This is a genomic window from Rhizobium sp. BT03, assembly GCF_030053155.1.
GTDB lineage: Bacteria > Pseudomonadota > Alphaproteobacteria > Rhizobiales > Rhizobiaceae > Rhizobium.
On record NZ_CP125641.1, the window covers coordinates 170,945 to 401,630 of the forward strand.

Annotated in this window: 203 protein-coding genes (2 of these 203 cut by a window edge); 124 read left to right on the plus strand and 79 right to left on the minus strand. The window is 61.9% G+C overall.

All coding sequences use genetic code 11. The annotated features are described in order from the left end of the window. The 3 genes in view from QMO80_RS22670 to QMO80_RS22680 are tightly spaced (at most 5 nt apart) and all read right to left on the minus strand, a layout consistent with a single transcriptional unit that may run on beyond the window. On the minus strand, nucleotides 1-215 hold the start of the coding sequence (locus tag QMO80_RS22670; protein ID WP_283200663.1) for an SDR family oxidoreductase. 574 nt of this gene lie to the left of the window's left edge; only the first 215 of its 789 coding nucleotides appear in the window; it begins with the start codon at nucleotides 213-215; the stop codon falls past the left edge of the window. Beyond that, entirely contained in the window at nucleotides 212-1,216 is a 1,005-nt protein-coding gene (locus QMO80_RS22675) for a D-2-hydroxyacid dehydrogenase family protein (protein WP_283200664.1), read from the minus strand. The genes QMO80_RS22670 and QMO80_RS22675 overlap by 4 nt, the downstream gene beginning before the upstream one ends. Before the next feature lie 5 nt (nucleotides 1,217-1,221). Beyond that, a complete protein-coding gene (locus QMO80_RS22680; RefSeq protein ID WP_283200665.1) occupies nucleotides 1,222-1,968 on the minus strand; it encodes an RraA family protein in 747 nt (248 codons plus the stop codon). Between the two features lie 140 nt (nucleotides 1,969-2,108). On the opposite strand from QMO80_RS22680, the gene QMO80_RS22685 reads away from it, so the two are divergent. After that, complete coding sequence (locus QMO80_RS22685; RefSeq protein WP_283200666.1) at nucleotides 2,109-3,035, plus strand: LysR family transcriptional regulator; 927 nt, start codon at nucleotides 2,109-2,111, stop codon at nucleotides 3,033-3,035. Between the two features lie 59 nt (nucleotides 3,036-3,094). On the opposite strand, the gene QMO80_RS22690 is transcribed toward QMO80_RS22685, so the two are convergent. Beyond that, complete coding sequence (locus QMO80_RS22690; protein ID WP_283200667.1) at nucleotides 3,095-4,357, minus strand: DUF3422 domain-containing protein; 1,263 nt, start codon at nucleotides 4,355-4,357, stop codon at nucleotides 3,095-3,097. A 248-nt stretch (nucleotides 4,358-4,605) separates the two neighbouring features. Continuing rightward, nucleotides 4,606-5,892 carry an ABC transporter substrate-binding protein gene (locus QMO80_RS22695; RefSeq protein WP_283200668.1) on the minus strand — a complete coding sequence of 429 codons (1,287 nt, stop codon included), beginning with the start codon at nucleotides 5,890-5,892 and terminating at the stop codon, nucleotides 4,606-4,608. Nucleotides 5,893-6,083: 191 nt separating this feature from the next. On the opposite strand from QMO80_RS22695, the gene QMO80_RS22700 reads away from it, so the two are divergent. The 7 genes from QMO80_RS22700 (at nucleotide 6,084) to QMO80_RS22730 (ending at nucleotide 16,706) form a co-directional block, all read left to right on the plus strand. Beyond that, the gene (locus tag QMO80_RS22700) at nucleotides 6,084-8,606 is read left to right on the plus strand and encodes a hypothetical protein (protein WP_283200669.1); all 2,523 of its coding nucleotides are present in this window, start codon (nucleotides 6,084-6,086) and stop codon (nucleotides 8,604-8,606) included. A gap of 17 nt (nucleotides 8,607-8,623) precedes the next feature. After that, the gene (locus QMO80_RS22705; RefSeq protein ID WP_283200670.1) at nucleotides 8,624-9,718 is read left to right on the plus strand and encodes a glycoside hydrolase family 105 protein; all 1,095 of its coding nucleotides are present in this window, start codon (nucleotides 8,624-8,626) and stop codon (nucleotides 9,716-9,718) included. After that, entirely contained in the window at nucleotides 9,715-11,079 is a 1,365-nt protein-coding gene (locus tag QMO80_RS22710) for a glycoside hydrolase family 28 protein (protein ID WP_283200671.1), read from the plus strand. The genes QMO80_RS22705 and QMO80_RS22710 overlap by 4 nt, the downstream gene beginning before the upstream one ends. Next, nucleotides 11,067-12,173, plus strand: coding sequence for an ABC transporter ATP-binding protein (locus QMO80_RS22715; protein WP_283200672.1), 1,107 nt, complete (start codon nucleotides 11,067-11,069; stop codon nucleotides 12,171-12,173). The genes QMO80_RS22710 and QMO80_RS22715 overlap by 13 nt, the downstream gene beginning before the upstream one ends. Before the next feature lie 2 nt (nucleotides 12,174-12,175). Beyond that, on the plus strand, nucleotides 12,176-13,171 hold the full coding sequence (locus QMO80_RS22720; RefSeq protein ID WP_071087203.1) for a carbohydrate ABC transporter permease: 996 nt from the start codon (nucleotides 12,176-12,178) through the stop codon (nucleotides 13,169-13,171). A 13-nt stretch (nucleotides 13,172-13,184) separates the two neighbouring features. Then, nucleotides 13,185-14,231, plus strand: a complete 1,047-nt coding sequence (locus QMO80_RS22725; RefSeq protein WP_283200779.1) for a carbohydrate ABC transporter permease — start codon at nucleotides 13,185-13,187, stop codon at nucleotides 14,229-14,231. Nucleotides 14,232-14,801: 570 nt separating this feature from the next. After that, nucleotides 14,802-16,706 (plus strand): methyl-accepting chemotaxis protein, encoded by a 1,905-nt coding sequence (locus tag QMO80_RS22730; protein ID WP_283200673.1) that lies wholly within the window; start codon nucleotides 14,802-14,804, stop codon nucleotides 16,704-16,706. Nucleotides 16,707-16,874: 168 nt separating this feature from the next. Here QMO80_RS22730 and QMO80_RS22735 read toward each other — a convergent pair whose 3' ends face one another. Next, nucleotides 16,875-18,026: an ROK family transcriptional regulator gene (locus tag QMO80_RS22735; RefSeq protein WP_283200674.1), complete on the minus strand. Its 1,152-nt coding sequence runs from the start codon at nucleotides 18,024-18,026 to the stop codon at nucleotides 16,875-16,877. Nucleotides 18,027-18,198: 172 nt separating this feature from the next. Here QMO80_RS22735 and QMO80_RS22740 point away from each other — a divergent pair, with 172 nt between their 5' ends. Then, entirely contained in the window at nucleotides 18,199-19,227 is a 1,029-nt protein-coding gene (locus tag QMO80_RS22740; RefSeq protein WP_283200675.1) for a helix-turn-helix domain-containing protein, read from the plus strand. 47 nt (nucleotides 19,228-19,274) lie between these two features. Here the strand turns inward: QMO80_RS22740 and QMO80_RS22745 are convergent, their stop codons facing one another. Beyond that, the gene (locus QMO80_RS22745; protein ID WP_116275980.1) at nucleotides 19,275-20,312 is read right to left on the minus strand and encodes a LacI family DNA-binding transcriptional regulator; all 1,038 of its coding nucleotides are present in this window, start codon (nucleotides 20,310-20,312) and stop codon (nucleotides 19,275-19,277) included. 178 nt (nucleotides 20,313-20,490) lie between these two features. Next, nucleotides 20,491-21,123: a TetR/AcrR family transcriptional regulator gene (locus QMO80_RS22750; protein ID WP_283200676.1), complete on the minus strand. Its 633-nt coding sequence runs from the start codon at nucleotides 21,121-21,123 to the stop codon at nucleotides 20,491-20,493. A gap of 110 nt (nucleotides 21,124-21,233) precedes the next feature. Here QMO80_RS22750 and QMO80_RS22755 point away from each other — a divergent pair, with 110 nt between their 5' ends. From QMO80_RS22755 to QMO80_RS22775, 5 genes are all read left to right on the plus strand, one after another. Continuing rightward, nucleotides 21,234-22,307, plus strand: coding sequence for an efflux RND transporter periplasmic adaptor subunit (locus tag QMO80_RS22755; RefSeq protein ID WP_283200677.1), 1,074 nt, complete (start codon nucleotides 21,234-21,236; stop codon nucleotides 22,305-22,307). Then, entirely contained in the window at nucleotides 22,304-23,392 is a 1,089-nt protein-coding gene (locus QMO80_RS22760; RefSeq protein WP_283200678.1) for an efflux RND transporter periplasmic adaptor subunit, read from the plus strand. The genes QMO80_RS22755 and QMO80_RS22760 overlap by 4 nt, the downstream gene beginning before the upstream one ends. Beyond that, the gene (locus QMO80_RS22765; RefSeq protein ID WP_283200679.1) at nucleotides 23,389-26,460 is read left to right on the plus strand and encodes an efflux RND transporter permease subunit; all 3,072 of its coding nucleotides are present in this window, start codon (nucleotides 23,389-23,391) and stop codon (nucleotides 26,458-26,460) included. Before QMO80_RS22760 ends, QMO80_RS22765 begins: the two co-directional genes overlap by 4 nt. A 72-nt stretch (nucleotides 26,461-26,532) precedes the next feature. Further along, nucleotides 26,533-27,684, plus strand: a complete 1,152-nt coding sequence (locus QMO80_RS22770; protein WP_283200680.1) for an alpha/beta hydrolase — start codon at nucleotides 26,533-26,535, stop codon at nucleotides 27,682-27,684. A 144-nt stretch (nucleotides 27,685-27,828) separates the two neighbouring features. Further along, the gene (locus QMO80_RS22775) at nucleotides 27,829-29,283 is read left to right on the plus strand and encodes an NCS1 family nucleobase:cation symporter-1 (protein WP_283200681.1); all 1,455 of its coding nucleotides are present in this window, start codon (nucleotides 27,829-27,831) and stop codon (nucleotides 29,281-29,283) included. Between the two features lie 88 nt (nucleotides 29,284-29,371). On the opposite strand, the gene QMO80_RS22780 is transcribed toward QMO80_RS22775, so the two are convergent. Then, nucleotides 29,372-31,255 (minus strand): methyl-accepting chemotaxis protein, encoded by a 1,884-nt coding sequence (locus QMO80_RS22780; protein WP_283200682.1) that lies wholly within the window; start codon nucleotides 31,253-31,255, stop codon nucleotides 29,372-29,374. 199 nt (nucleotides 31,256-31,454) lie between these two features. Here QMO80_RS22780 and QMO80_RS22785 point away from each other — a divergent pair, with 199 nt between their 5' ends. Continuing rightward, nucleotides 31,455-32,165, plus strand: coding sequence for a DUF4272 domain-containing protein (locus QMO80_RS22785; RefSeq protein WP_283200683.1), 711 nt, complete (start codon nucleotides 31,455-31,457; stop codon nucleotides 32,163-32,165). Nucleotides 32,166-32,321: 156 nt separating this feature from the next. Beyond that, nucleotides 32,322-33,365 (plus strand): magnesium and cobalt transport protein CorA, encoded by a 1,044-nt coding sequence (locus QMO80_RS22790; protein ID WP_283200684.1) that lies wholly within the window; start codon nucleotides 32,322-32,324, stop codon nucleotides 33,363-33,365. On the opposite strand, the gene QMO80_RS22795 is transcribed toward QMO80_RS22790, so the two are convergent. The 5 genes from QMO80_RS22795 to QMO80_RS22815 all read right to left on the minus strand — a co-directional run bounded on the left by QMO80_RS22795 (nucleotide 33,362) and on the right by QMO80_RS22815 (nucleotide 36,254). Beyond that, nucleotides 33,362-34,135 (minus strand): phosphotransferase enzyme family protein, encoded by a 774-nt coding sequence (locus QMO80_RS22795; RefSeq protein ID WP_283200685.1) that lies wholly within the window; start codon nucleotides 34,133-34,135, stop codon nucleotides 33,362-33,364. The genes QMO80_RS22790 and QMO80_RS22795 overlap by 4 nt on opposite strands. Nucleotides 34,136-34,161: 26 nt before the next feature. Beyond that, nucleotides 34,162-35,043, minus strand: coding sequence for an MBL fold metallo-hydrolase (locus tag QMO80_RS22800; protein WP_283200686.1), 882 nt, complete (start codon nucleotides 35,041-35,043; stop codon nucleotides 34,162-34,164). Between the two features lie 81 nt (nucleotides 35,044-35,124). Continuing rightward, nucleotides 35,125-35,565, minus strand: a complete 441-nt coding sequence (locus QMO80_RS22805; protein ID WP_283200687.1) for a hypothetical protein — start codon at nucleotides 35,563-35,565, stop codon at nucleotides 35,125-35,127. Further along, nucleotides 35,562-35,816, minus strand: coding sequence for a hypothetical protein (locus QMO80_RS22810; protein ID WP_283200688.1), 255 nt, complete (start codon nucleotides 35,814-35,816; stop codon nucleotides 35,562-35,564). Before QMO80_RS22810 ends, QMO80_RS22805 begins: the two co-directional genes overlap by 4 nt. Nucleotides 35,817-35,891: 75 nt before the next feature. Next, nucleotides 35,892-36,254, minus strand: coding sequence for a hypothetical protein (locus tag QMO80_RS22815; RefSeq protein ID WP_283200780.1), 363 nt, complete (start codon nucleotides 36,252-36,254; stop codon nucleotides 35,892-35,894). Between the two features lie 241 nt (nucleotides 36,255-36,495). Here QMO80_RS22815 and QMO80_RS22820 point away from each other — a divergent pair, with 241 nt between their 5' ends. Genes QMO80_RS22820 through glgB form a run of 3 tightly spaced genes read left to right on the plus strand, consistent with a single transcriptional unit; the run spans nucleotide 36,496 to nucleotide 45,212 of the window. Then, nucleotides 36,496-39,720 carry an alpha-1,4-glucan--maltose-1-phosphate maltosyltransferase gene (locus QMO80_RS22820; RefSeq protein ID WP_283200689.1) on the plus strand — a complete coding sequence of 1,075 codons (3,225 nt, stop codon included), beginning with the start codon at nucleotides 36,496-36,498 and terminating at the stop codon, nucleotides 39,718-39,720. Then, nucleotides 39,721-43,005 (plus strand): maltose alpha-D-glucosyltransferase, encoded by a 3,285-nt coding sequence (treS, locus tag QMO80_RS22825; RefSeq protein WP_283200690.1) that lies wholly within the window; start codon nucleotides 39,721-39,723, stop codon nucleotides 43,003-43,005. Then, the gene (gene glgB / locus QMO80_RS22830; protein WP_283200691.1) at nucleotides 43,002-45,212 is read left to right on the plus strand and encodes a 1,4-alpha-glucan branching protein GlgB; all 2,211 of its coding nucleotides are present in this window, start codon (nucleotides 43,002-43,004) and stop codon (nucleotides 45,210-45,212) included. The genes treS and glgB overlap by 4 nt, the downstream gene beginning before the upstream one ends. A gap of 6 nt (nucleotides 45,213-45,218) precedes the next feature. Here glgB and QMO80_RS22835 read toward each other — a convergent pair whose 3' ends face one another. Continuing rightward, nucleotides 45,219-46,847 (minus strand): thiamine pyrophosphate-dependent enzyme, encoded by a 1,629-nt coding sequence (locus QMO80_RS22835; RefSeq protein WP_283200692.1) that lies wholly within the window; start codon nucleotides 46,845-46,847, stop codon nucleotides 45,219-45,221. Further along, nucleotides 46,844-48,019, minus strand: coding sequence for an amino acid aminotransferase (locus QMO80_RS22840; protein WP_283200693.1), 1,176 nt, complete (start codon nucleotides 48,017-48,019; stop codon nucleotides 46,844-46,846). Before QMO80_RS22840 ends, QMO80_RS22835 begins: the two co-directional genes overlap by 4 nt. 148 nt (nucleotides 48,020-48,167) lie before the next feature. On the opposite strand from QMO80_RS22840, the gene QMO80_RS22845 reads away from it, so the two are divergent. Both QMO80_RS22845 and QMO80_RS22850 read left to right on the plus strand, forming a co-directional pair. Then, nucleotides 48,168-48,635, plus strand: a complete 468-nt coding sequence (locus QMO80_RS22845) for an Lrp/AsnC family transcriptional regulator (RefSeq protein ID WP_283200694.1) — start codon at nucleotides 48,168-48,170, stop codon at nucleotides 48,633-48,635. A 127-nt stretch (nucleotides 48,636-48,762) separates the two neighbouring features. Beyond that, on the plus strand, nucleotides 48,763-49,554 hold the full coding sequence (locus tag QMO80_RS22850; protein ID WP_283200695.1) for a hypothetical protein: 792 nt from the start codon (nucleotides 48,763-48,765) through the stop codon (nucleotides 49,552-49,554). A 119-nt stretch (nucleotides 49,555-49,673) separates the two neighbouring features. Here QMO80_RS22850 and QMO80_RS22855 read toward each other — a convergent pair whose 3' ends face one another. The 9 genes from QMO80_RS22855 to QMO80_RS22895 form a co-directional block, all read right to left on the minus strand. Then, nucleotides 49,674-50,435: an ABC transporter ATP-binding protein gene (locus QMO80_RS22855; protein ID WP_283200696.1), complete on the minus strand. Its 762-nt coding sequence runs from the start codon at nucleotides 50,433-50,435 to the stop codon at nucleotides 49,674-49,676. Beyond that, the gene (locus QMO80_RS22860; RefSeq protein ID WP_283200697.1) at nucleotides 50,432-51,472 is read right to left on the minus strand and encodes an iron ABC transporter permease; all 1,041 of its coding nucleotides are present in this window, start codon (nucleotides 51,470-51,472) and stop codon (nucleotides 50,432-50,434) included. The genes QMO80_RS22855 and QMO80_RS22860 overlap by 4 nt, the downstream gene beginning before the upstream one ends. Continuing rightward, on the minus strand, nucleotides 51,469-52,494 hold the full coding sequence (locus QMO80_RS22865) for an ABC transporter substrate-binding protein (RefSeq protein WP_283200698.1): 1,026 nt from the start codon (nucleotides 52,492-52,494) through the stop codon (nucleotides 51,469-51,471). The genes QMO80_RS22860 and QMO80_RS22865 overlap by 4 nt, the downstream gene beginning before the upstream one ends. Before the next feature lie 124 nt (nucleotides 52,495-52,618). Next, on the minus strand, nucleotides 52,619-53,464 hold the full coding sequence (locus tag QMO80_RS22870; protein WP_283200699.1) for a metal ABC transporter permease: 846 nt from the start codon (nucleotides 53,462-53,464) through the stop codon (nucleotides 52,619-52,621). After that, nucleotides 53,461-54,321 (minus strand): metal ABC transporter permease, encoded by an 861-nt coding sequence (locus tag QMO80_RS22875; protein WP_283200781.1) that lies wholly within the window; start codon nucleotides 54,319-54,321, stop codon nucleotides 53,461-53,463. The genes QMO80_RS22870 and QMO80_RS22875 overlap by 4 nt, the downstream gene beginning before the upstream one ends. Continuing rightward, a complete protein-coding gene (locus QMO80_RS22880) occupies nucleotides 54,318-55,217 on the minus strand; it encodes a manganese/iron ABC transporter ATP-binding protein (protein ID WP_283200700.1) in 900 nt (299 codons plus the stop codon). The genes QMO80_RS22875 and QMO80_RS22880 overlap by 4 nt, the downstream gene beginning before the upstream one ends. Beyond that, nucleotides 55,214-56,131 carry a metal ABC transporter substrate-binding protein gene (locus QMO80_RS22885; RefSeq protein ID WP_283200701.1) on the minus strand — a complete coding sequence of 306 codons (918 nt, stop codon included), beginning with the start codon at nucleotides 56,129-56,131 and terminating at the stop codon, nucleotides 55,214-55,216. Before QMO80_RS22885 ends, QMO80_RS22880 begins: the two co-directional genes overlap by 4 nt. A gap of 334 nt (nucleotides 56,132-56,465) precedes the next feature. Then, nucleotides 56,466-56,747, minus strand: a complete 282-nt coding sequence (locus QMO80_RS22890; RefSeq protein ID WP_283200702.1) for a hypothetical protein — start codon at nucleotides 56,745-56,747, stop codon at nucleotides 56,466-56,468. Between the two features lie 26 nt (nucleotides 56,748-56,773). Then, nucleotides 56,774-57,226: a hypothetical protein gene (locus QMO80_RS22895; RefSeq protein WP_283200703.1), complete on the minus strand. Its 453-nt coding sequence runs from the start codon at nucleotides 57,224-57,226 to the stop codon at nucleotides 56,774-56,776. 224 nt (nucleotides 57,227-57,450) lie between these two features. Here QMO80_RS22895 and QMO80_RS22900 point away from each other — a divergent pair, with 224 nt between their 5' ends. After that, nucleotides 57,451-63,750: a HAMP domain-containing protein gene (locus QMO80_RS22900; RefSeq protein ID WP_283200704.1), complete on the plus strand. Its 6,300-nt coding sequence runs from the start codon at nucleotides 57,451-57,453 to the stop codon at nucleotides 63,748-63,750. 10 nt (nucleotides 63,751-63,760) lie between these two features. Continuing rightward, nucleotides 63,761-65,437 carry a response regulator gene (locus QMO80_RS22905; protein ID WP_283200705.1) on the plus strand — a complete coding sequence of 559 codons (1,677 nt, stop codon included), beginning with the start codon at nucleotides 63,761-63,763 and terminating at the stop codon, nucleotides 65,435-65,437. 83 nt (nucleotides 65,438-65,520) lie between these two features. On the opposite strand, the gene QMO80_RS22910 is transcribed toward QMO80_RS22905, so the two are convergent. Together QMO80_RS22910 and QMO80_RS22915 are read right to left on the minus strand one after the other, a co-directional pair. Then, the gene (locus QMO80_RS22910; RefSeq protein ID WP_143541930.1) at nucleotides 65,521-66,003 is read right to left on the minus strand and encodes a hypothetical protein; all 483 of its coding nucleotides are present in this window, start codon (nucleotides 66,001-66,003) and stop codon (nucleotides 65,521-65,523) included. 107 nt (nucleotides 66,004-66,110) lie between these two features. Next, nucleotides 66,111-66,392, minus strand: a complete 282-nt coding sequence (locus tag QMO80_RS22915; RefSeq protein WP_097628058.1) for a type II toxin-antitoxin system ParD family antitoxin — start codon at nucleotides 66,390-66,392, stop codon at nucleotides 66,111-66,113. 201 nt (nucleotides 66,393-66,593) lie between these two features. On the opposite strand from QMO80_RS22915, the gene treZ reads away from it, so the two are divergent. The 3 genes from treZ to QMO80_RS22930 all read left to right on the plus strand — a co-directional run bounded on the left by treZ (nucleotide 66,594) and on the right by QMO80_RS22930 (nucleotide 70,560). Continuing rightward, on the plus strand, nucleotides 66,594-68,354 hold the full coding sequence (gene treZ / locus QMO80_RS22920) for a malto-oligosyltrehalose trehalohydrolase (RefSeq protein WP_283200782.1): 1,761 nt from the start codon (nucleotides 66,594-66,596) through the stop codon (nucleotides 68,352-68,354). A 24-nt stretch (nucleotides 68,355-68,378) separates the two neighbouring features. Next, nucleotides 68,379-70,226 (plus strand): 4-alpha-glucanotransferase, encoded by a 1,848-nt coding sequence (gene malQ, locus QMO80_RS22925; RefSeq protein WP_283200706.1) that lies wholly within the window; start codon nucleotides 68,379-68,381, stop codon nucleotides 70,224-70,226. A 172-nt stretch (nucleotides 70,227-70,398) separates the two neighbouring features. Beyond that, nucleotides 70,399-70,560, plus strand: a complete 162-nt coding sequence (locus QMO80_RS22930; protein ID WP_167347725.1) for a hypothetical protein — start codon at nucleotides 70,399-70,401, stop codon at nucleotides 70,558-70,560. Between the two features lie 89 nt (nucleotides 70,561-70,649). On the opposite strand, the gene QMO80_RS22935 is transcribed toward QMO80_RS22930, so the two are convergent. Then, nucleotides 70,650-71,837: a hypothetical protein gene (locus QMO80_RS22935; RefSeq protein ID WP_283200707.1), complete on the minus strand. Its 1,188-nt coding sequence runs from the start codon at nucleotides 71,835-71,837 to the stop codon at nucleotides 70,650-70,652. Between the two features lie 499 nt (nucleotides 71,838-72,336). Between QMO80_RS22935 and QMO80_RS22940 the strand changes: the two genes are divergently transcribed. From QMO80_RS22940 to QMO80_RS22960, 5 genes are all read left to right on the plus strand, one after another. After that, nucleotides 72,337-73,212: a DMT family transporter gene (locus tag QMO80_RS22940; protein ID WP_283200708.1), complete on the plus strand. Its 876-nt coding sequence runs from the start codon at nucleotides 72,337-72,339 to the stop codon at nucleotides 73,210-73,212. Between the two features lie 143 nt (nucleotides 73,213-73,355). Next, complete coding sequence (locus QMO80_RS22945; RefSeq protein WP_183854041.1) at nucleotides 73,356-74,270, plus strand: ABC transporter permease; 915 nt, start codon at nucleotides 73,356-73,358, stop codon at nucleotides 74,268-74,270. Nucleotides 74,271-74,273: 3 nt separating this feature from the next. Continuing rightward, nucleotides 74,274-75,215 (plus strand): ABC transporter permease, encoded by a 942-nt coding sequence (locus QMO80_RS22950; RefSeq protein ID WP_283200709.1) that lies wholly within the window; start codon nucleotides 74,274-74,276, stop codon nucleotides 75,213-75,215. Further along, entirely contained in the window at nucleotides 75,208-76,842 is a 1,635-nt protein-coding gene (locus tag QMO80_RS22955) for an ABC transporter ATP-binding protein (RefSeq protein ID WP_283200710.1), read from the plus strand. The genes QMO80_RS22950 and QMO80_RS22955 overlap by 8 nt, the downstream gene beginning before the upstream one ends. Beyond that, entirely contained in the window at nucleotides 76,839-77,786 is a 948-nt protein-coding gene (locus QMO80_RS22960; protein WP_283200711.1) for a 2-hydroxyacid dehydrogenase, read from the plus strand. Before QMO80_RS22955 ends, QMO80_RS22960 begins: the two co-directional genes overlap by 4 nt. Before the next feature lie 29 nt (nucleotides 77,787-77,815). Here the strand turns inward: QMO80_RS22960 and QMO80_RS22965 are convergent, their stop codons facing one another. After that, complete coding sequence (locus tag QMO80_RS22965) at nucleotides 77,816-78,535, minus strand: GntR family transcriptional regulator (RefSeq protein ID WP_283200712.1); 720 nt, start codon at nucleotides 78,533-78,535, stop codon at nucleotides 77,816-77,818. Nucleotides 78,536-78,679: 144 nt separating this feature from the next. Here QMO80_RS22965 and araD point away from each other — a divergent pair, with 144 nt between their 5' ends. From araD to QMO80_RS23020, 11 genes are all read left to right on the plus strand, one after another. Continuing rightward, a complete protein-coding gene (gene araD / locus QMO80_RS22970; RefSeq protein ID WP_283200713.1) occupies nucleotides 78,680-80,416 on the plus strand; it encodes an L-arabinonate dehydratase in 1,737 nt (578 codons plus the stop codon). Nucleotides 80,417-80,425: 9 nt separating this feature from the next. Then, on the plus strand, nucleotides 80,426-81,616 hold the full coding sequence (locus QMO80_RS22975) for a mandelate racemase/muconate lactonizing enzyme family protein (protein ID WP_283200714.1): 1,191 nt from the start codon (nucleotides 80,426-80,428) through the stop codon (nucleotides 81,614-81,616). Nucleotides 81,617-81,637: 21 nt separating this feature from the next. Next, on the plus strand, nucleotides 81,638-82,348 hold the full coding sequence (locus tag QMO80_RS22980; protein WP_283200715.1) for a ribonuclease activity regulator RraA: 711 nt from the start codon (nucleotides 81,638-81,640) through the stop codon (nucleotides 82,346-82,348). A 68-nt stretch (nucleotides 82,349-82,416) separates the two neighbouring features. After that, complete coding sequence (locus QMO80_RS22985; RefSeq protein WP_283200716.1) at nucleotides 82,417-83,934, plus strand: aldehyde dehydrogenase (NADP(+)); 1,518 nt, start codon at nucleotides 82,417-82,419, stop codon at nucleotides 83,932-83,934. A 334-nt stretch (nucleotides 83,935-84,268) separates the two neighbouring features. Then, complete coding sequence (locus QMO80_RS22990) at nucleotides 84,269-85,789, plus strand: ABC transporter substrate-binding protein (RefSeq protein WP_283200717.1); 1,521 nt, start codon at nucleotides 84,269-84,271, stop codon at nucleotides 85,787-85,789. Between the two features lie 69 nt (nucleotides 85,790-85,858). Continuing rightward, a complete protein-coding gene (locus tag QMO80_RS22995; protein WP_283200718.1) occupies nucleotides 85,859-86,920 on the plus strand; it encodes an Ldh family oxidoreductase in 1,062 nt (353 codons plus the stop codon). A gap of 168 nt (nucleotides 86,921-87,088) precedes the next feature. Continuing rightward, complete coding sequence (locus QMO80_RS23000; RefSeq protein ID WP_283200719.1) at nucleotides 87,089-87,379, plus strand: hypothetical protein; 291 nt, start codon at nucleotides 87,089-87,091, stop codon at nucleotides 87,377-87,379. A gap of 30 nt (nucleotides 87,380-87,409) precedes the next feature. Next, on the plus strand, nucleotides 87,410-87,817 hold the full coding sequence (locus QMO80_RS23005; RefSeq protein WP_283200720.1) for a hypothetical protein: 408 nt from the start codon (nucleotides 87,410-87,412) through the stop codon (nucleotides 87,815-87,817). A 67-nt stretch (nucleotides 87,818-87,884) separates the two neighbouring features. Next, nucleotides 87,885-88,133, plus strand: a complete 249-nt coding sequence (locus QMO80_RS23010) for a hypothetical protein (RefSeq protein WP_283200721.1) — start codon at nucleotides 87,885-87,887, stop codon at nucleotides 88,131-88,133. Between the two features lie 316 nt (nucleotides 88,134-88,449). Next, nucleotides 88,450-88,680: a hypothetical protein gene (locus QMO80_RS23015; protein ID WP_283200722.1), complete on the plus strand. Its 231-nt coding sequence runs from the start codon at nucleotides 88,450-88,452 to the stop codon at nucleotides 88,678-88,680. Between the two features lie 95 nt (nucleotides 88,681-88,775). Next, nucleotides 88,776-89,036 carry a hypothetical protein gene (locus QMO80_RS23020; protein WP_283200783.1) on the plus strand — a complete coding sequence of 87 codons (261 nt, stop codon included), beginning with the start codon at nucleotides 88,776-88,778 and terminating at the stop codon, nucleotides 89,034-89,036. A 24-nt stretch (nucleotides 89,037-89,060) separates the two neighbouring features. Here the strand turns inward: QMO80_RS23020 and QMO80_RS23025 are convergent, their stop codons facing one another. Beyond that, entirely contained in the window at nucleotides 89,061-90,131 is a 1,071-nt protein-coding gene (locus QMO80_RS23025) for a LacI family DNA-binding transcriptional regulator (protein WP_283200723.1), read from the minus strand. Between the two features lie 178 nt (nucleotides 90,132-90,309). Here QMO80_RS23025 and QMO80_RS23030 point away from each other — a divergent pair, with 178 nt between their 5' ends. The 5 genes from QMO80_RS23030 to QMO80_RS23050 all read left to right on the plus strand — a co-directional run bounded on the left by QMO80_RS23030 (nucleotide 90,310) and on the right by QMO80_RS23050 (nucleotide 94,924). After that, nucleotides 90,310-91,137: an ABC transporter substrate-binding protein gene (locus QMO80_RS23030; protein WP_283200724.1), complete on the plus strand. Its 828-nt coding sequence runs from the start codon at nucleotides 90,310-90,312 to the stop codon at nucleotides 91,135-91,137. Nucleotides 91,138-91,201: 64 nt separating this feature from the next. Beyond that, entirely contained in the window at nucleotides 91,202-92,740 is a 1,539-nt protein-coding gene (locus QMO80_RS23035; RefSeq protein WP_283200725.1) for an amino acid ABC transporter permease/ATP-binding protein, read from the plus strand. Nucleotides 92,741-92,821: 81 nt separating this feature from the next. After that, nucleotides 92,822-93,958, plus strand: coding sequence for an FAD-binding oxidoreductase (locus QMO80_RS23040; RefSeq protein ID WP_283200726.1), 1,137 nt, complete (start codon nucleotides 92,822-92,824; stop codon nucleotides 93,956-93,958). A gap of 54 nt (nucleotides 93,959-94,012) precedes the next feature. After that, nucleotides 94,013-94,525, plus strand: a complete 513-nt coding sequence (locus QMO80_RS23045) for a hypothetical protein (RefSeq protein WP_283200727.1) — start codon at nucleotides 94,013-94,015, stop codon at nucleotides 94,523-94,525. Nucleotides 94,526-94,672: 147 nt separating this feature from the next. Continuing rightward, a complete protein-coding gene (locus QMO80_RS23050) occupies nucleotides 94,673-94,924 on the plus strand; it encodes a hypothetical protein (RefSeq protein ID WP_049731050.1) in 252 nt (83 codons plus the stop codon). Between the two features lie 50 nt (nucleotides 94,925-94,974). Here QMO80_RS23050 and QMO80_RS23055 read toward each other — a convergent pair whose 3' ends face one another. Together QMO80_RS23055 and QMO80_RS23060 are read right to left on the minus strand one after the other, a co-directional pair. Next, complete coding sequence (locus tag QMO80_RS23055) at nucleotides 94,975-97,479, minus strand: methyl-accepting chemotaxis protein (RefSeq protein ID WP_283200728.1); 2,505 nt, start codon at nucleotides 97,477-97,479, stop codon at nucleotides 94,975-94,977. A gap of 214 nt (nucleotides 97,480-97,693) precedes the next feature. Further along, on the minus strand, nucleotides 97,694-98,422 hold the full coding sequence (locus tag QMO80_RS23060) for an endonuclease/exonuclease/phosphatase family protein (RefSeq protein WP_283200729.1): 729 nt from the start codon (nucleotides 98,420-98,422) through the stop codon (nucleotides 97,694-97,696). Between the two features lie 116 nt (nucleotides 98,423-98,538). Here QMO80_RS23060 and QMO80_RS23065 point away from each other — a divergent pair, with 116 nt between their 5' ends. Beyond that, nucleotides 98,539-99,498, plus strand: coding sequence for a lysylphosphatidylglycerol synthase domain-containing protein (locus QMO80_RS23065; RefSeq protein WP_283200730.1), 960 nt, complete (start codon nucleotides 98,539-98,541; stop codon nucleotides 99,496-99,498). Here QMO80_RS23065 and QMO80_RS23070 read toward each other — a convergent pair. After that, entirely contained in the window at nucleotides 99,445-100,974 is a 1,530-nt protein-coding gene (locus tag QMO80_RS23070; protein WP_283200731.1) for a phospholipase D-like domain-containing protein, read from the minus strand. The two genes, QMO80_RS23065 and QMO80_RS23070, sit on opposite strands and share 54 nt — an antisense overlap. Nucleotides 100,975-101,092: 118 nt before the next feature. On the opposite strand from QMO80_RS23070, the gene QMO80_RS23075 reads away from it, so the two are divergent. Next, the gene (locus QMO80_RS23075; protein ID WP_283200732.1) at nucleotides 101,093-102,334 is read left to right on the plus strand and encodes a DUF763 domain-containing protein; all 1,242 of its coding nucleotides are present in this window, start codon (nucleotides 101,093-101,095) and stop codon (nucleotides 102,332-102,334) included. Nucleotides 102,335-102,356: 22 nt separating this feature from the next. On the opposite strand, the gene QMO80_RS23080 is transcribed toward QMO80_RS23075, so the two are convergent. Then, entirely contained in the window at nucleotides 102,357-102,806 is a 450-nt protein-coding gene (locus QMO80_RS23080; RefSeq protein ID WP_283200733.1) for a pyridoxamine 5'-phosphate oxidase family protein, read from the minus strand. A 131-nt stretch (nucleotides 102,807-102,937) separates the two neighbouring features. Continuing rightward, nucleotides 102,938-103,855, minus strand: coding sequence for a DMT family transporter (locus QMO80_RS23085; protein ID WP_283200734.1), 918 nt, complete (start codon nucleotides 103,853-103,855; stop codon nucleotides 102,938-102,940). A gap of 327 nt (nucleotides 103,856-104,182) precedes the next feature. On the opposite strand from QMO80_RS23085, the gene QMO80_RS23090 reads away from it, so the two are divergent. After that, the gene (locus tag QMO80_RS23090) at nucleotides 104,183-104,437 is read left to right on the plus strand and encodes a type II toxin-antitoxin system Phd/YefM family antitoxin (RefSeq protein ID WP_283200735.1); all 255 of its coding nucleotides are present in this window, start codon (nucleotides 104,183-104,185) and stop codon (nucleotides 104,435-104,437) included. Next, a complete protein-coding gene (locus QMO80_RS23095; protein WP_283200736.1) occupies nucleotides 104,437-104,862 on the plus strand; it encodes a type II toxin-antitoxin system VapC family toxin in 426 nt (141 codons plus the stop codon). Before QMO80_RS23090 ends, QMO80_RS23095 begins: the two co-directional genes overlap by 1 nt. A gap of 106 nt (nucleotides 104,863-104,968) precedes the next feature. Here the strand turns inward: QMO80_RS23095 and QMO80_RS23100 are convergent, their stop codons facing one another. Further along, nucleotides 104,969-105,619, minus strand: coding sequence for a GntR family transcriptional regulator (locus tag QMO80_RS23100; RefSeq protein ID WP_283200784.1), 651 nt, complete (start codon nucleotides 105,617-105,619; stop codon nucleotides 104,969-104,971). Between the two features lie 165 nt (nucleotides 105,620-105,784). Here QMO80_RS23100 and QMO80_RS23105 point away from each other — a divergent pair, with 165 nt between their 5' ends. The 3 genes from QMO80_RS23105 (at nucleotide 105,785) to QMO80_RS23115 (ending at nucleotide 110,162) form a co-directional block, all read left to right on the plus strand. Continuing rightward, nucleotides 105,785-107,209: a malonyl-CoA decarboxylase gene (locus QMO80_RS23105; protein WP_283200737.1), complete on the plus strand. Its 1,425-nt coding sequence runs from the start codon at nucleotides 105,785-105,787 to the stop codon at nucleotides 107,207-107,209. Next, complete coding sequence (locus tag QMO80_RS23110) at nucleotides 107,206-108,720, plus strand: malonyl-CoA synthase (protein ID WP_283200738.1); 1,515 nt, start codon at nucleotides 107,206-107,208, stop codon at nucleotides 108,718-108,720. Before QMO80_RS23105 ends, QMO80_RS23110 begins: the two co-directional genes overlap by 4 nt. Before the next feature lie 95 nt (nucleotides 108,721-108,815). Continuing rightward, on the plus strand, nucleotides 108,816-110,162 hold the full coding sequence (locus QMO80_RS23115) for an SLC13 family permease (protein ID WP_283200739.1): 1,347 nt from the start codon (nucleotides 108,816-108,818) through the stop codon (nucleotides 110,160-110,162). Between the two features lie 70 nt (nucleotides 110,163-110,232). Here QMO80_RS23115 and QMO80_RS23120 read toward each other — a convergent pair whose 3' ends face one another. Continuing rightward, the gene (locus QMO80_RS23120; protein WP_283200785.1) at nucleotides 110,233-110,802 is read right to left on the minus strand and encodes a nucleoside 2-deoxyribosyltransferase; all 570 of its coding nucleotides are present in this window, start codon (nucleotides 110,800-110,802) and stop codon (nucleotides 110,233-110,235) included. Nucleotides 110,803-111,006: 204 nt separating this feature from the next. Here QMO80_RS23120 and QMO80_RS23125 point away from each other — a divergent pair, with 204 nt between their 5' ends. From QMO80_RS23125 to QMO80_RS23170, 10 genes are all read left to right on the plus strand, one after another. Further along, the gene (locus tag QMO80_RS23125; protein WP_283200740.1) at nucleotides 111,007-111,246 is read left to right on the plus strand and encodes a DUF982 domain-containing protein; all 240 of its coding nucleotides are present in this window, start codon (nucleotides 111,007-111,009) and stop codon (nucleotides 111,244-111,246) included. Nucleotides 111,247-111,446: 200 nt separating this feature from the next. Continuing rightward, entirely contained in the window at nucleotides 111,447-112,475 is a 1,029-nt protein-coding gene (locus QMO80_RS23130) for a substrate-binding domain-containing protein (protein ID WP_283200741.1), read from the plus strand. A 66-nt stretch (nucleotides 112,476-112,541) separates the two neighbouring features. Continuing rightward, entirely contained in the window at nucleotides 112,542-114,074 is a 1,533-nt protein-coding gene (locus QMO80_RS23135; protein WP_283200786.1) for a sugar ABC transporter ATP-binding protein, read from the plus strand. A 28-nt stretch (nucleotides 114,075-114,102) separates the two neighbouring features. After that, the gene (locus QMO80_RS23140; protein WP_283200742.1) at nucleotides 114,103-115,095 is read left to right on the plus strand and encodes an ABC transporter permease; all 993 of its coding nucleotides are present in this window, start codon (nucleotides 114,103-114,105) and stop codon (nucleotides 115,093-115,095) included. A gap of 1 nt (nucleotide 115,096) precedes the next feature. After that, the gene (locus tag QMO80_RS23145; RefSeq protein WP_049731067.1) at nucleotides 115,097-116,101 is read left to right on the plus strand and encodes a sugar-binding transcriptional regulator; all 1,005 of its coding nucleotides are present in this window, start codon (nucleotides 115,097-115,099) and stop codon (nucleotides 116,099-116,101) included. Beyond that, nucleotides 116,098-117,090 carry an aldo/keto reductase gene (locus QMO80_RS23150; RefSeq protein ID WP_283200743.1) on the plus strand — a complete coding sequence of 331 codons (993 nt, stop codon included), beginning with the start codon at nucleotides 116,098-116,100 and terminating at the stop codon, nucleotides 117,088-117,090. Before QMO80_RS23145 ends, QMO80_RS23150 begins: the two co-directional genes overlap by 4 nt. A gap of 12 nt (nucleotides 117,091-117,102) precedes the next feature. Further along, the gene (locus QMO80_RS23155) at nucleotides 117,103-118,851 is read left to right on the plus strand and encodes a glycerol-3-phosphate dehydrogenase/oxidase (RefSeq protein ID WP_283200744.1); all 1,749 of its coding nucleotides are present in this window, start codon (nucleotides 117,103-117,105) and stop codon (nucleotides 118,849-118,851) included. Continuing rightward, on the plus strand, nucleotides 118,824-119,666 hold the full coding sequence (locus tag QMO80_RS23160) for a class I fructose-bisphosphate aldolase (protein WP_283200745.1): 843 nt from the start codon (nucleotides 118,824-118,826) through the stop codon (nucleotides 119,664-119,666). Before QMO80_RS23155 ends, QMO80_RS23160 begins: the two co-directional genes overlap by 28 nt. 32 nt (nucleotides 119,667-119,698) lie before the next feature. Beyond that, nucleotides 119,699-121,225 carry an FGGY-family carbohydrate kinase gene (locus QMO80_RS23165; protein WP_283200746.1) on the plus strand — a complete coding sequence of 509 codons (1,527 nt, stop codon included), beginning with the start codon at nucleotides 119,699-119,701 and terminating at the stop codon, nucleotides 121,223-121,225. Further along, entirely contained in the window at nucleotides 121,222-122,847 is a 1,626-nt protein-coding gene (locus QMO80_RS23170; protein ID WP_283200747.1) for a GMC family oxidoreductase, read from the plus strand. Before QMO80_RS23165 ends, QMO80_RS23170 begins: the two co-directional genes overlap by 4 nt. Before the next feature lie 122 nt (nucleotides 122,848-122,969). Here QMO80_RS23170 and QMO80_RS23175 read toward each other — a convergent pair whose 3' ends face one another. Continuing rightward, complete coding sequence (locus QMO80_RS23175) at nucleotides 122,970-123,173, minus strand: cold-shock protein (RefSeq protein ID WP_003572688.1); 204 nt, start codon at nucleotides 123,171-123,173, stop codon at nucleotides 122,970-122,972. Nucleotides 123,174-123,598: 425 nt separating this feature from the next. Between QMO80_RS23175 and QMO80_RS23180 the strand changes: the two genes are divergently transcribed. Then, entirely contained in the window at nucleotides 123,599-124,693 is a 1,095-nt protein-coding gene (locus tag QMO80_RS23180) for a hypothetical protein (RefSeq protein WP_283200787.1), read from the plus strand. A gap of 40 nt (nucleotides 124,694-124,733) precedes the next feature. On the opposite strand, the gene QMO80_RS23185 is transcribed toward QMO80_RS23180, so the two are convergent. Together QMO80_RS23185 and QMO80_RS23190 are read right to left on the minus strand one after the other, a co-directional pair. Beyond that, complete coding sequence (locus QMO80_RS23185; RefSeq protein WP_283200748.1) at nucleotides 124,734-125,342, minus strand: class I SAM-dependent methyltransferase; 609 nt, start codon at nucleotides 125,340-125,342, stop codon at nucleotides 124,734-124,736. 166 nt (nucleotides 125,343-125,508) lie between these two features. Continuing rightward, entirely contained in the window at nucleotides 125,509-128,388 is a 2,880-nt protein-coding gene (locus tag QMO80_RS23190; RefSeq protein WP_283200749.1) for an AAA family ATPase, read from the minus strand. A 173-nt stretch (nucleotides 128,389-128,561) separates the two neighbouring features. Between QMO80_RS23190 and QMO80_RS23195 the strand changes: the two genes are divergently transcribed. After that, entirely contained in the window at nucleotides 128,562-129,404 is an 843-nt protein-coding gene (locus tag QMO80_RS23195) for an alpha/beta fold hydrolase (RefSeq protein ID WP_283200750.1), read from the plus strand. A 32-nt stretch (nucleotides 129,405-129,436) separates the two neighbouring features. Here the strand turns inward: QMO80_RS23195 and QMO80_RS23200 are convergent, their stop codons facing one another. The 9 genes from QMO80_RS23200 to QMO80_RS23240 are packed head-to-tail and all read right to left on the minus strand — an operon-like array spanning nucleotide 129,437 to nucleotide 138,126. Further along, nucleotides 129,437-130,180 (minus strand): ABC transporter ATP-binding protein, encoded by a 744-nt coding sequence (locus QMO80_RS23200; protein ID WP_088935991.1) that lies wholly within the window; start codon nucleotides 130,178-130,180, stop codon nucleotides 129,437-129,439. Further along, nucleotides 130,177-131,034, minus strand: a complete 858-nt coding sequence (locus QMO80_RS23205) for an ABC transporter ATP-binding protein (RefSeq protein ID WP_283200751.1) — start codon at nucleotides 131,032-131,034, stop codon at nucleotides 130,177-130,179. The genes QMO80_RS23200 and QMO80_RS23205 overlap by 4 nt, the downstream gene beginning before the upstream one ends. Beyond that, nucleotides 131,031-131,963 (minus strand): ABC transporter permease, encoded by a 933-nt coding sequence (locus QMO80_RS23210; protein ID WP_283200752.1) that lies wholly within the window; start codon nucleotides 131,961-131,963, stop codon nucleotides 131,031-131,033. Before QMO80_RS23210 ends, QMO80_RS23205 begins: the two co-directional genes overlap by 4 nt. A 4-nt stretch (nucleotides 131,964-131,967) precedes the next feature. Continuing rightward, the gene (locus QMO80_RS23215) at nucleotides 131,968-133,062 is read right to left on the minus strand and encodes an ABC transporter permease (RefSeq protein ID WP_283200753.1); all 1,095 of its coding nucleotides are present in this window, start codon (nucleotides 133,060-133,062) and stop codon (nucleotides 131,968-131,970) included. A 5-nt stretch (nucleotides 133,063-133,067) separates the two neighbouring features. Next, complete coding sequence (locus QMO80_RS23220) at nucleotides 133,068-134,654, minus strand: ABC transporter substrate-binding protein (protein WP_283200754.1); 1,587 nt, start codon at nucleotides 134,652-134,654, stop codon at nucleotides 133,068-133,070. Nucleotides 134,655-134,698: 44 nt separating this feature from the next. Continuing rightward, nucleotides 134,699-135,652 (minus strand): dihydrodipicolinate synthase family protein, encoded by a 954-nt coding sequence (locus QMO80_RS23225; RefSeq protein ID WP_283200755.1) that lies wholly within the window; start codon nucleotides 135,650-135,652, stop codon nucleotides 134,699-134,701. A 36-nt stretch (nucleotides 135,653-135,688) separates the two neighbouring features. Beyond that, entirely contained in the window at nucleotides 135,689-136,564 is an 876-nt protein-coding gene (locus tag QMO80_RS23230) for an SMP-30/gluconolactonase/LRE family protein (protein ID WP_283200756.1), read from the minus strand. Then, entirely contained in the window at nucleotides 136,561-137,391 is an 831-nt protein-coding gene (locus QMO80_RS23235; protein WP_283200757.1) for an NAD(P)-dependent oxidoreductase, read from the minus strand. The genes QMO80_RS23230 and QMO80_RS23235 overlap by 4 nt, the downstream gene beginning before the upstream one ends. Nucleotides 137,392-137,412: 21 nt before the next feature. Then, nucleotides 137,413-138,126 carry a FadR/GntR family transcriptional regulator gene (locus tag QMO80_RS23240; RefSeq protein WP_283200758.1) on the minus strand — a complete coding sequence of 238 codons (714 nt, stop codon included), beginning with the start codon at nucleotides 138,124-138,126 and terminating at the stop codon, nucleotides 137,413-137,415. A 297-nt stretch (nucleotides 138,127-138,423) separates the two neighbouring features. Between QMO80_RS23240 and QMO80_RS23245 the strand changes: the two genes are divergently transcribed. The 6 genes from QMO80_RS23245 to QMO80_RS23270 all read left to right on the plus strand — a co-directional run bounded on the left by QMO80_RS23245 (nucleotide 138,424) and on the right by QMO80_RS23270 (nucleotide 146,762). Continuing rightward, nucleotides 138,424-140,361 (plus strand): ABC transporter substrate-binding protein, encoded by a 1,938-nt coding sequence (locus QMO80_RS23245; protein ID WP_283200759.1) that lies wholly within the window; start codon nucleotides 138,424-138,426, stop codon nucleotides 140,359-140,361. A gap of 116 nt (nucleotides 140,362-140,477) precedes the next feature. Then, the gene (locus tag QMO80_RS23250) at nucleotides 140,478-141,464 is read left to right on the plus strand and encodes an ABC transporter permease (RefSeq protein ID WP_283200760.1); all 987 of its coding nucleotides are present in this window, start codon (nucleotides 140,478-140,480) and stop codon (nucleotides 141,462-141,464) included. A gap of 9 nt (nucleotides 141,465-141,473) precedes the next feature. Next, nucleotides 141,474-142,595, plus strand: coding sequence for an ABC transporter permease (locus QMO80_RS23255; protein ID WP_097628010.1), 1,122 nt, complete (start codon nucleotides 141,474-141,476; stop codon nucleotides 142,593-142,595). A 7-nt stretch (nucleotides 142,596-142,602) separates the two neighbouring features. Beyond that, nucleotides 142,603-144,354, plus strand: a complete 1,752-nt coding sequence (locus QMO80_RS23260; protein ID WP_283200761.1) for an ABC transporter ATP-binding protein — start codon at nucleotides 142,603-142,605, stop codon at nucleotides 144,352-144,354. Further along, nucleotides 144,351-145,562, plus strand: coding sequence for a mandelate racemase/muconate lactonizing enzyme family protein (locus QMO80_RS23265; RefSeq protein ID WP_283200762.1), 1,212 nt, complete (start codon nucleotides 144,351-144,353; stop codon nucleotides 145,560-145,562). Before QMO80_RS23260 ends, QMO80_RS23265 begins: the two co-directional genes overlap by 4 nt. A gap of 12 nt (nucleotides 145,563-145,574) precedes the next feature. Continuing rightward, a complete protein-coding gene (locus QMO80_RS23270) occupies nucleotides 145,575-146,762 on the plus strand; it encodes a galactarate dehydratase (protein WP_283200788.1) in 1,188 nt (395 codons plus the stop codon). A gap of 92 nt (nucleotides 146,763-146,854) precedes the next feature. On the opposite strand, the gene QMO80_RS23275 is transcribed toward QMO80_RS23270, so the two are convergent. The 7 genes from QMO80_RS23275 to QMO80_RS23305 all read right to left on the minus strand — a co-directional run bounded on the left by QMO80_RS23275 (nucleotide 146,855) and on the right by QMO80_RS23305 (nucleotide 154,222). Further along, nucleotides 146,855-147,427, minus strand: coding sequence for an NADPH-dependent FMN reductase (locus QMO80_RS23275; protein ID WP_283200763.1), 573 nt, complete (start codon nucleotides 147,425-147,427; stop codon nucleotides 146,855-146,857). 80 nt (nucleotides 147,428-147,507) lie between these two features. Then, the gene (locus QMO80_RS23280) at nucleotides 147,508-148,173 is read right to left on the minus strand and encodes a nitroreductase (protein ID WP_283200764.1); all 666 of its coding nucleotides are present in this window, start codon (nucleotides 148,171-148,173) and stop codon (nucleotides 147,508-147,510) included. 189 nt (nucleotides 148,174-148,362) lie between these two features. Next, complete coding sequence (locus QMO80_RS23285) at nucleotides 148,363-148,716, minus strand: helix-turn-helix transcriptional regulator (RefSeq protein ID WP_283200789.1); 354 nt, start codon at nucleotides 148,714-148,716, stop codon at nucleotides 148,363-148,365. A gap of 167 nt (nucleotides 148,717-148,883) precedes the next feature. Beyond that, complete coding sequence (locus tag QMO80_RS23290) at nucleotides 148,884-149,576, minus strand: response regulator transcription factor (protein ID WP_283200765.1); 693 nt, start codon at nucleotides 149,574-149,576, stop codon at nucleotides 148,884-148,886. Nucleotide 149,577: 1 nt separating this feature from the next. Beyond that, on the minus strand, nucleotides 149,578-149,955 hold the full coding sequence (locus QMO80_RS23295) for a response regulator (protein WP_283200766.1): 378 nt from the start codon (nucleotides 149,953-149,955) through the stop codon (nucleotides 149,578-149,580). Between the two features lie 2 nt (nucleotides 149,956-149,957). Then, nucleotides 149,958-150,599: a response regulator transcription factor gene (locus QMO80_RS23300; protein WP_283200767.1), complete on the minus strand. Its 642-nt coding sequence runs from the start codon at nucleotides 150,597-150,599 to the stop codon at nucleotides 149,958-149,960. After that, complete coding sequence (locus tag QMO80_RS23305; protein ID WP_283200768.1) at nucleotides 150,596-154,222, minus strand: PAS domain-containing protein; 3,627 nt, start codon at nucleotides 154,220-154,222, stop codon at nucleotides 150,596-150,598. Before QMO80_RS23305 ends, QMO80_RS23300 begins: the two co-directional genes overlap by 4 nt. Before the next feature lie 340 nt (nucleotides 154,223-154,562). Here QMO80_RS23305 and QMO80_RS23310 point away from each other — a divergent pair, with 340 nt between their 5' ends. The 12 genes from QMO80_RS23310 to QMO80_RS23365 all read left to right on the plus strand — a co-directional run bounded on the left by QMO80_RS23310 (nucleotide 154,563) and on the right by QMO80_RS23365 (nucleotide 165,955). Further along, nucleotides 154,563-155,315: an SDR family oxidoreductase gene (locus QMO80_RS23310; protein WP_283200769.1), complete on the plus strand. Its 753-nt coding sequence runs from the start codon at nucleotides 154,563-154,565 to the stop codon at nucleotides 155,313-155,315. Between the two features lie 68 nt (nucleotides 155,316-155,383). Then, nucleotides 155,384-155,617: an AbrB/MazE/SpoVT family DNA-binding domain-containing protein gene (locus QMO80_RS23315; RefSeq protein WP_283200770.1), complete on the plus strand. Its 234-nt coding sequence runs from the start codon at nucleotides 155,384-155,386 to the stop codon at nucleotides 155,615-155,617. Continuing rightward, nucleotides 155,614-156,018 (plus strand): type II toxin-antitoxin system VapC family toxin, encoded by a 405-nt coding sequence (locus tag QMO80_RS23320; protein WP_283200771.1) that lies wholly within the window; start codon nucleotides 155,614-155,616, stop codon nucleotides 156,016-156,018. Before QMO80_RS23315 ends, QMO80_RS23320 begins: the two co-directional genes overlap by 4 nt. 475 nt (nucleotides 156,019-156,493) lie before the next feature. Continuing rightward, complete coding sequence (repA, locus tag QMO80_RS23325; RefSeq protein WP_283200263.1) at nucleotides 156,494-157,687, plus strand: plasmid partitioning protein RepA; 1,194 nt, start codon at nucleotides 156,494-156,496, stop codon at nucleotides 157,685-157,687. A gap of 4 nt (nucleotides 157,688-157,691) precedes the next feature. Next, nucleotides 157,692-158,693, plus strand: coding sequence for a plasmid partitioning protein RepB (repB, locus tag QMO80_RS23330; protein WP_283200264.1), 1,002 nt, complete (start codon nucleotides 157,692-157,694; stop codon nucleotides 158,691-158,693). Between the two features lie 153 nt (nucleotides 158,694-158,846). Next, complete coding sequence (repC, locus tag QMO80_RS23335; protein ID WP_283200265.1) at nucleotides 158,847-160,139, plus strand: plasmid replication protein RepC; 1,293 nt, start codon at nucleotides 158,847-158,849, stop codon at nucleotides 160,137-160,139. A 105-nt stretch (nucleotides 160,140-160,244) separates the two neighbouring features. Continuing rightward, the gene (locus tag QMO80_RS23340; protein WP_283200266.1) at nucleotides 160,245-161,129 is read left to right on the plus strand and encodes a dihydrodipicolinate synthase family protein; all 885 of its coding nucleotides are present in this window, start codon (nucleotides 160,245-160,247) and stop codon (nucleotides 161,127-161,129) included. Nucleotides 161,130-161,153: 24 nt separating this feature from the next. Beyond that, nucleotides 161,154-161,813, plus strand: a complete 660-nt coding sequence (locus tag QMO80_RS23345) for a GntR family transcriptional regulator (RefSeq protein ID WP_049731099.1) — start codon at nucleotides 161,154-161,156, stop codon at nucleotides 161,811-161,813. A 55-nt stretch (nucleotides 161,814-161,868) separates the two neighbouring features. Further along, nucleotides 161,869-163,197, plus strand: a complete 1,329-nt coding sequence (locus QMO80_RS23350; RefSeq protein WP_283200267.1) for an ABC transporter substrate-binding protein — start codon at nucleotides 161,869-161,871, stop codon at nucleotides 163,195-163,197. Continuing rightward, complete coding sequence (locus QMO80_RS23355) at nucleotides 163,197-164,138, plus strand: carbohydrate ABC transporter permease (RefSeq protein WP_283200268.1); 942 nt, start codon at nucleotides 163,197-163,199, stop codon at nucleotides 164,136-164,138. Before QMO80_RS23350 ends, QMO80_RS23355 begins: the two co-directional genes overlap by 1 nt. Further along, on the plus strand, nucleotides 164,138-164,953 hold the full coding sequence (locus QMO80_RS23360) for a carbohydrate ABC transporter permease (protein ID WP_003591396.1): 816 nt from the start codon (nucleotides 164,138-164,140) through the stop codon (nucleotides 164,951-164,953). The genes QMO80_RS23355 and QMO80_RS23360 overlap by 1 nt, the downstream gene beginning before the upstream one ends. A gap of 24 nt (nucleotides 164,954-164,977) precedes the next feature. After that, nucleotides 164,978-165,955 carry a sugar kinase gene (locus tag QMO80_RS23365; RefSeq protein ID WP_283200269.1) on the plus strand — a complete coding sequence of 326 codons (978 nt, stop codon included), beginning with the start codon at nucleotides 164,978-164,980 and terminating at the stop codon, nucleotides 165,953-165,955. Nucleotides 165,956-166,002: 47 nt separating this feature from the next. Here the strand turns inward: QMO80_RS23365 and QMO80_RS23370 are convergent, their stop codons facing one another. Together QMO80_RS23370 and QMO80_RS23375 are read right to left on the minus strand one after the other, a co-directional pair. Then, complete coding sequence (locus tag QMO80_RS23370; protein ID WP_283200270.1) at nucleotides 166,003-167,004, minus strand: inorganic phosphate transporter; 1,002 nt, start codon at nucleotides 167,002-167,004, stop codon at nucleotides 166,003-166,005. Further along, complete coding sequence (locus QMO80_RS23375; protein ID WP_064844982.1) at nucleotides 167,004-167,645, minus strand: DUF47 family protein; 642 nt, start codon at nucleotides 167,643-167,645, stop codon at nucleotides 167,004-167,006. The genes QMO80_RS23370 and QMO80_RS23375 overlap by 1 nt, the downstream gene beginning before the upstream one ends. A 234-nt stretch (nucleotides 167,646-167,879) precedes the next feature. On the opposite strand from QMO80_RS23375, the gene ugpB reads away from it, so the two are divergent. The 7 genes from ugpB to QMO80_RS23410 all read left to right on the plus strand — a co-directional run bounded on the left by ugpB (nucleotide 167,880) and on the right by QMO80_RS23410 (nucleotide 174,452). Then, nucleotides 167,880-169,202 carry a sn-glycerol-3-phosphate ABC transporter substrate-binding protein UgpB gene (gene ugpB / locus QMO80_RS23380; RefSeq protein WP_283200271.1) on the plus strand — a complete coding sequence of 441 codons (1,323 nt, stop codon included), beginning with the start codon at nucleotides 167,880-167,882 and terminating at the stop codon, nucleotides 169,200-169,202. 65 nt (nucleotides 169,203-169,267) lie between these two features. Continuing rightward, nucleotides 169,268-170,152, plus strand: coding sequence for a sn-glycerol-3-phosphate ABC transporter permease UgpA (ugpA, locus tag QMO80_RS23385; protein WP_283200272.1), 885 nt, complete (start codon nucleotides 169,268-169,270; stop codon nucleotides 170,150-170,152). 12 nt (nucleotides 170,153-170,164) lie between these two features. Then, a complete protein-coding gene (ugpE, locus tag QMO80_RS23390; RefSeq protein WP_064844154.1) occupies nucleotides 170,165-171,013 on the plus strand; it encodes a sn-glycerol-3-phosphate ABC transporter permease UgpE in 849 nt (282 codons plus the stop codon). A gap of 1 nt (nucleotide 171,014) precedes the next feature. Then, nucleotides 171,015-172,061, plus strand: coding sequence for a sn-glycerol-3-phosphate import ATP-binding protein UgpC (locus QMO80_RS23395; RefSeq protein ID WP_283200273.1), 1,047 nt, complete (start codon nucleotides 171,015-171,017; stop codon nucleotides 172,059-172,061). Nucleotides 172,062-172,113: 52 nt separating this feature from the next. Next, the gene (locus QMO80_RS23400) at nucleotides 172,114-172,863 is read left to right on the plus strand and encodes a glycerophosphoryl diester phosphodiesterase (RefSeq protein ID WP_283200274.1); all 750 of its coding nucleotides are present in this window, start codon (nucleotides 172,114-172,116) and stop codon (nucleotides 172,861-172,863) included. 9 nt (nucleotides 172,864-172,872) lie between these two features. Next, a complete protein-coding gene (locus QMO80_RS23405) occupies nucleotides 172,873-173,658 on the plus strand; it encodes a DeoR/GlpR family DNA-binding transcription regulator (RefSeq protein ID WP_088935962.1) in 786 nt (261 codons plus the stop codon). Then, nucleotides 173,655-174,452: an HAD-IIB family hydrolase gene (locus tag QMO80_RS23410; RefSeq protein ID WP_283200275.1), complete on the plus strand. Its 798-nt coding sequence runs from the start codon at nucleotides 173,655-173,657 to the stop codon at nucleotides 174,450-174,452. The genes QMO80_RS23405 and QMO80_RS23410 overlap by 4 nt, the downstream gene beginning before the upstream one ends. A gap of 41 nt (nucleotides 174,453-174,493) precedes the next feature. Here QMO80_RS23410 and QMO80_RS23415 read toward each other — a convergent pair whose 3' ends face one another. The 3 genes from QMO80_RS23415 to QMO80_RS23425 all read right to left on the minus strand — a co-directional run bounded on the left by QMO80_RS23415 (nucleotide 174,494) and on the right by QMO80_RS23425 (nucleotide 177,683). Then, the gene (locus QMO80_RS23415) at nucleotides 174,494-175,336 is read right to left on the minus strand and encodes a carbohydrate ABC transporter permease (protein WP_049731109.1); all 843 of its coding nucleotides are present in this window, start codon (nucleotides 175,334-175,336) and stop codon (nucleotides 174,494-174,496) included. A gap of 5 nt (nucleotides 175,337-175,341) precedes the next feature. Then, entirely contained in the window at nucleotides 175,342-176,283 is a 942-nt protein-coding gene (locus QMO80_RS23420; protein ID WP_283200276.1) for a carbohydrate ABC transporter permease, read from the minus strand. A 152-nt stretch (nucleotides 176,284-176,435) separates the two neighbouring features. Then, complete coding sequence (locus QMO80_RS23425; RefSeq protein WP_283200277.1) at nucleotides 176,436-177,683, minus strand: sugar ABC transporter substrate-binding protein; 1,248 nt, start codon at nucleotides 177,681-177,683, stop codon at nucleotides 176,436-176,438. A gap of 373 nt (nucleotides 177,684-178,056) precedes the next feature. Between QMO80_RS23425 and QMO80_RS23430 the strand changes: the two genes are divergently transcribed. After that, on the plus strand, nucleotides 178,057-179,091 hold the full coding sequence (locus tag QMO80_RS23430) for a LacI family DNA-binding transcriptional regulator (RefSeq protein ID WP_283200278.1): 1,035 nt from the start codon (nucleotides 178,057-178,059) through the stop codon (nucleotides 179,089-179,091). Between the two features lie 19 nt (nucleotides 179,092-179,110). Here QMO80_RS23430 and QMO80_RS23435 read toward each other — a convergent pair whose 3' ends face one another. Both QMO80_RS23435 and QMO80_RS23440 read right to left on the minus strand, forming a co-directional pair. Beyond that, complete coding sequence (locus tag QMO80_RS23435; RefSeq protein ID WP_283200279.1) at nucleotides 179,111-180,046, minus strand: alpha/beta hydrolase; 936 nt, start codon at nucleotides 180,044-180,046, stop codon at nucleotides 179,111-179,113. Next, nucleotides 180,043-181,179, minus strand: coding sequence for a Gfo/Idh/MocA family protein (locus QMO80_RS23440; protein WP_283200280.1), 1,137 nt, complete (start codon nucleotides 181,177-181,179; stop codon nucleotides 180,043-180,045). The genes QMO80_RS23435 and QMO80_RS23440 overlap by 4 nt, the downstream gene beginning before the upstream one ends. 282 nt (nucleotides 181,180-181,461) lie before the next feature. On the opposite strand from QMO80_RS23440, the gene QMO80_RS23445 reads away from it, so the two are divergent. After that, entirely contained in the window at nucleotides 181,462-182,280 is an 819-nt protein-coding gene (locus QMO80_RS23445; RefSeq protein WP_283200281.1) for a sugar phosphate isomerase/epimerase, read from the plus strand. 77 nt (nucleotides 182,281-182,357) lie between these two features. On the opposite strand, the gene QMO80_RS23450 is transcribed toward QMO80_RS23445, so the two are convergent. Further along, nucleotides 182,358-183,119 carry a DeoR/GlpR family DNA-binding transcription regulator gene (locus QMO80_RS23450; RefSeq protein ID WP_018245741.1) on the minus strand — a complete coding sequence of 254 codons (762 nt, stop codon included), beginning with the start codon at nucleotides 183,117-183,119 and terminating at the stop codon, nucleotides 182,358-182,360. A gap of 248 nt (nucleotides 183,120-183,367) precedes the next feature. Here QMO80_RS23450 and QMO80_RS23455 point away from each other — a divergent pair, with 248 nt between their 5' ends. The 8 genes from QMO80_RS23455 (at nucleotide 183,368) to QMO80_RS23490 (ending at nucleotide 191,043) form a co-directional block, all read left to right on the plus strand. Then, complete coding sequence (locus tag QMO80_RS23455; protein ID WP_283200282.1) at nucleotides 183,368-184,168, plus strand: class I fructose-bisphosphate aldolase; 801 nt, start codon at nucleotides 183,368-183,370, stop codon at nucleotides 184,166-184,168. Nucleotides 184,169-184,171: 3 nt separating this feature from the next. Next, nucleotides 184,172-185,113: a PfkB family carbohydrate kinase gene (locus QMO80_RS23460; RefSeq protein WP_283200283.1), complete on the plus strand. Its 942-nt coding sequence runs from the start codon at nucleotides 184,172-184,174 to the stop codon at nucleotides 185,111-185,113. Between the two features lie 317 nt (nucleotides 185,114-185,430). Beyond that, entirely contained in the window at nucleotides 185,431-186,576 is a 1,146-nt protein-coding gene (locus tag QMO80_RS23465) for an ABC transporter ATP-binding protein (RefSeq protein WP_283200284.1), read from the plus strand. Between the two features lie 53 nt (nucleotides 186,577-186,629). Next, nucleotides 186,630-187,706, plus strand: a complete 1,077-nt coding sequence (locus QMO80_RS23470; RefSeq protein WP_283200285.1) for a Gfo/Idh/MocA family protein — start codon at nucleotides 186,630-186,632, stop codon at nucleotides 187,704-187,706. Continuing rightward, nucleotides 187,706-188,551, plus strand: a complete 846-nt coding sequence (locus QMO80_RS23475) for a sugar phosphate isomerase/epimerase (protein ID WP_283200286.1) — start codon at nucleotides 187,706-187,708, stop codon at nucleotides 188,549-188,551. Before QMO80_RS23470 ends, QMO80_RS23475 begins: the two co-directional genes overlap by 1 nt. Beyond that, nucleotides 188,548-189,357 (plus strand): alpha/beta fold hydrolase, encoded by an 810-nt coding sequence (locus tag QMO80_RS23480; protein WP_283200287.1) that lies wholly within the window; start codon nucleotides 188,548-188,550, stop codon nucleotides 189,355-189,357. Before QMO80_RS23475 ends, QMO80_RS23480 begins: the two co-directional genes overlap by 4 nt. A 4-nt stretch (nucleotides 189,358-189,361) precedes the next feature. Next, nucleotides 189,362-190,063: a ribulose-phosphate 3-epimerase gene (locus QMO80_RS23485; RefSeq protein ID WP_283200288.1), complete on the plus strand. Its 702-nt coding sequence runs from the start codon at nucleotides 189,362-189,364 to the stop codon at nucleotides 190,061-190,063. A gap of 14 nt (nucleotides 190,064-190,077) precedes the next feature. Next, nucleotides 190,078-191,043 carry an ROK family protein gene (locus tag QMO80_RS23490; RefSeq protein ID WP_283200790.1) on the plus strand — a complete coding sequence of 322 codons (966 nt, stop codon included), beginning with the start codon at nucleotides 190,078-190,080 and terminating at the stop codon, nucleotides 191,041-191,043. Between the two features lie 39 nt (nucleotides 191,044-191,082). On the opposite strand, the gene QMO80_RS23495 is transcribed toward QMO80_RS23490, so the two are convergent. Further along, nucleotides 191,083-192,096 (minus strand): LacI family DNA-binding transcriptional regulator, encoded by a 1,014-nt coding sequence (locus QMO80_RS23495; protein ID WP_283200289.1) that lies wholly within the window; start codon nucleotides 192,094-192,096, stop codon nucleotides 191,083-191,085. 269 nt (nucleotides 192,097-192,365) lie between these two features. Here QMO80_RS23495 and QMO80_RS23500 point away from each other — a divergent pair, with 269 nt between their 5' ends. From QMO80_RS23500 to QMO80_RS23525, 6 genes are all read left to right on the plus strand, one after another. Beyond that, a complete protein-coding gene (locus QMO80_RS23500) occupies nucleotides 192,366-193,631 on the plus strand; it encodes an ABC transporter substrate-binding protein (RefSeq protein ID WP_283200290.1) in 1,266 nt (421 codons plus the stop codon). 66 nt (nucleotides 193,632-193,697) lie between these two features. After that, on the plus strand, nucleotides 193,698-194,684 hold the full coding sequence (locus QMO80_RS23505) for a carbohydrate ABC transporter permease (RefSeq protein WP_283200291.1): 987 nt from the start codon (nucleotides 193,698-193,700) through the stop codon (nucleotides 194,682-194,684). Continuing rightward, the gene (locus tag QMO80_RS23510; RefSeq protein WP_283200292.1) at nucleotides 194,684-195,514 is read left to right on the plus strand and encodes a carbohydrate ABC transporter permease; all 831 of its coding nucleotides are present in this window, start codon (nucleotides 194,684-194,686) and stop codon (nucleotides 195,512-195,514) included. The genes QMO80_RS23505 and QMO80_RS23510 overlap by 1 nt, the downstream gene beginning before the upstream one ends. A gap of 11 nt (nucleotides 195,515-195,525) precedes the next feature. Next, complete coding sequence (locus tag QMO80_RS23515; protein ID WP_283200293.1) at nucleotides 195,526-196,551, plus strand: ABC transporter ATP-binding protein; 1,026 nt, start codon at nucleotides 195,526-195,528, stop codon at nucleotides 196,549-196,551. Between the two features lie 60 nt (nucleotides 196,552-196,611). Then, nucleotides 196,612-197,397, plus strand: a complete 786-nt coding sequence (locus QMO80_RS23520; RefSeq protein ID WP_283200791.1) for a ThuA domain-containing protein — start codon at nucleotides 196,612-196,614, stop codon at nucleotides 197,395-197,397. Between the two features lie 104 nt (nucleotides 197,398-197,501). Then, complete coding sequence (locus QMO80_RS23525) at nucleotides 197,502-198,539, plus strand: Gfo/Idh/MocA family protein (RefSeq protein ID WP_283200294.1); 1,038 nt, start codon at nucleotides 197,502-197,504, stop codon at nucleotides 198,537-198,539. Between the two features lie 29 nt (nucleotides 198,540-198,568). Here QMO80_RS23525 and QMO80_RS23530 read toward each other — a convergent pair whose 3' ends face one another. The 5 genes from QMO80_RS23530 to QMO80_RS23550 all read right to left on the minus strand — a co-directional run bounded on the left by QMO80_RS23530 (nucleotide 198,569) and on the right by QMO80_RS23550 (nucleotide 203,691). Then, nucleotides 198,569-198,961 carry a DUF4112 domain-containing protein gene (locus QMO80_RS23530; RefSeq protein ID WP_283200295.1) on the minus strand — a complete coding sequence of 131 codons (393 nt, stop codon included), beginning with the start codon at nucleotides 198,959-198,961 and terminating at the stop codon, nucleotides 198,569-198,571. 58 nt (nucleotides 198,962-199,019) lie between these two features. Next, nucleotides 199,020-200,093 (minus strand): alcohol dehydrogenase family protein, encoded by a 1,074-nt coding sequence (locus QMO80_RS23535; protein ID WP_283200296.1) that lies wholly within the window; start codon nucleotides 200,091-200,093, stop codon nucleotides 199,020-199,022. Between the two features lie 11 nt (nucleotides 200,094-200,104). Continuing rightward, nucleotides 200,105-201,484 (minus strand): aspartate aminotransferase family protein, encoded by a 1,380-nt coding sequence (locus QMO80_RS23540; RefSeq protein ID WP_283200297.1) that lies wholly within the window; start codon nucleotides 201,482-201,484, stop codon nucleotides 200,105-200,107. 94 nt (nucleotides 201,485-201,578) lie between these two features. Continuing rightward, on the minus strand, nucleotides 201,579-203,075 hold the full coding sequence (locus QMO80_RS23545) for an NAD-dependent succinate-semialdehyde dehydrogenase (protein ID WP_283200298.1): 1,497 nt from the start codon (nucleotides 203,073-203,075) through the stop codon (nucleotides 201,579-201,581). 133 nt (nucleotides 203,076-203,208) lie between these two features. Further along, nucleotides 203,209-203,691, minus strand: coding sequence for an Lrp/AsnC family transcriptional regulator (locus QMO80_RS23550; RefSeq protein WP_283200299.1), 483 nt, complete (start codon nucleotides 203,689-203,691; stop codon nucleotides 203,209-203,211). A 101-nt stretch (nucleotides 203,692-203,792) separates the two neighbouring features. Between QMO80_RS23550 and QMO80_RS23555 the strand changes: the two genes are divergently transcribed. The 10 genes from QMO80_RS23555 to doeB all read left to right on the plus strand — a co-directional run bounded on the left by QMO80_RS23555 (nucleotide 203,793) and on the right by doeB (nucleotide 213,390). After that, entirely contained in the window at nucleotides 203,793-205,178 is a 1,386-nt protein-coding gene (locus QMO80_RS23555; RefSeq protein WP_283200300.1) for a PLP-dependent aminotransferase family protein, read from the plus strand. A gap of 122 nt (nucleotides 205,179-205,300) precedes the next feature. Continuing rightward, the gene (ehuA, locus tag QMO80_RS23560; protein ID WP_283200301.1) at nucleotides 205,301-206,086 is read left to right on the plus strand and encodes an ectoine/hydroxyectoine ABC transporter ATP-binding protein EhuA; all 786 of its coding nucleotides are present in this window, start codon (nucleotides 205,301-205,303) and stop codon (nucleotides 206,084-206,086) included. A gap of 57 nt (nucleotides 206,087-206,143) precedes the next feature. After that, nucleotides 206,144-206,992: an ectoine/hydroxyectoine ABC transporter substrate-binding protein EhuB gene (gene ehuB / locus QMO80_RS23565; RefSeq protein WP_283200302.1), complete on the plus strand. Its 849-nt coding sequence runs from the start codon at nucleotides 206,144-206,146 to the stop codon at nucleotides 206,990-206,992. Between the two features lie 76 nt (nucleotides 206,993-207,068). Next, nucleotides 207,069-207,728, plus strand: a complete 660-nt coding sequence (gene ehuC / locus QMO80_RS23570) for an ectoine/hydroxyectoine ABC transporter permease subunit EhuC (RefSeq protein ID WP_283200303.1) — start codon at nucleotides 207,069-207,071, stop codon at nucleotides 207,726-207,728. A gap of 4 nt (nucleotides 207,729-207,732) precedes the next feature. Continuing rightward, on the plus strand, nucleotides 207,733-208,392 hold the full coding sequence (gene ehuD / locus QMO80_RS23575) for an ectoine/hydroxyectoine ABC transporter permease subunit EhuD (RefSeq protein ID WP_283200304.1): 660 nt from the start codon (nucleotides 207,733-207,735) through the stop codon (nucleotides 208,390-208,392). 2 nt (nucleotides 208,393-208,394) lie between these two features. Continuing rightward, nucleotides 208,395-209,174: an ectoine utilization protein EutA gene (gene eutA / locus QMO80_RS23580; protein WP_283200305.1), complete on the plus strand. Its 780-nt coding sequence runs from the start codon at nucleotides 208,395-208,397 to the stop codon at nucleotides 209,172-209,174. A gap of 4 nt (nucleotides 209,175-209,178) precedes the next feature. Beyond that, a complete protein-coding gene (gene eutB, locus QMO80_RS23585; RefSeq protein WP_283200306.1) occupies nucleotides 209,179-210,180 on the plus strand; it encodes a hydroxyectoine utilization dehydratase EutB in 1,002 nt (333 codons plus the stop codon). Beyond that, the gene (eutC, locus tag QMO80_RS23590; RefSeq protein WP_283200307.1) at nucleotides 210,177-211,169 is read left to right on the plus strand and encodes an ectoine utilization protein EutC; all 993 of its coding nucleotides are present in this window, start codon (nucleotides 210,177-210,179) and stop codon (nucleotides 211,167-211,169) included. The genes eutB and eutC overlap by 4 nt, the downstream gene beginning before the upstream one ends. 24 nt (nucleotides 211,170-211,193) lie before the next feature. After that, entirely contained in the window at nucleotides 211,194-212,375 is a 1,182-nt protein-coding gene (gene doeA / locus QMO80_RS23595; protein ID WP_283200308.1) for an ectoine hydrolase DoeA, read from the plus strand. A gap of 7 nt (nucleotides 212,376-212,382) precedes the next feature. Then, nucleotides 212,383-213,390 (plus strand): N(2)-acetyl-L-2,4-diaminobutanoate deacetylase DoeB, encoded by a 1,008-nt coding sequence (gene doeB, locus QMO80_RS23600; protein WP_283200309.1) that lies wholly within the window; start codon nucleotides 212,383-212,385, stop codon nucleotides 213,388-213,390. Nucleotides 213,391-213,409: 19 nt separating this feature from the next. Here doeB and QMO80_RS23605 read toward each other — a convergent pair whose 3' ends face one another. Then, nucleotides 213,410-215,227 (minus strand): methyl-accepting chemotaxis protein, encoded by a 1,818-nt coding sequence (locus QMO80_RS23605; protein ID WP_283200310.1) that lies wholly within the window; start codon nucleotides 215,225-215,227, stop codon nucleotides 213,410-213,412. A 243-nt stretch (nucleotides 215,228-215,470) separates the two neighbouring features. Between QMO80_RS23605 and QMO80_RS23610 the strand changes: the two genes are divergently transcribed. Next, nucleotides 215,471-215,719 (plus strand): plasmid stabilization protein, encoded by a 249-nt coding sequence (locus tag QMO80_RS23610; protein WP_283200311.1) that lies wholly within the window; start codon nucleotides 215,471-215,473, stop codon nucleotides 215,717-215,719. 144 nt (nucleotides 215,720-215,863) lie between these two features. Here QMO80_RS23610 and QMO80_RS23615 read toward each other — a convergent pair whose 3' ends face one another. The 7 genes from QMO80_RS23615 to QMO80_RS23645 form a co-directional block, all read right to left on the minus strand. Beyond that, a complete protein-coding gene (locus QMO80_RS23615) occupies nucleotides 215,864-216,112 on the minus strand; it encodes a hypothetical protein (RefSeq protein ID WP_283200792.1) in 249 nt (82 codons plus the stop codon). A gap of 234 nt (nucleotides 216,113-216,346) precedes the next feature. Continuing rightward, the gene (locus tag QMO80_RS23620; protein WP_283200312.1) at nucleotides 216,347-217,420 is read right to left on the minus strand and encodes a DUF5666 domain-containing protein; all 1,074 of its coding nucleotides are present in this window, start codon (nucleotides 217,418-217,420) and stop codon (nucleotides 216,347-216,349) included. Further along, on the minus strand, nucleotides 217,417-218,307 hold the full coding sequence (locus tag QMO80_RS23625) for a DUF6502 family protein (RefSeq protein ID WP_283200313.1): 891 nt from the start codon (nucleotides 218,305-218,307) through the stop codon (nucleotides 217,417-217,419). Before QMO80_RS23625 ends, QMO80_RS23620 begins: the two co-directional genes overlap by 4 nt. 154 nt (nucleotides 218,308-218,461) lie before the next feature. Continuing rightward, entirely contained in the window at nucleotides 218,462-218,836 is a 375-nt protein-coding gene (locus QMO80_RS23630) for a hypothetical protein (RefSeq protein WP_283200314.1), read from the minus strand. Nucleotides 218,837-218,845: 9 nt separating this feature from the next. Continuing rightward, nucleotides 218,846-219,892: a flagellar hook-associated family protein gene (locus QMO80_RS23635; protein ID WP_283200315.1), complete on the minus strand. Its 1,047-nt coding sequence runs from the start codon at nucleotides 219,890-219,892 to the stop codon at nucleotides 218,846-218,848. Nucleotides 219,893-219,894: 2 nt separating this feature from the next. Then, nucleotides 219,895-221,355 (minus strand): flagellar hook-associated protein FlgK, encoded by a 1,461-nt coding sequence (flgK, locus tag QMO80_RS23640; RefSeq protein ID WP_283200316.1) that lies wholly within the window; start codon nucleotides 221,353-221,355, stop codon nucleotides 219,895-219,897. A gap of 13 nt (nucleotides 221,356-221,368) precedes the next feature. Beyond that, entirely contained in the window at nucleotides 221,369-222,661 is a 1,293-nt protein-coding gene (locus QMO80_RS23645) for a flagellar hook protein FlgE (protein WP_283200317.1), read from the minus strand. A gap of 34 nt (nucleotides 222,662-222,695) precedes the next feature. Here QMO80_RS23645 and QMO80_RS23650 point away from each other — a divergent pair, with 34 nt between their 5' ends. Then, nucleotides 222,696-222,863: a hypothetical protein gene (locus QMO80_RS23650; RefSeq protein ID WP_283200318.1), complete on the plus strand. Its 168-nt coding sequence runs from the start codon at nucleotides 222,696-222,698 to the stop codon at nucleotides 222,861-222,863. 111 nt (nucleotides 222,864-222,974) lie between these two features. Here QMO80_RS23650 and QMO80_RS23655 read toward each other — a convergent pair whose 3' ends face one another. After that, on the minus strand, nucleotides 222,975-223,856 hold the full coding sequence (locus tag QMO80_RS23655) for an EF-hand domain-containing protein (RefSeq protein ID WP_283200319.1): 882 nt from the start codon (nucleotides 223,854-223,856) through the stop codon (nucleotides 222,975-222,977). A 164-nt stretch (nucleotides 223,857-224,020) separates the two neighbouring features. On the opposite strand from QMO80_RS23655, the gene QMO80_RS23660 reads away from it, so the two are divergent. The 5 genes from QMO80_RS23660 to QMO80_RS23680 all read left to right on the plus strand — a co-directional run. Next, nucleotides 224,021-224,668, plus strand: coding sequence for a TetR/AcrR family transcriptional regulator (locus QMO80_RS23660; protein WP_283200320.1), 648 nt, complete (start codon nucleotides 224,021-224,023; stop codon nucleotides 224,666-224,668). Between the two features lie 209 nt (nucleotides 224,669-224,877). Continuing rightward, entirely contained in the window at nucleotides 224,878-227,061 is a 2,184-nt protein-coding gene (locus QMO80_RS23665; RefSeq protein ID WP_283200321.1) for a DUF1217 domain-containing protein, read from the plus strand. 157 nt (nucleotides 227,062-227,218) lie between these two features. Next, nucleotides 227,219-228,994 (plus strand): PAS domain-containing methyl-accepting chemotaxis protein, encoded by a 1,776-nt coding sequence (locus QMO80_RS23670; protein WP_283200322.1) that lies wholly within the window; start codon nucleotides 227,219-227,221, stop codon nucleotides 228,992-228,994. Between the two features lie 366 nt (nucleotides 228,995-229,360). Further along, the gene (locus tag QMO80_RS23675) at nucleotides 229,361-230,200 is read left to right on the plus strand and encodes a transporter substrate-binding domain-containing protein (RefSeq protein WP_049734897.1); all 840 of its coding nucleotides are present in this window, start codon (nucleotides 229,361-229,363) and stop codon (nucleotides 230,198-230,200) included. A 131-nt stretch (nucleotides 230,201-230,331) separates the two neighbouring features. Continuing rightward, nucleotides 230,332-230,686, plus strand: partial view of an amino acid ABC transporter permease gene (locus tag QMO80_RS23680; protein ID WP_283200323.1) — the 5' portion only. The gene runs 308 nt beyond the window's last position; the window shows 355 of its 663 coding nt (coding positions 1-355); it begins with the start codon at nucleotides 230,332-230,334; its stop codon lies beyond the right edge, outside the window.

Below are 230,686 nucleotides of genomic sequence, written 5' to 3' on the forward strand. Positions count from 1 at the left end.
TCCGCCGCTGCGCCATCGGCAAGATCGGCAGAAAATGGCGTGACGTCGATGCCGTCCGCCGCGAGTTTCGCCTGGGCGGCGGCGAGATTTTCCTGGCTGCGCGATACGATGACCACACGAGCGCCTTCCTTGCCGAAGGCCTGAGCGCAGGCAAGGCCGATGCCTTTGCTGCCGCCCGTAACCAGAACGACTTTCCCATCAAGCTCGAGGTTCATTGCAATGCTCCCTGTTTCAGCACATCCGGGTTGTGGATGTTGATCGGCGTGCCCTGGGCAAAAGCCACGATCTGGTCGAAGGCATTGCCATAGGCAAATTCGTAGTTGTCGCGCTCGACATAGCCGAGATGCGGCGTGCACAAGGCGTTCGGCAGCAACAGCAAAGGGTCGTTCGGGTCGGTCAGCGGCTCGTGCTCGAACACGTCGACCGCCGCTTTGCCGGGCCGGCCGATGCGCAGCGCCTCGACCAGTGCTCCGGGCTTGATCAGCTCCGCCCGGCTGGTATTGACCAGCAGGGCCGTCGGCTTCATGACGGCGAGTTCCTGGGGGCCGATCAGCCCCGTGGTCTCCGCATTCAGGCGCAGGTGCAGGCTGAGGACGTCTGATTGCGCAAAAAGCGCCTGCTTGCTCGAAGCGACCGCGAAACCTTCCGTACGTGCTCGATCCAACGAGCCCTCACGCCCCCAGATCAGCAACTCCATGCCGAAGGCGGCGCCGATCCGCGCCACCATCGAGCCGAGCTTGCCAAAGCCGTAGATCCCGAGTGTCCGGCCGCGCAGCCCCAACCCGACCGTGCTCTGCCACGCCCCCTTGCGAAGTGCCGCGCTTTCGAGCGGAATGTTGCGCATTGCCGCCAAAATCAGCCCCCAGGTGAATTCCACCGTCGGGTGGGATGGGCGTTGCGTCAGGGCCGAGGAGACGAGCACGCCGTAGCGCGTGCATGCGGCGAGATCGATATGCGGCACGTGGCCGTTCTGACTGATCAGCTTGAGGTTCGGCAGCCGGCTGAGCAGCGCTTCATCCACCTTGGTCCGTTCGCGCAGCAGCACCAGCACATCAGCATCGGCAAGCCGCTCCGCCAATATGCCGACATCGGCCACCGCATCGTTCCAGATCCGGATCTCATGGCCCTGCAATTTGCCGAAACAGTCGAGCGTGCGAACGACGTCCTGATAGTCGTCGAGGATTGCAACACGCAGTCTTGGGCTGGGATTGGCCATGATATTCACTCTTTGCTCGGAAGGTCGGCAACCGCTGTGCCGGCGTCGATGGCGCTGCATTTCTCGTGCTCGAAGGCGGCCTTGGTCAGCGCCCGTTCCAGTACCTCGGCCGCGCGGGCGATCGGAATGAAGCAAACGCCGGTTTCATCGGCGACGACGATGTCGCCCGGCGCCACGCGAACGCCGGCAATCTGAATGTCGCCGTTGATCTCCACGGTTTCGATGCGCCACTTCCCGGTGACCGGCGTGATCTCGGTGGCCCAGAGCGGATAGTCCACGCGACGGGAGTGGCCGACGTCGCGGATGCCGCCGGAGACGATCGCCCCGGCTTCACCTTGCCGCTTGCCTGTTTGCGCCGAGATGCCGCCCATGTTGGATACGCCTGCAACACCGTCGATCACGATGACGTCGCCCGGCAGCGCCAGATTGTGCGCCTCGAACTCCGCCATGCGGTTCACCCGGCCACGGGCAGTTTCGTAGACATGCTCGCGCTGCATGATGTTGCGTACGGTCAGTGCCGGTCCGATGATGCTGGCGTTCGGCAAGGTCGGCTTGAGAACCGATGCGCCGACAGCGCCGGTGATGCCCAGTTCATCCATGACATCGGCGATGACGCTGGTGGCATCGGCAAGATGCTTGAACTTCTCGATCAACCCCTGGGGTGGCCGGGGTGCGCGCAGCAACCGAATACGATCCGGGCTGATCTTTCCGGTCAGCTTTAGTCTAAGCTCTCCGGCGGGAGCATCATTCATCAGATAAATCCTCTCGATATCGGCGCAGCCACTGCGTCCGTTGCCACGCTCGTTTCTGGGTATGGGTGGTAGAGTTGCGCAAAAGATCGGAATCGTCCAATTTCGATTTAGGAGTAACGATTATAACCAGAGTGAATAATATGCGGCTGGACCTGAACTTGCTCGTCGTCATCGAAGCCATCATGCTGGAGCGGAACGTCACGCGCGCCGCCGCCAGCCTGTCGATGAGCCAGCCGGCCGTCAGCAACGCCCTTCGGCGGGCTAGGAAACTGACGCGCGACCAGCTTTTCCTGAAAGTCGCGGAGGGCGTTCAACCTACGTCGCGGATGATGGCCATCTGGCCCGAACTTCATCGTTCATTGGCGGTGATCCGAGCGTCGATCGCACCGGAGCAGTTTGATCCCCGCTCGGATCCCACCAGTTTCCGGATTGCCATCACCGACAGCCTTGCTGCGGAAGCGGTCAGCGGCATCACGCTGAAGCTGCGGTCAATGTCGCCATATGCCCGCGTGGCGTTTTCCTTCCACACCAACGCAAACTCTCTTGAAGGAATAGATCGCGGCACGCTGGACTGCGCCGTCGGAATGTTCCCGTCACTTCCGCGAGACATCCATGTTCAGGGGCTTCGGACGGATCATTATATCTGCGTTATGCGCCCCGGACACGCAGTAGCGGACGATATGAATCTCGACCGGTTCGTCGCAGCATCACACGTGCTGGTGACCCCATCCGGGATCGATCTAGGCGTCGTCGACGGTTGGCTCAGCCTGCATGGTCGCACAAGGACGATCGCTGCGGTCGTCAATCACTTTGCAGATGCCCTGAGGATTGTCGCGGGAAGCGACCTGCTGACCTGCGTGCCAAACGGTTTTATGAATGGACCTGGCCGCGCGCTTGCGGCGCAGCACGGACTGATCTGTCGTGAGATACCTTTTGAGACCGAGAAGTTGATCTACAAGCTGATCTGGCATGAGCGGCTCGACACCCACCCGGCCCATCAATGGTTCCGCTCGCTGGTCGCCGATGTATGCGGAGTGTCTTCCGCAGCCATGGAGCAAGACAATTGAACGCAATTCGAAAACAACCGCCGCCTCGAAAGGGCGGCGGTGAACCCGCCTTTGTCGCGTCAGTGGCTTCCGGATGCCGGGCCGTGCGGCACGCCGGCGATGCTCTTGCGCACATGGCGAACCGCGGTCCAGACGGCGAAGAGCACGAGCGGGATGGCGCCGAGAACGGCGAGCTTCGTCACATGCGGATCGACACCCAAGGCGGAGATGCTTTCGAGGCTGATCTTCGCCAAGCCAATAGTATAATAGGTGATGGCGATGACTGAGAAGCCTTCGACCGCCTGCTGGATATGCACCTGGATACGCGCGCGCTCTTCCATCGAGGTCAGCAATGAGGCGTTCTGATCTTCGAGCTGAACCTGCACGGTGGTTCTGAGCAGGTCTCCGGCCAGGCTGACGCGTTCGGCGAGTTCGTCGAGGCGCCGTTCTGCCGCATAGACCGAGCGGACGGCCGGTTGGAAGCGCCGGTCGATGAACGTACCCAGCCTTTGCCTTTGTTCGACCCGCTCTTCCCGAAGCTCCGACAGCCGGCTTGCGACGATCTCGGCATAGGCTTTCGTCGCGCCGAAGCGGTGGCGGGCGAGCGCGGAGAAATTGAGCACGTCGGACGAGAGCCGGGTCACCTCGGACAGCAGCGCCTTGTCGACTTTGACGGCGCTCTGCATATGCGCGATCAGCAGATCGAGGCGCTGGTCGAAGGCGGAAAGCTTGGAGACCGTCTCGCGCGCCATCGGTAACGCCAGCAGCGCCATCATCCGGTAGGTTTCGATCTCCAGGAAACGCCGCACCATGCGGCCGGTGCGGTAGGCGTTGAGATTGCGGTTGAAGAACAGGAATTCGACGAAGCCGCTGTCGGTCAGGCGGAAGTTCGAATGCACTTCCGCATCGCCGCCGCCGACCCGCGAAGCGACATAGTCGAGCTTGGGTTTTTCCAGCGTGCGCCCGTCCTTTTCCTCGCGCACCAGCACGCGCACGGCCGCGATGACCTTTCCGCCAATCTGGCTGCAGCAGGCCCGAAAGGCTTCCGGCGGGTTGCTGCCGGGTTCAGCCGATGCCGGCACGACGAAGGTGAGGGTGAGGAATTCGGTATGGGCTTCCCATTTCAGCCGGCCGTCGCCGACGCGGCCGATGCCGTGGTTGCCCTCGCCGGTCGTGGTCACATCTTCCAATCCCGGCAGGGAACCGGGCAGCGAAGGAGGGCCATTGTCGCCGACGATGGCGACGTGCCAGACATCGGTGTCGCCATCGAAGTAAAGCGACGGCCGGGCATGCAACTCGTTGTGAAGCTCCCTGCGCAGCGGATGCTCGGAACCCATCGGCATGGAGATGCACCTCTAAACGGTAGACAGTCGCTGGGTCGCCGGCGGAACGTCCGGGTGCCGGCGCTTGATAATTTGATATGGCGCCTGGGGCTGGCTCAGGCTGACAACGCCTATAGCCTCTCCGGAGGCTGGTGTCACGACGCCTTCGCATCAGGCACGAGCGTTGGCTAAAAAACGATCAGCCACGGCCCGTTGCGAGACCGTGGCTGATGCAGCGCGCATTCTGCGGAGGGCGCAGGCGCGGCCGGTTACTTGTTGGCGGCGAGCGCCACGTTGACCTTGTCGACATCGGCGGACATCGCCTTGAAGGTGTCTTCGAGGGAAAGCTCGCCGACGATCAGCTGGCTCATGCGCTGGACGATGAGCTGGTAGATGGCGGAGGACCCCTTGAGACGTTCCAGTTCGCGGGCTGCCTTCGGTGCGCTGTTGCGGCTTGCGAGGAAGACGGCCATGGCGTCCTTGGCGTTCTTGCTCTCGAGCTTGTACTGCGGGTCCTTGATGTCGGCGCCGGTCAGGATGACGTAGTTTTCGGCGACTTCACGCTGGACCTTTTCGGAACCGAGGAACTCGATGAAGGAGGCGACAGCCTGCGGGTACTTGGTACGCTTGAAGCCGACGATCGCGGTGCCGCCGGGCATGGCGTAGCAACCGGCATCGCCGCAGGGCGCGCTGATCGCCGTCCAGTCGAAGGCGTCGCCGATCTTCTTCTGGAACGGATTGACCATCCAGTTGCCGGCGATATAGGTCACGACATTGCCGTTGACGAACTCGTCACCCATGTTCTTGTACTGGGTTCCGCCGGCAGCACCCCACATTTCCTTCGGGAAAGAGCCGTCCTTCGTCCAGTTGTAGAGATCGGTGATGTAGCGCTTGGCGGCATCGTCGGGGAAGGAGAACTTGCCGTCCTTGACGTAGTTCGAGCCGTAGGAGAAGGCCGCGCCGGAGAAGCGGTGGCCCGAGCGGTCCATCGTGAAGGGGATCTGGGCGCCGGTCGCCTTGGCGACGCGTGCCGAGGCCTCGACGATGTCCTTCAGTGTGGCGGTCGGCGTCGGAAGCGGTTCTTTCGCCTGCTCGAACAGCGTCTTGTTGACGAAGGGCAGGTTGAAGGTCTGCGACGCGACATAGCCGTTGATCGAGTTCGGATCGTTGACGCCGGGGAAACGAAGCGTGTTCAGGCTGTCGCCGTGCAGCTTGGCGAAACCGTCCGGGTCTTTCATCAGGGGGCGCATGTCGAGATAGTAGGGCGCCAGCTGCCAATCGGTGATCTTGGCGACATCGGGACCTTCGCCGACGGCGAGCTGCACCGGCAGCTGCTTGGCGACGGCATCATAACCCGACGAGACGAAATTCACCTTGATGTCGGGATGCGCGGTCTCGAATTCCTTGCTCAGCGCTTCCATCCGCTCGACATAAGCCTGGTCGTCGTCGGTGAAGAGAAAGGTGATCGTCTGGGTTTCGGCCATGGCCACGCTGGACCATGCGAAAGAAACGGTGACAAGCGCCAGTGCGAAAGCCCCTGAAAGATAGGTTTTCATTTTCATCCTCCCATGAAAACATTTTCATCAATCGCGGCCTCAGCCATCGATATGTAAATTTCATATACTTGACATTCGTCGCGTCAAGCTATTTTCTACGCAAATAGCGATGTTTTTGAGCAATTCTCGAAAATCACGCACCAAAATAGACTTATGAAAATATTTTCATAGGATTGCGGAGGAGGCGATCTGTGAAAACGGAAAGCATCAAGCAGCCGGACAACATGGCGCCAGCCTACAGGGTGGCACAGGGCCAGACGATAACGGCATGGGCCGTTTCCGCCCTCGTCGAGCGCTATTTTCCCGGCGAGCCGGCCCCGGCCGAAGACCGGGTGAACTATCGTTTCATCAACGGTTTCGTCGATGTCGGCGACCTGCCGTGCCGCAAGGCCTTCTGGTCCACCATGGTCGGCCGCGAGCTTGTCCCCGACGCCTCCTGGCCGACCGAAAGCCTTTATCTTCCCGGCTCGAACCGCCGCGTCGAGTTTACCAGCTTCTGGCACGTGCCCACGCATGTCGGGCGATGGCTGAAGGGCACATTCAGGACAGAAGCGCCGCGCACGCTCAATCTTGCGCTCAAGACCTGCGGCGGCGTTCGCATCTGGGTCAATGGCAAGGAAGCGGTGCGCTTCGAGCCCTTCAAGCGCAACGTCGAGAGCGCAACCGAGATAGTGCTGCCGCTTGACGCCGGCGACAATGAGATTCTCGTCCATAGCGAAGATCTCGCCGAGCGCGACACGACCTGGTTCTTCGAGCTCGAAATGCTGGACAAGGAGCCGCTTTCGGTTCTGCTGCCGGTCGCCCTCGACCAGGACGAGGTGCGCGAGCTCGAAGCCCTTTCGCGCGGCGTGCGACCGGCCCGCGACGTCTTCGTCAACCAGCCGCTGGAGATCATCTTCGACACCGGACCCGAGCGCGACCTGCCCGTCGAGCTCAAGGTCGTCGGCCATGGTCACGAGCGGCCGGTTATCGCCCATTCGAAACTGACCCTGCGCGCCCATCAAAGCCGTTTGATCGCCGAGGATGTCTGCGGTATCGCCGACGGTTATCACGGCATCCATATGACGATCGGCTCCGGGTCGGGCTCGGTCACCCGCGTCATCGATGCCGCCTTCATGAGCAGCCTTTCGCCATTGCCTGATGAGACCTCGCTTTCCGCCCGCAAGCGCCAGGCGCTGGAATACAGCGCCCGCTTCGGCGCCAACCGCGCCGGCCGCCTCATCGCCATGATGGAAACCGGCCATCACGATCCGGAGAGCTTCGACCGCATCGTCGATGCGACGCTCGCCTCGATCGATGCGCGGGAGGATTGCTCGGATTTCATCATGGTGCCGCTCCTGTGGCTGCTCGGCGCCTATGGCGAGAAGATGCCCGAGGCGACGGTCGATCGTATCCGCCGTTCCGTTCTTGCCTATCGCTACTGGGTCGACGAGCCGGGCAATGACGCCATGTGGTTCTGGAGCGAGAACCATGTGCTCTGCTTCCATACCAGCCAACTGCTGGCCGGCCTTCTTCTGCCCGACGCGGTGTTTTCGGCCTCCGGGCGGACCGGGCGGCAGCAGGCGGAACTCGCCGCCGAGCGGCTCGGGCGCTGGTTCGACAGCGTCGAGGCGCATGGCCTGGCGGAGTGGAATTCGGCCGCCTATTACCCGATCGATTTCATCGGCCTGCTGGCGCTGGAGCGCTGGGCGGAGAGCGGGATCGCCGATCGCGCCCGCGGCCAGATCGACCTTATCTTCCGCATGATCGCCCTGCACACGCTGGCCGGCGTTCCGGCGGGATCGCAGGGCCGCGCCTACGACAAGGAACTGCGCGCCGGCCCGCTGACCGAGCTTGCGCCCTTTGCCCAGGTCGCCTTCGGCACCGGCTGGCTCAACAACGGCGTGGCGGCGCTGACGATGTTTTGCGCCGGCGGCTATGAGCCGCCTGCCGATCTCGCCGAGCTTGCCGCTCTTCCCAGGGGCAGAAGCGTCGAGGCGCGCTACAGCCAGGGGCTGGAGAGCGGCAAGCTCGTGCTCTACAAGAACGAGGCAGCGCAGCTTTCGACGGTGGTCGATCACAAGACCGGCCGGAAGGGGCACCAGCAGCACGTCCTCGACATCAGGCTGGCCGGCCATCCAATGGCGAGGTTGTGGGTCAACCATCCCGGCGAGGACGATCCCTGGGGCAATCAAAGACCGTCCTATTGGGCCGGCAACGGCATCCTGCCGCGCGTCGCCCAGCATCGCGACGTCGCCCTGCTGATCGAAGACACAGGCGACGCACGGCATGCATGGACGCATGCCTATATCGGTCGCGACGGCCTCGACGATCTGATCGTCGAAGGCAAATGGCTGATCGCCCGATCGGGCAGGGGCTTTTCCGCTCTTTGGGCCTCGAACGGCCTGGAACTGATTACCGATGGGCCGACCGCGGGCCGCGAGGCGCGTTCCTACGGGCCGCTCTGCGGCTGGGCTGCCATTGTCGGATCCGGCAATGGCGATGCCTTCAAGGCCTTCCTCGAACGCCTGTGCCAGACGACGGTTTCCTTCGATCCGGCGCTTCGGCAGCTCGTTCTGACGCCGCCGGGCGGCCCGGCGCTCTCCCTCTCCCATGCCGACGGTCTGTCGATCGCCGGCAAACCCCGGCCGTTCACGCATGATCAGCCGCACCCGATCCTCACCCACGACAGCGCGGCCTCGGCGGCCGCTGCCGACGGGCCGTTTTACTCCTGAGAATATAGGATTTCAGCATGAACACAGCATCTGTCGACAACGCCGCTCTCCTGACGACGATCGATCGCGTGGCGACGGCTTTCAGCCGGCTCAGGGGCATCAAGGAAGGTCTGGTGACCGGAAGCACCGCCTCCGGGATCCAGTTCGACGAATGGGACTGGGAAGTCGGCGTCGGCCTCTACGGGTTTTTGCGACGCGCGATCTCCACCAACGACCAGAAGGCGCTGCAAGAGCTCGTCGCCTGGTATGCCGGCCAGATCGAACGCGGCCTGCCGCCGCGCCAGATCAACAGCACGGCGCCGATGCTGCCGCTGGCAATCCTCGTCCAGCATGTCGACCGCCCCGATTTCCGCGCGCTCGTCGAGGACTGGGCCGAATGGTTGGTCAAGGAATTGCCGAAGACCGAGGAGGGCGGCTTTCAGCACGTCGTCAAGGAGCGCCTGAATGAGGGCGAATTGTGGGACGACACGCTGTTCATGGCCTGCCTGTTCCTCGCCCGGGCCGGCGTGCTCTGCGAGCGCAGCGACTGGATCGACGAGGCCGTCTACCAGTTCGTCATCCATACGCGCTATCTCTCCGATCCGGTCAGCGGCCTCTGGTATCACGGCTGGACCTTCAACGGCCGGCACAATTTCGCCAATGCCTTCTGGGCCCGCGGCAATGCCTGGATCACCGTCGCCATTCCCGAACTCTTCGATCTCGTTCCGACGCTCGGCGAGAAGGACAGGCGCTTCCTGTCCAACGTTCTCGTCAGCCAGGTGCGTTCGCTGAAGGCCTATCAGCGGCCGGACGGGATGTTCACGACGCTTCTCGATGATCCGTCCTCGCCGCTGGAAACTTCGGCCACGGCAGGCATCGCCTATGGCATATTGCGCGCCATCGATGCCGGCATTCTGGACGAGAGCGACAGGGCCTATGCCGAACGCGCGCTCAAGGCCGTGCTGGCGCAGATCGACGAAGAAGGCGTCGTCCACGGCGTCTCGGACGGCACGCCGATGGGGCACGACCTCGATTTCTACCGGCGCATCCCGAATATCCCGACGCCTTACGGCCAGGCGCTGACCATGCTGCTGCTGACGGAAGTCTTTCTCGAAGGCGGCCAGCGCCAATGACTTCAACCTCCCTCGTCGCGATTGAGGCGCTCGACGGCGACAATACCGACCGCCTGCAGGCGGAGATCGACAGCCTTTCGGCTTCCGGCGGCGGACGCCTGGAGCTCCTGGCAGGCATCCACATCTGCCGCGGCCTCCGGCTTCGCTCCGGTGTCGATCTGCATCTGGCCGCCGGTGCGGTCCTGCGTCCCGTTCCCGACTATGCGGCTTACGCGCAGACGCGCGTTTCGGTGATCGCCGAGAAGTCTGACCGCGGCATGATCGTCGCCAAGGGCGCGCGGCGGATCAGCTTGACAGGGGAAGGGCGCATCGATGCCGGTTGCGACAGCTTCATCATCGGCGACGACGAGACGGTCGGAACCTTCATCCCGGCCGAATTCCGCCCCCGCGTCGTCGTCTTCGAGGGCTGCGACGAGGTCGAGATCAGCGCGCTGCATATCAGCCGTTCGCCGATGTGGACGCTGCATTTCGTCGACTGCACCGATGTCAAGGTCCGGAACGTCACGATCGACAACGACCGTCGCCTTCCCAACACGGATGGCATCGTCCTCGATGCCTGCCGCGGCGCCGTCATCGAGGATTGCACGATATCGACGGCCGACGACGGCATCTGCCTGAAGACCAGCATCGGACCCGAAGGCGTCGCCATCGGCCGATGCGAGAACATCCTCGTCCGCCGCTGCTCCGTTCAGAGCCTCAGCTGTGCGCTGAAGATCGGGACGGAAACGCATGGCGACGTCACCAATGTCGTCTTCGAGGATTGCACGGTTTCCGCCTCCAACCGGGCGCTTGGTATCTTCTCCCGCGACGGCGGCCGGATTTCGAACGTCAGGTTTTCGCGGATCCCGGTCGAGTGCCGCGAAACGCCCGATGGCTTCTGGGGTTCCGGCGAGGCGCTGACCGTCAATGTCGTCGACCGTGTCACCGAGCGTCCCGCGGGGGCGATCGAGAACCTCATCGTCGAGGACGTGACCGGGCAGATGGAAGGGGCGATCACAGTCATTGCGGCCGCGCCTGCAGGCATCCGCAACGTTTGGCTGCGGCGCGTCGGCATAGAACAGCGGCCGGGCCTGCTCGGCACCGGACAGACCTATGACCTGCGTCCGACCAATGCCGATCTCGCCCCGAAGGCTGACGGCGGTGGCCGCGCCAATGCCTGGACGCGCGGTTCGGACGGGCGGGTGATCGGTCTTGAGGACTATCCGGGCGGAATGCCGGCCGTCTACGTGGCTGGTGTTACCGGCATATTGATGAACGAGGTGCGGATCACGAGGCCGACACCGCTGCCGCAAGGCTGGAACGAAATAGACGTCGTCTTCGAAACGGCGGCACCCGATGGGAGTGGGGCATGGCAGAACTGAAACTTTCCACCGTCAACAAGTCGTATGGCTCCGTCAAAGTCCTGCACGACGTCGAACTCGATATCAAGGACGGTGAATTCGTCGTCTTCGTCGGTCCGTCGGGATGCGGCAAGTCGACCCTTTTGCGTGTCATCGCCGGCCTCGAAGAGGTCACCACGGGGGCGATCGCGATCGGCGGCCGCGACGTCAGCGCGCTCTCGCCGGCCGAGCGCAAGATCGCCATGGTCTTCCAGTCCTACGCGCTCTACCCGCATATGAGCGTGCGCAAGAACCTCGCTTTCGGCCTTGAAAATCTGAAGTTCAAGCGCGCCGAGATCGAGGCGCGGATTGCCGAGGCGGCCAGGATGCTGGCGATCGAACCCTATCTCGACCGGCGCCCGAAGCAGCTTTCGGGCGGCCAGCGTCAGCGCGTGGCGATCGGCCGGGCGATCGTGCGCGAACCGGATATTTTTCTTTTCGACGAGCCGCTGTCGAATCTCGACGCGGCGCTGCGCGTCCAGACCCGGGCGGAGATCACCAAACTCCATCGCGATATCAAGACGACGATGATCTACGTCACCCATGATCAGGTCGAGGCGATGACCATGGCCGACAAGATCGTCGTGCTGCGCGCCGGGCGGGTGGAGCAGGTCGGCGCGCCGCTCGAACTCTTCGACCACCCGCGCAATCTCTTCGTCGCCGGTTTCCTCGGCTCGCCGCGCATGAACATCATCAAGGGCAAGGTCTCGGCTATCAGTGAAAACGGTGTGGCCATCGATGTCGCCGGCGGCGGCAGGATCGTCAGCGATGTCGATCCTACGGGCATCACGGTCGGGCAGGCCGTGCTTGCCGGCATCAGGCCGGCGCATTTTTCCCGCTCCAGCGAAAAGGGCCTGCCGTTCATCGTCCAGTATCACGAGGGTCTCGGCACCGAGACCTATGTCTACGGCAACCTTGCGGGGCAGGAGGAGCAGATCATCATTCATGAGCCCGGCCATTTCGCGCCTGTTCAGGGCGACCGGATCATGATCGATGCCGTTCCGGAACGGGTCCATCTGTTCGATCCCGAAAGCGGCCTGGCCTTTGCCCGTCGATCAGGACAGGGGAGGGGCTGACCATGGCAGCGCTCAAGGCAGGTGCATTGCTGGCTCAGGCAGGCGACACGGCGATGAGGGTGGTCGAGGCTCCGATGAATGCGGTCGAACGCATTTTCGGCCGCAAGCGCATGCCTTGGCTGTTCCTGGCGCCGAACCTCGTTCTCTTCGCCATCTTCACATTCCTTCCGATCGCGATCGCGGTGGGCTACGCCTTCACCGGCGGCACCAATCTTTTCGTGTCGGAGCGGCCCTATGTCGGCCTGGACAATTTCCGCACGCTGCTTTCCTGCGGCAATTATCTGCAGCCGGGAACCTGCCAGGAATCGCTGTTTTGGACGGCGGTGTGGAACACGCTCTGGTTTGTGGGATTCAATGTCGTCGCGACATTGCTGGTGGCTTTGATCACCGCGCTGATCCTCAATCGGGCGATTTTTGCGCGCGGCTTTTTCAGGGCGATGTTCTTTTACCCCGTCTTGCTGTCGCCTGTCGTCATCGGGTTGATCTGGAAATGGTTCCTCGATCGCAACGGGCTGCTGAACGCCTTCTTTCAGATGATCGGCGTGCCCCCCGAGATCTTCCTGCTGGATGTGGGCTGGTCGCGCTTCTTCGTCGTCGTGGTGTCGGTGTGGTTCCATATGGGCTTCTACACGCTCATCCTGCTCGCCGGTCTCCAGGCGATCCCGAAGGAGCTCTACGAGGCCGCCTCCATCGACGCCGCTTCGCCGCGCCGCACGCTTTTCAGGATCACGCTTCCTCTGCTGGCCCCGAACCTGCTCGTCGTCTTCATCCTTCTGATGATCAAATCCGTGCAGATCTTCGACGAGGCCTGGGTTCTGACCAATGGCGGCGGCCCGGGCACGGCCAACAGCTTCATCGTCCAATATATCTACCAGATGGCGTTCAGCAGCGACCTTCGCCTGTTCGGCCTTGCCTCGGCCGCATCGGTTCTCATGGGGCTGGTGCTTCTGGTTCTCACCCTCATACAGCTGCGCCTCGGCAAGCGAATGGAGTCCTGAGATGAACAGCTCTATGAATCCGATCCGTTTTCTCTCGCGCACGCGCCGGGCCGGACGCATCGACATCACCGATATTCTGTCGTGGGTCTGGCTGATCGGCGGAACGCTCGCGGTGCTCGTGCCTGTCGTCTGGGCGGGTCTCTCCTCACTGAAGCCGGCGGCCGAGATCACCCGCTTTCCGCCGGCGCTGCTTCCGCGCGCCGCCGTCGAGCAGACCGTGCCCGGCTTCGACAAGCCGCTCAGCCTTTGGAACGTAACGGTCGACGGCCAGCAGCGCGAAATGGCCATGGTCCGGCGCATCGGTCTCAAGGCGCAGATGGTCGATCCGGCAAATCCGGGGCCGCCGGTCAGCGTTGACGTCAAGGGGATCACGCCGGTGCAGCATCTGACCGTCGCCACCGAGAATTACACCGATCCGCTGACGCGCTTCAACTTCCTGACTTTCCTGAAGAATTCGGTGTTCGTCACCTTCGTGGCAACGCTTCTGACGCTGATCGTCAACGCCATGGCGGCCTTCGCCCTGTCGAAATATAAATTCAAAGGCGACACGATGGTCTTCGTGATCATCATTTCGACCCTGATGATCCCGCTCGCCGTCGTCATGGTGCCGGCCTATCTCGTCATCGTCGGGGTCGGGCTCGCCGACAATCTCTGGGGCGTCATCCTGCCGACGGTCGCCTCTCCGACGGCTGTCTTTCTGCTGCGGCAATATATGCTGACCATCCCCGATGAGCTGATCGAGGCGGCGCGCGTCGATGCGGCGAGCGAATTCTGCATCTTCTGGCGCATCATCCTGCCGCTGACGGCACCCGCTCTCGCAGTGCTGGCGATCTTCTCCGTGCTCTGGCGCTGGAACGACTTCCTCTGGCCGCTGATCGTCCTCAACAGCCGCGAGAATTTCACGCTGCAGGTCGGTCTCAACGCCTTCCAGGGCGAGTTCTCGGTGCAGTGGCACTATATCCTGGCGATGACGTTCCTCAGCCTGCTGCCCGTCACCGTCGTCTTCCTGTTCCTGCAGAAATACATCACCACCGGCATCGCCGGAACGGGCATGAAGTGAACGGCAAGGCGTGGAGCTGGACCTCCTCGCAACCGTCGAAGAACTAACCGCGCGTTACCTCCCGGCTGAAGCGCGCCGCATGAACTCCATTCATGCGGCGCGTTTTGGCCGTTGTATTTGTGCATGGCTCTCAAGGTCATTGCCCGTTTTTTGGACTATACGAGCCCGGATTGCGGCTTGGAGGATATGCAAAATCCACATGGCTATCCAAAAAGCGCATGATTGTCAGCGCCGCCGACAAGGCGATGGTATCGTTTACGCCATCTTAATTTTCGCATGCAATTTCTGGCCCTTGGCAGGCATAATAATAGATCGGCCTATGAGGGGTCGAAAATAATTCTGTCATTTTCCTGAAGTCAAAAGTATTGATGCCGGTGATTGCTGGGGCAGTGCTTACTTTTCATCATAAAGCATATGAATCTCGTTCGTAATATTTCGCAATTTTCGATTTATTATTTCGATAAGTGAATACTTGCTTCCTGTTGGCTGTTTCGAAACGTCAAAATGCGGAGCGGGTGCGATACGGGATTTCATTCAAATATCCAACGCACATCAAACTGGAATAATATCATGATCTCCCTGAAGTCTCTCAAAATAGGCCCGAAACTGTTGGGATTGACGGCTTTGATCGTCATTATCGGGATCGGCGTCAGCATCTACGTTTCCTCGAAGCTGCGATCGATCGACGATACCTACAACGCGCTCCTCGACGTCGATGCGAGCGGCACGAACAAGCTCGCGGAAATTACCGGCAATTCCGATTCGATCGGGCGCGTCCTCTATCGCCTCATCGCTGAACCGGATCAGGACAGTATCAGAAAATCGGAGAGCGAGCTGGCGCAGGTGTTTGATGAAACCGCCCAGTTTGTTGATAACGCGGCGAGCATCTATCCTGGTGAAAGGACGCGGTTCGATGAACTCAGATCGGATCTGCGCGCCTTGCAGGCGACAACGGTACCCATCGTGAAGGCGTCCGCAGCAGGTGACGATGCCACGGCGCTGCACCTGGCAGCCGACACCTTCAAAACTGCAAGACTGAAGTTCGACGACGACGCAACCGAGCTCTACGACTGGGCGAAGGCCGAGCTGCAGCGGAAAAGTGATGCTGCAAGCGCCATAACCAATCAAACGATCACCACGAGCTACATCGTGCTGGTGATTGGCGCGCTCATCTCGTTTGGCGTCGGCACCGCAATCAGCCTTGGGCAGATCGTCCGGCCGATCCGCAGCCTGACTGAAACGATGGGCGCCATTGCCGGCGGCAACCTTGCCCTGGAGATTCCCGGAGCCGATCGCGGCGACGAAATCGGCGAAATGTCGGCCGCCGTCCAAGTGTTCCGAGCCAACGCGCTTGCCAACAAGCGGCTGGAGGAAGAGGCCGCCGCCAACCGCAACATGACCGAAGCGGAACGCCGCCAGAAGGCGGAGGCCGATAGGCTGCGCGCCGAGCAGATGGCGCAGGCGACCTCCGGTCTTGCCGATGGCTTGAAGCATCTGGCCGGCGGAGACCTCGGCTATCAGTTGAACCAGCCCTTCGCGCCGGATTTCGAAAGCCTGAGAGCCGATTTCAACGCAGCCGTCGCGCAGCTTCAGCAGACGCTGAGAGCGGTCGCTCAATCGACCGGCCAGATCGACAGCGGCACGCGTGAGATCAGCATCAGCGCCCAGGATCTTGCCAAGCGTACCGAACAGCAGGCCGCCTCGCTCGAGGAGACCGCCGCCGCCCTCGACCAGATCACGGCCAATGTTTCGAACTCCTCGAAACGCGCCGACGAAGCCCGCACGGTGGCGGTGCAGGCCAATACCAGCGCCGTTCAGTCAGGCAAGGTCGTTGCCGACGCCGTCCATGCCATGCAGAAGATCGAGCAGTCCTCGAACCAGGTTTCCAACATTATCGGCGTGATCGACGAGATCGCCTTCCAGACCAACCTGCTGGCGTTGAACGCCGGCGTGGAAGCGGCCCGCGCCGGCGATGCCGGCAAGGGTTTTGCGGTCGTCGCCCAGGAAGTGCGCGAGCTTGCCCAGCGATCGGCGCAGGCGGCGAAGGAAATCAAGGACCTGATCCGCAACTCCTCCGTCGAAGTGGAGAGCGGCGTCAGGCTCGTCAGCGAAACCGGCCAGGCGCTGAAAACGATCGAGGACTATATCGTCACGGTCAATCAGCACATGGATGCGATCGCCACATCGGCGAAGGAGCAGTCGCTCGGGCTTTCGGAGGTCAATACCGCCGTCAACCAGATGGATCAGGTGACGCAGCAGAATGCGGCGATGGTCGAGGAAAGCAACGCGGCAAGTGCAACGCTTGCCACCGAGGCCGGCCGCCTTCGCGATCTGATCGGCCGGTTCCAGCTTGGCGGCGACGGTGGTGCCTTCCAGGCTGCCGCGCTCCGCAAGACCGCCGCGGCCATGGCATCGCCGCAGCGCAACGTCAGCGCCGGCCGCCCGGCCGCGCGCGGCAATGCGGCTCTGAAATAGGAAGAATGGGCCGAATTCTGATATCGGCATCGTGATACGGGCAGGGTCGTCTCGACCCTGCCGCTTCAGACGGGAGCGGCTCAAGCTTGATCGCCTGGGCCGCTCTCAATTCCTTTTAGGCAATACCCGGAATTCTGAATGATCGAAGGCGCTGTCGCCGGAACGAAATCACAGAACGGTTTCGAAAAGCGGGATCAGGGCCGCGCCGATTGCGCCGGGGGCATCGATGATCTGTCCCACGGCAAGGCTGGGAACATCGCGCAACGCGCCGTGCCGCGGCAGATTGTTGAACTCGGTCCGTTCGATCAGCATTCTCGCCAGCGAATGCGGAAGTTCGCCGCCAAGCACGATCAATGCCGGGTCGAAAATCGCGCAGATCGCATTGATGGCGCGATTATGGGCCGGCATGACGCGATCGACCCATTCGCGAACGCCTTCCCAATCCACCAGCTTTTCGTTCTTCAGATCCTTGAGAGTCAGGTCCGAGCGCCCCTTGCTGCGAAGATATTCGAGCAATTGGCCGAGTGCGGGGCGATCGTCATAGTCCTGACGCGCAAAGAGAACGGAGAATTCGCCGGCGTTGCCGAAGCTGCCGCGAAACGGCATGCCTCCGGACACAAGGCCGCCGCCGTAGCCATGAAGATGGGCGATATAGGCGAAATCCGCGACATCACGGCCAACGCCGAAAATTGCTTCCGCCAAAGCTGCGGTCCGGGCGACATTGTCTGCCCAGACCGGCAGGCCAAGCAATTTCCCAAGGAGGGGCGCCAGGTCTATCAGCGACCAATGAGCAAGCGGCAGAGGACAGTTGAAGGCCGTCTCCAGCATGCGGTGGCCGGCGACCGCGAGGCCGACGCCGAGCACGTCGCGCCGTGTGGCGCCCCGGCGGGCAAGAATGTCTTCGACCGCCGCTTCAATCCGTTCCAGCTCCGCCGGCAGCGAAGCGCCTGCCTGCGGGATTTCCATATTTTCCAGAGGCTCGCCGAAACCCATGAGGCAAAGGCCGATCGAGCCGACATTCACGGAGATGCCAAGCGTCAGACACCAATCCTTTCGCAGCGTCAGCTCCGGACTGGGTGGGCCCGCCCGCCGGCCTTCCGAATGCGAAAACACGATCATCCCGCGCTCATGAAGCCGGGCGACGATCCTGTGCAGGGATTGCTGGGTGAGATCGAGCGGCTCGGTCAGGTCGGAGCGCTCGATCCCCGGAGACTTCCAGATCAACCGCAAGAGGTCCCGTTCGTTGCGGGAGGCAACCCGCGCCGGTTGTACGTCTCGCAAAAAATGTGCGGCGACATGGTTTAGAGGAACGTACTTCATTTTCGGATCGTTTTGTATTACACTGTAGGTGTGAAGCTAAGGAGGGGACGCTTTATTTCCATCAGTGGCAAGGAAATTCATCCATGGTGTTGGCGGTCCTGCTTACCTCATCGAGATTGGTCAGGCCAGTCGAGATGATGTCTCGTGTGGCTAGAGAAAAGAATCGAGTTGCATGATTTCATTGAGACCCGAGAATACAGCCCGCGTTCTTGAGCCTGAGGGGTATGGGTTTGTGCCGACACATGAAGGCACCAACTTCGAATCGATGGTTCAAGCCTTTTCGACAGGATACGGGGTTTTCGGCGCGCAGCCGCTGAGCAACGACCGGACTTTCGCTTGGGCGGCAGACTTGAGGAGGACCGAGGCATTCACGGTGATTCATTCGGTGTACCAGAGTTCCTGGACACTCCGAACGCTCGACGAAACGCCGCAACATCTTGCGTTTTACCTGCCGCAGACGGGATCCTATCGATTGTCGATCGGAAAAAGGATGGTTGAAAGCGGCGCCGGTCATCTTCTGATGGCCAACAACCATGAGGCCGGCGATCGTTTCATCCAAGGCCCGCATAGGTCGGACGTTCTCTTTCTGGACTGGCAGGTCGTCAGGCGAATGCTCGTTTCGCTGGTGGAAACGCCGCTCTCCGAATCGCTCGACCTCGAGCCCATCCTGGACCTTGCGACACAGTCGGGCCAGCTTATCGGCAACCTGGTGCAGACGATCGTGCAGGGCATGCGCAACGGCGGTCCGCTTCTGTCTTCTCCTCTCGCCATGGCAACCATGAGCGAAACGCTCGCGCATCTTGTCATCCGATTTGGCCACCACCGTCTGTCCGGCCATCTGGAAAAAAAGAAAGTGTCGCTGGTTGCGCCTTGGCATGTCCGGCGTGCCATCGACTATATGCATGCCAATATCGCAGAGCCTCTCACCATGACGATGGTTGCGGACGATGTCGGCGTTTCCCTTCGCGCGCTGCAGACGGGTTTCAAAGCCTTCAGGGGAACCTCGCCGGCTGGTTACCTGCGCACGATCCGGCTGCAAGCGGCCCGTGAGCAACTGCGGGATCCGACCAACCAGCGATCCGTCCGCGAAATCTGCATGATATGGGGGTTCGCCCATGCCGGCAGGTTCTCCATCATCTACCGCAGCACGTTCGGCGAAAGCCCGCGGGATACGCGCCTGCGGGCGGAGCGCTTGCGTTAGTTCAGGCTTGGGATCCTTTCGAAATTCTGTCGTCTTCCGACAGGTTTTCAGCGAGGCGGCGCGATGCTGCCGCGCAGGACGAGGTGGCATCCGAGTTCCAGGCGATGGGCCGGCCGCTGCGGGTCGTTGGCAATCAGCCGCTGTTCGATGAGCGCAAGCGCGGCAGCGCCGAGCTTGTCGGTGGGAACGCTGACCGTTGAAAGCGGCGGGCGGCTGAATTCGCCGGGGACGATATCGTCGAAGCCTAGCACGGAGATCGCTTCAGGCACGCCTATGCCGCGATCGGCCAATGCCTTCAAGCAGCCGAGCGCCAGATTGTCGGCGGCGCAGAAGACGGCGGTGGCGCCTTTCATCGTGGGATCGCGGTCAAGCAGCGCGTTGATGGCGGCCTCGCCGTGACGAGGCTCATATCCTTCGGCCTCCACGATCATGTCTTCGGGCACGGGAAGCTGCGCGGCGAAATAGGCATCGGAAAAGCCGTCATATCTGCGCTGGATCGTCGTGCGGCCCTTCCAGGTCAGGTGCAGGATGCGGCGATGTCCGAGCGCCAGCAGGTGCTCGATGCCCAGTCTGGCGCCGAAGCGGTTTTCCGGTGTCACCGTATCGACCAGCATGGCCGGATCCTCGCCATTGACGATGACGACAGGCATATCGGGGGAGGAGAGGCTGCGGATGAGTTCCGGCTGATCGTCGTTCAGCACCACGATGCCGTCGGCGCGCTCGGAGAGCGCGATCTGCCTGACCTGAGCGCCGTCGATGCGCCGGCCGGTGCTGACGAAAGGCACGATCCGGATGCCGCGGCGCTCGCACTCCTTCCTGAGGCCGTTGAGGATCGTCCAACTCACCAGGTTGAGGTCGCTCTCCGGCGCGGCATCGCCCGGAATGGCAAGAAGCAGGACGCGCAGCGCCGCGATCGTCGCCTTCTTCCTGCGGCGGTCGAGATAGCCTAAGCGTTTGGCCGAATCCAGAACCCTTTCGCGCACTTCGACCGTCAGCGGCGCGGTTCCGTTCAGCGCGTGCGAGGCCGTGCTCAGCGAAACGTCCGCGTCGCGCGCGACATCCTTGAGATTGACTTTGCGTTCCACTTTATTCCGTCGCGAATTGAGGTCGCGCCTTCGAAGGCACAAGCTAACGCGATGTTTTCACATAAAGACTTCAGAAAAGCTACGTGCGCCTTCGCCTATTTTTCGGCTTTCGGCGAAAACCCGGCCGCAGCGCTGCCGCAAACGAAACGACGATCGCAGGACTCGGAGCCATTGACGATCAGTGAGGCTTGGCGAGCAGGCCGTTGAACAGCAGGTCGAAATAGGTCCGCAGGAAGGCCTCCTTGTTGGGAGTGGGCACGCGGCGGTCGTCGAATATCAGCCGCAGAACCGTCGTCGTCAGGATGGGTGCGACCACGATCTCGGAAAATTCCACCGGGATTGGACGAAACTCCCCCGAGGCCACGCCCTCCAGGATGAGAGCGTCGATCTTGGCGATAACAGGCGCAATGAACTGATCATGGTGGCGATCGATCAGGTCGGGGAAACGCTGCCCTTCCGAGATGACCAGCCGCGTCAATTCGCGCGTCGCGCGGTCCTCGGGAATTTGGTCGTAGAAGAGGCCGAGAATGGACGTCAGCCTGTCGGTAGCGCTGCCGCTCAGCCGATCGGCGATCGCGACCAGTTCCTGAAACGGCACCGAGAAATGGTTGATCATGGCTTCGAATAGCTTTTCCTTCGTCTCGAAGTAGACGTAGACCGTTCCCTTGGTGACGCCGACTCTGTCGGCGATGTCTTCGACACGCGTGCCGGCAAAACCGCATTTGACGAACTCCTCGAAGGCGGCATCCAGAATCTGGATGGGCCGCAGCGCTTTCTGTTCCGCGCGTGTGAGCTTCTTCTCAGCTGCCATTTCCTGCCTCCCCGTTGTTGCGCGCATCCTCGTCCCCGCGACGCAAAGTTTCATTGACTAATGCGTCAGTCAATTATATAGCAGCTGCCGTTGAGAGCAAGAGGTCAACTATGAGAACCATTCTGATCGCCACTGCGATCGTATGCGCCATCGGTCTCGGATCATGCAGCGATTCGAGCGGCCCGACAGAGCCGACCCCGCGGCAGGTCGGCGTCGTCGTGGCCAAGTCCGAGCCGCTGGCCCGGGGCGGCGCGCTCACCGGAGAAGTCCGGGCCCGTATCCAGACCGATCTGTCCTTCCGCGTCAGCGGCAAGATCGTCGAGCGGCTGGTGGAGGTCGGGCAGTCCGTGAAGGCGGGACAGGTCCTGGCGCGCATCGATCCGGAAGAGCAGAAAGCCGACCTCGACGTCGCCGCCGCCAATCTTCAGTCCGCGGAGGCGCAGCAAACCCAGGCGCAGCTCGCATTCGACCGCCAGCAGAGCCTGTTTCGAACGCAGGTGACGACGCGGGCCGCGCTCGATCAGGCGCAGGAAGCGCTTTTGACAGCCCAGGCATCGGCGAAGTCGGCGCAGGCGCTGCTGGAAACCGCTCAGGACACCCTCTCCTACACGGAGCTGAAGGCGGACGCCGATGGGGTGATCACCGCCCGTAATGCGGAGGTCGGGCAGGTGGCGCAGGCGGCGCAGGTCGTCTTCACCCTTGCCCATGACGGCGGCCGGGACGCCGTCTTCGAGGTGGTCGAAAGCGCGTTCCTGCGCCCGATCGACGGCGACGGGACCGTCGCCCTCCTGTCGGACCCGACGCAAAAGATCACGGCGAAGGTTCGCGAGATTTCGCCGACGATCGATTCCTCCACCGGCACCGTCAAGGTCAAGGTCGCGATCTCGAGCGACGCTCCGATTCCGCTGGGCGCTCCCGTCGTCGGGCGGTTCACCTACGTCGCGCAGGACGTCATCCAGCTGCCCTGGTCGGCCATGACCTCCAAGGATGGCAAACCAGCCGTCTGGATCGTCGATCCCGCATCGTTGGCAGTTTCGGTCAGGGCGGTCGACGTTGCCGGTTACGAGACCGGCAGCTTTATCGTGAAATCGGGCGTCTCCGCAGGAGAGACCGTGGTGACCGACGGGACCAAGTTCCTCAGGCCCGGTGAAATCGTGTCTTATGTCAAGGAAGCTTCCAAGTGAGTATTCGTCTCAAGATAGTCGCACTGATGGTGGGCACGGCCCTGGTCTCCTCTTGCGCGCCGAAGGCAGAAGAGAGCGGGGAAGAAGCGCCTCGTCCGGTGCTGTCGATGACCGTCAAGCAGACGCCCGCTTCGAGCCTCAGCCTGACCGGCACGATCGAGCCGACGATCGAGACCGAACTCGGCTTCCGGATTCTCGGGCGAATGATCGCCCGCAACGTCAATGTCGGAGATGTCGTCAAGAAGGGTGACGTGGTTGCCGCCATCGATCCGCTGGCGCTGGAGCTTGCGGTACGCAACGCCCAGTCCGACGTGGAAAACAGCGACGCCCAGCTCAGGAACGCGGTGACCACCGAACAGCGCCAGCGCGCGCTGCTGGAGTCGCGCTCCGGCACCGAGGCCTCGCTCGAAGAGGCCGAGCAGGCGAGACGAACGGCCGCCGCTGCCGTCGCCAAGGCGCAGGCCAATCTCGACAAGGCCAAGGAGCAGCTCGGTTATGCCCAGCTTGGCGCGGAGTTCGACGGGGTAGTGACGGCGACCTCGGCCGAGGTCGGGCAGGTCGTCTCGGCTGGCCAGACGGTCGTCACCATCGCGCGGCCGGACAAGCGCGACGCCGTGGTCGACGTGCCGCAGGGCGCTGCCCAGAAGCTGAAGATCGGCGCGCCCTTCGAGGTGACGCTGCAGCTCGATCCCTCAATTCGCACGTCAGGCGTGGTGCGGGAGATCGCGCCGGAGGCCGAGACGGCCACACGCACGAGCAGGACCAAGATTGCCCTGAGCGATCCGCCTGAAGCCTTCAGGCTGGGCGCCGTGATATCCGCCTCGGCCACCATCGCCGCCGATCCTGAGATCGTGCTGCCGTCTTCCGCAATCCTTGCCGGCACCGACGGCCCGAGCGTCTGGACCGTCGACGTGCCCGGCAAGAAAGTCTCGCTCCGCCGCGTGAAGATCGACGGCGACGTGGTCGAGGGCGGCACCGTCCGCGTCACCGAAGGGCTCGCACCGGGAGACAGGGTGGCCGTGGCCGGCGTGCATAAACTTGAGGATGGCCAGGCCATCAGGATCGACCAGGAGATCAGCCAGTGAAGTCCTTCAACCTTTCCGACTGGGCGCTCGAACACCGTTCGCTCGTCTGGTACTTCATGATCGTCTTCATTCTCGCAGGCGCCTTCTCCTATTTGAACCTCGGCCGCGAGGAAGACCCGAACTTCACGATCAAGACGATGGTGATCACCGCGCAGTGGCCCGGCGCTTCGGCCGATGAGGTGACGCGGCAGGTGACCGACCGGATCGAGAAGAAGCTCCAGGAACTGGAATCGCTCGATTATACCAAGAGCGAGACCGTGGCCGGCCAGACGACCGTCTTCGTCGAGCTGCTGCCGACCACCAAGGCAAGGGATGTCGCACCGACCTGGCTGCGCATCCGCAACATGATCGCCGATATCAAGGGTGATTTTCCGACCGGTGTGGTCGGTCCCTTCTATAACGATCGCTTCGGCGACGTGTTCGGAAACATCTACGCCTTCACGAGCGACGGCCTGACCCAGCGCCAACTCCGCGATCTCGTGGAAGACGCCCGTTCGGAGGTTCTGACCGTGCCCAATGTCGGCAAGGTCGACGTGGTCGGCGCGCAGGACGAGGCGATCTATCTCGAATTCTCCACCCGCCAGATCGCAGCCCTCGGCATCGACCAGCAATCGGTCATCCAGACCCTGCAGGCGCAGAATGCCGTGACGCAGTCCGGCTTCGTCGATGCCGGGCCGGAGCGCATCGCCTTGCGGGTCAGCGGACAGTTCACCTCCGAGGAAAGTCTGCGGTCGATCAACCTTCGCATCAACGACCGTTTCTTCCCGCTGACCGATGTCGCCACGATCAAGCGCGGTTATGTCGATCCGCCGTCGGCGCTGTTCCGGTTCAACGGCCAGCCGGCGATCGGGCTTGCGATCGGCATGAAGCAGGGCGCCAATCTGCTGCAGTTCGGCGAGGGGCTCGATGCGCAGATGAAACGCGTCGTCGCCGATCTTCCTGTCGGTGTGGATGTCCACCGCGTTTCCGACCAGCCGCAGGTCGTCGATGAAGCGGTTTCGGGCTTTACGCGCGCGCTCTTCGAAGCGATCGTCATCGTGCTCGTCATCAGCTTCATCAGTCTCGGCCTTCGCGCCGGCATGGTGGTGGCGATCTCCATACCGCTCGTGCTGGCGATCACCTTCGTGGTGATGGAATATTCCGGCATCTCGCTGCAGCGCATCTCGCTCGGCGCGCTCATCATCGCGCTCGGGCTGCTCGTCGACGACGCCATGATCGCCGTCGAAATGATGGTGGCCCGCCTGGAGGCGGGGGACGATCTGAGGAAAGCTGCGACCTACGTCTATACCTCGACCGCCTTTCCGATGCTGACGGGAACGCTGGTCACCGTTGCCGGCTTCATTCCCGTCGGTCTCAACAACAGCGCCGCCGGCGAATTCACTTTCACGCTTTTCGTGGTCATCGCGGTTTCGCTGGTCGTTTCCTGGGTCGTGGCGGTGCTGTTCACGCCGCTTCTCGGCGTCACCATCCTGCCGAAGACGATGAAATCGCATCACGAAAAGAAGGGCCGCTTTGCTGCCGTCTTCTCCTGGCTTCTGGGGCTGGCGATGCGCTGGCGCTGGATCACCATCATCCTGACGGTCGGCGTCTTCGGCCTCTCGATCGGCGGCATGGGGCTGGTGCAGCAGCAGTTCTTCCCCAATTCCGACAGGCCCGAGCTGATCATCGACTGGAACCTGCCGCACAACAGTTCGATTGCCGAGACCAACAGGCAGATGGCCAGGTTCGAAAAGGAGATGCTGGCCGACAACAAGGACATCGATCACTGGACGACCTATGTCGGCCAGGGCGCCCCGCGCTTTATCCTCTCCTTCGACGTGCAGACACCCGACGTTTCGTTCGGACAGACGGTGATCGTCACCAAAGGCCTCGACGTGCGCGACAAGGTGCGGGCCGAATTGCAGGATTATCTGACGAAAACCTTCCCCGGCACCGACGCTTTCGTCAAGCTTCTCGATATCGGCCCGCCGGTGGGCAAACCGGTCCAGTACCGCATCAGCGGCCCCGATATTCAGAAGGTCCGGGATGTCTCCCAGCAATTTGCAGGCGTCGTCGGCACGCATCCGTTGCTGTCGAACATGGTGCTGGACTGGAACGAACCCTCGCGTGTGGTCAAGGTTGATGTGCTACAGGACAAGGCGCGTCAGCTCGGCGTCTCCTCGGAGGATATCGCCACCGCTCTCAACGGCATCGTCGAAGGCTCCACCGCCACGCAGATCCGCGACGACATCTATCTGGTCAACGTCATAGGGCGAGCGAGGGCTTCGGAGCGCGACTCCATCCAAACGCTTGAGAACCTGCAACTCTCGACCTCCAACGGCAAGGTCGTGCCGCTCTCGGCGGTGGCGAACTTCCGTTACGAGCTCGAGCAGCCGACGATCTGGCGTCGCGACCGGCAGCCGACCATCACGCTCAAGGCGGCCGTCATCGGCTCGACGCAGCCGGCCACGATCGTCGAACAGCTCAAGCCGAAGGTCGAGGAATTCCAGAAGACCCTGCCCGTGGGATACAAGGTGGAAGTGGGCGGCGCGGTCGAATCGAGCGCCGAGGCCCAGGGGCCGATCGCGGCGGTGGCTCCGCTGATGCTGTTCATCATGGCGACGATCCTGATGATCCAGCTGCAGAGCTTCAGCCGCCTCTTCCTGGTCTTCGCGGTGGCGCCGACGGCGCTGATCGGCGTGGTCGCGGCGCTCCTGCTGAGCAACGCGCCGATGGGCTTCGTGGCGATCCTCGGCGTGCTGGCGCTGATCGGCATCCTCATCCGCAACTCGGTCATCCTGGTCGTGCAGATCGAGCATCTGCGCGCCGAAGGTGTCGCGGCCTGGCAGGCGGTCATCGAGGCGACCGAGCACCGTATGCGGCCGATCATGCTGACGGCCGCGGCTGCCACCCTCGCGCTGATCCCGATCTCGCGCGAGATCTTCTGGGGGCCGATGGCCTACGCCATGATGGGCGGCATCGTTGTGGGAACCGCGCTCACCCTGCTGTTCCTGCCGGCGCTGTACGTCGCCTGGTTCAGGATCCCGAGGGATGAAGGCGTCAAGGCCGACGTCGCGGCGGAAGCGTGAGGACGAACTCCATCAGCCATCGCAGCGGTCGAAGCGGCCGCTGCGCGCCTTGACCTGCGAGGGGATCGTTCGATGCAGCAACGACGTTTAAACGGGCTTGCGAAAATAGCTTCGGCCATGCTGATCGCGGTCGGCCTGGCGACACTGACGGGCTGCGTCTCGAGACCGTCGCCCGATGTCTTGAAGCCGGTCCATCTGCAGGCTCGTGCCGATGAAGCCGTTTCGAACCGGGTGAGCGTGCTGGCTGCGACGAACAGGACCCCCGATACCGTGCGGGGCGGCTTCGGGAGCGCATGGGCCGACAGCCTCACCTATGAGCAATATGCGTTTTCGGTGCCTCCGGGCAGGAAGGGCATCACGATCGCATACCCCACCTCTAGGCCGGATCCCGAACGGCAATTTGCCGTCATCGGCCGCAAGCAGCTTGCGAGGGATGCCTTCGTAGAGGAGGCGCTTCGGTCGGTTCAGCTGGACGGCACCATCGGCATCTTCGTGCATGGCTATAACTATAGTTATCAGGAGGCGCTCTATCGCACGGCGCAGATCGCCGCGGATGCGAAACTACCGGGCGCTCCGATCCTGTTTTCCTGGCCTTCGGCTGCAGCCGTCGCCGGCTATGTCGCCGACCGCGATGCGGCGCTCGCCTCGCGCAGCGCGCTCGATTCCCTCGTCACATCGCTTTCGGGCTCCGGCAAGGTCAAACGCATCATCCTGTTCGGACACAGCATGGGCGGGTTCCTGGTCATGGAAACGGTCCGCGAGCTCAAGCTGCAGCATCGCGACGATGTCGTCGGCAAGCTGGCGGTGGTGCTCGCCGCTCCCGATATCGACGTCGATGTCTTCCGGTCTCAGCTGAAGGATATCGGGCCAATGCCGATCCCCATCTCTCTCCTTGTCTCGAAGGACGACCGGGCGCTCGTGGCCTCGAGCTTCATCGCCGGGGAGCGGCCGCGCGTCGGGCGTCTCGATATAAATGATCCCGTCATCGAGGAGGCTGCCGTGAAGGAAAGGCTCAGGGTCATCGACATCACGTCGATCCAGGCGTCGGACGGGCTGGGGCATGATCGTTATGCATCGCTCGCCAAGTTCGGTGCGCAGCTCGCCTCCTTCGAAAACGGCAAGCGTTCATCCGCCGGCGACGTCGGCGCCTATGTCTTCGATGCGGCCGGCGCCGCAGTCGCAAGCCCGTTTCGCCTGGCCGGGCGTGTCGTCGGCGCGCACTGATCAGCCCGGGCGCGCTCAGGAGGATCTGTACAGCGCAGCCACCGACATTGTGTACAATGTGACTATTAAATTGTCAGATGCCTAAATGAAGCGCAGACTTCCGTCCGTGGCCGAGTCGGCCACTGGGGATATGGGAGGGCATTCATGAGCATACGAAATCCGTCTCCCTCGTTATATAACGAGGACCTTGCACCCGCCGAGGAGCGCAAATGGGGTGCGTTCAGTATCTTTAACGTCTGGACATCCGATGTTCACAGTCTGTGGGGCTACTATCTGGCGGCGAGCCTGTTCCTGCTGTGCGGCAGCTTCGTGAATTTCGTCATCGCCATCGGCATCGGCTCGCTGGTCATCTTTCTTCTGATGAGCCTGGTCGGCAATGCGGGCGTGCGCACCGGCGTGCCCTTTCCGGTTCTGGCCCGCGCCTCCTTCGGCACGTTCGGCGCCAACGTTCCCGCCCTGGTCCGGGCAGTGGTCGCCTGCTTCTGGTACGGCGCGCAGACCGCCGCAGCATCCGGTGCCATCGTCGCCTTGCTGATCAGGAACGAGAGCCTGCTCGCCTTCCATCAGAACAGCCACTTGCTCGGCCACTCGACCCTCGAACTCATCTGCTACGTCATCGTCTGGGCGCTGCAGCTGCTGATCATCCAGCGGGGAATGGAAACGGTTCGCAAGTTCCAGGATTGGGCCGGCCCCGCCGTCTGGATCATGATGCTGATCCTGGCCGTCTATCTGGTCGTCAAATCCGGGACCTTCTCCTTCGGTTCGGAAATCCCGCGCGACGTGCTGATCGAGAAGACCAAGGATGCCGGTGTGCCGGGCGAGCCCGGCTCGATCGCAGCACTTGCCGCGGTGGCTGCCACCTGGATCACCTATTTCGCAGCGCTTTACCTGAACTTCTGCGATTTCTCGCGTTACGCAACGAGCGAAAAGGCGCTGCGCAAGGGGAACCTCTGGGGGCTGCCGATCAACCTCCTGGCGTTCTGCCTCGTCGCAGGCGTCACGACCACGGCTGCCTTCACCGTATATGGCGAGGTCCTGCTGCATCCTGAGATGATATCGGCGAAATTCGACAGCTGGTTCCTGGCGCTGCTCGCGGCACTGACATTCGCGATCGCAACGCTCGGCATCAACGTCGTGGCGAATTTCGTTTCGCCGGCCTTCGATTTCGCCAATGTCTTCCCGCGCCAGATCAACTTCAAACGCGGCGGATACATCGCCGCATTGATCGCGCTGGTGCTTTATCCGTTTGCTCCCTGGGAGACGGGTGCGGCGCATTTCGTCAACTTCATCGGGTCGACGATGGGGCCGATCTTCGGCATCATGATGGTGGACTACTATCTTATCCGGAAGAGCCAGCTGAACGTCGAGGCGCTCTATCACGAGAATGGCGAGTTCCGCTTCCAGAACGGATGGCACGGCAATGCCTTCATCGCATTCGCGGTCGGCGCGCTGTTTTCCTCGATCTTGCCGACCTTCACCAGCATCCTGCCGGATTGGTGGGGCACCTATGGCTGGTTCTTCGGCGTCGGAATCGGCGGGGCGATCTATTTCGTGCTGAGAATGGGCGCGCGGCGCAACCCGGCCTTCGCGGCTCGATAAAATGAGAGGCGCCCGGCAATGCCGGGCGCCTTCCTATCTGGTCTGTCCACGCGGTGGGGGCAGGGGGCCGCCCGTTCGCATCCGTCTTTTAACGGCGTGCGGCAACCGCATGGATGGCGGCACGGGCTGCCGGCTGCGCCATCGTTCTCGCGGTCGAGCGAAGGGCTGACGACTGGTTGGACGCCGTATCGTCGAGCCGGAACTGGGCGACAAGCTCGCGAAGCGTCTGGGCTTGCTGGGCGAGTGAATCGGATGCCGCCGTCGACTGTTGCACCATGGTCGCGTTCTGCTGCGTGGTCTGGTCCATCCGGTTGACCGCGACGTTGACTTCGCTGAGACCGATCGACTGCTCTTTCGCAGAGGTGGCGATCGAATCCATATGGTGATTGATCTGGGTGATGAAGCCGCCGATGGTCTTCAGCGCCTGGCCTGTATCGCGCACCAGCTTGACGCCGCTTTCAACTTCTTTCGAAGAGTTCTGGATCAGGCCCTTGATTTCCTTGGCAGCGCTTGCCGAGCGCTGGGCGAGTTCGCGCACTTCCTGGGCGACGACGGCGAAGCCCTTGCCGGCCTCGCCGGCACGTGCGGCTTCCACGCCGGCATTGAGGGCGAGAAGATTGGTCTGGAACGCGATTTCGTCGATGACGCTGATGATGTTGGAAATCTGCTGCGACGAGGTCTCGATGCGCTCCATCGCCTCTTCGGCATGGGAAACGACTTCCGCGGAGATGCCGGCGCTGCGATTTGCCTCGGTGGCCACCGTGCGCGTTTCCTCGGTCCGTTTGCTCGAGTTCGCAACGTTTGCGGTGATCTCTTCCAGTGCTGCCGCCGTCTCTTCGAGCGAGGCCGCCTGCTGCTCCGTGCGCTTCGACAGATCGCTCGCACCGGAGGAGATCTCCCGCGTACCTTCATCGATCGTGCCGATGCTTTCGGAAATCGCTCGGAGCGTCGCGCTAAGCTGGGTGACGGACTGGTTGAAGTCGTGGCGCAGCGCCTCGAAGTCGGGCGCGAAGGTCTCGTTGATCTGAAAGGCGAGGTCGCCCGCGGCCAGCCGCTTCAGACCGGCGGCAAGACCCGAGGTGGCGATGCGCAGCCGCTCGGAGGCGTCGGCTTCCGCCTGCTTCTGGGCCGCCACGCGATCGGCCTCCGCCCTGTTGCGGTTTTCCTCGGCGTCCAGTGCCATCCGCTTATTCGTGATCGCGGCGTGGCGGAAGATCTCGACGGCTCCCGCCATCGATCCGATTTCGTCGGCGCGGTCGGCAAACGGGATCTCCGCATCGGTGTCGCCGTCGGCCAGCCGCCGCATCGCGGCGGTGATGCCGGTAATCGGATTGGCGATACCCGTCAGCACGAAGGCGATGGCGCCGATAACGAGCAAACCGGCAACACTGATGGCGGCAAGCAGATAGAATTCGATGGAATCGAAGGTTTCCTTGCTAAGGGCGGCAGCCTTGTTGCTGCCGCTGACGTCCAATTCGACCAGGGTCGTCGTGGCTTCCTTGAGCTTATCTGAGTAGGTGCGCATCTCGCCGCCCAGATATTTCCCGGCCTCTTCGGTCTTGTTGGCGCGGGAAAGGGCGAGCAGCTGCGAGCTGCTGGCGATGTAACCGCCGACGCTCTCCTTGATCGTCTTGATCAGTTCGCGCTCGTGGTCGGACGACGCCAGCGAAAGATAGGTTTCCACCGATTTGCCGACCGTATCCTCGGCGGCTTTGATGGCCTCTTCACGTGTTTTCTTTTCCGCCTCCGTCTGAGCGATGATGTGATCGCGGTAAGCGAGGCGCAAATTCGTCATGGCCAGATTGATCGATTGCGAAGCCTGCACGCTCGGTAGCCAATGGGTCGCGATTTCTTCGGTGGAACCGTTCGTGTTTCGAAGACCGTCGACGGCAAGATAGGCGACGAGACCGAAAAGAAGAGCTATGCCACTGAAAATCAACAGCAAACTCGATTTAATGTTTGGACGACGCATTGAAAGTCCTCAATCGAACGGTCCGGCCTCATACCGGCTTGGCTGGGGACTTTTGTATCGAAAAAAATTTAACGATTTGCTCAATATGTAAAAGGCCGTTTACCACCCTTCGGGAAGCCGACGTCGCTTTTGCGCAAAACATATCCCGATGGCGCTGGAAATGTTTATCGATGCGTCAAAGAGATGAGAGGAGCCAGACATGATGAAGCGCCTATTTTCGGCCCTTCTTGCATTGATTATTCCGGTGCAAGCAGCCGTCTCGCAAGCCGCCGATGAGGCAGGGGCACGCAAAGCCCGCTCCATCGCTCAGCTGCAATCGGAAGGCGTGCCGACGATCGATCATCTGCCGACCGTCGAGCCAGAGAGCCGGAGTACCCGCCGAAATACGAAGGCCGTCGTGCAGCGCACGATCGCGCTTGCGATCGTTGCCGTCAAAGGCGAGACCGGCGACCACGACATGGGGCAGGCTCTCATCCGGCAGTTCGACGCAGCAAGTTTTTTCACCCCGAAAGAAAAGGCGTTCATGGACGATCCCGATCCCTCTGATCAGGACCGGACGAACTTCGCCTGGCGTTACGAAGGCGTGCACGTGATGCTGTGGGCGCTCGGGATTTCGCCGAAGCTCGAACGTCCCGACCATATTTGCGATGTACCGTTCATTGCGAACACGCTCCGCGAACTGGGAACGGACGGGCTGATGCGCCGCGCCAGGCTGCGCCCGCAGAAAGAGCTGCTCGACGCCGCCGACCTGATCTACCGCTATGATTGGGCGGCCGTGAACGCAAGGCTGAAGGGCGAAGAGCCACCCGCCGGATTGGACAAGGGCGTGGTCTACGAATGGCACTACGCCCTCAACTGGCTGATCGGCTACATGGATCAGGACTGGGACGATATTTCCACGGACACGTGATATCGGTTGCCGCCTCTCCCCGGGGCGGAGCAAGCCCACTCAGCCTCGCATAGAGGCGGATGCATGTTTTACAAAATAGCATTATGATCGACGCGACGCCTGGCCGGCGTTGCTTGCGGAGGCGTGATCCGCGCGGGAGCGGGAGGACGGCAGGATTTGGAACGGCTGAAGGATCTGGACAGTGTTTCCCCGCAGGCCGGCAGCGGCTCTGCCTCGCTGCCGCATGAGCGGCGGGGTGTCGTGGCTGCCGCCGTGTATCAGCATGGGCAGCGCATTCGCGATATCAGGATAGAAGAGGCCGGCGAATGGCGCAGCCGGGAGAATGCCGTCGTCTGGATCGGTCTGCACGAGCCGGATGAAGTGCTGCTGCATCAGGTCCAGGCCGAGTTCAATCTCCATGCCTTGGCGATCGAGGACGCGGCACAACCCCACCAGCGCCCGAAGCTGGAGATTTATGGGGACGCAATGTTCATCGTCGCCCGGACCGCCCATATGAAGGATGACGAAATCATCTTCGGCGAAACGCATTTGTTCGTCGGCCGCGGTTACGTCGTCTCGGTTCGTCACGGGGATTCGTCCTCTTATCTGGCGGTGCGGCAGCGATGCGAGGCGACGCCGGCGGCGCTGGCCCACGGCGAGAATTACATTCTCTATTCCATCCTCGATTTCATCGTCGACAATTACATGCCGGTCATCGAGGTCGTGCATGAGGAGGTCGAGAAGCTCGAAGATCTGGTGCTGCGCGAACAGCTGGCAAAGGCCGATATCGAGCGGCTTTACCTCCTGCGCCGCAAGCTTCTGCGGCTGCGCAATGCCGTGGTGCCGCTCGTTGATGTCTGCCGGCGATATGAGCATATCGATCTTCCCGGCATGGATCCGACGCTGCAGTCGCTGTTTCGCGATGTGACCGATCACGTGCGCCGGGTTCAGGAGGATATCGATGCGCTGCGCGAAGTGCTGGCCTTCGCCTTCGAGGCGAGCGTGATGATCGGCCAGACCGAGCAGACGGCGATTGCCCGCAAGCTCGCCGCCTGGGCGGCGATCCTCGCCGTCCCCACCGCGATCGCCGGTATCTACGGGATGAATTTCAGCGATATGCCGGAACTGAAAACCCAGTATGGCTATTTCGTCGTGCTCGGCGTCATCGCCGTGCTGTGTCTCAGTCTGTTCGGCTTCTTCCGCCGGAAAAAGTGGCTTTAGCGGAGCGATTTCAGCAGTCGGTCTCGATGCTGACTGATGTAGTCGATATCGCCGAGATACAGCCGGGCGTCTCCTGCCGCCACGTCTTCCACGAAGGTCTCGTCTCCGGCCGAGGCCCTTGCCTGCATGAAATTGACGAGCGCCTGAAGCCGCCTGCAGATCATCTCCGGGAGTTGGTGCCGCTCTTCTGCCGTCGTGCCATAGGCCGTGCAGAAGATTTCCGCCCGCCGCAGCTGTTCGTCGAGGCTTGATGTCACGCCGGGATGGGAGGGATCGGACAAGGGCGCCCAGCGGTACACCGCATAGGCCAGATCCCACAGGCGCGGGGCGGGATGGGCGGTGTCGAAATCGATGATCCCGACAGCTTCATGCTCTGCCGTGGCGATATTGTAAGGCGCATAATCTCCGTGGCAGATGATCTCGCGCGGTTCCTGCGGCGGCAGCATCCATGTCTGGACCTCGCGATCGGTTGCCAGAAACCCTTCAGATGCCGAATGAAAGTCCCGCAGAAGCCTGGCCGCAGACAGCAGCAACGTCTGTGATCCGACAAATGGATCCGCCAAGTCTTCGCAGACGCGCCCGGCGACGTAGCTGACGATCTCCTGGTTTTCCCCGGTGATGCCGATCGGCTCCGGCGCCGCCGGAAAGCCTCGGCTCCGGAGATGCCGCAAAAACCGGTGCACTGTCGGTGTCCATGCGCCTGATGGTCTGACGACGGTATCGCCGTTGCGCCAGATCTGCCCGGTTCGTCCGCCTTCCAACGGTTTCACGTCATCGCCTCCCACCTGCCGCCCCTTTATGCGGATTTCCGTTTTTCGATATGGGCCTGAACGGTGGCGCCAAGGTTGGTCTCATGGCAGTTTCGGTAGAAGGTCGCCGTATCCGCAGGCATCCCGTCGGGGATGGCGACGAAGTCTTCAAGCCGGAAACCGCTTGAACGGCTGAGCTGCCCATCGGTCAGCTGGCTTTCGTTCAACCGATCAATACGATCGGCAAGGGCTTCGAAATAGGCAAGGTTCGCCTTCACCGTCGAAGGCGAAGATGTCTGGCCATGCGCGGGGATGACCAGCCTCGCATCGAGGTCACGAATCCGCTGCAGCGATGAACGGATCAGGCCAAGGTCTTCGGCACTTTTGCTCCAGACTTCGGGGATAGGGTATTCCACCGCGTCGACGGCCAGGCAGATGCGCAGTTCGGGAATCCAGATGGCGATATGGTCGGGCGTGTGCCCGGGCGTATGGATGAGTTCGAGCGTGAGATCGCCGCCGTTGAGGACCATCGAGCCGGAGAAGGTGATATCGGGGCCGATGAGTTCGACATTCCGAAACCGCGATTCCTGGCTTGTCTTGTCTCTGAGGAGCTGCTGCGCCGAGGGCGCGCGCAAGCGGTCGAGTGCTGCGGCATGCGCGATAATCGCAGCGCGCCCTGCAACGGCGGCATTTCCCCAGAAGTGATCCCAATCCATGTGCGAATTGATGACGATCAGCGGGCGATCCGCAGCCTTTTCTTCAAGCAGATTCAGCGCCATCCGGCATAGCTCGGGCGTGCCGAGCGTATCGATCAGGACGTTGAATCTCTCGGTCCGCACAAACACGGCATCGACTTCGTCCCCTGCCCGAACGATCACGATCCGATCGTCAAGTTCGGGATAGGAGGACAATTCTACCAATACATCCATGTTTGGTTGCCTCTATTGCAAGCGGAGCATTTTCGTCGTGATATACGAGATCTCGATCCGGGGTGAAGCGTAGGAAGCGCTTCAAGACTGCCCGTCCCGTGGTGTGAACGAGAGCCTCCTCCTGCTGTTTTCCGCAATGATCGCCGCTTTAAGCTGCTTGAAGAACGCCTCGGGGATGAAGCCGTAATCGACGCGGCTGGGATCATCGGGCCGTGCGCGCAGATCATAACCAGGCCAGATAAAGCGGTTCAGTTGAGTCAGCCGCAGCCAATGCCGTTCGCCATCCAGGCCAAGTGATTTTGCGATTGCAGCAGGTATCTCAAGCGATGCCGAGCCGTCGGGCTGCGAGTGTGTGATGGGTACGACAACAACTTGGATCGCCGTTGTTTCTTTCACCTTCGCTGCAAGAACGACCGCACAAGGCCTGTCCTTGGACGCTTCGTATTTTCCTTTGTCGTAGTCCTCTTTCCAAAGAAACGAATATCTGATCACCAAGCCTGGTGCGGGTTCGGGAAACTTCACTTCGGCGCAATGCCGTATTGAGCGTTCTCAATGTCCGAAATCGTGTCCTCGTCCAGCTCTCCGACGATGAGAACTTCACGCTCCCTGCGCTTCAGGCTCTTATAGTGTTCAAGCTCGCTTGCGGAAAGATAGCCGCCAATGACCCGCCCATGGCTGGTGACTTCGATAACCTTTTCGCTCAGCGCCTCATCCTGATACCGTGCGAAGCTCCGAGAGAATGTAGTCGCCGGGACTCTCAATATTTGAGCCATTTTCTTCCCTCCGCCAATATGTGTAAAATACGTAAATTACACAATTTGTCAATGTGGCGGTTATGACTGGAATCGTCAGTTCGATTTTGGCTTCTGCCGCACTGGTACAGGCACATCCCAATGGCTCATCACGTCATTCGCCACGGCGGTTGCGCATATCACCATCACGCTGGGTTCTGAGCGGCCGAGCCTCTTCGGCGTCCATTGTGCCCGGAGCGGGACCGCGCATCGGGGAACCAACACCTTCGCGTTCGGTTCCAGCACGTCCCATTGCTGCGGCCCTTTGGCGTTCTCCTGCGCGACGAAGCGCCTCGCCTCCTCGCGGATTTCGAACAGGCCATTCTTGTACTCCGTGGAGCGATCGGTCTCGATGCTCCAGGACGTGAGGCACAGGACGCAGGCCGAAAGGGTTGCGGCGAGGAGTATCGATCGAAGCATGGACGCGCGCTCAACAGCCAACTGACTGACCCTCCCTGGACAACGGAAGACTACCCGGATGCGGCTGGAAGTCTCAAGGTCTCATCGTCTCACGGGAGAGCTATAATGCTCGAACGAAGTGCGCCCTGCCGATCCGGCGCCGATGCGGCCGATGATTTCGTACAGCCGCGAATTGGCCGTGCCGGTGGAACAACAACCGTCAAAGGAAGTTTGCCTGAAAAGCAACTCGAGGCGGCGGCCAATGTCATTTTCTGCGAACGGGGGTGTGTTGAGCACCCCACCCCGGATCTATTACGTCAATCCGCTCCTTCTCCAGGGCATCGCTGCATGGCGCGAGGTTTTCGACCATGCAGCGGATACCGGCTTCGATCATGTGCTGACGGCGCCCCTCTTCGACCGGGGCGGTGAATGCAGCGTGTTTGCCTCCCGGGATTTCGATCGTCTCGATCCTGAATTGTCGCTCGGAAGCGGGGTGGAGGATGGGATGGCGCGCCTGGCGGAGGCTGGCCGCAAGAGCGGCGTCGCCTTGATGATGGACCTGATGCTCGACGGCAAGGCGCGTGATCAGGCGGGCTTTCGTCCCGTCGATCCAAGGCGCTCGCCATTGGATCCGGCGGAGCCGATGACGGCGATGGGGGCAGAACGGCAATCGCAGCTGTTGGCGGAATGGACCGAACGGCTGCAGCGGCTGAGTAGTCTCGGTCTCTCCGGCTACCGGATGCTTGGGATCGATCGCGCCGCACCGACGCTTTTCAAATCGCTGATTGCGGCGGTGCGCGAAAAGACCGAGGCGCGATTCCTCGCCTGGACGCCCGGCACCGATTTTGCGGTGAGGGGCGGGATCAAGGGGACGGGTTTCGACGGCTGCTTTTCGTCGATGGCCTGGTGGGATTTTGACGAGAGATGGTTCATCGACGAGCATCGTGTGCAACAGCCGCTCGGCTGGCAGGTCGCGTTTCCGGAGCCGCCATTCGCTCGGCGTATCGCGCACGGAACCGAGAGCCGCGAGATCCTCGAACGGCGCGCCGTGAGAGCCTTGCGCCTTGCCGCTTCGCTCGGTGGGGGACTGATGGTTCCCATGGGGTTCGAATATGGCGCGGCCACGCCGCTCGATCCGACACATGGGAACAGGTCGGGTCTTCGGGGACTGCGCCACGATTTGTCTTTCGATCTTTCCTCTGAAATCCGCCTTGCGAATAGCGAAATCGGCAGGGTCGAGCATGCGCCTGCCTCTTCGCTGCGCCTGATCCGCAATGCCAATGGACCGGTCTCGGCACTTCTGCAATCCGAGGTGCAGGATCTGCGCAGCGCTGACAACGTGCGCTTCATCCTGCTGAACAGGGACCTTCGGAAAAGCGCGCCGGCGCCGGTGACCGCACTTCGTGAAGCGGCCTCCGGTTTTCTGCCAGTCGCAGCCGACGGCGCGGCTCTGCGTCTGCGGGCAGGGGAGGCGCTGGTCATCGAAGGCAAGGCGCCGGCGCCGATCACCTCCAGGCCCGCCCTGGAGATCGCGCAGGCTGCTGCATCGCCGCGGCTTGCCATCGAAAACATCATGCCGCGCGTCGACGGCGGGCGTTTCCCGGTCAAGCGGGTAGTCGGCGATATCGTCACCGTCGAGGCCGACATATTCGCCGACGGCCACGATCCGATCGCCGCGGTCCTGCTCTGGCGTCCGCTCGATGCCATGGCGGACTGGAACGAGACGGAGATGCATCTGATCGAAAACGACCGCTGGCGCGCCGAATTTCTGCTGGAGCGCACCGGACGTTACGAGTTCGCGGTCGAGGCGTGGAAAAACCCGTTTGCGATCTTCAGCTACGAGCTGACCAAGAAGAACGACGCCCGGCTGGACCTGAAGCTGGAGCTGCAGGAAGGGTTGAACCTCGCCCGTTCGGCAAAGGCTGCCGCGCCTGCGGCGCTGGGCGCCGATCTGGAAGCTCTGGTCGACCGCCTCGAACACGCGTCGGATGCCGAGCGCACGGCGATCCTGCTCGATCCCAGGACATCGGAGCTGATGAACAAGGCCGACAGGCGGCCGTTCCGGCTTCGCTCCACGGCAAGTGCCGTCGATGCCGAACGCAAGGCAGCGGCCTTTGCCAGCTGGTACCAGATTTTCCCGCGCTCGCAGAGCGGTGATCCGGACCGGCACGGCACGTTCGACGACGTGATCGCAAGATTGCCCGCCATCCGCGACATGGGCTTCGACGTGCTCTATTTCCCGCCGATTCATCCGATCGGTTCGACCAACCGGAAAGGCCGCAACAACAGCCTGAAAGCCGGGCCTGATGATCCGGGAAGCCCCTATGCGATCGGCTCCGAGGAGGGCGGTCACGATGCCATCCATCCCGAGCTCGGCGAATTCGAGGATTTCCGGCGTCTGGTCGAGGCGGCAAGCCGGCATGGGCTGGAGATCGCCCTCGATCTCGCCATCCAGGCGTCGCCGGATCACCCCTGGCTGAAGGAACATCCCGGCTGGTTCGACTGGCGTCCCGACGGCACGATCAAATATGCGGAAAACCCGCCGAAGAAATACGAGGACATCGTCAATGTCGATTTCTACACGAAAGACGCGCTGCCCTCGCTATGGGTGGAGCTGAGGGATATCGTCCAGCTATGGGTCGACCAGGGCGTCAAGCTGTTTCGCGTCGACAATCCGCACACCAAGCCCTTTCCGTTCTGGGAGTGGCTGATCGGCGATATCAGGGCGCGTCATCCCGATGTGGTCTTCCTGTCGGAAGCCTTCACCAAGCCCAAGGTGATGTACCGGCTGGCGAAGATCGGTTTTTCCCAATCCTATACCTATTTCACCTGGCGCAATGCCAAATGGGAGCTCGAGCAATATATGCGCGAGCTGACGGAGACGGAGGCGAAGGAATTCTTCCGCCCGCATTTCTTCGTCAACACCCATGATATCAATCCGGATTTCCTCCAGAACGCGCCGCGCCCGGCCTTCCTGATCCGCGCAGCCCTTGCCGCTACCCTTTCGGGCCTGTGGGGCGTCTATAATGGTTTCGAACTCTGCGAGGGGCGACCAGATGCCAAGCGCAAAGAATATGCCGACAGCGAGAAGTACGAGATTCGGGCCTGGGACTACGATCGGCCGGGCAATATCATCGCCGAAATCAGGATGCTCAACCGCATCCGGACTGAAAATACCGCGCTGCATTCACATCTCGGGCTGACGCTGCTGAATGCACGAAATGGCAATATCCTGTTCTTCGAGAAGGCAAGCAAGGCGCGTGACAACGTCCTGCTGATCGCCATCAGTCTCGATCCCCACAACTTCCAGCAAAGCGATGTCGAGCTGCCGCTCTGGCAGTGGTCGCTCGGGGATGGCGGCACGCTGGATGCCGAAGATCTGATCGGCGGGCATCGTTTCAACTGGACCGGCAAATGGCAGAGCATCGGGCTCAATCCCCACGTCCTGCCCTATGCGCTCTGGCGTATTCGCTCAAGGGAGGCATGAATGGACACGATGAATGCCGATGGCTCGCACCAGCCGCTGCTGTGGTACAAGGATGCGATCATCTACCAGTTGCATATCAAATCGTTCTACGACGCCAATGGCGACGGCGTCGGCGACTTTGCCGGTCTGCACGCCAAGCTCGATCATATCGCGGCGCTCGGCGTCAACGCCATCTGGCTGCTGCCTTTCTTTCCCTCGCCGCGCCGTGACGACGGCTATGACATTGCCGACTATGGCAATGTCAGCCCGGATTACGGGACGGTGGAGGATTTCCGCGCCTTTGTCGACGCCGCCCACCAGCGCAATATCCGCGTCATCATCGAGCTCGTCATCAACCACACTTCCGACCAGCATCCCTGGTTCCAGAGGGCGCGCCAGGCGCCGGCGGGATCGCCGGAGCGGGATTTCTATGTCTGGTCGGATACCGATCAGAAGTTCCCGGAAACGCGCATCATCTTTCTCGACACGGAGAAATCCAACTGGACATGGGATGCGGTGGCCGGCGCCTATTACTGGCATCGCTTCTATTCGCACCAGCCGGACCTCAACTTCGACAGCCCGCTCGTCATGGAGGAACTGCTGAAGGTGATGCGCTTCTGGCTGGAAACCGGCATCGACGGTTTCCGTCTCGACGCGATCCCCTATCTCGTCGAGCGCGAGGGAACAATCAACGAGAACCTTTCCGAGACCCATGCCATCCTCAGGCGCATCCGCGCCGCCCTCGATGCCACCCATCCCGGCGTCATGCTGCTGGCCGAGGCCAATCAATGGCCGGAGGATACGCGTGAATATTTCGGCGACGGCGACGAATGCCATATGGCCTTCCACTTCCCGCTGATGCCGCGCATGTACATGGCGATCGCCAAGGAGGACCGGTTCCCGATCACCGACATCCTGCGCCAGACGCCTGAAATTCCCGAGAATTGCCAATGGGCGATCTTCCTGCGCAATCACGACGAACTGACGCTGGAAATGGTGACCGACGCCGAGCGAGACTATCTCTGGGAGACCTATGCCTCCGACAAACGCGCCCGCATCAATCTCGGCATCCGGCGGCGGCTGGCGCCGCTGATGGAGCGCGACCGCCGGCGCATCGAGCTGATGAACGCGCTTCTTCTGTCGATGCCGGGAACGCCCGTCATCTATTACGGCGACGAGATCGGCATGGGCGACAACATCTATCTCGGCGATCGGGACGGGGTGCGCACACCGATGCAATGGTCGCCGGACCGCAACGGCGGATTCTCCCGCACCGATCCGGCGCGTCTCGTCCTGCCGCCGATTGCCGATCCGCTCTACGGCTTCGAGGCCGTCAACGTCGAGGCGCAGAGCACGGATGCGCATTCGCTTCTCAACTGGACGCGCAAGATGCTGGCGCTGCGCGGCCGGCATCCGGCCTTCGGGCGCGGCTCGCTGCGTTTCCTCTCGCCTGAAAACCGCAAGATCCTCGCTTATCTCAGGGAATATCAAGGCGAGACGCTGATGTGCGTCGCCAATCTCTCGCGGCTGCCGCAGGCCGTCGAGCTCGACCTCTCGGCCTTCGAGGGCCGCGTGCCGATCGAGCTGACCGGCATGTCGCCCTTTCCGCCGATCGGGCAGCTCACCTATCTCCTGACGATGCCGCCCTACGGTTTCTTCTGGTTCCAGCTGGAGGCCGATGCCGATCCGCCGGCATGGCGCACGGCGCCGCCCGAACAGTTGCCCGACCTCGTGACGATGGTCATGCGCCGCGGCCTGCTCGATCTCGTCGACGAACCCGCGCATATGCGCGTCCTCAGCAACGAAATCCTGCCCGCCTATCTCGCGAGACGGCGGTGGTTCGGGGCAAAAGACCAGCCGCTGCAGGCGGCGCGGCTGATCTCGGCGACGCCGATCCCCTATGCCGACGGTGTCGTTCTCGGCGAATTGGAGGTGGTGCTGCCTGACCATACCGAATCCTATCAGCTGCCTCTGACGGTCGCCTGGGACGATGCGCAGCCTTCGGCGCTGACCCAGCAGCTTGCGCTCGGGCGGGTTCGCCAGGGCAGGCGGGTCGGCTTCCTGACGGATGGATTTGCCGTGGAGCCGATGGCGCGCGGCATCCTGCGCGGACTTGCCGACCGTTCGCGCATCACCGGGCGCACCGGTACGCTGGAATTTCTCGGCACTGAGCGGCTCGACCGGCTTGATGTCAGCGACGACATGCCGGTCCACTGGCTGTCGGCCGAGCAATCCAACAGTTCGCTGATCGTCGGCGACGTCGCCATGATCAAGCTGATCCGGCACATCTTCCCCGGCATCCACCCCGAGGTGGAGATGACCCGGTTTCTGACTCGCGCCGGCTACGACCATACCGCGCCGCTGCTCGGCGAAGTCGCGCATACCGATTCCAGCGGGCGCCGCTCGACCTTGATCATCGTCCAGGGCGCGATCCGCAACCAGGGCGACGCGTGGAACTGGATGCTCAACAATCTGCGCCGCGCCGCCGACGAGCTCGTACTGGCCGATCCGGCGGTCGAACCCGGCGACGACGTCTTCCGGTCGCTGATCAGTTTCGTCGCGATGGTCGGTATGCGATTGGGCGAATTGCATGTGGTACTCGCCGGGGAGAGCGCGGATGTGGCTTTCAGCCCTGTCGTTGCCGGCGACGATGAGGTGGAGGCAATCAGGAGGGCCGTGGCGGGCGAGGTCGCCTTTGCCATGTCGAAGCTTGCCGAACGCGAGGAGAATGCCGATCCCGCTGTCGATCTGCTCGCCGCTCCACTTGTCGAGCGCCGCGCCGAACTAGTCGAGCTGGCCGGGCGGCTGGCGGAAAGCGCCCGCGGCACGCTGATGACGCGCACGCATGGCGATTTCCATCTCGGCCAGATCCTGGTCAGCGAGGGCGATGCCGTCATCATCGACTTCGAAGGCGAGCCGGCGAAAAATCTGGCCGAGCGCCGCGCCAAGACGGTTCCGCTGCGTGATGTCGCCGGGCTGTTGCGGTCGCTGAGCTACCTCGTCGCCACCGCCCAGCTCGACAATGACGCGGTCACCGAACATGAGAACGAGGTGCGCCGCGAGGCCATCGCCCGTTTCGGGCGCAATGCCGAGGCGGCCTTCCTCGATGCCTATTGGCAGGCGGTTTCGGCCTCCAGGGAACTCGCCATGCCGGCCGATCAACGCAGGCGGGTTCTCGACGCCTTTCTTCTCGAAAAGGCTGCCTATGAAATCGCCTACGAAGCCCGCAACAGGCCGAAGTGGCTGCCGATCCCGCTCGCCGGTCTTACCGAAATCGTATCGCGCTTAGCGGGGGTCAATGCATGAATGTCGAACGTTCGGAACTTCTCTCAGGCATCGGACACGATGCGCTCTGGGCCCTGATCGAAGGGCGCCATGGCGATCCCTTCTCGATCCTCGGTCCGCATGAGGCCGGCGGCATGACGGTCGTGCGCGTGTACCTGCCCGGCGCCGACGGGGTCGATCTCATCGAGGCGGCGAGCGGCAGGGTGGTGACGCCTTTCAGCATCGCTCACCCTTCCGGCCTGTTTGCGGCGGCGACGGCTTCGAGCATGGGATACCGGCTGCGGATCCACTGGCCGGATGGCGAGCAAGTCATCGAGGATCCCTATAGTTTCGGCCTGCTGCTCGGAGAGCTCGACCTTCACCTGATATCGGAAGGCACCCATTACAGCCTGAGCCGGACGCTCGGCGCGGTGGCGATGTCGGTGGACGGTGTTCCGGGCGTTCGTTTCGCCGTCTGGGCGCCGAATGCGCGCCGCGTCTCGGTGGTCGGCGATTTCAATGCCTGGGACGGGCGGCGGAACCCGATGCGGCTGAGGCCATCGGCGGGCGTCTGGGAGCTGTTCGTTCCCCGGCTGGCGCCCGGCGAACGATATAAATTCGAAATCGTCGACGCGCATGGGACCTGCCTGCCGCAGAAGGCCGATCCGGTTGCGCGCGCCAGCGAAGCCGCCCCGTCCACCGCCTCGATCGTCGCCTCGTCGACACCATTTCGCTGGACCGACGATGCCTGGATGAGAGGCCGGTCCCGGCAGGAAAGGCTGGAGGGCGCGGTGTCCGTCTATGAGGTGCATGCCGGCTCCTGGCTGCGCGATCAGAAGGACGGCAACCGGTCGCTCGATTGGGTCGAGCTCAGCCAGCGGCTCGTTCCCTATGCACGCGAGATGGGATTCACCCATATCGAGCTGCTGCCGATCATGGAGCATCCCTTCGGCGGTTCCTGGGGCTACCAGCCGCTCGGCCTCTTCGCCCCGACCGGCCGCTACGGCACGCCCGAGGATTTCGCCTATTTCGTCGACCGCTGCCACGGCGCCGGCATCGGCGTCATCCTCGATTGGGTGCCGGCTCATTTCCCGACCGATGTCTGGGGGCTTGCCCGCTTCGACGGCAGCCCGCTTTACGAGCATCAGGACCCGCGCGAAGGCTTTCACCGCGACTGGAACACGCTGATCTACAATCTCGGCCGCAACGAGGTGAAGGGCTTCCTGATCGCCAGCGCGCTCGAATGGCTCGAGCGCTACCATGTCGACGGGCTGCGCGTCGATGCCGTCGCCTCGATGCTCTATCGCGATTACAGCCGCAACGAGGGGGACTGGATTCCCAATCGATATGGCGGCCGCGAGAACCTGGAAGCGGTGGAATTCTTCAAGCACCTGAACAGCATCATCCACGAGCGCTGCCCGCATGCGATTGTTATCGCCGAGGAATCGACAGCCTGGCCCGGTGTCACCAAGCCGCCTGAAGAGGGCGGGCTCGGCTTCGACATCAAATGGAACATGGGCTGGATGCATGACAGCCTGAGCTATATCGAGAAGGACCCAGTCTATCGCAGCTATCACCACGGCACGATGACCTTCGGCATGATCTATGCCTATTCCGAGCGTTTCATGCTGCCGATTTCCCATGACGAGGTGGTCTACGGCAAAGGCTCGCTGCTGACGAAGATGCCGGGCGACGAATGGCAGAAATTCGCCAATCTGCGCAGCTATCTCGCCTTCATGTGGGGCCATCCCGGCAAGAAACTGCTGTTCATGGGAAGCGAAGTCGCCCAGCCGGGCGAATGGAACCATGACGCTTCGGTGAGTTGGGACGTGCTGGACCGGCCAGCGCATATCGGCATTCAGCGCCTGGTGAAGGACCTGAACGCGTTTTACAGCGGCGAGCCGGCTTTGCAGTTCGGCGATTTTCATCCTGAGGGCTTCGAATGGGCGGCTGCCGATGACGCCGTCAATTCCGTTCTCGGCATGCTGCGTTATGCCCCTGACCGCTCTTCCTCCGTCCTCGTCGTCTCGAATTTCACGCCGGTGCCGCGTTACGGCTACAGGGTCGGCGTGCCCGATGATGGCGTGTGGATCGAGCGGATAACGACAGATGCCCGCGAATATGGCGGCTCCGGCCTCGTCAACGGCGCCGTGTCGAGCGAACCCATCCCCGCCCATGGCAGGCCGGTCTCCTTGTCGCTGACACTGCCGCCGCTGGCGACGGTCTTCTTCAAGGGACCGTCGCCCTGACGGGCTTCATTCGGCGTGCGGAGCCGGATGAATGAAAGGCCAGGGGCTTGCCTCGGATCCTTTTTCGATTGGAACCTCGATAAGCACGGGTTGATCGAGAGAAAGGGCTTTCTCGATCGTCTCTTTGAGTTCGCTGGGGCTCGTCACTCTGAATGACCGGACGCCGAAGCTTTCCCCGAGGGCGACAAAATCCGGATTGGTCAGGTCCGAGCCAAAGTACCGGCCTTGATACGCCTGCTTCTGGTCGCGCAGCACGTTGCCATAGGCCGAATTGTTGAAGACGATGGCGACGACATTGATCTTGTGCTGGACGGCGGTGGCAAGCTCCTGAACGCCGAACATGAAGCCGCCATCGCCGGAAACGGAAACAACCGCTTTGTCGGGATTGGCGACCTTCACGCCCAAAGCCGTGTTGAAGCCGAAACCCAGATTGTCCTGATAACCGCATGTCACATACTGACGCGGGCCGTAGACCGGGAAGGCAAAGCGGGCAGTGAAGCCCATCTGGCTGACCTCCTCGACGAAGAAGCCGTCTCTTGGCAGAGCCTCGCGAATGGCATCGAGATAAGCGAGCTGCGGCTGGACTTCAGAGAAACGAGATCTGGCCTCTTTGTTGAGCTCGACAAATTCGCGGGTGCGATCCTCGTGGCTGGCGCCTGCCAGGGCATCGATCAGCGCCTGCGTTCCGGCCTTGGCATCGGCGACGATGCCGACACTAGGCTTGAGGCGGACCATCTCGGTCGGATCGATATCGATGCGGATCACCTTGAGACCCTTGGGAAGCCACTTCCATCGCATGAACTGCAATTCGAGCCGGCTGCCGATGCCGATCAGCACGTCGACCTTCTTCCAGTATTCATAAGCGGCGACGAAATTCAGGTAGTTCGGATGATCGTCGGCGACGATGCCTTTGCCGGAACGATGGGAGGTGACGGGCGACTGCAGCAATTCCGCGAGAGCGGCGATCTCGGCGCCGGCATCCGCGGCACCGCCACCGACCATGATCATCGGATTTCTGGCACCGGATATCAGTGCCGCTGCGGCAGCGATCTGATCGGAGTTGACAGCCGGGTGAGGGGCTCGCGAGCCGACGGGAAGACCGACTTCGGGGCCGGATTGGCCAAACACGTCCCATGGGGCTTCGACCGCTCCCGGACCCTGGCGGCCGGAGAGCATCTTGCCGATGACCTCCGCCATGACGGGACCGGCCTCGGACGGATGATTGATGCGTTCCGCCGTCTTGGTTAGCCCACGCATCGTCGCCAGTTGATCGGGCAATTCGTGCAACTGCCCTCTGCCTTGCCCGATCAGGTGGGACATGATGTTGCCGGTGATGCAAAGTATCGGCGCGTTGGCGCCGTAAGCGGTGCAAAGTGCGGCACCGGAATTGAGAACACCGGGGCCGGGGACAACGGTATAGGCACCAATCCGGCCGGTGGACTTGGCATAGCCGTAGGCCATGTAGCCGGCGCCCTGTTCATGCCTTGTGTGAATGAAGCGAAGCTTGTCACTGGCGCCGTAAAGGGCATCGTTGAAATCATACATGTGGGCGCCTGGGATGCCGAACACCGTGTCGATCCCATGGGCGACGAGCGAACGGGTCATCGCCTGGCCGGTCGTTTCCTTCTCACTCATTTCAAGCAACCTTCAGCGCGAAGTGCAGCGACGATGGCGCCGGCATCGGCCGGCTGCATTCCGGCAAGGTTCATACGGCCGGAGTCAGCCATGTAGATGCCGTGCTTGGCTCTAAGGGCTGCTGCCGTTTCCTTGGACATGGAGAGATTGGAGAACAGGCCGCGTTGCCGGCTGATGAAGGCGAGATCGGGCGCAGCGGCGGCGAGTGCCGCACGGTTGCCGTTGACGCGCTCGCACATCTCTTCGAGTTCGGCGCGCCACATTGCCGACATTTCGGGGCTTTCGAGAATGGTCCTGACGATCGCGGCGCCATGATCGGGCGGCATCGACCAGTTCACGCGGGCAAGTGCGGCCATATTGCTCTCGGCCTTGCCGATGTCGCCGGCATTGCGGGTCATGACGTAGAGCGCGCCGACACGCTCGCGATAGAGACCGAAATTCTTGTCGCAGGAATAGGCGATCAGCGCCTCGTCGACCGCATCGAGGATCATCCGCGTCGGTGCGGCGTCCTGTTCGAGACCGTCGCCGAGCCCTTGATAGGCAAGATCGATGAAGGGCACGAGCCTGTGCGCAACGAGCAGTTCGGCAATCCGCCGCCACTCTTCCATGGTGAAATCGATGCCGGTCGGGTTGTGGCAGCAGCCGTGAAGGAGCACGACATCGCCTTCATTGGCGGAAGACAGCGCCTCGACCACGCTTTCGAATTTCACCTGCTGCGAGGCGAGATCGACGAAGGGATATTCTTTTGCGGCGAGGCGCGCCGAACCGAAGATCGGGGCGTGGTTCGGCCAGCTCGGTGTGCCCAGCAAAACCTTCGCCGATGGCTTTGCCGTCTGAATGAGTTCCGCGCCGAGACGCAGCGCGCCGCTGCCGCCCGGCGTCTGGATGCCGACAAGACGCTCACCGAAGGCCGGGGATTGCCCGAAAATGATCGGCTGCAGCAGGCGGACGAAGTGCAGATCGCCTTCCGGACCGAGATACTTTTTGCTGTCCTGCGTCTCCAGAAGAAATTGCTCCGCCGCCTTCACGGCCCGCATGACCGGCGTGCGGCCCATGGCGTCACGATAGACGCCGACGCCGAGGTCGATCTTTCCGGCGCGTTGGTCGGCCTGGAAGGCCTTGATGAGGGCAAGCAGGCTATCGGCCGGCCGGCTATTCAGTTCTTCAAACACAGGTCCACCTCCGTTTATCCATGGCTGGAGATTAACTGAAGTTTCGCGGCGAATTTCTGCGATTGTCTGCCTGTTTCAGTGTATCCATGCAGACATTCTGCGTTAGACGGCTATACTGTGCCGAAATTCCCCTCATCTCGGGTGATCCATGCTTGACCAGTTCGATATCAAATTGCTCGCCGCGCTTCAGCAAAACAGCGAGATGACTCAGGGCGAGCTGTCGCAGAAGGTCAATCTTTCCGCCACCCAATGCGCGCGCCGTTTGGAACGGCTGCGCAAGGAGCAATATATCCAGAGCGTCGTCGCCATCCTCAATCCCGCGAAACTGGGTTTCAGCGTCGTCGCCCATACGCTCGTCAGTCTGCGCGCGCACACGGAAGGCGGAAACGAGCGGCTACATCGCTTCATCGAGACCGCGCCGGAGATCCTGGAATGTTATTCGCAGACCGGTGACGCCGATTTTCTGATGAAGGTGATGACGCGCGATCTCGACCATCTCAGCCAGTTTCTCGAAAGAATGATCCGGGTCACCGACAATCTGGCCAATGTCAAATCGAGCATCGTCCTGAAGACGATCAAGAAGACGACCGCTCTGCCGCTGCAGATCGTGACGTGAGCGTGTCAGCGCATGGAAGTTGCCGCACCAAGCAGAGCGGCACGCATACCGAACTTGCCAGAGCCTACCAAGACCCGATAGCCAAGACGTCATGATCTCTGCGTATTGATACCGGGAGAACTCTTAAATGGCATTCAAGCGGCGGCCTTTTTGGCTCGCGCTGATCGTGGCTGTGCTTTCCTGGCCGGCCTGGATCGTTTGGCAGCGGCACGCCGAGCATCAGATCTACGCCGATCCGGAAGATCCCGCGCTGACCATCACACCTCGGCACATCGAGGCATTGCGGAAACTGCAGTTTGCGTGGAATACTTCGATCGAAAGCGGGGGGCCTGTTGTCAATCCGCTCGCTCCATATGGCAGCGACGATGTGGCCGCTGACCTCGGCCCGATCATCGGCACGAGTGATCGAATTGCTATCGCCCGATTTCACCGCGAAGTCTCGACGCTGCTGACTTGGGCTCTTGCGAATTGCGGGCTAGCGGACGGACAATATCACCTCGACCATCTCGATAATGCGACGATGCAACGCCGACTTCGGAACGATCTCGCTGGATTGCCGGGCGCACGGATTAGTTCATATCTGGCAGAAATGCCACGCCTTGAGCCAGACGGCTATTTTCAATTCACCCGCCAGCATCGCCAACTCCTGCACCACCTGAGATTCGAGTGGCCGGACAGCCAGATCATCTCGATTGTCGCCGGTGAAGGCTATCCGGCGCCCGTGGTCAATTTCAAGCGACCGTTCGGCGACATGAGCGCGTTTGAAATCGATATGGCCGCGATTCTGGGCCTGCCTCAACCCGTTCTCGACCATGTTGATCCAGTGCTGAATCGTTACTATTGGGAAATGTGGCCAGCATTGCAGGTATTCGTGCAGAACGTTCGCCTGGACGCGGCAAAGTCGACCTGCGTGGACTAGAGCATGATGCCGAAAAGTGTGAGCGGTTTTCGGACGACATAATGCTCTAACTCTTTAATTTAGAACAGGATTCAGATTTTAGGCCAATCGGGCCTAAAATTATCCTGTTCTAGCCGCTCTCACTTGAGATAGTGGATATGCGGGCGCGAATGATAGGGCGAGGCTTCGACGCGCGCCTCGATGGAAAAGACCTCGCGCAGGAGTTTTTCGCTCAGCACCTCCTCAGGCGCGCCGGAGGCGATGATCCTGCCCTGCTGCATGATAACAAGCGCATCGCAGAACATGGCGGCGTGGTTGAGATCGTGCAGGGCGACGATGCTGGTGATCGGCAGGCCGGAGACGAGCCGCATCAGGCCGATCTGGTGCTGGATGTCGAGATGGTTCGTGGGTTCGTCGAGGATCAGTTCCTGCGGCGACTGGGCGAGCGCCCTGGCGATGTGGGTGCGCTGCTTTTCGCCGCCCGACAGGCTCTGCCAGCGGTCGTCGCGCTTCTCCGCCATGCCGGCGCGGACGAGCGCTGCCTCGACCGCCTCTTCGTCCGCCCTCGTCCAGCCCGAGAACATGGAGCGGTGCGGAAACCTTCCGAGCTTGACGACGTCGACCACTTTCAGATTGGCGTTGGTCGTGGCGTGCTGCTCGACGAAGGCGATGCGCCGGGCGATCGAGCGGCGGCTGATCTTGCCGATATCGCTGCGGTCGAGCGTGACGCGGCCGGAATGCGGCCGCTTGAGGCCGGCGAGAAGCCTGAGCAGCGAAGTCTTGCCGGAGCCGTTCGGACCGAGCAGGCCGAGCATGCGGCCGGGCTGCGCCTCCATCGAAACGCCGTCCAGAATGGTCTTCCTGCCAATTTTCCAGGTGAGGTTGTCGGCCTTGATGCTCATGACGCGCGCTGGAACCGGTAGAGGATGATCGAGAAGAAGGGAACGCCGACGAGCGCCGTGACGACGCCGATCGGCAGGATCTGGCCGGGAATGAGGGCGCGCGCGGCGATATCGGCGAGCACCATGAAGATCGCCCCTGCGATGGCGCAGGCCGGCAGCAGGCGAATATGCAGCGGCCCGACGACGAAGCGGGCGACATGCGGCACGACGAGGCCGACGAAGCCGATCGAGCCGACCATGCTGACGATCGTCGCCGTCATCATCGCTGTCAGCGCGAAGAGCGCCATGCGGGCGCGGGCGACATTGACGCCCAGTGAAGATGCCGCCTCGTCGCCGAAAGCGAAGGCGTCGAGCACGCGGGCGTAGAGAAGACAGGCGGCAAGGCCGAAGCCGACGACGACCGAGACCAGCGCGAATTCCGGCCAGCGCACGCCGCTGAAGCTGCCGAGCAGCCAGAACATGACGTCGCGGGCCTGCTGCGCATTGGCCGAGGTGGTGACGATATAGGAGGTCGAGGCGTTGAAGAGCTGCGAGGCGGCGACGCCGGCAAGGATGGTGCGGTCCGCGCCGCCGCGCGTGCCGTTCGACAGCAGCGCCACGAAGAAGAAGGCGGCGAAGGCGCCGGCAAAGGCGCCTGCCGACAGCGACACCGCGCCCGCGCCGAGCCCCAGGATGACGATCGCCACGGCGCCGGTGGAGGCCCCGGCGGAGATGCCGAGCACATAGGGTTCGGCAAGCGGGTTGCGCAGCAGCGACTGCATGATGGCGCCCGACAGCGCCAACCCCGCGCCGCAGAAGGCGGCGACCAGCGCGCGGCTCAGGCGATAATCCCAGATGACCGTCTCGTGGATGCGGTTCAGCTCGACGGCGGTCCAGCCGAGCCGATTGGTGACGGCCGAAAACGTGGTCGCGAGCGGAATCGGCAGGTCGCCGATCCCGACGCTGATGCCGATGGCGACAGCGATGAGGCAGAGGGAGGCGAGCAGCAGTGCGGTGACCGCTCCCAGCTGCCGGAAGAGACGGCCTGCGTCCGTCACTTCAACAGACCGAGAGCCTTCAACTGCTCGGCCACTTGCTCGGCGCCGTAGATCGTGCGGATCGTCGGGTTCATGGCCTGGCCGTCCATGACGACGAGCGCCTTGTTCTTGACGGCAGGGGTCTGGCTGACGGCCGGATCGGTGTTCAGGAAGTTGATCTTCGCCTCAGGCTTATCGAGTTCCCAGCGATTGCGGTCGAGGCTGGCGACGACGATGACGTCGGGATTGGCGGCGATGATGCCTTCCCAGCCGACGGTCGGCCATTCCGCTTCCGCTGATATCGCATTGTGTCCGCCGAGCAGGTCGGCGATGAAGCCGGAGGCGCTGTTCTTGCCGCCGACATAGGCGTCGGCCGACGGGCTGGGGCTCGAAAACCAGAAGACGTAGGACAGGTTCTTGCCATCCTTGGAAACGCTCTCGCGAAGTTTGGCTTCACGCGCCTTGAAGTCGGCAATCAGCGCCTGGCCGCGATCGGCGACGTCGAAAATCTGCGAAAGTTCGTCGATCTCCTTGTAGAGGAGATCCATGTTCCACAGCTCGGCGCGGCTGCCGTACTGGTCTTTGACGTCCTTGGTGCTGAGGCAGGTGCTGGGCGAAAGGTAGCTCGCCACGCCGACCTTGTCGAAATCCTCGCGCTTGGCGACCTTGCTGTTCGGGCCGACCAGGCTCGGAAGCGCTGCCGCGACGAAATCGGGGTTTTCGGCGAGCATCGATTCGAAAGTCGGCATCTCGACCGTGAGAAGCTTGACCTTGGCATTGGCCTCGGCGAGCTGCGGCAGAACCTTGCTCGGCCAGAAGGCGGTGCCGACCATCTTGTCCTGAAGGCCGAGCAGCAGCAGGATTTCCGCGCTGTTCTGGCCGAGGCCGATCGCTCGCTCGGGCGCCTGCTTGAATGTCACCGCAGCGCCGCAGTTTTCGAGCGTCAGCGGGTAGGCTGTCGAACCGGCCAGCGTCGGATTTGCGGCAAGGCCGATCAGGGCGGAGAGGCCGCAGGCGGCCAGAATTGATTTGAGGCTGGTCACGAAGAAATCCCCGGTGCGTGAGTGTCTGCGGCCGGGGTATAGCCTCAGGAGCAGCCTGAAAACAAGACTGAATAAATCAACTTATCGCAAAATCGACAGGTGGTCGTTGATCGACAGTCGCTCCTCAGCTTGCTTCTCCGGTTTCGATGCGGGCGGTTTTGCGCGTGGCATGCAGGAAGGCTGCAATGAAGGCGATCGCGAACAGAAGAACGATGGTCGGGGCCGGCGCGCTGTCGATAAAGAAGGAGAGATAAACGCCGGCAAAGGCAGTGATCACCGCGATTGCGACCGAAAAAGCGAGCATCGTACTGAAGCGGCGCGTCAGCAGATAGGCGATGGAGCCTGGTGCGATCAGCAGCGAGATGGCGAGAATGATGCCGACCGACCGAAGCGCTGCGACGATCGTCAATGAAAGCAGGCAGAGCAGGCCGTAGTGAAGCAGCTTCACCCTCAGCCCGACCGCTCTTGCCTGCGCCGGATCGAAGGCGTGCAGCAGCAGGTCACGCCATTTGACGGCGATGATGACGGCCGTTAGCGCTGCAACGGCTCCAGTCTCCACGATGTCGGGAAAGCCGATGCCGAGCATGTCGCCGAAGAGGATGTGATCGAGATGCACCTCGGACTGGATCTTCACATAGAGGACTAGGCCGAAGCCGAACATGCCCGAAAATACGATGCCCATCACCGTGTCCTGCTTGATGCGGCTGTTATCCTTGAGGAAACCGGTGGCAAGCGCGCAGACCATCCCGGCCGCGAAGGCGCCGACCGCTAAGGGAAAGCCGGCGATATAGGCGATGACCACGCCCGGGAAGACGGCATGGCTCATGGCGTCTCCCATCAGCGCCCAGCCTTTGAGCACGAGGAAGCAGGAGAGCAGCGCTGTGGGGATGGCGATCAGCACCGAGATGATCAGGGCGTTGATCATGAAATCGAACTGGAACGGCGCCAGCAGGGCCATAAGACCACTCACGGGGATGGCTCCAGCGCTTGAGCGGCCCTGCGCCGGCTCGCCAGCATTCCGTGCTTGGGCGCCAGGAGGAAGGCGGCAAGGAAGATCAGCGTCTGGAGGACGATGATGATGCCGCCCGTCGCGCCGTCGAGGAAATAGCTCACATAGGCGCCGATGAAGCTGGTCGCCGCCCCGATCGCAACGGCGATGACGAGCAGCCGTGGGAAACGATCCGTCAGCAGGTAAGCCGTCGCCCCCGGCGTCACCACCATGCAGATGACCAGAAAGGCGCCGACGGTCTGGAGCGCCGCGACCGTCGAAGCCGACAGCAGCGTGAAAAACATGATCTTGAGCCGCGTCGGATTGAGCCCGATCGAACGGGCGTGGGTCTCGTCGAAGAAGACGACCATCAGGTCCTTCCATTTCACCAGCAGGATGGCGAGCGAAACGAAGCCGATGATGGCGAGCTGGAGCGTGTCCTCGGGGGTGATTGCGAGGATGTTGCCGAGCACGATCGTCTGGATGTTCACCGCGGTTGGTCGGAGCGATACCATGAACAGGCCGAGCCCGAAGAAGGAGGAGAAGATCAGGCCGATGATGGCGTCTTCCTTCAGCTTGGTGCGCTGGTTGAGGAAGAGCATCGCCGCGGCGGCAAGGCCGCCGGAGAAGAATGCGCCGATCGAGAAGGGAAGTCCGATCATGTAGGCGCCGGCGACACCCGGCACGATGGAATGCGAGAGGGCGTCGCCGATCAGCGACCAGCCCTTGAGCATCAGATAACAGGAGAGGAAGGCGCAGACACCGCCGACAAGAGCCGATACCCACATGGCGTTCAGCATGTAGTCATAGGTGAACGGTTCGAGAAAGACGGCCATCAGCCTTGCTCTCCGCTTGCGTTCGCCGGGACAGGCGCGAGCAGCTTGCCCTCCCTGAGGACCAGCGGCCTCTCGTCGTCGGTGATGATGCCGACGGGATATGGCTTGCTGCCGGAGCCATTCAACACGAGGTGGCGAAGCACGCCGCCGAAGGTTCTCTCGAGGTTTTCCTGGGTAAAGGTCTCGTCCGTCTGTCCGTAGGCCAGCACCGTGCCTTTGATCAGCACCGTGCGGTCGCAGAATTCCGGCACGCTGCCGAGATTGTGCGTCGAGACCAGCATCACCCGGCCTTCGTCGCGCAGAGAGCGGAGCAGCTTGACGATGGCCTCTTCGGTCTTGACGTCGACGCCGGTGAACGGTTCGTCGAGCAGGATAACGCGGCCGTCCTGCGCCAGCGCGCGAGCAAGGAAGACGCGCTTTTTCTGGCCGCCGGAAAGCTCGCCGATCTGGCGCTTGCGGAATTCGCTCATGTTGACGCGGGCGAGCGCCTTGGACACGGCGTCGTGGTCGGCCGCTTTCGGAATGCGCATCATCCCCATATGGCCGTAGCGCCCCATCATGACGACGTCCTCGACCAGCACCGGAAAATTCCAGTCGACCTCTTCCGATTGCGGCACGTAGGCGACGAGGTTTTTCCGCAGCGCTTGTTCGACCGGCATGCCGAGCACGGAAATCTCGCCCCTGGCGAGGCGCACGAAGCCCATAATCGCCTTGAACAGAGTCGATTTTCCGGAGCCGTTGACGCCGACGAGCGCGGTAATGGTGCCGGTGGGTGTCTGGAAGCTGGCGTCGCGCAGCGCCGTGTGGCCGTTGCGATAGGTAACCGTGGCATCCTTTACGCAGATGCCCGCCCCCGCATCCGAAGATGCGGGGGAAACCGGGGAAGCGATACCGTTCATTGCGACAGGCCTTCGGCAAGCCCCTTGACGACGGTGTCGGAGGTGACGCGCAGCAGGTCGATATAGGTCGGGGTGGGGCCGTCGGCTTCGCTCAGGGAGTCGACATAGAGCACGCCGCCATACCGGGCGCCGGTTTCACGGGCGACCTGCCGGGCCGGCTTGTCCGACACCGTGCTCTCGCTGAATACGGCAGGGATCTTGTTGGCTCTGACGGCATCGACGACTTTGCGGACCTGTTGCGGCGTGCCCTGCTGATCGGCATTGATCGGCCACAGATAGAGTTCCTTCAGGCCGAAGTCGCGGGCGAGATAGGAAAAGGCCCCTTCGCTCGATACCAGCCAGCGCTTGTCCTCGGGAATGCTATTCAGCTTCTCGCGGATCGGCGCGATGGTCGCCTCGATCTCCTTCTTGTAGGCCTCGGCGTTGGCCTTGTAGATCTCGGCATTCTCAGGATCGTATTTGACGAAGGCATCGCGGATGTTGTCGACATAAATGATCGCGTTCTTCGGCGACATCCAGGCATGCGGATTGGGTTTGCCGCTGTAGGGGCCTTCGCTGATGCCCATCGGCTCGACGCCTGTGGAGACCACGACGTCGGGAACATCTTTCAGGTTTCGGTAGAATTTCTGGAACCACAGTTCGAGATTGAGGCCGTTCGACAGGAGGATCTGGGCGCCCTGCGCCCGCTGAATATCACCGGGCGTCGGCTGATATTCGTGGATCTCGGCCCCGGGCTTGGTGATCGATTCTACGATCGCTGCATCGCCGGCAACGTTCTTTGCCATGTCGGCAATGACGGTGAAGGTGGTCACCGCTTTGAACTTCTCCTGCGCGGCGGCACCGCCGGCCATCAGGCCGAGTGCGGCGACGGCAACCAGCCCGCTTACGACTCTGCGTCTCATGTAACTCAACATGAATATTCCCTTCATTGCTTCATCAAACCGTTCGGCGCACAGCGACGGCCGGCGACAAGTTCACTGATAAAAATGCGACGCATTTGCAATTATTGCCGATGAGCCTCGTTGTTATCTATTCTGCAATTGCGAATGAATTGCAATAAGGATTTTGAAAGCGAGCAAACCGAAAATTGTCCGGAGACGCCGATGTCGAACGGCACGGCGCCTTGCCCGGGTCATATGCGCCCGGGGATGTAGTAAAGGAGAGGACGGGCGTGCCGATACACCGTGGCGGGCTCGAAGCGGCCCGCCCCGACGTGGGCAGCCTTAAGGGCAAATCCCTCGAATAGTGTCAGCTCAGCTTTCCCACGAGCTTGGCATAGTCCGAAAAAGTCAGCTGATCGCCTTTGCCGGCGGCCTGCTCGGCAAGCTGCAAGACGCGGATAGGAAACAGGATCGCGGCGCGGTTGGCGTCCGACAGCTCATGGTCGTCGTCGTCCTCGACGGCCTTCATGGCTTTCGACAGCGCGGCATTGAGCTCCTGGCGGGTGAGCAGTTCCTTCTCGACGATCGCGTCGCAGATCGACGCCAGCGCCATGATCAGGCCCTTGAGCTGCAGATTGGCCGTATTCATGAGAACTCCAATGAAAGAGGCAAGCTCTAATCCGGTTCGACCGACCGGATCGTGTCGACCGAGACCGTACCCTCGACGATGCCACGCTTGATGTCGCGCCTGTTCCGGTCGATCTCGATGACAGTATAGAGCTTGTCGTCGCGGAAGGCACTGGCATTGGCCGTCGTCACATCCTCGGCGGGAGCAGCATCCACTTCCATGAAGTCGAGCTCGCGCGCCGCGGCGACGATCCTGGCATCGCCGGGCGTTCTGGCGGCCACGACGACGATGCCGTGGCCGGGGGCATTGTCCCATCTCGGATCGTCGGGCGCGGCAATCGGTTCCAGCCGGTAGATATTCAGCATCTCGCCGCCCGTTTCGGGCGAGGCTTGCGACGCCGCATCCTGCATTTGCGCCTGGCTCTCGACCGACTTTCCGAATGTGTTCGGGCTGGTGGCGTTGTTGATCTCTTCCTTGCCTGTCCTCGAGACGTTCGACATGTCGCTCTCCATTGTCAGGACGGAAACGACGGCCGGCGCACAACTGTTCCCGCCTGCCCGAAAAACCGCAAATCTCGGCAAAACGGTTTTCGGCGGGCGCTTTGGATTCATGCAGCTGTCAAGTTCATTTTGAATGACGAATGATGATAGGCTGTATGCGGAATGGCCCATACCATTTTCTGCGTTGAGCACTAAATTACCAGTCGTCGAAGAGGGGGATTTTCGTGAGCAATCAAACCAGTGAACGTGCGCGCGATAATGTCGCCGCAAACAGCCTCAACGGCCACGACCACAAAACCATGGCGTTCGACGATGCCAGCGCGCTCCTCGAGGTCCTCGTCGCGGTCCGGCGCGGCGACTTTTCCGTGCGGATGCGGTCGGATCTGACCGGCGTCACCGGCAAGATCGCCGATGCCCTCAACGACATCATCGCCGGCAATCAGCGCATGGCGCAGCAGCTCGAACATGTCGGCCAGGTCGTCGGCCGGGACGGGCGAACGAGCACGCGGGTGCGCTTCGGCCTGTCCGATGGCTCCTGGTCGGAGATGGAAGGATCGATCAACGGCCTGATCGACGATCTGCTGTGGCCGACGACGGCCGTCACCCGCACGATCACCGCGGTCGCCAAGGGCGACCTGCTGCAGACCGTGCCGCTTGATGTCGACGGCCGGGCGCTCAAAGGCGAATTCCTCCGCTCGGCCGATATCGTCAACACGATGATCAAGCAACTGAGCGTCTTCACCTCCGAGGTCACGCGCGTCGCCCGCGAGGTCGGCACCGACGGCAAGCTCGGCGGCCAGGCGCAGGTGCCCGAAGTGACCGGCGTCTGGAAGGACTTGACCGAGAGCGTCAACTCGATGGCGTCGAACCTGACGGCGCAGGTGCGCAACATCGCTGAAGTGACGATCGCCGTCGCCAACGGCGACCTTTCCAAGAAGATCACCGTCGACGTGCGCGGCGAAATCCTGCAGCTCAAGGAAGCCATCAACACGATGGTCGACCAGCTGCGCTCCTTCGCTTCGGAAGTGACGCGCGTGGCCCGCGAGGTCGGCACCGAGGGCAAGCTCGGCGGCCAGGCCCTGGTGCCGGGTGTCGCCGGCACCTGGAAGGATCTGACCGACAGCGTCAATGCCATGTGCGGCAACCTGACAGCCCAGGTGCGCAACATCGCCCAGGTGACGACGGCCGTCGCCCGCGGCGACCTGTCGCGCAAGATCACCGTCGACGTCTCGGGCGAAATCCTGGAACTGAAGGAAACCATCAACACGATGGTCGACCAGCTCAACGGCTTTGCCGGCGAGGTGACGCGCGTGGCGCGTGAAGTCGGCACCGAAGGCCGGCTCGGCGGCCAGGCGCAGGTGCCGGGTGTTGCCGGTACCTGGAAAGACTTGACCGACAACGTCAATTCCATGGCCTCGAACCTCACCGCGCAGGTGCGAAACATCGCCGAGGTCTCGACCGCGATCGCCAATGGCGATCTGTCGAAGAAGATCACGGTGACGGTGTCGGGCGAAATTCTCGAACTGAAGGAGACCATCAACACGATGGTCGACCAGTTGAACGCCTTTGCCTCGGAAGTCACCCGCGTCGCCCGCGAAGTCGGCACCGAGGGCCGGCTCGGCGGCCAGGCCAATGTGCGCGGCGTCGCCGGCACCTGGAAGGATCTGACCGAGAACGTCAACTCGATGGGCGGCAACCTGACGGCGCAGGTGCGCAACATCGCCGAAGTCTCGACCGCGATCGCCAATGGCGACTTGTCGAAGAAGATCACCGTCGACGTGAAGGGCGAGATCCTGGAGCTGAAGGAAACCATCAATACGATGGTCGATCAGTTGAACGCCTTCGCCTCGGAAGTCACCCGCGTCGCACGCGAAGTCGGAACCGAGGGCCGGCTCGGCGGCCAGGCCAATGTGCGCGGCGTCGCCGGCACCTGGAAGGATCTGACCGACAGCGTCAATTCCATGGCTTCCAACCTGACGGGGCAGGTGCGCAACATCGCCGAAGTCGCGACCGCCGTCGCCCAGGGCGACCTTTCCAAGAAGATCACCGTCACCGTGTCAGGTGAAATCCTCGAGCTGAAGGAAACCATCAACACGATGGTCGATCAGTTGAACGGTTTTGCCGGTGAAGTCACGCGCGTGGCGCGCGAGGTCGGCACGGAAGGCCGGCTCGGCGGCCAGGCGAACGTGCTTGGCGTCGCCGGCACCTGGAAGGACCTGACCGACAGCGTCAATTCCATGGCGGGCAATCTGACGGCGCAGGTGCGCAACATCGCCGAGGTCTCGACCGCGATCGCCAATGGCGACCTGTCGAAGAAGATCACCGTGTCGGTCTCGGGCGAAATCCTGGAACTCAAGGAAACGCTGAACACCATGGTCGATCAGCTGAACCGCTTCGCCTCGGAAGTGACGCGCGTCGCCCGCGAAGTCGGCACCGAAGGCAAGCTCGGCGGTCAGGCGCAGGTGCCCGGCGTCGCCGGCACCTGGAAGGATCTCACCGAGAACGTCAATTCCATGGCCTCCAACCTGACCGGCCAGGTGCGCAACATCGCCGAAGTGACGACCGCCGTGGCGCGCGGCGACCTGTCGCGCAAGATCACTGTCGACGTGAAGGGCGAAATCCTCGAGCTGAAGAACACGATCAATACCATGGTGGACCAGCTCAACGCCTTTGCCGGCGAGGTGACGCGTGTCGCCCGCGAAGTCGGCACCGAAGGCAAGCTCGGCGGCCAGGCGCAGGTCTCCGGTGTTGCCGGCACCTGGAAGGACCTGACCGACAGCGTCAACTCGATGGCCGGCAACCTGACGGCGCAGGTGCGCAATATCGCCGAGGTGGCGACCGCGATCGCCAATGGCGACCTGTCGCGCAAGATCACCGTCGACGTGCGCGGCGAAATCCTGCTCTTGAAGGACACGCTGAACACCATGGTTGATCAGCTCCGCTCCTTCGCCGGCGAAGTGACGCGCGTGGCCCGCGAAGTCGGCACCGACGGCAGGCTCGGCGGTCAGGCCGTCGTTCCGGGCGTCGCCGGCACCTGGAAGGATTTGACCGACAACGTCAACCTGCTTGCCGCCAATCTGACGACCCAGGTGCGAAACATCGCCGAGGTGACGACCGCCGTGGCGCGCGGCGACCTGTCGCGCAAGATCACCGTCGACGTGAAGGGCGAAATCCTCGAACTGAAAAACACCATCAACACGATGGTGGACCAGCTCAACGCCTTTGCCGGCGAAGTGACGCGTGTGGCGCGCGAAGTCGGCACCGAAGGCAAGCTCGGCGGCCAGGCGCAGGTGCCTGGAGTGGCCGGCACCTGGAAGGACCTGACCGACACCGTCAACGTCATGGCCGCCAACCTGACCGAGCAGGTGCGCGGCATCGTCAAGGTGGTGACGGCGGTGGCGAACGGCGACCTCAAGCAGAACCTCACCGTCGCCTCGAAGGGCGAGGTGGCGGCGCTCGCCGAAACCATCAACAACATGACCAATACGCTGGCGACCTTCGCCGATCAGGTGACGACGGTGGCGCGCGAAGTGGGCGTCGAGGGCCGCCTTGGCGGCCAGGCGAATGTGCCGGGCACGGCCGGCACCTGGAAGGATCTCACCGGCAACGTCAATCTGCTGGCCGCCAACCTGACGACGCAGGTGCGCGCCATTGCCGAGGTGGCGACCGCCGTCACCAAGGGGGACCTGACGCGCTCGATCAAGGTCGATGCGCGCGGCGAAGTCGCCGAGCTCAAAGACAATATCAACACGATGATCGACAACCTGCGCCTGACCACCGAGCGCAACACCGAGCAGGACTGGCTGAAGACCAATCTGGCGCGCTTCACCAACATGCTGCAGGGCCAGCGCGACCTGACGCTGGTCGGCAAGATGATGCTGTCGGAGCTGGCGCCGCTCGTCGGCGCGCACCAGGGGGTGATCTACCAGGTCGATGCCGATGAGGAACAGCCGTTCCTGTCGCTGTTATCGGTCTATGCGCAAGGGGTCGAGGCGGCACATCCGCTGCGGCTCGATTTCGGCCAGGGACTTGTCGGCCAATGCGCCAGCGACGCCCGCCGGATTCTTGTCACCGACCTTCCCGACAATGTCGTTCCGATCAGCTCCGGCGTGTTCACCACCCTGCCGCGAAGCGCGATCGTGCTGCCGGTGCATTTCGAGGGGCAGGTGAAGGCGGTGATCGAGCTTGCCTCCGCCGGCGAATTCACCGAGCTGCAGCTGTCCTTCCTCGACCAGCTGACGACGTCGATCGGCATCGTCCTCAATTCGATCGAAGCGACGATGCAGACAGAAGGCCTGCTCAAGCAGTCGCAGAAACTCGCCGCCGAGCTGCAGACGCAGCAGCGCGAACTGCAGCAGACCAACGAGCAGCTCGGGCAGAAGGCGCAGCAGCTCGAAGAACGCAACGTCGAAGTCGAGGCGAAGAACCAGGAGATCGAGCAGGCCCGGCGCGCGCTGGAGGAGAAAGCGACCGAGCTGGCGCTGACATCGAAGTACAAGTCCGAATTCCTTGCCAACATGTCGCACGAGCTGCGCACGCCTTTGAATTCGATCCTCATCCTCGGCCAGCAGCTCGGCGAAAACCCCGACGGCAATCTGTCGGGCAAACAGGTCGAATTTGCCAAGACGATCCACGGCGCCGGGACCGATCTCCTGAACCTCATCAGCGATATCCTCGACCTGTCGAAGATCGAGTCCGGAACGGTCTCGGTCGATGCCGAGGAGATTTTCGTCAGCAATCTGCTCGAGGTGATGGCCCGGCCATTCCGGCACGAGGCCGAAAACCGCAGCCTGTCATTTGCGGTCGATGTCGACGCCGATGTCACGAAGAGCATCATCACCGATTCGAAGCGGCTGCAGCAGATCCTCAAGAACCTGCTGTCGAACGCCTTCAAATTCACCGCTCAGGGCGGCGTGACGCTTCGTGTCGCATTGGCGGCGAACGGCTGGTCGCCCGATCATCCGTCGCTCCGGCACGCGCCTTCGGTCATCGCCTTCGAAGTCGTCGACACCGGCATCGGCATTCCGCCGGAAAAACAACGCATCATCTTCGAGGCTTTCCAGCAGGCCGATGCCTCGACGAGCCGCAAATATGGCGGCACCGGCCTCGGCCTGGCGATCAGCCGCGAACTGGCAAACCTCTTGGGCGGCGAGATCCAGCTGCGCAGCACCCCTGGCGTCGGCAGCACCTTCGTCCTCTATCTGCCGCTCACCTATGTCGGTGCCGGCGCGGTTGCGCCGAAGCCCGCTCCATCGGCCAATGTCGTGGAATTCGCCGAGGCGGCCGCAAGCCGCCGAGCCGAAAAGCCTGCCGAACATGTCGAAGACGATCGCCATCGGATAGTGGCCGGCGATTCGGTGCTGCTGGTCGTCGAGGACGATCCGCATTACGCCCGCGTCCTGGTCGATCTCGCCCGCGACAACGGATTCAAGGTTCTGGTGGCGATGCGCGGCAGCGATGCGCTGGCACTCGCCCAGGACTACAGGCCGGCGGCGATTTCGCTCGACATCTTCCTGCCCGACATGCTCGGCTGGACGGTGCTGAGCCAGCTCAAGCAGAATTCGCAGACGCGGCATATCCCGGTACAGATCATCAGCCTCGACGAGGATCGTCAGCATGGGCTGACCCGCGGCGCCTTCGCTTTCATGAGCAAGCCGACGACGCCCGAGGGCCTCGGCAAGGCGCTGTCGCGCTTGAAAGCCTATGCCCAACCGCGCCGCAAACATCTGCTGCTGGTGGAAGACAACGAGGCCGAGCGGCTGAGCGTCACTGCCCTTCTCGGACATGACGACATCGACATCACCAGCGTCGGCTCCGGATCGGAAGCGCTTGCCGCCCTCAGACAAGATCCTCCGGATTGCGTGGTGCTCGATCTATCCCTTCCTGACATGTCCGGCTTCGAGGTGCTGGAGCAGATACGCGACGACGCCGAGATCGGCGAGGTGCCGGTGGTGGTGTTCACCGGGCGGGAGCTTTCGCCCGAGGAGGACGCGACGCTGCACAGCATGGCCCGAAGCGTTGTCGTCAAGGGCGTCGAGTCTCCGGAACGTCTTCTCGATGAGACCGCTCTGTTCCTGCACCGGGTCGTCGCCGACCTGCCGCTTGCAAAACAGGCGACCCTGCAGGAGTTGCACAGCTCGGATGAGGATCTCGTCGGCGAAACCGTGCTGCTCGTCGACGACGACGCCCGCAACATCTTCGCGCTGAGCAGCGTTCTCGAACGCCGGGGCATGCGGGTGCTGACCGCGACGACCGGCAGCGAGGCCATCGACGTCATCAACAACGAGCCTTCGGTGGCGATCGTGCTGATGGATATCATGATGCCTGGAATGGACGGTTACGAGACGATGCAGGTCATCCGTTCGGAGCCGCGGTTCCGGCGGCTGCCGATCCTGGCGCTGACGGCGAAGGCGATGAAGGGAGACCGCGAGAAATGCCTGGAAGCAGGCGCCTCCGATTACCTGGCGAAGCCGGTCAATACCGAACAGCTTCTGTCGGCCCTTCGCATGTGGCTGCACCGCTGAGGACCCGGCCATGAACCCCGTCAACATCCTCCTCGTCGACGACCAGCCCGCCAAGCTCTTGAGTTATGAGGTCATTCTCGAAGAACTGCAGGAAAACCTCATCAAGGCGCAATCCGCACGCGAAGCCTTCGAGCATCTGCTGCGCACCGAAATCGCCGTAATCCTCGTCGATGTCTGCATGCCCGAACAGGATGGCTTCGAACTGGTCGGCATGATCCGCCAGCACCCGCGCTATCAGAACACGCCGATCATCTTCGTTTCCGCGGTGATGCTGGCCGAACCCGACCGGCTGCGCGGTTATGCTGTCGGCGCCGTCGACTATGTCTCCGTGCCGATCGTGCCCGAAGTGCTGAGGGCCAAGGTCAGGGTCTTTGCCGATCTCTACAGGAAGACGCGGGAACTCGAACGGCTGAACACCGAACTGGAGGCGAGGGTTCGCCAGCGCACCGCCGAGCTCGAGGCTTCGGCCGCCCAGCTGCGGGAGCTCAACGAGGAGCTGGAGCACCGGATCGATCAAAGGACGCGCGAGCGCGAGGAGGCGCTGGCGCAATTGTTCGAGGCGCAGAAGCTCGACACGATCGGCCACCTGACGGGCGGGGTGGCGCATGACTTCAACAACCTTCTGATGGCGGTGCTCGGCAGCCTCGGCCTTCTGAAGAAGCGGCTTCCGGCGGATGAACGCAGCGAACGTCTGCTGACGAATGCGATCCAGGCGGCCGAGCGCGGCACGGCGCTGACCCAGCGCCTGCTTGCCTTCGCCCGCCGCCAGGAGCTGAAGCCCCAGGCGGTCGATTTCCTCAGGCTGTTCGAAAACGTCGAGGATCTTCTCGCCAAGGCGGTGGGGCCGCGCATCGAAATCCGCAAGCGCATTCCTGCGGATCTGGCGCCGCTTCTGGTGGACAGCAACCAGCTGGAACTGGCGCTGCTCAACCTGTTCGTCAATGCCCGCGACGCGCTCGAAAGCGGCGGCGCCGTGACGGTTGCCGCGGCAGCGGCCGAAGACGCTCGGCCGGCCGGTCTCGCCGGCGGCAATTACATCAGGATATCGGTGTCGGACGATGGCGAGGGCATGGATGAGGCAACGGTCGCTCGCGCTGCCGAACCGTTTTTCACCACCAAAGGGGTCGGCAAGGGCACCGGCCTCGGCCTGTCGATGGTTCATGGCCTGGCGGCGCAATCCGGCGGCTCGATCCAGATATTGAGCGCGAGGGACAAGGGCACGACCGTATCCCTGTGGCTGCCCGTCGCCGAGACCTTCGTCAAGACGCAGCCGGCGGTCGAACCTCCCGCAACGGAAGCCTTGAACCTGGTGTCACGGCCGCTCGCCATTCTCGTCGTCGACGACGATGCGCTTGTCCGGACGGGAACCGTGGCGATGCTGGAGGATCTCGGGCACCTGCCGCGGGAGGCGTCTTCCGCCTCGCAGGCCCTGGAATTCCTTGCCGACGGACGGGATTGCGATCTTGTCATTACCGATCATGCGATGCCCGGCATGACGGGTGCAGAGCTTGCACGCCACCTTCGTTCCGCCTTCCCGGGCCTGCCGATCATCCTCGCCTCGGGTTACGCCGAGTTTTCCGAAGACCACGGTCTCGGCCGGATGCTCAGGATGACCAAACCCTTCACCCAGGAACAGCTTCAGGCGGCGATGGACAAGGCACTCTCGGGCAAAGTCGCGGCGGCGTGACGGTCGAAACGCAGCGGCGGAGTGCGGTCGAAATCTTGGATGAGGTTGAACCCGAACGGGTGGAGTTGGAGCATTTCCACTTTCTATTTGCCTACCTCCCAGGAGACGATCAGAAAGTATGAAAAGCTATCCATTTTATTATCTCTGGGGTTTATCGCCAAAGCCGCCTCATCAAAATCCCTCGTGCCACTCAGAGTGTAAACTGTCTTGCATCTGCCGAGAGTGTCTACCGTTGGATCGCAAAATGTCAGATGGCGACGTTCTATATTTAAATCCTCATTTATAATCTTGCCGACCTCCGACAATATTTCCTTTGCATGAGTGTCTGGATTTCTAATGTAGGAACTGCCGTCAAAGTTTAAGCTCTTCGCGAGTCTTAACGTCCGCTTGCTTCCATCGCACTCCACAACAAGCACCGCGTCGGATGAAGTTTTTCCAAAACCGGGGCATTTAATTTCGACGGAGTCGAGCGACTTTATGGAAAAGTCCTCTGGCAGATCAGGTGTATACAGCCCGAGTATAAGAAACATTGAGGCAAAGCTGAAAGTGTGGACCATAGTCGTCATCTTCGCATCACGGCTGATCGCTGTACAACATAAGCGCGGCTTTCAAATTTAGTGTCCGGAGCTTTCACCAAGCCACTGGTTGCGTTTTGACATATGGCAACGCTTCATCAGTCGTCTTCCCGATCGATTTCGTCCATGCGTGCTTCGAGCCGCTTCCGGGCTTCTTCGAGAAGCTTGGCCCTTGTAGGGTCGGCCTTATGGGCATCATAGGTGGCCACGACTTCAGTTCGCAGCCAGTGCTCGACAGCATTCTCGCGTTCCTGCAAAGCTCGCAGGCCCTCGCGTATGACTTCGCTTTCCGAGGCGTAATCACCGTCGGACACCCGCTGCTTGACGCGCTTCGCCATTTCCACCGGGAGTGTGATGCTCATCTGTTGTGTCGAACGCATAGGCTGCACTCCCATTTTGCAGGACAGTCATAGCACGCGGTAGGATAAAATCCTACTCTGTATGGGATGGAGTACTACTCTTTCCAATATTTGCTGAATGAGGAAGACGCTCATGGCGTCCGCGTGCGGATGAAACTTTTTGCTCCGGTAAAAGTTACCCAAATCCATCCTCACTTCACCGAAGGCTTTCCCTTGACCAACATGACGTTCGGCCCCGCAGTCATTGAAGAGGGTATTCTATTTCGGCTCTGGGCTCCCCTGCATGATAGCGTGTCGTTGAAAATCGAGGGCGCCGATCCGCGGCCGATGCAGGCGGCGGACGATGGCTGGCATCGGTGCAGAGTTCCGAATGCCCATGCCGGTACGCGCTATTGCTTCGTTCTTCCCGACGGCCTCGAAATTCCCGATCCCGCCTCGCGGTTCCAGCCGCAGGATGTGCATGGTCCGAGCGAGGTGGTCGACCTCTCCGCCTATCGCTGGAAGACGCGCGACTGGACCGGCCGGCCCTGGGAAGAAATGGTCATCTACGAGATGCATATCGGCTGTTTCACGCCGGAAGGGACTTTCACCTCTGCGATCGAGCGGCTCGATCATCTCAGGGAGCTGGGCGTCACGGCGTTGCAGATCATGCCGGTCAGCGAATTTCCCGGCCGTTACAGCTGGGGTTATGACGGCGTGCTGCCCTATGCCCCTGACAGCAGCTACGGCCCGCCGGAGGACTTCATGGCGCTGGTGGACGCGGCCCATCAGCGCGGCATCTCGGTGTTTCTCGATGTGGTCTACAACCACTTCGGGCCTGACGGGAATTATATCCCTTCCTATGCGCCGCTTTTCACCGACCATCACAAGACGCCGTGGGGGCACGGCATCAACTATGACGGCGACGGATCGCGGATGATCCGTGAATTTGTCATTGAGAACGCCATCTACTGGATCACCGAATTCAGGCTCGACGGCTTCCGCTTCGATGCCGTTCACGCGATCAAGGATGAGAGCGACGAGCATCTGCTTCACGAGCTTGCCCGCCGCGTCAGGGCTGCGACCGGTGACCGGCATGTTCATCTGATCGTCGAAAACGAGGAGAATGACAGCGAGCTGCTGAAGCGTGACGAAAAAGGCGAAGCGACGCTGTTCACCGCCCAGTGGAACGACGACGTCCACCACCTGCTGCATATCACCGCCACTGGCGAAACCTTCGGCTATTATGCCGATTATGCCGGCGACGCCGGCAAGCTCGGCCGGGCACTGGCCGAAGGCTTCGTGTTCCAGGGCGAACATATGGCCTATCGGGGGGCAAGCCGCGGCAGGCCGAGCAGCCACCTGCCGCCGACGGCCTTTATTTCCTTCATCCAGAACCATGACCAGATCGGCAATCGGGCGCTCGGCGATCGTGTCATGGCTTCGAGCCCGGCCGACGCCGTCAAGGCGGTCACTTCAATCTATCTGCTGGCGCCGGAGATACCGATGCTGTTCATGGGTGAGGAATGGGGTGCGGAGGAGCCTTTCCCGTTCTTCTGCGATTTCGACGAGAAGCTGAACGAGAAGGTCAGGAAAGGCCGCCGCGAGGAGCTTTCGCGTCTGCCGGGCTTCGACGCCGCCGATCTTCTCGACCCGACGGCGCCATCGACCTTTGCTGCGGCCAAACTGGATTGGTCGAAACGCGCGTCCTCCGAGATACTCGATTTCTACAGAACACTGCTCGACGTCAGGCACCGGAAGATCGTTCCTTTGCTGAAAGGTGTGACGGCGGGAAGCGCGGCCTACCGTTCGGCGGGAAATGCGATCGCGGTGGATTGGAGCCTTGCGGAAGGCCGGCATCTTCATCTGCGCGCCAATCTCGGCAACGAGGCGGCGGCGCTCAGCTCGCAACGGGACGGCGCTGAGACGATATTCCGCGTCGGCGGAAGCGACGGCTGCGACCTGGCGCCCTGGGCGGTGATCTGGAGTCTGAGCGAGGCGTGACGGCGGTGGGAAAAGGGTCGAACGATGAAATCCGCTGAGCTCGACAAGCTCGCCCGCCTCTACGGAATCAGCCCGACAAGGCCCAGCTCCGAGAACAGGGAGGTGGCGATTTCTGCCGCGACCAAGCGCAAAATACTTTCGGCACTGAATATCGAATTGACGGTAGATCAAAGGACCGGCGCGCCGCAGCGGAAAACAAAGCCGGACGGCAGGAAGATCCCGGTGTCGTTTCTGCCGGATTTCCTGTCCGCTACACGGGTCTGGGGCGTGAGCCTGCAGCTTTACGAGCTCCGGTCGGCACGCAACTGGGGCATAGGGGACTTCCAGGATCTGGCCGATATGGCCGATCTGGCGGGGTCGCTGGGAGCCGATTTCATCGGCCTCAATCCGCTTCACGCGCCGTTCCTCGCCGATCCCGACCGCTGCAGCCCCTATGAACCCTCAAGCCGCCAGCATCTCAATCCGCTCTATATCGCCGTCGATCAGGTGCCGGGATTTGCCGGCAGTCCCGAACTCGAACGGCAAGTGGAGCGCCTTCGCCAATCCGATCTCATCGACTACATCGGCGTCGCGCGCACCAAGCTTGGCGCCCTTCGTGGCCTCTGGTCGGGATGGCCGCGGCGCCGCGTCAGTGACGATGCCGCCGATTTCGACGCCTTTGTCGCGCAAGGCGGCGACAGTCTGCGGCTGCATGCGCTGTTCGAATGCCTCTCCTCTTCCATGGTCGAGCGTGGGGCGGGCGCCGGCTGGCAGCGGTGGCCAGCCGAGTTCCAGCGCTTCGACAGTGCCGCCGTCGGCGATTTCGAACGCGAGCACGCGGATGATGTTCGCTTCCACACGTGGCTGCAATGGCTTGCCCACCGCCAGCTGATGCAGGCGGCGGAGCGGGCGCGCAAGGCCGGTCTCAGGATCGGGCTCTATCTCGATCTTGCGGTCGGGGAGGCAGTCGATGGCTCGGCGACGTGGAGCGAGCCCGATATCTATGTCTCCAAGGCGACGATCGGCAGCCCTCCCGATCCATTCGCCGTAGACGGGCAGGACTGGCACCTTGCCGGATACCTGCCGTCCGAAATTGCCGGAGGGGAGATGTCGCCTTACCGGCGCATGGTGGGCACCGCCATGCGCTACGCTGGCGCCATCCGCATCGATCACGCCCCGGCGATCCGCCGCCTTTTCCTGGTGCCGTTGGGCGCCACGCCGGACAGCGGCGCCTATGTCCGCTATCCCGAGGATCGGCTGCTGCAGATTCTCGCCGAGGTTTCCGCCGAACATCGATGCCTCGTCATCGGGGAGTCTCTCGGCATGATTCCGGAAGGATTGCAGGAGGATCTGCAGGCCGCCGGCATTCTCTCCTACCGGATCCTTTCCTACGAACAGGACAAGCAGGGCTTCAAACCTGCCGGTGCCTATCCCGCCCTCGCGCTCGCCTGCATTTCGACGCATGACCACCAGACCCTTGCCGGCTGGTGGCGCGGCGGCGACATTCGGGATCGCTGTGAACACGGTATCGTACCGGCCGATCTCACCGAAGAACATCTCAAACACCGCAGGCGCGAGCGGAGATTTCTCAAAACGGTCTTCAACGCCGCCGGCATCGACGTGCCGGCCCGGCTCACGCCGCGGGCAAGCCGGGAGGTGTTGAAAGATCTGACCGTCAGCGCCTACCGTTTCATTGCGCGGACGCCATCGCTTCTGACATCGGTGCGGCTTGCCGATCTCACCGACGAGAAAAGACCGACCAATATACCGGGCACCAGCGACAGCTATCCGAACTGGAAGCCGAAGCTATCGGTTTTGCTGGAGGATCTGCCGTCGGTCTCGCTGCTCAAGCGCGTGACGGCGGCAATGCGGGAGGAAAGGCCGCGGGAGTGATCGAGGTGGAGGGAGCCGTCGGTTGCCGCGGTGCCGATGGAAATCGATCGGGGAAGGAACGAATACGCAGCCGGCGAATTTTCTACAAAAAAGGACAGGGAATGTCGAGATGAGGGCCTATCCGCTGTCGCTGCTTTAAAGGCGGCACGACCCATATGATGGAAACAAGATCATGACGACCGCATTCATCCTTATCGCATTGGCTCTGATCATCATCTACGCCGGACCGACATTGCTGTTCTTCTGCGTCGGCTATGCCGATTATGTGCTGGAACGGCGAAGACATATGATTGCGCTGAAGCACGCCGTGAGGCGTCGCAGCGACGAGCTGTAGAGCCATTCGCAGAAATCGCCGACCCTTGGCTTTCCCGGAATGGAACCGGAGGCAGGTCGGAACCCGCCTCCGGCTGCTGGGCGGCGAGCTTAGTCGTTCGCCGTGACCTTGACGCCGAGGACCGAAGGAATGGTGTTCGGCGCACCCATGGCCGCGCCGATGATCATCGGGAACGGAACCGGCTTTTCCGGTGCAGCGCTGATCGTCAGGCTTTTCGGCCCGTCGAGATAGGTATTGACGGCGGCCGATACCTGGTTCTGCAGTTCCGGCAGGTTGAGCTGCGCCATCATCATCGGCACAAGACCTTTCAGCGATTGCGTCAGCTCATCGCCGGTGACGCCCTGCTGCGCGCCGGCATAGTCGAGCGCCTTCTTGGTGATCGAGGCATCGTCGAAGCGGATCGAGGCGCTGTTGAACGTCAGCTGCTGCATCAGACCCAGCATCGCAAGGCCGACGGCCTGGTTGGCCTCTTCCTTGTTCGGATTGGCCTCCGCGGTCTTCACCGCTTCCTGCAGCGACTTGACGAAGGCGAGCGTGTAACCGGAGAAATCGACGGCGATATTCAGCCGGCCGATATTCTTGAAGTCGAACGCGTATTCGTCGACGGCAATCTTGCCGCTTTCGACTTCCCAGCTGCCCTTCATCGTCACCGTGCCGTCGAGCGTCGTCAGGCCGAGTTTCTCGATGGCTTCCTTCGCGCTCGCATCCTCGACCTGCGACAGGTCGGCTTTCAGGCCGGCGACATTGGCGTCGTAGGTAAAGCCGCCATCCTGGCGTTCGAGATTGGACTCGATGCCCCCGATGGCAAACACGTCCTTGCCCTTGATATTGACCGCCATCGGCCCGGTGCTGACGGTTTCATAGAGGAGGATATCGTTCAGCGTATCGCCCGTGGCATTGGCGGGAATCGTCAGGCCGGCGATCTCGATGTCCTTGGCGGAAAATCGTCCTTCCTCGTGGCTCATGTCGATATCCGGGAAAGAGACTGTTTTGGCGTGGTAGCCGCCGCCTTCGGTTTCCTCGACGCCCTCGAAGGTAAGCTCGCCGATCTTCAAAGTATCGCCGGGCAGGCTCGCAGATCCCACCTGGACGCCGGTCGCCGTGACCGTATCGCCATCGACCTCAGCCTTTTCGAAGGTGATGACCGTGCCGCCGGCACTGGTGGCGGCATTGAGCTTTTTCATCATGTCGGCGCCGTCGAGCGCGAAGGAGGGGCCGGCGAGCGCCAGGAAGGCGGTGCTTGCCATCATCAGGCGGAGATTGCGCATAGGCTTCATGGAAATATCCTTATGGAGTAAGTAGACGGGGTTGCGAAATTCCCGGACCTGGCCCTCCGGCTCTCAGGCCTGAGAGCCGGCCGATGTGTCGCGGTTTCATCTGGGCGGCTAATTCGGGGGTGAGGAGATCAGGCTCCGCCGGAACCATTGCACTGAGGAGATATAGCCGATCTGCCGTCGGGGATGGACAGCGGCATTTTCTCTAGCACAGGTAGTTTTGCGGCTCATTGTCAGACGTAGAGTGTATTCCCTCGATTCTTGCAACCCTCAAATTCCGGAGGCAGGTGGGAAATCATTCGGTGGAATTTTGTGCATCACATCCTATGTGGAAATAGTCCGGGTCAGCTCTGTTCTTTCCCTAACTAATATATTTGTATTTTAGTGTGGACGTTGGCTGACGGATCGGGCTAAGACCGTCACGGCAGATTCCGGTCCGCGCGCTCGCCGTATCGAATGGCCGAGATGGCATGGCCGGCATTCGTTCAATCAGGAGAACGTGATGCAGCCCGGTCGCACAGGCCTCGCCGTCTGCATGATGGTGGCCGCCGCCTTTTTGAACAGTCTCGACGCGATCATCGTGCGCTTGCTGGCCGGCGACGTGCACCCATTGATGATCGGCTTTTTCCGGTCGTTCTTCGGACTTCTTGCCGTCTCGCCGTGGATCGTGGCCCGGGTTGGTTTGAAAGCCTCTCCCTACCGGGTTCTGCATGCCGTGCGTGCGGGTCTGAAGCTTGCCTCACTGGTTGCTTTGTTCATCGCCTTTGCGCATGCGCCGTTGGCCGATGCCACGGCGATCAATTTCACCATGCCGATGTTTCTCGTTCTCGGTGCATGGCTTGTGCTGAAGGAACGTGTCGGCGTCTCCAGCGTCGCCGGCATCGTCGCTGGCTTTATCGGCGTCATGATCATCATTCGCCCCGGCGCGACCGGTTTCGATCAATGGCTGCTTTTTGCGCTGGCAGGAGCGGTTTTGACCGCGGCCAGCCAGTTGATGCTGCGGCGGATGGCGTTGAGGGACAGCGCGGACCGGCTGGTTGCATGGAACCTGATCACGACGGTGCCGCTTGGCCTGATCGTCATGCTGCCGGTCTGGTCGATGCCGAGCTGGAGCCAACTCGGGCTGCTCGCGCTACAAGGGGCACTGGGCGCCCTCAACATGACGCTGATCACGCGCGCCTTCGGCATGGCGGCCGCAAGCGTTCTGGCGCCGCTCGATTTTCTCCGGCTGCCGGTCGTGGCGCTGATGGCCTTCTTGTTCTTCTCCGAAATTCCGGCCGCTCAGACCTGGATCGGCGCAGCGGTCATCATTGGCGCGACCATCATCGGCACCGGCGGTATGGCGTGGCGACGAAGGCCGCCGGTCGACAAGGGCTGATCATTTTAAGAAAAGGGGTTCACAAAAATTTTAGATACACTAATATTTCAGTTGACGCCTGTCGCCGGAGGGGCATGACGGGCGGGCGGCATAAGCGAAGATCAGGCTGGCGATCCGAATAGGTTTCACTCGGGAGGAGTGGCATGAAGAGTTTCATCGGCAAACGCGCGATCGCCAGCGGCGTATCGCTCGTGGTGCTTATCGTCATCGTTTTCTTCCTGTCCCGGCTGACAGGCGACCCGACCGACCTCTATCTGCCGATCGACGCAACGACGGAAATGCGCCAGCAATTCCGTGAGATGAACGGGTTCAACGACCCGCTGATCATCCAGTTCGGCCGTTATGTCGCAGATCTCGCACAGGGCAACTTCGGTCAGTCCCTGCGGCAGGCCCGCCCTGCCATGGATGTCGTGCTGGAGGCCTTCGTCTGGACCTTCTGGCTGGCTGTCATCACCATGACGCTGGTCACGGTAGCTGCGATCGTCATCGGTTCGCTGGCGGCGTTTCGTGTCGGCGGCGTCTTCGATCGTCTTGCCACCTTCTTCTCGCTGATCGGTGCTGCGGCCCCGGATTTCTGGCTCGCCATCGTGGCCATCGTCATTTTCGCCGTCAAACTGCATGTCCTGCCGACCTCGGGAACAGGAACCTTCTGGCACTGGGTCCTGCCGGTCAGCGTGCTGTTCATCCGGCCCTTTGGCCTGATCCTGCAGGTAGTGCGCGGCTCGATGATCAGCGTTCTGTCTTCCGCCTACGTCAAGACGGCGCGCGCCAAGGGCGTCCGTTCGAACTCGATCATCTTCGTTCACGGGTTGCGCAACGCCATGCTGCCGGTGATCACCGTCATCGGCGATCAGGCGGCCGCCATCTTGAACGGTGCCGTCGTCGTCGAGACGGTGTTCGGTTTTCCGGGAATCGGCAAGTTGATGATCGATTCCATCCTGCTTCGCGATTTCGCCGTCGTGCTGGCCGTCATCATGGTCTCGGCATTGGCGATCTTCATCATGAACCTGTTGATCGACATCGCTTATGCGCTGCTCGATCCGCGTATCCGGTATTGAGCGATGGCGATGACCGACACAGAAATCCTCATCGAGAAAAAACCGAGTGGCCCGATCGGGCGCTGGCTGATCATGCTGTGGGCGGACAAGCTGGCTTTCTTCGCCGCTCTGTTCCTCCTGATCGTTCTTCTCTGTGCGCTGTTTGGCCCGTTTCTGCTGGAGGGCGTCGCCACCAAGCAGAACCTGCGGGGCCGAAACGCGCCGCCCTTCGATCTCACCCGCGGATGGCTTTACGTCCTTGGAGCCGATGCACTGGGCAGGCCGCTTCTGGCCCGCGTCATCGTGGCGGCGCAAAACACCATCCTGGTTGCGGCGGCGGCAGTGCTTGCATCCTCTGTCGTCGGCACGGCGCTCGGACTGGTGGCGGGTTACAGCCGCTCTTCCGCCGCTCAATGGATCATGCGCCTCGGCGATGTCATCATGTCCTTTCCGTCGCTGCTTCTGGCGGTGATCGTGCTCTATATGCTCGAACCCTCGGTCACCAATATCGTCCTCGTCCTGGCGATCACCCGGATTCCGATCTATCTGCGCACCGCCCGCGCCGAAGTGCTCGAGGTGCGCGAGCGGATGTTCGTGCAGGCTGCCAAGGTCATGGAGGCATCGAACCGGCGCATTGTCTTCCAGCACATCCTGCCGGTGGTCTTTCCCACACTGGTGACCATCGCGACGCTTGATTTCGCCTTCGTCATGCTGGCGGAATCCTCGCTATCGTTCCTGGGGATCGGCATTCAGGCGCCTGAGATCACCTGGGGTCTCATGGTCGCCCAAGGACGGCCCTATCTCACCAATGCCTGGTGGCTGTCCTTCTGGCCGGGCCTTGCCATCATCCTGACGACGCTGTCGCTGAATCTCCTGTCGAATTGGCTGCGCATCGCGCTTGATCCGACACAACGCTGGCGCCTCGAAATCAGAGGTAGGGAAATGAGAGGCAGGGAAAATGGCTGAACATCTTCTGGACGTGCGCAACCTCTCGGTCGAGTTCCACACCGTCAGCGGTACCGTCAAGGCTGTGCAGGATGTCAGCTGGCACCTCGACCGCGGCGAGACGCTGGCGATCCTCGGGGAAAGCGGATCGGGCAAGTCGGTCTCCGCCTCGGCGGTCATGAACCTGATCGATATGCCGCCCGGCAGGATCACCAGCGGCACCATTCTCCTGAATGGGCGCGACATGCTGACAATGACGCCCGAGGAGCGGCGTTCGATCAACGGCGCCAGGATCGCCATGATCTTTCAGGACCCGCTGGCCCATCTCAACCCGGTCTATCCGGTCGGCTGGCAAATCACCGAAATGATGACCACGCATGGTCAGTCCGCGGAGCAGGCCCGGGCCAGGGCGCTCGAACTCATGCAGCGGGTGGGCATCACCGATCCGCAGGCGGCGATGCGAAAATATCCGTTCCAGTTTTCCGGCGGACAGCGGCAGCGCCTGATGATCGCCATGGCGATCGCCTGCAAGCCCGACATCCTGATTGCCGATGAACCCACCACCGCGCTTGACGTTACGGTGCAGGCTCAGGTGCTCGAACTTCTGCAGGAGCTGCAGCAGGAAACCGGAATGGGCCTGTTGCTGATCACGCATGATCTCGGCGTCGTTGCCGAGATCGCCGACCGGGTCGTGGTGATGAATTCCGGCTGCGTCGTCGAAACCGGCAATGCTGCCGAAGTCTATCGCAATCCGCAGAACGCCTATACGAAGAAGCTGATTGCCGCCGCACCGGGGAAGGGCGCGATGGCGCAGGAGCGCGACCGGCAGGGCGAGCCGCTGCTGCGCGCCATCGCTTTGAAGAAGAGTTTTGGTGCCTTCCAGGCACTGAAAGGCGTCGACCTCGTCATCATGCCCGGCGAAACCGTCGCGGTCGTCGGCGAGAGCGGTTCCGGCAAGTCGACCCTTGCCCGGGCGATCGTTCGCCTCGACGATCCGCAGGAGGGCCAGGTCCTTTATCGCGGCAATGATCTGCTTGCGATGACCCCGAGAGAAATATTCGGGCTGCGTCGTGATTTGCAGATGGTCTTTCAGGACCCGACACAGTCGCTCAACCCGCGGATGACCGTGTTCAGGCTGATTTCCGAGGCCTGGATCATTCACCCCGAGATCCTGCCGAAAGCAAGGTGGAAGGAGAGGGTGGCCGAATTGCTGGTCAAGGTCGGCCTGAAGCCGGATATGGCGGACCGCTATCCGCATCAATTCTCCGGCGGCCAGCGCCAGCGCATCGCCATTGCCCGCGCGCTGGCGATGGAGCCGAAACTGATCATCTGCGACGAGGCGGTTTCGGCGCTCGACGTGTCGATCCAAGCGCAGGTGATTGTCTTGCTCGAAGGCCTGCGTCGCGAATTCGGTCTGTCCTATCTTTTCATTGCGCACGACCTGCCGGTGGTTCGCGATTTCGCCGACCGCGTCATCGTCATGAAGGCCGGCGAGATTGTCGAGGAGGGGCCGGTGGCCCGGATCTTCAATGCGCCCGCCCACCCCTACACCCAGGCGCTGCTTGCCGCCGGCCTCGATCCCGATCCCGAGATCCAGGCCGCCCGGCGCGCCGCACGCCTCACACAGGAAGGACTCGTTCCCGCATGAAGCCCGATGTCATCGTCGCCTACCCGCTCCGGCCCCGTCAGATGGCAGGGCTGGAGGAGATCTATACGCTGCACCGGCTGGACCTTGCAGACGGCCGGGAACGCGATGCTCTTCTGGCCAAAGCCGGCCCGATCTGCACGGCTCTGGTCTGCAACGGCCATGTGACGATCGACGAGGCGCTGCTTGCGAAATTGCCGGCGCTGAAGCTCGCCGCCTGTTCCTCGGCCGGCTACGACCAGATGGATGTCGAGGCGATGACGCGGCGCGGCATCAAGCTCACCAACACATCCGAGGTGCTGTGCGACGACGTTGCCGACACGGCGCTGCTTCTGATGCTGGCGGCCCGCCGGCGCCTGCCGGAAGGCGACCGCTATGTGCGCTCCGGCGACTGGGGGCGCAACGGCATGATGCCGCTGACGACATCGACGTCGGGCAAGAAGGCCGGGATCGTCGGCCTCGGCCGCATCGGTATGGCGATTGCCAGGCGATGCGAGGCTGTCGGGCTGACGGTCGGCTATTGCGGGCGGACGAAAAAAGCCGGCAACGATTTTGCCTATTTCGACGAGCCGGTGAAACTGGCGGACTGGGCCGATATCCTGATCGTGGCGACGCCGGGCGGGGCCTCGACCGAAAAGTTGATTTCGGCTGAGGTGCTGAACGCGCTCGGCCCGGCGGGCAGCTTCATCAACATTGCCCGCGGCACCGTGGTCGATGAGCCGGCCTTGATCCGGGCCTTGCAGGAGAAGCGGATCGCCTCGGCCGGCATCGATGTCTACCTCAACGAACCCCATCCCGATCCGCGCTTTGCAGCGCTCGATAATGTCGTGCTCTATCCTCATCACGCCAGCGGCACCGAGGAAACGCGCGACAGGATGGCGCAATTGACGGTCGACAACCTTGCCGCCTTCTTCGCAGGCAGGCCGCTGCTGACGCCGGTCAATTGACCCCGGCGGAAATCCGCGGCGCGGCAGGCTCAGACGAAGTAATCAGGGAACTCCTTCCTGAGCTCTTCCACTTTCGCGACGGTGCGGCTGAGATGCTCGCGGATCGCATCGACCGCACCCTGCTCATCGCGGGCGGCAATCGCGTCGATGATGGCGTGGTGACCGTCGAGGATGCTCATGATCTTGCCCTTTTCGGGCAGATGCAGACGGCGAAGGCGCTCGAGATGGCCGGACCGCTCGCGAACCAGTTGATGCAGGCTGCTGCGCTTGGCGCCTGCGAACAATGTCTGGTGAAAGAGTTCGTCGAGCTCCTGGAAGATGGCGATCTGATCGACGTCGTCGGCGACGGCCGACTGCATTTTGATGATCGAGCGGGCGCGCGTGATGACGGTTGGATCCGGGTCCGGATCGGTCGCGAGGCGGCGGCAGACTTCCGATTCCAGCGCGACGCGAAGGAAATGCGCCTCGTAAATCTGCAGGACGTCGATCCTGGTCACCACGGTGCGGGACTGCGGGTAAATGCGCACCAGGCCTTCCTGTTTAAGGAGCTGCAACGCGTCACGAATGGGGGTCTGGCTGACTTCATAGGTCTCGGTCAGCTCGGTGCGCGACAGCGTGGTGTCCGGCGGCAGCTGGATGGTGATGATGCGCTTTCTGAGATCATCATAGACGCGCTGGACGGTGCTGCCGGCCGCGGCGGGAAAACCGGGTGCAGTCAGGCCAAATGTGGAGGCGAACTGGGAATTCATGTGAGGCAATCCTTTTCACTCCATTCATAGCTTTGCACGCTCTAATGCACAAGAATGCAAAGTTGCCGTTGATATATATGGGAAACTAAAATATCAGTTGGAAGGAGGCGTGCAGAGGAGCACGCAAAAAGGTGGGAGAAAGCCGTGGCCGCGAGGAAAACTTACGAAGAATTGCGGTCGGCCCGATGGATGCTGCCGGATGATCAACGTTCATTCGGTCACCGGTCGCGGACCATGCAGATGGGCTATGCGCCGGAGGATTGGCAGGGAAAGCCGATCATCGCCGTCATCAACACCTGGTCCGACGCCCAGCCGTGCCACATGCATTTCCGCGAACGCGTGGAATGGGTGAAGCGGGGCATTCTTCAGTCGGGCGGGTTCCCGATGGAATTGCCTGCTCTTTCGCTTTCCGAGAATTTCGTCAAGCCGACGACGATGCTCTACCGCAACATGCTGGCGATGGAGACCGAGGAGCTGTTGCGCAGCCATCCTGTCGACGGCGCCGTTCTGATGGGCGGCTGCGACAAGACGACACCCGGCCTTGTCATGGGTGCGGTCAGCATGGGCATTCCCTTTGTTTATCTGCCGGCCGGCCCGATGCTTCGCGGCAATTACGCCGGCAAGACGCTCGGCTCCGGCACCGACGGTTTCAAATATTGGGACGAGCGGCGTGCCGGCACGATCACCAAGGAGGAGTGGCAGGGCATCGAAGGCGGCATTGCCCGCAGCTACGGCCATTGCATGACCATGGGCACGGCGTCGACGATGACGGCGATCGCCGAGGCCATGGGTTTGACGCTGCCGGGCGCTTCCTCGATTCCGGCGGCAGACGCCAACCACCAGCGCATGTCGGCAGCCTGCGGCCGCCGCATCGTCGATATGGTGTGGGAGGATCTGACGCCGGACAAGATCATCACGCAGGCCTCCGTCGACAATGCCGTCACGGTCGCCATGGCGACCGGCTGCTCCACCAATGCGATCATCCATCTGATCGCCATGGCGCGGCGCGCCGGCGTGCCGCTGGAGCTCGATGACCTCGATCGCATCGGCCGCGCGACTCCGGTTCTTGCCAACATCCGGCCGTCCGGCTCGACCTACCTGATGGAGGATTTCTTTTATGCGGGCGGCTTGCGGGCGCTAATGAAGCAGCTCGGCGACAAGCTGGATCCCACCGCCATCACCGTCACCGGCAAACCCTTGGTGGACGGCCTCGACCAGGTGAAAATCTACAATGACGACGTTATCCGGCCATTGTCGAACCCGGTCTATCACGAAGGTTCGCTGGCCGTCCTCAAGGGGAACCTGTGTCCCGACGGCGCGGTCATCAAGCCGGCGGCCTGCGACCCGAAGTTCCACCGTCATCGCGGTCCGGCGCTGGTCGCCGACAGTTATGCGGAGATGAAGAAGATCATCGACGATCCCGATTATCCGCTGACGCCCGATACGGTGCTGGTGCTGCGCAATGCCGGCCCGCAGGGCGGGCCCGGCATGCCGGAATGGGGCATGATCCCGATGCCGAAGGCGTTGTTGAAGCTCGGCCTGCGCGACATGGTGCGCATTTCGGATGCCCGCATGTCCGGAACGAGCTTCGGCGCCTGCGTGCTGCACGCCGCGCCGGAATCTTATATCGGCGGGCCGCTGGCTTTGTTGCGAACCGGGGACATGGTCGAGCTCGACATTCCGGCGCGCAGCCTCAATATGCTGGTTTCCGAAGAGCAGATCGCAGCGCGGCGTGCCGCCTGGGTGGCGCCGACAAGGCACTACGAGCGCGGTTACGGCTTTATGTTCTCCAAGCATATCGAGCAGGCCGACAAAGGCTGCGACTTCGACTTCCTGACGACGGAATTCGGTGGCAAGACGCCCGAACCGGCTATCAACTGAGGCACAACGATGTTTGATCCCAATCGACGCACGATCCCCGCACAGCCGCCCAAGGCCGGCTTTGCGGCAGGTCCGGCCAAGCTGGACGCCATCCGCTCGGTCACTCTGTCGCTCGCTTATCTGCCTTTGGCGCGGCCGATCAGCGACGCCAAGGTTTTGACGGGCCGGCAGAAGCCGCTGACGGAGGTGGCGTTTCTGTTTTGCGAGATCGTCTCCGAAGCCGGCCATAGCGGTCTCGGCTTCAGTTACTCGAAGCGGGCAGGCGGCCCCGCTCTTTATGCGCATGCCTGCGAGATTGCCGACAATCTGATCGGCGAAGATCCCAGCGACACGGCGCGGATATGGGACAAACTCTGCTGGGCCGGGGCTTCTGTCGGCCGCTCCGGCATTGCGACGCAGGCCATTGCCGCCATCGACATCTGCCTCTGGGACCTGAAGGCGAAACGGGCCGGCCTGCCGCTGGCGAAACTGCTTGGCGCCCATCGCGACAGCGTCGCCTGCTACAACACGTCAGGCGGCTTCCTGTCGTCGAGTGTCGAGGAAATCCGCGATGCCATCGATCACTCGATCGCCGCCGGTATCGGCGGCATCAAGATCAAGGTCGGGCAGCCGGACCCGATGGTCGACCTTCGCCGGCTTGATGCCGTGACCAGCCATATCGACGGCCGTGTGCCGCTCATGGTCGATGCCAACCAGCAATGGGACCGCACGACGGCCTTGCGCTTCGGCCGCCTGGTCGAGCCGCTCAATCTCGAATGGATCGAAGAGCCGCTTGATGCCTATGACGCCGAGGGCCATGCCGCGCTGGCGCGCGAACTCGCCACGCCGATCGCCACCGGCGAGATGCTGGCAAGCGCCGACGAACATATGGCCCTGATCCGCGCTGACGCGGTCGACTTCATTCAGCCGGATGCGCCGCGGGTCGGCGGCATCACGCCCTTTCTGCGCATCTGCACGCAAGCCGAGGCGAAACGCATGCGGCTCGCGCCGCATTTCGCCATGGAAATCCATCTGCACCTGGCGGCCGCCTATGCGCACGAGCCGTGGGTAGAGCATTTCGATTGGCTGGCGCCACTGTTCAACGAGCAGCTCGACATTAGGGATGGCCGGATGATCGTGCCCGCCCGTCCGGGGCTTGGCTGCAGCCTGACGGGCAAAGCCCGTGACTGGACCGTGGAAACGCGCAGCTTCGGCAGCTGAATTTGAACGAGGAGAGGAAATATGAACCCCGCAACCCGTGAAAAGCTGATGGGTGTCTCGGTCGCGACGCTCTGCTCGGCGCTGTTCAAGCGCGGCCTGAGAAACCAGACGGTCCAGGATGTCCGGCCGGTGCAGCCGAAGGGCCGCAATATGGTGGGGCCGGCCTTCACGCTGCGCTATATGCCGGCGCGCGAGGACCGCAATGCGATGAACGTGTTTCGGAACCCGAAACATCCGCAACGGCTTGCCATCGAGACCTGCCCCGACGGCCATGTTCTGGTGATGGACAGCCGCAAGGATCCGCGGGCGGCCTCGGCTGGCGACATATTGATTACCCGTCTGATGATGCGCGGCGGCGCCGGCGTCGTCACCGACGGCGGCTTCCGCGATGCCATGACCATCGGCAGCCTTGATATTCCCGCCTATCACCATCGTCCCTCCAGCCCGACCAACCTCACGCTGCACGAGGCGATCGACATCAACGTGCCGATCGGCTGCGGTGACGTGGCGGTCTTCCCTGGTGATATCATGGTTGGCGACGACGACAGCGTGATCGTCATCCCGGCCGAGATCGCCGACGAGATCGCCGACGAAGCGGTGGAGATGACCGCTTACGAGGATTTCGTCACGGAGCGCGTCAAACAGGGGCATACGATCATCGGCCTCTATCCGGCCACCGACGAAAGCAATCTGACGCTCTTTGCCGAATGGCGAAAGGTGAACGGTCGCTAAAAGCGACGCATCTCGAACATTGGATCACCGCATCAGGACGGGGCGAGGCTCCGCCGGGGAGGATAAGAATGAGCTGGACACCTTCAGGCAGGCATCTCATTGCCGGCGAGTGGATTGCCGGAACGACGGCATTTCGCTCCGAGCCGGCGCACGGCCCGGCCCATGACTTCGCTGTCGGCACGACGGAACTGGTCGACCGCGCCTGCCGCGCTGCCGAAGCCGCTTTTGCGGCGTTTTCAGCAAAGACATGTGAGGAGCGCGCCATTTTCCTCGAAACGATCGCCGAGGAGATCGACAGACGCGGCGAGGCCGTCACCCTCATCGGAACGCAGGAAACCGGGCTCCCGGAAGGCCGGCTCAATGGCGAGCGTGCCCGCACCACGGGCCAGCTCAAACTGTTTGCCGAGCATATCCGCAAGGGCGCGCATCTCGACGCGCGTGTCGATGCGGCGCAACCCGAACGGCAGCCGGCGCCGCGGCCCGAGATCCGCCTGGTGCAGCGGCCGATCGGCCCGGTGGCCGTCTTCGGCGCCTCGAATTTTCCGCTGGCATTCTCAACGGCCGGCGGCGATACGGCCGCCGCGCTTGCCGCCGGCTGCCCTGTTGTGGTCAAGGGACATTCAGCCCATCCCGGCACCGGCGAGATCATTGCCGAGGCGATCGCCGCCGCGATCGAACGCACCGGAATGCCGGCCGGCGCCTTCAGCCTGATCCAGGGCGGGCGCCGCGATGTCGGCACGGCTCTGGTGACGCATCCCGCCATCAAGGCGGTCGGCTTTACCGGATCGCTTGCCGGCGGTCGTGCGCTCTTCGACCTTTGCGCCCAGCGCCCCGAACCGATCCCCTTTTTCGGGGAACTCGGCAGCGTCAATCCGATGTTCCTGCTGCCGGCCGCGACCGCTGCCCGGGCGGAGGCGATCGGTTCAGGCTGGGCGGGCTCCCTGACGCTCGGGGCCGGCCAGTTCTGCACCAAACCCGGTATCGCCGTCGTGGTCGATGGGCCGGAGGCGGACAGGTTTACCGGCGCTGCCAAGTCGGCTCTCGAAAAGGTGGCGCCGCAGACGATGCTGACCCAAGGCATCGCCGCCGCCTATCACGACGGTGTCGAGCGCATGCGGGTCAGCAATGCCGTCGCGCCGGTTCTCTCTGTCGAGAGTGCCGGTCGGGACGCAGCGCCGAACCTGTTCGAGACCAATGGCTCGGCCTGGCTCGCCGATCATTCGCTCAGCGAAGAGGTGTTCGGTTCTCTCGGTCTGGTGGTACGCGTCGGCTCGCCGGAAGAGATGCTCACCCTTGCCGAAAGCTTCCGGGGACAGTTGACGGCGACGATCCATATGGACGACGCAGATCTTGGTCTTGCCCGCGACCTGCTGCCGATCCTCGAAAGGAGGGCGGGCCGATTGCTGGTCAATGGCTTCCCGACCGGCGTCGAGGTTGTCGATTCCATGGTGCATGGCGGTCCCTATCCGGCCTCGACCAATTTCGGCGCGACCAGCGTCGGGACCATGTCGATCCGCAGGTTTCTGCGCCCCGTCGCCTACCAGAATTTCCCCGCCGGCCTGTTGCCCCAAGACCTGCGCAACTGAAGCCGGGGCGCACCAAATTGATCGCCGCGGCGAAACTTCGCGAGATCATTCGCCGGCTTCGAGGCGGATCAAGCCTGCGCCGCTGACCGATCTTACCGATGAAGAGGTCGGGATGTCGCGCGGACTGATAGCTTCGGCCGGTTAGAAATCGAGCGTTCCAGACATAGTGAGTGTCCGTGTTTCGGACACCGCGCTTGATCGCTCCGTTCAACTAGTATATTAGTGCATTTGCGCATTAGATCGGCTTTTGCAGGAGGAGGCGAGGGCCGAGTCACCTGAGATAGGACGAAGATTCGCTGTAAGGAGCGCCGTCGGCGCATGGGAGGAGAACGAAATGAAACTGCATTTGGTTGCTGCCTGTATTTCAACCGCGATGATCGGGCTGAGCGCTGGCTCGGCACACGCTGACGATGCCAAGAACAACGTCACTGTCGTGCTTGCCGAGACCGTCGATGTCGTCGAGCCCTGCATGGCGGCGCGCCAAGACGTCGGCCGGGTCATGTCCGAGAACGTCAACGAGATGCTGGTCGAATTCGATTACGTCAATGGCGGCCTCAAACCACGCCTGGCGACGGAATGGTCGAAGATCGACGACGACACCTGGGAATTCAAGCTGCGCCCGAACGTCAAATGGCACGACGGTAGGCCGTTCACCGCCAAGGACGTCCAGTTCACGATCGAGCGCAACAAGAACAAGAAGCTCAGCTGCGAAACCGGCGGCAAATATTTCGGCGGCACGGAATTCAGCTTCGAGACGCCGGATGCCAACACGATCCGCATTACGACAAAACCGGCGCAGCCGATTCTGCCGCTGCTGATGACGGTGATGGCCGTGGAATCGGCCGAAGCGACGCCTGCAGATGAATTCACCCGCAAGCCGATCGGCACCGGCCCATTTACCTTTGACAAATGGGAGATCGGCCAGTCGATCGTGCTGAAGCGCAATCCGGATTATTGGGGGGAGAAGCCCCAGGTCGAACAGGCCACCTACCTGTTCCGCTCGGACAGCGCGGTTGCGGCCGCCATGGTCGATGCCGGCGAAGCCGATATCGTTCCGGCCGTATCGGTGCAGGATGCCACCAACAAGGAAACCGATTTCGCCTATCCGAATTCGGAGACGACATCGCTGCGCATCGATACCCGCGCAGCACCGCTCAACGACCGGCGCATACGCGAAGCGATGAATCTTGCCATCGATCGTCAGGCAATGCTCGGAACGCTGTTTCCCGAACAGGCAAAGATTGCGACGCAGCTCGTCGTGCCCACAACGATCGGCTACAATGCCGATATCCCCGCCTGGCCCTATGATCCTGAAAAGGCAAAGGAACTGGTCAAGGCGGCGAAAGCTGACGGCGTCCCGGTCGATCAAGAGATCCGCATCATCGGCCGCAACGGGCAATATCCCAACGCCACCGAAGCGATGGAAGCGATGATGGCCATGCTTCAGGACGTCGGTTTGAACGTCAAGCTCGACATGTACGACGTTTCCGTGTGGAACGGCTATTTCGTTGCGCCTTTCGTCGCCGATTCCGGCCCGACATTGACCCAGTCGCAGCACGACAATGCGACCGGAGATCCCGTCTTCACCGCATTCGTGAAATACGCGACCGACGGCTCTCACTCCATGGTTCGGGATCCCGCGGTCGACGCCCTCATCGCCAAGGCGACCTCAGCCACCGGCGACGAGCGCACAAAACTCTGGAAGGAGCTTTTCGCCAAGGTGAACACCGAGATCATCGCCGATATTCCGATGTTTCATATGGTCGGCTTCACCCGCGTTTCGCCGCGTCTCGACTTCAAGCCGACGATCGCGACGAATTCCGAACTGCAGCTGTCGCAGATCCGCTTCAAGTAAGCCGGGTGCGGACATCAGCGCGGGCCGCCTTTCCTGAATGGCCCGCGCTTTCCATGACATGACGGATGGATGCCTATGCCGCTGATTGACCGCATTGCCCTCACCCAATTCGCCGAGCAGATATTGACCCGCGCCGGGATGGAGACCGACAAGGCCGAAACGACGGCCGCCGTCCTGGTGGAGGGCGACATGATCGGCCACGAAACGCATGGCGTCAGCCTTCTGAACTGGTATGTCGAAGCATTGGAAGACGGTTCGCTGGCGAAGGCCGGCAGCTACGGGGTGGTCAACGACCGCGGCGCAGCCTTTGTCTGGGACGGCAAATCCTTGCCCGGCGCATGGCTGCTGACCCGGGCGATCGAGCAGGCCTGCGAACGTGTGCGCGATCATGGCGTCGTCACCGCGGCAATCCGAAATTGCCATCATACCTGCGCTCTGTCAGCCTTCATGCGGCAGGTTACCGAGCAGGGGCTGATCGTGCAGCTGTCGGTATCGCATCCGGCGGCAAGCCGCGTCGCGCCCTATGGCGGCACCAGGCCGCTCCTGACGCCGAACCCGATGGCCGCCGGCTTCCCGACATCCGGGGATCCGATCTTGATCGACGTCTCGGCTTCGATCACCACCACGACGATGACGCAAAACCTGGCGAAGGCCGGCAGGAAATTCCCCGAAGCCTGGGCTTTCACCGCCGCGGGCGAGCCGACCGATGATCCGCGCGAGGTGACCGAACGCGGCGGGACGATGATGCCGCTTGGCGGCCAGTTGAAGGGGCACAAAGGCTTTGGGCTCGGGTTGATCGTCGAGCTGCTGGGGCAGGGGCTTTCCGGCAAGGGACGGGCGAACGCGCCGCCCGGTGTGTTTTCGCAAAGCGCCTTTCTTCAGGTCATCGACCCGGCCTTTTTCGTCGGGCTGGATGCCTTTACCGCGCAGTCCGATTTTCTTGCCTCCGCATGCCGCAGCAACCCTTCCGCGCCCTGGAACAATGGCCCGGTCCGCATGCCGGGTGACAGCGCAGCCCGAAGGCGCCGCTCGGCGTTGGAAGAAGGTGTGCCGGTCGGTGAGGCGGCTTGGGAGAAGCTCTGTAAACATGCGGAAATCCTGGGCTTGCCGATCCCTGACGTCGGCCCCTGAGGGGCGAGTCTGACCTTGCACGGGCCACGCCGCAGGCGACCGTCGTGATGTTGCGGGCAACGTGTTCCGACGTCTCCAGCCGATTCTGGAACAATGTCTGTCGTCTCCTGTTACATTGTCGGGTGATGGGGCGAGTGACGCGTAGGCAAGGGAACGGCTGGAGGTTCGATGAAACGGAGCATGGGATTTGGGCTGGTCTTTGCCGTTGTTCTGACGGGCTGCACGACCGGAGAATACAATTACGCGTCGGCGGGACTGGCCCCCATTCCCGGCAGCATCACCTATCATGGTCAGCCCCGCACGAAGTTGACGAAATCGCCCATAGGGTCATCTTTCCCGCACAGCTTCACAGATCAATGGGGACGCCAGGTCGAAGAGATTTACATCATCCGGCCCGATCGAAGCCTGCTGATTGCCGAGCGCCACTACCGGCCGGTCTTCTCGCTCGACGATGACTAGAACAGAAAGGCCTGGGAAGGAGAATTGATCATGCCGCGACGCAAGAGCAATGAGACGGCCACCCTGGACACCAAGGGAGCCAAGATCGGCGAGCCGGTGCCGAAAGCCATCATCGATACGAACACGGCCTCCGTCGGCGTTCCCCGTCAGGCTGATCAGGACTTGCGCGAGGAGTTGGGCGCGTTGCGACGGCAGATCGACACGCTCCAGCAGCAGATACTCGGTGGCGTCCGATCGGTAAAGGGCGGTGCCGGGAAAGCGATGCGTCAGACGGAAGTGGCGGTGAAGCGCTATCCGGCCTCGACACTCCTTGTCGCTGCGGCTGTCGCGGCTGCCTTCGCTTTCGCCGGACGCCGCGCCTCTCTGCCGCGCCGCCGCCATCAATCGGCGCTGCGCGAGATGAGAGATTTCTACGACACGATCCGCACGCGCATCTGACAAGATTTCGGGATTGTCAGCATTCCGATTATGCCCGAGACTTGGTCATTCAAGCGAGGGCAACTGCATGCTCGACATCATCATACGAAGCGCTCTTGATATTGTCGGGCGCACGGAGCGCCTGATCGAGGCCAGCAGGCGGCTGCTGGACGGTGAGGGTCTCGATGAAGTCGAGGTGTACGAACTCCATTACGAGATCGAACGGCTCGGGGATGCGGTTTTCGTCGTGGACGAAGCCATTCGCTCGCTCATGCGCACCGTCGAAGGCTGGCCGCAGGCCGCCTGCGCCCATGGGATGCACAGAACATTGCATTGATGGGCTGTCGGTGCTCCCCGGGGGGAACTGACATGCCGCCAAGCCCGTTCCGGGCAGGTTTTTCGAGCTGTGATTGCGTGTCACGCCGATGTCACGCGACCATGGAAACAATATGTGCTTGATCGGCGTCTGTAGTGTTGAGGCCAAGTCTCCGACCTGGAGATCGCCGGTTCGATTGCCGGAACTGACCGCATGGTCGCTTGGTCGAATTTTGAGCGCATTGGAGACACTCGATGAGGGATGTGTTGTCGACTATCACGCGTATCCTGAGGGGACGGCCGGGTCAATGCTGCCATCATTTTGCCGGAGCATCACGATGAGCTCGAAGCGCTCCAGGCGAAAATCGCAGCCCCACGAATTCATCTTTCCGATTCACACGCGCACGATCGCACAGATCAGGTACGATAGCCTCAGCCGCGTCATGACGGTGGTCTATCACGACGGCCGCTCTACGACGACGACCGGCATACAAGGCCCGGCGATGCTGAGGATCCTCGCCCAGCGTCCGCTGGAGCGCTCTCCGTTTCTGCTTCAGACGGTCATCTGAGGCTGAAAGTCGTAACCGAAATCGGCTTGATCGTGCATCCATTTCCCGCGGGCTGCGTTCATCTCCAATAGCCGGACCGAATGGAGGGAATGCCGATGACCTTTCCACCGCCAAAAACCGAAGCGCCTGTGCAACGCTTCAAAGAGGCGACCGATGCCGCGCGCGACGCATTGGAAAAGCTGATTGCAGCCGCCAATGAAGCCGGATGGGCAACCGAAGAGATAACCGCGGCGCTGCTTAAGGCCGCCCAGTTTCTAAGCGATGCCAACAAGAAAGATCCCGATCCGGCCGACGACCCCGTCAGCGACGCATCTGCCAGGCAGGAGCAGATCGGTCATGGCGAGCTCTATGACTAAAGCCCGTCCGCTCTAACCCGGAGATCACCGGCCGATCGTCGCAACGGAGCCGCGCAGGACGAGGCTGGTGGCGACGCGCAGACGTTCCACGGCAAGAGGGTTGCCCTCGATGCGGGCGACGAGCCGTTCGCCGGCGAGTTTGCCCAGTTCGTAGACGCGCTGGTCGATGATGGTGATCGGTGGAACGGTGACGCTGGTCCAGTCGGCGTCCAGAAAGGAAATCATCGAGACATCCTCAGGGATCGACAGGCCGAGCGATTGCAGCGACTTGAAAATGCGCAAGCCGACGAGGCTGTCGGACGCCAACAGCGCCGTCGGCGGCGATATTTCCGAGAGCAGGCGTTTGATCACGGCGTCCGTCTGATGCTGGTCGGTGGCGCCGAGCCGAATGTAATGAAGAGGGTTCGGCAAATCCGCCTCGGTCAGGGCGCTCACGAAGCCTTCCACGCGTTCGCGTACGGCGGAATTCGAAATCCCAGCGATATCGGTGAGCCCGCCTTCCTCGGCGTCCATGGCCGAGACATAGGCGAGGCGGCTATGTCCTTGGGCGATCATATGCCGGGTCGCGCTGAGTGCCGCCTCCCGGTCGTCGCCGGTCACGGCGTCGACATCGAGTTCCGGGATGGCCCGGTCGAACAGAACCAGCGGCACGCCGGCGCGGCGGACATGCTGCAGGTGATCGGGGCGGTCGCAGCGGGCCGGCGTGACGATCAGCCCATCGACGCGCTTGCCGATCAGCAGATCGACGGCCGATTTTTCCGCTTCGAGCTGTTCGCCAGAATTGGCGATGATGACGTTGAAGCCCGCAAGGCGCGCCGCATCGCTGATGCCGCGCACCGCCAGACTGAAAAAAGCGTTCTCGATATCGCCGACAACGACGCCGATGATGCCTGAGCGTCCGGTGCTCATGCTCCGGGCGAGCTCGTTCGGGCGGTATTCGAGCGCCGCCGCCGCCGCCATCACCTGATCCTTGATCTTGTTGCTGACGACACCGTAGCCGCCGAGCACGCGGGCGGCCGTCGCCTTCGAGACCTTGGCGGCCTTGGCGACGTCGGCGACCGTGACTGACCGTTTCGGGTGAGCGGAATCTTCCATGAATCGAGGACTACAAGAGTTGTTGACGACCGGTCAATTGACCGATATCAAATATGTCGTGAGACCGGTCTCTTTAAATAGGAGACCGGTTTCTGTTCCATAAATACCAGCTGCTGATGCGCGGCCGGGGCGAACCAACATGCCGGCAAGAGCATTCCTTTCAGAGCGGAGAACGACGATGAAGCCTTTTCAATCATTTGCGGCCATGCTTACTCCATTGCGGGCCGGCATTCTGACGTGCCTTCTTGCTGTGGGGGCAGGCTCTGCGGCTGCGGCCGACAATCCCTATAACCTCATCGAGGCCGGGATGATTAGCGTCGGCACGATGGGTGATTCTAAGCCCTATACGTTTGCGACGGCGGACGGCCAGTTCACCGGTTTCGATATCGAACTGTTTCTCAACGTCGTCTCCCGCCTCGGCTTTCCGAAAGACAAGGTGACGTTCACGGGCCAGGAATTTTCGGCATTGTTGCCGTCGGTGGCAAACGAACGATTCGATGTTGCCGTTGCGGCGATCGGAACCACCGAAGCCCGCAAGAAGACCGTCGACTTTTCCGACGGCTATCTTGCCGGTTACCTCTCGGTCCTGACCGCGGATGCCGGCATCAAGGATGCCGACGGGCTCAAGGGCAAGCGCCTCGGTGTCGTCCAGGGAACCTTGCAGGAAGTCTATGCGGCCAAGAATTTCGGCGGGACCGATCTGGTGAAATTCCCCGACAACAATTCCGCCGTCGCCGCCCTCAATAACGGCACGGTCGATGCGCATTTTCTCGACTACGAAGCCGCCAAACAATATGGCGAGCGCTATCCTGCGCTGAAGGTTGCGGTCAACATCCCATCTTTCGATGCGCCGGCAGGCTTCGTGATCCGCAAGGGAAATGACGCCTTCCGCACGGCGCTGAACGGCGCCCTTCACGACGCGATGCAGGACGGCACCTGGAAGACCCTCTACGAAAAATGGTTCCCGGGCTCGCCGATGCCGGACCAGTATCTTCCCAAGAAGTAAGCCCGCCAGCCGTCCGCTTCGGCGGACGGCGTCATGCCCGGCAAGGGCTTCGATGGGGATCTCGATGAACTGGCTTGAAAATCTGCGCCGCAGCTTCCTGGATTGGGACGCCATGGCGGAAGTGCTGCCGAGCATGATCAGCGTCGGCCTGAAGAATACCCTGATCCTGGCCGCTGCCTCCACCGTGCTCGGCGTCGTCATCGGCATGGCTCTCGCCGTCATGGGCATCTCGCAGTCTCGCTGGCTGCGGCTGCCGGCGCGCATCTACACCGATATCTTCCGCGGGCTGCCGGCAATCGTCACGATTCTGATCATCGGGCAGGGTTTTGCCCGGATCGGGCGGGAGATCTTCGGTCCGTCGCCATTCCCGCTCGGCATCCTGGCGCTCAGCCTGATCGCCGGGGCCTATATTGGCGAGATTTTTCGGTCGGGCATCCAAAGTGTCGAGCGCGGCCAGATGGAAGCCTGCCGGGCGCTCAGCATGAGCTACGGGCAGGGCATGCGGCTGATCGTCATCCCGCAAGGCATCCGGCGTGTTCTGCCGGCGCTGGTCAACCAGTTCATCGGAAACGTCAAGGATTCCAGCCTCGTCTATTTCCTCGGATTGCTCGCTTCCGAGCGGGAGATCTTTCGCGTCGGCCAGGATCAGGCTGTCGTCACCGGCAATCTGTCGCCCTTGTTGCTGGCGGGTCTTTTCTATCTCGTCATCACCGTGCCGCTCACGCATTTGGTCAATTACATCGATGCGAGACTGCGGCTCGGAAAACAAGGCCGCGGCTCGGGTGTTGCGAGCGGTTTGGCCGAGGTGAGCGAGTTGCAGGCCGCTGCCGGCCCGCCGTCCGCGACCGGGTCTGCCGGGGAGGCGGAACCGCGCTTCCAGGGCGGCGCCCTGAACATCCGGGATCTCAGCATGGCCTATGGCGATCTCGAGGTGCTGAAGGGTGTCGATCTCGACATCGCCGCCGGGACCGTCACCTGCATCATCGGCCCCTCCGGCTCGGGCAAATCGACGCTGCTGCGCTGCATGAACAGGCTGGTGGAGCCGAAAGCCGGTGATATCCTGCTCGACGGCGACAGCATTCTGGCCATGAAACCGGAACGGCTGCGCCGGCGGGTGGGGATGGTGTTCCAGCACTTCAACCTGTTTCCCGATCACACAGCTCTTGAGAACGTTATGCTTTCCCTGACGAAAATCAAGAAGATGCCGAGACAGGAGGCGCGACGCATCGCCGAGGCGCGTCTGGCCGAGGTCGGTCTTGCCGAGCGCAGGGATCATCGCCCGGCCGGCCTATCGGGCGGGCAGCAGCAGCGCGTCGCCATCGCCCGTGCTCTCGCCATGGATCCGGAACTCATCCTGTTCGACGAAGTGACGAGTGCGCTCGATCCCGAACTGGTCAAGGGTGTTCTCGACCTGATGGCGGCTCTCGGCCGCCAGGGCATGACCATGGCCGTCGTGACGCATGAAATGGGATTTGCGCGCAGGGTGGCCGATCAGGTGGTCTTCATGGACGAGGGCCGCATCGTCGAGGCCGGCTGCCCGCAGCAGATCTTCGACCATCCCAAAAGCGAGCGGCTGAAGCGCTTCCTTGCGGAAGTCCTCTAACCCTGAGGCGAGGCATGCCGCCGTCTCTCACGACGGACGCATCGGAATTCGTTCGACATAGCAGGAAACAAGGTTATCGACATGAATGCTTCCCCAAAACCTTCGAAGGTTGTCGTCATCGGCGGCGGCATATTCGGCGTCTCGACGGCCGTCCATCTCGCGCGCCTCGGGATCGCCACCGTGCTCGTCAGTGACGGGCCGCTCGCCAACGGCGCTTCCGGCCGTTCGCTCGCCTGGCTCAATTCGGCCCGGAAGCGCTCCGATGCCTATCACCGGCTGCGCCTCGCCGGCATCGACCGTTATCGCACCCTTGCTGCCCGCTATCCGGATGCGCCATGGCTCCGCTTCGATGGTGGCTTGACCTGGGATGCCGATGACGCCGGCAATGAGATCGCCGAGGTCTTCAAGCATGAGTGCGACCTCGGCTATCACGCGCAATGGCTGGACCAGGAAAACATTGCCGGCGCGACGCCCGGCGTCGACGCCGGCGCGGTGACGCCGCAGGGCGCGATCTTCAATCCCGGGGAAGGCTGGGTCGATCTTCCCTCGCTGATCGGCCTTCTGGCGGAGGAATTCCGTTCGCTCGGCGGCGAGATCGTGACGGACGCCGGGCGCGCAACGATTGACGTCGACGGCGCCCGCGTCTGCGGCGTGAGTGCCGCGGACGGCAGGCGCTGGGACGCGGAGTCCGTGCTGCTTGCCGCGGGCAGCGCGGTTCCGGCAATCGTTGCCGAAGCCGGCCAGCATATCGACGATGCAACGCCGGTCGCCCTTCTCGTCAGGACCAAGCCGATCCGCCATTCGCTGAAGGCCGTGCTCAACACCCCCCGCGTCGCTATCCGGCCCATGCCCAATGGCGGTTTTGCGCTCGATTCCGCCTGGTCCGAGGAAGAGGTCAGAGTGAAGCCGGACGGCAGCTACGACGTCAGACAATCGACGCTGGATGGGCTGCTGCGCCAGGCGTCGAAAGTTCTCGAAGGTAACCCGACGCTCGAGATCGACGATTATGGGGTCGGCCCGAAGCCCATTCCGGGCGACGGCGAGCCGGTCTTCGGCGAACTGCCGTCGATCTGGGGTTATTTCGTTGCCTTCAGCCATAGTGGCGCCACCCTCGGCCTGATCGCCGGCGAACTGCTGGCGGACGAGATCGCCACCGGACGCCGTCATCCGCTGCTGGCGGAGTTTCGGCCGGAGCGTTTCAGTTCGTCGCGGCCGTGATGGATCAAATAGAGCCATCGAGCGTTCTGCCGAGGAAACAACGGGAGACGCATCATGTTTAAGGACGAGCCGGCCGGTGTCGGCGGGGAAGAGAGACACGACGATGCCGGCGCGCGGATGGCGAACGGAGAGGAGACGAACATCAATCCGGATCTTATCCGGCGTGAGGGGTTCGCGAGCGAGGCCGAGTACGAGGCCTACCTTGCCACGCTTGGCCTGGATGCTCTGACTCCGGCCGAAGCTTATATCGAGGAACCGTTCCTGGTCTCGGAGGAGCATGTTCTGGAAGGTCGGTTGCGGGAACTGAGGGAGGAGCTCGAAAACCTCCGGGCCCGCCTTCATGTGATCAAACACCAGACTGCGGCCGTCGTCACTGAAAACGTCCGATGGGCAGATGCCAGTGCCCATGCCCAGCTCGGCAATCAGCCGTGGCTGAAGCTCGCCGGCGCGATGGCTGCGGCATTCGTCGTCACGCGGGGTATCAGGCGACTGCCCCTCGGGACCGTCGCGACCACGGCGCTGCCCTTGGTCGCCGCCGCTATGAACCGGAAATTCGCCAGGGGATGACGTTCAAAGCCCCAAAGCGAAATCTGCACCTGTTTGCGCATTTGGAACGGCTTCCGCATATGGCCGATCGGGTCTGGGATCGTCATGAAACCAGCGTCATCTTCTTGCCGAAGTGTTCGTGACATTTTACGTTTTAAGGAGGCGAGCATGCCTGGACATGACGACCGCTATATCGAGATTACGACACGTCTTCGCTCGGTACGATCGTTCTGCGACTTCCTCTCGCAGGGCGGAATCGTCCGCGTCGCCTTGAAGGACGGCGCTCCCTACAAAGACGTCACGGCCGTACTCCTGGAACGGAAGCGCAGGGAGGCGGAAGCGCTCGATCGCACCCGCCGGCGGCTCTATCCGGAGCTCTCGGATGAAGAGGTGATGCCGCCGCTCTACAGTCGTCACTGACGCGCCCGCCCATCAGGGGCCAAGCGACTACCAAGCAGAACGGAGCCTCACTATGCAGCGTTCACGCGTCGCGCGTCCGTTTCATCCAGCTGGAATTGGTCGATCAGATGCAGGAGCGTCTTCGTCTCGTCGGCGAGTTCCTTCGTCGCTGCGCTCGTTTCCTCGACCATGGCCGCGTTCTGCTGCGTCATCTGATCCATCCGGTTGACGGAGGAATTGACCTCGTGCAGGGCGTTGTACTGTTCCCTGCTCGAGCGGGCAATGACGTCCATCTGCTCCGATGCGGTGACCACTTTCGCGGAAATGCTTTCGAGGACTTCGCTGGTTTCGCGTACGACCCGGGCCCCGTTGGTGATCTCCGCCCGCGAGCGCCCGATCAGCTGTTTGATCCGCTGGCCGGCCTCGGCGGAGCGCTGGGCGAGATCGCGGACTTCCTGGGCGACGACCGCAAAGCCTTTTCCAGCCTCGCCGGCGCGGGCCGCTTCGATGCCGGCATTGAGCGCGAGCAGGTTCGTCTGGAATGCGATCTCGTCGATGACGCCGATGATCTGCACGATCTCGTCGGAAGCCGCTTCGATCTTGCCCATCGCGTCGATCGCGCTGGCCACGACCTCGGATGAGGAATCGGCCGTCTCTTTGGTGTCGGTGATGATCTGACGGGCATCGTCGGCGCAGGCCGCGGACGAACGAACCGTGGTGGTGATCTCTTCAATGGCTGCGGCGATTTCCTCAAGTGCTACGGCCTGCTGTTCGGTGCGCTTTGCAAGGTTGCTCGCCGACAGATCCATCTGGCCGGCATTGCCTTCGATCATCCGGGTGTTGGTGCGGATCTGGTCGATCGTTTCCTGCAGGCGAAGCAGCGACGCATTGAAATCGTTGCGGAGTTGCTCCAGCCGGCCGAAGAAAGGCGTTGTGATCGTCTGGGAAATGTCGCCGCGCGCCAGGCGCCCGAGGCCATCGGCGAGCGCCGTCACCGCAAAGTCGATCTGCTGTTCGACCGTGCGTTTTTCCTCGTCGTTGCGATGCCTTTCCTCCTCGGCCCGCGTCCGTTCTATCTCGCTGCGTTCCTCGATCTCGACCTTGGCGATGGCGTTGTTCTTGAAGATGCCCAGTGCGCGGGCCATGTCGCCGATTTCATCGGCCCGGCTTTCGCCGGTGATCGAGGTTTCGAGCTTGCCGTCGGCGAGCCGCCGCATGGCCGAGGTGATCTGGTTGATCGGACCTTTGAGCGTCACCGTCAGCCCGACCCCGGCGAGGATTGCGATCACCACGCCGAGGATCGTCGTTCCCAGAGACATGGAATTGGCATCGGTACGTTCTGCGGCGGCGTTCTGCCGCTGCATTTCGGCGAAGGCCGTCAGCTGCGACCACATCCCGTCGACATCGGCGGCTGCGGCGTGGAATTCGTCCTGGCGCTGAGCGCTGATGCGGACGAGGTCGGTGGCGGCCTTCTGCATCTTATCCAGCGCCGGCAGCAGCTTCGGCTTGAGATTGTCGAATTGCGCAACCCCGCCGGCATTGGAAACCAACGTGTCCAGGCCCTTCCTGACGGCCATGATTTCCTGCAACAGCCGCTGAAGATTGGCATCCGTGGGCGCAAGCGTCAGTTTCGCCATGACGATCTGGATCACGTAGGCCGAGGTCGTCAGTTTCTGGCCGTCTCTCTGACCCGTCTTGGCGCGCTCGACCGATTTGGCGGTCTCGGCCGCCTTATCCGTTACCGTCTTCAGCCGGCGTGCGGCGACCGCCTGCAATTCGGGCAGCCTGGCGACGATCTGCGCCGTCGCATCCTTGAGGCCGGCTGCACGCTCCTCGGTCTGGCCGGCGGTTTCGACAAGCGGCTTCAAGGCGGCAATGGTATCGTCGATCGCCTTTTTGGCCTCCGGCGCCTCGCCGCCCAGCGCCATCCCCACGATGCGCTGCTGCCGGGCGAGTTCCTCCATGTCGGGACCGCCGATCGGGCCGGCGGCTTGAGCCTTGTCGTTCAGCGACTGGGCGAAGGAGGCGAAGTCCGATATGCGCTGTGCGTCGCCCAGCGTATTGCGGGCTTCGTCTTCCTGGCTGTCGGCAGCACGCTGGAGAACCTTGGAACCTTCGACGATATCCGTCTGAGACGAGACGACGACGCTCTGCGCCTTTTGAAGATCGGCAAGCAATGCTGCCCGGCTCTCCTGAAGCTGCCACAGAGTATCCATGCGAGCGGAAATTCCGTCGATGGAAGACAGCGCCTGCTCCAACTCCTGCTGGCCGCTGCGATCGGCGGCGAGCCGGTCGAGACCGGATTTCAATAGAGTGCGCTGATCGGCAAGCCTGGCGGTGACGGCATCCCGGTTTTCCTGCGTGGCATTGGCAAGGAATTCGGCCATCGCGGCGGACAGATTGCGAAAGCCGCTCAAGGACTGCAGGACGGAGTTGGAAATATCCATCCGCCCCTGAAGCAGGCTCGATGCATAAAAGCCCATGGCGCCCACGGCCATGATGCTCACGATGAACGGAACGATGAAAACCATCACCTGCGTCTGAATGCGCACACGTGACAACAGCCTGCCCAACATCAACCCCTCCCTCTTCCCCAGGAGCGCAGTCGATTTCGAGTGAAAGTCCTGATCCGCTCGAACCGACTACACATCCGCCCCCCAGAGACACGAGGCAGCGGAATGAATATTCCATATCACATTATTTGTGAAACATTCGTTTCGATGTCGCCACGAGTGATGGTGAATGTCGTTTCTCAACAGATATCGGCGCCAGCGAGCGCGACAGCGGCGATCAGGCGAAAGCAATTTCCGCAAGCAGAGGAAGGTGATCTGAAGCGACCCTTGCCAGGCGGTTATCCAGAACCGTCGCCTGTTTGACGATGAGATCGTCGGTGACGAAGACGTGGTCGATACGCATCAGCGGGTAACGGGAGGGAAAGGTCGCGCGCGGCCTGACATTGCCTGCGAGCTGGGCATCCTTCAACGACCGCGTGGCAAGTCGGTAAGTCGCTGATGACGGAATGGCATTGAAGTCGCCGCAGAGGATGGTGGGGAGAGCTTCGTCCGCCGTTCCGCACAGCCAGCCCGAGTTCAAAAGCGTCGTCATTTGCCGCATGCGCTCGCGCCCGCGAAGGCCGAGATGGGTGTTGACGACCCGCAGTTTTCTGTCGCCGACCAGGATTTCGACGGAAAGGGCGCCGCGCTGCTCGCCGATGGAGGGCAGCGGACCGGCCTTGACCGCGCCGGTCGGCAAGGCGGTGATGATCGCATCGCCATACTGCTCTTCGGCAACCGACAGCGCCGGATGGAAATGCGCCTGCATTTTCAGAAGTGAGGCGATCGTATGGGCCTGGTCGATGCCGCCCGTCCTGCGCCTGAGCACATCGACCTCCTGGAGAGCGACGATGTCGGCCTCCGCCTCGGCGATGACCGAAGCGATGCGCCCGGGATCGAGCTTACGGTCGCTGCCGATACAGCTGTGGACGTTATAGGTCAGGAGTTTGATGGATTTTTCCGGCATGGGCCCGTTGAAGCTCGTCCCCTGGGGACATGGATGCGGTTCCCCGGGGGAACACAAAACTCGTTTGATCGTTCCAGATTATCGGCCCATCACGCTGGCATTCCTGAGGACAATCGATGCGTTTGAAAAGCATGATCTGGAATGGACTGCTCGTTGCCGCCCTTTGTCTTGCGGTCTTTCTTCTCTATCGCATCTTCCAGCAGTACAGCCTCGACCAGATCGTCCAATCGGTTCGCAGCATACCGCTTTCAAGCTTCTGTACAGCGCTTCTCTTTGCCGCGGCATCCTATCTATGCCTTGGCTGCTTCGATCTCCTGGCGATCCGCTCGCTCGGCAAATCCTTGCCGTATCCCAAAATTGCGTTGGCTTCGTTCATCAGCCTGTCGCTCGGCCACAATATCGGTTTTGCCGGGCTGAGCAGCGGCGCCTTCCGCTACCGCTTTTATTCGCGCTGGGGGCTGACGACCGAGGACGTGGCGAAGATCATCCTGTTCTGCGGCGTCACGGTCGGGCTCGGACTGATCACGCTCGGCGGTCTTGCGCTGATCGTCAATCCGGGTGATGCCGGGCGCCTGCTGCGGCTCGATCCGGCCAATGTGCGCATCTTCGGCTTGCTGGCGCTCATCGTGCCGGTCGTCTATGCGGGGCTGGCGTTTTTCGTCCGCGCCACGTTGCGGCTCTGGCGCTGGTCGTTTCAGTTGCCGCGGTTTTCGATTGCCGTCGCGCAGATCGGCATCGGGACGCTCAACTTCATGCTCGTTTCCGCCTGCCTGCACCAGATGCTCTCGGCTTTCGGCGACGTCGCCTTCTTCAGGTCGGTGACGGCTTATGTGCTGGCCAATTCGGCAATTCTCGCAACCCATGTTCCGGGTGGACTCGGCGTGCTCGAGGCGACCGTCTCCTATGCCGTGCCGAAGGAGGCCTCGATCGGCGCATTGATCGCGTTCCGCTGCGCCTATTTCTTTATTCCGCTGGCGCTCGGCACGACGCTTCTCGTCATCACCGAGATCGTTTTTCGAAGGTCACGCGGGGCGGATGAAGAGGCGGATGAGGGCGCCGAGGCCCAGTCGGTGTAAGAGCAGGAAAGGGCGGGCCGGGTCGAAGAACCCGGTACCTCTGACCGGTGAGATGCTGCCGGAAAGCTCGACGGCAAATTCTCTCAGACACCGAGTGCCATCATTCTGCGCGTCGATCGCTTCGATCGCCGAGCCGCTTTGCGCGTAGGCCGCCGCAAAACTCGCGGTGCTCGTTCCGAGATATTCCGCCAGCAGACGATTGCGCAGCTCCGCGATCGCGCGGCGGTGTTCGTCCGTTGCGGCGTGAAACAATATATCGCATTCCGAATCCAGGCCTTCGGAGCGATTGTTGAGATTGGAGGAGCCGATGCGCACCAACTCGTCGTCGGCGATCATCAGTTTGGAATGGATCAGCACCTCGACCTCGTCGACCGTCGGCCCGGGCACTTTCGGCCCGGGCACGATTGGCCCGGGTACGACGGGGAAATAGACCCGCAGCCGGCTCGCACGATCGGCCCGTTTGAGAAGGCGGATGACGCGGTCGCGATTGCCGCCCATGATAAGTTTTTCGATCAGCCCGTGAGAGCTGCGCGTGCAGATGATGACGACCTCGGGGCCGTCTTCCTCCTGCAGCCGTGCGGCAATGGCATCGGCGACGCGGAAGGAGGCGAGATATTGCGCCTCGATATAAAGCAGGCGTCGTGCCCGGGAGATGATATCCAATGTCGAGGCGATGCCGCCGCTGATGCCGCCGCGCGTGGTTGTCGACGGCTCCGTCAGCGCGAAGCTCACCAGGATTTCCCGCAGCGAAACGGCAAGATCGTCCGGCCAGAGGAAGGGTGCGGGCTCGGCAGGCGGCAGGTGTTTTTCGCCGGTGGCATTTTCCCAGCGCCGCCTGGCGATATTGCCCATCAGCCGGGCAGCGTCGCCCGTGACCATCGCCTGCACGTCATGCAGCGGGTCGTAGGAAACGCCCTCGGGGTCACGCCGGCGCCTGTCCCTGGCGCGATGGCGCTTGGTATCCCATCGCCGCGACGTCAGGTCGATGCCGCCGATGAAGGCGACCGTGTCGTCGATGCAGACGAGCTTCTCATGGTGGCAGCCGCGAACGGCACCTTGAAGGTCGAAACGCAGGTCGATCCTGGCATTCCTCGGGAAGCTCTTCTTGCGAAGCACCTGCAGGGATTTTTCCGAATAGACCGGCCCGAGCGCCCAGATGAGGATGCGTATTTCGAGCTCGGGATTGGCCGCTGCAAGCGCATGCAGCAGGTCTGCCAAAGTCTCGTCGGATTTTTCCGGTTCCAACGGGATGTCGGGATTGAAATCCCAGCCGACGATCCAGATCCTGCGCCGTGCCTGCCGCAGCGCCCGTGACACTTCGGCGAAATATCTGTTGCCGTTGATCAGGAAGGCCGCCTTCTCGGCATCGCCCTCCAGGCGCAAAGCGCTGTCATTCTGTTTTTCGCGGCCGTCCGGCCGTTGTGATTTTGCCTGGGGCAGGCTCGGGTGATTGAAGACGGTCTCGAATGCGGTCATGATTGCCTCGGCCTTTAACTGCGAAAACAAACGCCTGGAATATTTTTGGGTTCCGTGCGGTGTCGGAAGAGGCGGCCGGGCTGACTTCGTCCGGCGATGGAAGCGCAAGGAAACGAGAATGTCACAACGAGCAGGCAGCGCCGATCTTCCCCTTCACGGGGGACGTGTGCCGCATTGGCTCGGCGACCGGATGACACGGCTGGGAGCCCTGATCACCGAAGCGATCGTGCATCACTACGGCCGCGACGAATTCCTGCGCAGGCTCGCCCATCCTTTCTGGTTTCAGTCCTTCGGCGCTGTGATGGGCATGGACTGGCATTCCTCCGGCATCACCACCAGCGTTCTCGGCGCGCTGAAGCGCGGGCTGAAACCGCGCGCCGGCGAGCTCGGCCTGCATGTCTGCGGCGGCCGCGGCGCGCATTCGCGCAAGACCCCGCAGGAGCTCGTCTCGATCGGCGAGCGCGTCGGCCTCGATGGCGAAGGCCTGGCGACGACGAGCCGTCTCATCGCCAAGGTCGACAGCGCTGCCCTTCAGGATGGGTTCGATCTTTACCTGCACGGCTTCATCGTCGCCGATGACGGTCATTGGGTGGTCGTGCAGCAGGGCATGAACGGCGACAGGCGGCAGGCCCGGCGCTATCACTGGCTATCGGAAGGGCTGGAGAGTTTCGTCGACTCGCCGCATGCGGCAATCGAGGGCAGGAGCCAGGGGACGATCGTCAATCTTGCCGACAGGCGCGCCGAGCGCTCGCGGCGCGGCCAGCTCGACCTGCTGGCGACGCTCGGTCCCGACAGGATCGTCCGCGAGGCGGCGGCGCTGCGGCGTGTCGAGCAGCCGGCGCCCGAGCCGGCCGCTCAGCCGATGCTGCCGCACCTGATCATGCCGGCCCATCACGACGTGCGCGAGAGCGACGTCAACATGCGGCGCCTGCACGGAAATCTCGCCGCCGCTGCCGACCGCGGGCCGGCGGATTTCGAAGAGCTGCTGCTGGTTCCCGGTGTCGGCGCCCGCACGGTGGAGGCGCTGGCCATGGTGGCCGAAGTCGTCCACGGCGCGCCCTGCCGTTTTTCCGATCCGGCGCGTTTCTCGATCGCCCATGGCGGCAAGGACCGCCATCCCTTCCCGGTTCCGCTCAAGGTCTATGACGAAACGATCGGCGTGATGAAATCGGCGGTGCAGAAGGGCAGGCTCGGACGGGAGGAGGAGCTGCAGGCGCTCAAGCGCCTGGATGATCAATCCAGGCAGATAGAACGCTACGTCACCGGTCCCGACCTCAAGGAGATTATCGCCGGCGAATTTCGCCAATCCGCCGATTTCGGCGGCCGCAGCGTCTTCGGCTGGGAGCCGCCCGCAGAGTAGGGCACCCCTTCACGCAATCACCTTAGCTCGCTGAGCCGGGCAGGGTGACCTCGCCGTTTTCCTCACCATCCCAGTACCGGATGGAGGACGCCGAAACTTTGATAAGAACGATCCCGGGAGTGTCCACACCTTCAGGAAACCACCGCTCCAGATCGGGCACCCAATGTTCTTCGAATGCTGCCTTGTCCCGCACCAGCGAGGCGAAGCCCTCGACAGCGATGAAAATCCCCGGTTTGCCGAGGAGGCTGGGAGGTGCCGTGAACGTCAGCGAGACGATGTCGATGCCGTCGATCTCCGTAATTTTCCTGCTGTCCTCGTACGAAAAGAACCAGGAATCCCCGTCATATTCGACGTCGCCATTATTGCTCATCGGTCGGGTCGAGATGCGGCCCGACCCGGCATTCGTCGACAGCATGCAGAAATCGATCTTCTTCAGTTGCGAGGACAGGTCTTCGAGGGTCATGGACGCCATTGCGATCTCCCGGGTTTGAATGCTCGGGAGTAGCGTGCAGGCGTCCAAATTGTTCCGTGGAAAGCCTGCGTGACTAAGCCTCCATACAGCAGCGTCTTGTGCGAGGCTGAAAGATAAGCGGCGCTATACCCTCAATGGCCGTCCGGCGGGACCGCTTCGGCGGGAACCGTCTCTTTCAGGTTCTTCCGGTGGAAGATGAAGAGCCCGGCAAAGACGATGATGGCGGCGCCGACGACGATCTGCATATCGGGAATATCGCTGAAGAAGATGTAGCCGAGCACGATCGCCCAGAGCAGCAGCGTATATTGCAGCGGCGCCAGCAGCGATGCGGGGGCGAGCTTCAGCGAGCGGGTGATCAGGAGGTGCGCGCAGGTGGCGACGACGCCGAGCAGCAGCATGCCGGACCAATCGACGAGCGTTGCCGACTGCCAATGGCCGATGCTGAGCACGACGCCGGTGGCAAGGGCCGCGATCGTCTGCCATGTCACCAGCGTCGTGTCGCTGGTCGAGCGCAGATAACGGCTCATCACCAGCGACAGCGCAAAGGCAAAGCTGCCGACAAGGCCGAAGAGCGATGGAAGCGACAGCATCGCCGTCGACGGGCGCAGCGCGATGACGACGCCTGTAAAGCCGATCAGGACGGCCAGCCAGCGGCGCCAGCCGATCTTTTCCCCGAGAAAGAAATGCGAGAGCGCGGCAATGTAGATCGGCCCGGCCATATAGAAGGTCATCACGTCTGCGAGCGGCAGATAGGCGACGGCCGCATAGAACAGCGCGACATCGCCGGTCGCCATGGCCACCCGCATGAACTGGAGGCCCTTCTGCTCGACGCGGAACAGGGCCATCGGCCCTTGCCTCGCGATCATCGGTCCGAGCACGATGAAAGCGCCGAGCGAGCGGATCACCAGCACCTGGCCGACGGCAAAGCTCGTCATCAGCCATTTGCCCATCGCATCGTTCAGCGCAAAGAGCAGATCGCCGAGCAGCATTAGCAGGACACCGGTCATGATCAGGTTTCCGGCATTGGCTGTCGCCGCCTTGGTCTTCATCTGTCGAATCCTCAAGAAAACAGCCGCGCATTGCGTGGCCGAGTGCGGCTTCGGCCTTAACACCACGGATGTCAATGGTCGGCACGAAGCTCTTGCACTTAAATTTGGCGGCGACGGATCTGTGGCGCCTCTGAAGGCGAGACGCCGCGGATTTCGAAACGCCCATGACTGCGGGCCGGATAATCAATCGCCGCAGAGTTCATCCGATTGCGGTGCTTGCCGATTGTAGGTCGGAGCTTGCGATCAAGGGCGAGGCAGCGACTGTATCTTGTAATTCCGGCTAGTGGGGATTAAATGTGGTTACGTTACCACAAATGGAGGCTCGCCATGACCGTCACCACGCTTTCAGGCCGAGAACTCAATCAGGATCTCGGCCGCGCCAAGCGCGCCGCCAAGGACGGGCCTGTGATCATCACCGACAGGGGGCGGCCTGCGCATGTTCTCTTGTCGTTCGACGAGTACAAGCGGCTTACCGGCAAAATGCGGACCCTTGGTGACATGCTGGCAGCGCCGGGAGCAGAAGACGTTGACTTGACGCTCCCGCCGCGCACCGAGCATGCCCGACCGGTCGATCTTTCGTGATGCTGTTGCTCGATACCAACGTTGTGTCCGAACTGCGCAAGGTCGCGAGCGGCAAGGCCGACCCCAATGTGGTAGTCTGGAACGAAACCGCCGATCCGGCTGAGACCTTCATTTCATCTGTCGTCCTGCACGAACTGGAAATTGGCGTTCGGCTGGTCGAGCATCATGATGCAGCCGCCGGGAAGGTGCTGCGTAACTGGCTGGAAAATTCCGTTCTCGCAGCATTTTCCGGCCGTATCCTGCCTCTGGACGAGGCGGCGGCCGTTCAGGCGGCCCAGTGGCATGTGCCCAATCCCAAACCGATCAACGACGCCTATATTGCGGCGACAGCTTTCACCCGCCGCATGACGTTGGTCACGCGCAATATCAAGGATTTCGAAGGCATGGGAGTGGCGCTCGTGAATCCCTGGGCACTCCCGACATAGTATTCTCAAGAACCGCAGCGATCATTCGTATGATGCAATTAATCGCAGCCTGTGGGAAGCGACCGCTGAACATCGATCAGTCCGCCGGACAGTTTTCCAACAGTGCTCATCTGTTTGCCATGCTGGCGACCAGATCGCTGAATCTCTCACCCTGAATGCCGACATGCGTCCGCAGCAGACGGCGGGCTTCATCGCCATCCCCGGCAAAGATCGCATCGACGATGGCGCAATGTTCCGAGAAGGATGTCGACAGGCGGTTTCGCACGCGCAGCTGGAGGCGGCGGTAGGGTCGCAGCCGTCGGTGCAATTGCACACATTGCTCCTCGAGGAAATCGCTTCGGCCGGCTGCGTAGATGGCCTTATGAAATTCCTCATTGTCGTAATAATAGGCATCGCTATCGCCGGCGCCGGCTGAGTGTTCGCAGCGGCCGTGGGCGGCGGCGATCGCTTCCCGGGAGGCCTTGTCCAGCCGCCGCGCGGCGAGCGAGCCGGCCAGGCCCTCCAGCTCTGCCATAACCTCGAACATCTCATAGACGCGGTGCGGTCCCGGATCGATGACAACTGCACCTCTGCGCGGCCGAATTTCGATGAGTCCGATCGCATCGAGTTGCATCAGCGCTTCGCGCACCGGTGTGCGGGAGACTCCGAACCGTGTCGCAAGCACCATTTCGTCGAGCCGCTCGCCAGGGGAGAACTCGTTGGAAAGAATTGAATTTTCAATTTCATCCCGCAGCCATCGGCCGACATTCTCGGACATCCGCTTCACTTTCTTCATACGAAAACGCATTTCTCGTATACAAGATTATTTATCTCGTGTACGAAAGGTGGCAGTCTACATACTACCGATGAAGTTCCGCGATGGGAAGCAGCCGTTAAATACCGTGCATAATGCCGCCGGCCATCCGGCAGAGAGGAGAATGGCATGTCCGAGACTTCCTTCTTCACCGACATGCTGCAGAGCATTACGGACCGCGGACGCCAGCTTCTGTTTTCCGGTTCGCGCGCCACGCAGGCCGCAGCCAAGGCCGATCTCCAGACGCTCTGTGACATGTTGCTATCGAGCCGGGGCGAAGCGTCGGGCATGGCCCTTGCGGCCGAGATACTCGATCGCTGGGAGGCGCTCGACAGCGACGGCGCGCAGGCATTCCTCCATATGCTTCACGAAAAGTTCGGCCCCGACACGGCCAAGCTCGACCAGGCGATTGAAAATTATCGCACTGACAAAAGCTCGGCCGTCATCATTGCTCTCCACCAGGCAGCCGAGCCACGGCGACAGGAGCTTCTGCGGCGGTTGAATCACGCGCCGAACGGCACTGCCAAACTCGTCCGGATGCGCCAGCAATTGCTTGCTTCCAAAGACCAATCCGCAGGCTATCACGCCCTTGACGCCGACTTCACGCATCTGTTCGGCTCCTGGTTCAATCGTGGTTTTCTGACGCTGCGCCCGATCGACTGGTCGACGCCGGCTTACATTCTTGAAAAAATCATAAAATACGAGGCCGTGCACGAGATCGCCGGCTGGGAGGAGCTGCGCCGTCGTTTGGCACCATCCGACCGCCGATGCTTTGCCTTTTTTCACCCCCGGCTGGCCGACGAGCCGCTGGTGTTCGTCGAGGTGGCGCTCACACGATCGGTGCCCGGCGCGATCGGCGATGTGCTCGACGAGGGCAGGGAGCAGATCAATGCCGACGAGGCAACGACGGCGGTCTTCTATTCGATCTCGAACTGCCAGGATGGCTTGCGCGGAATCTCGTTCGGCAACTTCCTGATCAAGCAGGTCGTGGAAGACCTGCGCAGAGACCTGCCCGGCCTGAAGAATTTCGTCACGCTGTCGCCCGTTCCAGGTTTTGCCCGCTGGCTTGCCAAGGCGCGTGATTCGGCCGCCGGCCGGTCGCTGCCGGACGCCGCCCGCAAAACACTGATGCTGCTGGACGATCCGAACTGGCCCGACAACGAGAATACGGCCACCGAAGTGGAGCGTGTGCTGCTGCCTCTTGCTGCGCGCTATTTCCTGATCGAGCGGACGCCGGAGGGGCGCCCTGTCGATCCCGTCGCCCGCTTCCATCTCGGCAATGGCGCCCGGCTCGAAAGACTGAATTTTCTGGGCGACCGCTCGCCGAAGGCCATGCAGCAGGCACACGGACTTATGGTCAATTATCTCTATAAGCTCGACGATATCGTGGCCAACCACGAGGCGCTGGCGCAGCGCGGCGAAGTGATCGCCTCGCCGGCCGTCAAAAACCTGGCCAACCAGCATGACGAAAGCCGCAGCAGCGGCAATGGCCAGCAAGGCTCCCGGCCATTCGCACAGATCATGAACTCAACGCTTGGAGGAGGGCGAAAGTGAGCAACCATCTTTTCGACGCCATGCGGGCCGCCGCGCCCGGTGACGCTCCGTTCATCCGGATCGATAGCACGCGCACATGGACCTACGATGACGCATTCGCTCTTTCCGGCCGCATCGCCAGCGCCATGGATGCGCTCGGCATTCGCCCGGGCGATCGAGTAGCGGTGCAAGTGGAGAAAAGTGCCGAGGCGTTGATCCTTTATCTCGCCTGTCTTCGCAGCGGGGCGGTCTACCTGCCGCTCAACACGGCATATACGCTGGCTGAACTCGACTATTTTATCGGCGACGCCGAGCCGCGTTTGGTGGTTGTTGCGTCGGCTGCCCGAACGGGCGTGGAGACGATCGCGAAGGCGCACGGCGCGATCGTCGAAACGCTCGACACTGACGGCACCGGCTCGTTGCTCGATCTTGCGCGCGATGAGCCGGCCGACTTCGTCGATGCCTCGCGCTCCGCCGACGATCTGGCGGCGATCCTCTACACGTCGGGAACGACGGGCCGTTCCAAGGGCGCGATGCTCACCCATGGGAACCTGCTCTCGAACGCCCTGACCTTGCGGGATTATTGGCGCGTCACGGCCGACGATCGGCTGATCCATGCCTTGCCGATCTTTCACACGCACGGGCTGTTCGTCGCCACGAATGTCACGCTGCTTGCCGGCGCCTCGATGTTCCTGCTGTCGAAGTTCGATCCGGATGCGGTGCTGTTGCTGATGCCGCAGGCGACGATGCTGATGGGGGTGCCGACCTTCTACGTGCGCCTCCTGCAAAGCCCGCGCCTCAACAGAGAGACGGTCGCCGGCATCCGCCTCTTCATCTCCGGTTCGGCTCCGCTGCTTGCAGAAACACATACCGAGTTCCAGGCACGGACCGGTCACGCGATTCTCGAGCGCTACGGCATGACGGAAACCAATATGAACACGTCGAACCCCTATGACGGCGAACGAATTGCCGGAACGGTCGGTTTTCCATTGCCTGATGTGACGGTGCGGGTCACCGATCCCGCCACGGGTCAAGGGCTGCCGCCTGAACAAACCGGCATGATCGAGATCAAGGGGCCGAACGTCTTCAAGGGCTATTGGCGCATGCCGGAAAAGACCGCGGCCGAATTCACCGCCGACGGTTTCTTCATCAGCGGCGATCTCGGCAAGATCGACCGGCAAGGCTATGTCCACATCGTCGGCCGTGGAAAGGATCTGGTGATTTCGGGGGGATACAACATCTATCCGAAAGAGGTCGAAGGTGAGATCGACCAGATCGAGGGCGTGGTCGAGAGCGCTGTGATCGGCGTGCCGCATCCCGATTTCGGAGAAGGTGTGACCGCCATTGTCGTGCGCAAGCCCGGCGCCGTCTTGGATGAAAAGACCATCGTCAGCGCCCTCCAGAACCGTCTTGCCCGCTACAAACAGCCCAAGCGCATCATCTTCGCCGACGACCTGCCGCGCAACACGATGGGCAAGGTTCAGAAAAACATTCTGCGGCAGCAATACGCCGATCTTTACACCGTGACGTAAGACGACCTCGCCCTCTGGGAGGAGGGTGCGCCGCATTCCGCATCAATCTCGAAAACAGCAACTACGGCGCCGGAAGCGTCGGAGGGAGGGGAATCATGGGCATTGAATTGCTATCCATAGGACTGCTGGTCGCTATGTTTGTCGTTGCGACGATCCAGCCGATCAACATGGGCGCGCTGGCCTTTGCCGGCGCCTTCGTGCTCGGCTCCATGGTCATCGGGATGAAGACCAGCGACATTTTCGCCGGCTTTCCGAGCGACTTGTTCCTGACGCTCGTGGCCGTCACCTACCTCTTCGCCATCGCGCAGATCAACGGCACGATCGACTGGCTGGTCGAATGTGCCGTCCGCCTGGTGCGCGGGCGGATCGCCTTGATTCCCTGGGTGATGTTCCTCGTCGCCGCTGTAATTACCGGTTTCGGTGCTCTTGGCCCGGCCGCGGTCGCCATCCTCGCGCCCGTCGCATTGAGCTTTGCCGTGCAGTACCGCATTCACCCTGTCATGATGGGCCTGATGGTGATCCACGGAGCGCAGGCGGGCGGCTTTTCACCGATCAGCATCTATGGCGGCATCACCAACCAGATCGTCGAGAAGGCCGGCCTGCCTTTCGCGCCGACGTCGTTGTTTCTCTCCAGCTTCTTCTTCAACCTGGCGATAGCAGTGCTGGTCTTTTTCGTTTTCGGTGGCGCCAGAGTGAAGACGCAGGAAGCCGCATCAATCGGCCCCTTGCCCGAACTTCATCCCGAGGGCGTATCGGCGTCGATCAGAGGTCATGGCGGCACGCCGGCAAAACCGATCAGGGAACACGCCTATGGCACGGCGGCCGATACCGCGACGAAGCTGCGCCTCGACAATCAGAGAATTACCACCCTGATCGGCTTGACGGCGCTTGGCGTCGGCGCCCTGGTTTTCAAGTTCAACGTCGGCCTCGTCGCAATGACGGTGGCCGTCGCCCTGGCGCTGCTGTCGCCAAAGACCCAGAAAGCGGCGATCGACAAGGTCAGCTGGTCGACCGTGCTGCTGATATCAGGCATCATCACCTATGTCGGCGTGATGGAAAAAGCCGGGACGGTCGACTATGTGGCGCACGGCATATCCAGTCTGGGCATGCCGCTGCTGGTGGCGCTTCTGCTTTGCTTTACCGGTGCAATCGTCTCGGCCTTTGCATCGTCGACCGCGCTGCTCGGCGCAATCATCCCTCTCGCCGTTCCATTCCTGTTGCAAGGACATATCAGCGCCGTCGGCGTGGTCGCCGCGATCGCAATCTCGACCACGATCGTCGATACCAGCCCGTTTTCCACCAATGGCGCCCTTGTCGTCGCCAATGCGCCGGATGACAGGCGAGAGCAGGTGCTGCGACAATTGCTGATCTACAGCGCCCTGATCGCTATCATCGGCCCGATCATTGCCTGGCTGGTGTTCGTCGTGCCGGGTCTGGTCTGACGGCGGGCTGCTATTCCCAACAGACGGTGCCGAGCCCGGCTCGGCACCGTTGCTGACCGCTCGGCCGCTTCTATCGCAGCTTCTCGACAGCGATGGCGAGGCACGCCTTGAACGCGGCCAAATCCGTATAGAGCGCATCGCGGGGCGCGTCCCCGACGATGAGGACGCCGCCGCGCCGCTCGATCCCGGCGTGCAGCATGAGATTGTCGGCCAGGCCGAAATCCTCGATCGCAATCCCGTTCGGGTCCCGCAGCCGACCTTCGGCGTCATAGGCGACGGCCCCGCCATAAAGATCGCTCACCCGTCCGCTGTGATCCCGGGCCACATTCGTATAGGCGAAGACAGGCTTGCCGCTTGCGCACATAAAACCGAGTTCGAAAGCCGTGCCGGTATCGGCGGCAATGCCGCGAAACGGCGTCAGATTGGCGATGATGGCGTCGGCCTCCATCATCATCTTCTCGTCCACCGCGTTTATCGCCGCCGCCCGCTCGCGCTTCGAATTCGTCTGCGGGATTTCCAGATCGCCGGGTGAGAGCGGGAGAAGCCCGGCCTCGCGGGCAAGCGCTGCTTTCCGGTCGAGTATTTCACGGGCGTTTGGAAGGAAGACTTCAGGACCGGCCAGATAAACTTTCTTTGTCATGGATGAATGCACCTCAATGGGATGGGCTCGGAATACGTTCCTTGCTGTAGAGCCAAGGAGGATCACAATCCAGTGGCCGAGAACAGCCCACGCCGTGCAGCGCGGAGAGATCATTCACCCGATCTGATTAGGACCAAAGGCCCATGCTGGAACGAGGCCGCGCAGATGACGTTCAGCCGATAGCCGCGAGTTGAGGAGATGTAGATGCGCCACGATTTTTGGGACCAGCCCGTTGAGGTCATCGGGGATGGCGACCACCCTAAGAGTATCCGCAGCAGCAGGGACGCGCTCGCATATCTCATGACCTGCTGGCCGCGTGAGAAAGCGGCGTCCTTCGCCGTCGCAAAGAAGATCTGCACGGACGCCGTCGACAGGCGAGCCGATTCCGCTGCGGCCGCATTGGCATTCAAAGCCGCGGCTGAGGAAGCCGGCGTCCTCCGCTAGGAAACGATCGTGCACACGATGGTTTTCACTGGCTACGTTGAAATATATTTCAACATATGAATTATATTGACAGATCTCTGCCGTTGGGATTACCTGCCCATACCGGACTTCGAGGAGGAACTCCGGTCTTCAATGGATCATCGGCCGCCGCTCAGGCGCCGCCGGATATTTGGGAGGGGCTTCGGCCTCGAGGAGGAAACTTGCGCAGATTTTTAAGCACGACCGCATTGGCGGTCCTCGCATCGACTCTATTTGCCGGCGCAGCCAGCGCGGGCGCGGAAAATCCGTTCCGCTGCAAGCCGGGCGAAAAATACGTCATGAACGTCATGGTCTCGGGCGTCGAATATTGGTTCCCGGTCTATGAGATGTTCAAGCAGGCCGGTCAGCAGCTCGGTTGCGAGACGGCCTATACCGGCACCCCGGAATATGACGTCAACAAGCAGATCGCCACCTTCGACCAGGCGCTGGCTCAGAACCCGGCCGGTATCCTCGTTCATCCGATGAACTCCGACCCGTTCATCGAGCCGATCAACCGGGCGATCGGCCAGGGCACCGCGGTCGTCACCTTCGCAGCTGATGCGCCGCTCTCCAAGCGCATCTCCTTCATCACCTCCGACAATACCCGCGAAGGCACTTATGCGGCCGACGCGATTGCCGAGAAGATGGGCGGCAAGGGCGAATATGCCGTTCTGGAAAATCCGGGACAGGACAACCACGACAAGCGTATCGCCGCCTTCATCGCCCGTATGGACGAAAAATATCCTGACATGAAGCTGGTCGGCCGCGCTGCGTCCAACCAGGACCCGAACAAGGCCTATCAGGGCCTGATGAGCCTGGTGCAGGCCCATCCGAACCTTGGCGCGGTCTTCATGCCGGAAGCGAACTCGGCAATCGGCGCTTCGCAGGCCAACAAGGAAAGCGGCGGCAAGATCCTGGTGATGTGCGCCGACGTCAACGCCAACATCCTCGATATGGTCAAGGCAGGCGAAGTGTTCGGCTCGATCAACCCGAACCAGGGCATGCAGGGTTACATGGGCTTCATGCTCCTGTGGCTGGCCAAGCATCCGGAACTCATCGACCCGATGAACGACGCCAAACGCGCCAGCTTCAACCCGATGAGCATTCCGTTCGTCGACAACGGCCTGTCGATCGTCACGGCGGATAATGCCGACGACTTCTACTGGGACAAATATCTGAAGCGGCGCGGCACCAAAGGCATCGAGGAGTAAGCCGATGGGTCGGCTGTCCGGACAGAAGCGCCGGACAGCCACCGCGAGCGTGAGGAGGAGACAATGATGGCGTCGGTGCCGGTTCTGGAAATCCGCAATGTCAGCAAGCACTTCGGTGCGGTGAAGGCGTTGACTGAGGTGCGCTTCAGCCTTGAGAAAGGCGAGGTTCATGCGCTTTGCGGCGAAAACGGCGCAGGCAAGTCGACGCTGATGAACATCATTGCCGGCGTGCTGCAGCCGACCGAGGGGGAGGTTCTCGTCGATGGCGCGCCGGTCAAGGTGGCGTCGCCGGCCGTGGCGCAATCGCTCGGGCTCGGCCTCGTGCATCAGGAAATCGCGCTCTGCCCGGATGCGACGGTGGCCGAAAACATGTTCATGGCCGCGACCAACCGCCGCCGCTCGCCTTTCATGAATTACGGCAGGCTGGAGCGCGACGCGCAGCTCGTGATGAACCGCCTGGCGCCGATCGACGTCCGCCGCAAAGTCGGCGACCTGTCGATTTCCAGCCAGCAGCTCGTCGAGATCGCCAAGGCGCTGACGCTCGACTGCCGGGTGCTGATCTTCGACGAGCCGACGGCAGCGCTGACGGAATCGGAGACGCAGGTGCTGTTCGGCATCATCCGCGACCTCAAGGCGCAGGGTATTTCGATCATCTATATCAGCCATCGCATGGCCGAAATCTTCAGCCTGTGCGACCGGGTCACCGTGTTTCGCGACGGCCGCTATGTCTCGACGGAGAAGGTGGCGGATTTGACGCCGGATGACGTGGTGCGTCGCATGGTGGGGCGCGAGATCACCCAGCTCTATCCGGAGAAGCAGGCGCCGGCGGAGCGGACCGGCGAGACCATTCTGAGCGTTCGCCATCTCGGCGACGGCAGCCGCTTCGCGGATGTGAGCTTCGACCTGCGCAAGGGTGAAATTCTTGGCGTCGGCGGGCTGATCGGCTCCGGCCGCACCGAGATCGCCGAGGGTATCTGCGGATTGCGGCCGGTGATCACAGGCGAGGTGCAATTGCATGGACAGCGGCTGCGGACGCGCTCCTATGCGCAGGCCGCGCAGGCGGGCGTCGTCTACCTGTCGGAAGACCGGAAAGGCTCCGGCATATTCCTCGATCTTTCCATCGCCCAGAACATTGCCGTTCTCGATTTGAAATCGCTGACCGGGCCGTTGGGGCTGCTGAATTCCAAGGCCGAGGCGGATCGCGCCCGCGACCTTGTCCGGCGGCTCGGCGTACGGATGGGCGGCATCGACATGCCGGTCTCGTCGCTGTCGGGCGGAAACCAGCAGAAGGTGGCGATCGCCAAGCAACTGGCGGTCAATCCCAAGGTCATCCTGATGGACGAGCCGACCCGCGGCATCGACGTCGGCGCCAAATCGGAAATCCACCGGCTGCTGCGCGATCTCGCGCACGCCGGCATCGGCGTCGTCGTCATCTCGTCGGAACTGCCGGAGCTTCTCGGCCTGTGCGACCGGGTGCTGGTGATCCACGAGGGCAGGGTGGCAGGCGAGGTCGAGGGCGAGGCGATGACTGAGGAAGCGATCATGCGGCTCGCATCGGGGATCGGCGGTCACGCAAGGGCATCCGAGCATGCCGCTTAAAGAAAACGCAGGGGCAGGAGACAAGGTCATGGCGGACGCTACGTTGGCAGGGGCACATCAGGCACGCACGCCCGGCTGGAAACGGCTGGGGACGATGCGCGAGGCGGGACTGATCGCAATCATTCTGGCGCTGTGCATCGTTATGAGCTTTGCCTCGCCGCATTTTCTGACGCTCGGCAATTTCCGGGCGATGCTGATGTCGTTCTCGGTCGAAGGGATCGTCGTCGTCGGCATGACCATCCTGTTGATCGTCGGCGGCATCGACCTCTCGGTCGGCTCGGTCGTCTGCTTCTCGATGGTGCTGTCGGGCTCGTTGTTCCTGCTGGGGCTCGATCCGTGGAGCGCCTCCCTGATCGGCATCCTTGGCAGCGGCCTGATCGGCTGCGTCATGGGCTTCTTCGTCACGGTCGTCGGGCTCAACCACTTCATCACCTCGCTTGCGGCGATGGTCATCGTGCGCGGCATCTGCCTGATCATCACCAAGGGCACGCCGCTGTCGCTGTTCACCTTGCCGCCCTCGTTCAAGGCGGTCGGGCAGGGCACGGTCTCCGGCATTCCCTATGTGATCCTGATCTTCGTTGCCGTCGTCGTGCTGTTCGATTTCCTGCTGCGCCGGGCAACCGCCTTCCGCAAGGTATTCTACACCGGCAGCAACGAGAAGGCGGCGCTCTATTCCGGCATCAAGACCAACCAGGTGAAATTCTGGGTGACGGTGCTCTGCGCCACCCTGTCCGGTGTTGCCGGCGTGATCTACATGTCCCGCTTCGGCGCCGCGACCCCGACCTTCGGCGTCGGCATGGAGCTCAACATCATCGCCGCCGCGGTGATTGGCGGTGCGTCGCTGAACGGCGGCTCAGGCACGATCCTCGGGGCAATTCTCGGCATTGCCCTGCTGTCGGTCGTCACAAGCTCGTTGATCTTGCTCGACGTGTCCGTCTATTGGCAAGACATGATCAAAGGCTGCATCCTGCTTGCCGCCGTCTCGATCGATCATTTCCTGCACAAGCGGAAGGCTGCCTGATATGCCGATAGCCAAACTCAAACCCGCAAACGCGCCGCGCGAGGAAATCGTCATCGCCCGGCAGATGCACCAGGCTCTGGTTCTGCATTTCCTCGAAGGACTGACACAGGCGCAGATTGCCGATCAGCTCGGCATTTCGCACGCCACCGTCAACCGCCTGATCAAACGCGGCCGCCAGCTCGGCCTGGTCGAGATCAAGATCAAATCGCCGGTCGAGCCGCTGGTCGATATGGAAGAACAGCTGCGGGCGCTTGGCGGCATCGGCCGGGCCGTGGTGGTGCCGACGGTGTCCGACAATCCGCAGACGGCGCTGCAAGCCGTCGGCGAAGCCGCCGCGCGCCTGCTGCTGGAAGAGATCGTCGACGGCGATACGATCTGCATCACCGGCGGCAAAGGCGTGAGCGCCGTCGTCGCCGGCCTGCAGCCGCCGCGCCGTTTTGATGTCGAAGTCATTCCGGCAACCGGCTGCGTGCAGGGCAAGCACTATACCGACGTCAACCATGTCTCGACCTTGATGGCCGACCGGCTTGGCGGGCGTTCCTATCAGATCCACGCCCCGCTCTTTGCCGACGATGCCGAGCAGCGGGCGATGCTGATCAACATGCGGTCCGTCGCGGACGTTTTCAAACGGGCGCGCGAGGCGAAGGTGGCCGTGGTCGGCATCGGTTCGATCCTGTCGGACGATTCCAGCTATTACGACCTGCATCCCTCCTCAAGCACCGACCGCGCCGCGATCGAGCGGTCCGGCGCCTCCTGCGAATTGCTGGCGCATCTGCTCGATGATCATGGCCAAGTCTGCGATTACAGCCTCAACCGTTCGCTGGTGTCGCTGACGCTGCCGGAATTCGCGTCGATCCCCATCAAGATCGGTGTCGCGAGCGGGCCGAACAAGGCGGGCCCGATCCTCAGCGTTCTCCGCGGCAATCACCTGGATACGCTGGTGACCGACGAGGCGACGGGTGCGCGGGTGCTGGCACTGGCGAATGGCGAAGGGAAATGGGCATGAGCGCGGAGCAATTGACACGCGAGATCGGCAAATCCGGCGTTTCCGCCTCGGCGGTCGGACTGGGCACCTGGGCGATCGGCGGCTGGATGTGGGGCGGGACGGACGAAAGCGAATCCATCGCCGCGATCCGGGCATCGCTCGATGCCGGCGTGACGCTGATCGACACGGCGCCGGCCTATGGGCTTGGACGTTCGGAGGAAATCGTCGGCAAGGCCTTGACCGGCCGCCGCGACAAGGCTGTCATCGCTACCAAATGCGGCCTTGTCTGGCATACGCAGAAGGGCCGTCATTTCTTCGATCAGGACGGCAGGCCGGTTCACCGCTATCTCGGCCGCGATGCGATCCTGCATGAGGTCGAGGAAAGCCTGACGCGGCTCGGAACCGACTATATCGACCTCTACATCACCCATTGGCAGGACCCGACGACTTCGGTCGAGGAAACCATGCGGGCGCTGGAAGATCTGCGCACAGCGGGCAAGATCCGGGCGATCGGCGCAAGCAATGTCAGTCGCGACGACCTTAATGCCTATATCGCGGCCGGTGGCCTCGATGCGATCCAGGAGCGGTTCAGCATGATCGACCGCGAGATCGAGACGGAGCTTCTGCCGCTGACCAGGGCGAACGGCATAGCGACGCTCAGCTACTCGTCGTTGGCGCTGGGGTTGCTGTCCGGCACCATCGGTCCGGACCGGGTGTTCTCAGGCGACGACCAGCGCAAGGACAATCCGCGCTTTTCGGTCGGCAACCGCCGCAAGGCAATGGCGCTTGCCGACGCCATCCGTCCGGTCGCCGAAAAACACGGCGCCAGCATCGCCCAGACCGTGATTGCCTGGACGCTGGCCCAGCCAGGCGTGACCTTTGCGCTCTGCGGCGCGCGCAATCCGGCACAGGCGATCGATAATGCGCGGGCCGGGACCATCCGGCTGGATGCGGCCGATCGTGCGGCTATCGATACGGCCATAGCGGCGACACTGACTGATATGAGATAGCGGATCGCCATCATGAAACGGGAAGAAATATTGGACGGGCTTCGCCGCAGCCCGAAGGTGGACGTGTGCATCATCGGCGGCGGCATCAACGGCATCAGCGTCTTTCGGGAGCTGGCGCTGCAGGGGCTGAATGTGCTGCTCGTCGAAAAGCACGATTATTGCTCCGGCGCGAGTTCGGCGCTGTCGCGCATGGTGCATGGCGGGCTTCGCTATCTTGAAAACGGCGAATTCAAGCTGGTGCAGGAATCGCTGGTCGAGCGCGACCGGCTGCTGCGCAACGCGCCGCATTATGTCGCGCCGCTGCCGACGACGGTACCGGTATTCGATATCTTTTCCGGCCTCGGTAATGGCATCGTCCGCTTCCTGGGTCACAGCCGCCGCCCGAGCCGCCGCGGCGCCGTCGCCGTCAAAGCGGGACTCAGCATCTATGATTTCCTGACCCGCAAGCGCGCGCTGATGCCGCGCCACCAGTTTCGCGGCCGGCGCACGACGCTTGCCAAGTGGCCGGCGCTCAATCCCGACATCAAGAGTTCGGCCACCTATTTCGACGCCTGGGTCAGCCATCCCGAGCGTCTGGGCATCGAGCTTCTGCGGGATGGTCTTTCAGCCGAGCCCGGCGCGATGGCGCTGAACTATGCCGAACTGCGGCGGATGGAAAATGGCCGGTATCGCGTCGAGGATCGGATAGGCGGCGCAGCCGTTGCCGTCGAACCGGCACTGATCATCAACGCCACCGGCGGCTGGATCGACGTTGCCAATCGAACCCTGTTTTCTCAGGAGGCCCGGCCGGCGCCGCTGATCGGCGGTACCAAGGGCTCGCATCTGATCATCGACAATGCGGAACTGCGCGACGCGCTTGCCGATCACATGATCTATTACGAGAACGAGGACGGGCGGATCTGTATCCTGTTTCCCTATCTCGGCAAGGTTCTCGTCGGTTCCACCGATATCCGCGTCGATGATCCGGAAACTGTGCGCTGCGAGGCGGAGGAACGGGATTATATCCTGCAATCGCTCGCCTTCGTGCTGCCTGATATCACCATCCGGCCGGAGCAGATCGTTTTCCGCTTTTCCGGCGTGCGGCCGCTGCCGGCCAGCACCGACAGTTTTACCGGACGCATCCCGCGCGATCATTTCTGCACCGTGCTGGAGCCGTCCGAGGGCGTGCCGCCTGTGCTCTGCATGATCGGCGGCAAGTGGACGACATTCCGCTCCTTCGGCGAACTGGCGGCAGACCAGGTTCTGGAAAGGCTCGGCAGAAGGCGCCGGGTTGCGACAACCGATCGGCCGATCGGCGGCGGGCGGGCATTTCCGGCCAACGTATCCGTCTGGCTGGCGCAGGCGGCGACCGGCAAAGGCGTTTCTGACGGGCGCATGGCCGAGCTGTTTGCCCGGTATGGCACGGATGCCGAGGCGATTGCCGGTTTCATTGCCGCAGGCCGCGATACAGCCCTGCCGCATGCCGGCTACTCCACGCGCGAATTGCAGTTGCTGATCCGCGAAGAAGCGGTGGAACATCTCGACGACCTGCTTTTGCGGCGCACCACGCTTGCCGTTTCGGGCGAGCTTTCGCTCGACATGACGGATGCCGTCCTCGACCTGCTGGCGCAGGAAAAGGGCTGGACGCTCGCGCATCGCGCCCGTGAACGCGACCGTTTTCTCACCCTTCTCACCGAACGCCATGGCGTCGACGAAGACATGCTTTCCGCAAGGAACGAACCAAGGAGTACAGAATGCGACACAACAGCAAAGTCCGGATGAACCGGCTGTTCGGTGGCGGCCGCTGCCTCGACGTGGCGATCGATCACGGCGTCTGCAACGAACCGTCCTTCCTCAGCGGGCTGGAGGATATTCAGGCCGTCGTCAAAGCGCTGGTCTCTGCCGGGCCGGATGCGATCCAGATGAATTACGGCCAGGCGGACCTGCTGCAGGACGTGCCCGGCAAGGACAAACCTGCGTTGGTCATGCGCATCGACATGGGCAATCCCTATAACCGGGTCCGCCACCGCGACATGTGGGCGGTGCTGCAGAACGAGGCCGAGCCGTTGATCGGCGCGATCGAGATGGATGCGGCCTGCGTCGTCGTCAACCTGTTCATGCTGCCGGACGAGCCGGACCTGTTCCGCCAGTGCGTTGAGAATATTTCCCGCGTGCGGGCCGATTGCGACAAGTACGGCATGCCGCTGATGATCGAGCCGCTGGTGATGCAGCCGGTCACCGAAAAGGGTGGTTACATGGTCGATGGCGATGCCGACAAGATCGTCACCTTGACGCGGCTCGCCCGCGAAATGGGCGCCGATATCGTCAAGGCGGATCCGACCACCAATGCCGAAGATTTCCACAGGGTGGTCGAAGCAGCCCGGTGCCCGGTTCTCGTCCGCGGCGGCGGCAAGGAGGATCTTCGCGCCGTCTTCGACAAATCGGCGGCCTTGATGCGGCAGGGCGCGGTGGGCATGGTCTATGGGCGCAACATCTATCAGCACACCAATCCGAGTGCGGTGGTGCGCGGGCTGATGGCGATCGTGCACGAGGATGCGAGCGGCGAACAGGCCTTTGCGCTCTATCAGCAGGGCTGAGTTGCGATTTCGAACCTTCGGAGGGGTTCTGCATGGGAGACTATCTTTTGGGGCTCGACGCCGGAAATACCGTCATCAAGGCGGTGATTTTCGACCGGCACGGCAACGAGATCGCGGCTGCCTCCGAAGAGGGGCACAGCCGTATGCCGAGCCCTGGACATGTCGAGCGGGGGCTCGACGAACTCTGGACGCACGCACGGCAGGTCATCCGCGCCTGCATCGAAAAAGCAAGGATCCGACCGGAGGACATTGCCGCGATCGGCTGCGCCGGGCATGGCAACGGTCTCTATGCGCTTGATCGCGACGGCGCTCCGCTGCTCGCCATTCAGTCGCTCGACACGCGGGCGGCTGGGCTGGTCGATGAATGGCGGGAGGCCGGCGTTGGTGACCGGACCTATCCGATTGCCCGCCAGCGTCCGTGGCCATCACAGACGCCGACATTGCTTGCCTGGCTTAAGCGTCACCAGCTGGACCTGTTTACCCGCATCGGTACGGTGTTCTTCTCCAAGGATTTTATCGTCAACCGCCTGACCGGCCGCCGCGTGAGCGAGGTATCCGACATGTCGGGGGCCGGTTTGCTCGATCTTGCCACACGCCGCTACGACAAGGCGCTGATGGAGGCCTATGGACTGGACGATTGCATAGACCTCCTGCCGCCGCTGATCGAAAGCGCCGACATTGCCGGGGTGGTAACGGAGGAGGTGGCGACGCAAACCGGGCTCGCCGCCGGAACGCTGGTGGTCGGCGGGCTGTTCGACGTCGTCGCCTCGGCGCTCGGCTCGGGCGTTTCGCGCACCGGCAGCGCCTCGATCATTGCCGGCACCTGGAGCATCAATCAGGTCGTCATCGACGGTCCCGACCTCGATGGCCCGGTCTTCATGTCCTCGACTTTCGACCGCACCCGCTACATGGCGATGGAAAACAGCGCCACCTCGGCTGCCAATCTCGAATGGCTGGTGCGGGAGTTCTTCGAAGGCGAACATGCGCAAGGCGTTTCGCCCTTCGATGCCTGCTGCGCGCTGGCTGCGGCGATCACGCCCGCGGCGGACGATCCGCTCTATCATCCCTATCTCTATGGCGCCCAGCAGGACGGTCATGCGCGCGCCGGCTTCTACGGACTTGCCGGTTGGCACAGCAAGGGGCATCTGGTTCGCGCGCTCCTCGAAGGCGTCGCCTTCGGCCATCGCCAACACATTGAGACGATCCGCAAGGCCGGTGCTGAGTTCAACGAAGCCGTGCTGTCCGGTGGCGGCTCACGCAGCCTGATCTGGCCGCAGATCTTTGCCGATGTGCTCGGCGTTCCCGTGACCGTTGCCCGCTCGCGCGAAACCGGTGCGCTGGGGGCGGCGATCGCGGCGGGAACCGGCGTCGGCATCTTCGCCGACTTCGGCACTGGAGCTGCGGCCATGGTGCAGACCGAGCGGCATTACCGGCCGGATGTCTCGCTTGAAGGGCATTATGCGCGGCGTTACGCTCTCTATCTCGAAATCGCCGAGGCGATGGCGCCGCTCTGGCGGCGTTTGACGGCGGCCTCGCCGGCGGCGGGAGTGGCGGCGTGAACATGCGTGTGAACGATGCGGCCATCGAGGCCGGAAGCTACGATTACATCATCGTCGGCGCGGGATCGGCGGGATGCGTTCTCGCCAACCGGCTGTCGAGCGATCCGAAAAACCGCGTTCTGCTGCTCGAAGCCGGCGGCAGCGACCGGTATCACTGGGTGCATGTGCCGATCGGCTATCTCTACTGCATGGGCAATCCCCGCACCGACTGGATGATGAAGACGGCTGAAGAAGCCGGGTTGAACGGCCGCTCGCTGCCCTATCCGCGCGGCAAAGTGCTGGGCGGCTGCTCGTCGATCAACGGCATGATCTATATGCGCGGCCAGGCGGCCGATTATGACGGCTGGCGGCAGGCTGGCAATTCCGGCTGGGGCTGGGACGATGTGCTGCCCTATTTCCTGAAATCCGAGGACAATTACCGCGGCAGGTCGCGGATGCACGGGGCAGGCGGCGAATGGCGGGTGGAAAAGCAACGGCTTTCCTGGCCGATCCTCGATGCCTTTCGCGATGCCGCCGAGGAACTCGGCATTCCGAAAACCGACGATTTCAACGACGGCGACAATGAGGGTTCAGGCTATTTCGAGGTCAATCAGCGCGGCGGCCTGCGCTGGAACACGACCAAGGCCTTTCTGCGCCCGGCGATGAAGCGGGCCAATCTGCGCGTGCTGACCGGCGCCGAAACCGAGCGGCTGGAATTCGACGGCAGGATGGTGGCTGGCGTGCGGTTCCGGCTGAACGGCCAAACTCATCTGGCGCGCGCCGGCCGCGAGGTCATTCTGTCTGCCGGTGCGATCAATTCGCCGAAGATCCTGGAACTGTCGGGCGTTGGCCGCCCGGACGTGTTGTCCGCCGCCGGGCTGGATGTCACCCATGAACTTGCCGGCGTCGGCGAAAACCTGCAGGACCATCTGCAGATCCGCACGGTTTTCCGTATCCAGGGCGCAAAGACGCTGAACCAGCTCTATCACAACCTGTTCACCCGGGCGGGCATGGGGCTTGAATATATGCTGCGCCGCTCCGGGCCGCTATCCATGGCGCCGAGCCAGCTCGGCATCTTTGCCAAGAGCGATCCGGCTGTTGCGACCGCCGATCTCGAATATCACGTGCAGCCCTTGAGCACCGACCGGCTGGGCGAGCCGCTGCACAAATATCCCGCGGTTACCGTCTCCGTCTGCAATCTGCGGCCGGAAAGCCGCGGCACCGTGCATGTCGGCGGCCCGGACTTCTCCGTGGCGCCGGATATCCGCCCGAATTATCTTTCGACCGCCGGCGACCGGATCGTGGCGACGAAATCGATCCGGCATGCCCGCCGGCTGATGGAGGCCGGCGCCATCGCCAAGTACCGGCCGCAGGAGATGCTGCCGGGCAGGCAATACCAAACTGACGAGGACCTGATTCGCCGTGCCGGCGATATCGCCACAACGATCTTCCATCCGGTCGGCACCTGTAAGATGGGCGGCGATACGATGGCGGTTGTCGATCAAGAATTGCGGGTGCATGGGCTGGCAAAGCTGCGGGTCGTCGATGCATCGATCATGCCGACGATCGTCTCGGGCAACACCAATTCGCCGGTGATCATGATTGCCGAGAAGGCGGCCGAGAGCATTTTGTCGGAGGCGTAGAGCGCTCTTGCCGTCCCGGTATCCGAAAACGACACACAGACCTCGATTATCGTCGTCTACGCCTATGGCGTGACGGCGAGCCCAACCCGCTCAACGCGGGTTGGGCAATCTTCGACTTTCGATCAGAGGGTTGAGACGTTCTCAGCCTTCGATTTTCCGGTCTTGCGATCCTGTCCGACGTCGAAGCTGACCTTGTCGCCTTCGCGGAGCGACCCGCCGCGCTGCAGCGCAGACACGTGCACGAACACGTCCTGTCCGCCATCCTCGGGGGTGATAAAGCCGAAGCCCTTGTCGTCATTGAAGAATTTAACCGTACCTGTCGGCATGAGATAACTATTCCTTGTGTCATTCGTCGATTTGCGAAAGCGAAACTATACCGCCGCCGCTCCTCTATCAACCTTCATGCCGGTGACGCAACTTTAAAGACAAAGAGGCAACAGTTTCGTCGAGGGTCAATCCGGCTCCCGACAACCGATCGCCTGACCATCCCAGTTTTTTGATCGTCTCGATGCGGCATCCAGCGGCATCGCTGAAATGCATGTCTCGCGGCGCCCGCGTTGTCGACGGAATCAACGTAGGATTGCTCGCGCGTGTAGAAAGGGATTGCCGATCGCCCGCGTCAGGTTGTAGATCGGTATCGCACAATGGGATTGTGCAAGCCGGTATGCATGACGCCAACTCCGCTCGTCCTCATCGGCTGCCGTCTGAAGCTTTACCGGCGCGCTGCGCTGTCACTCGAGGGTCCGCGCCATTGTCTTCGCTTGTTCTCCCCAGCCGCCCGCTTTCGTTGGCGCGCGACGTCATCTCCACGCCGAACGCTTACTTCTGGTCAACGCCGGTTATCCTGGCATTGGCCATCTTTCTATTCATCTGGGAAGCGCCGGGTGTGATCCGCGATTTCCAGATCAGCCAGAACCCCTTGGTGCTCGAAAACGGCGACGTGCAAAACGGGAAATGCACGACGCGCAAGGCAGTCTTTACCGACTGCGAGGCACGCCTTGTCTACAGCTACGGCGGACGAAACTACGACACCGAGGTCGAGATCATGTTCGTCGATTTCCATACCGGCGACTATGAAACCGATCTTGTGATTTCCGCCGATCATCCGGAACTCGCGACGATGAGCCTGGGTCTGGATATGCTCTGGAACAGGATTATCACGCTCACCGTGTTTGTGGTTCTGCTTGGCGGCATGAGCCTGGGTATGATTTTTCTCGGTATCCGCATCTGGCGAGTCAAGGGGCAATTGCGCCGGCCTGCCAGGCTGATCCCTATCCCGGTCGAGATCAGCGCATTCGACCGCAAGCGCGGCGTCCTTTCCATCACCTACAATGACAAGATTGCCGCCGACAAAACCGGGCGATCGGCTTACACGCGCATGAAGAGCGGACAGGAACCGCTGATCGTCGGGGAAGCCAATGGCAAGGCGATCGGAATGGCCGTCAGGCACGGCAATACGGCCCTGCCGGTGCTTCTGGATGATCGTCTGCAGCGGGTCGAGCTTACGGATGCCGAGCGCACAGCGGCTCTCGCACCGCTGGCGCACCAGCAGGACGGCGATCAGCATGCGCCGGTGTTGATCGAAGAACCCATAAGGACGGTATCGATCTGGAAGCGGCTACGGCTTTTCTTCGGCACCCTGCTTCTGATCGTCGTCGGTGTGGTCGGTTTCTGGCTTTGGTACGTCACGAGTTCCCCGACACAATTCCAATCGCCTGGCATGGACATCAACAATCTCATGCCGGCGCCGTTGAACCAGTGGGGATGCGAGCAGCTGAAGAAGCGGTTTGGCCAGGATCGTGCGCCGTTCGGTTGCACCGCCGCCGATTATACGAGCTGGAAATAGCTAGCCTCGGCAATGGCGAAGCCGCATGAGATGCGGCGCGTCAACCCGGCCGTCGAGCATAAAAGGTGTTCCAGGCTTCGTCGTTGCGGCTCACGCGGTAGGCGTCCCATTCGAGATCAAGGCCGGCCGCTTTGATGCACAGCGCGAAGTCGTCCCGGCGCCAATAGGTCATATGGTAGGCGCCGCTCGTTTCCCCGTCTCCATCCCGCATCGTCACCAGGAAGACGCCGCCGGGGCGCAGCGCGGCGGCGATTTTTTCGAGGATCTGGCCGGTCTGGTCGCGAGGCACGTGGATGAGGACACAGAGAGCGATCACCGCATCGTAAGGGCCGCCGAGGTCGTCGGTGATGACGTTGAGGAACTCGCCTTTCTTGCCGCGCGCTGCCTGCAGCTCGAGAAACCGCCGCGTGGCATCGGTTCGCCTTACCGAAACGCCCTGTGTCTCCAGGAAATCCGCATCCCACCCGGGCCCCGATCCGATCTCAAGGACGCGGCCGCCTTTGCCGGCGGCGATGGCGACCTGACGCAAGGCCGCCTCCAGACCGGGCGCGGGAAAGGGATCAACGATGCGGCTATATTCATCGGCACAATCCTCATAGGAATCGATCGTGCGTTGGGTATCGGCCAAGGCGGCGGAAGAGACGGGCATTTTGACCTCCGATTGATGGAAACCGGGCGCCGTCCGGGGCGCCATATCAACATGCTCGGCGTAAGGCCGCGTAAGCACATCAGGCAAAATGCCTAGGCCCACGAAAAATGGAATGCCATGAGCGATATCAGGAGGGTCTAGCCAGGCAATCTCCTGGAGCTGACATCTACGCGGGATCAACCATCCGGAGCCGATGGGCCATGGCGGCGGCGGCGCCACGGCTGGGGACGGCGAGTTTACTCAAGATGTTGGAGACATGGACGCTCGCCGTTTTCGAGGAAATGAACAGATTATCGGCGATCTGCCGATTGCTTTGTCCGGCGGCGACGAGCCGGAGCACCTCGAATTCCCGATCCGTCAGGCCAAGCGGCGCCTTCGGCGGACTGCCCTCTTTCCCGCCTCGCAGATCAATGCGGGCCTTTGCAGCCAGCGTCTCGATCTGATTGCAGAGAAGGCGGGCGCCGGTCGACTGGGCAAGCTCCGCAGCTTGCCTGAAATGGCCCCCGCCGCTGGCGCGCTTGCCGGCATTCACCGTAGCGCTCCCGGCCTGCATAAGGGCATATGCCTGTCGAAAGGGCTGGTTCAAATCCGCCCAGCTTTGGGCAGCCGCTTCCCAGGCGCCGAGGTCGGAAACCGACGCGCGCGATATCTCGGCCGAGAGGTTGAGCCTCTCGGCTTCCTCCACCGCGTTGCGGCACGGGATCCGAGCGGCAAGGTCTGCGAGCTGCCGGGCGACATCTTTCCGGCTCGTATCGACGGCGACGCGCATGGCCGAGGCCAAGAGCGGCCAAGAGACGCCCCCGTGTTTGTTGAAATGGCTCGCAGCCGATCTTATCAGGACCGCAGACTGCTCCATGTCGCCCGCCAGCGCGCGGCTTTCGATGTCGAATCTCAAAAGATTGGCCGCCATGCGGCTCGCGACCTGAGGGCCGGGTGGCAGAGCGCGCAAGGAGCTTGCCGCCGCGGCGATGCGATCCGGATCCCCCAAGATCAGGGCGATCTCCGCCTGGCATTCGAAAACATGAACCAGCCCCAGCGGCAGCGGATCCAATGCCGCCATCCGTTCGCATGTCTCAATGGCTTCCGAAACGCGGCCGACGGCGAGCAAGGCGCAGCACAAAGGCGAACCCACGATGGCTCCGATATACCGGGCCTGGCCGAACTCGACGGTCCGCGCAAAGATCGCCGGTCCGATGTCGATGATCTCAGCATAGTCTCCGGTCTCGAGCAGGGCCTGCAGCAGGGCTGCGCCCGCCAGCACCTCGACGCGGCCGATGGAGGCTTGCCCGGCGCGCTTAGCCACGCTCCAAAAGCCATCGATGCGAGAACTGTCCGAGGCCATGTCCACGGATGCCGCGATGATCAGCGCCTCGATACGGTATTCCTCGTCATCGAGCCTCTCCGCCAGATCCTTCAGTTCGGCGCCCAGGAGCCTGGCGCGATCGAATTCTCCCCGCAAGATCAGCGCCCGGGAAAACTGCCCCAGTCCGTCCGCGCGCAGCCTTGTGGGATCGACCGCATGATCGAGCGCTCGTTCCAGATCGGCGATCTCGCCTGGGATGAGCGTGTGCTGACGCATCACCGCGCGCTGCAGAAGAAGGGCTGCCAGCTGTTCGCTGTCGCGCTCGGCATCCACTTCGGCGAGGGCACGTTCGACGAAGGCCAGCCCCTGTTCGGCTTCCGCCGCCCAGCAGGCTGCATCGGCAGCCAGCTCCAACACGCTGCAGTGATCCGCGCCGATCAGATCGGCCGCATGATCGACGTCGGGCCACGCCGCCAGCACGAGCTTCAGCATCTCCATCTGATCCGCATAGGCGAAGGTGGCGGCGGCTTCTACGGCAGAATGCCAGGCCCATCGCAGGCAAGATTCGGCCTGGCCGGCGCCGTGCCAGTGGCGGGCGAGCGCAACGGAATGCCAAACCCGGTAGCTTGGAAGCGGGCCGCGTTCGAGTACCTCGGCATAGGCGCGATGGATGGCCATCCTTTCGCCGGCGATCAGGTCACTCCGCACCGCCTCGTGGATAAGGGCGTGGCGGAAGGCATATCCGTCGCCATCCGGCACCAGGATCCCGGCCGAAATCGCAGGCCGCAGCAATTCTGCCAGTTCGAGGTCGGACTTCTCAGTCACGCTGCGAAGAAGCGCATGCGTGATATGCGGGCCGCCAAGCGCCATCACCTTCAAGAGTTCTGCCGTCGACGCCGGCATCTCCCTGGCGGCTTTCAGCAGATAGTCGTTGAGCGAGCCAGGAAAATCCGTCCGCAAGCTTCCGCTCGCATCGATGAGCGCCTCGGTGAAAAGCGGGATCCCGCAGCTCCGCGCATGGACCTCATTGACGACAGCGGGTGTCGGCGGGTGCCCGAGCAGCCCCTCGAGTTGTGCTGCGACCTCGGCGCGCTTCAGGCGGGGAAGCTTCAACAGCTCGGCACCCTCGGAAAGCGAGAGGTCGGCGATGGTCGTCCGCAGTGCGTTGCTGCCGCTGGTTTCCTCGGGTCGGTAGGTGACGATCAGCATCAGCCGAATTTTCTTCAGCCGCGCCGTGAGGAAGCGAAGCAGATCGCATGTGGCCTGGTCGGCCCAGTGAATGTCCTCGACGACCACGACGAGCGGCATCTCCCGGGCGAGCTCTTCGAACAATTTTCGCAGCGCCTCGAACAGCCGCGCTCTTGCGATGCCCGCATCGAACCTTTCAGAGGTCTCGCCGAGTTCGGGAAGAAGCCATGCCAGCTCGCGCGCACACTCGGCGCCGACAAGCGATCTGGCGGCCGTCCCGCCGCGCAACTGAACCAGGTCATGCAGCACGGCGGTGACCGGCGCATAGGGCAGTGCCGAATCCCGCTGCTCGATGCAGCCGCCCTTCAGGACGACGGCCCGGCCCGACAGTCGGTCGGCGAATTCTTCTACCAGCCGGCTCTTGCCGCCGCCTGCTTCCGCCCCGAGAAGAATGGAGCGTTGCCGGCCGCCGGAGACGTCCCGGAACGCGCTATCCATCGCATCGAGTTCGGCGACACGGCCTGAGAACAGGGATCTTCTGAGGGATGCCGACACGAAATCCTCCGATACGTGAAGTTTAAGATTAGCAGAGATGGAGACGTAGTCATCCCGTGTGTGTTTTGAGCCTGTCCTACTCAAAATGCCCGATGCGGCACCCCTGCCTTAGCCCCATTATGAGAATGCCTGCCGAAGGCGGCTTCACCCGATACAAATAAAGGATGCCCCAAATGACTGAACGCATTATCAAGTTTGACGACGTCGAGATCGCCACGCAGGCATTTGGCAACCCGGCGCATGAGCCGATCCTGTTGATCATGGGCGCGATGGCGTCGATGCTGTGGTGGCCGGACGAGTTCTGCCATAAGCTTGCCGCTCGGAAATATTATGTCATCCGCTACGACAATCGAGACACCGGCCGTTCGACGATCTATGAGCCGGGGGAACCGCCCTACACCATGGACGACATGGCTGCGGATGCCATCAGGGTACTCGATGGCTACGGCATTGACCGCGTCAATCTGATCGGAATGTCGCTGGGCGGCACGATTGCCCAGATCGCAGCGCTCTCGCATCCCGAACGCGTCAAGACGTTGACGCTGATGTCCACAACGCCGATGGGTATCGATACAAGCGCCCTGCCGCATACCGCTGACGCCTACATGGCGCACGCCGCGACGGGCGAGACCGTCGACTGGACAGACAATGCCGAGGTGATCGAATTTCTTGTCAAAGACACCCGGATGATCGCCGGCGTGGCGCACCCTTACGACGAACACCAGGCGCGCGCCTTTGTTGAACGGGATGTCAAGCGGGCGAAAAACTTCGTCAGTGCCACCAATCATTTCATGCTGAGGGGCGGCCTGGCCCTGAAAGGAAAATTGGCTGAACTGGCCGCGCCCCTCCTTGTCATCCACGGAACGGCCGACCCGATTTATCCAGTTGAGCACGGCGAACTGCTGGCAAAAACCGTTCGGGGCGCGAAGCTTGTCCGGCTCGAAGGCGGCGGCCACGAAATTCATCCCGACGATTGGGAAGAAATCATTTCCGCTATCGACGCCCATTTGCGGTGACCCGCGAAGCAGCAGGGCGTACCGATCGACGGCTACGCCCTCCCGTACATCCGGCTCGCCCGCAGCAGGCGTTGCGAATAGGGATGTTCGACCGCGCCTCTTCGCAAGGCCTCGATATCGACCTGTTCGACGATCTCGCCGGCTTCCATGATGGCCACGCGGCTGCACATGTGGGAGACGACGGCGAGATCGTGGCTGACGAGCAGATAGGTGAGACCGCGCTCCTTGCGCAGATCCTGCAGGAGATTGAGGATTTCGGCTTGCACCGAGACGTCGAGTGCCGATGTCGGCTCGTCCAGCAGCAGGACGTCGGGGTCCAGCATCAAGGCGCGGGCGATCGCCACGCGCTGGCGCTGGCCGCCGGAGAGCTGATGCGGAAACCTATAGCTTAGCGCCGGATCGAGGCCAACCGATCTCAGCACGGCGCTGACGTCGACCGAATTGGTGTCGAGCCCCTGATTGCGCAGCGGCTCCTTCAATTGTGAGCGGATGGTCTTGCGCGGATGGAGCGATCCGTAGGGATCCTGAAACACCATCTGCACCCGCCGATAGAACGGCCGGCTGCGCTGGCGCTGCAGCGCCTCGCCCTGGAGTTCGATGTGACCGTCATAATTGGCGTTGAGGCCGGAGAGCGCACGGAGAACCGTGGATTTGCCGCAGCCGGACTCGCCGACCAGGCCGAATGCCGTCCCCCTTTCGACGGTGAGGTTGACGTCTCTGACGACAGGGCGCTGGCCATGTCCGAAACGGATGGTGAGATTGTCGATCCGGATCATCGCGGCGCCTCCGCTGCCAGGTCATTGAGCCAGGCGGGATCGCGCGTCAGGATCGGCAGCCGGGCCGGCGGATTCTCTATCGTCGGCAGGGAGGCCAGAAGCCCTTGCGTATAGGGGTGTTTCGCCTTGTCGAGATCGCGCGCCTCCAGCACTTCCACGACGCGGCCGGCATACATGATGAGCACGCGATCGCAGAAATTTCGGATCAGGTTGAGGTCGTGGCTGATGAAGATCAGGCCGAGATTGCGGCGTGCGACCAGTTCGTCAAGCAGGGCCAGGATCTCGAGCCTGACGGTGACGTCAAGCGCCGAAGTCGGCTCGTCGGCGATCAGCACTTCTGGTTCGGCGATCAGCATCATGGCGATCATCACACGCTGGCCCATGCCGCCCGATATTTCGTGCGGATAGAGGCGGGCGACGCGCTCGGGATCGCGGATCTGCACCGCTTCGAGCATGGCGAGCGCTTGAGCGTAGGTCTGTTTCGCGCTGACCTTGGGATGGTGGAAGCGGTAGGTCTCGGCGATCTGTTCGCCGATGCGCATGACCGGATTGAGCGAATATTTCGGGTCCTGCAGGATCAGGCCGATCCGCCGCCCGCGGATCGTCATCATCTTTCGTTCGTCCGCCTTGATGAGGTCGACGTCGCGAAAGGTCATCCGCTCGGCGCTGACCACCGCGGTCGGCGGCAGCAGTTTCATGATCGCCCGGCCGACGGTCGATTTTCCCGATCCGGATTCGCCGACGATGCCGAGTTTTTCCTGCCCGAGCGCGAAACTGACGCCGCGCACCGCCCGCATGTGGCCGCCGCCATAGGCGATTTCGAGGTTGCGGATATCGATCAGGGGCTCTGTCATTCCGAACCTCTCGGGTCGAGCACGTCGCGAAGCGCATCGCCGACGAGGTTGAAGGCGAGGCTGACCAGTGCGATGGCGATACCGGGCGCGGCGATCACCCAGGGACTGTCGAGCATGAACTCGCGGCCGCTGGCGGCCATCGAGCCCCATTCCGGCCAGGGCGGCTGCGCGCCGAGGCCGAGGAAGCCGAGACCGGCGGCAGTGATGATGATGCCGGCCATGTTGAGTGTGACGCGCACGATCACCGAGGGAATGCACATCGGTAGGATGTGGCGGGTGATGATCGCAAGTGATGTCGCGCCCTGCAGGCGCACGGCGGCGATATAATCCGCCTTACGCAGGCTGAGTGTTTCGGCGCGCGCCAGCCGAGCGATCGGCGGCCAGGCGGTCAGCGAAATGGCGATGATGGCGTTGGTGATGCCCGGGCCGAGCGCTGCGGCAAAACCGAGCGCCAGCACGAGGCCGGGGAAGGAGAGGAAGATATCGGTGACGCGCATCAGGATTTCATCGACGATACCACCGAAATAACCCGAGACCGTGCCGATCAGCAGGCCGAGCGGTGCGACGATGATCGTGACCAGCATGATGATGTAGAGCGTCGTGCGGGCGCCGTAGATCACCCTGGAAAAGACGTCGCGGCCGAAATTGTCAGTGCCGAGGAAATGGGCTGCCGACGGCGGCGCCAGTCGCCCGGCCATATCCTGCACGATCGGATCGTAGCTCGTGAGCAGAGGGGCGGCCGTCGCTACGACGATCAGGAGCACGATGATGGCGAGGCCCGCCAGCCCCAGCGGGTGCAGGCTGAACTTCAGCCAGCCCTGGTGGATCTGCTGCATCGACGACTGGAACCAGCCCTGAGGCTCGGGCGCCCGCAGCCAGCTGCGAAAGCCGAGGGTTTGGGCGTCTGCGTCTTCGGATGAGATCGTCATGGCGTCACCGTGTTCTCGGATCAAGAATGCGATAGAGGACATCCGACAGGATGTTGATCGTCAGGAAGACGGCGCCGATCGTCAGCACCGAACCCATGACGACGTTCATGTCGTTCATCTGCAGCCCACGGGTGAGATACTGGCCGAGCCCCGGCCAGCCGAAGACCGTCTCGATCAGCACCGCGCCCTCGAGCAGCCCGCCGAAGGTCAGTGCCAGGATCGTCAGGAGCTGCACCCGGATGTTCCGGAAGGCATGGCGCCAGACGACCTTGCGGGTGCCGAGCCCCTTGGCCCGGGCGGTGATGATATATTCCTGGCTCAGCTGTTCCAGCATGAAGCTTCGCGACATGCGGCTGATATAGGCGACGGAATAATAACCGAGGATCGCCGCCGGCAGGATGATGTGGCCGAGCGCGTTGTAAAACACGTCCCATTGCTGCTGTATCGCCGCGTCGATCAGCAGAAAGCCGGTCATGGGCGTGACGAGGCCCTCGTAGAAGACGTCGATCCGGCCGGATGCGCCGACGAGCTTGAGCTTGGCATAGAAGAGGAAGAGCGCCATCAGCCCGGTCCAGAAGATCGGGATGGAGTGGCCGGCAAGCGCGACGATCCGGGCGATATGATCGATGATCGTTCCGCGCCTGACGGCCGCCGTGACGCCCAAGGGAATGCCGATGACGGCGCCGATGATCATAGCAATGATCGCAAGCTCGATCGTGGCGGGAAAGATCGTCATCAGATCGGTGAGGATCGGCTGGCCCGTCGTCGCCGCCGTGCCGAGGTCGCCTGTGGCGACCTTCCCGACATAGGAGAAGAACTGCATCCAGATCGGCTGCCCAAGTCCCAACTCGTTATAGACCCGATCATAGACCTCCTTGCTGACCTCCGCCCCGGTGATAGCAAGCACCGGATCGGCAGGCAGCAGACGGCCCATCGAAAAGGTCAGGAAAAGCAAGCCGAGCAGCGTGGTGACGACAGCCACCACGCGCCCTGCCAGGCGCCGCAGCAGGCTCGTCAAGGGGTGCGGGGCCGCATCGGCAAACCCGCCCGCCCTGGCATGACGGCTCTCCTGCTTCGATGTCAGATCGGCGCTTGCCACGCGCTCTACTCCTTGGTCACGTCATGCCAGCGCGTCGACCAGGTCGTATGGCCGTGATAACCCTTGACGTTGGTGCGCATGACATAGGGGTCGGTTCGCTGGAAGAAGATGACGAGTGGTGCGGCCATGCCGGAATAGATGCCGTCCATCTTCTTGAAGATGTCGGTGCGCTTTTCCGTGTCGCGCTCCCGCATCGATTGGTCGATGAGCGTGTTGAGCTCGTCCACCTTCATGCCTGTGCGCCAGAGATAATAGCTGCCGAGACGCGCCTCGTCTCTATTGTCGGGGTTGAAGGCATATTGCGTGGCGACGGCGAAGGGATCGGGCAGGCGGGCGCCGGAATTGCCGAGCAGCACTTCGAATTTGCGCTCGCGGAAGGCGGGCGTGAATTCACCGGGCACCAGATCGAGATCGAAACCGGCGGCGCGTGCACTCGCCTGCAGCGCTTCTGCGAAGGGCAGGGTGGGGGCTCCCGAGGGGTTGAGCACCTTCTTCAGGCCGTTGGGATATCCGGCCTCCGCCAGCAACTGCTTGGCTTTGGCGGGATCGTAATCGTAGCGGGCGGCAGCCTCATCGGGCGCGCCGATCATGCCGCGTGGGATCATCGACTGCCAGGGAAAGCCCGTGTAGCGCATGATGTTGCCGGAGATCGCCTTCCAGTCGAAGGCATGCTGGAAGGCCTCGCGAACCTTCGGCTTTTGCAGATCCGGGTCTTTCTGGTTGAGGGCGATATAATAGAAGCCGAGACCCGGGACATTGTCGATGACCATATCCTTGTTGGTCGACAGCGCATCGAGATCGCCGCTGGCCACATACTGGCCGACATCGACGTCGCCGGCTTCGAGTTGCAGCCGGAGATTGCCGGATTCGGGGATGTGGCGGGCCACGACGCGGGCCATGGCCGGCTTGCCGCCCCAGTATTTCGGCTGCGCGTTGAAGATCGCCACGTCGTTCGGCCGCCACTGCGCCAGGCTGAACGGTCCGCTGCCGGCGGAATTGGCCGAAAGCCAGGCGCCGCCGAAATCGCCGTTCGCCTCATGCGACAGCACCGTCTTCTTGTCGACGATGCCGATCGACGAGCCGGCCAGCGAATAGAGCACCAGGTCGGTATTCACCGACTGCGGCAGCTCGATCTCCAGCGTATGCTCGTCCTTTGCCCGAACGAGCTTTTCGACGTTCTCAGGCGTGAACCCCCAGAGTGCAACGTCGGTGGAACCGACCTGGCCCATCTTGATGACGCGCTGGATCGACCAGGCGGCATCCTCGGCGGTTACCTTGTTGCCGCTCTGGAAGACGGCGTCGTCGCGCAAGGTGAGCGTGATGATCTTGCCGTCCGCCGAGACCTCCCATTTCGTCGCAAGCATCGGCTTCAGCGTCTTGAGGTCATCTGGCGAGAGCTGCACGAGGTTGTCGTAGAGGTTCGAGATTAGTTCGGAAACCGTGCGGGCATTGTTCTGGGCCGGATCGAGCGTCCGGATACCGGTGAGGTTGGTGCCGATCACCAGCATATTGGGCGGTGACGCCGCCAAGGCAGGCTGCGCACCCATCAGGGCGCCGGTAAGTGCGATCGTTGTCAGTAGCTGTTTCAGCATCTCTAGACCTCCCAATCCTGTTATTTGCGAAAATAGCGTTGAGTTCAGCCGGCCGCCTTGGCAGATTGCTGCCGCTCCGGATCCGTTTGAATGCTGCCCTCGGCCTCCCAACCTCGAAGCAGCCGATGAAGTTCCTCACGATCTTGCTGGTCGAGCAGCGGCAATCCCGGCACCCGCACGGGGCCGACATCGAGGCCGGAATAGGTGACGGCCTCTTTCACGACGGTCACGTTGGCGCCGTTGCGGAATTTCGTCCGCATCCGCTCGAACGGCTCGAGCGTGTTGACGATCGCCCGTGCCGCGGCAAAATCGCCTTTTTCGAGCGCGGCATGGACGGCAAGCGAAAGCTGCGGCGCTACATTGACGAGACCTGAAGTAAAGCCGCGCGCGCCGGCCGCGGTGAATGTCGGCGCCCAGCTCTCCGCCAGGCCGCAGACGAACAGTGCGCCATCAGGATCGGCAGCGGGGATGGCGCGCGACAGCAGCATCAGATCGGTCGTGGCGAACTTGATGCCGGCAATATTGCCGTGGTTGGCGAGGCGGACGATATCCTCGACACCGAAACCTTCGGCCCTGACATAGGCGACGAGCGGCAGGGTGGAAGCGTCGGCAAGATTGCAGAAGTAGCCGATCTGGGCCGAAGGTGCCGCGAAAGGATCGACCGGCTGATGCGACATGACGGCGGTTGCGCCGATCGCAGCCGCATCCCTCGCCATGCCGATTGCCTCGCGCAGCGACCGGCCGATGGCCGCCGTCACCGGCGCCCGGCCGTCGACGCCCGAGACCGCCGCTTCGTGGACGATCCGGATTTCCTGCGGCGTCAGGGCATAGAATTCACCGGTGTTGCCGGCAGCGACGATGTTATGAATGCCCGCTGCCGCCACCCGCGCATAGACCTTGGCCGTAATCCGAGGTTCGACTTCGCCTTTACCGTCATAGGCGGTGACGGGAACGCCCGACACGCCGGTAAGCGCCTTGCGCATGATCGCGATGCTCATTTTTCTTTCCCCGTTAGCTTTCCATCCAGATGATCGTCATCCGAAGCGGAAGGGCGGCAGCCCCTCCGCATCCACATCGAAGGCGATGACCGTGCCGGCCTCGAAACGGCCGGTGCGGTCCGTCGACAGGCTGGTGACGAAGAGGGTCCGGAGATCCGGCCCCCCGAAACACGGCATTGTCGGTGCCGGGACCGGCAGAATGTAGATCTCGACGATTTCGCCTTCGCTCGATATGCGGTTGAGGCGGCCGGCCGAGACGCCGGCGCTCCAGTAAAACCCGTCGCGATCGGTCGTCGCCCCGTCCGGGCGCCCCTCATCTTCGGTGAAGCCGCGCAGGCGACGTCCTTCGCCGAGGCTGCCCGTCTCGAGATCGAAGTCGAATGCCTGCAGGAAACATTGGCGGCTGTCGGAGTGATACATCCGCCGGCCGTCCGGCGACCAGGCGAGGCCGTTGGAACTCGTCAGCCCCGTGGCGACGGTCCGCGTGCTGCCGTCGGCGCCGACGCGGAAAAGTGCAGCGTCATTCACCTGCGGCTTGGCTTCGCTGATCGAGCCGACCCAGAAGCAGCCGTCGGGGCCGACCTTGCCGTCATTGAGGCGGCCATTCATATCGCGCCCGACCGGGTCGCACAGAAATTCGATTTTTCCCGAGACGGGATCGAAGAGGTGGACGCCCGTCTGGAGGCCGACGACGATCCTGCCGTCGCGGCAAAGCCCGAGGCTGCCGATTGCCGCCGGCATGTCGAAGCGCTCGAGCTTTCCTTGCGGGGAGAGCCGCACAACCGCCGGCGCCAGGATGTCGACGAACCACAGCGTGCCGGTCTCATCGTCCCATACCGGCGATTCACCGACCGTCAGCGGTTGCTGGATCACGGAACGAATGTCCGGGCGGATGATCCGAGGCGCCGTCATTCGGCCGCCTCCAGGCTCTTGGCCAAACCTTCGGCGTCACGCATGCGGATGGTGCCGTCATGATTGATCTCGCAGAAGCCGCCGCCCTGGAACGCAAGCGCGACCGGCCCTTCGGATCCCTGTTCGATGCGGGCGTGATCGCGCGGCCGGTCCTGCGGCCGGTAGCCGAGCCTCGTCGCCAGATCGTTGTCCCACCATTTCTCGTCGGTATCGGAAACGCCGTAGACGACTGTCGCGGCGATCAGCGGGTGAATGAGCCCGATCCGCACCAGTTGCGCCAGATCCCGCGCGCTGATCCAGATCGCAACCGATCGCTCGCTGTTGGGATAGGTGCCGGCATTGCCGATACGGATGGAAAGGGAGCGAATGCCCGAGGTGTCGTAGTAGAGCCCCGCCACCAGTTCGCCCCAGCATTTGGAAAGTCCATAGGGGCTGTCGGGGCGCATCGGATCGAGCGGCGATATGATTTCGCCGCGCGGATAGAAGCCGGTCGCATGGTTGCTGGATGCATAGACGACCCGCTCGACCTTGTTGATCCGCGCCGCTTCGTAGAGATTGTAGGTCCCAAGCACATTGGCGTTCAGAATGGCGTTCATGTCGATGCCGCTTGCGATGCCGGCGAGATGAACGACGCCGTCGATATCCTTCAGCGCAGCCATTGCCTCATCGAGCTTTGTAAGGTCGGCTCTCACGAAGGTTTCGTTTTCGTCAAGCCCGTCTGGTTCCTGCAGATCGATCAGGCTGACGTGCTCGAAATGCGAGCGGAGGAGCGGGCGCAGCAGCGTTCCGACACGCCCAGTAGCCCCCGTCACAGCGATCCGTTTCATCGTTCTTCCTCCCATTCCCGCTCAAACGCCCTGGAACATGCGGGCGCGAGCATTCAGTATGTGTTTCTTCATCGCGTCGTGCGCTTCGGTTTCCCGTCGCGCGAAGATCGCCTCCACGATCACCGCGTGCTCGTCCTGGACGCTGCGGATCTGCTCCAGCGTCCGTTTCAGGCTCAAGCTTCGCGTCACGGAATGCCCGATGGCGAAATGCGGCCTGAACCATTCGCGCACGGTGATATGGAACTGGTTGCCGGTCGCCATGGCGATGGCGTCGTGCAGAGCCTGGTCTTCCTCGGCGCCGAGCTCTCCGTTGCGCAGACATTGTTCGATCGAAAGAAGCGCTGCCGTTATCCTTTCCCTGTCGTCCGGCTGCCAGTTTCGTGCTGCAAGCTCGGCAGCCTCGGCTTCGAGGCCGGCGCGGAATTCGAAGAAGCGCTGGACATCGGCGAGCGATCCGACCGGCACCATTTTCAACATCGACGAATCCGGTCTCTGCCGGACATAGGAGCCGGAGCCCTTGCGCGAGACGACCAGGCCATCGGCTCTCAAGCGTTCGAGCGCCTCGCGCACGACGGGTCTCGACGCGCCGAAATCGGCGGCGAGCTTCGTCTCCGACGGCAGCCGTTCGTTCACCGGAAAATTGCCGTCGACGATCATCCCCACGATCTTCTCGTAGATGATGTCGCTGAAGCGCGTTGCGCCTCTCTTCGAAACGGCGTCGGCCGCGAATGTCATCGTCGTCCTTTTCTCTGAACGCCAGGCTGCTGCCCGCCAATGGCACCTCTACGGCGATGTACAGCTTTTGACAGGTTGTCGTCTTTTGTTCGCTTTAGCCCTGTTCTGCGGGCAGGTAATTCAAGCCTTACTGCTGCATCGCTACAAAATTTGTAATTATCTGTCAACTCTTGTAATCATTTGGGAACGTGTCTATGGTTCGGTCCGGGCGCCGAGGAGGGCGCAGGCGGTGGGTCGGGAGCCCGCCGCATCAGCCGGTTCAAAAAGGTGCGCCGGCCTTAAAAAGGGAGGAACTCGATGCCTAATGAAATATTGTCGCGTGGCATTACCCGCCGCGCCGTGCTTGGCGGTATGGCCGGTGCCGCGGCGCTGTCTATCGCGGGCCGCGCTTTTGCCGCAGGCGGCGAAGCGCCCGCACTCGCGCAGCTTGTGAAGGACGGAAAACTGCCGCCGCTCGCCGAGCGCCTGCCGAAAAAGCCGATGGTGGTGACGCCGTACGAAAAGGTCGGCACCTATGGCGGCTCGCTGCGCCGCGGCCTTCGCGGTTCGTCCGACCATAACGGCATCCTGCGTATGGTCGGCAACCAGAGCCTCGTGCGCTGGAACCTCGATTTTACCGCCGTGCAGCCGAATCTCGCCGAACGCTGGGAAGTCAGCGGCGACGCGACGCAATTCACCTTCCACCTCATCGAAGGCGTGCGCTGGTCGGACGGCCATCCCTTCACGGCCGATGACGTCGTCTTCGCGATCGAGGACTGCGTCAAGAACACCGAGCTCTATAGCTCGACACCGGCGCAGCTTGCCGTCGCCGGCAAGCCGGTCACCGTCGAAAAGATCGACGATTATACGGTGAAGTTCACCTTTGCGGCGGCGAATGCGCTTTACCTGGAAAACCTGGCGACGCCGCTCGGTCAGCATCCGACGCTCTTTCCCAAACATTACTGCAGCCAGTTCCTGCCGAAATATAATCCCAATCTCGAAGCCGATGCGAAGAAGGCCGGCGTCACCAGCTGGACGGAACTGTTCCGCAGCCGCTGCGGCGACATCGAGATCCCGTCGCGCTGGGGCAATGTCGACAAGCCGACACTCGATCCCTGGGTGGTCAAGGAGCCCTATGCCGGCGGTGCGACCCGTGTCGTCATGACACGCAATCCGTATTTCTGGCAGGTCGATACCGCGGGCAACCAGCTTCCCTATATCGACGAAATCAATTTCGGCATCTCGCAGGACGTCGAATCGCTGATGCTGAACGTCATCTCTGGCAAGATCGACATCCAGGAGCGTCATATCAGCGTGCTCGCCAACAAGCCGACGCTGTCCCAGAACATGCAGAAGGGCGACTATCGGCTACTGACGCTCGTGCCTTCGGCCTCGCAGCAGTGCCAGATCTACTTCAATATCACCCACAAAGATCCGGCCATGCGCAAGATGTTTGCCGACAAGTCGTTCCGGCAAGCGCTGTCGATGGGCATCAATCGGCCGGAACTCATCGACATCGTCTATTTCGGACAGAGCGAGCCCTACCAGGCCGGGCCGCGTCCGACCCATCCCTGGTACAACGAGAAATACGCGCGCCAGTTCACCGAATATGATGCCGACAAGGCAGGCGCGATGCTCGATGAGGCCGGCTACAAGAAAGGCGGCGACGGTTTCCGCCTTCGGCCGGATGGCCAGAAGGTGTTCTTCTCGATCGACGTCATTCCGACGCTCTATCCCGACCTCGTCGATGCCCTGGAACTGGTCAAGACGCATTGGGCTCAGATCGGTATCGACATGAAGGTCAACACGATCGAGCGGGCGCTTTATTACACCCGCGGTGACGACAATGCCCATGATGCGGCGGTCTGGCCGGGTCCCGGCGGTCTCGATCCGATGCTCGATCCGCGCGATTTCTTCGCCTTTCATCCTCAAGGCTCGCGTTACGCCATTCCGTGGACGCTTTGGTACACCTCCAACGGCGCGCGCGGCGAAGAGCCGCCGGAAAGCCAGAAGAAGCGTATGAAGCTTTTCGACGAGGCGCGGTCGACGGCCGACCTCGACAAGCGCGGTGCGATCATGAAGCAGATCTTCGATATCGCCGCGGAGGAATTCGAGACCGTCGGGCTTTGCCTTGCCGTCGGTGGCTTCGGCATCATCCGCAACAATCTGCGTAATGTACCCGAGAAGGAGCCGGACAGCTGGTCCTGGCCCAATCCGGGGCCTGCGCTGCCGCAGCAGTTCACCTTCACGAGCTGATTTCGATCTTGAGCGCCGTGCCATCAGGCACGGCGTCTTCTTTCAAGTCCGTCTCCCAATACCTTATCGGTACTGCAGCCGAATGGTCGGGCGGCGTCCAAGCCAGGAGACGCCTGATGTTGGTGTTTATCGCCAAACGCTTTTTATGGATGATTCCATCGCTTTTTGCCGTGAGCTTCCTCGCTTTCGTGCTGATCCAGCTGCCGCCGGGTGACTATGTCACGACCTATATCGCGACATTGGCAGCCTCCAACGAAATCGTCGACCAGAACACGGCGGCGCAATTGCGCGAACGGTTCGGCCTCGGCGATCCGATGCTCGTCCAATATTTCAAATGGATGTGGGGCATCCTCTCGCGCGGCGATTTCGGTATTTCCTTCGAGTGGCAGCAGCCGGTCTCGGATCTGATCTGGGAGCGCATGGCGCTGACGCTTGTTCTGGCTCTGTCGACATTGATCGCTACGTGGGCGATCGCGCTGCCGATCGGCGTCTATTCCGCCGTGCGCAAATATTCGATCGGCGACTATTTCTTCACCGCCTTCACCTTTTTCGGCCTGGCCGTTCCGTCCTTTCTGCTGGCGCTGGTGCTGATGTATATCGCGGCGGTCGAATTCGGCCAGGATGTCGGCGGGCTGTTTTCGGCGCAATATGAGAATGCGCCCTGGAGCTTTGCTAAGATGGGTGATCTCTTCTCGCATCTCTGGCTTCCCGTCATCATCCTTGCCGTCTCCTCGACAGCAAGCCTCATCCGCGTCATGCGCGCGAACATGCTCGATGAACTGCCGAAGCCTTACGTGACCACGGCACGGGCAAAGGGCCTGTCGGAATTCCGGCTGCTGATGAAATACCCCATGATGATCGCGCTCAATCCGTTCATCTCGACGATTGCCTGGCTGCTGCCCAATCTCATCTCCGGCTCGGTCGTCGTCGCCATCGTCCTCAATCTGCCAACGGCAGCCCCCTTGCTGCTGCAGGCGCTGATGGCCCAGGACATGTACCTGGCGGGTGCCTTCGTTCTGCTGATCTGCGCGCTGACGCTGATAGGCTCGCTGATCAGCGATATCCTGCTTGCGCTGGTCGATCCCCGCATCCGGTTGGAATAGGAGCCCCACATGGCCGACATCGCCGTTACAAATATTCAGCCGGATCGCGCCGCTGTCGCATCGCAATGGCAGCTCATCTGGTGGGCCTTCCGCCGGCACCGGCTGGCCATGGTGGCGCTCGTCGTCACTGTGATGATGTATATCGTTGCCCTGGTTCCCGGCTTCTTCGCCATCAACGATCCTAACCTGCAAAATGCGCGGGCGACCTTTCACCCGCCGCAGAAATTGCATCTGATCGATACCGAGAACGGGTTCTCCTTCGGCCCGCATTATTATCCGATGAAGCTCACCCGCGATCCGGAAACGCTGGCGGCCATCTTCAAGGAAGACACGACGAAGCGCGTCGATGTCCAGTTCTTCGGGCGCGGCTATGAATATTCCGTCTTTGGCCTGTTCAACACAAACATCCATCTGATCGCCTCGCCCGACAAGACCACCCCGCTGCTTCTCTTCGGTGCCGACCGGCTTGGGCGCGACGTCTTCAGCCGAACGGTGCAGGGGTCGCAGGTTTCGCTCTCGATCGGCCTCGTCGGCGTCTTCCTGTCTCTAATGCTTGGCATCGTGATCGGCGGCATCTCGGGATATTACGGCGGCCGCATCGATTTCTTCATGCAGCGGCTGATCGATTTCGTGCTGTCGCTGCCGACGATCCCGATCTGGCTGGCCATGGCCGCGGCCCTGCCGCAGGATTGGCCGGCGACGCTGCAATATATGATGATCACGATCATCCTGTCGCTGACCGGCTGGGCGCAGCTTGCCCGCGTCGTTCGCGGCCGTTTCCTGTCGCTGCGCACCGAGGAATTCGTCGCCGCCGCCAGGCTCGACGGCGTTCGCGAAGGACGCATCATCTTCCGCCATATGCTGCCGAGCTTCGCGAGCCACATCATCGCGTCGATCACGCTTGCGGTGCCGGCGATGATCCTTGCCGAAACCTCCCTTTCGTTCCTGGGGCTCGGTCTGCAGCCGCCGACCATCTCCTGGGGCGTGCTGCTGCGCGAGGCCCAGAACATCCGCTCGATCGCCACCGCACCCTGGCTCTTCATGCCCGGCTGTGCCGTCGTCGTCGCCGTGATGGCGCTCAACCTTCTCGGCGACGGCCTGCGCGATGCGGCCGATCCCTACAACAAATGAGGCCGGCATGACCGATATCGTTCCCATTGCCGGCAGGCCGCTGCTCCAGGTGAAAAACCTGACCGTCGAATTCCCGCTGCGCACCGGCGTCTTTCGCGCCGTCAGCGATCTGTCTTTTTCGATCGAACCGGGCAAGACGCTCTGTGTCGTCGGCGAAAGCGGATCCGGCAAGTCGGTGACGGCGCGTTCGATCCTGCAGATCGTCGATGCGCCCGGCCGGATTGCGGCGGGATCGATCGTCCTGAACGACCAGAACGGCGGCTCGACCGATCTCACCAGCCTCAATCCGCGCGGGCGCCAGATCCGGGCGATCCGCGGCCGTGACATCGCTATGATCTTCCAGGAGCCGATGTCGTCGCTGTCGCCGATCCACACGGTCGGCAACCAGATCGTCGAGGCGCTTCGCCTTCACACCAGGATGAGCAAGGCGGAGGCGCGCACTGAGGCCATATCGCTGCTCAAGCAGGTCGAGATTCCCTTTCCTGAGAAAGCTCTGGATCGCTATGCCTTCCAATATTCCGGCGGCATGCGCCAGCGCGCGATGATTGCCATGGCGCTCGCCTGCAAACCGCAGCTGCTGATCGCCGACGAGCCGACCACCGCCCTCGACGTGACGACGCAGGCCGAAATTCTCGACCTGATCGCCCGGTTGCAAAAAGCCAACGGCATGGCCGTTCTGTTCATCACGCATGATATGGGCGTCGTGGCGCAGATCGCCGACGATGTGCTCGTCATGCATCACGGTGTTGCCAAAGAATACGGGCCGGTCGAGCAGATCTTTCATGCGCCGCAAGACGACTATACCCGCATGCTGATCGGCTCGGTGCTGAAGCTGGAGCAGAAGGCCGAGATCCGCCTGGCGCGCCCGCCGCTCGACAGGACGAAAGCGCCGATCCTCGAACTGCGCAACGTGTCGATGGACTTCGGCGAGGTAAAAGCACTGAACGACGTCTCCATTTCGCTTCTGCCGGGCGAAACGCTCGGTATCGTCGGCGAAAGCGGATCCGGCAAGACGACGATGGGCCGCTCGATCATGCGGCTGATCGATCCCACGGCGGGCGAAATCCTCTACCGCAACGCCGGCGGCGACATCATCGATCTGGCAACGGCAAAGGGCCCGACGCTGGCCGCCGCGCGCCGCGAATTGCGCATGGTGTTTCAGGATCCCTTCGGCTCGCTCAATCCGCGCATGACCGTCTCGCAGATCATCGGCGAGCCGCTGCTCGTCAACGGCGTCGCCAAGGGGCGGGCGCTGGATGAGCGGGTCTGCCACCTCATGGAGCAGGTGGGCCTCGATCCGCGGGCGCGCGAACGTTACCCACACGCATTCTCCGGCGGTCAGCGCCAGCGTATCGGCATTGCCCGCGCCATCACGCTCAATCCGCGTGTCATCGTCGCCGACGAGGCGACTTCGGCACTCGACGTCTCGGTGCGCTCGCAGGTGCTCGACCTCCTGATGCGGCTGCAGGACGAGCTCGGCCTTGCCTATATCTTCATCAGCCATGACATCGGCGTCATCCGCTACATGTGCGACCGTGTCGGCGTCATGTACAAAGGCCAGCTCGTCGAAATCGGCGAAGCGGAGCAGGTCTGCCGCACACCCGAGCATGCCTACACGCAGGCGCTGATATCGGCGATCCCACGCCCCGATCCGCGCGATCGCGATCATTCCAGGCGTTTCCGCTACGTCGCGCCCGTCAATTTGGAGCCCGGCAATCTGAAGCCAGACCATCTGAAAAATGGAAGTTCTCAGAGATGAAAATCACCGGAATCCGCACGTTTCTCATGCAAGTCGGTCAGCCCGATCCTTCGAACTGGGCTTCCGATCATCGTCCGGGCGGCGCAGCCTCCAAGCAGTTCGGAGGCACCCGGAACTGGCTCTTTCTGAAGATCGATACCGACGAGGGCATCACCGGCATCGGCGAATGCTCGGGCTGGCCGCGTGTCGTCGAGACGGCGATCCGTGATCTGGCACCCCTCCTCATCGGTGAGGATCCGGCCCATATCGAACGGCTGTGGCAGAAAATGCATATCGCGATGATGGGTCACGGCATGCTCGGAACCGTCGGCGGCGGTGCGATGACTGGCATCGACATGGCGCTCTGGGACATCAAGGGCAAGGCGCTCGGCGTGCCTGTCTGGATGCTGCTCGGCGGCAAGGTGCGCGACCGGATCCCGATCTATTCGCATGCGAATACGCCCGAGCGGGCGCTCGCCATCAAGGAGCGCGGCATCAAGGCGATCAAGTGCGGCGGCGTCACCGATCCCGTCCGCAAGGTCGCAGCACTCCGCGATGCCGTCGGCGACGACATGGATATCGCCATCGATCTGCATGGGCCGCCGTGGCTGACGCCTGCGGATGCCTGCCGGCTGGTACGGGCGCTCGAACCCTATGAGCTGATGTGGGTGGAAGATCCGATCGCGCCGGAAAATATCGACGGCTACCGTCGCATTCGCGACGCCGCTTACGTGCCGCTTGCGGCCGGCGAGCGCTCGGCGACCATCTTCGGGGAGCGCGAACTCATCGAGAAGGAACTGGTCGACGTAATCCAGCCCGATACCGGCCGGGCCGGCGGCATCACCCAGATGAAGAAGATCGCCGCCATGGCCGAGGCCCATCATATCCAGATGGCGCCGCATTCCGGTTCGCTGGGGCCGGTGGCGGAATATGCGGCGCTGCATCTGCTGGCCGCTATCCCGAACGCCCTCATTCTCGAGCGCCTCGACGACGACTGGGACGGCCGCCGCCAGACGATCGTGCCGCATCCGCAGCAGGTCGATGGGCTGATCGCCGTTCCCGATGGCCCGGGGCTCGGCTGCGATATCGACGAGGAATTCGTGGCGCGCTTCCCGAGCGGCGGCAATGTCTCGGTGCCGCAAGCCGCCGGCGCCTACAATCCCGGAACCGACAACGAGCATGTCTACGTGCAGACGCGCGTGGCGCGCCGCAGCTATTTCAATCGCTAGAAGGACAGAATGATGAAGATCGACCGCATGCGGGTTTTCATGACCCGCGACAAGGACCGTCCGCGCGTGATCGTCGCGCTCGATACCGATGACGGGCTGACGGGCTGGGGCGAATGCTACAATCACGGCCCCGACAAGGCGCTGCCGCCGCTGCTCGATTATCTCTATGGATTTATTTCAGGCCAGGACCCGACGCGCGTCGAGTATCTCGTCAATTTGCTGATCCAGCAAAGCCGCTTCCCCCCAGGTGCTCTCGGCCTTGCCGCGATCTCCGCGCTCGACCATTGCCTGTGGGATCTCGCGGCCAAGGCGGCGAACGTCCCGGTTTACAAGCTGCTCGGCGGCGAGGTGCGCGACCGCATCAAGGTCTATGCCGGGGTCTACACCGCACCGGACGCGCCGGCGGCCCGCGACGAATTCGATCGCCTGAAGGAGGGATGGGGGTTCACCGCCTTCAAGCTCAGCCCCTGGCGGATCGACATGCACGCCAATCGCTGGGGCAATGTCGTCAAAGCCTCGGCGGATTATTTCCGTTCGCTGCGCGAGACGGTCAACGACGAATACGAGATCGCCTTCGACGCTCACGCCAAGATTTTTGAACCGATTGCCGCGCGCCAGCTCGGCAATGCGCTGGCGCCCTACGACCCGCTGTTTTTCGAGGAACCGCTGCGGCCTGAAAACATCGAGGCCTGGGGCGATCTGAAACAGGGGCTCAACTGCGTCCTCGCCACCGGTGAATCGCTCTACAGCAGAAACGAGTTCCTGCGGCTGCTGCAGGTCAAGGGCGCCGATCTGATCCAGCCGGATATCTGCGTCGTCGGCGGCATCAGCGAGATGCGCCGCATTGCCACCCTTGCCGAAGCCTTCTTCGTCGGCGTTGCGCCGCACAATCCGATGGGACCGCTTGCAACGGCGGTCAACGTGCATTTTTCGGCCGCGGCGCAGAATTTCCGCATCCTCGAATACCGGCTGCCGAAGGGCCAGGCCTATGTCTATGGCGGCATCGATATCGAGAAGCGGGAAGGGGAAACCCGTTATGTCGTCGATCCCTATCTGCCGAAGGACGGTTATCTCGAACTGCGTCCGGATCGGCCCGGCTGGGGCGTCGAGATGGACGAGAAGGCGATGGAGGAGGAAGGCTATATCCACTGGCAGCGGCGCGTGCCGAAGCGGCCGGACGGTTCTTACGCCTTCGCTTAGAAAGTCGAATACCGGGAACTGGCCGCTGCCGCCTAGCGGCGGTCGGTTCCTTTCGCGGCCGGGCGGCAAGAAGACCTAGTTCCAAGCACTCTCTATGCATCTTTCGGCAGCACCGAGCGAACCCTTGCGATGAAGACGTGGAAATCCTGCATGAACTTGCGAAGGAAATCCGCGGTTGCCTCGTTCGTGACCTCGCCGTCATCGGTGATCAGCCCCGGTGTGAACTGGATATAGGCTTCCGGGGCATTCATCTGGGGAGAGTTGCAGAAACTCAGCACGCTGCGCAAATTCTGCTGGGCGACGGCGGTGCCGATCGCGCCCGGCGAGGTGCCGATAACCGCCGACGGCTTGCGTGTGAACGAGTTGGTGCCGTAGGGGCGGCTCGCCCAGTCGATGGCGTTTTTCAGCCCGCCGGGTATGGATCGATTGTATTCGGGCGTGACGAACAGCACAGCGTCGACGGCCGCGATATCAGCCTTGAATGCCTTGCCGGCCGGAGGGTAGTCGGCGTCATAGTCGTAGCTGTAGAGCGGCAGATCCTTGAAGGATATCTCCGACATTTCAAGTTCCGCCGGGGCGAACCGCACCAACGCCTTGGCGAGCTTGCGATTGATCGAGCCCTTGGCGAGGCTGCCGATGAGATAGCCTACTTTATGTGTGGTCATGGCGTTCTCCAATATCGCGGTGGCAAGGACGTACACGCAGGAATGATAGGAGGCCTCTCTTGTCCTTCAAGCATAAGCAACTAATCGCCGACGAAAGTGACCGTCTCGGCGAGCGGGGCGCGGCCCGTATGAGCAGAACTTGCCGCGGGGTCCTCGTAACCGATCGACATGCCGCAGAAAAGGATGAGCCCGTCCGGGGGCGACAGGGCCTCCGCGACCGTCTCGCGAACCTGTGACCATGCCATCTGCGGGCAACTGTGCAGTCCTTCGGCGCGGAGCAGCAGCATGACGGTCTGCAGATACATGCCGACATCGGCCCATTGGGGCAGGCCGAGGTCACGGTCGATGTAGCAGAACAGGGCGGCGGGCGCGCCGAAGCAGTTCCAGTTGGCGATCGCCGCCCGCTGGCGCGCCTCCCAGTCCTCGCGCGCAATGCCGAGCGCGCTGTAGCGCTCCTTGCCGAAGGCGGACCGGCGCTCCCCGTACGGGGATTTGAGCGCGGGCGGGTACATCTCGTATTGCCGTTTGTCCCAGGGGTCGCCGTGGGCCACGCGCTCGACGGCAGTCGTCTTGAGCTCGGCCAGCGACGCGCCGGTCATCACGTAGGTGTTCCACGGCTGGATGTTCGATCCTGACGGGGACCAGGCCGCGGCGGCCAGCACGCGCTCGAGTATCTCTCTCGCCACAGGCTTATCTTTGAAACTGCGCACCGACCGTCGGCTTGTGACTGCCTCATAGACGTCCATGATCGCGTCCTCCTGACTGTTCGTTCCGATGTGATCATTATCTCCATTCGCCATGGAGGCGTAATCACACCGTGGTCTAGGAGGCCTACATCAAACGTCCATCAGGGATCGATGCGTCCGGCCTGATGCCCGCAAAATCATCCCAAGCGGGATTGGAGGCCGATCATGAGCGGCAGGAACAACGCTTTGTCATTTCGCCAGGCGCCCGACGCGGTCTGCCGGGGAGCGACGGCGCGATCCGAAGATGTCGGCGAGCGTATCGAGCATCGTTCTGGCCATGCCGGATTGAAGTGAATAATAGATCGTCTGCGCAGCCCTTCGCGTCTGCACGAGTCCTTGTTCCCGAAGAATTGCAAGATGCTGAGACGTCGAAGATTGGCTCAATCCGACTTCATCAGCCAGGACCGTCACGGACACTTCTCCCTCGGTCAACAGATGCAGAATGTGAAGCCGTTTGGCGTTCCCCATGGCCGACAGGAAGCTTGCCTCGATATCGAAGGCGTTGGTTTCAGGGGAAGGCGCGGCTGGCGATAGAGTGTTCAGGCGTGATCTCCTTTATGAAATTAAAGCCGGGCTTGAGGTCATATCCCCGAGCTTTAATTTAGAGATAACGCATGGGTGCCAGGGCGAAACCCATTGCCGTCGCCGCACCGTCTTTTTTTACGCAAATCGGATACGGCGCGCATCAAGTGGACAGGCAATTGATAAAATTAACGCGAGCCAGCTTGCCGCATATGCGCCGGCAGCGTCTCCCAGGCCCGGATCAGTTCGCCGATCGAGGCGGCCTCCATCTTGTGCATGACGTTGCTGCGATGCAGCTTGACCGTCACTTCGCTGATGCCGAGATCGAAGGCGATCTGCTTGTTGAGGCGTCCGCGCGCCACTTCGTGCAGAACTTCGCGCTCGCGCTGCGTCAGCGTCTCCAGGCGTTTGACATTGCGTTTGGCGATTGCGGCTTCGGCCCGTCGTTCTGCATCCATCGCAATGGCCGCAGTGATGGCGTCGAGCAGCGTCTGGTCCCGCACCGGCTTGGTGAGAAAATCCACAGCACCCGCCTTCATCGCCTGGACGGTCATCGGAATGTCGCCGTGGCCGGTCAGAAAAATGATCGGCTTGGAAATGCCGTTTTCGGCCAGATGGCTCTGCAGGTGGAGGCCGCTTGCTCCGGGCATACGCACATCGAGGATCAGGCAGCCGGGGTTTTCCAGGATATCGGCATCAAGCAATTCGCGGGTGGAGGCAAAACTGACCGACTGAAAACCCGCTGACAGGATCAACTCCGACAGCGCCTCGCGAACCGATGCATCGTCATCGACGATAACGACGAGCGGCTGATCCTCTTCATATCTGCCCTGCAATGATGACGGCGCCGATCTCCGCAGCAACGGCTGGTCAACTCTCATGTTACCCTCCATCTCTCGATTGACGTAAAGCATTGGCGATAGCCGCCAGCAGGGCCTGGGCATCGAAGGGCTTGCGGAAGAAACCGCCGCCTCCCTGGGCGCGGCCCTGATCGGCTATCTCGTGGCGGCCGGTGATCAGGAACACCGGCAACTCGGGACGTGATTTTCGCACAAGGTCACGAAGCTCGAATCCATCGATGCCCGGCATTCCGATATCGGTGATGAGCAGGTCGAAGTCCGACAGCCCGCTGACGAGCAGCGAGCCCGCCGATGGGAAGCCGCGGGCCACGTAACCCGCCGATTCCAGCAGGTCGCCCATCGATTCCAGCAGTCTTGGATCGTCATCGACAATTGCGACGACATGTCTTGTCTCGGTCATGTTCAATTCCCCCCCACCCGGCGCGAGTGGGTAATCGGTATTTCCAGTTTCTCCGCGATCCGCACGAGATCGGCGAGCGAGGCCGCGGCCATTTTCTGCATCACATTTCGTCTATGGATCTGCAGCGTGACTTCGCTGATCCCGAGTTCGGCTGCCGCCTGCTTGTTGAGAAGGCCGCTGACCACGAGCGGCAGCACTTCGCGCTCGCGCGGGGTCAGGTCGAGATAGTGTCTTTTCAGCATGTCGAGCTCGGCGCGTCCCGATCGCTTTTCCCGGTCCTCGGCGAGTGCTGCATGGATCGCCGCCAGAAGATCCGCGTCACTGAACGGCTTGGTGAGGAAATCGACTGCGCCATGCTTGATCGCCCGCACGGAGGAGGGAATGTCGCCGTGCCCGGTAATGAAGACGATCGGCGGATGGTCCCTGTCGGCGATCTGCCTCTGCAGATCGAGGCCGTTGATATCAGGCAGCTCGATATCGAGGATGAGGCAGGCGGGCACGTCGGGCTTGTCCGCTTTCACGTAATCGCCGGCCGATTCGAAGGTGACGGCGCGCATGCCGTGCGAGTCCATCAGCTCGCCGAGCGCTTCGCGGATGCGTTCATCGTCATCGACGATGAAGACGATATGGTCATCGGCCGTCATGACGCCGCCTTTGTTTCAATGGGCAATGTGAAGATCAACGTCGCGCCGTGCGGATTGTTCTTCTCTGCCCACAAGCGTCCGCCGTGCAGCTCGACGATCGAGCGGCAAATCGCCAGACCCATCCCCATGCCGTTTTCCTTGGTCGTGAAGAACGGCTCGAACATCTTCTCGGGAAACTCGATCCCCTGGCCCCGGTCGCTGATCTCGGTCTGAACGGCATTCCCCATATGGCGCACGCGCATTCCGATCACCCTGTCGCCGGCGACAGTCTCCATCGCCTCGATACCGTTGCGGACGAGATTGATCAGAACCTGCTGGATCTGGATACGATCGATGGCGATGAGCGGAAGGTTTCCATCGACTTCCACATCCATCCTGGCGCGCCGCCGCGCCGCTTCGTCGGCCATGAGGTTGCGCGCTTCGTCGATGACGCCGGAGAGCGTCGTGTGCACCCTCCTGTCTGCGGATTGCTTGAACAGGGCGCGGATGCGGCTGACGACATCGGCGGCCGAGTTGGCATCGCGGATGATGCGCTCGACCGTCCTCTGCGCCCGCTCCATGTTCGGCGGTTCGGCCATCAGCCAGCGCTGGCAGGCATGCGAGTTGGCGACGACAGCGGCGAGCGGCTGGTTCACCTCGTGAGCGATGGAGGCCGAAAGCTCGGCAAGGCTCGCCACCTGGCTCGCCCGGGCAAGCCCCTCTCGCGCCTGTCGCAGATCTTCCTCAGCTCGAACCTCTCCGTCGATATCGAGGCAGATGACATTCCACTGGACGATGACGCCTTCGGCATTGCGCATCGGCGCAGCGCGCGTCTCGACCCAGCGATATTCGCCATCGAACCGCCGCAGACGATGCCTGCGCGCATAGGGCTCGCCCGTGCGCAATGAATGGGCATAATTCTCTTTGACCCCGGCCACGTCGTCGGGATGAACGCCGGCGTCGAGCGTGCCGTCCAGCCGGGTTTTCCCCGTCCCATCGAGTTCTTCGAGCTTATATCCGAGGAAGTCGCGGAGCTGAGGGTTGCGGTATACCGGCTCTCCATCGGGCGCCGCGCAATCGATCATGGCCGGCAGCGTTTCGACGATCTGCCAGAGGGAACGTTCCCTCTCGCGCAACTCTTCCTCGATCCGCAGCTGATCGTCGATGTCGTGTGTCAGGCCGTACCATTGAATGATCCGCCCGCTATCATCCCTCAGTGGCTCGGCGCTGCCTCTGACCCAGCGGTAGACGCCATCGGCGCGCCGCAGGCGATACTGTTTCGAGAAGCGCTCGCCGGTGGCGAAGGAATGCCTCAGCGCCTCGGCAAGGCTCTCGGCATCGTCGGGATGGATGGCGGCTTCGATGATGGCGGACAGCCGGTTCATGCCGGGCTTGCCCGCGTCTGCAACATCGGGGCCGAGAAAATTGATCAGCCGCTTGTTGAAGAAGGTCGGTTCGCCCTCTGCATTCAGGCGCCAGAGAAGGCTCGGAACGATGTCGACGAGCTGTGACAGCTCCCGTTCCCGCTCACGCAGGGCCTGTTGCGCTCGCACCTCGTCATCGATGTCGATCGCAGCTGCGTACCATTGCACGATCGCTCCACTCTGATCTCGCAACGGCTCTGCGCGGCCTTCCATCCAGCGATATTCGCCGTCCGCCCAACGCCGGCGATATCGTATCGTGTAGGGCTCACCGGTCGCAAGCGCTTGGGCGAGTATCTCCCGCATTCGCGGTCCATCTTCTGGATGCACGGTTGCCCCGATGATCGCCGCCGAGCGGCTGATATCAGGCGTGTCCCAGGCTGCGACGTCGTCCACTCCAATGGATTGCAGGGTGCGCTTGCTGAAGAAGGTCGGTTTGCCGTCGGGCGCCATGCGGGCAATGTGCACCGGGACCATGTCCACGAGCTGCGAGAGCTCGTGCTCGCGGTCACGCAATGCCTCGAGCGCGCGCACCTCCTCGTCGATATCGAGAGACACGCCGTACCATTGCACGACCCTTCCGTCGTTGTCGCGCCGGGGTTCCACTCTGCACTCCGCCCAGCGGTAGACGTCGTCCTTTTCGCGCCAGCGAAACCGCATCGCGGTGCCGCCGCCGCTTTCGAAACAATTCTGCAGCGTGCGCTGGACATCGGGCGCATCTTCGGGATGGATCAGCTGCTGCAGTAGCTCGTCGATACGCGGCTCGCCGAGGGCGTCGAAATCGGCGATGACGGCGCGGAAATGGTCCTGGTAGCGTTTGTTGAAATAGACCGATCCGCTCTCCGGCTCCACGCTCCAGACGCGAACCGGCACAGCATCGATCATCTGGCGCAGCGTTCGCTCGCTCTGACGCACCGCCTCTTCGGCGCGGACCTGATCGTCGATGTCGTGGCAAAGGCCATACCACTGGACGATGCTGCCGGCCTGATCCCGCATCGGCTCGGCGCGGCTCGACATCCAGTGATAGACACCGTCGGCGCGGCGCAGCCGATACCGCATGGCGAAGTTTTCGCCGGTGGCGAGGCAATGGGTGAGCGCATTGGTGAAGCCGGCGGCATCATCGGGATGAATGACTGCCTCCAACAGGCTCATGCCGGGCCTGTCCGAATCCGCGACATCGAAACCGAGGAAATCGACCATTCGTCGGTTGAAGAAGGTCGGTTCGCCCTCAGGCGTCAGACGCCAGACGTGGCTTGGAACCATGTCGACAAGCTGCGAAAGTTCCTGCTCCCGCTCGCGCAGCGTCTCGACGCTTTGGCGCAGGGTCAGTACGGCCAGCTGGTGTTGCCGGGATATGGCGGCAACGATCAGCGCCGAAAATGCCGAGATGGCCAGAAAGAGCTGCAGCATGATCTGCTTGTGTTTCTGGGACTCGGGATCGCCGACGAACTGGCCGGCGCCGGTTATCGTGAAGATGGCTGTAATGAGGGCGAGGAGGGCCAGCGATATGGCGGCGCCCTTGAACTCGAAGCGGACCGCGGCCCAAAGAAGGGGCGGTATGATGATGTAGGCGAAGGGAAGATAGCCGCTGAGCGACAGCGCGGCGACACCGAGAAAAATCAGCCCAAGGACGCCGGCCTCCACCCATTGCGCGGCCGAGAGCCGGGTCTTGCCGCGCCAATTGTGGAAGACGGCGAGCGCCAGCGGCGCGACGATCAGCACGCCGGTTGCGTCACCGATCCACCAAAGAGGCCAGGCCGTCACGAAGGATTGCGATTGGATGCCGAACCAGGCAAGCGTCGCACTTCCGACCGTCGCGCTCACCACCGGCGCAATTCCGGCGCCCAACACGACGAATGCGAGAACCTCCTGCAGGGTTTCCAGCTGTGCCGGCCGCTTCAAGACTCGATTGATCAGCCATGCCGCGACCACCGCTTCAAGAGCGTTGCCGACGTAGATCAGGAAGGCCGCAGGCAGCGGGCTGTAAAACCAGATGGCGTTGCTGAGCAGCTCCGCCAGGCAGCCTCCCAATATCCACCATGGCCAGCTGCGCCTTGGGGCGAGGATGAGCGTGGCGATGAAAAGCCCGCCCGGGGGCCAGATGGAAATACCCGTTCCCGGCACGATCGCGAGCGATTGGGCAAAGCCGCAGGCGAGCACATAGGCGGCGATGAAAAGCCCCAGATACAGGGCTCGGGGGCGGTGCGACCAGACGCTCATCATCAACAGCTCCTTCCGGACAGGCAAAGCCCGGGGATCGTCAGCATTTGGTACAGCATTCTTTTTCGATATCGGAGCCGGCGAACTCATATTCGAACCGTAACCCTGCCGTACCACAGCCGCAACTCATGGAAATCCATACATTGTGCGGAGAGGTCGCGTCGCGCCACGGCCGGATTTTCGGTGCAGACGGGAAACGGAAGACCGTCCCCGTTCCTGGCGGGCATCCTAAACTTTCGGCCTGCTCCGCTATACTTCCGGCCAGGGCGCCAACGCTTTCGCATGATGGAACGTTTTCGGCTTTCCAGTCATTGTCGATCCAATCGATCGCGAGGATGCCGACATGAAAATTGCCGTGGTGGGAGCAAGCGGGGTCATCGGAACGCGGCTCAGCGAAAGCCTGCGCCGGTCGGGCCACGAGGTTGCCGCCGCATCCCTATCGCTTGGCGTCGATACGGTTACCGGCAAGGGCCTCGCCGCAGCCATAGCGGGAACCGACGTCATCGTCGACGTCACCAACGCCGCATCGTTCGGCGATAATGCGGCCCTGGATTTCTTCAAGGCGTCGACGAAGAATTTGCTTGCCGCAGCCACTGAGGCCGAAGTCGGGCACTACCTCGCCCTCTCCGTCGTCGGCACGCCACGGCTTGTGGAAAGCGAGTATTTTTACGCGAAAATGGTACAGGAAAACCTGATCCAGGCTTCCACTTGCCCCTACACGATCCTCCGCTCCACGCAGTTCTACGAGTTCATCAGCGGATTGATCGACATCGGTGGGCAAGGCGACATCGTTCGACTGCCGCCAGCCTTGATGAGGCCGGTCGCAGCCGGCGACGTTGCCGCCTTTCTGGCCGAATTGACCGTCGCAACGCCCTTGGGCGGTATCGTCGAAATCGGCGGCCCGGAACAGTTCGGCATCGATGAAGTCGCCCGGATCTATCTGGCCGCCAACGAAGACGAGCGGCAGGTGATAACGGATCCGTCCACATCGTATTTCGGCGTCGAATTGACCGACGCGGTACTGCTTCCGGGCGCCGGCGCGCGGCTGGCGGCCGAGAAGCTCTCCGACTGGCTCTGCCGATCGATGGCGGCTTAGCGGCGGCCTTGAAATTTGCCGAATGAAGTAATACCTTCTGCCAGAAGAGTATTACAAAGGCGCTTGCCATGGCCACAACCGTTACAGCGAAAGGTCAGGTGACCATCCCCCGGCCCGTGCGGGATATGCTTGGCATCGTTCCAGGCAGCAAGGTCGATTTTCATCGTGCTCCCGACGGCAATGTGGTTCTGACACGCGCCGACAAGAAACGGCCGGCCAGCCGCTTCGAGAAGCTGCGCGGCCATGCCGGCGAGGGCCTAGATACGGATGCCATCATGGCTTTGACGCGCGGCGAAACGTGACGCTCGTCGATACCAATGTGCTCCTGGACCTCGTGACCGACGACCCGAAATGGTCGGATTGGTCTATTGCCCAGCTCGAGGCAGCGAGTATCGAAGGTCCTCTGCTGATCAACGATGTAATCTATGCCGAACTCGCAGTTCGATATGAAAGGATCGAGGCGCTGGAGGCTTTCGTGGAAGAGGCTGGTCTCGAGATGAGGCCTATCCCCAAGCCCGCTTTGTTTCTTGCCGGCAAGGTCTTCACGCAGTATCGCAAGGCTGGCGGGACGCGCACCGGCGTGCTTCCTGACTTCTTCATCGGCGCTCACGCTGCCGTGCATCAATTACCGCTCCTGACGCGAGATGTCGGCCGCTATCGCAGCTATTTCCCCTCGTTGAAATTGATAGCGCCTCGTTCCTGAGGCGTAGCCTTGCGTAATCCATGCGAGGTTTCAAAAAAAACGTCATGGAAGCTCCGGGCTGAAAAGCTTTGCACGGCTCCAAATCCCGCCGACGCGAGCGGCAAGACGGAAAGCATGAGCATATTCGAACCGGACAAAGCCCCTGACGGGCTGCTGGCGATCAACGGCAGCAATTACCTGAAGGACGACGGCGAATAGTCAGCCAGAACCGTTCCGCCCCGCTGGCAGCATCACATAAAATTCAATGAATTTCATGTGCATAACGAGGGCGTCGGCCTTGCTCGTCAGTACCTCGGCCGGGCGCGAATCACCCGCCGATTGGTTCATGAAACCACCAGGTTCCCGCGCTCGTTTCGCATGCCTCGACCCGCCTTTTGGTTAAGCATTTGTAATTCGGTCACGAATCGCGGCATATAGTAACTGCGCAACTGAAGCGCTTTCGTTCAAAATTGCGCAGTTATTTGGGAAATAGATCATGCAGCCGAGTCTTGCTCTTCAGGACGATCAAGAGCATCTCCCGTCGCTTCTGGCAACAGACGCGAAGGAGTTGTCCTATCAACTTCAGCAGCACCAGGCAAAAATCTTCCCGCCGCTTTCCCAAAAGACCATCAGGACATTTTCGCCGGCGGAAGCGGCGGCCTTCATCGGCATCGGCGAAGGTTATCTCCGGCAGGTGGCCGCCGATGGCCATGGGCCCGATCCGCTGGCAAACGGACGGCGGCTCTACAGCGCAACCGATATGGATCGGATTCGCCGGGTCCTCGACGAGCGAAACGGCACGCCGAAATATGTGCCGGCCCGCAGGCCGGGAGAAAAGCTCCAGATCGTCTCCGTCATGAATTTCAAGGGTGGTTCGGGCAAGACCACCACCGCGGCCCATCTGGCGCAGTTCATGGCGCTGAGGGGCTACCGCGTGCTCGCCGTCGATCTCGATCCGCAGGCCTCGCTGTCCGCCCTGTTCGGCCATCAGCCGGAATTCGACGTCGGCGAGGGCGAAACGATCTACGGCGCGATCCGCTATGAGCAGCCGCGCCCCATCGCCGACATCGTTCGCGCCACCTACACGCCCAATCTGCACCTCATTCCGGGAAATCTCGAGCTGATGGAGTTCGAGCACGAAACGCCGAAGGCGATGTCGTCGGGTAGGTCGGAGACGATGTTCTTTGCCCGCATCGGCGAGGTCTTGACCGAGATCGAAAGCCTCTACGACATCGTGGTCATCGACTGCCCGCCGCAGCTGGGGTTCCTGACGATGTCGGCGCTCTGCGCGGCGACCTCGGTGCTGATCACCGTCCATCCGCAGATGCTCGACGTCATGTCGATGTCGCAGTTTCTGACGATGACGAGCGAGCTGATGTCGGTCGTGGAGAAGGCCGGCGGACGCACCAGCTATGACTGGATGCGCTATCTGGTGACGCGCTTCGAGCCGAATGACGGACCGCAGAGCCAGATGACCGGCTTCATGCGGGCGATCTTCGGCAATCGAATGCTCCACAATGCCATGGTCAAGTCGACGGCCGTCTCCGATGCCGGCGTCACCAAGCAGACCCTCTACGAGGTCGAGCGATCGCAGTTCACCCGCGGGACCTATGACCGGGCGCTGGAGTCGCTCAATCTCGTCAACAGCGAGATCGAGGCGCATATTCGCTCGACCTGGGGGAGGAAATAGATAGATGGCGCGCAAGAACCTCATCGAAATCTCCGCTCCGAGCCCGGCCAGGGTGGAAATGGTCGCACCGCGCGACAATCGCCCGATCGCGGGATTCGTGCCGCAGGAGCGCAGTGCGGCGCCCGTCGGCGGCATTACCAAGACGCTCGGCAACATTACCGAAAAAATGGAACGGGCGAGTGAGCTCGAACGGCAGCTTGCCGCCGGCCAGACCATCGTCGAACTCGATCCCAGCCTGATCGACGCGTCCTTCGTCAGCGACCGATTGGCAATCGATCCGGCCGAACTCGCACAGCTTGTCGAGCAGATTCGCGAGCATGGGCAGCAGGTTCCGATTCTCGTGCGTCCGCATCCTGAAACCAGGGGACGCTATCAGGTGGCCTACGGCCATCGCCGCCTGGCCGCCGCGACAGAAATCGGCATCAGGGTGCGCGCGGTCGTTCGCGATCTCACCGACGGTCAGCTGGTCGTCAGCCAGGGGCAGGAAAACAGCGCCCGCACCAATCTTTCCTACATCGAGCGTGCGCTCTTTGCATCGAGGCTCGAAGAACGCAGCTTCGGCCGCGATGTGATCATGGCGGCGCTCGGCGTCGATAAGGCGGCGCTGTCGAGAATGCTGATCGTGATACGGCAGGTTCCCCTTGATTTGATCAACGCCATCGGTGCGGCGCCCGATATCGGCCGCCGGCGATGGCTTGAACTGGGCGAGCGGCTTGAGAAGGCCGATATCGAAAAGATCGTCGCCGAGTTGTCCGCGGACGACGCGCGGAAAAATTCGAGCGACGAGCGGTTTCAACGGGCACTGGTTCTGGCAACGAAAAAGACAGCGACACAGAAGCCGGCGGTGGCCAAAACCGAGGTCGGCGGTGTGCCGGTCATGATCAAGAAGACAGCCTCAGGCGCGACCTTCGTCTTCGACGGCAAGAGCGCGCCCGGTTTCGATCAGTTCGTCCAGGAACGGCTGCAGAGCCTGTTCCAGGAGTTCAAAAAGCACAGAGGAGCGTAACGCGCAAAAGAAAAAGGCCCCCAACGACGGCGTCGTGGAAGCCCTTCTCAGATCTTAAGCACATCGAGAATCGCATTTCCACGAATCACAGTCAAGCGTCTTAGGCACCAAATTGGTGGATGGTTTTCTTTTGCCTGAACGAAGGTGAAGGCAATGGAGAGTGGATATGTGACGACGCCCTTCGGGCGGCGGCCGATGTCGCTTGGCATGCTGGCGAGCCAGCAACTGGCCGAGACGATCGAGCCGGGAATGAAACGCAGCAAGTGGAAACTGTTCCGGGCAATCTGCGAAGCGCGGCCGGCACTCGGCGTGACCGATCGGGCGCTGACGGTGCTCGACGCACTGCTGACCTTCTATCCCGACGATGAAATCTCCGAGGAGAAAGGCCTGATCGTCTTTCCCTCGAATGCACAGCTATCGTTGCGCGCCCGCGGCATGACGCCGGCGACGCTGCGGCGCCATCTTGCCGTCCTGGTCGAGGCCGGTCTGATCCTGCGCAAGGACAGTCCGAACGGAAAACGTTATGCCCGCCGCGACAGGGCAGGGGCGATTGGCGAGGCCTTCGGCTTCAGCATCGCGCCGCTTCTGGCACGCGCGGCCGAGATCGAAAGCCTTGCGGCCCAGGCGATCGCGGACCGGGAACTGCTCCGGGTGACCAGGGAGCGCCTGACGGTCTGCCGGCGCGATATTTCCAAGCTGATCTCAACGGCGATCGACGAAGCGGTTCCGGGCGATTGGGAGCAGATGACGATGATGTTTCGCGCGATCGTCGCCAGAATTCCGCGCGTGGCGGGCATCGACGAGCTGGCATCGCTGCTCGACGAGATGGGGCTGCTGCGGGACGAGGCCGTCAACCTGCTGGAAAGGCACATTAAAAGACAAAAAATAGACGCCAATGAGTCTCAAAATGAGCGTCACAAACAGAATTCAAATCCCGACTCCATTTATGAACTTGAACCAAGCTTCGACACGAAGCAGGGCGAAAAGGCAGCGACAAACAACGAGGCTATGGCCGAACCGCGGGGTGAGCAAAGGCCGAGGCCGCTCAAGCCATCGGCTGGAATGGTCGGCAAGGCAGCTCCGGTGTCCGGCCCAGGCCTGAAATCCTTCCCGCTCGCCCTTGTTCTCCAAGCCTGCCCCCAAATCCTCGACTATGGACCGGGCGGAACCATCGGCAATTGGCGAGATCTGATGTCGGCCGCGGTCATCGTGCGCTCGATGCTCGGTATCAGTCCATCGGCCTATGAGGAAGCCTGCGCCGGCATGGGACCGGAAAATGCCGCGACGGTCATCGCCTGTATCCTGGAAAGGGGAGGGCATATCAATTCGCCCGGCGGCTATCTCAGGGATCTCACCCGCAGAACCGAAAGAGGCGAGTTTGCGATCGGGCCGATGCTGATGGCGTTGGTGCGGGCCAATGGGCCGGCAGCAAGGCATGCCGGTTGAGGGAATTCCGTTGCGCGACAACCATATTGTGTTCGGCTGTAATCACCTCTTTACAACTAACATGTCACTCTGTTACATCAATCCCGATAATCGGGAGGGATATATTTGACCCAGAAATTCGGGCTGTCAGTCGCTCTCGCCACGCCGTTCGACGGCAATGGCGATATAGCGATCGAGGTTATGATCGCGCAGGCAAGGCGATGCCTTGCTGCCGGATGCTCCAGCGTCACGCTGTTCGGGACGACGGGTGAAGGCTCCTCGATCGGAAGCCGGGAACGGGACCGCGTCTTTGCGGCCTTCCTCGATGCCGGGATCGCCGCGAAAAACATCATCGTCGGCGTGCTGGTCGACGCTGCCGAGGACGCGGCGATGCAGGCCGATCATGCGCTTTCCGAGGGTGTTCGCAATATCCTTCTTGCCCCACCGTCCTATTTCAAGAACGTCAGCGACGACGGTGTCTTCCAGTGGTTTTCGGCCGTCTTCGCCATATTGGGCGACAAGGCGCGGGATATCATCGTCTACAACCTTCCTTCGCTCACCATGGTTCCGCTGACCGTGTCGCTGATCGGAAGGCTGCGGAGCGCCTTCCCCAAGATCGTCACAGGCGTCAAGGATTCTTCCGGCGACTGGCCGTATACCGAAAGCCTGCTCAAGGCGCATAGCGATCTCATCATCCTGGTGGGTGATGAACGGCATCTCGCCAAGGGTGTGCGGCTCGGCGGCCAGGGGGCTATCTCCGGGATGGCGAATTTTGTACCCCGCGACGTCAAGCTGATGGCCGAAGAAGGCCAGGACGACCCCCGCATCGAGGGGTTCGTGGCCGAACTGTTGAAATATCCTGTCGTCCCGGCCGTGAAGGCAATGGTGGCGCACGTGATGTCAGAGGAGATCTGGCTTGCGGTTCGCCCACCGCTCGGTTCAATATCCGGCGAAGGGCAGGCGCAACTCGTTATGGCTTTCGATAAGCTTTTCCAGTCGAAAGCGGCATAGTCGGGCATGCTGCGGGAAGAGGCGATGGACGGAATGGACGAGCAGCCGACGCTGCGGGAAAAGGCGTATGCGAGCTTCACGCGCCATCTTCTTGCGCGTGACGTACGTCCTGGCCAGTTCGTGTCGCAACGCCGTCTGGTGGAACTGACCGGACTGACGCTTGGCGCCATCCGTGAGCTCATCCCAAGGCTTGAAGCCGAGGGGCTGATCAAAACGGTGCCGCAGCGGGGATTGCAGATCGCCCACATCGATCTCAATCTCATCCGCGAGGCGTTTCAGTTGCGCGTGTTCCTGGAGAAGGAAGCCGTAGCGCTCTTCACCCGGTCGGCGTCGGACGAGACGATCGCCGGGCTTTTGAAGCAGCATCGGGATATCGCCGACGCCATTCGAAGCGGCGATGGCTCGCATGAGCTCGAACTGCGCGCGCAGGCCGTCGACTGGGGCATGCACGACGCCTTTATCGATGCGCTTGGCAATACCATCATTTCGAATGCCTACCGGGTGAACTCGATCAAGATGCGCCTGATCAGCCAGGATCGGTTTCGCATCGAGGGTCATGTCGGGCCTGTCATGGGCGAGCACCTGAAGGTGCTCGAGGCGATCGAACGACGATCGGCGGAGGACGCCGTCAACAACCTTGTCGCACACATCAACGGTGCAAGGGACCGTGCGCTGAGGATCTAATCGGGAATAATCAGCCGGAGGTGAGGAGATCGCCGGCAAAAGGAGGAGGAATACCATGCCATCATTTTTGAATCCGACGAGACGCGGCTTTCTGGCGGGGACGGCCGCTTTCGGGGCGAGCAGCATGCTCGGCTTGCGCTCGGCATCGGCTGCCGTCGACTGGAAGCGCTTCGCCGACACTACGCTCGAGGTCAATCTGGTCAAGAGCCCGCGCAGCGAAATACTCCTGAAGTACCTGTCCGAATTCGAGGATCTCACCGGCATCAAGGTCAATGCCGAAGCAACGCCCGAGCAGCAGCAGCGCCAGAAGACGACCATCGAGCTCAGCTCCGGCAAGCCGAGCTTCGATGTCGTGCATATGAGCTATCACGTCCAGAAGCGGCAGTTCGAAAAGGGCGGCTGGCTTGCCGATATCGGCGGCTTCCTCAAGGATCCCGCGCTGACCGATCCATCCCTGACGGAAGGTGATTTCGCCGAAGCCGGCCTCGCCTTCGCCAAGGACGCCGGCGGCGTTCTGCGTTCTCTTCCCTTTTCGGTCGATTACTGGATCATCTACTGGAACAAGGCGCTGTTCGAGAAGAAGGGGCTTTCCTACCCGACGACGTTCGAAGAGCTGGCAAGTGCGGCCGAAGCACTCACCGATCCGTCGACCAACACCTACGGCTTCGTCGCCCGCGGCCTGAAGAACGCCAATACGCCGGTCTGGACGTCGCTGCTGCTCGGCTACGGTTCGAGCCCGCTCGGCCCAGATGGCAAGCTGCGCACGACATCGCCGGAAGCGATCGATGCCGCCAAGCTTTACCAGAAGCTGATGACCAAGACCGCCCCTCCCGGCGTCTCCGGCTTCAACTGGGCCGAGGCCCAGTCGGCCTTCCTGCAGGGCAAGATCGGCATGTGGCTCGATGGCGTCGGCTTTGCGCCGCCGATCGAGAATCCTGAGAAGTCGCGCGTCGTCGGCCAGGTCGGTTACGGCATCATGCCGAAAGGCCCGAAGGCACAGGCTGCGGGAACCTTCGGCGACGGGCTCGGCGTCGTCGCCGCAAGCCAGAAAAAGGAAGCCGCCTATCTCTTCTGCCAATGGGCGATCTCGCATGAGATGGGCGCCCGTCTGCTGCAGGCCGGCGCCGGTGTTCCTTTCCGCCAGTCCGTGCTCGAGGATGCCAAGGTCCGCGAAGGCGTCAAGATGCCGGGTGCGTGGCTTGATGCCGTCGTCGGTTCCGGCAAGATCTCGCAGCTCGCGCTGCCGGTCATCATTCCGGTCACCGAGTTCCGCGACATCTATGGCGTCGGCCTCACCAACATGATTGGCGGCGCCGATCCGGAAAGCGAACTCAAGGCCGCGACGGCGCAGTTCGAACCCGTCCTGGCGAAAAGCGAGGGATAATGGCCTCGGCAAGCATCGAAACGGCCGCAGCCGCCAAGGCCGCCTCGAAGGGAAGGAGCAACGCGGGTCGCGTTGCTCCCAACTATTGGCCCTTCGTCATCCCGGCGCTGATCGTCATTGCGGCGGTCATCGTTTTTCCATGGGTATTTACCCTTTGGATGAGCGTCAACAGCTGGACGCTCGGCCAGTCCCAGGTCTTCGCCGGACTGGACAATTATGCCCGCCTGGCCGTGGACATGCGCTTCTGGGAGTCGCTGTGGCATACGGTGCTTTATACGACGCTCTCCGTGGTGGCGCCCCTTTTTCTAGGGACGCTCGCCGCGCTGATTTTCGATACGCAATTTCCGCTGCGCGGCCTTTTGCGCGGCATGTTCGTGATGCCGATGATGGCGACGCCGGTCGCCATCGCCCTCGTCTGGACGATGATGTTCCATCCGCAGCTCGGCGTCCTCAATTATCTTCTTTCCTTCATCGGTATCGGCCCGCAGGAGTGGATCTATAATCAGAGCAGCGTCATCCCCTCGCTGGTGCTGGTCGAGACCTGGCAATGGACGCCGCTCATCATGCTGATCGTGCTGGGCGGCCTGGCGGCGGTTCCGCGCGAGCCCTATGAAAGTGCCGAGATCGACGGCGCCAATGTCTGGCAGAAATTCCGCTATCTGACCCTGCCGATGATCGCGCCCTTCCTGATGATCGCCGTGATCATCCGCAGCATCGATGCGGTGAAGAGCTTCGACATCATCTATGCCATGACCCAGGGCGGCCCGGGCACGGCATCTGAAACGATCAATATCTATCTCTACAACACCGCTTTCGCCTACTATGATATCGGTTACGGCTCGGCCATGGCCGTGGTTTTCTTCATCCTCATCGTCCTGCTCTCCTTCGTCCTTCTGATGCTCCGGCAGCGCGCGAACTGGACAGACGGGGAGGCACGCTGATGAAGCGCAAGACGCTCGATCGCATCGGACTGCTGTTTGTCGCCCTGGTGATGATCTCGCCGGTCGTCCTGTTCTTCCTCTGGATGATCTCGCTGTCGCTGAAATACGAGATCGACAACGGCGCCTATCCGCCGATCTTCATTCCGGAGCGTTTCGCCTGGACGAATTATCTGAAGGTCTTCGAGGAGAACAATTTCTTCCTCTATCTCTGGAATTCCGTACTGGTGACCGGTGCCGCGACGCTTCTGGCGCTGCTGATCGGCGTGCCGGCCGGCTACGGCATCGCGCGGCTGAAGGCGGAGAAGTCGGCGATGGTCATCATGATCGCCCGTATGACGCCCGGCCTTTCCTTCCTGATCCCGCTTTTCCTGCTGTTCCAGTGGCTGAACCTGCTCGGCACGTTGATGCCGCAGATCATCATCCATCTCGTCGTCACCGTGCCGATCGTCGTCTGGATCATGATCGGCTATTTCGAGACGACGCCGATGGAGCTGGAAGAGGCTGCAAGCATCGACGGCGCGACGCCCTGGCAGATTTTCCGCCTGGTCGCTTTGCCGATCGCCAAACCCGGCATTGTCGTCGCCTTCATCCTGTCGGTCATCTTCTCCTGGAACAACTTCGTCTTCGGGATCGTGCTCGCCAGTCGCGAGACGCGTACGCTTCCGGTCGCGGTCTACAACATGCTCTCCTTCGAACAGGTCAGTTGGGGGCCGCTTGCTGCTGCGGCGCTGATCGTCACCTTGCCCGTGCTGATATTGACGGTGTTTGCGCAGCGGCAGATCGTGGCGGGGCTGACGGCCGGGGCCGTCAAGTGAGCAGGTGAGACGACGGTTTTGACGATGTCTTCACACTTTCCGGTATCATGCTCTAGCCCGGCGCGCAGCGTTTTGTGCGTCGGCGCTGCGGTCCTGGACACGCTGTTTCGCGTGCGCGCGCTGCCGGCCGGCCAGGGCAAAATTCTCCCCTACGATATGCTGCAGGTCGCCGAAGGCATGGCGTCGAGCGCGGCCTTTGCGGTCGCCCAGCTGGGCGGCAATGCCAGCCTCTGGGGTGCGGTCGGTGATGATGCCACCGGCGAACGCATCATTGCCGACCTCGGCAGCAGCGGCATCGATACGAGCGGCATGGTCCGTGTGGCAGGCGCCCGCTCGGCCGTCTCGACGATCCTCATCGATGATCAGGGCGAGCGGTTGATCGTGCCCTTCTACGATGCAGCCCTGCACGCGACGGTCAAACCGGTGACAGAACAGGACGTGTCTGCTTTCGATGCGGTTCTGGTCGACGTCCGCTGGCCGAAGCTGGCATTGCGAACGCTGCTCGCCGCCGGAAAGGCGGGCAAACCGGCTATTCTCGATGGCGACGTTGCCGGCGACGGCGTGATCGAGATGCTGGCACCGGCGGCCAGCCACATCGTGTTCTCGCAGCCGGCCGCTGAGCGCCTTGCCGGAACTGCCGAGCCGGCGAAGGCCGTCGGTCTCTTGAAGCGACAGTTCGAGCATGCCTTCATCAGCGTTACATCTGGAGAAAACGGCTCCTTCTGGTGCGACGACCGAAGCAGCGAAATCTTCCATCTTGCCGCTCCGAAGGTGAGGGCCGTCGATACGCTCGCGGCCGGCGATGTCTTCCATGGCGCTTTCGCTCTTGCGATCGCAGAAGGCATGCCGATCGCTGAGACGATGCGCTTCTCGTCCATGGCGGCGGCGCTCAAATGCCAGGTCTTCGGCGGCCGTATCGGCGCGCCGGGCAGAGCCGATGTCTGCGATGCGCTGCGGAGCTGGGACGCACCGGTGACGAAGATGAATCCTGTTCTAAATTAAGGAGTTAGAGCATGATGTCATGAGAAAACCGCTCACGGCATCATGCTCTAGAAGAAGTCCGAAAGCCAGTAGCAGAGCGCTGAAATGGTCGCGGCGGCCGGGAGTGTGACAACCCAGGCGATAACGATGTTGCCGGCCAGGCCCCAGCGAACGGCTGACAGCCGTCGGGCGGCACCCACGCCGATGATGGCGCCGGTGATCGTGTGCGTCGTCGAGACCGGGATGCCCAGCCAGGTTGCGCCGAACAGCGTCAATGCTCCGCCGGTTTCGGCACAGAAACCCTGCATTGGGTTGAGGCGGGTGATCTTCGATCCCATGGTGTGGACGATCCGCCATCCGCCGCAAAGTGTGCCGAGCGCCATTGCGCCCTGGCATGAGAGAACCACCCAGAGCGGCACATGGAAGCCGCCGGTCAGGTAGCCCTGCGAATAGAGCAGCACGGCAATGATGCCCATCGTCTTCTGAGCGTCGTTGCCGCCATGGCCGAGGGAATAGAGCGAGGCGGAGACAAACTGGAAAATCCGGAATGTCCGATCGACAGCGAAAGGCGTCTGTCGCACGAAGATCCACGACACGATCAGGATGAGCAACAGCGCAAGGAGAAACCCGATCGCCGGCGACATCACGATGGCGCCGGCCGTTTTCAACAGGCCGCTCCAGACGATCGAACTGAAACCTGTCTTCATCAGGCCAGCGCCTACCAACCCGCCGACCAGTGCATGCGATGAACTCGAAGGGATACCGAAGACCCAGGTGATGATGTTCCAGACGATCGCGCCCACCAGTGCCGCGAAGATGACTTGCGGGGTGACGATGGCCGGATCGATAATGCCGGTCCCGAGCGTTTCTGCGACGTGCAGACCAAAGAACAAGAAGGCGATAAAGTTGAAAAAAGCCGCCCAGAACACCGCATATTGCGGACGCAGCACCCGCGTCGACACAATCGTGGCGATCGAATTGGCGGCATCGTGCAGGCCGTTCAAGAAATCAAAGAAGAGGGCAACAGCCACGAGAGCGGCAAGGAGGGGCAGGGCGAGGGTGGCTTCCATCAAACGTTCTCGATGACGATGCCACTGATTTCATTGGCGACATCCTCGAAACGGTCGACGACCTTCTCAAGCTCGCCATAAATCTCGCTGCCGATAAGATAAGCCATCGCATTTGACGCGCCGTGGCGGCGGAAGAGATCCTTCAGGCCCTGCTCATGCAACTCGTCGGACCGGCCCTCGACGCGCGTTACTTCTTCGGCCAGCGCGGCCAGACGCGGGGCGTTGGCGCTGATCCGGTCGAGAAGGGGAAGGGCTTCGGCGATCAGATGTGCCGCCTGGACGATCGTCTTTCCCATTTCCTGCATCACAGGGTCGAAGCTTTTCTGCTCGAACAGCCGGATGGTCTTCACCGTTTTCTGCATCATGTCGATCGCATCATCCATCGACTGGATGAGATCCTTGATATCGCCGCGATCGAAGGGCGTGACAAAACTGCGGCGCACGGCAAGCAGCACTTGGCGGGTAATCTCGTCCGCTTCATCCTCCAATTGAACGATCCGGGCGCAATGGCCTTCGATGTCCGTGCCGCCCAAGAGTTCGTTGAGCGCTTCGGCCGCACCGACGACGGTTTTTGAGTGTTGAGCGAAGAGATCGAAGAAGCGATCTTCCCGCGGCATGAGTTTTCGAAACCAGCTTAACATCGGCACTCCATGGACTGTCACAAAATCGTCATAAAGCACGGCGGCTGCCATGGAAAGCCGCGAGACCGCAGAAGGGAAGTCATTGACAGAAATCGCAATCCGTCGATCGCGCTGTCAGGGCACTTTCGGCAAATGTTCATTTGAACATTTCATTATTGCAAAGTGAACTATGACTGTTACCATTGCCACACGTCTGGAGCGGGAGGCTGCGGACCGAGAGCAATGGGAGTGAAGATGAACAAGATCGCTTTTTTCCTGTCCGCAGGATTGACCAGCCTGTCCTTATCCGTCCCGGCCATGGCCGCCACGAAGATCCAGTGGTGGCATGCGATGGGCGGCGAGAATGGCGCGAAGCTTGAACAGATCGCCAAAGGCTTCAACGCATCTCAGTCCGATTATGAGATCGTGCCGGTCTATAAGGGCACCTATGACGAGACGCTGACCGGCGCGATCGCTGCGTTTCGTGCCAAGCAGCAGCCGGCAATCGTCCAGGTCTATGAAGTCGGCACCGGCACGATGATGGCCGCACAGGGTGCGGTCTATCCGGTTTACCAGCTGATGAAAGACGAAGGCGAGGCCTGGGACCAGAGCAAATTCATTGCCCCGGTCGTCGGCTATTACTCGGACACCAGCGGCAATGTCTTGTCGCTGCCCTTCAATTCCTCGACGCCGATCATGTATTACAACAAGGACGTCTTCAAGAAGGCCGGGCTCGATCCGGAAACGCCGCCGAAAACATGGGCGGAGGTAGAATCCTTCTCGCGGACCATCATGAAATCGGGTGCGGCCAAATGCGGCTTCACCAGCGCCTGGATCTCCTGGATCCAGACCGAAAATCTTAATGCCCTGCACGACAAGCCGTACTCCACCAAGGCCAACGGCTTCGGTGGCCTGGACGCCGAATTCACCTTCAACAACGATTTGACGATCCGCCACTGGGACAATTTGAAGAAGTGGCAGGACGAAGGTCTGTTCAAATTCGGCGGGCCTGTCGGCGGCGACAACGCACCTCCGATGTTCTATTCGCAGGAATGCGCGATGTATATGAACTCGTCGGCCGGCCGGGCCGGCGTCATCAACAACGCGAAAAGCTTCAAAGTCGGTTTTGCACCGCTTCCTTTCTACGATGACGTCATCAAGCAGCCGCTCAATTCGATCATCGGCGGCGCCACCCTCTGGACGCTGAAGGGCCGTCCGGAAGCGGAATATAAGGGTGTCGCGAAGTTCTTCACCTACCTGCAGAAGCCGGAAGTTCAGGCCGACTGGCATCAGTTCTCCGGCTACCTGCCGATCACCGAAGCTGCCTATAAGCTCGGCCAGGACCAGGGCTATTATGAGAAAAACCCCGGCGCCGACATCGGCATCAAACAGCTGACGCGGGTGACTCCCACCGACAATTCCAAGGGCATCCGTTTCGGCAATTACGTGCAGGTGCGTGGCATCATCGACGATGAGTTTGCCGCTTTGCTGGGTGGAAAGAAGACGGCGAAGGAAGCGGTCGATTCCGTCGTCGCACGCGGCAACGAACAGCTTCGCGATTTCGAGTCCGCCAACTAATGGGCACCGCGACGGGGGCTGGTGAAAGACCGGTCCCCGTTTCCCATCCGTCAGTGTGAGGGCTCATGCAAACCAAACGGACCGTATTTCCCAACAAGCTTTTGCCTTACCTGCTCATTGCCCCCCAGATTTTCGTGACCGTGGTATTCTTCCTCTGGCCTGCGGCAACGGCCTTCTGGCAATCCTTCCTGCGCGAGGATGCCTTCGGCTTCAAAACGAACTTCGTCTGGTTCGAAAACTACCGTCGGCTTTTTGCCGATCCGATCTATATCAATGCCTTCGGCCACACGCTGATCTTCGCCATTCTGGTGACGGTGCTGTCGACGTCGATCGCGCTGCTCCTGGCGGCTGCGGCAATGCGCGTGCTCCGCACCTCCCGAATTTATTCGACTCTGCTGATTTGGCCCTATGCCGTCGCCCCGGCGATTGCCGGTATTCTCTGGTGGTTCATGTTCAATCCGTCGATCGGCATCGTCGCCTATATGCTGCGGTCGATGGGCGTCGATTGGAACCATCTGATCGATCCCAACGACGCGATGATCCTGATCGTGATCGCCGCCACCTGGAAACAGATATCCTATAACTTCCTGTTCTTCCTGGCTGCGCTGCAATCCGTGCCCCGCTCGCTTCAGGAGGCCGGCGCCATCGATGGGGCCGGTCCTACCAAGCGTTTCTGGACGATCGTCTTCCCGCTGATCTCGCCGACGACCTTCTATCTGATCGTCATCAATATCGTTTACGCGATGTTCGATACGTTCGGCATCGTTCATGCGACCACCCAGGGCGGGCCGGCGCGCGCAACCGAGATCCTGGTCTACAAGGTCTATTTCGACGGTTTCATCGGACTGAATCTGGGCTCGTCGGCGGCGCAGTCCGTCATTCTGATGGTGATCGTCGTTGCACTGACGGCGGTGCAGTTCCGCTTCATCGAACGCCGCGTGCAATATTGAGGGGTCCCAAGGATGGTTGAAAATCGCCCTTTCCTGAATTTCCTTGCCCACCTTGTGCTGATCCTCGGTGTCACGATCGTGGTGTTTCCCGTTTACGTCGCTTTCATCGCATCGAGCCACGGACCCAATGACTTCTTGTCGGGTGTCGTGCCGCTGACCCCGGGAAGCCATATCATCGAGAACTACTCGACGATGCTGTCCTCGGGCATGACAAGCTCGGGCGCTCCGCCGATCGGGCCGATGATGATCAACTCGCTGATCATGGCGGTCGGCGTCGCCGTCGGGAAGATCGCCATCTCGATCCTTTCGGCCTTTGCCATCGTCTATTTCCGGTTTCCGTTCCGGACCCTGGCATTCTGGATGATTTTCATCACGCTGATGCTGCCGGTCGAGGTGCGCATCGTGCCAACGTACAAGGTCGTCGCCGACCTCGGGATGCTGAACAATTACGGCGGCCTCATCATTCCGCTGATCGCCTCGGCAACGGCGACCTTCCTGTTTCGCCAGTTCTTTCTGACGGTGCCTGACGAATTGATGGAGGCCGCGCGTGTCGACGGGGCGGGGCCGATGAAGTTCTTCCGCGATATTTTGCTGCCGCTGTCGATCACCAATATCGCCGCCTTGTTCATCATCCTCTTCGTGCTCGGCTGGAACCAGTATCTCTGGCCGCTCATCATCACCACCGACCAGAGCTTCTATACCGTCGTCATGGGAATTCAGCGCATGGCAGCGGTTGCCGATGCCGAGCCGCGCTGGAACCTCGTGATGGCAGCGGTCATTCTGGCCGCCCTGCCGCCCGTCCTCGTCATCGTCGCCATGCAACGCCTTTTTGTCAAAGGCCTGGTCGAAACGGAGAAATGAAATGGCCACGATCAACATCATCGACGTCAAGAAGAATTATGGTGCCGTTCCGGCTGTCAAAGGCATCAACCTGTCGGTTGCAGACGGCGAACTGATCGTGCTCGTCGGCCCCTCCGGCTGTGGGAAATCAACCCTGCTTCGCATGATCGCCGGGCTGGAAACGATCAGCGAAGGCGATGTCGAGATTGCCGGCCGCAATGTCAACAAGGCGGAGCCTGCCGACCGCGACATTGCGATGGTCTTTCAAAACTATGCGCTTTATCCGCATATGACCGTGCGGGGAAATCTCGAATATGGTTTGAAAAACCGCGGCACCGAACGGGCGGAAATCAACCGCCGCGTGGCGGAGGCCGCCGAGATCCTCGAAATCGGACCGATGTTGGACCGCAAACCGCGCGAACTCTCTGGCGGACAGCGCCAGCGTGTGGCGATGGGGCGCGCCATCGTCCGCGAGCCGGCCGCCTTTCTGTTCGACGAGCCGCTGTCCAATCTCGATGCCAAATTGCGGGTGCAGATGCGCGTCGAAATTCGCCGGCTGCAACGGCGTCTGAAGACGACCAGCATCTACGTCACGCACGATCAGCTTGAAGCGATGACCCTTGCAGACCGGCTGGTGGTGATGAACGGCGGCCTTGTCGAGCAGGTCGGCACGCCGGTGGCGGTTTACGATCGGCCGGCAAGTTTGTTTGTCGCCAGCTTCATCGGCTCGCCGCCTATGAACCTTGTGCCGGTCGACGTGCTCAGGGCTGCCGACAGTGCAGGCACCCTGGCATTGCCTGCCGGCACCGACATGGTCGGCCTTCGCCCCGACGCGTTGCTCGTCACCAGGCCGGCGGAGCCCACCGTTCGCCTGAATGCGACGGTCGAGCTGCTCGAGCCAATCGGCGGAGAAAGCCATCTGCATGTACGATTGGGTGAGAGCCAGCGGACGGTCGTCCTGACGGTGCCGGGTCGCCCGGACTTTGCCGAGAATGCGAATATCGACGTTTTCGCCCGTGTTGACGCGATGCACCCTTTTAACAGCAATACCGGTAAACGCACGGATTGACGCAGGATTTTTATTTCTTCATCCAGCAGAAGACGACGAAAGAGATGAGACGATGACGACCGTAGAGCCGCGATCCGGCCCGCCACGCAGTGAAGTTCAGGCGCATCGGGGCGCCTCTGCCGTGGCGCCCGAAAATACCATTGCTGCCTTCCAGGCAGCCGCCGAACAAGGCGCGGAATGGGTCGAACTCGACGTTGCTCTTCTTGGCGATGGCACGCCGGTGGTGATCCACGATGTTTCAATCGATCGCTGCTCGTCGTCAAAGGGAAGTCTTGCCGACCTCACAGCGTCGGATCTCAAGGCCATCGACGCCGGCGCATGGTTCGGCCCGCAATTCAAGGGCGAACCGCTGCCGACGCTGGCGCGGGTCGTCTCGGCTCTCGGCGAATTTGGCCTCAACGCCAATGTCGAGATCAAGCAGCACGCCCATCACAAATCGCTCGACCAGCTGGTCAATGTCGTCGATCAGCATCTGAAGGCACGGGCGCCGCACACCAGGATCATGATCTCGAGCTTTGATGCCGCTGCGCTGAAAGGAATGCATGCGCTTGATCCAAGTTACGAGCTCGCCATGCTGTGGAGCAAGGTGCCTGCGGATTGGCTGGATATCCTTCGGTCGATCCCGGCAACGGCCATCCATCTCGACTATAAGGCTCTCAGTATCGGATTTCTCGAAGAGGCCGTCCGTCACGGCATTACGGTGCGGGCCTGGACCTGCAACGACCCAAAGCGGCTCGCATCTTTCTGGGACGCGGGTTTGACCGGCGTGATAACAGACGATCCCAGTGTCTACCTCACCTAAGGAGCGGCGATGGGGCAGCGGATCATATCGAGCCGGCAACGCGAGATCCTTGCGCTGATCGAGACCGAAGGTGTTCAGTACATCGAGGAGCTGGCACGTCGGTACGATCTGACGACGCAGACCATCCGTCGCGATATCAATGCCCTATGCGACCTGGGGCATGCGCGCCGCTTCCACGGCGGCGTCGACCTGCCGGTCGAGGGCAGCAACATCTCGCTCAATGCTCGCGCCCAGCTCAACCGGCGGGCCAAGCGGCTTATCGCAAAACGCGTCGCCGCCGACATCGGGGCGGAGGCGACTGTGTTTCTCGGCATCGGCAGCACGGTGCAATTCGTTGCCGACGCGCTGCGTGATCACCAGGGTCTGACGGTGATCACCAACAACATCCACGTCGCCTTGAGCCTGTGCGACGCCCCGAGTGTCGAGGTCCATTTGACCGGCGGTCTTTTGCGTCACGATGACCGCGACGTGGTCGGCACGGATGTGATCCGGTTCGTTGAAAAATTCTATGCAACCCACGCCGTGGTCGGCGCAGGCGCTCTCAGCCCGCTCACCGGCCTGATGGATTTCAGCTACAGCGAAGCCCAGATCACCAACGCGCTTCTTGAAAATTCACAAACACAGATTCTCGCCGCAGATGTCAGCAAGTGGACACGCACCGCCTCCGTGCGGGTTGCGCCATTCAGCAAACTCACCCGTTTTTACACGGATCGACTGCCCGGCGAAGCGTCGGCCGCCAATGCCCTCGCCGAAAGCGGGTTGGACGTGGTGACATGCAGCGAGGAGACGACATGAGCTACGTGGACCTGGCGCCATCAGCGCGGGAGCTGCAGGACGTGCGCTACCTGTTCACCGACATCGACGATACCCTGACGACAGAGGGCAAACTTCTGCCGCAGACCTTTGAGGCTTTGTGGGATCTCAGCCGCGCCGGCATTGCCGTCGTGCCGGTCACGGGCGGCTCAGCCGGCTGGTGCGAGCATATCGTCCGCGCCTGGCCGGTGGCCGCCGTCATCGGCGAAAGCGGCGCATATTGCGTCACCCGCCGGGATGGCGACGTCGTCTTCGACTATTGGGAGGACGGCGTCCTGCAGGGTGAGCGCCAACGCCGGCACCTGCAGGCGATCAAAGCGCTGATCACGCAAAAGCGCAGGCCGTTCAGGATCGCCCACGACCAGGTCTTCCGGCTGGCGGATGTCGCAATCGACATTCAGGGTCACGATCCGCACGAGGTCGAAGATCTGGCGTCCAGCATTAGAGCCATGGGCGGAACGGTGGCGATCAGCTCCATCCACATCAACACCTGGATCGGCGACTACAACAAGAGATCGATGAGCGAGCGGGTTCTGACCGGCCTGTTTGGTGTCGATCCGACTGAGATGCCCACCGTGACCGCCTTCGTCGGCGACTCTCGAAACGACGCGCCGATGTTCGGCTTTATCCGCAATTCCTTCGGGGTCAACAATATCATCCCGGTCCTGCCGCACCTGCAATTCGCGCCCAAGTGGGTCTCCTCGCAGCCCGCCGGACTTGGCTTTGCCGATATTGCCCGCTCGATCCTGCACGCGGTCGGCGAAGTTTCGCAATAAGCCGTGGCGGATATCAATGCTTAAGACGAATTGCTTCCACCTCAGCTTTTGACCGAGCCGGCGGTCATGCCCGCCAGGAAATAGCGTTGGGCAACCAGGTACAGCACCAGCAGGGGGAGGGAGCCCAGCACGCTCATCGCCATCATTTCATTCCATTCGAAAGCGTGCTGGCCCATCAGCAGCTGGATGCCGATCGGAACGGTTCTGAGATCCATCGACTTTGTCAGCGTCAGCGCGAAGAGGAATTCGTTCCACGCCAGCAGAAATGTGTAGACGGCGGTGGCGACGATGCCGGGGATGGAGACGGGCACGATGACGCGCCAAAGCGCCGTCCAGCTCGAGCCGCCGTCGACAAGGACGGCCTCGTCCAATTCCTTCGGCAAGGTGTTGAGGTAGCCCGTCATCAGCAGGACCGCGTAAGGCAGTGTGAAGACCATGTAGGTGAGGATCAGTGCCAGATAGGTGTCGAAGATCCTGAAGGCGACGACCATGCCGAAATAGGGGATGAGAAGAGTGATCGGCGGAACGGTCTGGGTGCTGATGATGAAGATGTTCAAGGTGTTCTTGAAGCGGAACGAGTAGCGGCTGAATCCATAGGCGGTCAGGATGGCGATGACGAGGGTCAGGCAAGTGACGACGCCGGCGACGAAGTAGCTGTTGATGAAGAACCGCACCTTCACCGGATCGTTGAAGATCGTCAGATAGGCAGCCACGGTGAAATCCTCCGGCAAAAGCCGCGGCGGAAGAGCGAAGATTTCCGTGTTCGATTTCAGCGAGCTGAAAAACATCCAGACGATCGGGAAGGTCGAAAAGATGAGGCCGACCGCCAGCCCGAGATAGGTCAGGATGGTCGGCAGGGCCGAGTTCTTGGAACGCTTTGCCATGGCGGTCACCTGCGCTGCTGGTGTTTGATGTAGAAGTAGGTGACGCTCATCGAAATGATGAGGATGATCATCGCACTCGCCGAAGCCAGCGAAAATTCATACTGGGAGAAGGCGAGCTTGTAGGTGAAGGTGGAGAGCACCTCCGTCGAATAGATCGGGCCGCCGCCCGTCGTCATCCAGACGAGCGGAAAAACCTGCATCGTCCAGATGAAGTCGAGAAGCGCGATGCTGATGATGATCGGCATCAGCTGCGGAATGGTGATGTACCAGAATTTTTCCAGCTCGTTGGCGCCGTCGATTCCGGCCGCCTCGTAAAGCTCCTTCGAAATGCCCTGCAGGCCGGCAAGCAGGCTGACCATGTAGAGCGGATAACCCGCCCAGATGTTGGCAAAGGTCAGGGCGTGAATGGCGGTGTGGGTCGACGAGAACCACTCGACTTTGAAGTTGATGATATGGAGCGCCATCAGCACGCTGTTGACGACGCCGTTCGGGTCGAGCAGCAGGCGCCAGATGATGGCGATGATGACGGCCGTGAACAACCACGGCAGGATGAAGAGCACACGTAATATGCTCCTGATCAGCGGATCGACGCGGTTGGTGTTCAGCAACAGCGCAAAGGCCAGGCCGATGATGAAGTGGAAGACGACGCTCATGATCGTGAAATACATCGTCTGGCCGACCGACTGCCAGAAGACCGGATTTTCGAAGATAGTCAGGTAATTCTGGACGCCTGCGAATGCAGCGTCCTTTTTCATGATGGCGCCGTCCATCAATGAATATTTGAAGACCATCACCATCGGGAACAGCATCAGCAGAACAAGCAAAAAGGTCGCCGGCGACACGTAGAAATACGGCACCAGCTTCCTCAAGGTGCTGTAACGAAGCCATCTTTTTTTTTTCCGCGCGTTGACTTGCGCAGCTACCAGAGCCGGAGCGGAATGATTCATGAGCTGTGACTTCCCATTCTGCCGAGATTTGACGACTTACGCCGGCAGCGCCACGTCGCGTTGCCGGCGATCTCGTGAAAGCGATGTGCTTAGTCTTCGGTTTGATGCATCTCGTTATCCCGCAACCGCTGCGCACTTCGGGGCGACAGGCCTCAGAACTTCGCGAGCCAGGCCTTCTCGGTATTGGCAGCCGCGTCCTTGGCCGACTGGCCGCCGTCGAACATCTTCTGAACTTCGACGTTCATGTCGCGCATCAGTTCTTCGGCAACCGGAAGGCCGACGAATTCGTTGGCAGGATAGCCGCTCTGGAAGATTTTGAAAGCTTCCGCGAAGATCGGGTCCGATGCCACGAAGTCGGGCTTGGCATGGACATTGCCGGGGAAGGCATTGGCAATCGACACCAGGCGGCCGTTGACGTCGGGGCTCATCAGGTATTCCACCAGCTTCCAGGCTTCTTCCTTGTGCTTGCTGCCCTCGCTGATGCCGATGCCCCAGGACGCATAGGGCATGCCGCGTTTGCCGGTATAGCCGTCGGTGGCCGGCAAGGCGGAGATGCCGAATTTGAGCTTCGGATTGCGCTCGCGGATGAGATTCACGTGCGCGAGGGAATCGACCATCATGCCGACGCGGCCGTTGACGAATTCCTCGACCTTGTCCTGCTCCTTCTTGGCGAAAATGCCTGGAGAAATAACGCCTTCCTTGTTGAGGGACGCCAGATAGTCGAGCGTGCCGACGACGGCGTCATTTTCGAGGTCAGGCTTGCCGTCCTTCATCATCGAGGCGCCGGAGGCCCAGACCCAGGACATCACGTCGTTCTGGATTCCGCTCGGAGACTGCAGCGATAGCGGCAGAACCCAGCCATACTGGTTCTTTGACGCGTCGGTCATCTTCTTGGCGGCTTCGGCGAATTCCGTGCGCGTGGCCGGCAGCTTGTCGACACCCGACGCCTTGGCGATATCGAGGTTGACGAAGACGGGGTAGACGAAGGATGCCAGCGGGAACATCACGCTCTTGCCGTCGACCTTGACGATATCGGTGATCTGGCTCTTGTCGTATTTCGCCTTCTCCATCAGGTCGTCCATGGAGGCGATCGCGCCCTGCTTGGAGAGCCCGTTGACCCAGGCGCCATCCAGGCCGACGACGTCGCTTAAGGTCCCGGAGGCGGCGCCGACGACGATCTGGTCACGGGTCGTGGCATAGGGACCGCTGACGAGCGTCACCTTGATGCCGGGATTTGCCGCCTCGAAATCGTTCATGATGCCGCGCAGCGCGCCGGAGGGCATTTCGGGTTCCCACCATTGAATGAACTCGATGGTGGTGTCGGCAAATGCCGAGCTGGCGCAAAGCGCCCACACCGCCACGGCAGCCCGCATGGTCACGCTGAATTTTCTGATATTCATCTGTGCCTCCCATAGATTTTCAGTGATCGATCCTCCTCAAGACCGTAGGCAAATTAGGTTCCCTGAGGCGCCTGTCTGTCAATGAAGAAATGCGATGCAGAAAAAAATCGACCTCGGTATAGGCGATGTATGCTTTTCTAAAGCACTGATAAAAAAGAGTATTATACGATATTGTTGCCGACATTTTTTCGCAGAATTTGTATTGCTTGTGATGCATTTTTTCTTTACTTTCGTAAACAAATGAAAGTTTGCAGCCGCCGGCATAGGAGAGGAACGGGCGGATGGAGGCGACTATTTCGTGTTTAGAAAGACAGTGCCGCCAATGCGATTATCAATTGGATCCAGCGTGATCATCCCGTCGTTAAGGAACTGAATGGCCAAGAAGAGTTATAAATCGATGGATGATTTCGCGACCGCCTCCGGCGTGTCGCGTCCGACGCTGTCGAAATATTTCAATGATCCCTCGCAGATCAAAGAGGTGACCCGCAAACGTATCGAGGCGGCTCTCAAGAAGTCGAATTTCGAGCCGAACCTTTTCGCGCGGCACCTCAATCGCAAACGGACCAGGAATATCGGGATACTGGTCCCGACCATGTCGGACCCCTTTTATGTACAGGTCGTGTCGCTGATCGAGCTCGAGTTGCGCGACAAAGGATTTTGGCCGGTCCAGATCTCGTCGCACACGCGGCCGGAGCTGGAGGCGGAGGCGGTGCGGACCTTGCTGTCACTGAAGGTTGCCGGCGCGATCGTGGCGCCGCTCGGGGCCGGTTCGCGCCGTTCCGCGCTGGAAAGACTGAAGGACGCCATCCCCGTCGTCTGCTTCGACAATCCGGCCAGCGGCGATCTTCCTTATGTCGGCAACGACAACGCCCAAAGCATGGCAGCGATTGTGCAATATCTCTGCCGGTCCGGTGAGCCACCGATATTCCTGGAAATTCCGCATCTGACGGAAAACGCCGGCGAGCGGCAGGCGAGCTACCGTGCGACGATGGCAAGGGAAGGGCATGCGCCGCTGGTCATCGATTGCGACGCACCGCCGTCCTGGGAGTTCGAGCGCCTGGGATACGAGCAGATGCAGAGAATTCTTGCGCGCGGCGGCCTGCCCGGCAAAACCCTGCTTTGTGCCAACGACCGCTTCGCTTTCGGCGCCATGGCGGCGGCCTTCGCTTCCGGCCTCAAAATCGGCCGTGGAGACGGCTGCGACGTGCGCATCGCCGGGCACGACGATCACCCGCTCAGCCGATATACCTGCCCGTCGCTGACAACGATGGCCCAGAACGCGCCGGAGATCGCTGCCAAATCCGTGGAGCTTCTGCTGGCGCATATCGAAAGCGAGGATGAGGGGACGACCCCTTCAACGAACAGGGTCATCCTGGAAGCAACACTGGTGATGCGCGACTCGGCTTGAGGCCGGTGCCGGTTACGGTTCAACGCGTGAGCGCCGGGTCCATCGTGCGCCATGCCGTTGCAATGGCTTCGAGCGCCTCCTGCGCCTCGGGAATGGCCCGTCTCTTCGAGACGAAGCCATGGATCTGTCCGGGCCAGGTCCGGCTTGTCGCCGGGGCTTCTGAACTCAGCCGCTCGGCATAAAGGGCGCCTTCGTCGAACAGCACGTCGTGGCCAGCAAGGATCACGAAGGCCGGCGCCACACCGGCGAGCGATGCCGCGCGAAGCGGCGAGGCCCGCCAGTCGGAGCGGCTTGCCATGTCCGGCAGATAGTGATCCCGGAACCATCGCATCGCCGCTGCCGTCAGGCCGAAACCCTCTGCATAGCGCAAGTAGCTGTCGCTTGCCTGCAACTGGTCGGTCACCGGATAGATCAGCACCTGGCCGATGACATCAGGCACCTCTCCGTCCCGCGCCAAAAGGGCGATGACGGCGGCGAGATTTCCGCCGGCACTATCGCCGCCCACGACAATTCGTGCCGGATCTATGCCGAGGGCGTCAGCCTGATCCCTCATCCAGATGAGCGTGGCTGCGCAATCTTCGATCGCTGCCGGAAAGGGGTGTTCGGGGGCGAGGCGATAGTCGGGCGAGATCACCACGGCGCCAGCCATATTGGCAAGCGTCCGGCAGATGTCCTCATGGGTTTCCGGCGCGCCGATCACAAAGCCGCCGCCATGGAGATAAAGCAAGGCGGGGGCCCGCTCGCGCGGCGCCGTGCAGCCGCGCCATATCTTCACCCGGATTGCGCCGGCATGCCTCTCCGACATCTCGGCCACATCCTCGATCGGCCACTGGATGTCTGCGAAACCGTCCAGATATTGTTGCCGCGCCAGCGCCGGCGTGCAGTTTTCCACCGGCTCCTGCGGCTCATCAGGCCATGCCAGTGCACGTCTTGCGGATTCATCCAGCTGCGTCATGCAAGCAGGCTCCTTGCTTCGTCTTCCCGCAATTCGCTCGGCTGGGCGACAGTATCCGGAATGGTCTGGGCGACACCGGTTTCACCTGCCCGCAGGATTGCTTCCATGACGTCGAGCACATGCAGCGCGAGATCGCCCGAAGCGCGCGGTGTCCGGCCCTCGATGATGGCGCGGGCGAGATCGGCAAGGCCAAGCATGCGATAGTTGGCACGATCAGGTACTGCGACCGGCCAGTTGACGGCGCCGAAGAGTGCGCCTGACGTATCGGTTTCCTGCCACGGCGCACCACGGCTGGAGAGCGCGATGCGGCCGCCGAAATTGTCGGGGTCGGGCAGGCGCAGCGAACCTTCGGTGCCGTGCAGCTCGATCGGGTGGTTGGAATGGCGGAAGACGTCCCAGGAGGTGCCGAAGGTCACGGTGGCGCCGCAATCGAATTCCAGCAGCGAAAGCACGCTGGTCGGTGTGCCGACTTTAAACGTGGTGCCCTGTTTCGGCCCTTCGGCGGTAATGAGCCGTTCTTCCTGTCCGCTTGTGGCGACGGCCTGCACACGGCGGATCGGCCCCATCAGATTGACCATCATCGTCAGGTAATAGGGGCCCATGTCCATCACCGGGCCTGCGCCGGCCTGGTAGTAGAAGCTGGGATCCGGATGCCAATGCTCCATACCGCGGCCCATCATGAAGGCTGTTCCCGTTACCGGCCTGCCGATGGCGCCGGCGTCCATCTGCCGCCGGGCATGGCGTCCGGCCGCTCCCAGGAAGGTGTCCGGGGCCGAACCGAGCATGAGACCCTTTTCGGCAGCAGCGCCCACCAGCAGGCGGCCTTCCGCGGCCGTGACGCCGAGCGGCTTTTCGGTGAAGACATGTTTGCCCGCCGACAGCGCCCGCATCGAGACGTCGAAATGCGCGGCCGGGATCGTCAGGTTGAGGATCAGGTCTATGTTCCTGTTGTCGATGAGGGCGTCGACGTCGGCCGCCCGCAGATTGAACTCGGCTGCGCGGCGCTTGGCGGCGTCCGCATTGAGATCCGCACAGGCGGTGATTTCGACGCCGCGAAACAGCGGCGCGTTGCGCATATAGGCGAGCGAAATGCTGCCGCATCCCACAACGCCGATCCTGAGTGTCTGTGTCATTGAAAACCTGACCTTGCCGTTCCGTGCTCGGAGAGCCGCGGATGCGCGTTGAGTTCGCGAGGAATAAATTATGTTGACGCACGCTAACATTTTCCCCTACGAAATGACAAGACGTTGGGAGGCGTCGCAGTTGCCCGAGGGAAGAGGCCTCGCCGGGGATCTCGCTCCCTTCTCGAAGAAGGCTTTTCGGCAATGCCGGATAGCCGGTGCCGCGACGATCGCCGGCGCGGAAGCTCCGGTTTCGATATCGGCTGTCACCAACGACTAGGTCAGGACCAAGATATGAACGATGTTGCGCTGAAGATCGGCTGCCAGACATTCACCTGGGAGATGCTGGGCAAGGGGTGGAGCGGCGGGCCGGATGACCTGGTGCGCGCCATCGCCGATGGCGGATATGCCGGTCTCGAAATTACCGACACGATGATCGGTCACTACGCGCTCAAGCCCGGCGACTTTGCCCGGACTCTTGCGGAGGCCGGTTTAACGCTGGTTTCCTTTGCCTTCGGCTCGGCTAGCGGTTTCACGCTGACGGAAAAGATCGCTTCCGATCTCGAGATGGCGCGGCGATGGGTGGATTTCGCGGCGAATTTTCCCGGTGCGATGGTGTCGATGGGATCGGCCACGGTCGTTTCGGATGGGCCGCGTGAGGAAAAGTTTGCCATCGCGGCGGAGTGCTATAATCGCGCGACCGAGATCGGACGATCGGCCGGCGTCGCCGTTGCCGTGCACCCTTCCTCGCACCACAATACGCTGCTCTTCACCAGGGCCGACTATGACCGGCTGTTTGCTCTCCTGGATCCACGCGTGGGCTGGGTGCCGGATACCGGCCATATCCTGCGGGGCGGCCAGGAGATCGGCGAGACGCTTTCGGCCTATCGCAACCGCATCCGCTACGTGCATCTGAAGGATGTCGACGCCGGGGGGATCTGGGCGATGCTCGGCGAAGGCGTCTGCGACGTGCCCGCCGTGATTTCGGCCGTCCGGCAGGCGCCGGAGTTCACCGGCTGGATCGTGGTGGAGGAAGAGTCGGACCATGCCGGAACCGATCCTGCCGCCGCCGTTCGCAAGAATCTCGAGACACTTCGAGAGCTGGGGTTTTAGCCGATCTCGTTTCCCCGCGCCGGCCGGCGCCAAAGCCTCTCCCGGCTCGCTTTTCGCGTGAAGAGAGAGGCTGAAGATCACGCGTAACGGACCTCCACGCCGAGTTTGTCCAGCCGGTGGCGGATGCTGTGCGGCATGTTGCTGTCGGTGATGATCAGATCGACGCGCGACAGCGAGAAGGCTTTGGAGGAGGCGCCGATATCGAACTTGCTCGAATCCGCCACGAGCACGACGCGCCGGGCCATACGAACCAGGTTGCGCTTGGTCCGCGCAATATCCTCGGAGACATCGACGACGTCGAAGGCCTGATCGATCGCATGGGCGCTGACGAAGGCCTGGTGGGCGACGAGCCCGCCGACCGCCTTGTCGGAATCCGAAACGATCGTGCTGACGGTGCTGGGAAACACCCGGCCGCCGATCATGTGCACGTCGAGCCCCGGCCGGTACATCAGATGCTGGGCGATGTTCATCGCCGTCGTCGCCACCACGACGTTGTTGACCGGCGGCATCTGCATGGCCACCTGCAGCAGCGTCGAGCCGCTATCGAAGACGATCGACTGGTTGTCGATGATCTGCCGCGCGGCCATCTGGGCAATGCGCCGCTTCGCATCGAAATTGCGCTGCATGCGCTCCTCGAAGGCTGCGGCCGGCGAGTCGGACGGCAGGGCGATTGCCCCGCCATGCGTTTTGATCAACTGCTTCTTCGCGTCCATGATTTCGAGATCGGAGCGGATGGTGACTTCCGAAACCTCGAAGAATTCCGCGAGCTGGCGGGTGCGGGCCTGACCGACCCGTTGAAGTTCCAGCATGATCTGCTGCCGCCTCTGTTCTGCAAGCATGTGCGATCCCGGCTGCCGCGCGCCTCGTTGCGATAAGGCGACTTTTGAAAAACGAAAGATAGCCGTCTGGTGGTGCGGCTTAGACTGCATAAATAGCCCCAGCTAGCAAAAAATGCACGTCAAAAATTCTCTTTCCGCGTGAAAACGAAAGAATTCGAAATATTGAACATTTGTTTGTTTTCGAGTTAGGATTTTCTCAACAACGACGCCGGCACTCCCAACGCCGCAATCGCAAAGGAAGCATCGCCATGGGTCTCGGAACCAAAGTCCGCCTCGCACGCCTGTTCTCGAACCCATCGGGGCATTTGTTCGGGGGCGCGGTCGATCATTTTGTCGGTTACGGCAATGTTCGTGAGGGCGGGCTTGCCGATCTGCCGGGCGCGCTCAGACGCGTCATGGCGGGTGGCCCCGACTACATCAGCATCCAGCCCGGCGCTGCGCGTCACCTCTGGGCGGATTATGCCGGAAAGGCAGCCCTCGTCATTCAGGGCGGCTGCTTCACCGCCGACGACCGGATTCGCCAGCTCATCGCCACTCCGGAAGATGCGGTGCGTTATGGCGCGGACGCACTGGCTGTCGCCATTCCGGTGCGCGGCGCCACCGAAGGAGAGTACATCCGCTGGCTGACCGATACGGTCAACGCCGCCGCCCGCTTCGAAATGCCGGTCGTCGCCCATGTCTATCCCCGTGATTTCTCCGACGGCGGCAAGATCGTGTTCACCCCGGATGAAATCGCCTATGCGGTGCGCATCGGTTTCGAAGCCGGCGTCGACGTGATCAAGGTCGGCTATACCGGAGATTTCGAATCCTTCCGCGAAACCGTCGCGACTTGCCCGGTCCCGGTGGTGATTGCCGGCGGCCCGAAGACCGATACGCTGCTCGGCGCGCTCGTCCAGACATCGGAAGCGTTGCGCGCCGGCGCCAAGGGCGCGGTCGTCGGCCGCAATCTCTGGGGCCATGGCGATACGACCATGGCCGCGCGCGCCTTCAAATTCGTCATTCATAAAGGCATGGCGCCGGAGGAGGCGCTGGCGGCTGCCGGCGCTTGAGACGTGTCGCCCCCGCTCCAGGTTCTGGGCTTCGGCGCCCTTGCCATCGATGACATCATCTATGTCGATCGGGGGCTTTCGGCCGGCAAGGGAAAGGTGACCAAGCGGGCCACGGACCATGGCGGCAACGTGGCGACGGCCCTTGTCACTGTCGCCAGGCTTGGTGGGCGCGCCGGCTTCATCGGCTGGCTCGGCGAGGATCCCGCGGCCGATCCGGCCGGCGCCGAGCTCGAGCGCGAGGGCGTCGACATATCCCTGGCGCCGCGCCATGCCGCTGCCGCGCCGATCCGCTCGGTGATCACCGTCGGTCCTGACGGCGACCGGTTCATAGCCTATGACGACGATGTGCTGCACGGGACGTCGGATGCACTGCCCGACGATGTTTTGATGCAGGCCCCGGTCCTGCTGATCGATGGCTATGCCGCACACTCGGAAAGGGTGGTGGCACGGGCGCGCGCGCTGGGCCTGGCCGTGATAGCCGATATCGAATGGACGGTCGGTGCCGCGACGGACCGGCTCCTCGCCTGCGCCGACCATCTGGTGCTGCCGCTCGCTTTCGCGAGGGAGTACACCGGCGAGACCGATCCGGCGGCCATTCTGGAGCAGCTCTGGTCAGCGGAGAGGTCCGCTGTCGTGCTGACCGATGGCGAACGAGGGGCCTGTCTCCGCCAGAAAGGCGATCCCACCCGGTGGCATTTGCCGGCCTATCAGGTTCAAGCGGTGGACACGACCGGCGCCGGCGACTGTTTTCACGGCGCCTATGCTCTTGCCCTTGCCGAGGGGAAGAGCCCGCTCGATTGCGTAGCCTATGCCACAGCGGCTGCCGCCATTTCCGTGACCGCGCGGGGAGGGCGCAGGGGCCTGCCGGACAACCGGACGTGCCTCGCATGGATGGCAGGGGGAAATGCACCCGTGGCGTGCCCCATCCCGGGATGTCACGATTAGCGTGCCGTTGACAGGTGTCGACCTTGTTGGCCGCCCGAGCGGAACCACACGCCGATCGCAGGGTTTGAAAGATCCTTCAGCCGCTGCCGCGTTGGCCATAAAAATTACGCGCGTAAAAAAATATTAGCGCGCAAATAAATGGCATAAATGTAAGATATTTCAAATTGATATGCTGATTTTTCGATAATTTATGACGAAATTCTCTCGATTCTTTTGTTGACTTTGACGCTCAGGCCTGAGCCTTCTTGTCGAAAGGATCGGAGGTGGCGGGGGGCGCCGATCGAAGACGTGAGCGGACGGATACGGGAGGACGAGACGTGGCCGTGGTTGTATTAGACAAGATCTGCAAGACCTATGGAAACAGCTACCATGCGATCAAGGATCTGAGCCTGACGATCCATGACGGCGAGTTTCTGATTCTGGTCGGTCCGTCCGGATGCGGAAAATCGACCGCGCTCCGCATGATTGCTGGGCTTGAGGAGATCAGCAGCGGAACGTTGAGCATCGGCGGCCAGGACGTTGTCGATCTTGCGCCGAAGGACCGGGACATCGCCATGGTCTTTCAGAGCTATGCGCTTTATCCGCACATGACCGTGTTCGACAACATCGCCTTTTCGATGAAGCTGGCCGGAAAGAGCAAGGCCGAGCGAACCAAGCGCGTGCACGAGATCGCCAAGATCCTGCAGCTGGAAACCTTGCTCGGCAACAAGCCCGCCCAACTTTCCGGCGGCCAGCGCCAGCGTGTTGCGATGGGGCGCGCCATGGTCCGCGAACCCGCGGCATTCCTCATGGACGAGCCGCTTTCCAACCTCGATGCCAAGCTGCGTGTGCAAATGCGCGCCGAAATCGCAAGCCTGCAGCGACAATTGGGGGTAACGACGATCTACGTGACGCACGACCAGACCGAAGCCCTGACCATGGGCGACCGTGTCGCCGTACTGAAGGGCGGCGTGCTTCAGCAGGTGGACACGCCCAAGGCCCTCTATCACCGCCCGGTCAATGCCTTCGTCGCAGGCTTCATCGGCTCGCCGTCGATGAACCTGTTCGAAGGGCGTCTGGAGGGTATGCGGATCCATTTGCCGGGATTCTCCATCCCCTTGTCCGACGGCGCCTTCGAGCGGGCGTCCGGCCTTTCCGCCTTCGAGGGAAAGGCGCTGATCTTCGGCGTTCGGCCCGAGGATCTCTACGACAGCCAGCTGCCGTCCGGGGCGTCCTATCCGACGATCCCGGTTGTGGTGAAGTCGATCGAGGAGCTCGGCTCCGAGTTGATCGTGCATTTGAAGATCGACGCGGTTCGGATCGATTCGGGCGACCCCGACGCCGTCGAAGACCTGAGCGGTGCGGCCAACGCCGTCGCCCGCTTCGAAGCCGTCAGCACGGTCGAGACAGGCCAATCGATCAATCTGGCAATCGATCCGGCGAAACTTCATTTTTTCCATCCTCAAACGCATGTGGCGCTGTGAAGCGAAGACGAAACCGGCGTTCATCTTCAACATCCGACCTAGAGGGCTTATCGATGCCAGCAAAACAGGAACGGCGCCTCCGCATCGGCGTACTGGGAGCCGGCCAGATTGCCCAGGCCGCGCACTTCGAGAGCTGCACGAAGGCTGTGAATGCCGATCTCTATGCGATCTGCGACGTCGCCGCGGATCTCCGCGAACGAATGGCGATCACCCATGGAGCGGAAAAAACCTACGACGATTATGACAGGATGCTGGCCGATCCCGACCTTGATGCGGTGATCATCGCCACCGCCGATGCCTTTCACGTCCCGGCCTCGATCCGCGCCCTTCAGGCGGGCAAGCATGTGCTGTGCGAGAAACCGGTCGGTGTCACCGTCGAGGAATGCCTTGAATTGAAGGCTGAAGTCGAGACGTCGGGAAAGGTGTTTCAGGTCGGGCATATGAAGCGTTTTGACGCGGGGCTCCAGGCGGCGAAATCCTTCATCCGCGACGAGATGGGTGAGATGGTTGCTCTGAAGGCATGGTATTGCGACAGCACCCACCGCTATCCGATGACCGATGCGGTCCAGCCGCTGATCGTTGCCAGCGCCAATGCGCGAAAACCCGCCGCCAATCCGAAAGCCGACCTGCGCCGCTACTACATGCTGGCGCATGGTTGCCACCTGATCGACACGGCGCGTTATTTTGCCGGCGACATCGTTTCCGTCACCGCGCGTCTGAGTGAGCGAGCCGGCATCTGGTGCTGGTTCGTCGACGTGGAGTTTGCCTGCGGCACACTCGGTCACCTCGATCTCACCGTCCAGGTGCGCATGGACTGGCACGAAGGTTTCCAGATCTATGGCAGGAGCGGCAGCATTTTGGGCAAGACCTATAACCCGTGGTACTACAAAACCAGTGAGGTCGACATTTTCCGGGAAGCCGATGGCGCAACCCATCGCGTTCTCGGCGCCGACGGTCATTTCTATCGCCGTCAGGTCGAAGGCTTTGCCCGCACGATTCTGGATGGCGCAGTGATGGAGGGCGCCGACATCGATGATGGCCTGGCCTCCGTACGGGCCATGGTCGCCGTCGCGCGCTCCGTCGAAACCGGCAAGCCGGTCGCGCTCACCGACGTCACGGGTGGCGTGTGATGAAGCTCGGCATCTTCGCAAAGACCTTCGAGGGAACGGAACCCTCGACCGTCCTCAATTCGGTCGCCCGGGCCGGCTTCGCCGCAGCACAATACAACATGGCCTGCTCGGGCCTGCCGCCGATGCCGGAGACGATGACCGAGGCTCAAGCGCGTGCGGTCACCGAGGCGGCGCAGAGCAGTGGCGTCGAGATCGTCGCCGTTTCCGGCACCTACAACATGATCCATCCCGATCCCGCCCTGCGCCAAACCGGCCTTCGCAACCTGGCGACGCTGGCTGCGCGCTGCGCCGGCATGTCGACCGCCCTGATCACGCTCTGCACCGGCACCCGCGACCCCATCGACCAGTGGAAAGCGCATGCCGACAACGACACGCCGGCAGCCTGGCGCGATCTTCTCGAAGCCATGGGGGCGGCCATCGAGATCGCCGAGCGCTATAATGTGGATCTGGCTATCGAGCCGGAGCTTGCCAATGTCGTCAACTCGGCTGAGAAAGCCCATCGGCTGATCGCAGCGCTCAATAGCCCCCGCGTCAAGATCGTCCTCGATCCGGCCAATCTTTTCGAGGTCGCAACGTTGGATGAGCAGCGGCGCATCGTTTCCTCAGCCATCGATCTTCTCGCCGATCGGATCGTCATGGCGCATGCGAAAGACCGCAATCCCGACGGCAGTTTCGCGACCGCCGGCAAGGGCGTTCTCGACTACGCGCATTATCTCGGCCGTCTCAAGGCAATCGGCTTTGGCGGCAGTCTCGTCACGCACGGTCTTTCGGCCTCGGAAGCGGCCGGTGTGGCGTCCTTCCTAAAAAGGGCGCTCGACGGCGAAGGCGCGGGGAGAGGACGATGAGACGGGCTGAAGCGTTCGAAACCAGCGACGGAACCATTCTCAACGTCGATATGGCCGGCGAGGGCGCGCCGGCAATATTCCAGCACGGCCTCTGCGGAGACGCGACGCAGACGGACGAGGTCTTTCCGCGCGAAAGCGGATATCGCCGGGTTACGGTCGAAGCCCGCGGCCACGGGCGTTCCGGGGCCGGCAATGTCGAGCGGCTGTCGATTTCGGCCTTCTGCGATGATATTGCCGCTTATATCGAGAAGAACTTTGCGGCGCCGGTCGTGATCGGCGGCATCTCGATGGGGGCCGCGATCGCCTTGCGTCTCGCCGTCAAACGGCCCGATCTCGTCAAGGCACTGATCCTGGCAAGGCCGGCCTGGCTGACGGCATCGGCGCCGGACAATATGGCGCCCAATGCCGAAGTCGGGCGGCTTCTGAAAACCCTGCCACTGGGCAAGGCAAAGCAGGCATTCCTTGCCGGGCCGGTCGGCGTGCGGCTCGCCGCCGAGGCGCCGGACAATCTCGCCTCGCTTGCCGGGTTTTTCTCCCGCACGCCTCTGGATGTGACCGCCGAACTGCTGACCAGGATCTCCAGCGACGGCCCTGGCGTCACCGACGCGGAGGTCGGCAATCTCGCCCTGCCGGTGCTCGTCATCGGCCATGATCGCGACAGCATCCACCCTCTCCGGCATGCGCGTGCGCTTGCCGCGCGGATTGCCGGCGCGCGTTTCGTGCAGATCACGCCGAAAACGGAGAGCCGTCCGCAATATGTTGCCGACTTCAGGCTCGCCGTCGGCAATTTTCTAAAGGAGCTCTGAAACAATGCCTGTCCCCTCCAAGACCTGGATCGCCGATCTTCCGAAGGATCGACTGATTGCCGAGTTCTCCGTCTGGTCGGCCGATCTCATGCGTCTCGCCGATGATCTCGCGCGTGTCGATCCTCACGTCGACATCCTCCACATCGATGTCGCCGATGGCCATTTTGCGCCGGCGATGTTGTTCTTTCCCGATCTCGTCGCCGCTGTGCGCAAAGCCTCCACGCGCCCGATCCATGTTCACTTGATGGTTGCCGATAGCATTATCCTGTCGCAGATCGAGCAGTTCGCCGATGCCGGCAGCGACCTGATCAGTCTTCATGTCGAAAACGAAAGCGTCGCCGACCAGGCTCTCGATCTTCTCGATCGCCGCGGTGTCGCAGCCGGCATGGTTCTCAAGGTCGATACCCCCGTCGAGCGGATCGAGACATATGCTTCCCGGCTGCGTTTTGTGACGCTGCTCGGCACGGCGATCGGCGTCAAAGGCCAGGGCCTCGACGAGAAGGCCGGCGCCCGGCTTCAACAGGCAAAGCAGATCATCGCCGGCTGCGGTGCGGCCGATCGGATCGTGCTGGCGGCCGATGGCGGCATTCGCGAGCACACTGTGCCTCTGCTTCGCCAATCCGGTGCGGAAACGGTCGTTCTCGGTTCCCTGGCTTTCAATGCGCCGTCGCTCAATGAGCGGATGGCATGGATGCGCGCACTCTAACCGGCGGTCTTCACATGCAGCAGGTTGCCATTGGCATAGACCTCGGCGGAACGCAGGTGCGCGCCGCCCTTGTCGACGAGCAAGGCAGGATCCTGATGCGATTGGCCGAGCCAACGGATGCGCTGGCCGGGCCCGACCGGGTGCTCGCCCAGATTTGCGGCCTCGCCGATCGGCTGCTTGCGGCATCGAAGACTGCTTCGGTCGTGGGCGTCGGCGTATCCGCCCCAGGCCCGCTCGATACGGTCGCCGGTGTCGCGACCGATATCCCGACCCTTTCCGGCTTCGTCGATTTTCCGCTGAAGGCGGAACTGCAGACGCGGTTTCCGTTTCCGGTCGATCTCGAAAACGACGCCATTGCCGCGGCGATCGGCGAGTGGCAGTTCGGGATCGGCAAGGGACTTGATAACCTCGTCTATGTCACGGTGAGCACCGGGATCGGCGGCGGCGTTATCTCGGACGGCCGGGTGGTGCGCGGCCGCAAGGGCATGGCAGCCCATGTCGGCCACATGTCGGTCATGCCGAACGGAGACCTCTGCCCTTGCGGCAACAGGGGCTGTTTCGAGGCCTATGGATCCGGACCGGCATTTGCGCGGCGCGCCCAAATGCGGGCCATGGAAAGCCGAGAGACGACGTTAGGCAGCAACGGCGGCGCCATCGACAGCCGCAGCGTTTTTGCGGCAGCCAGAAATGGCGATCGGCTCGCCAACCAACTGGTCGACGAGGAAGCGGAAATTCTCGGACGCGGCTTCACCAGCCTGATCCACATCTTCAGTCCCGATATCATCGTCATGGGGGGAGGGCTCTCCCACGAATTCGACCGTCTGCAACCGGGCATTCAAGCCTATATCGGCCAATGGGCGATGCCGGCATTCAAGGATGTCAAGGTGATGCTGGCGGCGTTGGATCAGAACTCGGGCCTTGTCGGCGCGGCGGCTCTGGCGTTCTTGGCGGGGAAGGTCGCTCCGATCGGTCGTCCTTAGAGAACACTCTGGTCCTGTGCGCGCAGAGAGGCTGTTCCGTCAGGGCGGTGGCGCGGTACTTTCCCTGAGGATCAGTTCGACCGGCCACAATTCATGGACCTCATCCGCGGCACGTCCGGCGATCAGCTGTAGCGTTAACTCGGCACAGCGCGTGCCCGCAGCACGCATCGAGGATCGTGTTGTCGAAAGCGACGGCACCATGTTTTCGGCCGTCAGATAAGGGAAGACGTCGTCATGGGCGATGACCGACACATCCTGTCCCACCGTCATCCCGAGCGAACGGACGGCGCGGTAAACACCAAGCGCCGTCATCGTGGAGCCCGCGACGATCGCGGTCGGCGCATTTGCTCTCTCGAGGAAGGAGCGAGCATGGCGAAAGCCGCTTTCGTCGGAGAATTTATCGCAGACCATCAGGTTGGGATCGGCATTCAGCCCACGCTCCTGATGGGCCAGCCGAAAGCCCTGTTCGCGATGGATCGAATAGGTCTTGCCCCTGAGGCCGTTGATCATGGCGATGCGCCGGTGCCCGAGATCGAGCAGGTGTTCGGTGGACCTGCGCACGGCACCTTCATTATCGATATCGAGCCAGGCGTGAACGTGCTCGGTCTCCGAGCGGCCGTGAACCAGGAAGGGCACGCCGAGGCTGTTCAGCATCTCGATCCTGGGGTCCCGGGGGCGTGGCGAGTGAATGATCACCGCATCCACCCGGCGGCTTTCGACTAGGCGTCGATAGGCCTGGATCTCGTCGTCATCATTGTGTGCGGTGATGGGTGTGATGAGAATATCCGTATCGGCCGTTTCCAGGCGCTGCGCCATTCCCGACACGAATTCAGCGAAATGAATTTCTCCCGAACGTCCCATCATAACGCCGACCGCTCCGGCTCGTCCGGTCTTTAGGCGCACGGCATTGATGTCGGGGCGATAGCCGAGCCGCACTGCTTCGCTTGCCACCCGGGCACGCGTGGCTTCGCTCACCTCTGGATAGCCGCTGAGCGCACGGCTGACCGTCGTCGGAGAAAGCCCAAGCTGCTTTGCAAATTCACGAAGTTTCATCGGATGTCTTCTTTGTCCAGGCAATCAATGGACGATGCGTTGGAGATGCGCAACGGGCACCGGCTCAATCAGATAATAATTGAAATCGATTTCAAGTTAATCGGCTTGGAGCTGGGGCTTTAGAGGCTATTAAGTTTCCCTTAAGCTGTATATCTTGCTAAAATCGCCGTTTGGCGCAACTGTGAAGTGCTAATTTGGCGGGTTGACGCGGTCCATGCCTTCTGCAATGTTCTGTCGGCCAAATCGATTTCAATTTCTGGGAGGAGATCATGAAAAAGTTTGCTTTAGGCCTGTCCGCGCTCGGCGTCGCCATCGCGGTCGCCGGCCCGATCCGTGCCGCCGAGATTTCGTTTGCCGCCAACACCACGGGAAAAAACGTCGAATTCCTCAATAAGCAGCTGGCGATTTTCGAGAAGGAGACCGGCAATCAGGTCAAGCTCGTCACCATGCCGTCATCGAGCAGCGAGCAGTTCTCCCAATATCGCCTGTGGCTCGCCGCCGGAAACAAGGACATCGACGTCTATCAGACCGATGTCATCTGGGCGCCGCAGCTTGCCGACCAGTTCGTGGATCTGAAGGAGGTCACCGAGGACGTGGCCGGCCAGTTCTTCCCGTCGATCATCGCCTCGCAGACGGTCAACGGCCGGCTCGTGGCGCTGCCGTTGTTTACCGATGCTCCGGCGCTGTTTTACCGGAAGGACCTGCTTGAAAAATACGGCAAGCAGCCGCCGAAGACCTGGGACGAGATGGCTGCGACCGCCAAGGAAGTTCAGGATAAGGAGCGCCAGGCCGGACAGAAGGACCTCTGGGGCTACGTCTTCCAGGGCAATTCCTATGAAGGGCTGACCTGCAACGCGCTGGAATGGGTGAAGTCGTCGGGCGGCGGCCAGATCGTCGAGCCGGACGGGACGATCTCGATCAACAACGAGAAGGCGGCAGCTGCACTTGAACGCGCCAAGGGCTGGATCGGCACCATCTCACCGCCTGGTGTGCTCGCATATCAGGAAGAAGAATCGCGCGGCGTCTGGCAGACCGGCAACGCCGTCTTCATGCGCAACTGGCCCTATGCCTATTCGCTCGGCAATGGCGCCGACAGCGCTGTGAAGGGCAAGTTCGACGTCATGACGCTGCCGGTTGCGGCGGCCGGCGACAAGCCGTCCTCGACTCTCGGCGGTTGGAACCTGGCGGTTTCGAAATATTCCGAAAAGCAGGACGCAGCCATCGCGCTGGTAAAATTCCTGGCGTCGAAGGACGTTCAAAAGGCGCGCGCCATCGAGCTGTCCAACTTGCCCACGCTGACCGACCTCTATGACGACAAGGATGTTGCCGCCGCGCAGCCCTTCATGCCGAACTGGAAACCCATTTTCCAGAACGCGGTGCCGCGTCCTTCGGCGACCGCCAAGGTCAAGTACAACGAAGTGTCTTCGAAGTTCTGGACCGCGGTGCACAACACGCTGTCCGGCAGCGGCTCGGCTGCCGAGAACCTCGAGCTGCTGGAAGCCGACCTCACGACCCTCAAGGGCGACGCCTGGTAAGATTCCGGCCGGCGGCTGTGAAGCCGCCGGCCCGGTTTCGAACGAGCGAACGGGGAGAGACGTTTCATGACTGAAATCGTAGTTTCGCAAGCAGTTGAACCAAGGATTTCCGCTCTCAGAACCTCTACGGAGCTGCGATCCGAGCGGGTTCGATCCGCCTGGATGTTCCTGGCGCCGACGCTGCTGATCCTGGCGATCGTCGCCGGATGGCCGCTGTTCAGAACGATCTATTTCAGCTTTACGAATGCGTCGCTCAACGACCTCGGCAATGCTCGCTTCGTCGGCTTTGACAATTATCTGTCGTGGGTGACGCTGAAGAGCGGCAAGACCGTCTATCGCGGGCTGCTCGCCGATCCGGTCTGGTGGAAAGCCGTCTGGAACACGGCCAAATTCACCGTGCTTTCGGTGGTGATCGAGACCGTGCTCGGATTGATCGTCGCGCTGGTGCTGAACGCCCGGTTCGTCGGCCGTGGCGTTGTTCGGGCGGCAATCCTCATTCCCTGGGCGATCCCAACGATTGTCTCGGCCAAGATGTGGGCCTGGATGCTCAACGACCAGTTCGGCATTCTGAACGACATCCTGCTCGGCTTCGGGCTTATCGCCGAGAAGATCGCCTGGACCGCCAATCCGGAAACGGCGATGGTCGCGGTGCTCGTCGTCGACGTCTGGAAGACGACCCCCTTCATGGCGCTGCTGATCCTTGCCGGGCTGCAGATGGTTCCGGGCGATATCTATGAGGCCGCCAAGATCGACGGCGTCAATCCGATCAAGGTTTTCTGGCGCCTGACGCTGCCGCTGATCCGGCCGGCCATCATGGTTGCGGTGATCTTCCGGATGCTCGATGCGATGCGCATCTTCGATCTGATCTATGTGCTGACGCCCAACAATGCGCAGACGAAGACCATGTCGGTCATGGCGCGCGAGAACCTGTTCGACTTCGACAAGTTCGCCTACGGCGCGACTGCCTCGACGGTGCTTTTCCTGATCATTGCCTCGGTCACCATTCTTTATATCTGGCTCGGCCGCGTCAGGCTCGGCGGGGAGGAACGCTGATGCTGCTGTCGATCACCAAGAACACGCTCTTCTACCTGCTCGTCACGATCATCGTCGTCATTGCGGTCTTTCCGTTCTACTATGCGATCCTGACGAGCCTGAAGACCGGCACGGCGCTTTTCGAAGTCGATTACTGGCCGACCTCGATCTCGTTCGGCAACTATACGTCGGTGATGGGGCAGGGCGGGTTCGTCCGCAGCCTCGCGAATTCCGCAATGATCGCCTGTATCGTGGTTTCGGCGTCGCTGCTGCTTTCGATCACCGCTTCCTTCGCTTTGGCAAGGGTGCACTTCCGCGGTCGGGCGCTGTTGATGCTGACCATCCTCTCGGTGTCGATGTTTCCGCAGATCGCGGTTCTTGCGGGTCTCTTCGAACTCATTCGCTGGATCGGCATCTTCAACACGCCCTTCGCGCTGATCTTTTCCTACATGATCTTCACGCTGCCCTTCACCGTCTGGGTGCTGACGACCTTCATGCGCGAACTGCCGATCGAGATCGAGGAGGCGGCGATCGTCGATGGCGCCTCGCCATGGGTCATCGTCACCCAGGTGTTCATGCCGCTGATGTGGCCGGCGCTGGTGACGACTGGGCTGCTGGCCTTCATCACCGCGTGGAACGAGTTCCTTTTTGCGCTGACGTTCACATCTTCGGATACGCAGAGAACCGTCCCGGTCGCCATCGCCCTGCTTTCGGGAAACAGCGAATTCGAGATCCCGTGGGGCAACATCATGGCGGCGTCGGTGATCGTCACCGTGCCGGTGGTGGTGCTCGTTTTGATATTCCAGCGCCGGATCATTTCGGGGCTGACCGCCGGCGGCGTCAAGGGTTGAGGGAGTAAGATATGGCAGAGATCCGACTGGAGAATATCCGCAAGAGCTTCGGCGCCTTCGAGGTGATCAAGGGCGTAACGATGGATATCCGCCGCGGCGAGTTCATGGTGTTCGTGGGGCCGTCGGGATGCGGCAAGTCCACGCTGCTCAGGCTTATCTCCGGCCTCGAGGACATCACATCGGGAACGCTTTCCTTCGACAACGCGATGGTGAACCAGCACGCGCCCTCGAAGAGGGGGATCGCCATGGTGTTCCAGTCCTACGCGCTCTATCCGCATATGACGGTTTTCGACAACATGGCGTTCGGCATGAAATTGTCGGGACGCACCAAGGACGAACGCCGCAAGCGCGTCGAACAGGCGGCCGGCATGCTGCAGCTCTCATCTTACTTGGAGCGCCTGCCGCGGCAGCTTTCCGGCGGACAGCGCCAGCGCGTCGCAATCGGCCGGGCGATCGTTCGCGATCCCAAGGTCTTTCTCTTCGACGAGCCGCTGTCCAATCTCGATGCGGCGCTGCGCGTGGCGACGCGGCTGGAAATCGCCAAGCTTCATCGCAGCATGCGCAATACGACGATGATCTATGTGACGCATGATCAGGTCGAGGCCATGACGCTCGCCGATCGGATCTGCGTGCTGCGGGACGGCGTCGTCGAGCAGATCGGCACGCCGCTGGAACTTTACGAAAGCCCCAATTCCCTCTTCGTGGCCGGCTTCATCGGGTCGCCGAAAATGAACTTTCTGTCGGGCGAACTGGCGCAACCCTATGGCTGCCATACGATCGGCGTGCGCGCGGAGCATGTTCGCATCGCCCCAGAGGCGCCGGTTTGGAGCGGCACGGTCGTCCATTCGGAAATCCTCGGCTCCGACAGCTTCGTCTACGTGGATATCGGAACGGACGAGCCGCTCATCGTGCGCGAGGCCGGGGTTTCCCGCCACGAGCCGGGGCAGACGCTTGGCCTTGCCCCGCTTGCCGGCCACGTCCACCGTTTTGACCGTTCGGGCTGTGCGCTCGAACGGCAATCCATGCAGGCTGCCTGATCTTCCCAGGATCGACGTTCCTCCCAAGGCTCGATCCGTTTTAACGACAAGGAGAAAATGATGACCATTCGCACCGTTGTGTGGGGTGAAAACATCCACGAAAATATCAATGAGATCGTCCGCGGCATCTATCCCGAGGGCATGCACACGACGATCGCCAACGCGCTGAATGCCGATCCTGCCATCTCCGCGACGACGGCGACGCTGCAGGAGCCGGAGCATGGCCTCAGCGAAGCCCGGCTTGCCGAAACCGACGTCTTGACCTGGTGGGGCCACAAGGATCATGGCGCGGTCTCCGACGTCGTCGTCGAGCGGGTCGCCAGGCGCGTCTGGGAAGGCATGGGCCTGCTGGTGCTGCATTCCGGCCATTTCTCCAAGATCTTCAAGCGGCTGATGGGCACGCCCTGCGCGCTGAAATGGCGCGAGGCGGGCGAGCGCGAGCGGCTGTGGACGATCAACCAGCGCCACCCGATCGCCGCCGGCATCGGCGAGCATTTCGAGCTCGAGAACGAGGAAATGTACGGCGAGCAGTTCTCGGTGCCGGAGCCGCTTGAAACGGTGTTCATCTCCTGGTTCCAGGGCGGCGAGGTGTTCCGCTCGGGCCTGACCTGGCGGCGCGGCGCCGGCAACATCTTCTATTTCCGCCCCGGCCACGAGACCTATCCGACCTATCATGACGCCACCATCCAGAAGGTGCTGATCAACGGCGTCAAGTGGGCCTATAACCCTGAAGCAGCGTTGACTGGTATTACCGACGCTCCAAATGTGCCGGTAGAAAAGGCGCTGGAGCCGATCGTCGAACGTGGCCCGAGACTGCACCAGGCCGGCGAAGCCGGTTACCGCTGAGAGATGAGACGCCATGGGCGCGGGCGCCTCGCTCGGCCTAGCAAGCTGCGGCGATGATCTCGCGGCCGCTCACGCTTTGATTGATAATCATGAGGATAAAAAGAATGCGCTTGATCATTCTCGGTACCGGAGGATGGGCAAACACCCATGCCATGCATTTTTCGGAAATCGCCGGCGTCAAAATCGTCGCGGCCGTCGATACCGACGACGTTCGGCTGCGGGCCTTCGCGCTCAGGCATGCTATCCCGCTGACGTTCACGTCGCTCGATGACGCCCTTGCCTGGGGTGAGTTTGACGCCGTCACCAATGTCACGCCAGACCGCGCCCACTATTCCACGACGATGACGTTACTTGCCGCCGGCAAGCATGTGCTCTGCGAGAAGCCGCTGGCGGTCAACTACCGAGAGGCCAAGGAGATGGCCGAGGCTGCGGTGGCCTCCGGCAAGGTCACCATGGTAAACCTGACCTATCGCAATGTGGCGCCGCTGCAAGCCGCCCGCAAGATGGTGCTGGACGGGCGTCTCGGCGCCATCCGCCACTTCGAAGCGTCCTATCTTCAGAGCTGGCTGGTCTCGAAGGCCTGGGGCGACTGGACCAAGGAATCGCAATGGCTCTGGCGGCTGTCGACGAAGCACGGCTCCAATGGGGTGCTGGGCGATGTCGGTATCCACATCCTCGACTTCGCGGTCTTTGCCGCCGGAAGCGACGTCAAGGCGGCGGCATCGCATCTCAAGGTGTTCGACAAGGGCCCCGGGAACCGCATCGGCGAGTATGATCTCGACGCAAACGACAGTTTCCTGATGATGGCCGAACTGGAAAACGGTGCAGCTGGCGTCATCCATGCGACGCGCTGGGCGACCGGCCACCTGAACGAATTGCGGCTGCGTCTGCACGGAGACAAGGGCGCCCTGGAGGTGGTGCACACGCCTGAAGGCTCCACCCTCAGAACCTGTGAAGGCGCCGATGCCGACAAGGCGATCTGGCGCACGATCGAGGTCAAACCGGTCCTCACGAATTTCCAGCGATTTGCTAACGCCGTGCAAAAGGGGCAGCCGGATGAGCCGGGCTTCGGCCACGCGGCCAAGCTGCAATATGTTCTTGATCACGCCGTGAAGACGGCCGGCGCACTGACCGAGCTTTAGACAAGACGCTCCGGTTCAGGGTGGCTTCGTCAGATGTGCCGGTTCAGCTCGTCCTCGCTCACGCCGAAGTGGTCGAGGATGATGCCGACGTTGCGGCGGTGAGACTTGAAATAGACATCGAAAATATCGCCGATCAGGGGAACCGTCCCGCAGGCGGCGTCGACGCCGAGATTGACCGCCATGCGGGCGAGCTTGTGAGCGGGAAGGCCGAGCCGCCTTGCGTCGTCGATGATGAAAAGACCGATCAGCGATCCGGCAATGTCGCCCACCGCCGGGATGAGACCGAGCACCGAGTCCGCCCCGATCCGCACGCCGACGACCGGCAATCGGACCGCAGTATCCATCAGACGGGCTATGCCGGCAGCGCGCCGAATTCGCCCGAGCTCGGCAGCGGTGAGGTATGTCGTTTTGCCCGTGTCCATGGCCGTGAAACGCCGCAAAACCGATAAGGTTCGGCGGCGCGCATGATCGCAGACCGCGCTATCTCTGGTCGGGAACCACGACCAGTTTGCCGACGAAGTTCTTCGCCATGAAATCGGTCTGGGCGCGGTGGAATTCCGACAGCGGGTAGACGCCGCCGACGAGGGGCCGGATTTTCCGGCTTTCGATATAGCCGACGAGCCGGCGGAAATCGGCGCGACTTCCCTGGCTGGAGCCGTGCAGTTCCAACTGCTTCAAATACATGGTCCTGAGGTCGAGCTGGACGACCGGGCCGGCGATCGCGCCGGCCGTGGTATAGCGGCCTTCGGGGCGCAGGATCTTCAGGAGGTCGTTGAACAGCGGCCCGCCAACGAGATCGGCGACGACATCGATCGGCTCGCCGCGGCTGGCGGAATGCACGGCTTCGACCAGATCGCCCTTGCCGCGGGTGACGACCGCTTCGGCGCCGATCTCGAGCATCGCCGCCTCCTTGCCGGGACCGGCGACGGCGATCGGGACGGCACCGCGGGCACGCGCAAGCTGGATGATCGCCGAGCCGACACCGCCGGAGGCGCCGGTCACCAGGACGCGCTCGCCGGCGGCAAGCCTTGCCCGCTCCAGCATGCGCTCGCCGGTCAGATAGGCGCAGCAGAAGGTGGCGAGCTCGACGTCGGCCAGATCGGTTGCGACGACATGAGCGTTTTCGGCCGGCAGCGCCATATATTCGGCATACCCGCCGTCGCGGCCATGACCCATGTAGTCGATGTCGGCGAGGCTGTCGTCGTCGCGATTGTAAATCGAGAAATCGACCATGACGCGTTCGCCGATGCGCGCCGGATCGATGCCGGCGCCGACGCCGACGATATGGCCGACCGTATCCGTGCCCTGAATGCGCGGGAAGCTCAGCGTATTGCCCTGCCTGCGCCAGGTGGAGACGGCGGATGGATCGTCCTCGGTGCCGTAGGCGCCCTGACGTACCCAGACATCGGTATTGTTCATGCCGCAGGCGGTGACGCGGATCAGAACCTCGCCGTCCGCTGGTGTCGGGACCGGCACGTCCCTGTCATAGACGAGCTTCTCCAGGCCGCCATGGCCGGTCAGCAATACGGCGGCCATCTTTTCCGGGATCGTCATGCGGCTTCTCCTCAGATCGTCTTGAAAACGCTTTCGATCGCCTCCGCTGCCGCCCTGACGACGACGTCCGCCTCTTCGCGTGTGAGGCAGAGCGGCGGCGCAAAGCCGAGAATATCGCCTTGCGGCATGGCGCGACCGATGACGCCGCGTTCGAGAAGAGCGGCGGCGACCTGCGGCCCGATCTTGCGGCCGGCATCGAAGAATTTTCGATCGTCTTTGTCCTCGACGAATTCGATTGCCGCCATCAGGCCGTCGCCGCGGACGTCGCCGACGTTCCGGTGGCCGCCCACCGCTTTTACCAGTTCCGAGCGGAAATAGGCGCCGGTCGCGCCGGCATTTTCGACGATGCCGAGTTCGTCGATCAGCTCCAGGTTGGCGATGCCGGCGGCAGCGCAGATCGGATGGGCGGAATAGGTCCAGCCGTGGCCGATTGCTCCCAATTCATCGGAACCCTGCACCAGCACCTGCCACATCTTGTCCGAAACGATGCTGCCGGAAAGCGGGGCATAAGCGGAGGTCAGGCCCTTGGCGATGGTGATCAGATCCGGCTTCATGCCGTAATGATCCGAGCCGAACATCGTGCCGAGACGGCCGAAGCCGGTGACGACTTCGTCGGCGACGAGCAGGATGTCGTATTTGTCGAGGACGGACTGGATCTTCTGCCAATAGCCCTTCGGCGGCGGCACGATGCCGCCGGTGCCGAGAATGGGTTCGCCGATGAAGGCGGCGATGGTATCAGGACCTTCGGTGAGGATCATTTCCTCAAGCTTGTCGGCGCAATAATGCGAGAACTGCTCCTCGTCCATCGCGCGGTCGGGCCGGCGGAAATAATAGGGCGCTTCGGTGTGCAGGATCGGCGCGCGCGGCAGGTCGAAGGCATTGTGGAAGAGCGCCAGGCCGGTGAGGCTGCCGGTCATGACGCCGGAGCCGTGATAACCGCGCCAGCGCGAGATGATCTTTTTCTTGTCCGGCCGGCCGAGAATGTTGTTGTAGTACCAGATGAGCTTGATGTTGGTCTCGTTGGCGTCCGAGCCCGAGAGGCCGAAATAGACGCGGCTCATGCCAGCAGGCGCACGATCGATGATCATCTTCGAAAGCGCAATCGAAGCTTCCGTGCCGTGGCCGACATAGGCATGATAATAGGCGAGATCCTTCGCCTGTTCGGCGATGGCATCGGCAATCTTCTGGCGGCCATAGCCGACATTGACGCAATAGAGCCCGGCAAAGGCGTCGAGGCTTTTGCGTCCCGTCGTGTCGGTGATGTAGACGCCTTCGCCGCCGGCGACGACGCGGGTCGGCGTCTCGCCGCGCGCATGCATGCCCATATGGGTGGAGGGATGGAAGAAGTGATCGCGGTCCCAGGCGGTGAGTTCGTTGCTTTTATCGAGCATGTCCTATCCTCTTCTTGAAATGGGCGGCTTAGTGCATGTCGCCCGGAAGTGTGCCGCGGTTCCGGGATAACGACATGCATGAAAACAAAGAGCTTTAAGCGGCGGTGTCGATGCAGAGATATTTGAGCTCGGTGAAGGCTTCGAGCCCGTGGCGTGAGCCCTCGCGGCCAAGACCTGATTGCTTCCAGCCGCCGAAGGGTATCGGGCCGCCGGTGATCTTCACGCGGTTGACCGCTACCATGCCGTATTCCAGCGCCCGCCCGAGGCGCATCTGCCGCGCGCCGTTTTCCGTGACGATATAGGCGACGAGGCCGTATTCGGTATCGTTGGCGCGGGCGACGACCTCGTCTTCGGTGTCGAACGTGGTCAGTGCCGCCACAGGCCCAAAAGTCTCCTCGCGCATGATCAGCGCATTCGCCGCCACATCAGTCAAAAGCGTCGGCTCGTAGAACAGCCGGCCGGCCTTATGGCGCCTGCCGCCGGTGACGAGCCGGGCGCCGCGCGCCAGCGCGTCGGCGACCTGTTCCTCGACTTTGACGACGGCGCGCTCATGCATCAGCGGCCCGATCTCGGCGCCATCCTCAAGCCCGGCGCCGACCTTCAGCGCGGCGATGCGGGCGGCGAAAGCCTTGGCGAAGTCGTCAGCGATCCGCCGCTGGACGAAGATCCGGTTGGCGGCAAGGCAATCCTGGCCCGATGTGGCAAACTTGGCGTTGACGGCAATTTCGACCGCCTTGGCGATATCGGCGTCTTCGAAGACGATCAGCGGAGCGTGGCCGCCGAGTTCCATCACCAGCCGCTTCAGGGTCGGCGCGCATTGGCTGACAATAAGCTTGCCGATGCTTGTCGAACCGGTAAAGCTCAATGCACGCACCCGGACGTCTTCACAGAGCGCGCCCACAATCGGCGCGGCTTGGCCGGTAACGACATTGAAGACCCCTGGGGGAATGCCGGCCCTTTCGCCGAGTTCGGCAAGGGCAAGTGCTGAAAGCGGCGTCTCGGAAGAGGGGTGAGCGACGACCGTGCAGCCGGCGGCAAGGGCGGCGGCAGCCTTGCGCGTGACCATGGCCGAGGGAAAATTCCAGGGTGTGACGATGCCGACGACGCCGAGCGCCTCGCGCCGGATGATCATTTCCGCGTCCGGCAGATGGCTGGTGACGCTTTCGGCATTCAACCGCTTGCCTTCCTCGGCATACCATTCGAGGAAGGAGGCGGCGTAATCGATCTCGCCGCGCGATTCCGCCAGCGGCTTGCCTTGCTCGAGCGTCATGATCAGCGCTAGATCCTCCTTGGCCCCGAGCACCAGCGCGTGCCACTTCCGCAGGATCGCCGCCCGGTTCTGCGGCAGCATGGCACGCCAGCCGGCAAAAGCCTCTGACGCTGCATCGATCGCCGCCTCTGTCTCGTCCGTGCCAAGGCTTGCCACCCAAGCCAGCGTCGCTGAGGAGGCCGGATCGGTAACCTCGAAACTTTCGCCGATCTTGCCGGCGATCCAGCGGCCGCCGACATAGGCGAGATCGCGCAGGAGATGGCGATCGGAAAGCCGCGACAGCGCATCATGATAGGCGGGGCGGGCAAAAACGGCGGTCATGTCCAGTCTCCTCGTGGCGATGACTAAGTCTTCCACGGGAGCGGGCGAGAGATTGTCTGTTGGTGGAGGCGAAAAAAGAGAGACGGTCTAAAGAACGGTGGCGTGGCAGAGAGATTGTCTACGGCGCGGTCTGTTATTCATCTGATCCGGTGAAGGAAGAGACCGGGAGCACCGTTTCCTCCTTCACCGTCTTGGTGACGATGTAGGTGAAGTAGCGGTCGATGCCGAGTTCGCGGTCGAGAAGCCCGTCGACCAGCCGCTGATAGGCGTCGATATCGGGGGCGATGATCTTCAGGATGTAGTCGACGCCGCCGCCGACCGACCAGCAGGCGACGATCTCCGGAATTGCGGCGATGGCGCGTTCGAAACGCTCGAAATCCGCCTGGCGATGATTGGCGAGCGTCACCTCCATCATGACGCTGGCAACCGGCGCGATGCGCCGTGGAGCGATGCGGGCGTGGTAGCCGGTGATCACGCCTGCCTTTTCGAGCTTGCGCAGCCGCATCCAGCATGGTGTCGGCGATAGCCCGGCCTTTTCGGCCAGCGCCAGCTTGGTGATGCGGCCGTCGCGCTGGACGGCGTCGAGAATGCGCAGGTCGATGGCGTCGAGCTTCATGGTGCTTTCTTTGGAAAGAAATCATTTCAAACGCGGCGAAAAGACAATGGGAGCGCATTTTGGCATTGTCAATTGAACTGATTTTCAGCAGTGTTGAAATCATGACAAAGTGGCGCCCCGATCCCTCGCAACTCCGCCGGCCGGCCTACCTCTCGCTCGCCGAGCAGATCGCCAATGCGATTACCGACGGCAAGCTTTCCGACGGGGCGCAATTGCCGCCGCACCGCAAGCTGGCGGATGATCTGCATCTTTCCGTGCAGACGGTGAGCCGCGCCTATGATGAGCTCAGCCGCCGCGGGCTGATATCGGGCGAGATCGGCCGCGGCAGCTTCGTCCAGACCAGGCCGCGCGAGCCGGAGCCGCCTTATCTGCCGGAGCGGCTGGGCGAGGTGATCGATCTGTCGATCCTGAAGCCGGTCTGCGAACAGATCCATCTGGAAAGGCTGCGCCAGGCCTTCGGCTGGCTTTCGGAAAACCTGCCCTCCAGTTCGGCCCTATCGTTCCGGCCGAACATGGTGTTCCCGCGTCACCGCACTGTCGCCACCGAATGGCTGGCGCGCTGTGGGCTCGAGGTATCGCCGCTGAACGTTAGCGTGACGAATGGCGCGACCTCGGGCATGACGGTGGCGCTGATGAGCGTCGCGCCGCCCGGTTCGACGATTGCGACCGAAGCGGTCAGCCACCATACGCTGGTGCCGCTCTGCGGCTATCTCGGCCTGCACCTCGAAGGGCTGGCGATCGACGAGGAGGGCATGATTCCGGAGGCGCTTGACGAAGCCTGCCGCACGGGGCCGATCCGGGCAATCTTTCTGCAGCCCTCGGTGATCAATCCGATGGCGGCGCTGATGAGCGCCGAGCGCCGGCAGGCGCTGGCCGCCGTGGCCGCCAAGCATGACATTGCGATCATCGAAAACGACATTCTCGGTCCGATGGTTGAGAACCGCGCGCCGCCGATGGCGGCGTTCGCGCCGGAGCGGACGCTCTACGTCACCAGCTTCACGAAGATCACCGTCCCCGGCCTCAGGATCGGCTACCTCGTCGCCCCCGACCGCTATGTCGCTGCCGTCGCCAACCGGCATCTCGTTTCCAGCTGGATGGCGACGCCTGCCATGGCCGAGATCGCCACCCGCTGGGTCAGCGACGGCACGGCGATGGAGCTGGTCAACTGGCAGCGCCGCGCCCTTGCGAGCCGCCACGCGATCGCGGCGGAGATGCTGGCCGGGCTGCCTTACCGGGCGCATCCGCAAAGCCTGCACGTCTGGCTGCCGCTCTCCGGCCACCATGCGGAGGACGGGTTTGTCTCGCAGGCCAGGCTGCGCGGGGTGGCGATCGCGCCCGGCAAATCGTTCCGCACCGCCGACCAGGGCTCGACGCCGGCCGTGCGTATCTCGCTCGGTTCGACGACGGAAAGCGAATTGCGGACCGGTCTTGGGATCGTCGCCGCATTGGCGCAGGGAAATCCGGAAGAGCTGCTGCTGGCGATTTGATGCCATTGCCCCCCACTTGGGCATTCTCAGAATAATTGTCATGATATTATTTTGCGAATTGACATGATTTCGATGCGCCGTCATCGTTAGGTCATTGCTTGTCTCAACAGGGAGAGACATGAATGCCCGCGCCCATCATCCGCATCGACAACATCGTCAAGAGATACGGCCCGCTGACCGTGCTTGACGGGCTGTCGATGAATGTCATGCCGGGTGAGAAGCTGGCGCTGATCGGGCCGTCCGGCTCCGGCAAGACGACGATCCTGCGCATCCTGATGACGCTGGAGACGATCAGCGGCGGCCATATCGAGGTCGACGGTGAACAGCTTTACCACATGCCGCGTGGCAGCGGTCTGGTGCCGGCCGATGAGCGGCATCTGCATCGCATGCGCGAGAAGATCGGCATGGTCTTTCAGCACTTCAATCTCTTTCCGCATAAATGCGTCCTCGACAATGTGACGCTGGCGCCGATGCTGACCAAGGGCATCAAGCGCCCGCAGGCCGAAAAGCGGGCGATGGAGCTTCTCGATATGGTCGGCCTGGCCGACAAGGCGAGAAGCGTCCCGGCGCAGCTTTCCGGCGGGCAGAAGCAGCGTGTCGCCATCGCCCGGGCGCTGGCCCTGTCGCCGAAGATCATGCTGTTCGACGAGGTGACCTCGGCGCTCGATCCGGAATTGGTCGAAGAGGTGCTGAACGTCATGCGGCGGCTGGCCTCCGAGACCGACATGACCATGCTTCTCGTCACCCATGAAATGGGCTTCGCCCATGATTTCGCTGACCGCGTGCTGTTCTTCGATCGCGGCAGGATCGTCGAGGAAGGCAAGCCGGGCGACATCTTCCGCAATCCGACGCAGGAAAGGACGCAGACCTTCCTGCGCAAGATCATAGCGGCGGGGCACCGCGTCTGACCTCAGACATTGCCCGCAAAGAACAAACTCAAAGGAAAGCCAGAGGAGTTGGGAACGATGAAAGCAGGATATGTTTTGAGCGCCGTCAGCCTGTCGGTGCTGCTGGTCGCGGCGGCCGGCCCGGCATCCGGCGCTGATGACAAGCTCGAGCAACTGAAGGAGCAGGGCTTTGCCCGCATCGCCATCGCCAACGAGCCGCCGTTCACGGCCGTCGGTGCCGATGGCAAGGTGTCGGGCGCTGCGCCCGATGTGGCGCGCGTGATCTTCGAAAAGCTCGGCGTCAAGGAAGTGGTCGCCTCGATCTCGGAATATGGCGCGATGATCCCCGGCCTTCAGGCCGGCCGCCATGACGCGATCACCGCCGGCCTGTTCATGAAGCCGGAGCGTTGCAATGCCGTCGCTTATTCTGAACCGATCCTCTGCGACGCCGAAGCCTTTGCTCTCAAGAAGGGCAACCCGCTGAGGCTGACGAGCTACAAGGATATTGCCGACAATCCGGACGCCAAGATCGGCGCGCCAGGCGGCGGCACCGAGGAGAAGCTGGCGCTCGAAGCCGGCGTGCCGCGTGATCGCGTCATCGTCGTGCCGGATGGCCAGAGCGGCATCAAGATGCTGCAGGACGGCCGCATCGACGTCTATTCGCTGCCGGTTCTGTCGATCCACGACCTGATGGCCAAGGCGAAAGATCCCAATCTCGAAACCGTCGCTCCCGTCGTCAATGCACCGGTCTATTGCGATGGCGCCGCCTTCCGCAAGCAGGACGTCGCGCTGCGCGATGCTTTCGACGTCGAGCTGAAGAAGCTGAAGGAATCGGGCGAATTCGCCAAGATCATCGAACCCTACGGCTTCTCGGCCAAGGCGGCGATGTCGACGAGCCGCGACAAGCTCTGCGCCGCAGCCAAGTAACCTGATGTGAGCGACTGGCCATGCGCGCTGCCATGGCCAGTCTGATCCGCACGATCTCCAAAGAAGCGAGTTGCCGATGTCGGTATGGTCCGGCTATCTGACACTGATCCTCGAGGGTGCCCTGGTGACGCTCCAGCTGACGGTCATGGGCTCTGCGCTGGCGCTTGTCATGGCCTTCGTGGCGGGCCTCGGCCGCCTGTCGCGCTTCTTTGCCGTCAGGGCACTGGCGACGGCCTATATCGAGTTCTTCCGCGGCACTTCGATCTTCGTGCAGCTCTTCTGGGTCTACTTCGTGCTGCCTTTTGCCGGCTTGACCCTGACGCCGCTGCAGGCGGGCGTGCTGGCGCTTGGGCTGAATGTCGGCGCTTATGCGGCGGAAGTGGTGCGCGGCGCCGTCAAGGCCGTCGGGCGCGAACAGTCGGAAGCCTGCGTCGCGCTCAACCTGTCGCGCTATCAGCGCATGCGCTACGTCATCCTGCCGCAGGCGCTGCCCTTGATGCTGCCGACCTTTTGCAACAATGCGATCGAGCTTTTGAAGGGTACCGCCGTCGTATCGCTGATCTCGCTGACGGACATGACCTTTCAGGCCCAGGTGGTGCGGGCGCAGACCGGCAATACGCTGGTGCCCTTCGCGACGATCCTCATTCTCTATTTTCTCATGGCCCTGGCGATTTCGGCGGCGATGCGCTGGCTGGAGCGGCGCATGGCCCGCAGCCTCGACGGCATAAGGACCTGATCGGATGGAATGGGATTGGGACTTCGTCTGGCAGATCATGCCGACCCTTCTCGAAGGGTTCAAGATCACCATTCTTGCCACCATGCTCGGCGCCGCGGTCGCCATGGTCGTTGGCCTCGGTCTGGCGATTGCGCGACGGTCCCCGGTCGCCGCCATTTCCAGGACGGTGGGTTTCGTCTCGGAATTCATCCGCGGCACGCCGCTGCTGGTGCAGCTCTACTTCATCTTCTACGTGCTGCCGGATATCGGCATCCGGCTGTCGCCGCTCACCGCCGGTGTCATCGGCATGGGCATTCACTATGCGACCTATACCGCCGAGGTTTACCGCGCCGGCATCGAGAATGTGCCGCGCGGGCAATGGGAGGCAGCCAGGGCCACCAATCTGACGACGCGCCAGGCCTGGATCCATGTGGTCCTGCCGCAGGCCATCCCGCCGATGATCCCGGCGCTCGCCAATTATTTCATCGCCATGTTCAAGGAAACGCCGCTGCTTTCGGCGATCACCGTGCTCGAGCTGATGAACCAGGCCAAGAGCATCGCCAACAGCAACTATCGCTACATCGAGCCGATGACGCTGGTCGGGGTCTTCTTCCTCGTCATCAGCCTGATCTCGGTCGTGGGCTTGCGCTGGCTCGAGGAACGCTACGCCAGGATGGATGACTGACCATGACAGCAAAGATCGAAATCATCCCCGCCGGCCGGCTGCCGCGACTGGATGACCGGCCGCTCGAAAAGCGCATCGGCCTGATCATCCTGGCGACGGACCATACGACGGAAGTCGATTTCCGGCGCATGGTCGCCAGCGACCGCATCGGCGTCTATGTCAGCCGCATCCGCTACGCCAATCCGGTCACACCGGAAAACCTGCTGAAGATGCAGCCGTCGCTGACGGAAGGTGCTGTGCTGATCCTTCCGGATGAGACGCTCGATGCCGTCATGTATTCCTGCACCTCCGCCTCGGTCGTCATCGGCGACCGCAACATCGAAGCGGCGATCCATGCCGCCAAACCCGGCACTCCCGTGGTGACGCCGACGGCGGCGGCCGCGGCAGGTCTGACGGCGCTCGGCGCCAGACGGATTTCAGTGCTGACGCCCTATACGATCGAGACCAGCCGGCCGATGGCGGATTATTTTGCGGATCTCGGTTTCGACATCGACCGCTTCACCTGTCTCGGCCTGACGGATGATCGTGAAATGGCGCGGATCGCGCCGGATGAAATTGCAGCCTTCGCACTTGAGGCACTGGCGCCGCAATCCGATGCGCTGTTCATCTCCTGCACGGCGGTGCGCGCAGCCGAGATCGCCGCCCGCATCGAAGCGGAGACCGGCAAGCCCGTGGTCACCAGCAATCTTGCAACCGCCTGGGCCTGCCTGAGGCTTTGTGGCGATGACCACGCTCGGCCCGAACTCGGTCAATTGATGACCAAGCCCTACGGGGAAGGCTAAGATCATGGCGAGCACCTTACCCATTTCACTGGAGGATATTCGCGTGGCGGCGCGGCGGATCGCCGGCCGGGTTGTCGAAACACCGATGGTGCAATCCGCGGCGCTTAGCGACATTGCGGGGGTTCCCGTCTGGCTGAAGCTCGAACATCGTCAGACGACCGGCAGCTTCAAGCTGCGCGGGGCGACGAACGCAGTGCTCGCCTTGTCGCCGGCAGAACGTGCGCACGGCGTCGTCGCCACCTCCACAGGAAATCACGGCCGTGCGCTTGCCTATGCGGCGAAGGCTGAAGGTGCCGTCGCGACGATCTGCATGTCGCGGCTGGTGCCGGAGAACAAGATCTCGGAGATCCGCCGCCTCGGCGCGGAGATTCGCATCGTCGGGCAATCACAGGACGAGGCGCAGCAGGAGGTCGACCGGCTGGTCGGCGAGGAAGGGCTGGTGATGGTGCCGCCTTTCGACGATCCTGACGTCGTCGCCGGGCAGGGGACACTCGGGCTCGAAATCATCGACGCCTTGCCGGAGGCATCAACGGTTCTGGTGCCGCTCTCGGGCGGCGGCCTGGCGGCAGGCGTCGCTGCTGCGATCAAGGGCGTCAATCCGAAGGTGAAGGTGATCGGCCTGACGATGGAGCGGGGCGCGGCGATGAAGGCGAGTCTCTATGCCGGCCGGCCGGTGCAGGTCGAGGAGCTGCCAAGCCTTGCCGACTCGCTCGGCGGCGGCATCGGCCTCGACAATCGCGTGACCTTCGCCATGTGCAGCGCCCTTCTCGACGACGTCATCCTGCTGACGGAGACGGAAATCGCTGCCGGCATGCGTCACGCTTATGCCGCCGAAGGCGAGATTCTGGAGGGAGCGGGCGCGGTCGGCATCGCCGCCCTGCTTGTGGGAAAGGTCAGCCCCGGCGGTCCCGTCGTTGCGATCCTGTCCGGGCGGAATGTCGACATGGAACAGCACCGCCGGGTGATCAATGGCCAGATGGTGACGTTCGGGGAGGGTGGGCGATGAGCCGGATGATCATTCTGACGGAAGCGCAATTGCGAGAGATCGTCGGGCTCGACCGCGATGCGGTCGCCTGCATCGAAGAGGCTTTCGCAGCGCTTGCGACCAAAGCCGTCGCCATGCCGCCGATCCTGCGGCTCGACATTCCGGACTATCGCGGCGAGGTCGATGTGAAGACTGCTTATGTCCCCGGCATCGAAGGTTTCGCGATCAAGATCAGCCCCGGTTTCTTCGACAATCCGAAGATCGGCCTGCCGAGCACCAACGGTATGATGGTGCTGCTGTCGAGCCGGACCGGGTTGGTACAGGCACTGCTCTTGGACAATGGGTATCTCACCGACATACGCACGGCGGCGGCCGGCGCGGTCGCGGCCAAACATCTGTCGCGGCACAATGCGTCGGTGGCTGCCATCTTCGGGGCAGGCATGCAGGCGCGGCTGCAGCTTGAAGCGTTGAGGCTGGTGCGGCCGATCCGCGAAGCGAGGATATGGGCGCGGGATGCCGCCAAGGCCGAAGTCGCCGGGGGGGAATTGACCGGAAAACTCGGGTTTCCCGTCATCGCGATGTCGGACCCGAGAAAGACAATCTCCGGCGCCGATCTCATCGTCACCACCACGCCCGCGGAAAGCCCCATCATTAAGGCCGGGTGGCTGGAACCTGGGCAGCATCTGACGGCCATGGGCTCGGATGCGGAGCACAAGAACGAGATCGCCCCCGCCGTCATCGCCGGCGCCGGCCTCTATGTCGCCGACAGCCTGAAGCAGACGCGGCGTCTTGGCGAGCTGCATCACGCAATCGACGCCGGCCTGATCGCGGACGACGCGGTCTTCGCCGAGCTCGGCGAGATCGTCGCCGGCAGGCTGCCGGGACGGATGAGCAACGACCAGATCACCATCGCCGATCTCACCGGGACCGGTATCCAGGACACCGCCATCGCCACGTTCGCCTTCGCCCGCGCCGGTGCGGCGAATGTAGGCACCCCATTCGAAAGCTGACCGACGGAAAAGAAGGGAAAAAACATGACCCAGCCCAATCTCAAATTCTCGCTCGGCGAATATGCCGCGCGGCTGGAAAAGACACGGCGCGCCATGGAGGCGAAGGGCATTGACCTGCTTATTGTCAGCGACCCCTCGAACATGGCCTGGCTGACCGGCTATGACGGCTGGTCCTTCTATGTGCACCAGGCGGTGATCGTGCCGCCGCAGGGCGAACCGATCTGGTTCGGCCGCGGCCAGGATGCCAACGGCGCCAAGTTCACCGCCTATCTGCAGCATGACAACATCGTCGGCTATCCCGATCATTACGTGCAGTCGACCGAGCGCCATCCGATGGATTACCTCGCCGGCATCTTGACGGAACGCGGCTTCGGCAAGCTGACGATCGGTGTCGAAATGGACAATTACTGGTTCTCGGCGGCCGCCTTCGCGGCGCTGCAGAAGCATCTGCCGAACGCGCGCTTCGTCGATGCGACCGCGCTGGTCAACTGGCAGCGCGCGGTCAAGAGCGAGACCGAAATAAAATATATGCGCAATGCCGCCCGGATCGTCGAAGCCATGCACGCGCGCATCTTCGACAGGATCGAGGTCGGCATGCGCAAATGCGATCTGGTGGCGGAAATCTATGATGCCGGCACCCGCGGCGTCGATGGCATCGGCGGCGATTATCCGGCGATCGTGCCGCTGCTGCCGTCCGGGGTCGAAGCATCCGCGCCGCATCTGACCTGGGACGACCGGCCGCTGAAGAAGGGCGAGGGCACCTTCTTCGAGATTGCCGGCTGCTACAACCGTTATCATCTGCCGCTGTCGCGCACCGTCTTCCTCGGCAAGCCGACCCAGGCTTTTCTCGACGCCGAGAAAGCGACACTCGAAGGTATGGAGGCCGGCCTTGCCGTCGCCAAGCCCGGCAATAGCTGCGAGGACATCGCCAATGCCTTCTTCGCGGTCCTGAAGAAATACGGCATCGTCAAGGACAACCGCACCGGTTACCCGATCGGCCTGTCCTATCCGCCGGACTGGGGCGAGCGCACCATGAGCCTGCGTCCCGGCGACCGGACGGAACTGAAGCCCGGCATGACTTTCCATTTCATGACCGGCCTCTGGCTCGACGACATGGGTTTCGAAACGACCGAAAGCATTCTCATCACCGACAGCGGCGTCGAATGCTTCGCCAACGTGCCGCGCAGATTGATGGTCAAGGATTGAGGCTGTCATGAACGAGATTGGCTTGCGGCCGTCGCCGATCAGCGCGACGGTGGATTTCACCGCCGAGGGTGTCCAGCACGGATTCCTGCGTCTGCCTTACAGCCGCGACGATTCCGCCTGGGGATCGGTGATGATCCCGATAACGGTCATCCGGAACGGCAAGGGACCGACGGCGCTTCTGACCGGCGGCAATCACGGCGACGAATATGAAGGACCGATCGCGCTCTTCGATCTTGCCCGTACGCTGAAGGCCGAGGAGGTAAGCGGCGTTGTCATCATCGTGCCGGCGATGAATTATCCGGCGTTCCTGGCCGGAGCCCGGACCTCGCCGATCGACAGGGGCAACATGAACCGCAGCTTTCCGGGCCGGCCGGACGGCACGGTGACGGAGAAGATCGCCGACTACTTTCAGCGTGTGCTTCTGCCGATGGCGGATCTCGTGCTCGACTTTCATTCCGGCGGCAAGACGCTCGACTTTCTGCCGTTCTGTGCAGCCCATATCCTGTCGAACAAGCAGCAGGAAGCGAAGGCTTTCGAATTCGTCACGGCCTTTGCCGCACCCTATTCGATGAAGATGCTGGAGATCGATGCGGTGGGCATGTACGACACCGCCGCCGAGGAGATGGGCAAGGTCTTCATCACCACGGAACTCGGCGGCGGCGGCACCGCCACGGCCAAGAACGCGGCGATCGCCAAGCGCGGCACCATGAACGTGCTGCGCCATGCCGGGATCGTCACCGGCGCCGTCGATGCCGGTCCGACGACCTGGCTCGACATGCCGGATGGCCGCTGTTTCTCCTTCGCGGAAGAGGGCGGTCTTATCGAACCTGTCATCGATCTCGGTGAAGCCGTCACTGAGAACGCCGTCATCGCCCGCATCTATCCGACGGGGCGGACCGGCGAGGCGCCGCGCGAAATCCGCGCCGGTATGGACGGCATTCTCTGCGCCCGGCATTTCCCGGGCCTGGTCAAATCAGGCGATTGTGTTGCGGTCGTCGCAACCGTCGACAAGTGAGGTGAAAGGCCGCGGTCGGTCAAGCGGCTTGACGCGGCCTTGACATGCTGCTTGCCGCATCGATCTGAAAGCGCCTGACGACCCCTTCCAATCTCTGCGTCTGGGCGCCGAGCGCGCGGCAGGCCGAAGCGGTTTCGACGGCCATGGCCGCATTGTGTTGCGTCACCTGGTCGAGAGCGTTGACGGAGGCGTTGATCTCGCGGATCGCGACCGCCTGTTCGGAGGAGACCGAAACGATCCGGGCGATGAGCCCGGCAACCTGCTCGACCTGTCCTTCGATTTCCTGAAGCGCCTTGCCGGTGCGGTTGACCAGCTCCACCCCGGTGGAAACCTGAGACGAGGAGGTGGAAATCAGCGCCCTGATCTCCTTGGCGGCGTTGGCCGAGCGCATGGCGAGTTCGCGCACCTCCTGCGCCACGACGGCGAAACCCTTGCCGGCTTCACCGGCGCGGGCAGCTTCAACGCCGGCATTGAGCGCCAGGAGATTGGTCTGGAAGGCGATTTCATCGATGACGTTGACGATGTCGCCGATCTGCGACGACGAGCCTTCGATCCGTTCCATGGCGGCGATCGCTTCGCGCACGACGGCCGCCGAACGTTCGGCGCTGGTGCGGGTCTCAGTCATCATGCCGGTTGCCTTGCCGGCATGTTCGGCGGCGTCTTTGGCCTTGGCATTCATCTCGTCGAGCGCGGTTGTGGCCTCTTCGAGCATGGCGGCCTGCTGTTCCGTGCGCGATGCGAGACTCTCGGTTGCACTCGTAATGTCGGCCGAGGAGCTATCCACTTGTTTGGAGGTCTGGGCGATTTCGGCCATCGAGGCGCAAAGCGCGTCCATGCTGTCGTTGAACTTGGCGCGCAACGTCTCGTAGGCGGCGGCAAAGGGTGTGGCGATCCGGCAATCGAGATTGCCGTGTGATAACTGGTCCAGGCCATGGGTCAGCTGAGCGATCACCGTTTCGCGGACCTGCTCGTCGGCGGCTTTGTCGGCCATCTGGCTGCGTTCGCGTTCAAACTCCGCATCGCGAAGCGCCGTCTCGCGCTTCTGCGCGTCCTGACGCTCAAGCGCGTTGCTGCGGAAGACCGCCACGGCCTTGGACATGGCGCCGATCTCGTCGGAACGGCTGGCATAGGGAACCTCGGTCGAAAAATCGCCGTCCGCGAGATTGCCCATATAGGCCTTCATGCCGTCGAGCGGCACGATCGCCCGGCGGCGCAGGAGGTAGAGCCCGACCAGCAACAAAGCGAAGGATCCCAAGCCGGCGCCACCCGCATAGATCGTCCAGGTGACGATTTCCGAGGCGGCATTGTGCTCCTCGCCCTTCAGGAAGGCGTCGGAATTGGCGACGAGCTTCTCCACCGCGTCCTGATGCGAATGAAAGGCGATGCGCAACTGCTCGATCGCACCATGCGCCTTGTCTTCATCCTTGGCGTTCAAAGCCGGGATGATCTCGCGGTTCATCACCCCCCAGAATGCATCGCCCTTGGCGAGCACATCATCTTCAAGCTCGTCCTTCAAAGCCTGCGGCAGGCGGGTGGTTTTCCAATAGGCGCGGCGGTCGTCGTAGGCGGCCTTGAGATTGGCGATCTTGGCAAGATTGGTGTCGGTGAGCTCGGGAAATTTGCTCGCTTCGAAAGAGAGCATATAGGATTCGACCACAAACAGCGGCGGCGGCAGGATATCGGCGATCAGATCCTTGCCGTAGACGACCTGCTCATAAACCGGGCCGTTGACTTTCAGCCGTTCGAGCGCCGATTGCTGCAATCCGATCGACATGAAAAGGCCGGCTGAAACGGCGACACCAAACGCCACCAGACTGCGCGCAATAGTAAAGGCCAAGGTTCGTCTCCAAATAACTTTTGGCTTCTCGCTTGCGAGATGCCTGATCTACGTACCGCATTATTTCGCACGAACGCTGAAATATGGTTAATTCTTTTGGGTATCAGAAGTTGATCGGCCTGCCCGGGGCAGCGGCAGGCGTCCAAAATTGGGGTGATCAGCGGCAATAGCTATTTTGGTAGCATTATCTTCGTCTCTGCGACGGGGATGACGAGCGTTAAACTCGTCGGAAAGGAGATCAGCATGGCCGAATCTCGGTTTACCGTACGAAGCGCAAAGGCGTGTGATCTTGCACGACGGCTTGCCCGCCGCGAAAATCGCTCAGTTGCAGAGATTGTCGAGCGGGCGCTTGAGCACTATGAGACATGGCAGGCCGAGCGCGAGCCGGCCATGTCCTTCTATGCCCGCCTTTCAGCACAAGCCGGCACGGATATCGATCTTGGAACAGTGGTCGATGGAAGCCGCGAGATTCACAAAGGCATAGAGCTTTGAATTTCTCGATGAATGGCCGCCGGGCGCTGAGAGCGGATAACATTCCCTTGAGCGGCGGTGGTCAAAATTATCAATATCGTTCGGTTGTATAAGACGATACAGGTTCGGAATAATTCTATGTTTATTGGATTGTTCTTGGGACGGTTAGGCCAATCGCATCAGCATTTGATTGAGGTCGCCGATCTCGCGCAGCAGCTCGACCAATCTATCCGTATCGGCCTGGCTGAGCCGGCCCGTTTGGCCGCTGCCGTTCCAAAGCTTTTGGAGTTCCTGGCTCATCTCACGCGCGCTCTGCATGATTTCGATGATTTGTGTGCGGTTTTCCCAGGTTGCGACGATGGTCGGCTCGTCCATCTCGATCGGCATCTCCGGTTCGCGTTCCAGCAAAAGCAATTTAGTATTCCTCTTGGGCAATGATGATCTGGTTCGAACAGCGCCCATCGCGCAGGCGGTGGGCATCTTTGCAATTGCGCGTGAACACGGCTGAAACTCAAACGATTGGCTAGCGGGTGTGGGGCGAACCCGTTAGCCAATCGGCAAACCCTTCCTGGAATCACCCAAAGCAGGATCCGCAAGAGCAATAAAATGGGAAAATTTCCCATTTGTCAATGAGGGTGATGCACGTTTTCAGTGCGGACCCGGAGGCGGCGGCGACCCGGGAGGCGGGCCGCCAGGGCCGGATGGCGGGCCTCGCCTGTCCGGATCCGGAAAATCCCCGCCTGGGCCGCCTCTGCCGAAAGGCCCGCGATCTGGCCGCGGTCCGTCCCAAGGGCCGTGCGGCGGGCGGGAACCAAAGCCATCAGGCCCGCCTCCGCCGGGAAAGCCGGTCATTCTGCTCGAATCCCGCACGCCTATATCGACAAAACCATGACCGTCGGGAGAGGGCCGCATCGAGCCGGACGGCGCCGAACCCCCAGGCCCGGAACCAGCCGCGCCTCTGTCCGTTGGCCGGAAAGTCTCGATATTGACGATGCCGCGTTTCAAGCCCGGCACCACGGGTTCGGCCCGAATGCGCGTAATCACCAACCGATCGGCGATAGCCTTCAGACGCACCAGCGTTTGTTTGCCGGCGAAGTAGCCATGCGTGCTTCCAAGCGAAAGGCCGCCGATCAGGACGCGGCTGCCGCTCCTGACGGGGACGCCGCGGACATGGGCGCCATCGGAAACGGAGCGGGGCTCGATACGCCGGGCAATGATCGTGCCGTCAGGTTTGCGGATGCCGAACACGGCGACCCGCTTGCCTTTCCGCAGGCCTTTCGTCGCCAAACCTGATGTGTCGACGGTTTGCGAAAGTATCCTTATCCCGGTCTTGTCAATCCGGTCGATGCGGCCCTGGACCTCGCTGACGATCGTGATGCGGGCGGCGCGTTTTCCGGTGAGCAGCACCCGCGCGACATGACCGACCTTCATCGCGCTCGCGGGGACGCGCCGCCCATCGATCTCGATCGGCGTCCTTGCGCTGAACGGTATGTGGATATTGTTGACGATGATGCTGCCGAAGCCCTGGATGGTGCCGACGATGCCGGTTCCGCCGATACCGTGATCTTCGTTCTCTCCGCCTCCCTGGATGGAAAGACCGGATCCGCCGATTCCATGATCGCTGGTGCCCGTCGACTGCGCGGCGGCAGGTTCCGCCCGCAGGAGCGGAAGCGCTATCCCGCCCAACAGAAACTGTCTTCTCGAGATCGCCGACGGAGTCATTCGTCTGTCTCCGTCGCGGAAGCGGCAGCCTGAGGATCCGGTTCACGCTCCTCGGTCATGACGTAGACGCCCGAGATCCAGCGGCTGTTGCCGCCGGGATCGTCCTTGATGGCCTGATGGGCGATCTTGTTGAGCCTGAGGAGCATCGCCATGCTTTCCTCGCGGGCCATTTCGTCGAGCCGGGCGGCCAGATCAGGCGACATCCCATCATAATGGACGGCGCGTTCGAAATAGGGAGGAGGGTCGTTCATCAGGTTCATGACCGACGCCTGCACATGATCGCGAAGGTTGCGGGTAAAATAATGCCGGCGGGCGTCGTCGCCGGCATTGGGGACGATCGATGAAAGGTTGAGCCGCACCCAGCCATTGTCGTCGACAACGGCGATGCCCCTGTCCAGCCACTCGTCGAGGATGGAGCGGGGATGGACGTCTTTGGTTATGTCGCTCACCAGGCTCTCGAACGACGGACCCCCGTCGACGGATGTCCGGGGCAGGGCGCTCGGCCTGTCGTCGGCATCGCAATAAAGCGGATCGGCAAGCCACCGGGCGAGGATGCGGCTCGTCTGCGAAACGCCGACGGTCAGGAACGATGGGTCAAGCACCTGTCCGCGCAGCCGGTTGACGTCCTTGCGGTGAATGCCGGTCAGGAGCGAGATGCGGCTATCGGTCTGCTGCTTGTTCGGCAGCGCGAATTCCTTCTCCGCCACCTCGATATAAAGCCGGCGAAGGACGGCGGAAAAAGCGGTGAAGTTGAAGCCGGAGGCGAGAGCGAGTTTGACCAGTGGGCGAAGCACGCGGACCAGCATGGCCTGCAGGGTCTCTTCGGAGAACGGAAGCTTCGCGCGCGGCTTTGACATCAAGAAAACACTCGGCCTGTGAAAGACCATTGCCGGCAGACTTCGGCAATCGTCCTTGGTCTTCCCTATGGCAAAGCCTACACTGCCGCAACGCACCGGCGACATGCAAGCCCGGCCGATGCCGTGCTTGCAGGCGGCGCAGGCACGATCGCGCAGCCTTCCGGAAGTTGTTTTTCGTATTCTATCAATGTCTTGTGTATTCCGACTCGGGGCAAAGCAAGCCGCCCTGACGCCAGTCGATCAACCGCTCGATCCGAGCAATCTTGTGGAAAACCTCGAAGACGTCGAATGACGAGCCTTTCTCGATGTGGGCGGCCAGAAGCTCGCAAAGCTCGAATATTTCGGGGGGCGTGCCGGTCATCTCGACGCCGTCGTCGGTGAAAACACCCGACCGCGGCCAGGCCCGGGCCTGCTGCTCATCAAGTTTGCTGCCGATGAAAGGGATGGTATCGATGATGCCGGAGGCAAGCGCAAAAGCGGCTTCCGCCACGATTTCGGAGCAATCCGTGCCCGGCTGTTTCCTTAAGGTCGGTATCTGCAACCGCTTGAACTCCTTCATGTTGATCCGTCAGAGGTAGTTGACCAGGCTCAGACCCTGTAGTTTGGAGACCAGCGTGTAGGCCGTTTCCAATTGCGTCTGCAGCTGGTTGACGAGGGTCGACGCCTCGTAGGCATCGACGCCCTGGAGATCGACGAGCTTTCCCTGGAGCAGGCTCGACTGGGCATCGAGGGCGTCATTCGCCTTTTCGAGCCGCTCCTGCGAGAGGCCGAGCTGACTTTGCTGCGTGACGATGCCCGATGTCGCCTGCGCGGCATAGCTGATCGCCTTCGTTGCGACGGTGCTCTGCGCGTCGGCGCTGAGATCCTGGCCGAAGAGGGCGGAGACGACGACCGAGGCAAGGGCGAGATAACGCATGCCTTCGGAATTGGCGTTGGTCGACGAGGTGATGGTTTCGGAACTGCTGATCCGGCTCGTCATGTCGGTGCTGGAGGCGGTCGACCAGCCTGTGGACGCGTCCGTCCAGGCGCTTTCGGAAAACATCGGCTCGACCGTGTCGGTGATGAAAGTGCCGATTTCCTCGCCGGTCAGCTCATTGACGTCTTTTCCGAGACCGGTTGCATAATCGCCGAGCGCCGTCACGATCGCCGCCGAGACCGTCGAGGATTGATCGGTCAGGGGCTGGCTGTCGAGGTTCGTTCCGCCGAACAGGAACTCGCCGTTGACCGACGTGTTCGCCGTCGAGATCAACTGCGAAATCGTCGAACCGGCCGTCTGCAGGGCAACGGCGATGCTCGTCGTATCCTGGCTCGCCTGGAGGGCGGTCAGGTTCGTCACCAGGCTGTCACCGGCATCCTTGAGGCTGGACAGGGCGGTCTGCGATGCATCCATGCGCAATTCGACGACGGCATTGCCCGATTGGAACGAGGCGGCCTGGTCGATAGCGCTGGTGAGATTGACCGACTTTGCGGCGCCGGCGCCAAGCGATACGCCGATATCGGCGTAGGTTCCGGTCGTCGCCTCCGTCGAGGCCTGCTGCAGCTTGGTTTGGGACTGGCTGATGGTCAGACGCAGGACGTTCTGCATCGCCGATGATGAGACAAAAGAGGCTTTCATGGCTAGCTCGCTATGTCGAGGAGCGACTGGAACATCTCGTTGATGACGTTCAGGATCTTCGTCGCCGCCTTGTAGGATTGTTCGATATCGAGGAGGAGCGTCAGCTCCTCGTCGAGGTTGACGCCGGCCTCGTTGGAATAGGCCTCGTCGGAGCGCGATAGCGCGGCAGCCGTGTTTTCGGAGGCCGACGTCGCATCGCTGCGATATTGTTCGAGCCAGCCGATCGAGGAACTGGCGTAGTCCATCAGGCTTTGCGTCGTGGAAAGACCAGCGTCCGAGGAGAAGGAGCGCTGTTCCGTCAACGCCGTATAGAGGGCGTCGAGATTGTCCGAAAAACCGCTGTCTCCCGAGCTGTTGAGATCGGTGATGCCGCTGATCGTTCCATCGCGCAGCTTCGTCGCATCGCCGCCCTCGCTGGTGACGACGGCAAGATTGACGGAGATTGTGGAGGCGATCCCTGTCGTATCGTCGGAGGCATCTGGTGTGCCCCCGGTTGCACCGGCTGATGTCGTCCAGACGAAAAGCCCGGGCGCGCTGGTGCTGCCGTCGGTTTCCGAGAAGGCCTGGACGAGAGATTTGGCGATCTCGTCGAGCTGGGCCTGGAATGTCGGGGCGATTTCGTCGCGCAGCTGAAGCAGCGCCTGCAGGCTGCCCGAGGCGCTTGTCGTCGATCCCTCGCCGGCGTCGAGTGCGACGCCGTCTATATAGATGGAATTGCCCTCCGTTCCGGCGACGTAGGTTGTCGTCGAAGCGAATGTGACGGTGCGCGGTACGGTCTCGAACAGCACGGTGCCGTCGGAGGTGTAAAGCGCCATGTCGTTGTTGTCGCGAACGGCGGTGGTGACACCGACGATCGAGGAGATCTGCTTCAACAGCTTTTCTCGCTCGTCGAGCGCCGAGGAGGTATCGGCGCCGGTTGCTGTCGCCAGCTTGACCGCATTGTTGGCCGTCTCGAACTGCGACAACAGCGTATTCAGCGAGGAGACCTGTGTGGCGATCTCCGCATCGGCCTCGGCCCGGATCGACTGGACGCCGTCGCTTGCGGTATTCAGCGAATTGGCAAGATCCTGCGCGGCGGTGACGGCCGATTGCGCCGCGGTCGTGCTGCTCGGCGATGTGGCGTATGTCTGCAGCGCCTGCTGAAATGCCGAGAGATAGGTGCTCGGCGAGGTCTCGTAGTCATTGCCGCCCATCAGCGACTTCAGGCTTTCGAGGCCGGTCACCAGCGTCTGCTGGGCACTGTCCTTGGAGTTCGATTGCAGATATTGCGCCAAGAGCGCAGTTTCCTGCGCCCGGCTGATGCTGACGACCTGCGCGCCGGAGAGAGACGTCGTGATCGACGCCTCCCGTCTCACATAGTCGGAATTGCCGACATTGGCGATGTTGGTCGAGACGACGCTGCTTTGCTGGCCCGTATTGTTGAAAATACTCTGGACGCTGTTCAAGGCGGAGGTGAGCGACATTCAGGCGCTCCCTCTATCGTTTCAGGTTGACGAGGACATCCATGATGTCGGAGCCGGTCTGAAACACCTTCGAATTGGCGGTGTAGCTGCGCTGCGCCTCGATCATCTCCGTCAACTCGCCGGCGAGATCGACGTTCGAGCTTTCGAGAGCGCCTGATTGAATGGAGCCGAGCCCGTTCGTCTGCGGAAAGCCGGTGACGGTGACGCCGGACATTCCGTTGGCGCTGTAGACGTTGCCGCTGAGCAGCGTCAGATTGTCGGGGCTGGCGACCGTTGCCAGCGGGATCTGATAGAGCGCCTTCGTCGTGCCATTCGCATAGGAGACCGACACCACGCCGTCCGTACCGATGGATACCGAGCTCACGGCGCTTGCCGCCTGACCGTCGGCGGAGCCCGTTGCCGAGAAGTCGGAGGCAAGCTGGGTGAAGTCCGAATAGTCCATGGTGATCGTCTGGGCCGTGGTCGGATCGACGATATCGGTGTCTGCAGCAGAGGTCAGCTGGCCGTAGGCGTCGAAGGAGAGCGTCGCGACGCTCACGGCACTGGAGGAGTAGGGGAAGGACGTCGTGCCGCCGGTGGTGGCATCGGCGTTGCGGTAAACCGCGACCTCCCAGGTGCTTCCGGTGACCGCGCCGCTCGAATCCGTCGTGACACCCGTCTTGGTGAAATAATAGTCGTATTGGACAGTGGCGCCGAGGCTGTCATAGGCGACCAGCGACATCTTCTGCGTGTCGTCGGTAACACCTGATGTGTTGGCGCTCGGCAGCGTCGTCGTATCGGTGACGACGGTTGCCTCGGAATTCAGGTTGCCGCTGAAATAGGCGCTGCTCGAAGCGATCGCGCTCAGGCCCGATTGGGAGACGTTGACCGGCACCAGCCCGTCGAAACCGTTGACGACCACGGCCGGCACGCCTGAATCATAGGAATAGCCCATGAGGGTAAAACCGGCGCCGTTGACCAGGTTGCCGTCGCTGTCGACGGAGAAGTCGCCGGCCCGGGTGAGCACCGGCGTGCCGTCGGCGCTTTCCACGATGAAGAAGCCGTCTCCGGAGATGGCCAGGTCGTAATCCGAGGTCGTATAGGAGATGTCGCCCTGCTGGGAAATCGCCTGGCGCACGGAGGTCTGGACGCCGCCGGAATTGTAATTGCCTGAGGACGACGGCAGGACCAATGACGAGAAGGACGTGGAAACGGCCTTGTAGCCGGTGGTATTGGCGTTGGCGATGTTGTCGGAAACCGTGCTCAACCGGTTTGCCTGTGCGCTCATGCCGGAGACGGCGGTTTTCATGCTTCCAAAAATGCTCATGGCTCGATCCTTTAAAGGCTTGGGAACATGCCATGTGACGAGGGGCTTCCAGGTCCCGGATTTCGGGCGCACGACATCGCTGGCGCCGGGCAACGCCCACACCGTCGATGATCTGATTGTCTGGGCTAACCCCGTGATGGCGATAGGCGCTTCGGCTCATCCGCGCGCTGGTGTCGTGCGCCGGTTGCGGCGCACCATCTGAATTTAAGAAGCGGCCCGGCTGACGCTCTGCCGGCTCGATGCCGGGCCGCTTTCAGGCCGTCTCATTTGCAATCCCTCCAGAAACCGCAAAGGCGACGGCTCCGTGTCTGCATCAGACCGTGGACTGCGCGGACAACGAACCGGTGCCTGTCGCGTCGAGCAGATCGAAGAGCTGGCTTGCCTGACTTTCGGTGACGTCTTCCGGCCTGCCGGCCATGAACTCGTCCAATGTCACGAGCCCGTCTCCATTCGTATCGAGATCGGAGAGCAGGGAGGCAGATTCATCCTCGGCGGGCGGGGGCGGTGGCGGCCCTTCGGCACGTTCCGATTGCTGGGCGGACATGGCCTCGGTCAGCGCATCGACCGACAGCGAGCCGGCGCTTTCGCTGTCGAAACTGTCGAACAGCGTGCCGGCCTGATCCTCGCTCACGTCGGACGGGCGGCCTGCGACGAACTCGGCCTTGCTCACCAGCCCGTCGCCATCGGTATCGAGATCAGAAAGCAGCGATGAAAGCTCGTCATCGCCTTCAGGCGGCGGCGGTGGCGGCCCACCCGCACGTTCCGATTGCTGGGCGGACATGGCCTCACTCAGCGCATCGACCGACAGCGAGCCTGCGCCTTCGCTGTCGAAGCTGTCAAACAGCGTGCCGGCCTGATCCTCACTCACGTCGGACGGCCGGGCTGCGACGAACTCGGCCTTGCTTACATAACCGTCACCGTCGGTGTCCAGTTGCGCAATGTCCGTGCCTGCGCCGCTGCCGCTGCCCTGCTCCCCGCTGGAGCCGGACTGACCGGTGAGGCCGTTCATCGTCAGCGACATCAACTGGGCCATGAGTTTCTCGGCACTGTTGGTCGAGTCTTCGTTGGACTGCTGGGTTGCGGTTGATTTTTTTGCCGAAACCGTATTACAGGATAGGACGTCCTGGGATGCTGACGTCGAATTCTTGCTGTAGGAATAGGAAGAAATTGATGTTGCGGCCGAAATGGTCGTCATAAGCGCTCCATCGCTAGGAGGGTGGGGATGCAACGCATTACAGAACTTATGAGTTCTCTAAATCGAAATTATTAATGCGACAACCGAAAAAATCATCCCTTAGAAATCGCAGTCCGCTTTTCAGGGCCGTCGGCATGCGCTGCGGTAGAGCGGTCTAGATCGTCATGGATGGTGTCGATGAACCCGCCGATGGGCCGCGCAAGCGAGGCCGGCCGAAAGTCTCCAGCGATGAGGACAAGCGGGCGCATATCGTCGAAATCGCCCGCCGCGTTTTTGTAAAATACGGTTATGCCGGAAGTACGACCGCGGTCGTCGCCACCGAGGCGGGTGTCTCGAAGCAGACCCTCTACAAATTGTTTCAGAGCAAGGAAGAGCTGTTCGCCGCCGTCGTCGGCGCGCATCGGCGCCTGATGCTCGACCTGCCGAGGCCTGCCGAAGACCTTCCGATCGCCGAGAGCCTCGAACATATCTTCATGATCGATATGGATGAGGAGAAGGATGCGGATCGCGCCGGTTTTCTGCAACTCGTCTTTCGCGAAGCGGCGCAGTTTCCGGAGCTTATCGACATTCTGCAGCGCGAAGGCATGCTTGCCAGCCGCCAACACCTCGCCGACTGGCTGAACGATCGCCGGGCCGAAGGCAGATTGACGCTTGATGATCCGGCAAGCGGAGCCCGGATGCTGATGGACATGATCTTCGGCGGCATGGGGCCGCCGGAAGGGCGTGCCCAAGCCTGGTCCGGCCGGACGGAAATGCTTGCCCATCTTCGCCGCTGCATCGCCATCTTCGCCGCCGGCGTCAGGGCCTCGTAAACCCAAAAAGCGATCCTTCGGCTTTCCTCTTCCCATTCCGCATTGAATGAATTATAGAACTATTGAGTTCTAAATTGATTCGGCCACATGAACGTGGCTGCGCATCGCCATGACCGGCGACGACATCCCAGCAAAGATCGAAATTTTTCAACGCGGCTGCCGGCAGGTTTTCGCGCGCGCTGACGTGCGCCCATGAAAAGGGACAGGCATTGGTTTCCACCTATGTAAGCTATCTCGCGGTCGCGCGAAATCTCGGCGCCAGCCTCTCCAATGTGGCGTCCCAGGCGACGGTTGCCCGTGACAGCGCCTACTACAAGGAAAACATCGACAAGGTCACGACGGTCGACGACTTCATGAGCGATTACAAGCTCTACTCCTATGCCATGAAGGCCTACGGCCTTGAAGACATGACATATGCCAAGGCTTTCATGAAGAAGGTGCTGGAAAGCGACCTCAGCGATTCATCGAGCTTTGCCAACTCCTTGAGCGACGGCCGCTATGCCGAGTTCGCCGCCGCCTTCAAATTTTCCGGCGAGACGAAGACGGCGCAATCGGATGTGCAGCGGGATAACTTGCTCGATGCCTACGAGACCTCCTTCGAGACCGAGGCCGATGACATCGACGACGAGACGGATTATTTCGAAGAGAATATCTCGTCGATCACCTCCGTCGACGATCTTCTGTCGAGTTCGCGGCTGAAGAACTATGTGCTGACGGCTTTCGGCCTCAGCACCGACTACACCTCGACCAGCTTCCTGAAGAACGTTCTGACGAGCGATCTCGACGATGCCGACAGTTTCGTCAACCAGCTCGACGACGACGTCTATGTCAGCCTGGCGAAGGCCTTCAACTTCAACGAGGACGGCTCGACGGACGGCGAGGCGATGTCGGCAGACCAGATTTCGCTGGTGACCAGCGGTTATGCGGTGGCCTCGGCGACGATTGCTTCTTCCGAAACCGGAGAGGCTTACGACACCTATTACGCCGCTGAGATCGGCAACATCACCTCCGTCGATCAGTTGATGAGCGACGATAAGCTGGTTTCCTATCTCAGGACCGCCTACGGGCTGACCGACGATGAATCCGACAGCTTCATTTCCGCGGCGCTGAAAAGCGCCGACATCGCCGACGCGATCGGCCTGTCCGATCTGCACGACGCCTTCAATTTCGACGAGGACGGCGCGCTCGCCGATGGCGACACCGCCCAGACGTCGGAGCAGATCGCCACGACCACGGCGGCCTTCGACGAAAATTATCAGGTGCTGATCGCAAATACCGACACGGAAGATGCCATCGACAATTATACGACGCGCATCGCCAGCGTCACCTCGATCGATGATTTCCTCGTGTCGAATGCCGACGACGACGATGACGACAACGACGATCTCCCGGAAATGTGGGAGATGGCATTGCGCGCCTATGGCATCGACTCCACCGAGGTTTCGAAAAGCGAGGTGCGGAAGATTCTCGAAAGCGATCCCACGGACACCAAAAGCTATGTCAACAGCCTGGACGACGACCGGTTCGTCGCCTTTCGCAAAGCATTCAATTTCGACAGCGATGGCGACGTCACCGTTCCCTTGCAGGCCATGTCGGAATCCGTCGTCGACGACTATGCCGCCTATTACAAGCAGAACAAGATCCGCTACCTCGAAGGGGATGAGCTGACCGAGGCGACCGAGGCGGCGGATGACGAGATCACCTATTTCCGCGAGCAGATGGCGACGATCACCACGGCCAGCGAATTTCTGGCCGACGATCGCCTGGTGTCCCTGGCGCTCGAGGCAAAGGGGCTCGACCCGGACGATGTCACGTCAGACCAGCTCGAAAAGATGTTTTCCTCCGATCTCGACGACGAAGACAGTTACGTCAACAAGCTGGACGACAATCGCTTCGCAGAGCTCGTCGGCGCGTTCAATTTCGACCAGGACGGCAATATTTCCGCGGATTCGACCGGGACGGTGCAGCAGCGCGGCGACGTGCTGGAAACGATCGACTCCTATGTCAGGCTGACGCTGGAAGACGACCAGGGCGACAGCAACACCGGCGTACGCCTTGCGCTTTACTTTCAGCGCAAGGCCCCGGAGATTTCGAGCGCCTACGACATTCTGGGCGACAGCGCGCTTTTCGAGTTTTTTACCACGAGCTTCAACCTGTCCAGCTATGTCTCGAACATGGACGTCGACAAGCAGGCCGAGATGGTCGAGAATTTCATAGACATCAAGGATCTGGGGGATCCCGACAAAGTCGACGATCTGATCAAACGCTTCACCGCCATGTATGACGTCGCCAACGGCACGGGCACCACGTCGACAGCACTTTCGATCCTGACCGGCTCGGCAACGATAAGTGCAGACACGCTGCTCGCGATGTCGCAACTGAAAACCGGCTGAGTAATTTTTAACCTCGCTCCTGATGAGCGCAACATTCCTTTCAGAACGAAAGCAGACTGCTAAACCTTATATTAATCATTAAATCCCCATTAATAAGCATGGGTAAATATTCGCGACATGTCCGAATTGACTGCCATGAAATCTGGGGGATTTGCGAGTGAGCATTCTTGATCGTGGTGCAAATGCTGTCGCTGCTCTTGCCGCTCTATCGAACTCGCAAGCCATGATCGAATTCGACCTGTCGGGCATAATCCTCACCGCGAACGAAAATTTCTGCCGGGCGCTCGGCTATGAGTTGCGGGAGATCGCCGGACAGCATCACCGCATGTTCGTCGAGCCCGCCTATGCGTCCTCGGCGGAATACAAGGCCTTCTGGAGGAAGCTGTCGGCCGGAAAATTCGAGCAGCAGCAATATAAACGGCTCGGAAAAGGCGGACGCGAGGTCTGGATCGAAGCGTCCTACAATCCGGTGTTCCGGCGCGGGAGGCCGGTCAAGGTCATCAAGATCGCAACCGATATCACCGCGCAAAAGCTGAAATCCGCCGAGGATGCGGGCAAGATCGACGCATTGTCGCGCGCTCAGGCGATCATCGAATTCACGCCGGCCGGCGAAGTTTTAAACGCCAACGACAATTTCCTCGCCGCCCTCGGCTATTCGCTTTCAGAGATCCAGGGCAAACATCATTCGATGTTCTGCGAAGCCGACTATTCGAGATCGGAGGCTTACAAGGAATTCTGGCGCAAGCTCGCGAGCGGCCAGTTGATCGCCGACGAATTCATGCGTGTCGGAAAGGGCGGACGAAAGGTCTACATCCAGGCCTCCTACAATCCGATCTTCGACCTGAACGGCCAGGTGTTCAAAGTCGTCAAGTTCGCGACCGATGTCACGGCGCGCGTCGAGAATGTCGAACAACTTGCTTACTGCCTGACGAATTTTGCCGACGGCGACCTGTCGCAGACGATCCGGAAGCCTTTCATTCCTTCGCTGGAGCGGCTGCGCACCGACTTCAACAGCGCCTCGGAAAAGTTGAAGGACGCAATGGCAACTGTTGCTGAAAACGCCAAGGCGATTTCGGCCGGTTCCAACGAAATCCGCACGGCAGCCGACGACCTGGCAAAACGCACCGAGCAGCAAGCCGCATCCGTCGAAGAGACCGCGGCCGCGCTCGAGGAAATTACCACCACCGTCAAGGATTCGAGCCGCCGCGCCGAGGAGGCCGGTCAACTGGTGGCGCGCACCAAAGACCATGCGGAGCATTCCGGCCAGGTGGTGCGGGATGCGATCGGAGCGATGGATCAGATCGAAACCTCGTCACACGAAATTTCCAATATTATCGGCGTCATCGATGAAATTGCGTTCCAGACGAATCTACTGGCGCTCAATGCCGGCGTAGAGGCGGCGCGGGCAGGGGAGGCCGGCAAGGGCTTTGCGGTCGTCGCTCAGGAGGTCCGTGAGCTGGCCCAGCGGTCGGCGAAAGCCGCGAAAGAGATCAAGAGCCTGATTACGGCGTCCGGTTCCCATGTCGCAAACGGCGTCGCCCTCGTCACGAATGCCGGATCGGCGCTGCGGGAAATCGCCGGTCAGGTGCACGACATCAATACCAACGTCACGGCGATCGTCGAGGCGGCGCGCGAGCAATCGGTGGCGCTCGGCGGCATCAGCCAGGCCATCAACACGGTCGACCAGGGAACGCAGCAGAATGCCGCGATGGTCGAGGAGCAGACTGCTGCAAGCCATGGCCTTGCCCGGGAGGCTGCGGCACTCTTCAAGCTTCTTGAGCAGTTCCGTTTCGAGGACGCGCCGAAATCACGCTCTTCGTCAACGCCGGCGGGGCGTCATCCTTCGGTGCCGGCGGCTTTGAAAGTCGTCCGCACGGCCTCGGCGCACGGATCGGCGGCTGGCGCGCTGAAATCCGATTGGGAAGAATTTTGATTTAGCTCCAATCAAAGCTGCGGCGTCCTTTCGTGTCTGAAAAAGGCGCGGTGCTGAGGGGCTGAGGGCAGCTTCTCCGGATGTCGGGCTTCTGCCTCGTTTCCAACAACGAAGACATCGCCGACGGTTACGACGCGGCTTGCCTATCCATTCACCGAAACGATCGGAACGCGGCCAGGCGATCAGCCTCGGAGGCGAATGGAAAATGCTGCACTGCCAAAAAAATCGTCACGCGCGCCCCTGCGCGTTTTTTCGGCATGACCCATTGACAATTCATCCTTGATGGCACTTGATACGTTATTCCAGTAAAACAGACATGCGTCCATTATACTGGAATAATCGGAAAGCATCCATAAGGGGAACGCCATGACCATTTCCTTTCGTACCGGCGTGATGTCGCTGGTCGCCGCCGCCTTGTTGTCCACGCCTGTGCTGGCCGAAGGCAGCAAGCTCGATGAAGTGCTGGCCCGCGGCCACCTCGTCCTCGGCACGGGCAGCACCAACGCGCCCTGGCACTTCAAGAGCGCCGACGACAAGCTTCAGGGTTTCGACGTCGACATGGGCCATATCATCGCCAAGGCACTCTTCGGCGATCCTGAGAAGATCGAATATGTGAACCAGTCCTCCGACGCCCGCATCCCGAACATCACCACCGACAAGGTCGACATTACCTGCCAGTTCATGACCGTGACCGGTGAACGCGCCCAGCAGGTCGCCTTCACCATTCCTTATTATCGCGAGGGTGTCGGCCTGATGCTCAAGGCGGATGGAAAATATGGCGACTACGCCGCGCTCAAAGCTGCCGGTTCCTCCGTCACCATCTCGGTTCTGCAGAATGTCTATGCCGAGGCAATGGTGCATGCGGCCTTGCCGGAAGCGACCGTCGATCAGTATGATTCCGTCGACCTGATCTATCAGGCGCTGGAGTCGGGACGCGCCGATGCCGTCGCCACGGACCAGTCGTCGCTTGCCTGGTACATGACGCAGAACCCGGGCCGCTACAAGGATGCCGGCTACGGCTGGAATCCGCAGACCTATGCCTGCGCCGTCAAGCGCGGCGACCAGGACTGGCTGAACTTCGTCAACACTGCTCTGCACGAAGCCATGACCGGCGTCGAGTTCGACTTTTACGCCAAGTCCTTCAAGACCTGGTTCGGCAAGGATCTGGCGCCGCCGCAGATCGGCTTTCCTGTTGAGTTCAAGTAACGGCAACGCGGAGCGGGATTGTTCTCCCGCTCCGCTGAAGCGCCGCGCGTCTTTCCAGACGCGCAAAGGACGCTGCAACACTTTGAATCTGCGCATCGTGCACGATGCGTTAGTCTGAAAGGGCGGCCCGCATGGGTTACACGCTGAATTTTGCTGCCGTCTGGCGCAATTTCGATTTTCTGTTGAGCGGGCTTGCGCTCAGTCTCGGCCTGGCGGTGATCTCGATCCTGATCGGGGCCGCGATCGGCCTTGTCGTGGCCTTCGCGCTGACATCCAAAAGCCGCTTTGCGGTGGTGCCGGCGCGGGTCTATGTCACGGTCATCCGCAACCTGCCGATTCTCGTTCTGGTGCTTTTCGCCTTTTTCGCGCTGCCGCAGATGGGTTTGCGTCTCGACAAGATGAAAAGCTTCGTTCTGGTGCTCTCCCTCTATTCCGGCGCCTATCTGGCCGAGGTGTTCCGCGCCGGGCTGTTGTCGATCCCGAGAG

Coding starts and splice junctions, on each gene's coding strand:
- QMO80_RS22675 (WP_283200664.1), bottom strand. CDS start 1,216: ATGGCCAATCCCAGCCCAAGACTGCGTGTTGCAATCCTCGACGACTAT.
- QMO80_RS22680 (WP_283200665.1), bottom strand. CDS start 1,968: ATGAATGATGCTCCCGCCGGAGAGCTTAGACTAAAGCTGACCGGAAAG.
- QMO80_RS22685 (WP_283200666.1), top strand. CDS start 2,109: ATGCGGCTGGACCTGAACTTGCTCGTCGTCATCGAAGCCATCATGCTG.
- QMO80_RS22690 (WP_283200667.1), bottom strand. CDS start 4,357: ATGCCGATGGGTTCCGAGCATCCGCTGCGCAGGGAGCTTCACAACGAG.
- QMO80_RS22695 (WP_283200668.1), bottom strand. CDS start 5,892: ATGAAAACCTATCTTTCAGGGGCTTTCGCACTGGCGCTTGTCACCGTT.
- QMO80_RS22705 (WP_283200670.1), top strand. CDS start 8,624: ATGAACACAGCATCTGTCGACAACGCCGCTCTCCTGACGACGATCGAT.
- QMO80_RS22710 (WP_283200671.1), top strand. CDS start 9,715: ATGACTTCAACCTCCCTCGTCGCGATTGAGGCGCTCGACGGCGACAAT.
- QMO80_RS22715 (WP_283200672.1), top strand. CDS start 11,067: ATGGCAGAACTGAAACTTTCCACCGTCAACAAGTCGTATGGCTCCGTC.
- QMO80_RS22720 (WP_071087203.1), top strand. CDS start 12,176: ATGGCAGCGCTCAAGGCAGGTGCATTGCTGGCTCAGGCAGGCGACACG.
- QMO80_RS22725 (WP_283200779.1), top strand. CDS start 13,185: ATGAATCCGATCCGTTTTCTCTCGCGCACGCGCCGGGCCGGACGCATC.
- QMO80_RS22730 (WP_283200673.1), top strand. CDS start 14,802: ATGATCTCCCTGAAGTCTCTCAAAATAGGCCCGAAACTGTTGGGATTG.
- QMO80_RS22735 (WP_283200674.1), bottom strand. CDS start 18,026: ATGAAGTACGTTCCTCTAAACCATGTCGCCGCACATTTTTTGCGAGAC.
- QMO80_RS22740 (WP_283200675.1), top strand. CDS start 18,199: ATGATTTCATTGAGACCCGAGAATACAGCCCGCGTTCTTGAGCCTGAG.
- QMO80_RS22750 (WP_283200676.1), bottom strand. CDS start 21,123: ATGGCAGCTGAGAAGAAGCTCACACGCGCGGAACAGAAAGCGCTGCGG.
- QMO80_RS22755 (WP_283200677.1), top strand. CDS start 21,234: ATGAGAACCATTCTGATCGCCACTGCGATCGTATGCGCCATCGGTCTC.
- QMO80_RS22770 (WP_283200680.1), top strand. CDS start 26,533: ATGCAGCAACGACGTTTAAACGGGCTTGCGAAAATAGCTTCGGCCATG.
- QMO80_RS22775 (WP_283200681.1), top strand. CDS start 27,829: ATGAGCATACGAAATCCGTCTCCCTCGTTATATAACGAGGACCTTGCA.
- QMO80_RS22780 (WP_283200682.1), bottom strand. CDS start 31,255: ATGCGTCGTCCAAACATTAAATCGAGTTTGCTGTTGATTTTCAGTGGC.
- QMO80_RS22785 (WP_283200683.1), top strand. CDS start 31,455: ATGATGAAGCGCCTATTTTCGGCCCTTCTTGCATTGATTATTCCGGTG.
- QMO80_RS22800 (WP_283200686.1), bottom strand. CDS start 35,043: ATGGATGTATTGGTAGAATTGTCCTCCTATCCCGAACTTGACGATCGG.
- QMO80_RS22810 (WP_283200688.1), bottom strand. CDS start 35,816: ATGGCTCAAATATTGAGAGTCCCGGCGACTACATTCTCTCGGAGCTTC.
- QMO80_RS22815 (WP_283200780.1), bottom strand. CDS start 36,254: ATGCTTCGATCGATACTCCTCGCCGCAACCCTTTCGGCCTGCGTCCTG.
- QMO80_RS22820 (WP_283200689.1), top strand. CDS start 36,496: ATGTCATTTTCTGCGAACGGGGGTGTGTTGAGCACCCCACCCCGGATC.
- treS (WP_283200690.1), top strand. CDS start 39,721: ATGGACACGATGAATGCCGATGGCTCGCACCAGCCGCTGCTGTGGTAC.
- glgB (WP_283200691.1), top strand. CDS start 43,002: ATGAATGTCGAACGTTCGGAACTTCTCTCAGGCATCGGACACGATGCG.
- QMO80_RS22835 (WP_283200692.1), bottom strand. CDS start 46,847: ATGAGTGAGAAGGAAACGACCGGCCAGGCGATGACCCGTTCGCTCGTC.
- QMO80_RS22845 (WP_283200694.1), top strand. CDS start 48,168: ATGCTTGACCAGTTCGATATCAAATTGCTCGCCGCGCTTCAGCAAAAC.
- QMO80_RS22850 (WP_283200695.1), top strand. CDS start 48,763: ATGGCATTCAAGCGGCGGCCTTTTTGGCTCGCGCTGATCGTGGCTGTG.
- QMO80_RS22855 (WP_283200696.1), bottom strand. CDS start 50,435: ATGAGCATCAAGGCCGACAACCTCACCTGGAAAATTGGCAGGAAGACC.
- QMO80_RS22880 (WP_283200700.1), bottom strand. CDS start 55,217: ATGAACGGTATCGCTTCCCCGGTTTCCCCCGCATCTTCGGATGCGGGG.
- QMO80_RS22885 (WP_283200701.1), bottom strand. CDS start 56,131: ATGTTGAGTTACATGAGACGCAGAGTCGTAAGCGGGCTGGTTGCCGTC.
- QMO80_RS22890 (WP_283200702.1), bottom strand. CDS start 56,747: ATGAATACGGCCAATCTGCAGCTCAAGGGCCTGATCATGGCGCTGGCG.
- QMO80_RS22895 (WP_283200703.1), bottom strand. CDS start 57,226: ATGTCGAACGTCTCGAGGACAGGCAAGGAAGAGATCAACAACGCCACC.
- QMO80_RS22905 (WP_283200705.1), top strand. CDS start 63,761: ATGAACCCCGTCAACATCCTCCTCGTCGACGACCAGCCCGCCAAGCTC.
- QMO80_RS22910 (WP_143541930.1), bottom strand. CDS start 66,003: ATGACGACTATGGTCCACACTTTCAGCTTTGCCTCAATGTTTCTTATA.
- QMO80_RS22915 (WP_097628058.1), bottom strand. CDS start 66,392: ATGCGTTCGACACAACAGATGAGCATCACACTCCCGGTGGAAATGGCG.
- treZ (WP_283200782.1), top strand. CDS start 66,594: ATGACGTTCGGCCCCGCAGTCATTGAAGAGGGTATTCTATTTCGGCTC.
- malQ (WP_283200706.1), top strand. CDS start 68,379: ATGAAATCCGCTGAGCTCGACAAGCTCGCCCGCCTCTACGGAATCAGC.
- QMO80_RS22930 (WP_167347725.1), top strand. CDS start 70,399: ATGACGACCGCATTCATCCTTATCGCATTGGCTCTGATCATCATCTAC.
- QMO80_RS22935 (WP_283200707.1), bottom strand. CDS start 71,837: ATGAAGCCTATGCGCAATCTCCGCCTGATGATGGCAAGCACCGCCTTC.
- QMO80_RS22940 (WP_283200708.1), top strand. CDS start 72,337: ATGCAGCCCGGTCGCACAGGCCTCGCCGTCTGCATGATGGTGGCCGCC.
- QMO80_RS22945 (WP_183854041.1), top strand. CDS start 73,356: ATGAAGAGTTTCATCGGCAAACGCGCGATCGCCAGCGGCGTATCGCTC.
- QMO80_RS22950 (WP_283200709.1), top strand. CDS start 74,274: ATGGCGATGACCGACACAGAAATCCTCATCGAGAAAAAACCGAGTGGC.
- QMO80_RS22955 (WP_283200710.1), top strand. CDS start 75,208: ATGGCTGAACATCTTCTGGACGTGCGCAACCTCTCGGTCGAGTTCCAC.
- QMO80_RS22960 (WP_283200711.1), top strand. CDS start 76,839: ATGAAGCCCGATGTCATCGTCGCCTACCCGCTCCGGCCCCGTCAGATG.
- QMO80_RS22965 (WP_283200712.1), bottom strand. CDS start 78,535: ATGAATTCCCAGTTCGCCTCCACATTTGGCCTGACTGCACCCGGTTTT.
- QMO80_RS22975 (WP_283200714.1), top strand. CDS start 80,426: ATGTTTGATCCCAATCGACGCACGATCCCCGCACAGCCGCCCAAGGCC.
- QMO80_RS22980 (WP_283200715.1), top strand. CDS start 81,638: ATGAACCCCGCAACCCGTGAAAAGCTGATGGGTGTCTCGGTCGCGACG.
- QMO80_RS22985 (WP_283200716.1), top strand. CDS start 82,417: ATGAGCTGGACACCTTCAGGCAGGCATCTCATTGCCGGCGAGTGGATT.
- QMO80_RS22990 (WP_283200717.1), top strand. CDS start 84,269: ATGAAACTGCATTTGGTTGCTGCCTGTATTTCAACCGCGATGATCGGG.
- QMO80_RS22995 (WP_283200718.1), top strand. CDS start 85,859: ATGCCTATGCCGCTGATTGACCGCATTGCCCTCACCCAATTCGCCGAG.
- QMO80_RS23000 (WP_283200719.1), top strand. CDS start 87,089: ATGAAACGGAGCATGGGATTTGGGCTGGTCTTTGCCGTTGTTCTGACG.
- QMO80_RS23005 (WP_283200720.1), top strand. CDS start 87,410: ATGCCGCGACGCAAGAGCAATGAGACGGCCACCCTGGACACCAAGGGA.
- QMO80_RS23010 (WP_283200721.1), top strand. CDS start 87,885: ATGCTCGACATCATCATACGAAGCGCTCTTGATATTGTCGGGCGCACG.
- QMO80_RS23015 (WP_283200722.1), top strand. CDS start 88,450: ATGAGCTCGAAGCGCTCCAGGCGAAAATCGCAGCCCCACGAATTCATC.
- QMO80_RS23020 (WP_283200783.1), top strand. CDS start 88,776: ATGACCTTTCCACCGCCAAAAACCGAAGCGCCTGTGCAACGCTTCAAA.
- QMO80_RS23025 (WP_283200723.1), bottom strand. CDS start 90,131: ATGGAAGATTCCGCTCACCCGAAACGGTCAGTCACGGTCGCCGACGTC.
- QMO80_RS23030 (WP_283200724.1), top strand. CDS start 90,310: ATGAAGCCTTTTCAATCATTTGCGGCCATGCTTACTCCATTGCGGGCC.
- QMO80_RS23035 (WP_283200725.1), top strand. CDS start 91,202: ATGAACTGGCTTGAAAATCTGCGCCGCAGCTTCCTGGATTGGGACGCC.
- QMO80_RS23040 (WP_283200726.1), top strand. CDS start 92,822: ATGAATGCTTCCCCAAAACCTTCGAAGGTTGTCGTCATCGGCGGCGGC.
- QMO80_RS23045 (WP_283200727.1), top strand. CDS start 94,013: ATGTTTAAGGACGAGCCGGCCGGTGTCGGCGGGGAAGAGAGACACGAC.
- QMO80_RS23050 (WP_049731050.1), top strand. CDS start 94,673: ATGCCTGGACATGACGACCGCTATATCGAGATTACGACACGTCTTCGC.
- QMO80_RS23055 (WP_283200728.1), bottom strand. CDS start 97,479: ATGTTGGGCAGGCTGTTGTCACGTGTGCGCATTCAGACGCAGGTGATG.
- QMO80_RS23060 (WP_283200729.1), bottom strand. CDS start 98,422: ATGCCGGAAAAATCCATCAAACTCCTGACCTATAACGTCCACAGCTGT.
- QMO80_RS23065 (WP_283200730.1), top strand. CDS start 98,539: ATGCGTTTGAAAAGCATGATCTGGAATGGACTGCTCGTTGCCGCCCTT.
- QMO80_RS23070 (WP_283200731.1), bottom strand. CDS start 100,974: ATGACCGCATTCGAGACCGTCTTCAATCACCCGAGCCTGCCCCAGGCA.
- QMO80_RS23075 (WP_283200732.1), top strand. CDS start 101,093: ATGTCACAACGAGCAGGCAGCGCCGATCTTCCCCTTCACGGGGGACGT.
- QMO80_RS23080 (WP_283200733.1), bottom strand. CDS start 102,806: ATGGCGTCCATGACCCTCGAAGACCTGTCCTCGCAACTGAAGAAGATC.
- QMO80_RS23085 (WP_283200734.1), bottom strand. CDS start 103,855: ATGAAGACCAAGGCGGCGACAGCCAATGCCGGAAACCTGATCATGACC.
- QMO80_RS23090 (WP_283200735.1), top strand. CDS start 104,183: ATGACCGTCACCACGCTTTCAGGCCGAGAACTCAATCAGGATCTCGGC.
- QMO80_RS23095 (WP_283200736.1), top strand. CDS start 104,437: ATGCTGTTGCTCGATACCAACGTTGTGTCCGAACTGCGCAAGGTCGCG.
- QMO80_RS23100 (WP_283200784.1), bottom strand. CDS start 105,619: ATGTCCGAGAATGTCGGCCGATGGCTGCGGGATGAAATTGAAAATTCA.
- QMO80_RS23105 (WP_283200737.1), top strand. CDS start 105,785: ATGTCCGAGACTTCCTTCTTCACCGACATGCTGCAGAGCATTACGGAC.
- QMO80_RS23115 (WP_283200739.1), top strand. CDS start 108,816: ATGGGCATTGAATTGCTATCCATAGGACTGCTGGTCGCTATGTTTGTC.
- QMO80_RS23120 (WP_283200785.1), bottom strand. CDS start 110,802: ATGACAAAGAAAGTTTATCTGGCCGGTCCTGAAGTCTTCCTTCCAAAC.
- QMO80_RS23125 (WP_283200740.1), top strand. CDS start 111,007: ATGCGCCACGATTTTTGGGACCAGCCCGTTGAGGTCATCGGGGATGGC.
- QMO80_RS23135 (WP_283200786.1), top strand. CDS start 112,542: ATGGCGTCGGTGCCGGTTCTGGAAATCCGCAATGTCAGCAAGCACTTC.
- QMO80_RS23140 (WP_283200742.1), top strand. CDS start 114,103: ATGGCGGACGCTACGTTGGCAGGGGCACATCAGGCACGCACGCCCGGC.
- QMO80_RS23145 (WP_049731067.1), top strand. CDS start 115,097: ATGCCGATAGCCAAACTCAAACCCGCAAACGCGCCGCGCGAGGAAATC.
- QMO80_RS23150 (WP_283200743.1), top strand. CDS start 116,098: ATGAGCGCGGAGCAATTGACACGCGAGATCGGCAAATCCGGCGTTTCC.
- QMO80_RS23155 (WP_283200744.1), top strand. CDS start 117,103: ATGAAACGGGAAGAAATATTGGACGGGCTTCGCCGCAGCCCGAAGGTG.
- QMO80_RS23160 (WP_283200745.1), top strand. CDS start 118,824: ATGCGACACAACAGCAAAGTCCGGATGAACCGGCTGTTCGGTGGCGGC.
- QMO80_RS23165 (WP_283200746.1), top strand. CDS start 119,699: ATGGGAGACTATCTTTTGGGGCTCGACGCCGGAAATACCGTCATCAAG.
- QMO80_RS23175 (WP_003572688.1), bottom strand. CDS start 123,173: ATGCCGACAGGTACGGTTAAATTCTTCAATGACGACAAGGGCTTCGGC.
- QMO80_RS23185 (WP_283200748.1), bottom strand. CDS start 125,342: ATGCCCGTCTCTTCCGCCGCCTTGGCCGATACCCAACGCACGATCGAT.
- QMO80_RS23195 (WP_283200750.1), top strand. CDS start 128,562: ATGACTGAACGCATTATCAAGTTTGACGACGTCGAGATCGCCACGCAG.
- QMO80_RS23200 (WP_088935991.1), bottom strand. CDS start 130,180: ATGATCCGGATCGACAATCTCACCATCCGTTTCGGACATGGCCAGCGC.
- QMO80_RS23205 (WP_283200751.1), bottom strand. CDS start 131,034: ATGACAGAGCCCCTGATCGATATCCGCAACCTCGAAATCGCCTATGGC.
- QMO80_RS23210 (WP_283200752.1), bottom strand. CDS start 131,963: ATGACGATCTCATCCGAAGACGCAGACGCCCAAACCCTCGGCTTTCGC.
- QMO80_RS23220 (WP_283200754.1), bottom strand. CDS start 134,654: ATGCTGAAACAGCTACTGACAACGATCGCACTTACCGGCGCCCTGATG.
- QMO80_RS23225 (WP_283200755.1), bottom strand. CDS start 135,652: ATGAGCATCGCGATCATGCGCAAGGCGCTTACCGGCGTGTCGGGCGTT.
- QMO80_RS23230 (WP_283200756.1), bottom strand. CDS start 136,564: ATGACGGCGCCTCGGATCATCCGCCCGGACATTCGTTCCGTGATCCAG.
- QMO80_RS23235 (WP_283200757.1), bottom strand. CDS start 137,391: ATGAAACGGATCGCTGTGACGGGGGCTACTGGGCGTGTCGGAACGCTG.
- QMO80_RS23240 (WP_283200758.1), bottom strand. CDS start 138,126: ATGACATTCGCGGCCGACGCCGTTTCGAAGAGAGGCGCAACGCGCTTC.
- QMO80_RS23245 (WP_283200759.1), top strand. CDS start 138,424: ATGCCTAATGAAATATTGTCGCGTGGCATTACCCGCCGCGCCGTGCTT.
- QMO80_RS23250 (WP_283200760.1), top strand. CDS start 140,478: ATGTTGGTGTTTATCGCCAAACGCTTTTTATGGATGATTCCATCGCTT.
- QMO80_RS23255 (WP_097628010.1), top strand. CDS start 141,474: ATGGCCGACATCGCCGTTACAAATATTCAGCCGGATCGCGCCGCTGTC.
- QMO80_RS23260 (WP_283200761.1), top strand. CDS start 142,603: ATGACCGATATCGTTCCCATTGCCGGCAGGCCGCTGCTCCAGGTGAAA.
- QMO80_RS23265 (WP_283200762.1), top strand. CDS start 144,351: ATGAAAATCACCGGAATCCGCACGTTTCTCATGCAAGTCGGTCAGCCC.
- QMO80_RS23270 (WP_283200788.1), top strand. CDS start 145,575: ATGAAGATCGACCGCATGCGGGTTTTCATGACCCGCGACAAGGACCGT.
- QMO80_RS23275 (WP_283200763.1), bottom strand. CDS start 147,427: ATGACCACACATAAAGTAGGCTATCTCATCGGCAGCCTCGCCAAGGGC.
- QMO80_RS23280 (WP_283200764.1), bottom strand. CDS start 148,173: ATGGACGTCTATGAGGCAGTCACAAGCCGACGGTCGGTGCGCAGTTTC.
- QMO80_RS23290 (WP_283200765.1), bottom strand. CDS start 149,576: ATGAGAGTTGACCAGCCGTTGCTGCGGAGATCGGCGCCGTCATCATTG.
- QMO80_RS23295 (WP_283200766.1), bottom strand. CDS start 149,955: ATGACCGAGACAAGACATGTCGTCGCAATTGTCGATGACGATCCAAGA.
- QMO80_RS23300 (WP_283200767.1), bottom strand. CDS start 150,599: ATGACGGCCGATGACCATATCGTCTTCATCGTCGATGACGATGAACGC.
- QMO80_RS23305 (WP_283200768.1), bottom strand. CDS start 154,222: ATGATGAGCGTCTGGTCGCACCGCCCCCGAGCCCTGTATCTGGGGCTT.
- QMO80_RS23310 (WP_283200769.1), top strand. CDS start 154,563: ATGAAAATTGCCGTGGTGGGAGCAAGCGGGGTCATCGGAACGCGGCTC.
- QMO80_RS23315 (WP_283200770.1), top strand. CDS start 155,384: ATGGCCACAACCGTTACAGCGAAAGGTCAGGTGACCATCCCCCGGCCC.
- repA (WP_283200263.1), top strand. CDS start 156,494: ATGCAGCCGAGTCTTGCTCTTCAGGACGATCAAGAGCATCTCCCGTCG.
- repB (WP_283200264.1), top strand. CDS start 157,692: ATGGCGCGCAAGAACCTCATCGAAATCTCCGCTCCGAGCCCGGCCAGG.
- repC (WP_283200265.1), top strand. CDS start 158,847: ATGGAGAGTGGATATGTGACGACGCCCTTCGGGCGGCGGCCGATGTCG.
- QMO80_RS23345 (WP_049731099.1), top strand. CDS start 161,154: ATGGACGGAATGGACGAGCAGCCGACGCTGCGGGAAAAGGCGTATGCG.
- QMO80_RS23350 (WP_283200267.1), top strand. CDS start 161,869: ATGCCATCATTTTTGAATCCGACGAGACGCGGCTTTCTGGCGGGGACG.
- QMO80_RS23355 (WP_283200268.1), top strand. CDS start 163,197: ATGGCCTCGGCAAGCATCGAAACGGCCGCAGCCGCCAAGGCCGCCTCG.
- QMO80_RS23360 (WP_003591396.1), top strand. CDS start 164,138: ATGAAGCGCAAGACGCTCGATCGCATCGGACTGCTGTTTGTCGCCCTG.
- QMO80_RS23365 (WP_283200269.1), top strand. CDS start 164,978: ATGTCTTCACACTTTCCGGTATCATGCTCTAGCCCGGCGCGCAGCGTT.
- QMO80_RS23370 (WP_283200270.1), bottom strand. CDS start 167,004: ATGGAAGCCACCCTCGCCCTGCCCCTCCTTGCCGCTCTCGTGGCTGTT.
- QMO80_RS23375 (WP_064844982.1), bottom strand. CDS start 167,645: ATGTTAAGCTGGTTTCGAAAACTCATGCCGCGGGAAGATCGCTTCTTC.
- ugpB (WP_283200271.1), top strand. CDS start 167,880: ATGAACAAGATCGCTTTTTTCCTGTCCGCAGGATTGACCAGCCTGTCC.
- ugpA (WP_283200272.1), top strand. CDS start 169,268: ATGCAAACCAAACGGACCGTATTTCCCAACAAGCTTTTGCCTTACCTG.
- ugpE (WP_064844154.1), top strand. CDS start 170,165: ATGGTTGAAAATCGCCCTTTCCTGAATTTCCTTGCCCACCTTGTGCTG.
- QMO80_RS23395 (WP_283200273.1), top strand. CDS start 171,015: ATGGCCACGATCAACATCATCGACGTCAAGAAGAATTATGGTGCCGTT.
- QMO80_RS23400 (WP_283200274.1), top strand. CDS start 172,114: ATGACGACCGTAGAGCCGCGATCCGGCCCGCCACGCAGTGAAGTTCAG.
- QMO80_RS23405 (WP_088935962.1), top strand. CDS start 172,873: ATGGGGCAGCGGATCATATCGAGCCGGCAACGCGAGATCCTTGCGCTG.
- QMO80_RS23410 (WP_283200275.1), top strand. CDS start 173,655: ATGAGCTACGTGGACCTGGCGCCATCAGCGCGGGAGCTGCAGGACGTG.
- QMO80_RS23415 (WP_049731109.1), bottom strand. CDS start 175,336: ATGGCAAAGCGTTCCAAGAACTCGGCCCTGCCGACCATCCTGACCTAT.
- QMO80_RS23420 (WP_283200276.1), bottom strand. CDS start 176,283: ATGAATCATTCCGCTCCGGCTCTGGTAGCTGCGCAAGTCAACGCGCGG.
- QMO80_RS23425 (WP_283200277.1), bottom strand. CDS start 177,683: ATGAATATCAGAAAATTCAGCGTGACCATGCGGGCTGCCGTGGCGGTG.
- QMO80_RS23430 (WP_283200278.1), top strand. CDS start 178,057: ATGGCCAAGAAGAGTTATAAATCGATGGATGATTTCGCGACCGCCTCC.
- QMO80_RS23435 (WP_283200279.1), bottom strand. CDS start 180,046: ATGACGCAGCTGGATGAATCCGCAAGACGTGCACTGGCATGGCCTGAT.
- QMO80_RS23440 (WP_283200280.1), bottom strand. CDS start 181,179: ATGACACAGACACTCAGGATCGGCGTTGTGGGATGCGGCAGCATTTCG.
- QMO80_RS23445 (WP_283200281.1), top strand. CDS start 181,462: ATGAACGATGTTGCGCTGAAGATCGGCTGCCAGACATTCACCTGGGAG.
- QMO80_RS23450 (WP_018245741.1), bottom strand. CDS start 183,119: ATGCTTGCAGAACAGAGGCGGCAGCAGATCATGCTGGAACTTCAACGG.
- QMO80_RS23455 (WP_283200282.1), top strand. CDS start 183,368: ATGGGTCTCGGAACCAAAGTCCGCCTCGCACGCCTGTTCTCGAACCCA.
- QMO80_RS23470 (WP_283200285.1), top strand. CDS start 186,630: ATGCCAGCAAAACAGGAACGGCGCCTCCGCATCGGCGTACTGGGAGCC.
- QMO80_RS23475 (WP_283200286.1), top strand. CDS start 187,706: ATGAAGCTCGGCATCTTCGCAAAGACCTTCGAGGGAACGGAACCCTCG.
- QMO80_RS23480 (WP_283200287.1), top strand. CDS start 188,548: ATGAGACGGGCTGAAGCGTTCGAAACCAGCGACGGAACCATTCTCAAC.
- QMO80_RS23485 (WP_283200288.1), top strand. CDS start 189,362: ATGCCTGTCCCCTCCAAGACCTGGATCGCCGATCTTCCGAAGGATCGA.
- QMO80_RS23490 (WP_283200790.1), top strand. CDS start 190,078: ATGCAGCAGGTTGCCATTGGCATAGACCTCGGCGGAACGCAGGTGCGC.
- QMO80_RS23495 (WP_283200289.1), bottom strand. CDS start 192,096: ATGAAACTTCGTGAATTTGCAAAGCAGCTTGGGCTTTCTCCGACGACG.
- QMO80_RS23500 (WP_283200290.1), top strand. CDS start 192,366: ATGAAAAAGTTTGCTTTAGGCCTGTCCGCGCTCGGCGTCGCCATCGCG.
- QMO80_RS23505 (WP_283200291.1), top strand. CDS start 193,698: ATGACTGAAATCGTAGTTTCGCAAGCAGTTGAACCAAGGATTTCCGCT.
- QMO80_RS23510 (WP_283200292.1), top strand. CDS start 194,684: ATGCTGCTGTCGATCACCAAGAACACGCTCTTCTACCTGCTCGTCACG.
- QMO80_RS23515 (WP_283200293.1), top strand. CDS start 195,526: ATGGCAGAGATCCGACTGGAGAATATCCGCAAGAGCTTCGGCGCCTTC.
- QMO80_RS23520 (WP_283200791.1), top strand. CDS start 196,612: ATGACCATTCGCACCGTTGTGTGGGGTGAAAACATCCACGAAAATATC.
- QMO80_RS23525 (WP_283200294.1), top strand. CDS start 197,502: ATGCGCTTGATCATTCTCGGTACCGGAGGATGGGCAAACACCCATGCC.
- QMO80_RS23530 (WP_283200295.1), bottom strand. CDS start 198,961: ATGGACACGGGCAAAACGACATACCTCACCGCTGCCGAGCTCGGGCGA.
- QMO80_RS23535 (WP_283200296.1), bottom strand. CDS start 200,093: ATGACGATCCCGGAAAAGATGGCCGCCGTATTGCTGACCGGCCATGGC.
- QMO80_RS23540 (WP_283200297.1), bottom strand. CDS start 201,484: ATGCTCGATAAAAGCAACGAACTCACCGCCTGGGACCGCGATCACTTC.
- QMO80_RS23545 (WP_283200298.1), bottom strand. CDS start 203,075: ATGACCGCCGTTTTTGCCCGCCCCGCCTATCATGATGCGCTGTCGCGG.
- QMO80_RS23550 (WP_283200299.1), bottom strand. CDS start 203,691: ATGAAGCTCGACGCCATCGACCTGCGCATTCTCGACGCCGTCCAGCGC.
- QMO80_RS23555 (WP_283200300.1), top strand. CDS start 203,793: ATGACAAAGTGGCGCCCCGATCCCTCGCAACTCCGCCGGCCGGCCTAC.
- ehuA (WP_283200301.1), top strand. CDS start 205,301: ATGCCCGCGCCCATCATCCGCATCGACAACATCGTCAAGAGATACGGC.
- ehuB (WP_283200302.1), top strand. CDS start 206,144: ATGAAAGCAGGATATGTTTTGAGCGCCGTCAGCCTGTCGGTGCTGCTG.
- ehuC (WP_283200303.1), top strand. CDS start 207,069: ATGTCGGTATGGTCCGGCTATCTGACACTGATCCTCGAGGGTGCCCTG.
- ehuD (WP_283200304.1), top strand. CDS start 207,733: ATGGAATGGGATTGGGACTTCGTCTGGCAGATCATGCCGACCCTTCTC.
- eutA (WP_283200305.1), top strand. CDS start 208,395: ATGACAGCAAAGATCGAAATCATCCCCGCCGGCCGGCTGCCGCGACTG.
- eutB (WP_283200306.1), top strand. CDS start 209,179: ATGGCGAGCACCTTACCCATTTCACTGGAGGATATTCGCGTGGCGGCG.
- eutC (WP_283200307.1), top strand. CDS start 210,177: ATGAGCCGGATGATCATTCTGACGGAAGCGCAATTGCGAGAGATCGTC.
- doeA (WP_283200308.1), top strand. CDS start 211,194: ATGACCCAGCCCAATCTCAAATTCTCGCTCGGCGAATATGCCGCGCGG.
- doeB (WP_283200309.1), top strand. CDS start 212,383: ATGAACGAGATTGGCTTGCGGCCGTCGCCGATCAGCGCGACGGTGGAT.
- QMO80_RS23610 (WP_283200311.1), top strand. CDS start 215,471: ATGGCCGAATCTCGGTTTACCGTACGAAGCGCAAAGGCGTGTGATCTT.
- QMO80_RS23620 (WP_283200312.1), bottom strand. CDS start 217,420: ATGACTCCGTCGGCGATCTCGAGAAGACAGTTTCTGTTGGGCGGGATA.
- QMO80_RS23625 (WP_283200313.1), bottom strand. CDS start 218,307: ATGGTCTTTCACAGGCCGAGTGTTTTCTTGATGTCAAAGCCGCGCGCG.
- QMO80_RS23630 (WP_283200314.1), bottom strand. CDS start 218,836: ATGAAGGAGTTCAAGCGGTTGCAGATACCGACCTTAAGGAAACAGCCG.
- QMO80_RS23635 (WP_283200315.1), bottom strand. CDS start 219,892: ATGAAAGCCTCTTTTGTCTCATCATCGGCGATGCAGAACGTCCTGCGT.
- flgK (WP_283200316.1), bottom strand. CDS start 221,355: ATGTCGCTCACCTCCGCCTTGAACAGCGTCCAGAGTATTTTCAACAAT.
- QMO80_RS23645 (WP_283200317.1), bottom strand. CDS start 222,661: ATGAGCATTTTTGGAAGCATGAAAACCGCCGTCTCCGGCATGAGCGCA.
- QMO80_RS23655 (WP_283200319.1), bottom strand. CDS start 223,856: ATGACGACCATTTCGGCCGCAACATCAATTTCTTCCTATTCCTACAGC.
- QMO80_RS23660 (WP_283200320.1), top strand. CDS start 224,021: ATGGATGGTGTCGATGAACCCGCCGATGGGCCGCGCAAGCGAGGCCGG.
- QMO80_RS23675 (WP_049734897.1), top strand. CDS start 229,361: ATGACCATTTCCTTTCGTACCGGCGTGATGTCGCTGGTCGCCGCCGCC.